Annotated in this window: 173 protein-coding genes and 5 tRNA genes (1 of these 178 only partly in view); 106 read left to right on the top strand and 72 right to left on the bottom strand. The window is 45.8% G+C overall.

What is annotated here, in order from left to right; all coding sequences use genetic code 11:
• Positions 1-496: 496 nt before the first annotated feature.
• Positions 497-5,542, top strand: coding sequence for a translocation/assembly module TamB domain-containing protein (locus PPO43_RS05535; RefSeq protein ID WP_272620816.1), 5,046 nt, complete (start codon positions 497-499; stop codon positions 5,540-5,542).
• A 198-nt stretch (positions 5,543-5,740) separates the two neighbouring features.
• Here PPO43_RS05535 and PPO43_RS05530 read toward each other — a convergent pair whose 3' ends face one another.
• Both PPO43_RS05530 and PPO43_RS05525 read right to left on the bottom strand, forming a co-directional pair.
• Positions 5,741-6,391, bottom strand: a complete 651-nt coding sequence (locus PPO43_RS05530) for a class I SAM-dependent methyltransferase (RefSeq protein WP_272620815.1) — start codon at positions 6,389-6,391, stop codon at positions 5,741-5,743.
• A complete protein-coding gene (locus PPO43_RS05525; RefSeq protein ID WP_272620814.1) occupies positions 6,391-8,142 on the bottom strand; it encodes a DUF4836 family protein in 1,752 nt (583 codons plus the stop codon). The genes PPO43_RS05530 and PPO43_RS05525 overlap by 1 nt, the downstream gene beginning before the upstream one ends.
• A gap of 826 nt (positions 8,143-8,968) precedes the next feature.
• Between PPO43_RS05525 and PPO43_RS05520 the strand changes: the two genes are divergently transcribed.
• The 13 genes from PPO43_RS05520 to PPO43_RS05460 all read left to right on the top strand — a co-directional run bounded on the left by PPO43_RS05520 (position 8,969) and on the right by PPO43_RS05460 (position 26,381).
• Positions 8,969-10,411, top strand: a complete 1,443-nt coding sequence (locus PPO43_RS05520; protein WP_272620813.1) for a c-type cytochrome — start codon at positions 8,969-8,971, stop codon at positions 10,409-10,411.
• A 117-nt stretch (positions 10,412-10,528) separates the two neighbouring features.
• Positions 10,529-13,876: a TAT-variant-translocated molybdopterin oxidoreductase gene (locus PPO43_RS05515; RefSeq protein WP_272620812.1), complete on the top strand. Its 3,348-nt coding sequence runs from the start codon at positions 10,529-10,531 to the stop codon at positions 13,874-13,876.
• A 43-nt stretch (positions 13,877-13,919) separates the two neighbouring features.
• Positions 13,920-15,335 (top strand): NrfD/PsrC family molybdoenzyme membrane anchor subunit, encoded by a 1,416-nt coding sequence (gene nrfD / locus PPO43_RS05510; protein WP_272620811.1) that lies wholly within the window; start codon positions 13,920-13,922, stop codon positions 15,333-15,335.
• A 59-nt stretch (positions 15,336-15,394) separates the two neighbouring features.
• Positions 15,395-15,928, top strand: coding sequence for a DUF3341 domain-containing protein (locus tag PPO43_RS05505; protein WP_272620810.1), 534 nt, complete (start codon positions 15,395-15,397; stop codon positions 15,926-15,928).
• 33 nt (positions 15,929-15,961) lie between these two features.
• A complete protein-coding gene (locus PPO43_RS05500; protein WP_272620808.1) occupies positions 15,962-16,720 on the top strand; it encodes a c-type cytochrome in 759 nt (252 codons plus the stop codon).
• 67 nt (positions 16,721-16,787) lie between these two features.
• Positions 16,788-18,362: a hypothetical protein gene (locus PPO43_RS05495; RefSeq protein ID WP_272620807.1), complete on the top strand. Its 1,575-nt coding sequence runs from the start codon at positions 16,788-16,790 to the stop codon at positions 18,360-18,362.
• 503 nt (positions 18,363-18,865) lie between these two features.
• On the top strand, positions 18,866-20,254 hold the full coding sequence (locus PPO43_RS05490) for a cytochrome c oxidase subunit II (RefSeq protein WP_272620806.1): 1,389 nt from the start codon (positions 18,866-18,868) through the stop codon (positions 20,252-20,254).
• Positions 20,255-20,294: 40 nt separating this feature from the next.
• Complete coding sequence (locus PPO43_RS05485; protein WP_272620805.1) at positions 20,295-22,154, top strand: cytochrome c oxidase subunit I; 1,860 nt, start codon at positions 20,295-20,297, stop codon at positions 22,152-22,154.
• Between the two features lie 40 nt (positions 22,155-22,194).
• Positions 22,195-23,091 carry a heme o synthase gene (gene cyoE / locus PPO43_RS05480; protein WP_272620804.1) on the top strand — a complete coding sequence of 299 codons (897 nt, stop codon included), beginning with the start codon at positions 22,195-22,197 and terminating at the stop codon, positions 23,089-23,091.
• Positions 23,092-23,160: 69 nt separating this feature from the next.
• A complete protein-coding gene (locus PPO43_RS05475) occupies positions 23,161-23,676 on the top strand; it encodes a cytochrome c oxidase subunit 3 (protein ID WP_272620802.1) in 516 nt (171 codons plus the stop codon).
• Between the two features lie 37 nt (positions 23,677-23,713).
• Positions 23,714-24,706, top strand: coding sequence for a cytochrome c oxidase subunit 3 (locus PPO43_RS05470; RefSeq protein ID WP_272620801.1), 993 nt, complete (start codon positions 23,714-23,716; stop codon positions 24,704-24,706).
• 35 nt (positions 24,707-24,741) lie between these two features.
• Complete coding sequence (locus tag PPO43_RS05465; RefSeq protein ID WP_272620800.1) at positions 24,742-25,182, top strand: cytochrome C oxidase subunit IV family protein; 441 nt, start codon at positions 24,742-24,744, stop codon at positions 25,180-25,182.
• 278 nt (positions 25,183-25,460) lie between these two features.
• The gene (locus tag PPO43_RS05460; RefSeq protein WP_272620799.1) at positions 25,461-26,381 is read left to right on the top strand and encodes a prolyl oligopeptidase family serine peptidase; all 921 of its coding nucleotides are present in this window, start codon (positions 25,461-25,463) and stop codon (positions 26,379-26,381) included.
• A 203-nt stretch (positions 26,382-26,584) separates the two neighbouring features.
• On the opposite strand, the gene PPO43_RS05455 is transcribed toward PPO43_RS05460, so the two are convergent.
• Complete coding sequence (locus PPO43_RS05455) at positions 26,585-27,238, bottom strand: metallophosphoesterase (RefSeq protein ID WP_272620798.1); 654 nt, start codon at positions 27,236-27,238, stop codon at positions 26,585-26,587.
• Positions 27,239-27,343: 105 nt separating this feature from the next.
• On the opposite strand from PPO43_RS05455, the gene PPO43_RS05450 reads away from it, so the two are divergent.
• The 5 genes from PPO43_RS05450 (at position 27,344) to lysS (ending at position 37,358) form a co-directional block, all read left to right on the top strand.
• Positions 27,344-28,351, top strand: coding sequence for a glucosaminidase domain-containing protein (locus PPO43_RS05450; RefSeq protein ID WP_272620797.1), 1,008 nt, complete (start codon positions 27,344-27,346; stop codon positions 28,349-28,351).
• A 142-nt stretch (positions 28,352-28,493) separates the two neighbouring features.
• Complete coding sequence (locus PPO43_RS05445) at positions 28,494-30,113, top strand: TIGR00366 family protein (protein ID WP_272620796.1); 1,620 nt, start codon at positions 28,494-28,496, stop codon at positions 30,111-30,113.
• Between the two features lie 758 nt (positions 30,114-30,871).
• Positions 30,872-34,243 (top strand): isoleucine--tRNA ligase, encoded by a 3,372-nt coding sequence (gene ileS / locus PPO43_RS05440; RefSeq protein ID WP_272620795.1) that lies wholly within the window; start codon positions 30,872-30,874, stop codon positions 34,241-34,243.
• Between the two features lie 39 nt (positions 34,244-34,282).
• Positions 34,283-35,239, top strand: a complete 957-nt coding sequence (gene metF, locus PPO43_RS05435) for a methylenetetrahydrofolate reductase [NAD(P)H] (protein WP_272620794.1) — start codon at positions 34,283-34,285, stop codon at positions 35,237-35,239.
• A gap of 481 nt (positions 35,240-35,720) precedes the next feature.
• Positions 35,721-37,358: a lysine--tRNA ligase gene (gene lysS / locus PPO43_RS05430; protein ID WP_272620792.1), complete on the top strand. Its 1,638-nt coding sequence runs from the start codon at positions 35,721-35,723 to the stop codon at positions 37,356-37,358.
• Positions 37,359-37,435: 77 nt separating this feature from the next.
• Here the strand turns inward: lysS and PPO43_RS05425 are convergent, their stop codons facing one another.
• From PPO43_RS05425 to PPO43_RS05410, 4 genes are all read right to left on the bottom strand, one after another.
• Complete coding sequence (locus PPO43_RS05425; protein ID WP_272620791.1) at positions 37,436-39,133, bottom strand: tetratricopeptide repeat protein; 1,698 nt, start codon at positions 39,131-39,133, stop codon at positions 37,436-37,438.
• 198 nt (positions 39,134-39,331) lie between these two features.
• A complete protein-coding gene (locus PPO43_RS05420) occupies positions 39,332-40,591 on the bottom strand; it encodes a hypothetical protein (RefSeq protein ID WP_272620790.1) in 1,260 nt (419 codons plus the stop codon).
• Between the two features lie 25 nt (positions 40,592-40,616).
• Positions 40,617-41,690: a hypothetical protein gene (locus PPO43_RS05415; protein WP_272620789.1), complete on the bottom strand. Its 1,074-nt coding sequence runs from the start codon at positions 41,688-41,690 to the stop codon at positions 40,617-40,619.
• A gap of 320 nt (positions 41,691-42,010) precedes the next feature.
• Positions 42,011-43,069, bottom strand: coding sequence for an OmpA family protein (locus PPO43_RS05410; RefSeq protein WP_272620788.1), 1,059 nt, complete (start codon positions 43,067-43,069; stop codon positions 42,011-42,013).
• Positions 43,070-43,233: 164 nt separating this feature from the next.
• Between PPO43_RS05410 and prfB the strand changes: the two genes are divergently transcribed.
• The 5 genes from prfB (at position 43,234) to PPO43_RS05385 (ending at position 46,972) form a co-directional block, all read left to right on the top strand.
• Positions 43,234-44,317, top strand: a protein-coding gene (gene prfB, locus PPO43_RS05405; protein WP_272620787.1) for a peptide chain release factor 2 whose coding sequence is annotated in 2 segments (ribosomal slippage) — positions 43,234-43,293 and positions 43,295-44,317 — 1,083 coding nt in all. Because the reading frame shifts where the segments join, the coding sequence is not laid out codon by codon here.
• 348 nt (positions 44,318-44,665) lie between these two features.
• Positions 44,666-45,685, top strand: coding sequence for an NAD(P)/FAD-dependent oxidoreductase (locus PPO43_RS05400; RefSeq protein WP_272620786.1), 1,020 nt, complete (start codon positions 44,666-44,668; stop codon positions 45,683-45,685).
• On the top strand, positions 45,685-46,215 hold the full coding sequence (gene hscB / locus PPO43_RS05395) for a Fe-S protein assembly co-chaperone HscB (RefSeq protein ID WP_272620785.1): 531 nt from the start codon (positions 45,685-45,687) through the stop codon (positions 46,213-46,215). Before PPO43_RS05400 ends, hscB begins: the two co-directional genes overlap by 1 nt.
• Positions 46,216-46,287: 72 nt before the next feature.
• Positions 46,288-46,371 (top strand) — tRNA-Leu (locus tag PPO43_RS05390).
• A 262-nt stretch (positions 46,372-46,633) separates the two neighbouring features.
• Complete coding sequence (locus PPO43_RS05385) at positions 46,634-46,972, top strand: translation initiation factor (protein ID WP_272620784.1); 339 nt, start codon at positions 46,634-46,636, stop codon at positions 46,970-46,972.
• On the opposite strand, the gene PPO43_RS05380 is transcribed toward PPO43_RS05385, so the two are convergent.
• The 6 genes from PPO43_RS05380 to PPO43_RS05355 form a co-directional block, all read right to left on the bottom strand.
• Entirely contained in the window at positions 46,969-47,550 is a 582-nt protein-coding gene (locus tag PPO43_RS05380; protein ID WP_272620783.1) for a DUF5071 domain-containing protein, read from the bottom strand. The two genes, PPO43_RS05385 and PPO43_RS05380, sit on opposite strands and share 4 nt — an antisense overlap.
• A gap of 7 nt (positions 47,551-47,557) precedes the next feature.
• Positions 47,558-48,370 (bottom strand): peptide chain release factor N(5)-glutamine methyltransferase, encoded by an 813-nt coding sequence (gene prmC / locus PPO43_RS05375; protein WP_272620782.1) that lies wholly within the window; start codon positions 48,368-48,370, stop codon positions 47,558-47,560.
• Position 48,371: 1 nt separating this feature from the next.
• Positions 48,372-49,412, bottom strand: a complete 1,041-nt coding sequence (locus PPO43_RS05370) for a tetratricopeptide repeat protein (protein WP_272620781.1) — start codon at positions 49,410-49,412, stop codon at positions 48,372-48,374.
• 6 nt (positions 49,413-49,418) lie between these two features.
• On the bottom strand, positions 49,419-50,174 hold the full coding sequence (locus PPO43_RS05365; RefSeq protein WP_272620780.1) for an FKBP-type peptidyl-prolyl cis-trans isomerase: 756 nt from the start codon (positions 50,172-50,174) through the stop codon (positions 49,419-49,421).
• 292 nt (positions 50,175-50,466) lie between these two features.
• Positions 50,467-51,324 carry a hypothetical protein gene (locus PPO43_RS05360; protein WP_272620779.1) on the bottom strand — a complete coding sequence of 286 codons (858 nt, stop codon included), beginning with the start codon at positions 51,322-51,324 and terminating at the stop codon, positions 50,467-50,469.
• Complete coding sequence (locus PPO43_RS05355) at positions 51,287-52,309, bottom strand: DHH family phosphoesterase (RefSeq protein ID WP_272620778.1); 1,023 nt, start codon at positions 52,307-52,309, stop codon at positions 51,287-51,289. The genes PPO43_RS05360 and PPO43_RS05355 overlap by 38 nt, the downstream gene beginning before the upstream one ends.
• A 239-nt stretch (positions 52,310-52,548) precedes the next feature.
• Between PPO43_RS05355 and PPO43_RS05350 the strand changes: the two genes are divergently transcribed.
• Positions 52,549-54,183, top strand: a complete 1,635-nt coding sequence (locus PPO43_RS05350; RefSeq protein ID WP_272620777.1) for an ArnT family glycosyltransferase — start codon at positions 52,549-52,551, stop codon at positions 54,181-54,183.
• A gap of 208 nt (positions 54,184-54,391) precedes the next feature.
• Here PPO43_RS05350 and PPO43_RS05345 read toward each other — a convergent pair whose 3' ends face one another.
• Together PPO43_RS05345 and PPO43_RS05340 are read right to left on the bottom strand one after the other, a co-directional pair.
• Positions 54,392-54,946 (bottom strand): hypothetical protein, encoded by a 555-nt coding sequence (locus tag PPO43_RS05345; protein WP_272620776.1) that lies wholly within the window; start codon positions 54,944-54,946, stop codon positions 54,392-54,394.
• Positions 54,891-56,093: a hypothetical protein gene (locus PPO43_RS05340; RefSeq protein ID WP_272620775.1), complete on the bottom strand. Its 1,203-nt coding sequence runs from the start codon at positions 56,091-56,093 to the stop codon at positions 54,891-54,893. The genes PPO43_RS05345 and PPO43_RS05340 overlap by 56 nt, the downstream gene beginning before the upstream one ends.
• 1,103 nt (positions 56,094-57,196) lie before the next feature.
• Between PPO43_RS05340 and PPO43_RS05335 the strand changes: the two genes are divergently transcribed.
• The 11 genes from PPO43_RS05335 to PPO43_RS05285 all read left to right on the top strand — a co-directional run bounded on the left by PPO43_RS05335 (position 57,197) and on the right by PPO43_RS05285 (position 66,910).
• Entirely contained in the window at positions 57,197-58,834 is a 1,638-nt protein-coding gene (locus PPO43_RS05335; RefSeq protein WP_272620774.1) for a mechanosensitive ion channel family protein, read from the top strand.
• Between the two features lie 3 nt (positions 58,835-58,837).
• Positions 58,838-59,686 carry a TerC family protein gene (locus tag PPO43_RS05330; RefSeq protein WP_272620773.1) on the top strand — a complete coding sequence of 283 codons (849 nt, stop codon included), beginning with the start codon at positions 58,838-58,840 and terminating at the stop codon, positions 59,684-59,686.
• A gap of 101 nt (positions 59,687-59,787) precedes the next feature.
• The gene (locus tag PPO43_RS05325) at positions 59,788-60,099 is read left to right on the top strand and encodes a rhodanese-like domain-containing protein (RefSeq protein ID WP_272620772.1); all 312 of its coding nucleotides are present in this window, start codon (positions 59,788-59,790) and stop codon (positions 60,097-60,099) included.
• A 120-nt stretch (positions 60,100-60,219) separates the two neighbouring features.
• Positions 60,220-60,642: a rhodanese-like domain-containing protein gene (locus PPO43_RS05320; RefSeq protein ID WP_272620771.1), complete on the top strand. Its 423-nt coding sequence runs from the start codon at positions 60,220-60,222 to the stop codon at positions 60,640-60,642.
• 3 nt (positions 60,643-60,645) lie between these two features.
• Positions 60,646-61,152: a tetratricopeptide repeat protein gene (locus tag PPO43_RS05315; protein WP_272620770.1), complete on the top strand. Its 507-nt coding sequence runs from the start codon at positions 60,646-60,648 to the stop codon at positions 61,150-61,152.
• A 494-nt stretch (positions 61,153-61,646) separates the two neighbouring features.
• Positions 61,647-62,195, top strand: a complete 549-nt coding sequence (locus tag PPO43_RS05310; protein WP_272620769.1) for a hypothetical protein — start codon at positions 61,647-61,649, stop codon at positions 62,193-62,195.
• Positions 62,196-62,197: 2 nt separating this feature from the next.
• Complete coding sequence (locus PPO43_RS05305; protein WP_272620768.1) at positions 62,198-62,536, top strand: ArsR/SmtB family transcription factor; 339 nt, start codon at positions 62,198-62,200, stop codon at positions 62,534-62,536.
• Between the two features lie 92 nt (positions 62,537-62,628).
• Complete coding sequence (locus PPO43_RS05300; protein WP_272620767.1) at positions 62,629-63,081, top strand: DUF6428 family protein; 453 nt, start codon at positions 62,629-62,631, stop codon at positions 63,079-63,081.
• A gap of 11 nt (positions 63,082-63,092) precedes the next feature.
• Positions 63,093-63,683, top strand: coding sequence for an arsenate-mycothiol transferase ArsC (locus tag PPO43_RS05295; protein WP_272620766.1), 591 nt, complete (start codon positions 63,093-63,095; stop codon positions 63,681-63,683).
• Positions 63,667-64,695, top strand: coding sequence for an ACR3 family arsenite efflux transporter (gene arsB, locus PPO43_RS05290; RefSeq protein WP_272620765.1), 1,029 nt, complete (start codon positions 63,667-63,669; stop codon positions 64,693-64,695). The genes PPO43_RS05295 and arsB overlap by 17 nt, the downstream gene beginning before the upstream one ends.
• 199 nt (positions 64,696-64,894) lie before the next feature.
• Positions 64,895-66,910 (top strand): peptide MFS transporter, encoded by a 2,016-nt coding sequence (locus tag PPO43_RS05285; protein WP_272620764.1) that lies wholly within the window; start codon positions 64,895-64,897, stop codon positions 66,908-66,910.
• 992 nt (positions 66,911-67,902) lie between these two features.
• On the opposite strand, the gene PPO43_RS05280 is transcribed toward PPO43_RS05285, so the two are convergent.
• The 9 genes from PPO43_RS05280 to PPO43_RS05240 form a co-directional block, all read right to left on the bottom strand.
• The gene (locus tag PPO43_RS05280; protein ID WP_002659408.1) at positions 67,903-68,673 is read right to left on the bottom strand and encodes a thiazole synthase; all 771 of its coding nucleotides are present in this window, start codon (positions 68,671-68,673) and stop codon (positions 67,903-67,905) included.
• 8 nt (positions 68,674-68,681) lie between these two features.
• Positions 68,682-69,338, bottom strand: coding sequence for a thiamine phosphate synthase (locus tag PPO43_RS05275; protein WP_272620763.1), 657 nt, complete (start codon positions 69,336-69,338; stop codon positions 68,682-68,684).
• Entirely contained in the window at positions 69,331-70,092 is a 762-nt protein-coding gene (locus PPO43_RS05270; RefSeq protein ID WP_272620762.1) for a hydroxymethylpyrimidine/phosphomethylpyrimidine kinase, read from the bottom strand. The genes PPO43_RS05275 and PPO43_RS05270 overlap by 8 nt, the downstream gene beginning before the upstream one ends.
• The gene (locus tag PPO43_RS05265) at positions 70,071-70,697 is read right to left on the bottom strand and encodes a thiamine phosphate synthase (protein WP_272620761.1); all 627 of its coding nucleotides are present in this window, start codon (positions 70,695-70,697) and stop codon (positions 70,071-70,073) included. The genes PPO43_RS05270 and PPO43_RS05265 overlap by 22 nt, the downstream gene beginning before the upstream one ends.
• A 251-nt stretch (positions 70,698-70,948) precedes the next feature.
• Positions 70,949-72,820 (bottom strand): phosphomethylpyrimidine synthase ThiC, encoded by a 1,872-nt coding sequence (gene thiC / locus PPO43_RS05260; protein ID WP_272620760.1) that lies wholly within the window; start codon positions 72,818-72,820, stop codon positions 70,949-70,951.
• A gap of 31 nt (positions 72,821-72,851) precedes the next feature.
• A complete protein-coding gene (gene thiS / locus PPO43_RS05255; RefSeq protein WP_272620759.1) occupies positions 72,852-73,067 on the bottom strand; it encodes a sulfur carrier protein ThiS in 216 nt (71 codons plus the stop codon).
• 449 nt (positions 73,068-73,516) lie between these two features.
• A complete protein-coding gene (locus PPO43_RS05250) occupies positions 73,517-73,930 on the bottom strand; it encodes a DUF6691 family protein (protein WP_272620758.1) in 414 nt (137 codons plus the stop codon).
• Between the two features lie 13 nt (positions 73,931-73,943).
• Positions 73,944-74,549 (bottom strand): YeeE/YedE family protein, encoded by a 606-nt coding sequence (locus PPO43_RS05245; protein WP_272620757.1) that lies wholly within the window; start codon positions 74,547-74,549, stop codon positions 73,944-73,946.
• Between the two features lie 112 nt (positions 74,550-74,661).
• Positions 74,662-76,068, bottom strand: coding sequence for an MBL fold metallo-hydrolase (locus tag PPO43_RS05240; protein WP_272620756.1), 1,407 nt, complete (start codon positions 76,066-76,068; stop codon positions 74,662-74,664).
• 404 nt (positions 76,069-76,472) lie between these two features.
• Between PPO43_RS05240 and PPO43_RS05235 the strand changes: the two genes are divergently transcribed.
• Positions 76,473-76,895: a hypothetical protein gene (locus PPO43_RS05235; protein ID WP_272620755.1), complete on the top strand. Its 423-nt coding sequence runs from the start codon at positions 76,473-76,475 to the stop codon at positions 76,893-76,895.
• A gap of 32 nt (positions 76,896-76,927) precedes the next feature.
• On the opposite strand, the gene PPO43_RS05230 is transcribed toward PPO43_RS05235, so the two are convergent.
• Complete coding sequence (locus tag PPO43_RS05230; RefSeq protein ID WP_272620754.1) at positions 76,928-77,224, bottom strand: muconolactone Delta-isomerase family protein; 297 nt, start codon at positions 77,222-77,224, stop codon at positions 76,928-76,930.
• 334 nt (positions 77,225-77,558) lie between these two features.
• Between PPO43_RS05230 and PPO43_RS05225 the strand changes: the two genes are divergently transcribed.
• Positions 77,559-78,401 carry a S24 family peptidase gene (locus PPO43_RS05225; RefSeq protein WP_272620753.1) on the top strand — a complete coding sequence of 281 codons (843 nt, stop codon included), beginning with the start codon at positions 77,559-77,561 and terminating at the stop codon, positions 78,399-78,401.
• A 463-nt stretch (positions 78,402-78,864) separates the two neighbouring features.
• Here the strand turns inward: PPO43_RS05225 and PPO43_RS05220 are convergent, their stop codons facing one another.
• Both PPO43_RS05220 and PPO43_RS05215 read right to left on the bottom strand, forming a co-directional pair.
• Positions 78,865-79,722, bottom strand: coding sequence for a UbiA-like polyprenyltransferase (locus PPO43_RS05220; protein WP_442985440.1), 858 nt, complete (start codon positions 79,720-79,722; stop codon positions 78,865-78,867).
• 147 nt (positions 79,723-79,869) lie between these two features.
• Positions 79,870-79,941, bottom strand: a tRNA-Met gene (locus PPO43_RS05215).
• 248 nt (positions 79,942-80,189) lie between these two features.
• Here PPO43_RS05215 and PPO43_RS05210 point away from each other — a divergent pair.
• The gene (locus PPO43_RS05210; RefSeq protein WP_272620750.1) at positions 80,190-81,242 is read left to right on the top strand and encodes a serine hydrolase; all 1,053 of its coding nucleotides are present in this window, start codon (positions 80,190-80,192) and stop codon (positions 81,240-81,242) included.
• Between the two features lie 53 nt (positions 81,243-81,295).
• On the opposite strand, the gene PPO43_RS05205 is transcribed toward PPO43_RS05210, so the two are convergent.
• The 5 genes from PPO43_RS05205 to PPO43_RS05185 all read right to left on the bottom strand — a co-directional run bounded on the left by PPO43_RS05205 (position 81,296) and on the right by PPO43_RS05185 (position 87,088).
• On the bottom strand, positions 81,296-81,961 hold the full coding sequence (locus PPO43_RS05205; protein WP_272620749.1) for a hypothetical protein: 666 nt from the start codon (positions 81,959-81,961) through the stop codon (positions 81,296-81,298).
• A gap of 12 nt (positions 81,962-81,973) precedes the next feature.
• A complete protein-coding gene (locus PPO43_RS05200) occupies positions 81,974-83,707 on the bottom strand; it encodes a M14 family zinc carboxypeptidase (protein WP_272620748.1) in 1,734 nt (577 codons plus the stop codon).
• 204 nt (positions 83,708-83,911) lie between these two features.
• Complete coding sequence (locus tag PPO43_RS05195) at positions 83,912-85,159, bottom strand: peroxiredoxin family protein (protein WP_272620747.1); 1,248 nt, start codon at positions 85,157-85,159, stop codon at positions 83,912-83,914.
• Positions 85,156-85,614, bottom strand: coding sequence for a hypothetical protein (locus PPO43_RS05190; protein WP_272620746.1), 459 nt, complete (start codon positions 85,612-85,614; stop codon positions 85,156-85,158). The genes PPO43_RS05195 and PPO43_RS05190 overlap by 4 nt, the downstream gene beginning before the upstream one ends.
• A 304-nt stretch (positions 85,615-85,918) precedes the next feature.
• Complete coding sequence (locus PPO43_RS05185; RefSeq protein ID WP_272620745.1) at positions 85,919-87,088, bottom strand: trans-sulfuration enzyme family protein; 1,170 nt, start codon at positions 87,086-87,088, stop codon at positions 85,919-85,921.
• Between the two features lie 85 nt (positions 87,089-87,173).
• Between PPO43_RS05185 and PPO43_RS05180 the strand changes: the two genes are divergently transcribed.
• A complete protein-coding gene (locus PPO43_RS05180; protein WP_272620744.1) occupies positions 87,174-88,604 on the top strand; it encodes a hypothetical protein in 1,431 nt (476 codons plus the stop codon).
• A 394-nt stretch (positions 88,605-88,998) separates the two neighbouring features.
• Positions 88,999-89,607 (top strand): DUF4412 domain-containing protein, encoded by a 609-nt coding sequence (locus tag PPO43_RS05175; RefSeq protein WP_272620743.1) that lies wholly within the window; start codon positions 88,999-89,001, stop codon positions 89,605-89,607.
• 255 nt (positions 89,608-89,862) lie between these two features.
• Here the strand turns inward: PPO43_RS05175 and PPO43_RS05170 are convergent, their stop codons facing one another.
• On the bottom strand, positions 89,863-90,486 hold the full coding sequence (locus PPO43_RS05170; protein ID WP_272620742.1) for a hypothetical protein: 624 nt from the start codon (positions 90,484-90,486) through the stop codon (positions 89,863-89,865).
• A 111-nt stretch (positions 90,487-90,597) separates the two neighbouring features.
• Between PPO43_RS05170 and PPO43_RS05165 the strand changes: the two genes are divergently transcribed.
• The 4 genes from PPO43_RS05165 to PPO43_RS05150 all read left to right on the top strand — a co-directional run bounded on the left by PPO43_RS05165 (position 90,598) and on the right by PPO43_RS05150 (position 96,472).
• Positions 90,598-91,869 (top strand): GNAT family N-acetyltransferase, encoded by a 1,272-nt coding sequence (locus tag PPO43_RS05165; protein WP_272620741.1) that lies wholly within the window; start codon positions 90,598-90,600, stop codon positions 91,867-91,869.
• Between the two features lie 34 nt (positions 91,870-91,903).
• Complete coding sequence (locus PPO43_RS05160) at positions 91,904-93,238, top strand: flippase (protein WP_272620740.1); 1,335 nt, start codon at positions 91,904-91,906, stop codon at positions 93,236-93,238.
• A 262-nt stretch (positions 93,239-93,500) separates the two neighbouring features.
• Positions 93,501-94,529, top strand: coding sequence for an agmatinase family protein (locus PPO43_RS05155; protein ID WP_272620739.1), 1,029 nt, complete (start codon positions 93,501-93,503; stop codon positions 94,527-94,529).
• Positions 94,530-95,494: 965 nt separating this feature from the next.
• Positions 95,495-96,472 carry a glycerophosphodiester phosphodiesterase family protein gene (locus tag PPO43_RS05150; RefSeq protein ID WP_272620738.1) on the top strand — a complete coding sequence of 326 codons (978 nt, stop codon included), beginning with the start codon at positions 95,495-95,497 and terminating at the stop codon, positions 96,470-96,472.
• A gap of 58 nt (positions 96,473-96,530) precedes the next feature.
• Here PPO43_RS05150 and PPO43_RS05145 read toward each other — a convergent pair whose 3' ends face one another.
• Together PPO43_RS05145 and PPO43_RS05140 are read right to left on the bottom strand one after the other, a co-directional pair.
• On the bottom strand, positions 96,531-97,415 hold the full coding sequence (locus PPO43_RS05145) for an STAS domain-containing protein (RefSeq protein ID WP_272620737.1): 885 nt from the start codon (positions 97,413-97,415) through the stop codon (positions 96,531-96,533).
• Positions 97,416-97,497: 82 nt separating this feature from the next.
• Positions 97,498-98,691, bottom strand: a complete 1,194-nt coding sequence (locus PPO43_RS05140) for a thiolase family protein (RefSeq protein WP_272620736.1) — start codon at positions 98,689-98,691, stop codon at positions 97,498-97,500.
• Positions 98,692-98,748: 57 nt separating this feature from the next.
• Between PPO43_RS05140 and PPO43_RS05135 the strand changes: the two genes are divergently transcribed.
• Entirely contained in the window at positions 98,749-99,168 is a 420-nt protein-coding gene (locus PPO43_RS05135; protein WP_272620735.1) for a DUF4293 domain-containing protein, read from the top strand.
• On the opposite strand, the gene PPO43_RS05130 is transcribed toward PPO43_RS05135, so the two are convergent.
• Positions 99,169-99,672, bottom strand: coding sequence for a hypothetical protein (locus PPO43_RS05130; protein ID WP_272620734.1), 504 nt, complete (start codon positions 99,670-99,672; stop codon positions 99,169-99,171). It abuts the gene before it with no gap.
• Positions 99,673-100,003: 331 nt separating this feature from the next.
• Here PPO43_RS05130 and PPO43_RS05125 point away from each other — a divergent pair, with 331 nt between their 5' ends.
• Positions 100,004-105,934, top strand: coding sequence for a hypothetical protein (locus PPO43_RS05125; protein WP_272620733.1), 5,931 nt, complete (start codon positions 100,004-100,006; stop codon positions 105,932-105,934).
• Between the two features lie 54 nt (positions 105,935-105,988).
• On the opposite strand, the gene recJ is transcribed toward PPO43_RS05125, so the two are convergent.
• Complete coding sequence (recJ, locus tag PPO43_RS05120; RefSeq protein WP_272620732.1) at positions 105,989-107,683, bottom strand: single-stranded-DNA-specific exonuclease RecJ; 1,695 nt, start codon at positions 107,681-107,683, stop codon at positions 105,989-105,991.
• Positions 107,684-108,135: 452 nt separating this feature from the next.
• Here recJ and PPO43_RS05115 point away from each other — a divergent pair, with 452 nt between their 5' ends.
• Entirely contained in the window at positions 108,136-109,251 is a 1,116-nt protein-coding gene (locus PPO43_RS05115) for an endonuclease/exonuclease/phosphatase family protein (RefSeq protein ID WP_272620731.1), read from the top strand.
• 35 nt (positions 109,252-109,286) lie between these two features.
• Positions 109,287-109,808, top strand: coding sequence for a hypothetical protein (locus tag PPO43_RS05110; protein ID WP_272620730.1), 522 nt, complete (start codon positions 109,287-109,289; stop codon positions 109,806-109,808).
• Between the two features lie 80 nt (positions 109,809-109,888).
• Here the strand turns inward: PPO43_RS05110 and PPO43_RS05105 are convergent, their stop codons facing one another.
• The 8 genes from PPO43_RS05105 to PPO43_RS05070 form a co-directional block, all read right to left on the bottom strand.
• Positions 109,889-110,212: an ArsR/SmtB family transcription factor gene (locus tag PPO43_RS05105; RefSeq protein WP_272620729.1), complete on the bottom strand. Its 324-nt coding sequence runs from the start codon at positions 110,210-110,212 to the stop codon at positions 109,889-109,891.
• A 33-nt stretch (positions 110,213-110,245) separates the two neighbouring features.
• A complete protein-coding gene (locus PPO43_RS05100) occupies positions 110,246-110,581 on the bottom strand; it encodes an ArsR/SmtB family transcription factor (protein ID WP_272620728.1) in 336 nt (111 codons plus the stop codon).
• 255 nt (positions 110,582-110,836) lie between these two features.
• Complete coding sequence (locus tag PPO43_RS05095; RefSeq protein ID WP_272620727.1) at positions 110,837-112,243, bottom strand: trigger factor; 1,407 nt, start codon at positions 112,241-112,243, stop codon at positions 110,837-110,839.
• A gap of 170 nt (positions 112,244-112,413) precedes the next feature.
• Positions 112,414-112,498: transfer RNA gene (locus PPO43_RS05090), tRNA-Leu, on the bottom strand.
• Between the two features lie 702 nt (positions 112,499-113,200).
• On the bottom strand, positions 113,201-114,481 hold the full coding sequence (locus PPO43_RS05085) for a beta-ketoacyl-[acyl-carrier-protein] synthase family protein (RefSeq protein WP_272620726.1): 1,281 nt from the start codon (positions 114,479-114,481) through the stop codon (positions 113,201-113,203).
• Positions 114,474-114,929, bottom strand: coding sequence for a 3-hydroxyacyl-ACP dehydratase FabZ family protein (locus tag PPO43_RS05080; RefSeq protein WP_272620725.1), 456 nt, complete (start codon positions 114,927-114,929; stop codon positions 114,474-114,476). The genes PPO43_RS05085 and PPO43_RS05080 overlap by 8 nt, the downstream gene beginning before the upstream one ends.
• Positions 114,930-114,935: 6 nt before the next feature.
• Positions 114,936-115,721: an enoyl-ACP reductase FabI gene (locus PPO43_RS05075; protein WP_272620724.1), complete on the bottom strand. Its 786-nt coding sequence runs from the start codon at positions 115,719-115,721 to the stop codon at positions 114,936-114,938.
• Positions 115,722-115,748: 27 nt separating this feature from the next.
• Positions 115,749-116,807: a type III polyketide synthase gene (locus tag PPO43_RS05070; protein WP_272620723.1), complete on the bottom strand. Its 1,059-nt coding sequence runs from the start codon at positions 116,805-116,807 to the stop codon at positions 115,749-115,751.
• Positions 116,808-116,947: 140 nt separating this feature from the next.
• Here PPO43_RS05070 and PPO43_RS05065 point away from each other — a divergent pair, with 140 nt between their 5' ends.
• On the top strand, positions 116,948-117,859 hold the full coding sequence (locus PPO43_RS05065; RefSeq protein WP_272620722.1) for a pyridoxal-phosphate dependent enzyme: 912 nt from the start codon (positions 116,948-116,950) through the stop codon (positions 117,857-117,859).
• The gene (locus tag PPO43_RS05060; protein ID WP_272620721.1) at positions 117,856-118,785 is read left to right on the top strand and encodes a bestrophin family protein; all 930 of its coding nucleotides are present in this window, start codon (positions 117,856-117,858) and stop codon (positions 118,783-118,785) included. The genes PPO43_RS05065 and PPO43_RS05060 overlap by 4 nt, the downstream gene beginning before the upstream one ends.
• Before the next feature lie 518 nt (positions 118,786-119,303).
• Here PPO43_RS05060 and PPO43_RS05055 read toward each other — a convergent pair.
• Together PPO43_RS05055 and PPO43_RS05050 are read right to left on the bottom strand one after the other, a co-directional pair.
• Positions 119,304-119,894 (bottom strand): carbonic anhydrase, encoded by a 591-nt coding sequence (locus PPO43_RS05055; protein ID WP_272620720.1) that lies wholly within the window; start codon positions 119,892-119,894, stop codon positions 119,304-119,306.
• Between the two features lie 41 nt (positions 119,895-119,935).
• Positions 119,936-120,577 carry a hypothetical protein gene (locus PPO43_RS05050; RefSeq protein ID WP_272620719.1) on the bottom strand — a complete coding sequence of 214 codons (642 nt, stop codon included), beginning with the start codon at positions 120,575-120,577 and terminating at the stop codon, positions 119,936-119,938.
• 102 nt (positions 120,578-120,679) lie between these two features.
• On the opposite strand from PPO43_RS05050, the gene hutH reads away from it, so the two are divergent.
• From hutH to PPO43_RS05025, 5 genes are all read left to right on the top strand, one after another.
• The gene (gene hutH / locus PPO43_RS05045; protein ID WP_272620718.1) at positions 120,680-122,182 is read left to right on the top strand and encodes a histidine ammonia-lyase; all 1,503 of its coding nucleotides are present in this window, start codon (positions 120,680-120,682) and stop codon (positions 122,180-122,182) included.
• A gap of 7 nt (positions 122,183-122,189) precedes the next feature.
• Positions 122,190-122,543, top strand: coding sequence for a hypothetical protein (locus tag PPO43_RS05040; protein ID WP_272620717.1), 354 nt, complete (start codon positions 122,190-122,192; stop codon positions 122,541-122,543).
• Positions 122,544-123,012: 469 nt separating this feature from the next.
• Entirely contained in the window at positions 123,013-124,149 is a 1,137-nt protein-coding gene (locus PPO43_RS05035; RefSeq protein ID WP_272620716.1) for a hypothetical protein, read from the top strand.
• A gap of 47 nt (positions 124,150-124,196) precedes the next feature.
• Complete coding sequence (locus PPO43_RS05030; RefSeq protein ID WP_272620715.1) at positions 124,197-125,228, top strand: DUF262 domain-containing protein; 1,032 nt, start codon at positions 124,197-124,199, stop codon at positions 125,226-125,228.
• Positions 125,221-125,874 (top strand): HEPN domain-containing protein, encoded by a 654-nt coding sequence (locus PPO43_RS05025; RefSeq protein ID WP_272620714.1) that lies wholly within the window; start codon positions 125,221-125,223, stop codon positions 125,872-125,874. Before PPO43_RS05030 ends, PPO43_RS05025 begins: the two co-directional genes overlap by 8 nt.
• A gap of 80 nt (positions 125,875-125,954) precedes the next feature.
• On the opposite strand, the gene PPO43_RS05020 is transcribed toward PPO43_RS05025, so the two are convergent.
• The 3 genes from PPO43_RS05020 to PPO43_RS05010 are packed head-to-tail and all read right to left on the bottom strand — an operon-like array spanning position 125,955 to position 127,443.
• Positions 125,955-126,311, bottom strand: coding sequence for a gliding motility protein GldC (locus PPO43_RS05020; RefSeq protein WP_272620713.1), 357 nt, complete (start codon positions 126,309-126,311; stop codon positions 125,955-125,957).
• Between the two features lie 9 nt (positions 126,312-126,320).
• Positions 126,321-127,118, bottom strand: a complete 798-nt coding sequence (dapF, locus tag PPO43_RS05015; RefSeq protein ID WP_272620712.1) for a diaminopimelate epimerase — start codon at positions 127,116-127,118, stop codon at positions 126,321-126,323.
• A 43-nt stretch (positions 127,119-127,161) separates the two neighbouring features.
• A complete protein-coding gene (locus tag PPO43_RS05010) occupies positions 127,162-127,443 on the bottom strand; it encodes a hypothetical protein (RefSeq protein WP_272620711.1) in 282 nt (93 codons plus the stop codon).
• Between the two features lie 351 nt (positions 127,444-127,794).
• Here PPO43_RS05010 and PPO43_RS05005 point away from each other — a divergent pair, with 351 nt between their 5' ends.
• Both PPO43_RS05005 and PPO43_RS05000 read left to right on the top strand, forming a co-directional pair.
• Positions 127,795-129,252, top strand: coding sequence for a S1C family serine protease (locus tag PPO43_RS05005; protein WP_272620710.1), 1,458 nt, complete (start codon positions 127,795-127,797; stop codon positions 129,250-129,252).
• A gap of 161 nt (positions 129,253-129,413) precedes the next feature.
• A complete protein-coding gene (locus PPO43_RS05000; protein ID WP_272620709.1) occupies positions 129,414-131,594 on the top strand; it encodes an OmpA family protein in 2,181 nt (726 codons plus the stop codon).
• Between the two features lie 315 nt (positions 131,595-131,909).
• On the opposite strand, the gene PPO43_RS04995 is transcribed toward PPO43_RS05000, so the two are convergent.
• Complete coding sequence (locus tag PPO43_RS04995) at positions 131,910-132,329, bottom strand: hypothetical protein (RefSeq protein WP_272620708.1); 420 nt, start codon at positions 132,327-132,329, stop codon at positions 131,910-131,912.
• Positions 132,330-132,567: 238 nt separating this feature from the next.
• Here PPO43_RS04995 and PPO43_RS04990 point away from each other — a divergent pair, with 238 nt between their 5' ends.
• From PPO43_RS04990 to PPO43_RS04965, 6 genes are all read left to right on the top strand, one after another.
• Positions 132,568-135,801: a fibronectin type III domain-containing protein gene (locus PPO43_RS04990; protein WP_272620707.1), complete on the top strand. Its 3,234-nt coding sequence runs from the start codon at positions 132,568-132,570 to the stop codon at positions 135,799-135,801.
• Between the two features lie 521 nt (positions 135,802-136,322).
• The gene (locus PPO43_RS04985; RefSeq protein ID WP_272620706.1) at positions 136,323-138,263 is read left to right on the top strand and encodes an ABC-F family ATP-binding cassette domain-containing protein; all 1,941 of its coding nucleotides are present in this window, start codon (positions 136,323-136,325) and stop codon (positions 138,261-138,263) included.
• 141 nt (positions 138,264-138,404) lie between these two features.
• Complete coding sequence (rpsA, locus tag PPO43_RS04980; RefSeq protein ID WP_272620705.1) at positions 138,405-140,252, top strand: 30S ribosomal protein S1; 1,848 nt, start codon at positions 138,405-138,407, stop codon at positions 140,250-140,252.
• A 274-nt stretch (positions 140,253-140,526) separates the two neighbouring features.
• Positions 140,527-141,243 (top strand): tRNA (adenosine(37)-N6)-threonylcarbamoyltransferase complex dimerization subunit type 1 TsaB, encoded by a 717-nt coding sequence (gene tsaB, locus PPO43_RS04975; RefSeq protein ID WP_272620704.1) that lies wholly within the window; start codon positions 140,527-140,529, stop codon positions 141,241-141,243.
• 530 nt (positions 141,244-141,773) lie between these two features.
• Entirely contained in the window at positions 141,774-144,923 is a 3,150-nt protein-coding gene (locus PPO43_RS04970) for a tetratricopeptide repeat protein (protein ID WP_272620703.1), read from the top strand.
• Positions 144,924-145,126: 203 nt separating this feature from the next.
• Entirely contained in the window at positions 145,127-146,809 is a 1,683-nt protein-coding gene (locus PPO43_RS04965; RefSeq protein ID WP_272620702.1) for a TonB-dependent receptor, read from the top strand.
• 293 nt (positions 146,810-147,102) lie between these two features.
• Here PPO43_RS04965 and PPO43_RS04960 read toward each other — a convergent pair whose 3' ends face one another.
• The 3 genes from PPO43_RS04960 to PPO43_RS04950 form a co-directional block, all read right to left on the bottom strand.
• Entirely contained in the window at positions 147,103-147,987 is an 885-nt protein-coding gene (locus PPO43_RS04960) for a tetratricopeptide repeat protein (protein ID WP_272620701.1), read from the bottom strand.
• 4 nt (positions 147,988-147,991) lie between these two features.
• The gene (locus PPO43_RS04955; RefSeq protein WP_272620700.1) at positions 147,992-148,564 is read right to left on the bottom strand and encodes an RNA polymerase sigma factor; all 573 of its coding nucleotides are present in this window, start codon (positions 148,562-148,564) and stop codon (positions 147,992-147,994) included.
• Between the two features lie 404 nt (positions 148,565-148,968).
• Positions 148,969-149,382 (bottom strand): secondary thiamine-phosphate synthase enzyme YjbQ, encoded by a 414-nt coding sequence (locus PPO43_RS04950; RefSeq protein ID WP_272620699.1) that lies wholly within the window; start codon positions 149,380-149,382, stop codon positions 148,969-148,971.
• Positions 149,383-149,447: 65 nt separating this feature from the next.
• Here PPO43_RS04950 and PPO43_RS04945 point away from each other — a divergent pair, with 65 nt between their 5' ends.
• The 4 genes from PPO43_RS04945 to PPO43_RS04930 all read left to right on the top strand — a co-directional run bounded on the left by PPO43_RS04945 (position 149,448) and on the right by PPO43_RS04930 (position 161,039).
• The gene (locus PPO43_RS04945; protein WP_272620698.1) at positions 149,448-150,014 is read left to right on the top strand and encodes a CopD family protein; all 567 of its coding nucleotides are present in this window, start codon (positions 149,448-149,450) and stop codon (positions 150,012-150,014) included.
• A gap of 6 nt (positions 150,015-150,020) precedes the next feature.
• Complete coding sequence (locus PPO43_RS04940) at positions 150,021-150,578, top strand: cob(I)yrinic acid a,c-diamide adenosyltransferase (RefSeq protein WP_272620697.1); 558 nt, start codon at positions 150,021-150,023, stop codon at positions 150,576-150,578.
• A 428-nt stretch (positions 150,579-151,006) separates the two neighbouring features.
• Positions 151,007-152,944, top strand: coding sequence for an OmpA family protein (locus PPO43_RS04935; RefSeq protein ID WP_272620696.1), 1,938 nt, complete (start codon positions 151,007-151,009; stop codon positions 152,942-152,944).
• 739 nt (positions 152,945-153,683) lie between these two features.
• Positions 153,684-161,039: a T9SS type A sorting domain-containing protein gene (locus PPO43_RS04930; protein ID WP_272620695.1), complete on the top strand. Its 7,356-nt coding sequence runs from the start codon at positions 153,684-153,686 to the stop codon at positions 161,037-161,039.
• A gap of 912 nt (positions 161,040-161,951) precedes the next feature.
• Here PPO43_RS04930 and PPO43_RS04925 read toward each other — a convergent pair.
• The 4 genes from PPO43_RS04925 to PPO43_RS04910 form a co-directional block, all read right to left on the bottom strand.
• Entirely contained in the window at positions 161,952-165,335 is a 3,384-nt protein-coding gene (locus PPO43_RS04925) for an AAA domain-containing protein (RefSeq protein WP_272620694.1), read from the bottom strand.
• Positions 165,336-165,516: 181 nt separating this feature from the next.
• Positions 165,517-166,584, bottom strand: a complete 1,068-nt coding sequence (locus PPO43_RS04920) for a hypothetical protein (protein WP_272620693.1) — start codon at positions 166,582-166,584, stop codon at positions 165,517-165,519.
• A gap of 272 nt (positions 166,585-166,856) precedes the next feature.
• Positions 166,857-167,672, bottom strand: coding sequence for a hypothetical protein (locus PPO43_RS04915; RefSeq protein ID WP_272620692.1), 816 nt, complete (start codon positions 167,670-167,672; stop codon positions 166,857-166,859).
• A 5-nt stretch (positions 167,673-167,677) separates the two neighbouring features.
• Positions 167,678-168,208, bottom strand: coding sequence for a hypothetical protein (locus PPO43_RS04910; protein ID WP_272620691.1), 531 nt, complete (start codon positions 168,206-168,208; stop codon positions 167,678-167,680).
• Positions 168,209-168,325: 117 nt separating this feature from the next.
• On the opposite strand from PPO43_RS04910, the gene PPO43_RS04905 reads away from it, so the two are divergent.
• Both PPO43_RS04905 and PPO43_RS04900 read left to right on the top strand, forming a co-directional pair.
• Positions 168,326-169,135, top strand: a complete 810-nt coding sequence (locus tag PPO43_RS04905; RefSeq protein ID WP_272620690.1) for a septum formation inhibitor Maf — start codon at positions 168,326-168,328, stop codon at positions 169,133-169,135.
• Positions 169,136-169,157: 22 nt separating this feature from the next.
• Positions 169,158-170,090 (top strand): GYDIA family GHMP kinase, encoded by a 933-nt coding sequence (locus PPO43_RS04900; protein ID WP_272620689.1) that lies wholly within the window; start codon positions 169,158-169,160, stop codon positions 170,088-170,090.
• 97 nt (positions 170,091-170,187) lie between these two features.
• On the opposite strand, the gene rplT is transcribed toward PPO43_RS04900, so the two are convergent.
• The 3 genes from rplT to PPO43_RS04885 all read right to left on the bottom strand — a co-directional run bounded on the left by rplT (position 170,188) and on the right by PPO43_RS04885 (position 172,042).
• The gene (gene rplT, locus PPO43_RS04895) at positions 170,188-170,535 is read right to left on the bottom strand and encodes a 50S ribosomal protein L20 (protein ID WP_002657792.1); all 348 of its coding nucleotides are present in this window, start codon (positions 170,533-170,535) and stop codon (positions 170,188-170,190) included.
• 109 nt (positions 170,536-170,644) lie between these two features.
• Positions 170,645-170,839 carry a 50S ribosomal protein L35 gene (rpmI, locus tag PPO43_RS04890; RefSeq protein WP_272620688.1) on the bottom strand — a complete coding sequence of 65 codons (195 nt, stop codon included), beginning with the start codon at positions 170,837-170,839 and terminating at the stop codon, positions 170,645-170,647.
• Between the two features lie 105 nt (positions 170,840-170,944).
• A complete protein-coding gene (locus PPO43_RS04885) occupies positions 170,945-172,042 on the bottom strand; it encodes a DNA mismatch repair protein MutS (protein WP_272620687.1) in 1,098 nt (365 codons plus the stop codon).
• A gap of 422 nt (positions 172,043-172,464) precedes the next feature.
• Here PPO43_RS04885 and PPO43_RS04880 point away from each other — a divergent pair, with 422 nt between their 5' ends.
• Positions 172,465-172,908, top strand: a complete 444-nt coding sequence (locus PPO43_RS04880) for a GNAT family N-acetyltransferase (RefSeq protein ID WP_272620686.1) — start codon at positions 172,465-172,467, stop codon at positions 172,906-172,908.
• A gap of 369 nt (positions 172,909-173,277) precedes the next feature.
• Positions 173,278-174,354, top strand: coding sequence for an alanine racemase (locus PPO43_RS04875; protein ID WP_272620685.1), 1,077 nt, complete (start codon positions 173,278-173,280; stop codon positions 174,352-174,354).
• Positions 174,355-174,896: 542 nt separating this feature from the next.
• Here PPO43_RS04875 and PPO43_RS04870 read toward each other — a convergent pair.
• Positions 174,897-177,083 carry a S8 family serine peptidase gene (locus PPO43_RS04870; RefSeq protein ID WP_272620684.1) on the bottom strand — a complete coding sequence of 729 codons (2,187 nt, stop codon included), beginning with the start codon at positions 177,081-177,083 and terminating at the stop codon, positions 174,897-174,899.
• A 353-nt stretch (positions 177,084-177,436) separates the two neighbouring features.
• On the opposite strand from PPO43_RS04870, the gene PPO43_RS04865 reads away from it, so the two are divergent.
• From PPO43_RS04865 to PPO43_RS04845, 5 genes are all read left to right on the top strand, one after another.
• The gene (locus tag PPO43_RS04865) at positions 177,437-178,804 is read left to right on the top strand and encodes a (Fe-S)-binding protein (RefSeq protein ID WP_272620683.1); all 1,368 of its coding nucleotides are present in this window, start codon (positions 177,437-177,439) and stop codon (positions 178,802-178,804) included.
• Between the two features lie 310 nt (positions 178,805-179,114).
• Positions 179,115-179,297 (top strand): hypothetical protein, encoded by a 183-nt coding sequence (locus tag PPO43_RS04860; protein ID WP_272620682.1) that lies wholly within the window; start codon positions 179,115-179,117, stop codon positions 179,295-179,297.
• An 80-nt stretch (positions 179,298-179,377) separates the two neighbouring features.
• On the top strand, positions 179,378-182,548 hold the full coding sequence (locus PPO43_RS04855; RefSeq protein WP_272620681.1) for a hypothetical protein: 3,171 nt from the start codon (positions 179,378-179,380) through the stop codon (positions 182,546-182,548).
• A gap of 448 nt (positions 182,549-182,996) precedes the next feature.
• Positions 182,997-184,139, top strand: a complete 1,143-nt coding sequence (gene mqnC, locus PPO43_RS04850; RefSeq protein ID WP_272620680.1) for a cyclic dehypoxanthinyl futalosine synthase — start codon at positions 182,997-182,999, stop codon at positions 184,137-184,139.
• Between the two features lie 292 nt (positions 184,140-184,431).
• Entirely contained in the window at positions 184,432-185,271 is an 840-nt protein-coding gene (locus PPO43_RS04845) for a hypothetical protein (protein ID WP_272620679.1), read from the top strand.
• Positions 185,272-185,304: 33 nt separating this feature from the next.
• Here the strand turns inward: PPO43_RS04845 and PPO43_RS04840 are convergent.
• Both PPO43_RS04840 and PPO43_RS04835 read right to left on the bottom strand, forming a co-directional pair.
• Positions 185,305-185,378: transfer RNA gene (locus tag PPO43_RS04840), tRNA-Asn, on the bottom strand.
• Between the two features lie 25 nt (positions 185,379-185,403).
• Positions 185,404-185,477: transfer RNA gene (locus PPO43_RS04835), tRNA-Asn, on the bottom strand.
• A 198-nt stretch (positions 185,478-185,675) separates the two neighbouring features.
• Between PPO43_RS04835 and PPO43_RS04830 the strand changes: the two genes are divergently transcribed.
• Both PPO43_RS04830 and PPO43_RS04825 read left to right on the top strand, forming a co-directional pair.
• Positions 185,676-186,590: a PfkB family carbohydrate kinase gene (locus tag PPO43_RS04830; RefSeq protein WP_272620678.1), complete on the top strand. Its 915-nt coding sequence runs from the start codon at positions 185,676-185,678 to the stop codon at positions 186,588-186,590.
• Between the two features lie 353 nt (positions 186,591-186,943).
• Positions 186,944-187,444: a TrmH family RNA methyltransferase gene (locus tag PPO43_RS04825; protein WP_272620677.1), complete on the top strand. Its 501-nt coding sequence runs from the start codon at positions 186,944-186,946 to the stop codon at positions 187,442-187,444.
• On the opposite strand, the gene uvrC is transcribed toward PPO43_RS04825, so the two are convergent.
• Positions 187,423-189,234, bottom strand: coding sequence for an excinuclease ABC subunit UvrC (uvrC, locus tag PPO43_RS04820; protein ID WP_272620676.1), 1,812 nt, complete (start codon positions 189,232-189,234; stop codon positions 187,423-187,425). The genes PPO43_RS04825 and uvrC overlap by 22 nt on opposite strands.
• A 258-nt stretch (positions 189,235-189,492) precedes the next feature.
• Here uvrC and PPO43_RS04815 point away from each other — a divergent pair, with 258 nt between their 5' ends.
• The gene (locus PPO43_RS04815; protein ID WP_272620675.1) at positions 189,493-189,924 is read left to right on the top strand and encodes a hypothetical protein; all 432 of its coding nucleotides are present in this window, start codon (positions 189,493-189,495) and stop codon (positions 189,922-189,924) included.
• Between the two features lie 116 nt (positions 189,925-190,040).
• On the opposite strand, the gene PPO43_RS04810 is transcribed toward PPO43_RS04815, so the two are convergent.
• Positions 190,041-190,814 carry a biotin--[acetyl-CoA-carboxylase] ligase gene (locus PPO43_RS04810; protein WP_272620674.1) on the bottom strand — a complete coding sequence of 258 codons (774 nt, stop codon included), beginning with the start codon at positions 190,812-190,814 and terminating at the stop codon, positions 190,041-190,043.
• Between the two features lie 93 nt (positions 190,815-190,907).
• On the opposite strand from PPO43_RS04810, the gene rsfS reads away from it, so the two are divergent.
• Both rsfS and ftsH read left to right on the top strand, forming a co-directional pair.
• Positions 190,908-191,300: a ribosome silencing factor gene (rsfS, locus tag PPO43_RS04805; RefSeq protein WP_272620673.1), complete on the top strand. Its 393-nt coding sequence runs from the start codon at positions 190,908-190,910 to the stop codon at positions 191,298-191,300.
• 115 nt (positions 191,301-191,415) lie between these two features.
• Entirely contained in the window at positions 191,416-193,443 is a 2,028-nt protein-coding gene (gene ftsH / locus PPO43_RS04800) for an ATP-dependent zinc metalloprotease FtsH (RefSeq protein ID WP_272620672.1), read from the top strand.
• Positions 193,444-194,144: 701 nt separating this feature from the next.
• Here the strand turns inward: ftsH and PPO43_RS04795 are convergent.
• From PPO43_RS04795 to PPO43_RS04785, 3 genes are all read right to left on the bottom strand, one after another.
• Positions 194,145-194,444, bottom strand: a complete 300-nt coding sequence (locus PPO43_RS04795; protein ID WP_272620671.1) for a P-II family nitrogen regulator — start codon at positions 194,442-194,444, stop codon at positions 194,145-194,147.
• 2 nt (positions 194,445-194,446) lie between these two features.
• Positions 194,447-195,430 (bottom strand): sodium-dependent bicarbonate transport family permease, encoded by a 984-nt coding sequence (locus PPO43_RS04790; RefSeq protein WP_272620670.1) that lies wholly within the window; start codon positions 195,428-195,430, stop codon positions 194,447-194,449.
• Positions 195,431-195,566: 136 nt separating this feature from the next.
• Positions 195,567-196,007, bottom strand: a complete 441-nt coding sequence (locus PPO43_RS04785) for a hypothetical protein (RefSeq protein ID WP_272620669.1) — start codon at positions 196,005-196,007, stop codon at positions 195,567-195,569.
• 206 nt (positions 196,008-196,213) lie between these two features.
• Here PPO43_RS04785 and PPO43_RS04780 point away from each other — a divergent pair, with 206 nt between their 5' ends.
• The 17 genes from PPO43_RS04780 to PPO43_RS04700 all read left to right on the top strand — a co-directional run bounded on the left by PPO43_RS04780 (position 196,214) and on the right by PPO43_RS04700 (position 219,230).
• Complete coding sequence (locus PPO43_RS04780) at positions 196,214-198,889, top strand: T9SS type A sorting domain-containing protein (RefSeq protein ID WP_272620668.1); 2,676 nt, start codon at positions 196,214-196,216, stop codon at positions 198,887-198,889.
• A gap of 929 nt (positions 198,890-199,818) precedes the next feature.
• Positions 199,819-200,859, top strand: coding sequence for a hypothetical protein (locus PPO43_RS04775; protein WP_272620667.1), 1,041 nt, complete (start codon positions 199,819-199,821; stop codon positions 200,857-200,859).
• Between the two features lie 37 nt (positions 200,860-200,896).
• Positions 200,897-202,783: a glycoside hydrolase family 18 protein gene (locus PPO43_RS04770; RefSeq protein ID WP_272620666.1), complete on the top strand. Its 1,887-nt coding sequence runs from the start codon at positions 200,897-200,899 to the stop codon at positions 202,781-202,783.
• Between the two features lie 42 nt (positions 202,784-202,825).
• Positions 202,826-205,003, top strand: a complete 2,178-nt coding sequence (locus PPO43_RS04765; protein WP_272620665.1) for a glycosyl hydrolase family 18 protein — start codon at positions 202,826-202,828, stop codon at positions 205,001-205,003.
• A 210-nt stretch (positions 205,004-205,213) separates the two neighbouring features.
• Positions 205,214-205,471: a hypothetical protein gene (locus PPO43_RS04760; protein ID WP_270100197.1), complete on the top strand. Its 258-nt coding sequence runs from the start codon at positions 205,214-205,216 to the stop codon at positions 205,469-205,471.
• 5 nt (positions 205,472-205,476) lie between these two features.
• The gene (locus tag PPO43_RS04755; protein ID WP_272620664.1) at positions 205,477-206,037 is read left to right on the top strand and encodes a DUF4255 domain-containing protein; all 561 of its coding nucleotides are present in this window, start codon (positions 205,477-205,479) and stop codon (positions 206,035-206,037) included.
• A gap of 313 nt (positions 206,038-206,350) precedes the next feature.
• A complete protein-coding gene (locus tag PPO43_RS04750) occupies positions 206,351-207,478 on the top strand; it encodes a hypothetical protein (protein ID WP_272620663.1) in 1,128 nt (375 codons plus the stop codon).
• A gap of 56 nt (positions 207,479-207,534) precedes the next feature.
• Positions 207,535-209,028 carry a phage tail sheath family protein gene (locus tag PPO43_RS04745; protein WP_272620662.1) on the top strand — a complete coding sequence of 498 codons (1,494 nt, stop codon included), beginning with the start codon at positions 207,535-207,537 and terminating at the stop codon, positions 209,026-209,028.
• Between the two features lie 112 nt (positions 209,029-209,140).
• Positions 209,141-209,596 carry a phage tail protein gene (locus PPO43_RS04740; RefSeq protein WP_002657742.1) on the top strand — a complete coding sequence of 152 codons (456 nt, stop codon included), beginning with the start codon at positions 209,141-209,143 and terminating at the stop codon, positions 209,594-209,596.
• A gap of 248 nt (positions 209,597-209,844) precedes the next feature.
• A complete protein-coding gene (locus tag PPO43_RS04735) occupies positions 209,845-210,303 on the top strand; it encodes a phage tail protein (protein ID WP_272620661.1) in 459 nt (152 codons plus the stop codon).
• A 60-nt stretch (positions 210,304-210,363) separates the two neighbouring features.
• The gene (locus PPO43_RS04730; RefSeq protein ID WP_272620660.1) at positions 210,364-211,053 is read left to right on the top strand and encodes a phage tail protein; all 690 of its coding nucleotides are present in this window, start codon (positions 210,364-210,366) and stop codon (positions 211,051-211,053) included.
• A gap of 166 nt (positions 211,054-211,219) precedes the next feature.
• A complete protein-coding gene (locus PPO43_RS04725) occupies positions 211,220-211,408 on the top strand; it encodes a DUF5908 family protein (RefSeq protein ID WP_272620659.1) in 189 nt (62 codons plus the stop codon).
• A gap of 36 nt (positions 211,409-211,444) precedes the next feature.
• Positions 211,445-213,289 (top strand): type VI secretion system tip protein VgrG, encoded by a 1,845-nt coding sequence (gene vgrG / locus PPO43_RS04720; RefSeq protein ID WP_272620658.1) that lies wholly within the window; start codon positions 211,445-211,447, stop codon positions 213,287-213,289.
• Positions 213,290-213,310: 21 nt separating this feature from the next.
• Positions 213,311-213,601: a PAAR domain-containing protein gene (locus tag PPO43_RS04715; protein WP_272620657.1), complete on the top strand. Its 291-nt coding sequence runs from the start codon at positions 213,311-213,313 to the stop codon at positions 213,599-213,601.
• Between the two features lie 199 nt (positions 213,602-213,800).
• The gene (locus PPO43_RS04710; protein WP_015691689.1) at positions 213,801-214,217 is read left to right on the top strand and encodes a GPW/gp25 family protein; all 417 of its coding nucleotides are present in this window, start codon (positions 213,801-213,803) and stop codon (positions 214,215-214,217) included.
• Between the two features lie 64 nt (positions 214,218-214,281).
• Entirely contained in the window at positions 214,282-218,052 is a 3,771-nt protein-coding gene (locus PPO43_RS04705) for a hypothetical protein (protein ID WP_272620656.1), read from the top strand.
• 386 nt (positions 218,053-218,438) lie between these two features.
• Positions 218,439-219,230, top strand: coding sequence for a hypothetical protein (locus PPO43_RS04700; RefSeq protein WP_272620655.1), 792 nt, complete (start codon positions 218,439-218,441; stop codon positions 219,228-219,230).
• Between the two features lie 372 nt (positions 219,231-219,602).
• On the opposite strand, the gene pdhA is transcribed toward PPO43_RS04700, so the two are convergent.
• Positions 219,603-220,610 (bottom strand): pyruvate dehydrogenase (acetyl-transferring) E1 component subunit alpha, encoded by a 1,008-nt coding sequence (gene pdhA / locus PPO43_RS04695; protein WP_272620654.1) that lies wholly within the window; start codon positions 220,608-220,610, stop codon positions 219,603-219,605.
• 438 nt (positions 220,611-221,048) lie between these two features.
• Between pdhA and PPO43_RS04690 the strand changes: the two genes are divergently transcribed.
• From PPO43_RS04690 to PPO43_RS04680, 3 genes are all read left to right on the top strand, one after another.
• The gene (locus PPO43_RS04690) at positions 221,049-224,408 is read left to right on the top strand and encodes a WD40 repeat domain-containing protein (protein ID WP_272620653.1); all 3,360 of its coding nucleotides are present in this window, start codon (positions 221,049-221,051) and stop codon (positions 224,406-224,408) included.
• 279 nt (positions 224,409-224,687) lie between these two features.
• Positions 224,688-226,088 (top strand): outer membrane beta-barrel protein, encoded by a 1,401-nt coding sequence (locus tag PPO43_RS04685; RefSeq protein WP_272620652.1) that lies wholly within the window; start codon positions 224,688-224,690, stop codon positions 226,086-226,088.
• Positions 226,089-226,109: 21 nt separating this feature from the next.
• The gene (locus tag PPO43_RS04680) at positions 226,110-227,558 is read left to right on the top strand and encodes a hypothetical protein (protein WP_272620651.1); all 1,449 of its coding nucleotides are present in this window, start codon (positions 226,110-226,112) and stop codon (positions 227,556-227,558) included.
• Here PPO43_RS04680 and PPO43_RS04675 read toward each other — a convergent pair.
• Positions 227,555-227,719: a hypothetical protein gene (locus PPO43_RS04675; protein WP_272620650.1), complete on the bottom strand. Its 165-nt coding sequence runs from the start codon at positions 227,717-227,719 to the stop codon at positions 227,555-227,557. The two genes, PPO43_RS04680 and PPO43_RS04675, sit on opposite strands and share 4 nt — an antisense overlap.
• Positions 227,720-227,725: 6 nt before the next feature.
• Positions 227,726-228,241 carry a hypothetical protein gene (locus tag PPO43_RS04670; RefSeq protein ID WP_272620649.1) on the bottom strand — a complete coding sequence of 172 codons (516 nt, stop codon included), beginning with the start codon at positions 228,239-228,241 and terminating at the stop codon, positions 227,726-227,728.
• Between the two features lie 356 nt (positions 228,242-228,597).
• Here PPO43_RS04670 and PPO43_RS04665 point away from each other — a divergent pair, with 356 nt between their 5' ends.
• The 4 genes from PPO43_RS04665 to PPO43_RS04650 form a co-directional block, all read left to right on the top strand.
• On the top strand, positions 228,598-229,311 hold the full coding sequence (locus PPO43_RS04665) for a toxin-antitoxin system YwqK family antitoxin (protein WP_272620648.1): 714 nt from the start codon (positions 228,598-228,600) through the stop codon (positions 229,309-229,311).
• Between the two features lie 73 nt (positions 229,312-229,384).
• Complete coding sequence (locus PPO43_RS04660) at positions 229,385-229,606, top strand: hypothetical protein (protein WP_272620647.1); 222 nt, start codon at positions 229,385-229,387, stop codon at positions 229,604-229,606.
• 15 nt (positions 229,607-229,621) lie between these two features.
• Positions 229,622-230,605: a DUF6976 family protein gene (locus PPO43_RS04655; protein WP_272620646.1), complete on the top strand. Its 984-nt coding sequence runs from the start codon at positions 229,622-229,624 to the stop codon at positions 230,603-230,605.
• Positions 230,606-230,643: 38 nt separating this feature from the next.
• Positions 230,644-230,686 carry the 5' portion of a DUF6976 family protein gene (locus tag PPO43_RS04650; protein WP_272620645.1) on the top strand. The gene runs 941 nt beyond the window's last position, so only the first 43 of its 984 coding nucleotides appear in the window; it begins with the start codon at positions 230,644-230,646; its stop codon lies off the right edge, out of view.

Raw genomic sequence — 230,686 nt, 5'->3', positions numbered from 1 at the left:
GGGGGAGATGAACGGCAGGAAAAGCATTGGTGGAAAAGGGGAGAGGGGAGGAAATAAAATAGTTGTGTGCAGGGGGAGTTTCCGATCGCATCGGGGGGAGAGAATAGCTTAGCTTTGTTGATGGGCTCCATGGCTGAGGGATGGACAGCAGTGGCCCGCAGGGCCAGACCGAGCAAAAAAGCTGCGCTTTTTTGTGAAGGGCCGAGCGAATAGCGAGCTGCGAAACAGCCCGACCCGCCCACAGGGCGGGGCAGCCCAAAAAAAACTAAAAAAAACTTAAGGGGAAACATCAAACTATGCTGAGTTTAATCTGTCTACGTATAAAAGGTATACATCTCAGTCTGAGGGGAGACTTTTGTAGAGCTGAAATCTATATTTCCCTACATAGACGTTATATTTGCAGAAAATTTAGTTAGCCATCGCAAAATCCCAACGGAATCCCGATACACCGCAGGTACAGCCCTCTCCGGTAGCAGTGGCGCCAGCCTGGCGTGCTTTGCTAAAAAAGCTGTGGACATTAGGCAGTCGTCTAGTGAATGGGACCGTCATTTTGGTATTCTTGCTTTGGATGTTATTTAAGATTCCGGCGGTACAGAATGCTTTAGCGGATTGGATGGCGGATTATTTATCGGAGGAATTGGATTGTCGGGTAGAGATTGGGACCATAGACATTCAATTATTTAATGAGGCGCATTTTCGGGATTTTTACGTAGAGGATCAGCAGGGGGATACCTTGTTATTTGCGCAGCGTTTGGATGCTTATTTGGATCTTTCGGCCTTAGTGCGTCGGCGTTTGATTATTGAGGAGGTTCATTTGGCCAAGGGGCAGTTTTACTATCATCGGCCAAAAGGGGAGCGGCAGTATAATTTGCAGTTCATTCTATATTATTTGGCTGGGGATAAGAAGAAGAAAAAGAAAAAGCGCAAGCCGCCGATTGCTTTAGATATACAGAAAGTGCAATTGGACAGCATAGACTTTCATATGCTAGATGAGATAGCGGGCAGTTCTGTAAAAGTATTTGCGCCTGTGGGGCGTTTGTATGCGCAGAATAGTGATTTGATTACGCAGTATGTAGATTGTGATTCGCTTTTTTTGGATGCGGCCAAGGTGGACATTCGCATTTTTGAGGGGAGTCCGATGCCTGCGGATCCTAATCCTAATGACAGTTCTAGTTATGTTGCGCGAAAGTGGACCGTTTATGCGGATAAATTGCGCTTGAGTAATTTTGAGTTTAGTTTATTGAATGAGCGGATAGGGGTGCGGCCAGACTTGCCCTTAGATTTTTCTGATTTGCAGGTAGATCCGGCCAACTTCTTTTTGGATGATTTGAGTTTGCGCAATGATAGTTTGCAGGCGCAGGTCTTGCAGTTATCGGCCAAGGAGGCTCGAGGGTTTCAGGTCGATAGTTTGCGGGGGGAGTTGATGGTTTGTCCGACTGGATCGCATTTGAAGAACTTTAAATTGCAGACGCCGAATTCGGTATTGGGGCATGAGTTAATCTTTCATTATCCTGAGTTTCCTGCATTTTATGACTTTGTGCATCAGGTAGATATGCGGGCCAAGGGGCGGAATGCGGTAGTTTTGTTGCGGGATGTGATGACTTTTGCGCCTACGCTTTATAATATTCCTTTGTTTGAGGAGAACAAAGGGCGTTGGGTTCAGGGAGATTTTGATTTTGAGGGGCCGGTAGAGCATTTCTTTGTGCGCAATGCCAATTTGGATATAGAGCAAACGCATTTTGAGGGGCAGTTAGAGTTCAAGCCCTTTGAGCAATTCATGCGGATGCAGCCGGCGGATTTGCAGACGCATACAGATGACATCTTTGCTATATTTTCTTTCTTGCCCTTGCCGCAGAACATGCGGCAGTTGCAGGAATTGAGTTTTCAGGGAAATTACGAGGGCAACTTTAATGGGGCCTTTGTAGCGGATGGGCAGTTGATGAGTAGTTTGGGGCAGCTCAATGCGGCATTAAAAATGAATATGTCGGCGGGTTTGGAGCGGGCGAGCTATGATGGAGAGCTGCAGTTTAGAAACTTCAATTTGGGTAGTTTGATTGGGATCCCCAAGCTCACGGCCTTGGATGCGGATTTTGATTTGGAGGGCAAGGGGACCAGCTTGAACAGCATGGATGCCAAGATCCATAAGGCCAACATCAATAGATTGGTTTACAACAACTACTCCTATGATACCGTCCGTGTAGAGGGGATGTTAGAGCCTTATGCTTTTGCGGGTTTATTGGCCTCCAAGGATCCTAACTTTGATTTAGATTTATATTGTTCGGCTAATTTGCGGGATAGTTTGCCTAAGATTGAGTTGTTTGGGCAGATTCAGCTTATAGACTTTTACAAAACGCATTTATTGGAAGATACTTTCCGTTTGGGGATAGAGCGGATAAAGATCATGACTGAGGGGGATAAATTGGAGAACTTCTCTGGGGACATCAGTTTGGAGGATATTGGTGTAGATAGAAGTTGGGGGCAGTATTATTTGCCAGAGATCAAGTTGCAGGCGGGAGATAGTTTATTGTTGGTCCAGGATAGTTTGGGGCAGAAGATAGACAGTAGTCGGTATTTGCGTTTTAGAAGTACTTTTGGGGAGTTGGATTTATTGGGCAGTTATGATGAGGTCAACTTACCGAAGTCGCTCTATGCTTTTGTGCAGAATAACTATCCCAACTATTTGCGGAACTTCAATTTGGCCCAGGCGAAGGATTCTTTGGCTTTGCAGGAGCTACAAGATAGCATGCAGTTAGACTCTAGTTTGTTTCGTTTGCCTGATCAGGAGGTACATTTGAGAGTATGGGTTAATGATACCAATCATATATTGCAGTTATTGCATCCGCAATTGGAGGCGGTAGAGCGTTTGAGTTTGCAGTTGGACTATGATAGTCCTGCCGATTCCTTTTATATGGATGGGGAATTGGGCCGTTTCCGTTGGGGGGGCTTTGAGATGCAGGAGAACACCTTATTTGCTAGAGGGGTAGATACTACCTTTGAGATTGAAACGGGTTTGCAGTATATGCAGCTCAATGATACGGCAAAGTTGCCTACGCCTAAGGTTCGTTTGCGAGGGAAGGGGGATACGATTGATTACAATATTCAAGTGACAGAGGTGGCCAAATTGGCCTCAGATGTAGAGTTAAATGGTCGTTTGACCTTTGAGGAAAAGGCCTTGCAGTCTAGCTTGAATAATTCGGGTTTAACCTTATTGGATAAGAGTTGGCAGGTAGATGGGAGCAACTACATCCGTTTTGACTTTGGGAAGCAGACCTTAGATGTGTCTAATTTGGTTTTGCAAGATAGTGCGGCTTATCAGCGGCTGGCGGTGGAGAGTTATGGGAACAAGGGATTGAAAGCCAACTTGGCCCATATAGATGTTGCTTGGTTATATGATTTGGTGCGCATCAACCTCTTTGATTTAAAGGGGGAATTGGATGCGGAGATTCGGGTCAAGGATGTATTCAAGCAGAAGGACCTATTAGCTGATTTTGACTTTAAGAAGTTTCAGGTTAATGGGGATGATTGGAAAGATTTGCATTTGCATATAGAGGCGGACAGCTTGAAAAGTCCTTTAACGGGCTATTTGGAGCATGGGGGCCCATTGGTAGATAGCATCAATGCGGACTTTAGTTTTTTGCCTGCCTTTGCGACCACAGATAAGGCCAAAAAGAATGAGATAGAAGTGAATTTTGCCCTTAAAAATGCCAAGGGACGGATTTTAGAATACTTCATGGCGGGCATTGTAGAGAATACGAGGGGTTTGGCATCTGCTCAGGGGAAAATTTGGGGGAGTGGACGGGATTTACATTTGTCTGGGGAGGCGGATATAGAGGATTTGGAGACATCGGTCATCTTTTTGAATAGTCGTTATCGGATGCCGAAGGGGCAATTATTGCTTAATGATCGGGGATTATTTTTTGGGCCAAGGCTGCGCATATTGGGTCGAGATGCCGATTGTGCGAGTTGTTTGCCGATACGGATTAGTGAGGCGGCGGTCTATTATATTTCTGGTGGGGTACCGATTATCGATCAGGAAGGGAATACAGGCTATTTGGGTGGAGGCATTACGCATCAAAAGCTCAATAAGTGGGGGATAGATATGGATATTGTCTTTAACAATAACCTCAGTTTGAACACTGGGCCGGGTAGTGATATGCCTTTTTATGGTAAGGTTTACGGTACGGGTATAGCGAGCTTTTCGGGTTTATTTACCAATATGAGTTTGAAGGTAGAGGCGGCCACAAACAAGGGGCGGAACAATGAGAAGAGTAAATTATTCTTGCCATTAACGGATCCTGTAGAAATCACACAGGCTGTAGACTTCTTGACTTTTGTAGATAAAAAAGCGCAAGCTCATCCGGATGCTGTTCAGAGCCAAGAGGATCCGGTAACGACTAGTGGGGGGATTGATATAGAGATGGACATACATGCTACGCCTGATGGTATTGCTCGCATCATCATTGATGAAAAAGCGGGGGATATTATTGAGGGTAGGGGAGAGGGCGACCTACAGATTCGCTATAGTCGAACGGGAGAATTGGATTTGCGGGGTTTGTATACCATTACGGCGGGGGATTATTTATTTACTTATCGGAACCTCATCAATAAGAAATTTGAGGTAGAAAAGGGGGGGACCATTCGTTGGTCTGGAGATCCTTATAATGCAGATATAAACATGAAGGCCAAGTACAAGCAATCTTCTAGATTGTACAACCTTCTATTGTCCTATCAGGAAGAATTGCAAAATGCGACCACTCGTTCGGCGGCCAACAAGCCTGTGGATGTTCAGGTCAATATGTATATGACGGGTTCATTGATGAAGCCGGACATTAAATTTGGTTTGGAGTTGAATGAGACCGTAGAGGGAAGAGTAGGGACCCTGGCCAAATTGGCCTTGCGGGCGATACAGCAGGATGAGAACAAGTTGAATCGTCAGGTATTTGGTTTAATTGCGCTCAATCAGTTTTTGCCAGAGGAAAACTCTGGGGCGAACGTCAATCTTGCTGCTTCTAGTTTTAATACATTGAGTGAATTGGTCACGCAGCAGTTTTCGCGGCAGATCAACAGCTTGCTTTCGGAGGTGGTAGAAGATGTGGATGTTATTTCTAGTGTAGATTTTGACTTTGATTATCGTTTGCAGGAAAACCAATTAGATAATAATAGCACGGCGGGTTCTCAGCTCAATGTGCAATTGGATCAATACTATTTTAAGGATAAATTGCGGGTGAGTATTGGGACCAATGTAGACTTTAATAATGAGCAAAACTTGAATGGTTCGAATAGCAACTACATAGGGGGGGACTTTATGGTAGAGTACTCGGTCAGTAAGTCGGGCAACCTCAAGGTGCGGGTATACAATCGGAGTGAGACCAGCCTTTTTGGTCCAAGAGTGCGTACGGGAGTGGGTTTATCTTACAATCGAGAATTTGATTCTTTTGAGCAGTTGTTTCAGGAAATCAAGAGCAATATTCAGAAAAGAACGGCGGAGCGCAAAGCCAAAAAGAAGAAGAAAAAGGAAGATGCATTATTGGGGCCTTCTTAGTGCCGAAGCGGGACGCGAAAAGCAGAGGAGGAGGTTGAGCGGCCTAGCGATGTGCAAGGGTGGCCGTCAGGCCAGACCGAGCCAGCTTAGCTGGCGAAGGGCCGAGCGACCTGCGAGCCCTGAAACGTAGCGCCCGCCGCAGGCGGGAGGCCCCAAAAAAGAAAGCCCCAGCTAAGAACTAGCTGAGGCTTTTATCATTTAGTCTTCTTTTTGAAAAAAGAAGAGTTCGTAATCAAAAATGGCTTCTCGTTTCAGGCGTTTATGGTCCAGAAAGCTGGGAGAAAAGGCCTGAAGGGCTTGCAAATAATGCTGCAGTTGATGTTGTTGTGGGTGAAGGATATCGCCGGGCAAGGCTTTAAAAATGGGATAGAGCCAGGGGTGGCGATGAACATCCGTAGACAAAATCAATTGGCCACCGGGGGCCAGAGAGCGGATAAGATTTTGCAGGCAGAGCGTCCAATTTTGGACATGATTGATTGCATTGAGGCAAAAAATGGTAGAAAATTGGGCGGGTTGCACAAAATCCTCTAGCGCTTGGTGGACAAACTGGGTATTGGGATATTGGGCGGGCTCAAAATGCGGCAATTTGGCGGCATATTGAGGAAAGAGTGGATCGAGGGCGGTGAGGGGGTAATCCTCTTGCAACAGGCAGAATATGCCTGCGGGCCCGGCGCCAGCATCTAGGATAGGGCCTTTTAGTTGCAGCGGAAAATCGGCTTGGAGCTCTTGGAGGAAATTTCTCCAGTAGTTTTTTTTCCAAGCCAGATAATCTTTGGGTTGCTGCTTAGCCAAATAATTTTGCCACCAGCGGATTTCGGCCGCCTGCGCAATTTTCCAGCGAAAGCTCATTACATTCCTTTTTGGGTAGAGAGATATAGCTCATTGATAAAGAGGAAAAAGGTATTTAGGGCATTTTCTTCTTTGTTTTCGAGTTCCCAGATCATTTCTTGGCGGATATAAGGATCATTGGGTTTAACCTTATAGGTATGTACGCTCATATCTTTAAGGCCTTTACTAAAGCGCTTTATTTCCTTGAGTTCGCGTTCAGTAAAAGCATTAGGCTTTAGCGTATTGATGCGCTCGACCAAGGCTAGTGCATGTTCGGGCGAGAAGAAAATAGTTTGGATATCTTCGAGCAAGTACTTTTTGTGCTTGCTGTCCATCTTCTTATACTTTTTGCCATTAATGAGGCGATCTTTATCGCTACCAAAGAGGAGCAGATTGCCATCTAGGACCAAATAGAACTTAGGGCTTTTGGGCAGGCTAATTTCGTACTTATTGGTTTTGATTTTAGTGGCAAAGCCTAGAATCTCTACAATTTCGATTAGGTTGAGAATATCTTTTTTGTTGCCATAAGAAGCGCCCACTACAAAATTGGGGAGGGGTTCTTCCACTTCTCTTTCAACCATTTCGTAATTGTCGCTCTCTTCGTTGTAGACATAATCCTTATCGATATACTTTTGCATCGAGAGGCCATTATAGGCGATGAAGAAGTCTCCTTTTAGGAAATTGAAGCTTGCTTTTTCATCAATAAAAATCTCCATAAACTTAAAGAGGCGATCAACGATTTCGCCTTGAGGACCTGCTTTCTTATGGGCCAGTTTTTTTAGGCCTTCATAAGTGCCTTCTGGGCTAAAGTGCATATAGCTATAAAAGATTGTATTTTGGCCATCGAGGTAATTGAGGACTTTTGTATTGGCTTTGCTATTCGAGATATCGCTATAGAGTTGAATATAATCCTGATTGCCATAAAATTTAGATTCGGCTAGGATTTGGCCTTTTTCTAGAGAGAGATCCATCCCTGCATAAAAGTCGCCATACATACTAATCAAGAGTGGGGTCAGTTCGCGCATAAACTGAGCGGCTTCTCGACCAAAAGCTTGTTGTATTTCATCCATATTTTGCATAGAGATGTTTAGATAACGCTCATAGTTGAGCCAAGCGCCCATATCGCGAGCGGTTTTTTCCCATTCATTAAATGATTTGAGGTTGGCGATGCTTTCCCCGCTATTTACATTAATAGTGTGCATAAACATATCAAACTGTTTCATAGCGTTTATCTCCTTACTTTCTTCGGCAAAGAAATTTTCGGGAGTAGAAACAAAGAGCAGCAAGACCTCTTTGTTCCAGGCCATACTAAATCCATTTGCTTGCAGCCAGTTATAGCCATCTTTCTGGCTTTTTTGGGCCAGATCTTCTTCCTTAAAAAGGGCTTGGCAAGTAGCTTCAAACTTTTGGATATCGGCCATGGGAGCGATTAATTTCGCTTTGATTTCTGAACCATAATCATCATTCAGCTCACTATCGATTACCAAATAGCTGTTTTGGCTAAGGTCTAGTCCTAGCTTTTGGGGGTTTTGGAAAAGGTCCTTAAAGAAGCTTTGATCATCTGCACCTAGCACTGGGCCAATTCCTCTAGAAAATTCTTTGATTGCGGGATACTCTTGGATTTGGCTCCAATCAGCTTTCTTTTCTAAATTTTGAGGACGCAAAACGATAGTATAGAGGGCATCCTGCTCAATATATTGCAGGAGCTTACTGTTTTGGGCCCAGCTAAATTGAGCCAAACAGATAAAGAGAAAAAGGATAGTTTTTTTCATGGGTTGCTATTAAAATAATGAAGAATAATTTTTTGTTGGTTTAGGGGCCTCCGTCTCGCTTTGCTCGTCGGCGGTTACTCCCTTTGGTCGTCGAACTGCGGTCTAAAGACCTTGTTGTCGTTTCGCAGCTCGCTGCTGTTTTGGGGCCTCCGCCTCGCTTTGCTCGTCGGCGCTACGTTTCGGGGCTCGCTATTCGCTCGGCCCTTCGGCGGCTTTGCCGCCTCGGTCTGGCCTTCGGCCACCCCTGCACATCGCTAGGCCAGGCCAGCGCTGGGCAAAAATACGGAAGAAGAGCGCAAAATTAGCCTTATTTGGCAATAACCCTTAAGATGTTTTCAAATGAGTTCATTAGACTAATTCTAATTGTTTACAAAGCCTTCTTTTTTTCTTGCAGTCTTAAGCATTTTTTAAGAAATTGCAGGCCTCAAGTTAGAAAACCTCAGCTGGTTTGACCCCAGTTAATTTAAGGGATTACCAACAGCTTTGCTGCCTACTATATAATAGGTATAGCACGGGATAGGAGAATTCTCACTAGAACACCGAAAAGTCGCCCAAAAAATAGAAGGAACTTAGCCTCAACAGCCTATAGTGAGACAGTTTTCTAAAAAAGTAGGGATTTCTCTTCCCTAAAGAAAATAGTGCGAAATAAGCCAAAAGCCCCATAAAAAGTAGCTGTTTAGGCAGTTACAAAAACCTTAATGCCGTATCTAGTTTAGACCAGATCTAAATAACTTGTACTCTTTATAAACATTTTGGAAATGTTAAGCAACATTGTAAATTTGCGCACAAAGCGACAAAGCGGTTTTTTGACAAAAAATTGACAGAAATGATATATCAAAACTTAGTACGCTACTTTTCCCTTGCGTTCCTGTTTTTGGCCCTTTCGTTAGGGGCGCAGGCGCAAGATGCCAAGCATGGTAAGGAATTATTCTTGGCGAACTGTGCCTCTTGTCACAACGCCAATATGAAGGACAATGCGACTGGTCCTGCCCTAGGCGATGTGGAGGCCCGTTGGTCTGAATTTCCGCAAGAAGAGCTATATGCTTGGATTCGGAACTCTCAAGGCTTAATTGCCGACAATTCAGCAGCCTCTCAAGGCTATGCTGCTGCCTTGTACAAGAAATGGGGATCAGTGATGACTCCCTTCCCAGCTTTGACAGATGCCGACATCCAAGACATGTTGGTATTCATCCAAAACAAATATGAGTTTGGTTGTGATTCTCCTCCCTGTGTAGAGGCTGTTCCTACAGGTGGTGAGGCACAAGGACCTGCCAAAGAGGATAACTCTAACACGGGAATCATCTTGATCATCTTGGCCATTGTTTTGGCTTTGAGCACGGTCTTCTTGGCTCGTTACATCAACAACTTGAACCGCTTGGCTGCACAGAAAACTGGAGCAGAGCCTGTGGCAAGCAAGTCATTCTTGCAAATCATTCTCAATCCTACGCTTGTTCGTTTGTTGATTTTTGCTTTGGTTCTTTTTGGTGGTTATTTCACAGTAAATAACGCAATCAACTTGGGTCGTCAGCAAAACTATGCTCCTGAGCAGCCTATTAAGTTTTCACATGCTTTGCATGCTGGTAAAAATGGTATTGACTGTCAGTATTGCCACGATGGAGCACGTCGCTCTAAGCATGCGGTAATTCCTGCTATGAATACTTGTATGAACTGCCACACTGCAGTGAAAAAAGGACCAGAGCATGGAACTGCAGAAATCTTGAAGATTTACGCTTCTACTGGATTTAACCCCATCTCTATGGAAACGCCTAACTATGGCGCTTACTTTAGCGATACAGTTAAGTTGGAAGCGCGTTTGGCTGTATATGAAAAATGGCTCAAAGCTTCTAATGAAGGGATGTCAGAAAGCGACATTAAGACGCAATTGGCTGCCGTACCTCAGTTCATTGAGACGAAAAAATTAGAAGATGATAGCGAGTTGGTAAATACTAAGCCCGTAAGCTGGATTCGTATTCACAACCTTCCTGACCATGTTTACTTCAACCACTCTCAGCACGTAACGGCTGGTAAAGTGGCTTGCCAAGACTGCCATGGTGCAGTAGAGGAAATGGCTGTAGTAAAACAGCATGCTCCTCTTTCAATGGGATGGTGTGTAAACTGTCACCGTCAGACCAAGGTGAAGTTTGATGAAAATGCCTACTATCAGGCAGATTACTACAAGCAGTACGAAGAGTACCACAAAGAGATTCAAGAAGGCGGCGTAACCGTAGAGGAAATCGGCGGTCTTGAGTGTCAGAAGTGTCACTACTAGCATAAGATACAACAGGAGGTTGGGCCAGGCGCTCAACTTTCTGCTGTTGTTTGAGTAAATACTAATTAGCAAAATTCTGGGAGCAATCCCGTACAACATATTTTATCTTCAAGCGATATGAGCAAACAGGAGAATACTAACAAGGTTTGGGTTAGTGTAGAAGATTTGACCCAAGATGCTGAGTTTATCAAAGCACAGCAAAATGAGTTTCCTGCATCGGAAGAGCAGACGGAGGGTGAAGGCCCTAGCCGTCGTGATTTTTTGAAATACGTAGGTTTTGGATTGGGTGCAGCTACATTGGCTAGCTGTGAGATTCCCGTAAAACGGGCCATTCCATATTTGGTTAAGCCAGAGGAAATTGTTCCTGGTGTGGCTACCTATTATGCCTCTACCTTTCTTAATGGTGGAGATTGCGTTCCTGTTTTAGTAAAAACTAGAGAGGGACGTCCAATTAAAATTGAAGGGCATCCAAATGCCTTTACTCAAGGTGGAACTTGTGCTCGTACACAAGCTTCTGTTTTGGATTTATATGATACAAATCGCATCAAGTCTGCTGGAAAAGTAGCTGGCGATAAGTACGAAGAAATGAGCTGGACTGCCCTAGATAAAGAGGCAAAGAAAGCGCTATCTGCTGCTTCTAAAGTGGCTATCGTTTCTCACACGGTGTTGAGCCCTTCTTTGGAGCGTGCTATTGCTGACTTCAAAGCAACCTATGCTGGTGCTGAGCACATTCAATACGACCCTTTTTCTTCTTCTGCTTTGCTAGAAGCTAATAAGGAGATGTATGGTAAGTCTGCTATTCCTAACTACCGTTTCGAGCAAGCCAAATGTATTGTTGGTATTGATTGTGACTTCTTAGGGACTTGGATCTCTCCTACAGAGTATGCTGTCGATTACGTCAAAAGTCGCAAACAAAACTTCTCTATGAAGAAGTTTGAAGAAACAAATGGTAAGATTGCATCTACTGTGGCTGACGACATGAGTGTGCACATTCAATTTGAAGCACATATGTCTGTTACAGGATCTAATGCTGATCATCGTGTATTGATCAAGCCTTCTGAGCAAGCTATGGCTGTAAAAGCACTTTATAATGAGGTTGCTCGCTTGACTAGTAACTCTGGTGGGGCTGCTGCTGCTAAGTTTAGCTGGGCTAAAGCAAACAAAGCTATTAAGAGCACAGCCGAGAAATTGGTTGCAGCTTCTCAAAAAGGTGCTTTGGTTGTTTGCGGTATCAATGATGTAAACATCCAAAAAGTAGTTAATGGTATCAATGAGATGCTAGGTGCCTATGGAAAAACTATCATTTGGAGTGGTTACTCTAAGCAACGCAAAGGAAATGATACTAGCATCAAAAACTTGGTAAATAACTTAGGTAACTATGATGCGGTGATCGTAATGGGGGCTAACCCCGCTTATGACTTGCCTGCATTGGCTGCTAAGTTTGCTACAGCTTTGAAGCAATTGACTGATGCTAATAAATTTACAGTTTCTTTCAATCGTTCTCTTGATGAAACTGCATCACTTTGTCAATATGTAGCTCCAGATCATCATTACCTAGAAGCTTGGGGCGATGCTAACCCAAAACAAGGAGAGTACTATCTTGTACAACCCACAATTAACCCTTTGTTTAAAACACGTGCTGCAGGTCAGACATTATTGACTTGGGCCGATAAAGCAATGAAAGGCGAACAGCCTTACTTTGAATACATTAAAGCTTTTTGGACTAGCGAGTTATTTGCTGCTCAGAGCCGCTTTATGACTAAAGCTTCTTTCTGGACCAATGTACTGCATGATGGCATGTTGAAGCTATCTAATCCTGACTCAGCTCCTGGTATTAAGGCGACTGCAACTGCTCCTGTAGAAGAAGTAAAAGAAACTACGGTAACAGCAGTACCTACTCCTAGTGAAACAGTAGAAGAGGAGGTAGCTCCTGTTGCTAGCAACGCTGCGTTGAGCATTGCTCAAGCTGCTCTATCTGGCTTATCTGAGAAGAGTAGTGATGCTCTAGAAGTCGTTTTTTACGAAACTGTAACTCTTGGATCTGGAGAATACGCTAATAACCCTTGGTTACAAGAGATGCCAGACCCTGTTATGCGTACCACTTGGGATAACTTTATTGCAATTCCAATTAAATGGGATGGCGATAATGATTATACGACCCCTTATGGTAACCTAAAAGATGGCGATATAGCTGAGATCAAAATTGGTGAAAATACTTACCAATTGCCTGTTATTCGCCAGTTTGGTCAGCACCCTAACACAATTGCAATTGCACTGGGATATGGTCGAACAAAAGCTGGAAAAGCGGGTAACCTTGTTGGTAAAAACCTTTTCCCTGAATGTAAAGACTTTACCTATAGCTCTGCTAGTGTAAGCGCTCCTACTAAAGTAGGTCGTGACTCTCAGTTTGCTTGTGTGCAAATGCATCATACTTATGGTTTAACCACTAAAGATGAAAGTGGAAAAACCATCGTTGATGAATCTACTGGTAAACCATTTAATGTAGATGAGCAGGTATTGGGCCATAGAGGTTTCCAAGGTTCATTGACTAATCGTTCTGTATTTTTCCAGTCTTCAGCTCAAAATCTTGAATCTGGTCTTAAAGAATTACACGCTAAGCGTAAGAGCTATCAGCATTTGAACGAAAAGGGACTTTACCCTGATAGAAACGAAGTTTATGGTACTGGTCACTGGTGGGCTATGGCTATTGACTTGAATGCTTGTACAGGTTGTGGTGCTTGTACTGTAGCTTGTATGGCAGAAAATAACGTTCCTGTTGTAGGTAAGTTTGAGGTATCTAAGGCACATGAAATGACTTGGTTGCGCATTGACCGTTACTACTACGGTGATGAGGAAACTCCCAATACGGCTTACATGCCTATGATGTGTCAGCACTGTGATAATGCTCCTTGTGAGAACGTCTGTCCTGTAGCTGCGACCAACCACAGTTCTGAAGGTTTGAACCAGATGACTTACAACCGTTGTATTGGTACTCGTTATTGCGCAAATAACTGTCCTTATAAAGTACGTCGCTTCAATTGGTTAGACTATACTTCTGCAGATACATTTGCTTTGAATGAAGTAGATATGAACCGCGGAATGGAGAATGATGAGTACTACACTTATATGACAGACAACCTTACTCGTATGGTCCTTAATCCTGATGTGACTGTTCGCTCAAGAGGTGTTATTGAGAAGTGTAGCTTCTGTGTGCAACGTTTACAAGAGGCTAAATTGACAGCGAAAATAGAAGGTCGCCGCCTAATGGACGGTGATGCAAAGGTAGCTTGCCAAACGGCTTGTGGCACTGGGGCTATTTCTTTTGGAGACCGCAATGACAAAGATAGCCAAGTTCTAGCTTGGATGGAGTCTGCTCGTGGTTACCTTGCCCTAGAAGAAGTAAACGTTCGTTCAGCTGTAACCTACTTGATGAAGGTTCAGAATACAGATGTGAACTTCGCTTAATTTTGAAATAAAGAATCGTCTATTATCATAAAATCAAACTCTTATGAGCTCAGTTGTATCAGATATTCGCCCACCATTAGTAATGGGCAATAAGACATATCATCAGATTACTGAGGATATCTGTTCTCCAACGGAGGAGTTGCCCAATGGTAAATGGGTAATGCTCTTGTTGGGCGCTTTAGGGCTACTCGCCTTTGGTGGTTTGGCCTTGTTTGTTACCATCTGGTTTGGGATTGGTAGCTGGTACCTCAACCGTACAGTAGGTTGGGGTTGGGATATTACCAACTTTGTATGGTGGGTAGGTATCGGTCACGCCGGTACGCTTATCTCTGCCATCTTGTTGCTTTTCCGCCAGAAGTGGCGTACGGGGGTAAACCGTGCGGCAGAGGCAATGACCATTTTCGCCGTAATTTGTGCGGCCCTCTTCCCTGGTATTCACATGGGACGTATTTGGTTGGCCTTCTTCGTGTTCCCTTATCCTAATACACGTGGTCCTTTGTGGGTAAACTTTAACTCACCACTACTTTGGGATGTATTTGCCATCTCTACATACTTTACAGTATCGCTTTTGTTCTGGTACATGGGATTGATTCCTGACTTTGCGACTATTCGCGACCGTGCCAAGGGCTTCCGTAAGCGTATTTATGACTTTGCCTCTTTTGGTTGGACTGGTTCAGCCAAGCACTGGCAACGTTGGGAGGCTATGGCCTTGGTTCTTTCTGGACTAGCTACTCCTCTTGTACTTTCTGTACACACCATTGTATCTTTTGACTTTGCTACTTCTGTTGTACCTGGATGGCACACTACGATCTTCCCTCCCTACTTTGTTGCGGGTGCGATCTTCTCTGGTTTTGCTATGGTACAAACGCTAATGATCCTTACCTCAATTGCTTTGCCTCAGCTGAAAGACTATATCACACTTCAGCACATTGAGTCTATGAACAAAGTAATTGTTTTGACTGGTTCAATTGTAGGTGTAGCTTACTTGACTGAGCTTTTCATTGCTTGGTACTCTGGTTATATTTATGAGCAGTTTGCTTTCTATAACCGTGCATTAGGTCCTTACTGGTGGTCTTACTTCGCTATGATGACTTGTAACGTAATCACTCCTCAGTTTTTCTGGGTGAAGAGCATGCGTAGAAGTGTTCTTGTTACTTTCATCCTTTCTATTGTAGTAAATATCGGGATGTGGTTTGAGCGTTTCGTAATTATTGCAACGACTCTACACCGTGACTTCTTGCCTTCTAGCTGGAGCTACTACTCTCCTTCTTGGGTAGAGGTTGGAGTATACCTTTTCACTTTTGGTCTCTTTGGTGTTCTTTACCTCATTTTCATGCGTGTTGCTCCTGTTGTAGCAATTGCTGAGGTGAAATCTATTCTTAAGAGCTCTGGTAATCAGTACTGTGGTGAAAACATGCACCAACACGAAACTGCTGAAGAACTAAACAGCGAAGCCTAATCCTTTAACCTTTGAATGACCTACTGCCCCCTCGAAGGGGGCAGACCAAAATAAAGCTGATGAAACAGTTGAATAAAACTATCCTCTACGGTCTATACACAGATGAAGAAGTGCTTATGGACGCTGTTAGAGATATCCGTGAAGAGGGAAATGAGATCTGGGATGTATTCACTCCCTTTCCCGTACACGGTCTAGACCCTGTTTTGGGCCTTAAAGAATCGCGCTTGCATATTGCAGGTTTTGTTTATGGCCTTTTTGGTGCTTTGACCGCCTTTGGATTTATGACTTGGACGCTCACCAGAGACTGGCCCATCATTTTTGGTGGTAAACCTTACTTCTCTGGCCCTTCTTTTATTCCGATTACTTTTGAGTTTACTGTACTCATGGCCGCTGTCGGTATGGTGATCACTTTTTACTTGGTTTGTGGCTTGGGCCCTGGCGTAAGCAACCCTTACCTCGATCCTCGTATTACTGATGACCACTTCTGCATCGCCTTTGATGTAACCAATATGTCTGAGGAAGAGCGTCAAGCACTAGAAGCTAAACTCCTTAGCACTGGCGCTTGCGAGCAACCCAAGATTAAAAATATCTAACAACTTCATCTCACCCTTCTATACGTGATTGACATGAAATTACCTAATCTATACTTCTTCGCAGCCCTTGCTCTTTCAGCTTTCTTCCTTGGAAGCTGTGGCAAGTCTGGAGGTGAGTTTGCTGGTTATGAGTATATGCCCGATATGGGCCACTCTATCGCCTATGAGGCAAACGTAAATACTTACTACCGCTTTAATACGCACTCTTCTGAAGAGGAGTATCACGAATTTGCCAAACCTCGCAAACCTGTTGCAGGTACGGTACCTTTTAACGCTACGGCTACTACGCCTGGTGCTGCCTCTGAGTTTACTTTCCCTGTTTATGCTTTTGACAATACAGAGGAAGGCCGCACAGAAGCAATTAAAGCAATTACTGAAAATCCACTCAAGGCTAAAAATGAGGATGACCTCAAAAAAATCTTGGGCCAAGGAAAGGAGCTTTACAATGTTTATTGCGCTTCTTGCCATGGTGAAAAAGGAGATGGTAATGGCCAACTTTGGAATAGCGGCGACGGACCCTATCCTAACGCTCCAGCCAACTATTTGACTGATGACTTCAAAAACTCTACTGATGGCCGTTACTATCACGCCATTATGCACGGTAAAGGAGTTATGCTTTCTCATGCTGATAAACTAAGCCATGATGAGCGCTGGATGGTTATCCACTATATCCGTAGCTTGCAAGCTGAAAAATATGACTTGCCTACCGCTAATGGACAAAATAAAGTAGCTACTCCCGCAGCCGAAGAAACAGAGGCAGAAGGAGCAGCCACTGAAGAAGATAAGCAATAAGGGTTAGTGATGACTAACTTCAGATTGAATCAAAACTATTGACTAAACCTATAGAAACTGATAACTAATGGGTGCGCATCACAACCACGCAATTCAGGATAATCCTCAGTTTGTCTTTGATGGGAAACTCAAAATGATCACCGCGATCATGATTCTCGTCGGAGCAGTAAGCCTTGGGGTTACTTACTTTACGGATGGCGACTATGGACATGTCCGCTTTTGGACCAACTTGCTCCATAATACCGCTTTCTTTACCGGTATTGCCTTCGCTTCACTCTTCTTTTTGTCTACTCACGTAGTAGCTTGGGGAGGCTGGCAAACTATTTTTAAACGAGTGCCCGAGGCCATGATGATGTTCATGCCTGTTGGCCTCATCTTTTTTGCTCTTATTGTTGTAGGCGTTTATTTGGACGCTGAAGGAACGGATTATCTCTACCTTTGGAGTGATGAAACTGCTCTAGCTGAGGATCACCTCGTTCAACATAAATCAGCTTTCCTTAACCCCTTCAATTATGTACTTACTTTGGTGGTACTTGGGGTATGGACACTTTTCGCTATGATGATCCGCAAATTGTCTCTAGAACAAGATGGCGATCGCTCTTTGCGCAAGGTGAACTATGAAAAAATTCACATGTGGTCAGCTATTTTCTTGCCCATCGCTGGTTTCTCTAGCGCTTATGCTATCTGGCAGTGGGTAATGTCTGTAGATGTTCACTGGTATAGTACGCTCTTCGCTTGGTATGCTACTGTAAGTGTGTGGGTTAGCGCAATTTGTATCATCTTTTTGCTCATCCTTTTCTTGCAGAGCCGCGGCCATATGCAGTATTTCACTAAGGAGCACACACATGACCTTGGTAAATATATCTTCGGTTTTAGCGTATTCTGGACCTACCTCTGGTTCTCACAGTTCCTCCTTATTTGGTACGCAAACAACGGTGAAGAAACACAATACTTCGACCTTCGTTTTGATCAGTTTCCCGCTGTATTCTACCTTAATATTCTGCTTAACTTTATTCTGCCTTTCTTCATCTTGATGATGAATAACTCTAAGCGCGCTAAAGGTACTTTGGCCCTTGTAGCAGTAATCGTTTTGTTGGGCCACTGGGTAGATTATTTCCAAATGATTAAGCCTGGTGTTTGGCACAACTGGGAGCATGCTCAACATGCTGGTCACGCTCATGGCGATGATCATGGACATGGCGAAGAAGGACATGATGCTCATGGTGACCTCATGCACCTCAACCAAGCGCCTAAAGCTGTACTTACAGCTAATCCTCAACATGGAGAGGAGGGACATGCAGAAGAAGCTCCTGCTACAGAAGCAACAGATTCTGCTACTGCCGATACTCATGCTGCAGAAGAAGCTCATGCTCCTGAAACACATACTACAGAAGAAGCTCCTGCTCATGCAGACGACGCTCATGGCGATGCTGCTCATGCAGAAGAAGGACATGCCGAACATCCTACTCAATTTGTGATGGGAATCCACTTCCCTGGTCTTTTGGAGCTAGGAACCATGATTGGTTTCTTGGGCTTGTTCCTCTTTGTTACTTTTCAAGTATTGTCTGGGGCCTCTTTGATGCCTAAGAACGATCCTTATGTAGACGAAAGTAAGCACCACCACGTTTGGTACGATCTCTAGGATACAAATAATTTGGGGCCTGCGGGCTAGCGCCCGCCGCTATGTTCCAGGGCTCGCAGGTCTGCTCGGCCCTGCGGGCGGCCAAGGCCGCCCTAGGTCGGCGGCTATGCCGCCCCCTTTCACAGCGCTAGGCCAGAAGCCGCTTCGCGGCTGATGGCCGGACCGCCAGCTTTGGTCCAATAAACGGTTTTGCAGGCGCGTAGCGCCGCAGGCCTAGCGCTGTGTAGCAGTGGCCGCAGGCCAGACCGAGGCGCTTTGCGCCGAAGGGCCGAGCGAATAGCGAGCTGCGAAACCTAGCGCCGCAGCTTGCTGCGGAGGCCCCAAAATAGTCTTAGACTTGCAAGAAAAAAGTTCCTAGTCTTTAGAGTTGTTAACAATTTAAAAACATTCTAAAGATTAGTCCTTTGCAAGGGGCGTTAATCAATATTTTAGCCTCTTTTGTTATATTTGCGAAGTAAATAATATTATTGGCAGCTTAACCGCTGCAGAAAAACCTATAGAACATGACTTGGCTTCTACTCATTATCATCGTTCTCGCCTTTGTCTTTATCGTACAAATCGGTAGAGCGCGCGAATTAGCCTCTTTGGTAAGAGGTGAAAAGGCGGAGGAGTTTGAACGAAACAACTTTCATGCAGGGCTAGGAATGGTCTTCATGATTAGTTTTCTCCTTATTTGTATTGTATCGTTTATCTATTATATCCCGTATATTTTGGGATGGGGACCAAACATGGCCGCTTCGGCACATGGTCCGATGGTAGATAGCGTATTTAATACTACTTTGTTCTTTACCTCTATTGTATTCTTTGGTTGTCAGTTTGCGCTATTCTTCTTTGCATGGAAGTTTAGAGGGCAAAAAGGCCGCCGCGCCAAGTATTGGGCACATGATGACCGTTTGGAGATGGTCTGGATGCTTGTCCCTGCGATTATCATGACCTTTTTGGTAGTGAGTGGTTTGCAGGCTTGGAATGAAATCATGGCCGATGTTACTCCTGAAGAAGTAGCGGGTGAGGATTATATGGAGATTGAGGCGACTGGGATGCAGTTTGCTTGGTTGCTCCGTTATCCTGGCCGTGATCAAAAGCTAGGAACAAAGCATTTTACAAAAATTGATGGGACTAACCCATTGGGTCAAGATTGGACCGATAAGAAAAACATTGACGATTTCCAGCCCAGTGAAATCGTATTACCTGTAGGTAAAAAAGTACGTGTGCGTATCAACTCTAGAGATGTATTGCACAACTTTTACCTTCCTCAGTTCCGTGTAAAGATGGATGCTGTACCAGGTATGCCTACTTACTTTGTCTTTACGCCTGTAGTTACTTCTGACTCTATGCGTAATCGTTACAAAGGGTACGACAACTGGAATATTCCTGACAAGCAGAATCCCGATAAGAAACGTTGGGAAGCTTTTGAGTACGAATTGGCTTGTGCAGAGCTTTGTGGCCGTGGTCACTACTCTATGCGCCGTGTACTTAAGGTAGTTACTGCTGAAGAGTATGCCGAATGGTTTGATGGCATTGAAGGAACTTCACACTATTTGAACAATGTTCGCGGGACAGATAAGGATCCTTTCAAAGATGTAGCGAAAGGAGAGCTTGAATTTGAACAGCTATTGGCTCAGAAAGAAATCGTAAAAGCGGAATTGGCTAGCTTGCAAGAAGCAATGGCTGCTGCTGCTGCTGCGAGCTTGAGTAAAATGGAAGCTGCTGAGGCTAAAGTATTGGCTGCTTTGAAAATTGCTCGTACTACTTTGGATGTTGAGGCGGCTAAAAAAGCTGCAGCTGATGCAAAAGCGGCTACAATGAGCGTTTTGGCACAGCCCGAGCCTATTGAAGCTCCTGCTACGGATTCTGTACTTACTGACTCAGTAGGAGAAGAGAAGCCTCTATAGTTTTAAAACACTTGTTCACTATTTTATAAATTACCTTCTTATGGCTGATATCAATATCACAGAAAAGGAAATGCACGCTCCACATGGTGGAGACGGGCACGGACACGGCCATGATGATCACCATCACGGTGATAAGTACCAATCGTCATTTATTGATCGCTTTTTGTTTAGCATGGACCACAAAACCATTGCAAAACAGTTTTTGATCACGGCGATTTTTTGGGCCATCATTGGATCTGGAATGTCTATCATCTTCCGTTTGCAATTGGGTTTTCCTGATGCAGACATGTCTTGGCTACAACCTTTGTTAGGGGGCTGGATCGACATTGATCCTGCATCTGGAAAAGGTACTTTGAGTCCAGACTTCTATTATGCATTGGTGACCATGCATGGTACCATCATTGTATTTTTTGTACTTACTGCTGGATTATCGGGAACCTTCTCGAACTTACTTATTCCATTGCAGATTGGGGCCCGTGATATGGCTTCGCCTCTTATGAACATGCTTTCTTACTGGTTCTTCTTTTTAGCTGGTGTGATCATGTTTATTTCTTTATTCTTGAACACAGGACCCTTTTCAGGGGGATGGGTAGCTTATCCACCACTTAGTGCATTACCTCAGGCTTCTGATGGATCTAAGGCGGGGATGACACTTTGGTTAATGAGTTTAGTTTTCTTTGTAGTATCTACACTTTTGGGAGGGATTAACTATATCTCTACAATTCTCAATATGCGTACTAAGGGAATGACTATGTTCCGTATGCCTTTGACTATTTGGGCATTTTTGCTCACTGCTGTTTTGGGCCTATTATCTTTCCCTGTAATTACTTCTGGTTTCTTCATGTTGATGATGGACCGTATGCTTGGTACTAGTTTCTTCTTGGATGAAATCTATGTAGCTGGTGAAGCGTTGACTGATCGTGTAGGGGGGAATGCCATTTTGTACCAGCACTTGTTCTGGTTCTTGGGTCACCCGGAGGTATATATCATTATTTTACCTGCGATGGGTTTAGTGTCAGAGGTACTTTCTGTACATGCTCGCAAGCCTATCTTTGGTTACAAAGCTATGGTATTCTCTATCCTAGGTATTGGTGTACTTTCATTCCTAGTATGGGCGCACCACATGTATGTTAGTGGTATGAATCCTTTCATCGCAAATATCTTCGTTCTCTTTACATTGATTATTGCTGTACCTTCAGCGGTAAAAGTATTTAACTGGATTGCGACAGTATGGGGTGGTAACATGCGTTACAACTCTGCTTCATTGTTCTCTATTGGATTTGTATCGCTCTTTATCTCTGGTGGTTTGACAGGTATTTTCTTGGGTAATGCCACAATTGATATGCAACAGCACGATACTTACTTTGTAGTAGCTCACTTCCACACGGTAATGGGTGTAGCTGCATTCTTTGGTATGTTCTCTGGAATTTACCACTGGTTCCCTACGATGTTTGGCCGTTATATGAATGAGACTTTGGGTCAAATTCACTACTGGGGTACTTTGATTACTGCTTATGCCGTATTTGGTCCTATGCACTATCAAGGGATGGCTGGTGTTCCTCGTCGTTACTATTCTTTCGACACGTTCCAAGCCTTTAACCAGTTTGATACGATGAACCAAGTGATTACTATAGCTGCCATCGTAGCCTTTTTCTTACAGTTTGTGTTTATTATCAACTTCTTTTATTCTATCTATAAAGGAAGAAAGCAAACAGAACAAAACCCTTGGGGTGGAACTACACTAGAGTGGACTGTTCCTATCAATCCTGGTCATGGAAACTGGGATGGACCTATCCCTGAAGTTCACCGTTGGCCTTATGACATCAGCCGTTACGAAGATCGTGAATTCGTAATGCAGAATGAGCCTCTAGCAGAGGGTGAAGAAGATGGAGGACATTAGTCTTCTGGAGAATGACCTATTCTAAATCAAGATTGATATTTTGAATACGAATAATAGTGCTACCGTTAATGACAGTCTTTTGGGCCAGAAGTTGAAGAACTATATGGCTTTAGCTAAGGCTAGATTGGCATTATCGGTAGTATTTTCAGCATGCACAGCCTACTACCTAGGAACAGAAAATTTTAATGTATATCATTTTCTGCTCCTAGGAATAGGAGGCTTTCTAGTAACTGCATCGGCCAATACCTTAAATCAGGTATTGGAGAAAGATACAGACCGAAAGATGAAGCGGACGCAAGACCGTCCTCTTCCTGCTGGTCGAATGGAAAGCTGGGAGGCTGTTCTTTTTGCTGGTATTACTGCTGCTGTGGGTTTATTGGCTTTGGCCTTTTTTAATCCCATGACTGCATTTTTAGGTTCTGTTTCTTTGGTGAGTTACGCCTTTATTTACACGCCATTAAAACGTATCTCTCCTGTAGCCGTTTGGGTAGGAGCCGTGCCCGGAGCACTTCCTATGGCTATTGGTTGGGTCGCTGCAACTGGTGAATTAGGCTTAGCTGCTTTTTTCTTATTTAGTCTTCAGTTCCTTTGGCAGTTTCCCCATTTTTGGGCTATTGCTTGGGTCGCTTACAAAGACTATGAAGAGGGAGGTTTTTATCTTTTGCCTTCTAGCCAAAAAGATGGTCGTACAAAAGAAACGGCCTTACAAGCAGCATTTTATGTGCTTTGCCTTATTGCAATGAGTTGGGCACCCGTTAGTCTGGGCATTTCTGGCTATATTGCCGCTGGCATTATGTTCTTCATGGGGCTGTTCTTTCTCTACTTTGCTATCCGTTTGTTTAGACAAACAACAGCAAAAGCAGCAAGACAGCTAATGCTAGCTTCTCTAGTTTATCAATTGGTGGTCTTTATTGCCCTAATGATTGATAAGATCTAAAATCAAAGCGCCATGAGCACTTTAAATAAAACAGTAAAACGTATTCACCCCAAAAAATTTGCCCTCTGGATGGGGATAGTTGGGATGATTATGTTCTTTTCGGCATTTACTAGTGCCTACATCGTGCGAAAAGCTTCTGCCAACTGGTATAACTTTCCGCTTCCGAACGAGTTCTTTTATAGCACAATCGCTATCCTTGGAAGTAGTCTCGCTTTCTACTTATCCAAAAAAGCATACCTCAGAGCCGATGCAAAAACCTTCAAAGGGCTTTACTTACTCGGCTTTATGTTAGGGTTTGTCTTTATTGGTCTACAGTACGCTGGCTGGGAATCATTACATGCTTTGGGCATCGATCTAGTGGCCAATCAATCCAGTAGTTTTCTTTACCTTATTACTGCGGCACATGTCGTGCACGTTATGGGAGGAATTCTTGCACTAGTTGTCCTTGCTACAGGTCTTATCAGAGGCCGATTTGATGTACCTACGCCCAAACGTACACTTAAAATTGACTTGACTTTTACTTACTGGCACTTTGTAGATATCCTTTGGCTCTATCTCTTGGTGTTCTTTCTGATACAACAATAAACATCTATCTGTAATTTTTACAAATTGATCCGATACAATGGCAAACGAAACAGTCATCGAAACTCAGGAGCAGCACGATAACGCCCCCCAGAAGGAAAATCTCTGGAATGGTGGCCAGTCTCCTTTCAAAGCGAGCTACGGAAAGCTCATGATGTGGTACTTCCTCCTATCAGATGCCTTTACATTTGGTGGATTCCTTTTGGCCTATGGTGCCTTGCGCTTTAGCGTAAAAGGTTGGCCCGTACCCGATTTTGTATTCCAAACTGCTCCCTTCGGCATCTCTGGTGCCCCCCTTATCTTTGTAACTTTCATGACTTTCGTCTTGATTGTTAGTTCGGTTACTGTACTTCGTGCCGTACAAGAAGGTAAAAGAGAAAATCAATCTGCTGTAGTAAAATGGTTGCTCGCTACCGTATTGGGTGGTGGATTGTTCCTTGGCTGCCAAGCTTGGGAATGGACAAACCTAATCGCTACAGAGGGTATGACGCTCTACACTAACCCTTTCGCGACTCATACCGAAGAAGGTAAATACCTTACATTAGACGAACTTAACAGTATCGCTAAAGAAAAAGGATGGGAAAAAGAAGTTGTAAGTGTGGAAAGCCATGGCAAAACTTCTGAAATCACTTACTTTACTGATGCTAAAGGCAATAAGTATTTCGAAAAAAGAGACCATCATGGTGATCTTCCTGAGAAAATGGAAATTAACACAGGTGACTCTTACCTCATTACTTACCAACACGATTTGCATGACTATGCAGTAGGTGCCTACCAAACTACCGATGGAGAAGTTAAAACGGAACCTTTTGGCCCTCAGGCTTTTGGTGCGCTATTCTTCTTTATTACTGGTTTCCACGGTTTCCACGTATTTTCTGGACTAGCTTTCTTACTTATTATCGCTATACAAGCCGCTAACGGTACTTATGTTGCCCGTAAGAACGGATACGAAATGGTAGAGAAAATTGGTCTTTACTGGCACTTTGTAGATTTGGTTTGGGTTTTCGTTTTCCTAGCCTTCTACCTACTCTAAACTCTATTCGATTAACCTTTTAATGCATATATATCATGGCTCACGCAACAACTCGTGAAGAAGATATCAAAGTAGGCCGCAATGGTTTTATCATTTTGCTTATCGTTACATTCGCAGAAGTAGGTATCGCTCTTATTGGTAATGGCCACCTTATCGAAGGGCTTAGCCTTCCAAAAATGATCATGATTCCTGTAATGATCGCACTCAGCCTTTATAAAGCTTACTACATTACTTCGATCTTTATGCACCTCGGTAGCGAAGTGAAACCTTTCATCGCTACGGTTATTCTGCCTATGCTCCTTTTTATTTGGGCAATTATTGCCTTTTTGTGGGAAGGTAGCGCTTGGTTCAATAACCAAGAGTATGTCAATAAGAAGAACCAAGAACAAGTGGATCCTAAAGGAGAAGCTACAGAAGGAGCTACTGGTATGCTAATGAATGCCAACGAAGCCCCTAAACAAGTTCGCTTCGAATAAAAATGCGCTGATTTTACTCGGCTCCAAAACCCTCTAGCCTCAAGCTAGAGGGTTTTCTTTTTTAGGGCGCGAGGCGCCCAATAGGAGCGAAGCGACTGGCTGAGGGATGGAAAGTGGTGCGGCGAAGCCGCAGACCAAGGCGCTCTGCGCCGCAGGGCCGAGCAGAATTGCGAGCCACGATACAGCCCGACCCGACCGAAGGGCGGGGCAGCCCCAAAATAATCCCCAAAATTATTCGTTCTAATGCCCTAAATTTACCCCCAAAATCAAAAGCAATTATGTATAAATACTTCTTCCTCTTTTTGTTGCTAACGAGCTGTACGCTCTGGGGCCAAAAAGATCAAGCGGGCTTGCATGCGGTCCGAAATAAAAATTTACCCTATGAATATTGGACCTATTTCCCCAAGAATTATACAGGCCAAGAAGGCCAAAAATTTCCCCTGCTGATTTATCTGCACGGCCGAAGTATTCAGGGAACAGACCTGAATAAGGTGAAGCAATATGGGGTGATTTATGAACTGGAACGAAAACTCGAACTCGATTTTATCGTGATCGCTCCCCAATGTCAAAAGGGCTGGGAAAATGATAAATTAATCCAAATTTTAGATTATGCCGAGGCCCATTATGCCGTAGATCGCAAGAAGGTGTATCTCTGCGGCATGAGTATGGGGGGCTATGGCGCTTGGCATTTGGCCGGCTATGCCCCCGATCGCTTTGCCGCTGTGGCCCCAATCGCTGGCGGTGGCCGCCTAAAGGATGTAGAAGGCATGAAAAATTTGCCCCATTTTGTGGTGCATGGCAAAAAAGATAAACCTGTACCCGTAGAGGAATCTCGAAAAATGGTCAAGGCCCTAAAAGCTGCTGGAAATACCGAGGTAAATTATATTGAGGAGAAAAATTGGGGGCATTCGGAGGCCGTTCGCGTCTTTTCTTGGCCCAAACTCTACGAATGGTTCCTAAAATATGAGCGCCCGATCAAGGGTGAACCCATTTTGGCCCAGGAAGACCCACCCAAAGAAGAACCCAAAGTACCAGAAATAAAGGAGCCGCAGCCAGAAGAGGAGGAATATATTGTTTTTGAAGAAGATCAACCCAAGGAGACGGTTAAGCCTAAACCGCAACCCAAAGCCCCCAAAAAGAAGAAAAATAAGTGGTGGCAGTTCTGGAAATGGAAGTTCTGGTCGACTATGTTTGGATAAGCGATTGTTTTGGGGCTGCCCCGCCCTTCGGCCGGGTCGGGCCATTGCGCAGCTCGCAGCTCTGCTCGGCCCTGCAGCCCTTCGGGCTTTGGTCTGCCGCCTTCGGCGGCCCTGCTACAGCCCCTCAGCCTGCGGCCCTTCGGGCCTGCAAAACCGCAAAATAGGACCAAAAAGGCCCGCTAGTAGAAACTAGCGGGCCTTTGCTATGCCAAATCTCTAGGATCGTTGGCTACTGAAATAAACTCTAATATATTTCCTTGTTCATCTACCCGAGCTGCCGATAACAGATTACCTAAAGAAGCTCCTGTATCCAAATTGCAATAGCCCTCTTCTGGCCGATAAAGAACGGCTTTCTGGGGGGTATGTCCCAAAAATTGCAGCTTGCCCAAAGGTTTCAAAGGCCCGCGATGCCATAAAATGCCCTGCGGATGCATGGGGTCCCAAGCATGTGGACCATAACCCAAGCCTGCATGAGATAAAAAACAATGGGCTTCCTCATGATAAACGGGAAGTTGGGCTAACCAAGCTACATCTTGCATAAAGTCTAGTTCCTGCTCCGCATATTGGGCCTCAATGGCATCAAAAAAGGCCTCGGCCCAATGCTGGCTAGCCCGCCCCTGCAAATAATGCAAGCCCAATTGCTGCTCATGATTGCCTCTTAATACCAAAGCTCCCGCCTGCTCCATTTCCTTCGCCCATTGGACCACCTCCAAGCTGTGCTTCCCCTTACTAATGAGGTCGCCTAGCAAACAAAGCCGCTCTTGGCTTGCATCCCATTGTTTTAAAAGTTCCAACAAACTGTAGTAACATCCGTGAATATCTCCAATGATAAATTTTGAATTAGGGCTATTTTGCATTTTTGTTTTAATTTTTGAGTCAATTTGCTTGAAATTACAAACAAAAAGTTTTACTTTTGAAGGGTTGAAACAATCTGATTTGCAGCATCCATAAAATCGCCCAGTATGAAAGACCGCTTCACCATCATCTATCCGCTTTCTTATAAGAAGAAAATGCAAGCCGAAAATATTGAACCTACAGTAGATAAGGACAAGAGCTTGCAGGTTCAGCAAAATAAAAAAACTTCTTGGTCTTTCTGGATGAAGGAGCGTTATCGCGCTTTTCAGCTATGGATGGCGCCAGCCGCTTGGGCGGCTCGCATTCGTCGACCCTATTTTTTGTTTCATCCTAAAGGCCGTTGGGGAACCGCTGCCGTGATGGCTATTGCTTCTGGCGTTTATTTTTGGCCCCAAATTTCTGCTTTGCCTCAGCAATTGGCCCGAAATGAAGCCGTAGAAAATACAGCAAAATTGAGTGGAGAACCTTTGGCCAAGGCCAAAAAAGCGAGTTTTATCGCTGCAGAATTGCCCAAAACAACTCAAGCCGCAGCTCCTTTAGCTATGGCCCAAGAAGAAAAAGAAGAGCAGCCTGCTGCTGCAGAAGAAAATAAGGAATTGAGCTCGGAAAATCTTCCGCAAATTCCAGAAATTCAACCAACGGTCAAAAAACCCATTTCTGTCGAAATCTCTGATGAAAAGCTGCAACAACAGCTCGATTTTATGAACCGCCTGCGCCCTTTGGCCCAAAATGAAGCCAGCAAAACTAAAATTCCTGCCGCTTTGCTTTTGGGCCTGGCCATTATGCAATCTGATTTTGGACAAACGGCGGTGGCCAAAGCTGGAAATAATCCCTTTCACCTTCTGCTCGAAAATAATAGTTTGCTTGCTCATGAAGGCTGTACTGGAGAAGGCATTTTTCATGGTCAGCGCTATGCCCGCTATCGCAGTCTTTGGGCTGGATTTAGAGCGCATACACTTTATTTACAAAGCCTAGAAGCGCCTAAGGAAAATAGCTGTATGGCTTGGGCCAAAGCATTGGAAAAACAGGGCTATTTCCAAAAAGACCAAAATGCAGAAGCACTAATCAATTTGATTAAAGGCTTGGAGCTAGAAAAACCACTAATGAATAGCTAAAATTTTGTATTCCATTTCCGTATTTGAAAAACTTCCGTGTATTTTCAAGGGTGTTGACCAATCTTGGGTCAGCGCCCTTTTTTGTTTAGCACTCATTTAAAATTAGCCTTTTATGGAGTGTTGGCTTTAACCCAATTTGCTTATGTCGCTTTCTGCTCGCTTTATTGCTTTGGTCCAAAAAGTATTGCCCAACCCTTTGGCGCTGGCTATTTTGTTGACCTTGTTTACTTATGTTTTGGCGCTTTTTCTGACCGATTCTCCCAAGCCATTCTTAGAAGTTTTGGACCAAAATGGCCAATCTTTGGTCCAAATCAATCTTGAGCAGCAAACAGCAGCTTCTTTTCAACAGGGAGGCCAAGAGCTACGTCTAGCATGGGCCGATAATAGCTTGTCGATTAAAAATAAAGTAGGGGAGTTGGTCTGGCGAGGCGAGCTCCAACTCAAAACAAATAACCCACTAAAGACTTCCATTAAGTTGTCCAAAAAGCAAGGGCTAGAGCTGCGCCAAAAGGCCCAAGGAACACCTTACTTTCTGGCCCTTTGGACCTATTGGCAGGGCGGATTTTTTAAGTTTTTGGCCTTTTCGATGCAAATGATGCTCATTTTGGTTTTGGGCCATGTGGCGGCTCTTAGCCGCCCTGCCAATTGGTTGCTAGAGCGTTTTACAGGCTTGGCTGGACATTCGGGTTGGGCTGTTTTTGCCGTGGCCCTAAGCAGTATGTTGTTGGGGCTGTTTAATTGGGGCTTTGCGCTTATCTTTTCTGCTGTATTGGTCCGAAAACTAGGAGAGGCAGCAGCCCAAAAGGGCCATAAAATTCATTATCCCTTATTGGGTTCCGCCGCTTATTCTTGTATGATGATTTTTCATGCGGGCCTTTCAGGCTCGGCCCCACTCAAAATTGCAGAAGAAGGCCATGAAATGGCGGAACAAATGGGCGTTATCCCTATTGGCCAAACGCTTTTGTCTTCACTCAACCTTTGGGTTTTGGGCTTGAGTTTGACGATTATTCCTCTGGTTTTGGGTTTGTTGGGCCATTTTATGCGCCCGCCGGCTGTTCAATTGCCGCAAAAGCCTTTAGCCAATAGGGGAGAGGAGACCAAGCTAGAAGGTGCCGCCCGCTTAGATCAATGGCGACCTTTAGCCTGGGGCTTGGGCACATTGATGTTATTCTTGGCCCTTTATCAGGCGCTTATTTTGCCTCTTTGGGTCCAAAAAACAGGTTTTGATTGGCAGTTTCGTTTTCTCAATCCTAACTTCCTCATTTTTGTCCTCTTCGGCCTGGCCTTTTTGTTACACGGTCGCTTGAGTCAATTTCAGCAGGCGGTGGGCCAGGCTATAGGCGGCAGCAGCGGCATCCTCATTCAGTTTCCCTTTTATGCGGGCATTATGGGTATTATGTTCAGTTCTGGCTTGGTCGATTATTTTTCGGCGGCTTTTGTGCAATACGCCAGTCCCCAAAGCTTTCCCTTTTTTACGCTTTGGTCGGCGGCGGTGGTCAATTTTTTTGTACCTAGTGGGGGCGGGCAGTGGTTGGTCCAAGGCCCCATTCTCATAGAAAGCGCTAAGCAATTGGATGTTCCTTTGTATAAGGCGGTTTTGGCGCTTTGTTATGGCGATCAGTGGAGTAATATGTTGCAGCCTTTTTGGGCTTTGCCGCTTTTGGGCATCACGGGCCTAAAAGCACAAAATTTATTGCCTTATACTTTTTTGCTTTTCCTTTTGGGAGGGCTAATCTTTGGCGCTTGTTTGTTTTGGGGGTAGATATTTGGGGCCCGCGGCCAGCAAAGCTGGCCGCCGCTATGCTCCGCAGCTCGCTGTTCGCTCGGCCCTGCGCAAAACTTCGCTAGCGCTCGTTTTGCTTGGTCTGGCCTTCGGCCACTGCTGCGCAGCGCTGGGCCGCTCCCCATTATTTTTTGCGTTCAAGCTTTTTTCTTCGGCCTTTTGGCGCTTCCTTTAAAGCGGTATTCGTCGCTGCGCTCCTCATTCGTCAATATGTCCCCGCCCACCCTCCCCTCTACGGGATTCCTTAGGGAATCCCTTCGGGGAGTTTGGGCCAATTCAAAAAAAAATAAAAAAAATCGATTTTCAGTGAACTAAATGGGGCACTTCCTTGTTGGGGAGTTCGTGAATCAAATTTTACCGATGAAAGATCCAGGGCAAAATATTATTAAGCAAAAGAAAATTCCTAAGCAGCGATCTGTTTGAGGAGGACTTTGCTATGCCCTCGGAAAAGCTCTGACAGATATTAAATTTGTCAGAGCTTTTCTTATTTTTGCAGGAATTTAAAGCCTTGCCAATCATTTTTTTCTGCCTTTTGCCAAGGGCTACTTAGGCGGTGCAGCCGCCTTGGCCTAGCGCTGTGGAGGGGTGGCCGTAGGCCAGACCGAGCAGCGAGCCCCAAAACGACAACAAGCCCTTTAGGGCGCAGTTCGACGACCAAAGGGAGTAACCGCCGCAAGCGTAGCGCAGCGGAGGCCCCAAAAAAATAAGCAAGCAATAAAAAATTAAAATAAAAAACCGTGGCATCTTACAAGCTATATGAGCAGTTGAATCTGGCTGCCATTGACCAAGATATCCTAAACTATTGGGCCGAAAAGCAGATCTTCGAGCGCTCTGTATCAGAGCGAGAAGGCGCCGAAAACTTTGTTTTCTATGAAGGCCCCCCCTCTGCCAATGGCCGTCCGGGTATTCACCACGTATTAGCTCGTTCTGTAAAAGATAGCTTTTGTCGCTATCAGAGCATGAAGGGCAAAATGGTCCGCCGCAAAGCGGGCTGGGATACGCATGGACTTCCAATTGAATTGGCCGTAGAGAAGAAATTGGGCATTACCAAAGAAGATATTGGTCAGAAAATCTCTATTGAAGAGTACAATCAGGCTTGTAAGGAAACCGTCATGGAGTTTAAGGACCTTTGGGACAAACTGACGGTAAAAATGGGCTATTGGGTGGATCTTGAGAAGCCTTATATTACCTATGAGCCCAAATATATGGAGACCGTTTGGTGGCTCCTTGCTCGTCTATACAACAAAGGCCTTTTGTATAAGGGCCTAACGGTTCAGCCTTATTCGCCTGCGGCGGGTACGGGTTTGAGCTCGCATGAGCTCAATCAGCCAGGCTGTTACAAAGATGTTTCGGACAATACGGTAGTGGCCATGTTTAAGGTCCAAAAATCAGAACAATCGGCTTTTCTTTTTGATGAAGAAGGAGAGGATGTTCGCTTTTTGGCTTGGACGACCACGCCTTGGACCCTGCCTTCTAATACAGCTTTGACTGTTGGTCCAAAAATCGAATATGTCAAAATCAGAACGACCTCGCCTTATACTGAACTACCCGTTAGTGTAGTTTTGGCCAAAGCGCTGGTGAAAAAATGGATGGGCGGCAAAAAACAACCGCAAGTCATCCACAGCTCTGAGCCTTTTACGGGCAAAGACTTAGAAGGTATCCGCTATGAGCAGTTGCTCAACTATGGCAATCCCATTGAGCCCTTGCAAGGCCAAACCGATGCTTTCCGCATCATCTTGGGCCAATTTGTTACCACCGAAGATGGTACGGGTATCGTGCATACTGCTCCCTCTTTTGGTGCAGATGACCGCATGGCCGCTCAAAAAGCGGGAATTGGTGCCTTGACTTTGGTGGACAAGCAAGGACGCTTTAAGGAAAATGTAGGTCCTTTTTCTGGACGCTATGTGAAGGATTATGAGGACCAAGGAGAGGATTACCGCTCTGTAGATGTGGATATTGTCATCCACCTCAAAACGGAAAATCTAGCCTTCAATGCACAAAAGTATTCGCATAATTATCCTCACTGTTGGAGAACAGATAAGCCCATCCTTTATTATCCGCTAGATTCTTGGTTTATCCAGGCTTCTGCCGTAAAAGAACGGATGTATGAGCTTAATAAAACCATCAATTGGAAGCCCGCTTCTACTGGAGAAGGCCGTTTTGGCGGTTGGTTAGAGAATCTACAAGATTGGAACCTCTCTCGCTCTCGCTTTTGGGGAATTCCTCTACCGATTTGGCGAACCAAAGACGGCAGCGAAGAGCGCTGTATTGGCAGCCTAGAGGAATTGACGGCAGCTATCGAGCAATCTATGGCGGCTGGCCTTATGCAAAGCAATCCTTATGAGGGTTTTGTTCCCAATGATTTTTCTGAGGAAAACTACGCTAAGGTAGATCTTCACAAACATATCGTAGATCAGATCGTCCTTTGCGCAAGCAATGGTGAACCCATGTATCGCGAATCCGACCTTATCGATGTTTGGTTTGATAGTGGCTCTATGCCCTATGCCCAACAACACTATCCTTTTGAGAATAAAGAACTGATCGATAACGCTATTCAGGGCAAAGAAGGCGCTCGCGCTTTCCCTGCCGACTTTATCGCAGAAGGAGTGGACCAAACCAGAGGTTGGTTCTATACTTTGCATGCTATCGCTACCATGGCTTTTGATCAAGTAGCCTATAAAAATGTAGTTTCTAATGGCTTGGTACTAGACAAAAACGGTAAGAAAATGTCTAAGCGCCTCGGCAATGCCGTAGAGCCTTTTGAAACTATTGATAAATACGGAGCAGATGCCACCCGCTGGTATATGCTGACCAATGCACAACCTTGGGATAACCTCAAGTTTGATGTAGAAGGCTTAGACGAGGTGCGCCGAAAACTATTCGGCACTCTTTACAATACCTATATCTTCTTTGCTACCTATGCCAATGTCGATCAATTTGATGGGCAAAGTATCAAGGACTTTGATTTTAGCGGAGAGCTAGAACTGGCCAAACGTCCAGAAATTGACCGTTGGATCATCTCTAAACTCAACAGCTTGGTTAAGGAAGTTGATGAGGATATGAGCGATTATGAGCCTACCAATGCGGGCCGTAAAATCGCCAACTTTGTCGATGCTCAACTCTCTAACTGGTATGTTCGCCTTTGTCGCCGCCGTTTCTGGAAAGGCGATCAAAATGAGGACAAACTAGCTGCTTACCAAACGCTTTATACGGTTTTGGAAACCCTAAGCCGCTTAATGGCGCCTATCGCTCCATTCTTTAGCGACTTTTTATACCTTAACCTACAAGCAGGCCAAGAGGGCACAGGCAAAGATTCTGTACATCTAGCTGATTTCCCCGCCGCTAACTTATCGGCTATCGTTCCCGAATTGGAGCAACGCATGGATTATGCGCAGCGCATTTCTTCTATGGTGCATGCGCTTCGCCGCTTACACAAAATCCGTGTACGCCAACCCCTCCAACGCATCCTTCTGCCTATCTTAGATGAAGGTTTTGAGGCCCAAGTAGAAGCCGTTAAGGATTTGATCCTCTCTGAGGTGAATGTGAAGGCCATTGAATATATCCGCGATAGCTCTGGTATCTTGAAGAAGGGCGTAAAACCCAACTTTAAGGTCCTCGGCAAACGCCTAGGCAAGCAAATGAAGGCTGCCAAAACGGCTATCGAAGCCATGACACAGACCGATATCCAAAGCCTAGAAAAAGAAGGGCAATTTATGATTGAGCTAGAGGGAAGCGCTACGCCAATTTATCTAGAAGAAGTGCAAATCACTTCAGAAGATATTGAAGGTTGGTTGGTCACTTCTGATAACGAAATCGTAGTCGCCCTAGACGAAAGCATTAGCGAAGAGCTAAAGGCCGAAGGAATGGCCCGTGAACTCGTCAACCGCATCCAAAACCTCCGCAAAGATCATCAGCTAGAGGTAACTGATCGCATTCAACTGAAACTGGAAAAACAGCCAGCTATCCAAGCCGCTATCGACCAGTTTGCTGATTATATTAGCCGCGAAGTTTTGGCCCAATCTCTAGAAGTAGTAGAGGGCCTAAACGAAGGGGCAGAAATCGAATTATACGAAAACCTGGCCTTGCATATTTGGCTAGATAAAGCCTAAATCGCAGGCCGACAATGCTCATTAGAGCCCACGAACAGTATGAAAGTAAGCGAACACTTCCGCCAAGCGGAGGGCCAAACCCTGATTTCTTTCGAAATCCTTCCCCCTCTGAAAGGAGGGGGGATCCAAGGAATTTTTGACACCTTGGACCCACTCATGGAGTTTAAACCTCCTTTTATTGATGTAACTTATCACCGTGAGGAGTTCATCTACAAAAGACGCCCCAGCGGCTATTATGAGAAAACCGCCATCCGAAAACGCCCCGGTACCGTGGGCATTTGTGCGGCTATCATGAACCGCTATGGCGTAGATGCCGTCCCTCACCTGATTTGTGGCGGATTTACTGCCGATGAGACCGAAAACGCCCTGATTGACCTGATGTTTTTAGGGGTCGATAATGTGCTGGTCCTTCGTGGCGATCCCCGCAAGTTCGAAAATAAGTTCATGCCCGAAGAAGGCGGCCATGCCTATGCTCTAGACCTAGTCAAACAGGTCCAAAGTATGAATGAGGGCCACTATCTTGATAGTACGCTCATGGATGCGCAAGCCTCTTCTTTCTGCATTGGTGTAGCGGGTTATCCCGAAAAACACTTTGAGGCGCCAAATCTCGATATGGACCTGCATTTCCTGAAGCAAAAGGTAGACGCTGGAGCCGATTATATCGTGACGCAAATGTTTTTTGATAACCAAAAGTACTTTGACTTTGTCGATAAATGCCGAGCCGCAGACATTCATGTGCCTATTGTGCCTGGCTTAAAACCCATTACCAAAAAGTACCAGCTAAGTGCTATTCCTCGACATTTCTTTATTGATTTGCCCGATGATTTAGCCAAAGCGATGATGGCCGCTAAAGATGCTGAAGCTCGCCGCCAAATAGGCATAGAGTGGTGCGTCATGCAGTCCAAAGAACTCAAAGCCGCAGGCGTTCCCTGTCTGCACTATTATACAATGGGCGATGTCGATACTATTAAATCGATTGCCGAACAGGTTGTATAATGATTTGGGGCTTGCCCGCCCTTTGGGCGGGCCGCTCCCTGCCGGGCTCGCAGGTCTGCTCGGCCCTGCGCCGCCTTGGGCGGCTAGGGCTAGCCCTTCGGGCTCCCCTCTAGGCAGCTAAGCCAAGGCGCTTCGCGCCTTTCTGGACCAAAAAGGCCGCCCCAAGGCGGCTGCTCGGCCTAGCGATGTGGAGCAGTGGCCGAAGGCCAGACCAAGGCGGCTTTGCCGCCGCAGGGCCGAGCGAATAGCGAGCTGCGTAACGTAGCGCCTGCCGTAGGCAGGAGGCCCCAAAACAGCAGCGAGCTGCGACAACCAGCCTCGAAGAGGCGCCAGTTCGATGACCCAAGGGAATAAACGACAACAAGCCCTTTAGGGCGCAGTTCGACGACCAAAGGGAGTAACCGCCGCAGCAAAGCTGCGGAGGCCCCAAAACAAGAAGAATTGTACATTGATTGAATTTTTATAAAACGTAAGCAGTAAAATGGCTTTAACGGAACAAGCTAGCCAAGCCTGGCTAGAAGAGCTCGACCAATTGCTGGAGGCTGGCCAATTAGGCGGCCGCAAGCTCAATGAAATGGAGCGACAGCGCATCACCAATTTGAGAAAAATGGTGGAACTCAAGATCAACCCTTATCCCGCAGAGGCTTTTGAGGTCAGTCACCTGGCCAAAGAGGTAAGCGAAAACTTTAGCGAGGAAAAGGCCGAGGACTTTAAAAAGGTCCGCCTAAGCGGCCGCCTAATGTCTAAACGGGTTATGGGAAAGGCTAGCTTTGCCGAACTCCAAGATAGCAGCGGACGTATTCAGTTTTATGTGAGTCGGGACGAAATTTGCCCCGAAGAGAATAAAGATCTCTATAATAAGGTCTTTAAAAAATTGCTCGATATTGGCGATTATGTGGGCATTGAGGGCTATGCTTTTTATACAAAAACAGGAACCCTTTCTATTCATGTAGAAAAGTTCATCTTTTTGGGCAAGGCCATTCGCAATCTGCCTATCGTAAAAACGGATAATGAAGGAAATGTGCATGATGCCTTTACCGATGCCGAACAGCGCTATCGGATGCGTTATGTGGACCTTACAGTAAATCCACAATACAAAGAGATTTTCTTGACCCGCTCTAAGGTGGTTCGTGAAATGCGCCACTTCTTTGATGCTCAAGGTTGGTTGGAAGTAGAAACGCCCATTTTGCAAGCCGTGCATGGTGGTGCTGCTGCCCGTCCTTTTGAGACGCATCACAACACCTTGGATGAGGACCTCTATTTGCGTATTGCCAATGAACTTTACCTCAAGCGCCTCATTGTGGCTGGCTTTGATGGAGTTTATGAAATCGGCAAGATGTTCCGCAATGAAGGAATGGACCGTACCCACAATCCAGAGTTTACCTCTATGGAGATTTATGTGGCCTATAAGGACTATATCTGGATGATGCAGATGGTAGAGCAACTCTTTGAAAAAATCTGCCTTGCTGTTCATGGTAGCAGCAGCATTAAGATCCGTAAGCAACATGGTAAAGAATTTACTACGCATGAAGTAAATTTTGCTGGCCCCTTTGAGAAACTTAGCATCTATGATGCAATTGAGAAGCATAGTGGCCACAACCTACGCAACATGAGCGAAGAGGAAATCTTTGCCCTTTGTAAAGAACTACATATTGATGTAGATGCTAGCATGGGCCGCGCTAAACTCATTGATGAGGTTTTTGGCGAAACTACCGAGCCTCACCTCATTCAGCCGACCTTCATCACCGATTATCCAATCGAGATGACGCCTTTGGCCAAAAAACACCGCAGCGAAGAGGGGCTCGTCGAGCGCTTCGAGCTCTTTGTAATGGGTAAAGAAATTGCCAACGCCTATACCGAGTTGAATGATCCTATTGATCAGCGTCGCCGCTTTGAGGACCAACTTCGCCTAGCCGAAAGAGGAGACGAAGAAGCCATGGCTATGGATGAAGATTTCCTCCGTGCCCTAGAATACGGCATGCCTCCTTGTTCTGGTTTGGGAATTGGTATTGACCGCCTAGTGATGTTGATGACCGACCAAACTTCTATTCAAGAAGTGCTCTTCTTCCCACAAATGCGTGCGCTGAAGAAGAAAACAGAGGAACAAGAAGAAGCTTAATTCAGTTAAGCCAACTCAATAAGAAAGGCCCCACTCCAAATTAGGAGTGGGGCCTTTTTGGTCCTTAGCCAATCGGCTTATAAATACTTTTTCCAGGCGGCATATTGCGCTCCCAAATAATCGAAGTCGCTAGCTTGACAAAAGCGTTTAAAGACTTGCATATCGCTACTTTTTGGCTTGGCCGAAAGCTGAAAATGCACCTCTTCGGCTCCAGCTTTTTGCCATTCTACAGAAAGGCGGCCAGCTCCTTTTTCTCTGAGCAAAAAGACCAGATTAGGCGAGCCATCCAAAGGATAAAGTTCTATCAACAAGCGGCCTTTATCTTCTTCCAAAATGCGGTAATTGGCCCGAATTGCCCGCTCTTCCATAGGGTTGAGCAAAAGCAAACCCTCTGCAGAAAGCAATAAGCTAATATCAGCTAAGCGCTCCTTGAGCATGTTCTGAACATCAGCGGGTAGTTGGGGGTCCAAACGGTTTTGCTTAGGATCAAAACGGCCCAACTGGCCAAAATGAGCTGCCAAAAAGGCCGATTTCGCATTTTCAGTCGCCCAATCTGCTCGCTCGGCCAAAAGTGCGGCCTCCAAAGCCTTAAGCTCAGCCTCAAAATGCGTTTGCAAATAATCTTTCGCCTTGCGGCTTTTGGCCTTTTGGGCCAACTGCAATTGGGCAAAAGCAGCCGTTTGCTCTCCCATCAAGTGCAGACATTTACCCAAAGCAAAAGCGGCTTCTCGAGCATAAAGTGGTTCTTGCAAAAGAACTTCAAAGATAGCCTTAGCGGAGGCATAATCTCCAGCTTCTAGCAAATAAAGTCCCCGCTTAAAATTCCATTCTAAAGCAGCCATGCCCGTACTCAAGGCAATCACTTTCTCCAAAGCAGCGGCGGCTTGCCCAAACTCTTCTTGAGCGGCAAACAAAAGCGACTTCTGGATGTAAATTTCCTCATCTTCAGGCTGTTCCTGCTCCATTTCCTGATAAATATTCAGGGCCTCGGCATATTGGCCTTGGGCCTGCAAACAAATGGCCAACAAGCCTTTGAGCGCATAATGTTCCTGAGCAGGAGCCATGGCCAAGGCTTTTCTAAAGGCCTTCTCGGCCTGACTATATTGCTCTTCGGCCAAGAGATAATTGGCCAAACCCACCCAATAGGGTAGGGGCTGAGCCGCCGCCTGAATCAAAGCTTTATAAGTGAGGCTAATCTCCTTAAAAGAAGGCTCTGCCTGCATCATCAAGGCATTGAGTTTTAGCGTTAGGGCGGCCTCATTGGCTTCTTTTTCCAACAAGCGCTCAATCAGCTCCAAAGCCTCTTCCAATTGGGCCATATTGAGCAAGGTTTTGGCCTTGAGGCGCAAGAAATCAGGCTCTTCCAAAGCCGAAGGCTCCGCCTGATTCAAGTAATCAATTGCTCGCTCTACATTTTGGGCCTCAAACAATTGATAACGAGCCAAACCTAAAAGCGCCCACCAATTTTTGGGCTCCAAAGCTAAGGCCTTATCATATAAAATTCGAGCGGCAGCAGCCTGTCCCTGAATATCCTTATAGCTGGCCAAACGCAGCAAATAACTGGCTTTTTCGGGGGCCAACTCAATGGCTTTGGCCAAGGCAATTTCCGCATTTGGATACTGCTCCGCCAAAAAGAGGGCTTCGGCCAAACAATAATAACCCAAATCTACGGCAGGTTCAGCAATGATAGCCGCTCTGGCCAATTCATTCAATTCATCGGGCTTTCCACTTTGCCGCGCTTCGGCTAAAGCTTGCAGCAGTTCTGGCATTGACATATCTCCGTTTTCTTCTGTTGATAATTTATTTTTTGGGGCCTCCGCTGCGGCCTGCGGCCTTGCGGCGCTACGTTTCGCAGCTCGCTGATCGCTCGGCCCTTCGCAGGCAAAGCCTGCTTGGTCTGGCCTGACGGCCACTGCTGCACATCGCTAGGCCGATACGGTGGGAAACCCCCACCGTAAAGGCGAAGCTATAGGCTAGTTATTCCAAGGTAGATATTGCTCAAACTTCTGAATCATAGGCGCAACATCTTTGCCTGGCTCAATCTTAAAGTCGCCTTTGGGCCCATGTGTAAAGCTGAGACTTTGCATCGAGAAGCTAGTTTCATAGCCTGGCACCTGCAATTGGAGCAGCTCGTATTTGCCCAACTTATGCGTAAAGAAAGCATCAATGGGGTCGAGATAACCAAAAGACCAAGAAGCCGCCCCATTCCATAGACTCACAATGTAGCCTGGAATCTCTACTTTGAGCAGCATATCGTGCTGGGTCGTTACGGTAGTGGGGTACAATTTACCTACTAAGCTCTTATCTTTTAGGCCCAAAGTTACCTTAGCATCTGCTTGGCAATCTAGCTGACCACTGACAGTTGCGTTGGCTTGTCCCTCTACTTTTTTCTTAATCACCGGAATAGTAAAACCACAGTCTAGTTCTAGGTCGCCTTGGGCCCAAGCAGAACTACTCAATTGGCTGTTGATTTCTATTTCGGAGCCAGTAAAACGGCCCGAAAGCGTTCCGGATAGGCGAATATCCATAGACATGCCCATAGACAGACGGCCCCACTTTTGGCGAGGCGGCTTATGTTGCAAATGCAAAAACTCTTTGCTAATTCCCTGATTGAGAAAGTTATTGATGAATTGGTCCAAAAGGGCTTTAGCGGCCAATTCAGCTAGGCGCTTAAGCTCTTCTTTCCCTTTTGCCAACAACTCATCGAGACTGCTAACGCCATCAAAAATATCAGCGCCTTCTTTGACCAAATCACTAAGACCAGCCTTCTCAATTTCTTCTTTGAAAACATCAGAGCCGACGCCCAAGATTTCTCCTAGGTCAGTTTTTCCGTCTTCCAAAACAGCTTTGGCTGCTTCGGCAATGCTTTTAATTTTATCATTGCCAGCTTGTTCTCCAATCGTACTTAGGCCTTCTTGGATTAACTCTTCGGCTTCAATTTTACCATCTGCGGCCACTTGGCTGACCGATTCAGCAACTTGGCGAACGGTATCATTACCACTCTTTTTAGCGATTTCGCTACCAATTTGGAGCAAGTCGGTGACATCAACACCTTCGCGCTCAATTTTATCGGCTTTTTCAAGAATAACATCCAAACGGCCCAATAAATCGGCTGCTTTCTTTTCTGATTTAGGTTGTTCTGTTTGTGCTTTGCGCTGGCCCAATTCATTTTGGACCGATTCGAGGACCTTGCGGCCTTCTTGGACTTTAGACAAAAAATCTCCGAAACCCATAATGTTTTATTTTAAAAGGAGTGAATTAAAAGAGGAAGCTTAGGAAATCGGCACCAGAAGGCAGAGGCTCTGCTTCGGGCTTTTCTTCTAGGGCTTTTTCTGCCGCTTTGATCTCGGCCTCTTTGGCATTGATTAAAGCTTCTAGCTCATTTAGGCGGGCTGCGAATTCCGCTTCGGCAGCTTGGGCTTCGGCTTGGCTAGGCGCCTGAGCTTTTACTTTCTCCTTTAGGGTTTGGGCTTGGGCCAATAATTTGGTCTGAATGTTTTCGGCTTTTTTGGCCAAGGCTACTTTTTCCTCTTCATTAGCTTGCTCATAAGCTTTTTGGAAAGAGAAGATATTTTGTTCTAGATTTTGGATAGTATCTAGGTCCTTATCGGTTGCGGCATTGGCTTTTAGGTGGGCCAATACTGTTTTCTTTGTCTCCTCGGTAAGGGTTTCAATTTTTTGGGCCAAAATGGCGAGTTCATTATCTGTTTGTCCCGCTTCATTTTTAGTAGCTGCAGCCAAGAGTTGCTCCAATTTGGCTAATAATTTTTGGGCATTAGCATCCTCTTCTTGGGCCAATTCGTTTTGGGCAGCTTGCATATCTGCAAGTTGTTCTTCTGAGAGTTCATTAGCTTTATAAGCGGGAAGCCATTCTGTTTTGAGGCTTTCCAGATGCTCTTTCCAGTTGCTATCTTGGCTAGTGGCATCAACAAGGGGGCTCGCTTCCTCTGCAGTGCTAAACTCAAGGATAATATTCATTTTGGCAAAGGCTTCAGCCATTTTGCTTTGGATGAGTTCGGCGCCTAGGCCTCCTTTTTTGATTTCTACTTTGGCCAAAAGGCCATCGGCAGTTGGTTCTAGGCTAAAGCTAGCGGCTGCGGTTTTTTTGATAGGATGGAAACTATCTTTTTTAAGTCCTTTAAAAGCTAGAATCATTTCGGGAGCCTTTTTGTAGGGAATGGCCACCATGTTTTTTTTACCAGCGAGGCGATAGTCTTGTAAAAAGATCACTGCTTTTGCTTTTTTCCAGAGGACGAGCTTTTTAAAGAGCTTTTCATATTCTGCCTTTTTCAGAGAAGGCAGAAGCTCTAGGCTCAAGGTATTTTCGGACATAATGTAAGTTATTGAATATAGGTAGTAAATGTATGCTGGAGCATAGGCTCCAAGCCTTTGGCAGCCTTCAATTTAGGCTTTTTTAGTGGGAAGAGGAAAGCTTTTTTAAGAATGGCTTAAAAAAGAGTGGACTTTGGTCTTATTGGCGTTGAGCAGGGCGCATAGCGCCCGCAGGCTGAGCGATGTGCAGCAGTGGCCGCAGGGCCGAGCGACCCGACCAACGGGAGCCGACGCAGCGAAGCAAGTAATAGCGAGCTGCGGAACGTAGCGAGGGGCAGCCCCAAAAAAAAGCAGTTTCTTTAGAAAGAAACTGCTTAATCTTATTGAATAATTTTGAGTTCTACTCGTCTATTGAGCTGTTGTTCGAGGGCAGATTCGGCTCTGGGGTAAATCATTTCCCAGTTGCCATAACCTCGGTATTTTAGGCGTTCTGCTTTTATTCCCTTTTGGATAAGGTAGTCGTATATGGCTTTGGCCCGAGCCTCTGAGAGCTGATAGGAGCGAGATTGAGGGGGAACGGGGGCGCGGTTGGGTTTATTGATATGGCCCCCTAGTTCAAATTTGAGCTCGGCATTATAGCGCATAAAATCGGCAATTTCATTGAGGGCTTTTTCCGAGTTGGATAAAAGCTCGGCGGTGCCAGCTTGAAAGTAGAGGTCAGAAAGTTGAATTTTTCCGCCTAGCAGGGCTGGTTCTAGTTGAATATTGAGATAAATAGAGTCTGTTTCGGGCGTTTTAAGTAGACGGTTGGCAAAGAAATAATTTTTGGCATAGGCACGCAGTTCCAATTGCCGGAAATTGCCTACAACCTGTTCAAATAAGCCATTGGCGTCGGTAGTTAGGGTGTCTTGGCGGCCCATACGGAGCATAAGAACTTGGGCGTTGGCCAAGGGGGCATCGGTTTTAGAATCGGTCAATCGGCCTGTAATTTTGCATTTATCATGAAATTGGCTGGGGTCATAAGGGGCTAGGGCATAGACAGAAACTCGGCGATTTTTGGCTCGGCCTTCTTCGGTGTCATTATTGGCAATAGGGCTAAATTCTCCGTAGGTACGCAAATCGATAAAGGCACTATCAATGCCTTGTTTGAGTAGTTCTTGGGCTACAGAGTTTGCCCGGTTTTTGGCCAATTCATTATTGTGTAAACTGCTGCCAATAGAATCGGTATGAGCTTGAATGACAATCTTTTCGAGCTCTTCACTGGCCAGTTGATCGACCAAGGCTTTTAGCTTCGCCTTATTTTGAGTATCGAGTTGGTAGGAGCCAGAATTAAAAAATAGCTCGTTAGTAGAGATAAAGCGATAGCGCTTTCGGTCAATTTGGCCAATAAGCAGTTGAGGAAGAAGAATGAGAGATAGTGTGTACAGGAAAAAACGCATCTATAAATTCAAGTTTAGAGCCCAACTTTCAGGGGAACGGGAAAGTGTCACAAAGATAACTTTTTTGTTCCCTTCCTTATTTCTCCATGGTTAAAGAAAAGCTAGCTTTCTCGAAAAGTTTTTATCTTCGGCCTTTATTTGCAAACAACAATAACTGAAATACTATGACTAGCGATCAATTGGATCAGCTGCAAACTCGTTTGAGTCTTCTTAGGGGGTATCTTTGACGTCCCTAACCGGAAAATGCAGCTAACAGAAGAAAAAAAACATACCTATGACCCCAATTTTTGGGCGGATGCCGAGCGTGCGCAGCAAATTATCAAGAAAATTGCTGGCCTAGAACATTGGGTGAAGCGCTATGAAGAAACTGCTGAGGTATTAGGAGATCTGCAGGTGCTTTTTGATTTTTATCAATTGGAGGAAGTTTCTGAAGCCGAACTCGAAGAGCAATATCAAAAAGCTTTAACGGCAATTGATGAGCTAGAGTTTCGCGCAACCCTCAATGAAGCCGAAGATGAGCTTTCTTGCATCCTCAAAATTCAAGCAGGCGCAGGCGGAACCGAAAGTTGCGATTGGGCCAGTATGCTGCTTCGCATGTACCAAATGTGGGCAGAAAAAGAAGGCTTTAAATATAGCGAATTGCACCGTGTCGATGGCGATGTGGCTGGAGTGAAATCCGTCAGTATCGAAATTGATGGCGCTTTTGTCTATGGCCTCCTCAAATACGAAAATGGGGTGCACCGCCTAGTCCGTCCTAGCCCCTTCAACGCCCAAGGCAAACGCCAAACTTCTTTTGCCTCGGTTTTTGTCTACCCTCTAGTCGATGATAGTATCGAAATTGAAGTGAATCCCGCTGATATCGAATGGGATACTTTCCGCGCTAGCGGAGCGGGTGGACAACACGTCAATAAAACGGAATCGGCCGTGCGCCTGCGCCACTTGCCCTCGGGCATCGTGGTCGAATGCCAGGAAGAACGCTCGCAACACATGAACCGCGAAAAAGCCCTCAAAATGTTGCGCTCAGAACTCTATCAACTAGAGATTCAACGCCGCCAAGCCGAAAAAGACGCCCTAGAAGCCAACAAAAAGAAAATTGAATGGGGCTCGCAAATTCGCTCTTATGTCCTAGACGACCGCCGAATTAAAGACCATCGCTCCAATTACCAAAGCCATGATACCAAAAAAGTACTCGATGGCGATCTAAACGACTTCCTGAAGGCTAGCCTGATGGCCCTCAAAGATGTCTAAAAAACAAGAAGCAGTTTCTTTTATAGAGACTGCTTTTTTTGGGGCTGCCCCGCCCTTTGGGCGGGTCGGGCTGTGTCAGGGCTCGCAGGTCTGCTCGGCCCTGCGCAAAATTTCGCTTTGCTCATTTTGCTGGGTCTGCGGCTTCGGCCACCCTTTTCCATCCCTCAGCCGGCGGCCCTTCGGGCCTGTAAAACCGCAAAATTAATTGACCCAAAACAAACAATGCTCGCCACTTGCTGTTCTAAATAAGAATGAATCTAAATAGGGGTGAAAGCAGTGCTCAAATTCCTTTTAGAACTCTATTTTTTTTGCGAGCTTTGTGGCTGAATTAAGAAGAATTATACATTTATGTCTGAAAATAAAGTAATAGAAACCGATATTCTAATTATCGGTGCTGGACCAACTGGTCTGTTTACCGTTTTTGAAGCGGGCTTGCTCAAGCTTCGCTGCCACCTAATTGATTATCTCCCTCAGCCTGGTGGCCAACTCACAGAGATTTATCCCAAAAAACCTATCTACGACATCCCCGGCTTTCCCGATGTTCTAGCTGGCGATTTGATCGATAACCTGATGAAGCAAATTGCGCCTTTTAATCCTGGTTTCACATTAGGAGAAAGAGCAGAAGAAATTGAACGCCTAGAAGATGGCCGCTTCAAACTCACTAGCCATAAAGGAACGGTGCATATTGCGCCCGTGATTGCCATTGCTGGCGGTCTGGGCTGCTTTGCTCCTCGCAAACCCCCAATTGCCAATATTGGCGATTTTGAGGACCGTGGAATAGAGTACATCATCCGCGAACCTGAGTTTTATCGCGATAAAAAAGTAGTCATTGCTGGTGGGGGAGATTCTGCCCTAGACTGGACCATCTACTTGGCTGATGTGGCCAAAGAATTGACCTTGGTCCATCGCCGCAAAGCCTTTAGAGGGGCGCTAGACTCTGTCGAGAAAGTAGAACAATTGGCAGAAGCTGGCCGCATCAAGCTGCTCACAGAATCTCAGGTAATTGGCCTAAAAGGGGAGGAGCAGCTGCAAGGCGTAGAGATTAAGCAAAAGGGAGCAGATAACTACTGGTTGGAGACCGAGCATTTTGTGCCGCTCTTTGGCCTTTCGCCCAAATTGGGCCCAATTGGCGAATGGGGGCTCAATATTGATCGCTCTGCGGTTGAGGTGAATACCTTTGATTATAGCACCAATGTTCCTGGCATTTTTGCTATTGGCGATATCAATACCTATCCCGGTAAGCTTAAGCTGATCCTCTGCGGATTTCATGAGGCTACCCTTATGGTCCAATCGGCCTTCAAAATTATTCATCCCGAAAAGAAGGTCCAATTTAAATATACTACTGTAAACGGCGTAAACGGATTTTAATGGATTACTTTGAGTTTTATGAACTGCCTCGGCAATTTGATTTGGATGAAAAAGCCCTCAAGCGCAAATATTTGCAGATGAGCAAACGCTTTCATCCCGATTTTCATAGCCTAAGTAGCGAGAAAGAACAAGAAGAGGCCCTAGAAAAGTCTACGCTCAACAATAAAGCTTATAAGGTCCTCAAAGCATTTGATAGCCGCCTGCGCTATATCTTAGAATTGCATGGACTTTTGCAGGAAGGGCAAAATGCGGCCCTTCCGCAAGCTTTTTTGATGGAGATGATGGAGATCAATGAAGCCATCATGGAACTGCAATTTGATTTCGATGCCCAAGCTTACCAAACTATTTTGGAGGAAATTCAGGCTTTCGAAAAAAAATTAAAAGAAAATATCGAACAGGCAATTCAAGCCTATGATTTGGCTCAATCTAAAGATAGTCAATTACTTGAGCCTGTTTTAGACTACCACTACAAACGCAAGTATTTGGCCCGCATCAAAGAAAATTTGAAAAAAATAGAGGAAATGGGCTAAATAAATTTGGAAATAAGAAAAACCGCCTTATATTTGCAACGCTTCCAACAGAAAGCAACAAAGTTTTCTCTAGCCTTGGTGGCGAAATTGGTAGACGCGCTGGATTCAAAATCCTGTGGTGGCGACACCGTGCGGGTTCGAGTCCCGCCCGAGGCACTTAAAGGTCGATTATGCAAATTTGCATTTTCGACCTTTTTTTATTTGTTTTGAGACAAAGTTTTGGTCCAATTAACCGTAGTTTGGAAATAGGCCCGAAGGGCCGTCGGCTGAGGGATGGAAAGTGGTGCGGCGCAGCCGCAGACCAAGCAAAATGAGCGTAGCGAAATTTTGCGCAGGGCCGAGCGAATAGCGAGCCACGACACAGCCCGACCCGAGCATAGCGAGGGGCAGCCCCCAAAAAATAAAATTAGAAAGGAAGATGGCAAAGAAGAAAAAACTCAATTTTTATTCGACTGATCCCGATTTTGAATGGAATGATGAGCCCTTAGAGGAGGAGTTGTTGCCTCCACAGCAGCAGCGTTTGCGGGTGCAAATTGACCGCAAGAAAAGAGGGGGGAAAGAGGTCACCTTGGTTACGGGTTTTGTGGGTCCAGAAGAGGAGCTCAAAGCTTTGGGCAAGAAGTTGAAATCTAGTTGTGGCGTGGGTGGAAGTGCCAAGGATGGGGAAATCATCGTGCAGGGAAAACAGGCCGATAAGGTGTTGGAATTGCTAAAAAACTGGGGCTATAGCCAGACGAAGCGTTCGGGCGGAAACTAGTGATAATGCACCAGAATATCTAAGCCGAGTTCTGGAGCCAGCTCAAACTGTAGGCGAGCCCGCCATTTGGGCCAGTTAATAGGGTCTTCTGAGCTTGCTAAAAGCTCAGCGGCGAAGAGCTCTTGTAATTCTTCGGCTAGGGGATGGCCCTCTTCCATAGGGCGCCAACTGAGGCCCTGAACCTCTTCCATATCGAAGGGCTCAAAATAGATTTCGCTAGCGATTTGGTCCACCTCCGCCTCCCAATCAAGCCGAGAGGGGCGAAAAACCAAAGGGGCCAGCATTTGCCGCCAACTGCAGGGCCAATCGGGCCCAAAAAGCATCAAAAGATCATATTTCCAATGCCCATCTTCTGTCTGCAGAATATGGGCAATTTCTTTTTCTAGCTGGGGCAATTCCTCTTTTAGAATTTCAGCAATCAATGGGGCGACGGGCCAGTTGCGGTCTTGCAACCACTCCAGCAATTCATTGGCAAAGGGCAGCCAAATTTCGGGCTCTGTTTGGGCCAAAATATCTATGGCCAAATCATCATGTTTATCCTTGGGGATAAAAGGCGGGCGAAAAAAATACATGCTCATGCCATTTCTATTTTTTGCCCTTAAGCATACGGGGACGACCTTCTAGGTCAGCCATCAGCTCGACCTCTTGCAGGCTAGGCCGCATGAGCTCAGCAATTTCTTGGGCCGAAAAGGTATTGGCCTCAAAATAAAGATGGCCGCCTTCTTTTAGGGCTTTGCCCTGGCAAAGGCGAACAATCTCTCGATAAAAGACGAGCCGATCCTCGGTTGCTGTAAAAAGGGCCAAATGCGGCTCGTAATCGAGTACATTGGCGGCCATATCCTTGGCCTCGGAAGGGGCGATATAAGGCGGATTACTAATAATGAGATCAAAATCAGTCAACTGTTTCCAAGCTTGCTCCTCCAAGATATCCAACTCCATAAATTGAACATTGGCCCCCAACTGCTGCGCATTTTGCTGGGCTACTGCTAGGGCCGCTGCGCTATAATCTAAGGCATAAACTTGCCAATTGGGGGCTCTTTTGGCCAAACTGATCGCAATACAGCCCGAACCCGTTCCAATATCTAGCACCTTAAGAGGAGCCGATTTATCCTCGGCTTGCAAAATCCAGTAGAGTAGCTCTTCCGTTTCTGGCCTTGGAATAAGGGTAGCGGAATTTACGGCAAAAGAATAGCCATAAAACTCGGCTGTTCCCACAACATATTGCCAAGGCTCAGCGGCTAGTAGCCGGTTTTCTACGGCCAAATAATCAGTTTCCCTCAGTGTTTTGCCCCGCCAACAATCTTCATAGATATAGCGAGCAATAGTGCTTGCTTCTCGTTCTTCATAAATGGCCTGCAGGGCTTGGGCCAATTGCTTTTGGGCGGCTTCTGGCTTCATCTTATTGTTGTAATCTTCTGAGGCTATCCACCTGCATTCTGAAATTTTGAACGACCTCATTGGGGTCTTTGCCCAAAAACTTGAGCGAAGCTTCTACCTGCGGACGAAGTTCATGTTCTGGGTATTTCGCCAAAAATTCTTCATACATTTTGCGGGCTTCTGCGGTCCAATCTACCCCTGTGAGTTTCTCCAACTCAAAATCAGCATGCATCTTAGAGCGAAACTCTTTTCTTCTTTGATATTGCTGCATGAAAATGGGCATCTTTTGCTCATACTCTAGGGCCAACTGCAAAAGGGTTTGAGGATAGAGGTGAAAGTCGTGATATTGCTCATAAATTCGCTTCCAAAGCTTTATCGCATCATAACTTTCCCCAATGCTAGAGGCCAACTTGCCTCCTTCAAAGCAGTAGGCTGGACTAAATTCGCTGCTGGGGTAGGTCCGTGTATAATGCAGGTATTGCAAAACGAGCTTATGCGCCATGGCTCGATCCAATTTTCCCTTAGGACCAGAACGCAGCTGCTTTTGCATCTCCCCAATGCGCGATTCCATCTTTTCCTCCGCAGGCTTAAAGAAAAATTCTGCCTTAGCTCGCCCCTCTCCATTGGGAAAGGCCTTGAGGTATTTTTCATAAAGCTGTCCCGCCCGATCATTATTCCGATCATGTGGACTATCATATATGGAGGCCGCCAATAATAAGGCTTCTGGATAAGCCTTGCTCTCCTCAAATTGATCAATGACCATCTCTAAGTGCTTGCTGGCTTCTTTCCAGTTTTGCATCCGATAATAATAACTCCCCATTTTGTAAAGATAAATTGGGGTTTGTGGGTCTTCCTTAAACTTTTGACTATAATCCGCATAGGCAAAAAGTAATTGGCCCAATAAACTATCCTTGACCAAAATATTTTGCTGCTCTTCTAAACTAGCCGCTACCTCTTTCTCCAATTCCTTAATCTTTTGCTGGGCCGAACGCTCTGCCGAACAAGCCATAAGTAGCCCAAAGAGAAAGGCCATACAGCTATATTTCCAAAAATTGATCATCATTTGTTCTTATTTAGTGGTCAGTACTTCTATATAAAATATGAGTGGACTATTAGGCGGCACAAAAGGCGGATTCCCCAATTGCCCATAAGCTAAAGCTGCTGGCAAATAAATTAGCCCTTGTTCCCCCTCTGCAAATTCTTGTAGGGCCAAGGACCAACCCCGAATCATCTTGAGATCACCTAATTCTACCCAAATTGGACGCATACTCAAAAAACTATCATCTATGATTTCTCCATTAGGTAGGAGACAAATATATTGGATTTGAGCCAGCTGCCCAAGCTGAAGTTTTGGACCTTTACTAGACTTTAGCTTCTTAAACCGAAGTCCTTCTCTCCCTTTTCCCGCTAACTGATTCAGACTGCTATCTATTTCCAATTCTGCCAAAATCCAAGCTCGCCGCTCTGCTACCCTTGCCCGCTCCGCTTGAATCTCTGCCTCCAATTGTGCCTTGCTTTTTAGCGTTTTGAGCCGATACCCAAATCGCACCCGCTCTTTCGCCCCAAATTCAGCCGCATAAGGGCCCAAAATATCCGCTGCCTCTTCCGCCAAAACCAAAACCTCTAAACTATCCCCTTCAGCCATTAAACTCAAAGCCTCCGTAAATAAATTATGTGCCTTGGCCGAGGGCATTTCTACCAAAACAGGCTGCATTTGCTGGGCAGAACTCAAAAGCAAACTATCTCCCTTCCAAATACTATAATTGATCTCTAATTGATCCCCCTCTTGAGGCAAAAACAGCGAGTCGGCCTCCCTTTCCCTCATGCTCTTATACCAAAATTGCCCCCGATTATAACTGCTCCAACCCTTGGGCACCGACCGACAAGCAGTTAAAAATAAACCGAAAATAAGTAGTGCGAAAAGGTAGAAACCATTTTTTTGGGGCTGCCCCTTCGGCCCTTTGGGCCTGCGGGTCGGGCTGTCTCGCAGCTCGCTATTCGCTCGGCCCTTCGCCGCCAAAGGCGGCTCGGTCTGGCCTGCGGCCACTGCTGCCCATCCCTCAGCCTGCGGCGGTTCTGCCGCCTGTAGTTCCGTAAATCTAAACATAGATTTGAGCTTATTCTGCTTGCTCTTTTGCAGCCACTAATTCCAAATAAAGTACTTTGCTACTTTCAGGGAAAATAAAGTACCCCCTTTGCCCTACTTCCATTTTTGCCACAGCCTGTTGGTAGTAGTTGGGTAGCTTATTGCTAGCCTGTTCTAAGGGTAACCGATCAGCTCTCCGCAAATTATTATCAAGCAACTGAGCATTATCCAATTCCAATAAGATATAATAGGCCCAATAAGCAGCTGCTTTTCCCTGCCCTTGCCCTTCTAACTTAAAGAAGAAACCCTCTTCCGCTTGCTCAAAGTTTAATATCTGGGCCAAATATGCCGCCCGATAATCAGTAAGCAAAGTCTCCAAACTATCTGCCTGCTCCAGCTTCAATAAACGTTCTTCTTGCCAGTCTTCTACTTGAACAAAACCTTTAGCCAAAGCATAGTCCTGCTCCCGCTTCGCCTTTAACGATAGCCGATCCAAAACATAAGCTAAACGATACTGTACCCTTACACTATCCGTAGGAGCAAATTGTTCTGCCCCCTCTGGCCATTCTTCGGCCAATTGAGCATAGCTCCAAACCACAGCTAAACTATCTCCTGTACGCATTTGGGCCAAAGGATACAAAAAGAAGTTGCGCTGCTCCTTTACTGGGTAAATAAGACAACGCTTGGCCCGCTGAACACTATCTGGCAAAACTAAACTATAGCTAAAACATATAGAATCCCCAAACTGAGGGGCTAGCCCCTCAGCCGAAGCCTGCTCTAAGAACCTAAACAAATAGCCCTCTTCCGCCTGCTCCCAAGGATCCACCTGACAAGCCCAAAGTAAACTACTGCTAATCAACAGTACGCAAAACCGAAGCATAGTCTTCATTCATCAGGCGTTTAAAGCGAGCTAATGTTTCTTCTAAACTCTCTCGAGTCATCCCCCCAGAAGCATTCCGATGCCCCCCTCCATTAAAGTGGTTCTTGCAGACCTCCTGAACCGAGAAATCTCCCTTGGAACGCAAAGATAATTTTACCCGGTCTTTTCTCTCTGTAATCAGGGCAGCTACCTTCACTCTGCGAATTTGCAAAATAGTATTCACGACCCCCTCTAAATCTCCTCTCTGAATATCAAATTCCTGATGCTCAGCCTGGGTAAGAGCAATATACCCCACATCTAACCCCTCTACAAAAGACATTTTACTAATACAATGACCAAAAAGACGCATCTTCTTCTCACTAAAAGAATTGGTCATCATATTCGTAATGTAGTTGCTGTTCAAGCCCCGATCCGTCATATCCGCAATGATGCGGAAAAGATGAGCATTGGTCGCATGCTGAAAACGACCCGTATCCCCAAGTATGCCCACATAAAGACACTCGAAAGCCATAAGCGGTACTTGGTCCAATACCCCCAATTCTGCAAAGTAGTCATAGACCAACTCGGCCGTAGAGCTAGAGGTTGTCCGCCAAAGCTGACTTTGAGCAAAATCCTCTGGCTGCATATGATGGTCAATCAATACTTTGTAGCCCTTGGCATTTCGCCAGACGCTTTCCATGCTGTCCAAACGATCTAAGGCACTATAGTCTAAGGAAAAGAGAATGTCCGCCTGCAGAATAGTCGCATTGCTGGTCTTCTGCTTACGCTCATAGTTCCAAATAAGATGAAAACCTGGCATAAAGTCTAACATCTGCGGCAATTCACTAGGCATAATCACTTGAACACGATGCCCAAGGGTTTGAAGGTAGTGGTAAAGGGCCAAGGTAGAACCAAGAGCATCGGCATCTGGATTGACATGTCCACTAATGACGATGTTTTTTGGCGTCTGTAGCAGTTCTTTTAGTTGTTCGCCATGAGTCATCTGGGCAAGCATAAATTCTGGTGTTTCAAATGATAGAAATTAGATGGAGGGGCTGCTGAACAACTGCTGAGCAAGAAGAAGGATCTCTCTACTCAAGGGGGGCAGCACTCAAACAGCTAGTAAAATTACAAAATCATCCCTAAAGGCTTTCAGTTTATGGGGGTTTTCCGAGCAAGGCCAAGGAATAGCCGATGAATCTAGTTGAAAAGTGCTACTTTTGCGCAGTTTTTTAAACATCAAAAACGGCTTTTATGCAGCCTACAGCTTATAAATGGGCATGGCCCGCCTTGGCCTTAGCCTATGTTTTGGGGCTTTTTATGGTCACTATTATGGATGTGGATTCGGCCCAATATGCATCTATTAGTCAAGAGATGTTGCAATCGGGCGAATGGTTGCAAGTCCACCATAAGGCTAAGGATTATTTGGATAAACCACCACTTTTATTCTGGTCCTCGGCTTTGTTTTACGCCATCTTTGGCGTTTCTCAATGGGCTTTCCGCCTGCCCTCGGTCCTCTCTTCAATTATGGGCTTCTGGGCCACTTACCAACTCGGTAAGGAGCTCTACAATAAACAAACGGGCCAATTGGCCGCCCTGATTTTAGCCAGTACCCAAGCTTGGCTGATGTTTAATCATGATGTGCGCACCGATACCCTGATCTCTAACTTCTCTATCTTGGCGATCTGGCAGTTGGTCAAGTACGTAAATGGCGCCCAACTCAAACATTTGTTTTGGGGCTTTGTGGCCGTGGGCTTTGCCATGATGGCCAAAGGCCCATTGGGAGCAGTGGTCCCCGGCGCCGCTATTGGCTGCTATCTCCTGGGCCAAAAAAATTGGAAGATGCTCTTCCGCTGGCAGTGGCTGCTCGGCGCACCTATTGTTTTGCTGGTTTTAGCCCCTATGTTGTATGGACTCTATCTGCAGTTTCCCGATTGGGAGGGAATCTATTTCTTTTTCTGGAAACAAAGCTTTGGCCGTATCACTGGAGAAAATGAATGGGCCAATGATAGCGGAAAGTTCTTTTTTGTACACACTTTCTTATGGTCCTTTTTGCCTTGGTCTGCCCTCGCTATCTGGGCTATGCTCCGTCGCTTGCAAGAGTTTTGGCAGGGCAAAAAGGTGGAATTACTCACGCTTGGTGGCTTTGTGCTCCCCTTTATTGCTCTCTCTTTTTCTCGCTATAAGTTGCCGCACTATATTTTTCCCATGTATGGCATGATGGCCGTTTTGGTGGCTCATCAGTTAATGAATTTGGCCAAATCGAGCAAGTCTTGGGCTTGGCCGCTGGCTCTCGGCCAAAGTATTGTCCTACATATCGCAGCCCTAGCCTTTTTGGCCCTTTTGATGGGCTGGGTTTTCCCCGGCGCCCCTATTTGGTTGCTGGCCCTTCTTATTTTAGCCGCTTTAGCTAGCTTTATCCCCTACTTTAAATTTAAACAAGAGCGCCCTATGCAATTGGTCTTACCCGCCGTTTTTGCCATGGCTATCGTGAATGTAGGCCTAAATGCCTATGTCTATCAAGAGCTCTTACCCTATCAATCTGGCTCCGAAGCCGCTCAGTATTTAGTGCAAGAGGACCTGGCCGATCAAGAAATTGGCGTCTACGATTTCTCTCAACACTCTTTTGATTTCTACCTAGGCAAGGTGGCCAAGGTTTTCGATTCTCCCAAGGATGTCGAAAAGGCCGCAGGACAAGCCGAATGGATTATCCTCATCCGTGGAAAAAGCCTAGCCGAACTCGATAAAGCAGGCATTCGCTACGAGAAGATTAAGCATTTCAATCACTTCCACGTTACCCGACTAACCGCTAAGTTCCTCAACCCTGCTAGCCGAGCCGAACAATTGCAAGATGTCTATCTCATTAAAGTGAGTGGAGTAGTAGGTTAGGATTTGGGGCCTGCCGCCTGCGGCGGCCGGGCCCTTGCAGGGCTCGCAGGTCTGCTCGGTCCTTCAGCCCTTCGGGCTTCGGTCTGGCCTGCGGCCACCCTTTCAGGCCCCTAGGCCTGCGGGCCTTCGGCCCTGTAGGATGTATGTGAAACCTACCACAATATAAGAGGCTGTTCTACAACTAATAAAAAGGGATAATGCTGTAACGCTAATTTTTATCTAGGTAGAAAATAGGCTGTAAAATACTCCAAATACTTAATAGCCCATTAAGGGGTTTCGCTTGCCGTTTTAATCTGTTTTGGTTCTCTTTATCCTTGTAAAAATAGAACATCATCGCAAAGTCATTGTAATAAGGCTCTGAATAATAGGCTTTAACTGTGCAGCTAATTCTAGCTGATAGTTCTTCTAAAAAAAGACTATCGTTAGACGAAAGTGTAGTTTTAGATCTAATTTTTTTGCAGTATGCAGTTGTTCTATTTTTGCCTCCCCCCCAGATGAAAAATATAGCCTCGGCGGCAGCTCTTTTTTCTTTAGGAAGGCTTGCTTTCACTTCATATTCTTTTTGAAAAACACAAAAAGGGTTAGGCTTAAAGGTATAATGGATCCCCTCTAGCTTAATGACGCAAGAATCACAGATGGTTTCACTACAAGGCCCTGCCGAGGACTGTCCTAAAAGGCTTAAACTTAAACAACAACACAAAGTGAAGCTATTTATTTTTTTGCCGTATAACATTGTTAAAAGCATCGGGAGGAATTTCTTCATAGTTTTTATTTCTGTACTGGTTAGCTTCAAACACCTTTAAGTAAGTAAAGTAGTCCTCTAACAAATGGCCTTCAATAAGTTGATTGTTTTCTTGACTTATTTTATACAGATGTTGTGGAAAGCCTTCCAATCCATGAGTGTAACTATTGTTTGTGTAGATAGTTAGTAGGTAATCTGGAAGATAAGGGGAAAATTCTAACCCTAATTCATCAATAACAAGCTTGTTGAATACTTTTGCCTCAGCCTCCATATTGACAGTTAATACAGGATTGATGTTGTGGATTCCAAACTCAAATAATCTTTCATAAAGAATATTCTGATACTGATGAAATAACTCTTCTGTAATCGTAGAAATCTCTTCAGCATTGAACATTAAAGGTGATGCTGGAGTTTTATATGCAATTACACCAGGTAAATCTTGATATACTCCCATCGGTTGCTGTGCAACAGCAGAAGCTCCGTAATTCTCCCAAAACGGATCGTCACTAGGGAGTAAACCAATACAAACTTCTTCTCCTGATTCCTCGATAAGCTCATTAAGGGCTCTGAAGCTAGCAGAACCTAATCGTATTTTTTCGATATTGGATATGAGGTCTTTATACTTAGGGTTTTCTAGATCTGCATCAGCTTCTGGATAAAGATATTCAATTGTTTGACCATTAGCTACTATTGTTTTCTTGATTAACTGGACGTACCGAATTCGACCTTTTTCATTTTTAGCAGTACTGTTTTTATCTAGATATTGTTTCAATGAGCCTTCTAAAGGCTCATCTTCTTTCCATGAAAAAGAAATAGGTGCATTACTTAATCCCAAAGAGGTATTATGAACTCCAGCACTATAAAATTCCCAAATTCCATTTCCTTGACTACTAAGCGTTATAAGTGGGAAATAATCCAAGCCGGGGATGCCAAAAAGTGCATTACGTGCAGAAGCAAGTATATGTACAGGACCATTGCTTCCAATCTCTAATTCATCTAAGAATGCTTTGTCAAAAGAGAGCCCATCAAGTTGTGGCTTAAATTCATAGCTGTTGCATAGTTGTTCTTCTTCATCAAGTATTAAGTCACTTTCAGAAATAGTTGCGCCTAATATATTATGCTGGTTAGGGCTGTCTGTCTGTCTGTCTGTCTGTCTGTGCTCGTGCATGCAGGTTAAATTATTATTTAAATAATAACCAAATATAAAAATAGATAATTTAAAACTATAGATTGAAATAGAAGAATTGACTTTTTTGTTAGAATTTTAATTCAGTTCTTTCCTCAAAAGGAGCCGAGATCTTGTGGCCTTGGCTCTTTTTTGTGCCTAGTCCACCCCCAAGAGCACCTAAAATAAGGGGGAGGAGTAGTAAACCCCTTCAGCAGGATTTAGTTAGCTCCTCTCTTGGATTTGCCTAGGTCCTCAAGAGGACTTTGGCAAGTCCTCGCTTGGGCTAGGGGAGGTTCTTGATAGGGCTAGTGTAGGTCCTCTTTTGGGCCTATTCAAGTCCTTTATACTATAGGCCTAGTTGCCCTGGAGGATCTCTATAGGTCATGCTTTGGGGTAGTTCAAGTCCTACTAATGACTAGCCTAAGTCCTCGCTTCTAGGTAGAATAATGGTCTTGATGACTAGGGGCCTAATCTGGAGGATTAGAGCCAGCTCTTAAGAGGATTTGCCCAGCCCCTATCGAGGATTAGAAGAGACCCTCGCTCGGAGGTTAGGGAATGCTCTTGATGATTAGGAGTAGCCCTGTAGAGGACTACGTCTAGCCCTAGAGAGGGCTATTGTACCCCTTCGGATGGCTAAGTGAAATCCTCCAGAGGGGTAACTGTACCCCTCCCGATGGGTAGGTAAAACCCTCTTGATAGCTAGCGGACCCCATTCCGATGCCTAAGTGACCCCTCCCGATGAGTATGTAACTCCTTCTGACGGGTATGGGAAATCCTCCAGAGGGGTAGGTGTACCCCTCTCAATGGTTAAGGGAAGCCCTCTAGCGGATATTGGGCCGAAGCAAAATGGCTAGCCTGAAAACTCAAGGATGAGCGGCCTAGGGATGGTAACTGGGGCGGCGCAGCCGCAGACCCAGGGGCTGAAGCGCAGCGGAAGCCCCGCAGGGCCGAGCAGACCTGCGAGCCAGTGCACAGCCCGGCCGCCGAAGGCGGCAGGCCCCAAAAAAGATAAACATAACCTTAAGAACAGAACCTCTTTAAAGCGCTAGAGAAAGCTTAACTTTGGGCTTGGAAAACCTTTGTACATAAAAACAAGAGCATTTATGCGCTTTACAAACAAGCGATTATCATTATTACTACTACTTCTTTTACCCTTTTTGGCTTGGGGGCAAACTGCAGATCCTTCAGAAAAGCCCGAGGCCAATTTGCTGACGCCCTATGATGCGATTTATACGCATTTGTACTATTTGCAGGCGGATCATTATGATGCGAGCATGGCGGCTAGGGCTTTTTATAAGCGGGGCGAGGCGGGCCAGGATTTGGCTTTAAAGCTCAAGCAGATTTGGGATGGAAAAGGCTTGCGGGTGTCTTTGAGTCGGATACCAGAGGACCCCATGTATAGGGATTCTGTGGGGCAGAAAAATGTCTATATTCCCTATCCGCAAGAATTGCCGGAGGTCTATTTGGAGCGGAATAAAATATCGGGCAAATGGCATTATTCGAGGGAGACGGAGCGGGCGATTCCGCAACTGCACAAGCAGGTTTATCCCTTTGGGAGTGATATTTTGCTCAGTGTTTTGCCACAGTTGGGGCAGCAGCGTTTTTTGGGCTTGGCGAGTTGGCAGTATTTGGGGATGTTGATTTTGATTGCCTTGAGTTTTATATTGCATGCCTTTATCTCGCGTTTGTTTAGGTGGACCATTCACTTTTTTGCGAATAGCCGTTTGGGCAAGGGGCATTTTGATGAGAAGCAAGTCATTCGAATGGCCAAGGTCTTGAGCTATCTTTTGGTTCTTTATATTGTCTATACCTTTGTGCCTGTATTGCAGTTGCCTATTGGCTTGAGTTTTTATCTGCTGTTGATGCTCAAGTTGACCAATACGGTCTTGTTTGCGGTTTTGGCCATGCGGACCCTGGCCTTTTTCCGTTCTTATTTGGAGTGGTTGACCAGTAGGACCAAGACCACAACAGATGAGTATCTATTGCCTATTTTCATACGCATTGTCAATGCCCTAATCATTGCTTCGGCCTTTATACATGCTTTAAGCGTTTGTGGGGTCAATGTAACGGCCCTATTGGCGGGGCTTTCTTTGGGTGGTTTGGCGGTGGCCCTAGCGGCCCAAGAAGCCTTGCGCAACCTCTTGGGCTCTATGATGATTTATGCGGATCGGCCCTTTCAGATTGGGGATTTTGTGACTGTGGGGACCGTAACGGGGACCGTGACCGATATTGGTTTTCGTTCTACGCGAATTAAAACCATGGACACCTCTGTGATTTCTGTGCCCAATGGTAACCTCATGAATGAGACCATCAATAACTTGGGGGAGCGGGAATTGCGCCGTTTTAATACGACAATTGGGGTAGCTTATCATACGCCTCCAGCCTTAATTGAGACCTTTATTCAGGGCTTGAGAAAACTGAATGAAGCGCATCCGCATACGGATAAGGAAACCTACTATATTCATTTGAATAATATGGGGGCCTCCTCCTTAGATGTCCTCTTTATGGTCTACTTCAAGACGAATGATTGGGGGCAGGAATTAGCTTGGAAAGAAGAGCTTATTTTTGCTATCTTGCGACTTGCAGAGGCCCTTGGGGTGCAGATTGCCTTCCCTTCTACCTCTGTTTATGTGGAAACTATGCCTGGGCAGGGTTCTGTGGTCCCTTCTTATGAGGAGGAGCTTCAAACTGCTCAAGCTCGACTGGACGAATTTATTCGCAACATGAAAACTAATAAATAAGCTATGTTTGAAGGATTAGCGGAATTGATTGCCTCTCCGCAAGCTTGGACTGCCTTGCTGACGCTTACCTTTATGGAGGTCATCTTAGGAATTGACAATATTGTATTCATTTCGATTGTGGCTAATAAGCTCTCGGAAGAGGAGCAGCCCAAGGCGCGAAATATCGGTTTGCTTTTGGCGATGGTCCTTCGGGTATTGCTTCTTTTTGGTATTTCTATTCTCTTGCAGTACCTCACGGCTAGTTGGGGCGATTTACACATCCTAAGTTTTCATGCTCAGCCTAATGGGCAGGCCGTTGTGCTTATTTTGGGAGGGGTGTTTCTCCTCTACAAAACCATTAAAGAGATTCATCATAAGTTGGAGGGGCACAACCCCGAGAACAATGATGGAACAGGGGCCAAGTTAATGGATGTGATTATTCAGATTACCATTATCAATATGGTCTTTTCTGTAGATTCTATTCTTACCGCTATTGGGTTGACCCAAGACCTGACCCAAAGTGATTTGAATGCTTTGCCTGTCATGATCTTAGGGGTAATCTTTTCGGTATTGATTATGATCGCCTTTGCTGGACCTATTGGTCGCTATATCAATAAGCACCCTTCTATTCAGATGTTGGCGCTTTCTTTCTTGCTCCTTATCTCCTTTATGTTAATTGCAGAGGGTGGGCATTTGGCCCATGCTGCGATTGGAGACTTCCATATTGAGGCTATTCCTAAGGGCTATTTGTATTTTGCCATTGCCTTTTCGACCTTAGTACAGATGTTAGTTTTGCGGATGGACAAGAAATCAGAGCCCGTTGTTCTACACTCTGCCTTGCAAGAGGCCGAAGAGCGGAACCTGCTACAATAAAACCAGAAGAATAAAAAAGCGTTATAGGAACAAAGTCACATTGTAGCCCAAAAGAATGCATTATCTTACAGCCATTCTTAAAACTGCTAAATGATGAAACTATGAGCTTTCCTAATCTAGGGCCTGCCGAATTTAAGGCAGCCTTCGAAGCTGATGAAAACGCTGTTGTACTAGACGTACGCACTCCCGAAGAGATTGCCGAGGGTAAGATTGAGGGAGCGATTGAGCTCAACTTCTTCGACGACAATTTTCAACAGGAGGTCCTTAAATTGGACGCCAACAAATCTTATTACATTTATTGCCGCTCTGGCCGCCGCTCAGCAAGTGCTTGTGCATTTTTGGCCCAAAATGGCTATGCTGAAGTCACGAATTTGGACGGAGGCATGATGGCTTGGGAACATACTCAGGTATAGGCGTTCTCAAGTTCATTAAAAGACGCTAAGCAAAGGCCAGCCGATCATCGGCTGGCCGCTGCCTAGTCTTCAAGCCCCTCCTAACTGCAGCGCTAAAGAGCAAAAGAATAATTATTTAGTATGAATCCGGTTTTCTTTGCAACGGTATTTATCGTAGGCGCTATCTTTGTTTGGCTGTTTTTTATTCGAGGAAAAGGACAAAAACAGCAGCTTCTTCCCTTCCAGAATTTAGATATTGAAGATTGGTTGCAGGCCCTAGAACAACGGCCCAATGCCATCATTTTGGATATTCGAGGAAATGCGGCCTTGGGCCGAGACAGTATCCCCAATGCCGTTTTAGTCAATTTTGAGCAACGCATACAGTTTGTAGAATTTCTACATGGGCTAGATCAGGACCAGCCTTATTTTGTATATTGCGAGCACGGACAGTGGGCGGCCAAAGCCTGCCAAGTTATGTACAATAATGGTTTTAAACAGCTCTATGCCTTGCGTGGTGGTTTTGCCGCCTGGCAGGTCGCTCAGGGCAAGGACTGGACAATCTAATTTATGCTCTCTTTACTTCGACAAATTAAGTGGCTGGCCATTTGGCCCCACCTAATCGTTTTTGCCCTCTTTATTGCCTTGCTCAAAGCTTTGGGCTTGGGCTGGGATATGGCGCCTTGGTTGGGCGCCCTGCTCTATTTGGGCCTCTCTGTTTTGCTCCAAAATATTATTCCTCATCATCATCGTTCGGGCATGAAGGCCCTGCAAAATGAGGATTATGAGCTGGCCCGCCAAGCTTTTGCCTGTAGCTACGATTACTTTAAACAGCATGCTTGGCTAGATGATTACCGCTCTTTTTTTATTCTCAGCATCTCGAATATGAGCTATAAGGAAATGGCCCTGATTAACCAAGCCCTCTGCTATTTTCAAGAAGATCGCTGGGACGAAGCTCGAGCCGCCTACGAGCGCGTTTTAGCTGAATATCCAAACAGCCGCATGGCCCAAGAAGCAATCGATTATATGAATAATCCCGATCCTGAAGAAGAAGAGGAGGAGGAGGAATATAACTAGTTGATTTTGGGGCCCGCGGCCGCCCTTTATAGCGGGGCGGCCGCCGCTATGCTGCGGGGCTCGCTATTCGCTCGGCCCTTCGCCAGCAAGCTGGCTCGGTCTGGCCTTCGGCCACCCCTCCGCAGCGCTGGGCCATGGCTCGCTGCGCTCGCAGGCGGCTGCGCCGCCTCAAAAAGCAGGACCAAAAGGAACAAATTGGCCGCTTTTGCTCTTATGCAGGGACTAGCCAAGGCAAGAGCAAAGAAGAAAAGATTTTTTTTGTTATATTGCTATGCGTTCAAGAGCTTCTTGGACCTAGAGGCGGCGCAGCCGCCGGCTTAGGGATGGATAGGGGGGCGGCAAAGCCGCAGACCCAGCGGGCAAAGCCCGCGCAGGGCCGAGCGAATAGCGAGCCCCGACACAGCCCGACCCGCAGGCCCAAAGGGCCGAAGGGGAAGCCCCAAATACTTCCCCTAACCACTATTTTAACTGCTTTCTCCAATCGTATCCGCATCATGGCCAAGCGTAATAAAAAATCCTTTTCAACCGACTTAGAATCTTTGTTTGAGCATACGCTCTATGAAGATAATGCCCAAGATAACCCTTCTGTATTGACTGTGGAAGAGGAGGAAAGCAGCAAAAAAAGCAAGCAGAAAAGCAGCAAAAAACGCAAAAGTAGCCGAAAGTCTTTTGCCGATAATCTCGAAAGCTTCTTTAAGGAAAGTATCGAGAGCTCTTTTGGTAAGGATGGGACCTCTGTAGCTGAGGTGAAAAGAGGCGTTGTGCAAAATAAAGATGGCGAAAAGGCCGTGGGTATCGAGCTTTTGCTCAAGCGTACCGTGCCCGAAAGTCCAGAAGAACAAGAAACGAACGGCAGCCGAAAGTCTAAGCAAAAGACTCGTCGATTGACCGTGGTGCTCAATAGCAAGAAAATTGATCAGTTTAAAACCATTGCCCGACAGGAGAATAAACCGATGCGACAAATTTTGGACAAATTGATTGAAGCTTATATTCGAGAGCAGGAAGAACTTTTGGAGGAAGAAGAGAAAAAATCTAAAAAGTAAATATGGCGAGCAGCAAAACGGAACTCTTTACTACGGCACAAAATGAGATGGCCAAATTGGCTAAAGCTTTGGCGCATCCCGCTAGAATTGCTATTCTGGAGCGCCTCATTGCTGCGGAGGCCTGTATTACGAGTGATTTGGTGGAGGAGCTTGGCTTGGCTCAGGCTACTGTTAGTCAGCACTTAAAAGCCCTGAAAGAAGCTGGGCTTATTCAGGGAAATATAGAGGGCGTTCGCCGAAATTATTGTATTGATTCTGCGGGCTGGCAACATTTGCAAAAGACTTTAGGTCCACTCATCAATGGAACAGAATTGTTAAATTCTGATAAAAAATGCTGCTAATTTAGTCAGTTAAATTACTTATCGTACTTTTACGATTACTAGGCCGAAATGGCCTTTTCTTTTTATCTAATCTATCGCAAAAATACGATCTTATGAAACTATCTGCATTGAAAGCTCATTTGGCCCAGGCCGAAGCACTTAGTATTTTTCAGCAAGATGGGCAGTTGATTCCTGCGCATTTTCATTTGACAGAATTGGGGGAGGTTCAGAAAAGGTTTATGGATTGTGGGGGGCAGCTCCGGGAGCAAAAGGAGTTGGTCCTGCAGTTTTGGGTAGCTGATGATGTGGAGCATCGTTTGGCGCCCAGCAAGATGCTCAAGATTATTGAGTTGGCAGAAGAAAAGCTGCAATTAGCTGATTTAGAATTGGCTGTGGAGTATCAGGGGCCTAATAGTTTGGAGTATTATTGGTTGGGATTGAATAACTTGGGGCAGTTGGTCTTGCAAGCTAAGCAAACGGATTGTTTGGCTAAGGAGGCTTGTGGAATTCCCTTTGAGGAGGAGAAAAAATCTTCTTGTTGTGGACCAAATTCTGGTTGTTGTTAAATCTTAAATCCATGTCTATTTATCCAAAACTCCTCAAGCAAATTGAGCAATTGGAGAAAGAGGTTGCGGATTATCCTGTTGATCGTTTTGCTTCAATCATAGCTGCTTTAAGGGCTGCGCCCAAAAACAGTCAGCTTTATTTTGTGTGTCGACACAATAGCCGAAGAAGTCAATTTGCTGAATTTTGGGCGCATTTATTCAATCATTATTTTGGATTGAATTTTCAGATTTATTCTGCGGGAACTGTAGCAGGTCCTCTAGCGCCTCAAACTACAGCCTGCCTTCAACAGCTGGGCTTTTCGTTAGTTGGAGGGTATTTATATTGGGCCGAGAATCAAGGAAGCCAATTGAAGACCAAGCTTTGGGCTATAGAGGGGCAAAGTGAACAGCCTATTTATGCCTTTATGCTTTGTAGTGAAGTGGAGGCCGACTGTCCTTATTTGCCCGAGGCTTATCAGCGCTTTTCATTGCCTTATGAAGATCCCTCGAAAATGGATGGTCGTGCTCAGGCTGCTTTTGTATATCGTCAGCGAGCACAAGAAATAGGGCGAGACCTCTTTTATATTTTCAGCAAATGCAGCCAAAATGAAATACTTAGATAAATACCTGACCGTATGGATTTTTATCGCTATGCTATTAGGCTTAGTGTTTGGGAAATTCATTCCCAATTGGGGAGAAATTCTGGCTAGTTGGGAGTATCAAGAAGTGAATATCCCTTTAGCTATTGGATTGATCTTAATGATGTATCCTCCCTTAGCTAAGGTAGATTATCGGCTATTGCCAAGCCTAATGAAAAACCTCAAGGTTTTGGGGCTTTCTTTGGTCCTCAACTGGATTATTGGCCCCTTTTTGATGTTTGGCCTTGCGGTTTTGTTCTTTGCCAATCAACCTATGTATATGACGGGCCTTATTCTCATTGGCTTGGCCCGCTGTATTGCTATGGTTTTGGTTTGGAACGATTTGGCCAAGGGAAATAAAGAATATGCAGCGGCTTTGGTTGCGCTCAATAGCCTGTTTCAACTTTTTGGCTATGGGGCTTATGCTTTATTTTTTATTAACTATCTGCCAGCTTGGCTAGGGATTGAACTAGATGCGATTCCAGAAATTCCATTTCACTACTTGCTTAAGACGGTGGGGATTTATTTAGGAATTCCCCTTGCGCTAGGTGGCTTGAGCCGCTTTTTAGGACAGAAATATTGGGGCAAAGCCAACTATGAACAAAAGTTTCTGCCCAAAATAGGTCCGCTGACCCTGCTTTTCCTACTCTTTACTATTGTGTTGATGTTTTCGCTCAAGGCAGATATCATCTTTGAGCTGCCCTTGCAGGTCTTGCATTTGGCCCTTCCGCTTAGTCTTTATTTTGTCTTGATGTTTTTATTGGGCTTTTTTATTAGCCGCTGGCAAAAGGTCCCTTATGATCAGAATGTAGCCATTTCGTTCACGGCAGCAGGCAACAACTTTGAGCTGGCTATTGTGGTGGCGATTGCCCTTTTTGGTCTAGATTCTATTGCGGCCTTTGTGGCTGTAGTGGGCCCATTGATTGAGGTCCCCGCCCTTATTTTATTGGTCCGCTTGGCTTTCTACCTCAAGCGAAAATATTATGATAATTTGTAATGTAGACAAACTGAGCTGCCCCCACGCACTTAAAATCTATCGGGAGGTTCCATAATTTCTAGCTTTTTATTACCTTGATGCAAGCTTAATCTAAGATTAACACCCCAGGATGTCCTCTTGTCGCGCTAAGGCCCCAAAAGGACATCCCTTTTTTTGGGGGGACAAACTACTTCATTATCAAACCTACTTATTTTAAACTATGCATCCTTATACTATCATGACGATAGCTTGGGTGGCTAGCATTGCTTGGATCGCTTTCGTGATCATGACGAACCGCAAGGCCCACCCCAAAGCTCTTTTCTACCTTTTCTTTGTGGAAATGTGGGAGCGCTTTTCTTATTACGGTATGCGTGCCCTCTTGGTCCTTTATATGACCAAAGGTATGCTCGAATATGATTATGACCAAGCCTATAGCGTTTATGGGGCCTACGGCTCTATGGTATACGCTACACCTCTAATCGGGGGATTATTAGCCGAGCGCTTTATGGGCTACCGAAAAGCCATTATGTGGGGAGCCATCCTGATGATGATTGGCCACTTCCTCATGGCTTTCGAACATGAATATATTTTCCTTACCGCCCTCGCTATGCTGATCCTCGGTAATGGCTTCTTTAAGCCCAATATCTCGAGTATGATTGGTAAGTTCTACTCTAGAACAGACCCCCGCCGAGATGGTGCCTTTACCCTATTCTATATGGGGATCAATATCGGAGCTTTCCTTTCTGGCCTTACCTGTGGGGTGGTCGGAGAGATCGAAGGCTGGCACTGGGGTTTCTCTCTAGCCGGTGTAGGGATGCTTTTAGGCCTTATCATTTTCTGGATGGCCCAACGCTCTGGTGTCCTAGAGGATAAAGGCTATGCCCCTCATGAAGCTACTGAAGATGAGGTAAGTGATGAAGAGGTACCCTCTTATACCCTAGAGGAAAATGCTAGCTCACCCAAATTGTTGGGACTCCCTGTCAACTGGGCTATTTATATTATTAGCTTGGTGGTGGTCCCCCTCGTTTGGTTCCTCCTCCAAAGCCATGGCCTACTTGATCTTATCGTTTTGCTCATGGGATGCGGTATGATTGGCTACCTGATCTTTACTTCTCTAGGCTATGAAAAGGTCCAAAGAGAACGCCTCTGGGTAGTGCTTACGCTCTTCTTCTTTACTATTATTTTCTGGACCTTCTTCGAGCTAGCGGGTAGTGCCCTTACCGTATTTACCGATAATAATGTGGCCAAAACGAGCTTCCTGACTACTACCATGTTCCAGTCGCTCAACCCACTTTATATCATGATGTTTGCCCCTGTTTTCTCCTTTATGTGGATTCAGTTGGCTAAAGCAAAGAAGGAACCCGCTGCTCCCGTGAAGTTCGGTATCGCTCTCGTTCTTTTGGGGGCCGGTTTCTTGGTCCTCAAACTCGGAGAAGGGATGGCCACCGCAGGGATGATCCCCGCTATCTTTATGGCCCTTTTGTACCTCCTCCACACTTTGGGCGAACTAGCCCTCTCTCCTGTGGGCCTCTCTCTAGTAACTAAGCTCTCTCCCGCCAAAGTGGTGGGCTTTATCATGGGCTTCTGGCTGATGTCTACCTCTTTCGCTCACTTGGCAGGGGCCAAAATTGCCCAGATGACTAATGTCGATATGTCTGAGCTAATGGTGGAAACCGAACGCCTAGAACGCTTCAACAATAGCATGGAGAATGATGATATCAAAACTGCCATGCTCGCCAATAAAGAGGTCTACAAAATGTATGTAGGTAGCTCTAAAGATACGACCAAAATGAAGGAACTCGGCTTTACCGCCGAAGACGCCACAGAAACACACTCGGTCCAAGAGTTTGTCCTTAGCGATTTCTTCATTAAGGAACTCAACAAAAATGGCGAGAAGTATCATGCCGTTACCGTTGCCGATAAAGCAATCATGGAAGAAGCCGCCAAACAAGAAGAGGGCCTCTATAAAGAAGGCCTCATCAAAAAGGCAAAAATTAGCTTCCTCTCTACCGATGCTAGCCTCAAAACAGAAGAGCCTAAGCAGTTCCCCAAAGATCAAATCGAAGAGATGATGGCCGCTAGCCCCAATGCCGCTGTATCCAAAACAGTGGCCGAGGATACACTAGTGATCTGTATCAACGTATTTATGATTCTTGGTTTTGTTGCCGTTGGTGGCGGTGTCCTCCTCATCCTCCTCTCTGGAGTGGTGAAACGCTGGATGCACGGGATCAACTAATTCCTAATCAATTTTCTCCTGAAAAGGCCCTGAACTTCGGTTTTGGGCCTTTTTGTTTTTTGAGGGGCCTCCTGCAGCAAAGCTGCAGGCGCTACGCTTCAGGGCTCGCAGGGCTGCTCGGCCCTTCGGCGCCTGTGGCGCCTCGGTCTGGCCTGACGGCCACCCCTCCGCATCGCTAGGCCAAGTCGCTTCGCTCCTTTGCAGGCGGCTTCGCCGCCTGCTAAACCGCCTAAAGGCCTTGATCTCTGTCAACTAGGGCATTCCAACTGGAGTAAGCAATTAGATGTCTGTCAATTAGCTTACCTAAGTTTAGGTAAGGGATTATTGCAGAGAAGGTGAGACTGTTCAGGATTTTGTGTATTAGAATAAAATTTTGGTCTTTAGCTTGTTAGGATTCAGCCAATAATTGCCTAGGGACAAGCCCCTAGGCGAATCCAATGGAGTCCGCCCTAAAGGGCCTCAAAGGCTGATATATACGGCTTTGCTAAATAGTTATTGCAGAGCAGGTCCTTATCCAAAGGCCCTCTTTAGAGGGCTGTCTGAAAAAGTTAGCCTAGGGGCTTGTCCCTAGGCGCAGGAAAGGGCGCACACAAAATTTTTAACAGTCTCTGCTTGTATTAGCATTCGTTATGGGCCGATGGTTTTAACCATCGGCTCATTTTTATTGCGCCCAGTATAGCCGCTTTGGTTGCTGTGGGTTTTAACCCACAGGTATCCATATCATATAGGAGATAGCAGGCAGGTATTTAGGCTAGGTCTAGACCGACAGATAGCAGGCGGCGAAGCCGCCGCAAATGGCCGAAGGCCAAACGGCCTAGGGGCCTGAAAGGGTGGCCGTCAGGCCAGACCGAAGCCCGAAGGGCTGAAGGGCCGAGCAGCCCTGCGAGCCCTGCAAGGGCCCGGCCGCCGAAGGCGGCAGGCCCCAAAATAGCAATAAGAAAAGCCCCACTATCCAAGAATAGTAGGGCTTGCTAAATGTTGTTGATGGGCGCTTAATCGCCAAGGAAGGAGGTCAAGGGACTGCTGGCCTCGGCCCCCATGCGCTGCTCGGCTAGGCGGGCCTCAAAGGCCATGCGCCCCGCCATAACGCCCAATTTAAAGGCTTTGGCCATTTCTACTGGGTCTTGAGCGGCGGCAATAGCGGTATTGACCAAAACCGCATCGGCCCCCATTTCTAGGGCTTTGGCGGCATCAGAAGGGCTACCGATACCCGCATCGACCACCACGGGCAGCTGACTTTGCTCAATGATAATCTCTAGGAAATCTAGGGTTCTCAGGCCCTTATTACTCCCAATTGGCGAGCCCAAAGGCATGACGGCAGCCACGCCTACCTCTTCCAAGCGCTTGCAAAGCACGGGATCAGCATGGATGTAGGGCAGGACCACAAAGCCCAATTTGACGAGCTTTTCGGCAGCTTTGAGGGTCTCGATGGGATCGGGCATCAAGTATTTGGGATCTGGATGAATTTCGAGTTTCAACCAGTTGGTCCCCAAGGCTTCTCTGGCCAATTGGGCCGCAAAAATGGCCTCCTCGGCCGTGCGCGCGCCAGAGGTATTGGGCAAAAGGTGGATATGCGGTGCATCGAGCTGGTCCACAATAGGGTCCTCTGACTTCTCCACATTCATCCGCTTGAGGGCCACCGTGACCAGCTCCGAACCAGAGGCCAAAAGGGCCTCCCGCATCAGGGCAGAAGAGGCAAACTTGCCTGTGCCCGTAAATAATCTTGAGTTAAATTCCTTATCGGCAATTTTTAATGTATCCATGCCTATCTTCATTTATACCCGCTAGGGGCCATTTCCAAAAGTTGATAAATTGTTTTGACTAGGGTCTTTTTGTCTGTCGTTTGGTTAATTAGGCCAGAAAGGGCCACCCCATGCAGACCAGTCCGCAATAAGCCTTCTATATCGGCTAGCTTAATGCCGCCAATACCGACCATGGGAATCTCCCAGCCCTTGCGCTCTAGTTGTTGCAGCCGTTCGCGATAGCCTTTCATGCCCAAAATAGGGCTTAATTTCTTTTTGGTGGGGGTAAATCGGAAGGGGCCCAGCCCAATATAATCGGCTCCAGCCAAATAAACCTCCTGAATATCTTCCCAGCTATTGGCGGTGCCGCCCAAAATAAAACCTGGGCCCAGAATGGCCCTAGCTTCCTCCAAGGGCATATCGCTACGGCCTAGGTGTAGGCCATCGGCGGCTACGGCTTGGGCCACCTCAATTTGGTCGTTAATAATGAGTTGGGCCTGATGCTGATCGCAGATAGCGCGGGCGGTTTTTCCAGCGGCCAAATAATCGGCCTGGCTCACTTCTTTGAGGCGAAGTTGAACCCAGCGGCCACCTGCCGCCAGAAAATCTGCAATTTGGTCCAGATGTTCTTGTATTCGCTGCCCGCTACTCACATATTGTAAGGCGGCAATTTCTTTTTTACTCATCTTGATAGCTCCTGTGCCAACCGAGCAGAGAGGGCTGGCTGTTCATAAATTGAAGGTTGTAGTCTTTGGCTTTTCCAAAGGCTGTGGTTAAGGGGAGCCCTAGGGCCAAAAAGGCGGTTAGGGCAGAGGAAAGCACGCAACCTGTTCCATGCTTGTCTTGGGGAGCAATCATTTTGGGGGGCCATTGAGCGGCTAGCTCGCCCGCCAAAAAGAGTTGGTCCAATCCCTTCGCTTGGGGATCATGTCCCCCTTTAAGCAATAAAGCCGTTTGTTGGCTAATGCTTTGGGCCACGGCTAAGGGCGATTGTTTGGGCCAAAGGCGCTCTAGCTCTTGGCGATTGGGCATAAAAACATCCACTCGCTCAATCAGTGCTTTGAGGTCTTCAAAAGCATCGGCCTGCTGAAAGTCAAAACCCGCAGAGGCACTAAGCACGGGGTCCCAAACAATCAGGGGCGGAGCGGCCAAGGCCGCTAGTTGGTCCAAGAGGCGACCCAAAAGGGCCAAGTCTCCAATAATGCCGATTTTCACGGCCTTGGGCGTATAGCTTTGTAGCAAAAAGGCCAGTTGTCGCTCCACCCAATCGGCTTCGGTCCAGCGCAAATCGGCAAAGCAGCCGGGCCGTTGTATGGTTTGGGCGCTACAAACCGAGAGGCCATAGACGCCCAGCTGTTCAAAGGTTTTGATATCGGCCAAAAGGCCGGCCCCTGCAGAGGGATCAAAACCCGCAATACTTAAGACAAAAGGGCCTGACATGCTGCAAGCATTTTAGCAAAATAGGCGGGGGCGGCCTCGCCTTTGAGCCAAACGGAGCCTAGAGCGCCTACTTCTTCAAAGCCTTTTTCGGCGGCGGCAGCTAGGCTGTCCAAATCAATGCCGCCCAAGCCCACAAGGCTAAAATCATATTGGTCCTTGTAGGGGCTAATGCTCCAATCTTCTTTGGGGCCATAGCCTTGCTTAGAGATCGAGCTAAAGACGGGACTCACAAAAATATAATCGAAATGCTTGGGGGCCAATTCGTCTAAAGTGCTGCGTTCATGTACCGAAGAGCCTAGGGCCAAGCCTGCTTTTTGGAGCTTTTGGCGGAGGGCCAAGAGTTCTTCTGGGCTATAACTGCGGCGGCGGGCCTCGCCCAAATGAATCCCCTGCACCTTATATTTATCGCAGAGTTCATAATGGTCGTGCAAAATAATTTTGGGGTGGTATTGGGCATCAATTTGGGCCAGAAAGTCCTCATATTGCTGGGCCGTAAAATTGGGCTTACGCAAATTGAGACAGGCTAGACCCTCTGCAAAAAGGGCATTGATAAGTTGTATTTCATCCGTCAAGAGCTCGGGATGTGTCAATAATCTGATCTTCATTTTTTCTATTTCAAAAGCCAAAGGCCCCATAGTAGAGGCCTTTAACAATTAGATGAATGATTTGGGGCTGCCCCGCCCTGCGGGCGGGTCGGGCTGTTCGGCAGCTCGCTGTTCGTTCGGCCCTTCAGGCTTTTTCGCTTCACTTCAAAAGCCTTTGGTCTGGCCCTTTGGGCCACTGCCTACCATCCCTCAGCCAGTCGCTGCGCTCCTTTTCTGCGGGCGAAGCCCGCAGAAGGGGCGGGGAGCTATCTCTAGTGGTAGATTTTACTGCCTTTAGTCAAGAACTCCTCTGATTTTTCGGCCATTCCTTTTTCTAGGGCGGTTTGGGCGTCTTCGTCTAGGCCAGCGGCATAGTCTCGGACCTCCTGCGTAATTTTCATTGAGCAGAATTTTGGACCGCACATCGAGCAGAAGTGGGCAATTTTGGCGCCTTCTGCGGGTAGGGTTTCATCATGATAAGCGCGGGCCGTATCAGGATCTAGCGAAAGGTTGAATTGGTCGTACCAACGGAACTCAAAGCGGGCTTTGCTTAGGGCATCGTCGCGATATTGTGCGCCGGGATGTCCTTTGGCCAAATCGGCAGCATGGGCCGCTAGTTTATAAGTGACTACTCCTGTTTTTACATCTTCTTTATTAGGAAGGCCCAAATGTTCTTTGGGCGTCACATAGCAAAGCATGGCTGTACCGTACCAGCCAATCATGGCGGCACCGATGCCCGAAGTAATATGATCGTAACCGGGAGCAATATCGGTAGTCAATGGGCCGAGCGTATAGAAAGGTGCTTCGCCGCAGTGCTTGAGCTGTTTGTCCATATTCTCCTTAATCATATGCATAGGAATATGGCCGGGCCCTTCAATGATAGTTTGCACATCATGTTTCCAGGCAATTTTGGTCAATTCGCCAAGGGTTTCTAGCTCAGCAAATTGGGCTTCATCATTGGCATCGGCAATAGAGCCGGGGCGGAGGCCATCGCCTAGAGAGAAGGCTACATCATAAGCCTTCATAATTTCGCAGATATCCTCAAAATGGGTGTAGAGGAAATTCTCTTTGTGGTGGGCTAGGCACCATTTGGCCATAATTGAGCCACCACGAGAAACGATACCCGTTACTCTTTTGGCGGTGAGGTGGATATAAGCTAGGCGGACACCGGCATGGATGGTAAAATAATCTACGCCCTGTTCGGCCTGTTCGATTAGGGTATCTCTAAAGATTTCCCAAGTGAGGTCTTCGGCCACGCCATTGACTTTTTCTAGGGCTTGGTAGATGGGCACAGTCCCGATAGGAACGGGAGAGTTGCGGAGAATCCACTCGCGGGTTTCGTGAATATTTTGGCCTGTAGAGAGATCCATAATGGTATCGGCTCCCCAGCGGCAGGCCCAAACGGCTTTTTCCACCTCCTCAGCGATGCTAGAGGTTACGGCAGAGTTACCGATATTTGCGTTGATTTTGACCAAGAAATTGCGGCCAATAATCATGGGTTCTGATTCGGGATGGTTGATATTAGAGGGGATAACGGCGCGGCCGCGGGCCACCTCTTCGCGGACAAATTCTGCGGTAATAAAACCTTGAGGGATATTAGCGCCAAAGCTATGTCCGGGATGTTGTTGGCCAAAGTCGATACCTTGCTGCATCAGTTCGGCTCTTCTTTGGTTTTCGCGGATAGCGATATACTCCATTTCGGGAGTGATAATACCTTTTTTGGCATAGTGCATTTGCGAAACGTTCTGGCCTTTTTTGGCGCGGAGCGGTTTGCGCAGGTTGGGGAAGCGGAGCCAGTCGATATCGCTTTTAGCGAGGCGTTCTTGGCCATAGTTAGAGGAAATGCCATCTAATTCTTCCACATCTAGGCGGTCGAGAATCCATTGTTGGCGGAGGGGCTCTAGGCCTTTATTGATATCGATTTCGACATTGGGGTCGGTATAGGGGCCGCTAGTGTCATAGACGGTAACGGGGGGATTTTCTTCTAGTTCGCCGGTGGCTTGGATCTTGGTAGGCGAGAGGCTAATTTCTCTCATGGCCACCTTAATTTGAGGGTGGATGCGGCCGGGGACATAAATTTTCTTAGAGCTAGGGAAGGGGGTTCTGGTAATTCCTTCCTGCTGAGGCAATTTATCTTTTCTCATGATATATAATTTTTAGCATAGCAAATTGGGGCTAACCGCCTTGGGTAGCCGTAATGAGTAAAACGCGATCTTGGTCGTTTAGAAAAGTGTTGGCCCAGAGGGCTTTGGGGATGACCTCTTGATTGAGGGCGAGGGCGAGGCCGCCTTCCTCTTCTTTATTTAATTGTTGGAGGAGTTGGAAGAGGCTATAATTTGTGGGGCAGCTCATGGCTTGGCCATTGAGATAAATTTGGATAGCGTTCGGCATAGGATTTCTATGGCTTAGGCGGCTCTTGGCTGGCATAGGTATGGCTATCCTGAAGAGAGAGGACGGCACTTTTCCCTACGGCAGTATGAGCTGCATCAGGTGATAAGGGTCTATTCTCAGTTTAGTTTTTGCTTAGTGGCTGGGCGTTATTGGCCTAGCGATGTGGAGGGGTGGCCGTAGGCCAGACCGAGCAGGCGAAGCCTGCGAAGGGCCGAGCGAATAGCGAGCCCCGCAACGTAGCGCCCGCCGCAGGCGGGAGGCCCCTAAAAAAAAACTAAACACCCCTAAAGTGGATGTATTGCTGTCAAAGTTAAGGAACTTTTGAGGCAAAAGTTTAGGCTAGGGAGGAAAAATAAAAGGCCCATCCTCTATAAAAGAAGATGAGCCAGACCGATTTCCCCTCCTAGACTAGTCGTCCGGTCCAAACAACTAGCTAAATTATATGCGGACTAGTGCGGTAATTTGGAGCGCAGGGCGCCGTATAGGTAAGTACCGACTAGGGCAGAAGCGATAATAATGAGTACGGCCCAATAGCCTTGGCCGAGTAGGGTATACATTGGGCCGGGGCAGGCGCCGGTCATGGACCAGCCGAGGCCGAAGATAATGCCACCGATGAGGTAGCGAGGAATAGACATATTTTTGGGGTGGAACTTAATTTCTTCGCCCTTAAAGGTTTGCAGCTTGAGTGCTTTGATTAGGGCGGTAGTGATAATACCGAGGATGACGGCGGTGCCGATCATTCCGTACATGTGAAAATTATCGAAGAGGAACATCTCTTGGATTCTGTACCAAGAAACGGCTTCTGATTTGGTCATGACCACGCCAAAGAGGATGCCCAGACCTAGATATTTTACAAACTTCATAGCATAGGTAGATTTAGGCGCCAAAAAGTAGTGGCAGGATAAAGTAAGTCATTGTTAGGCCGCCGATAAAGAAGCCGATTACAGCGATAAGAGAAGGGATTTGGAGTTGAGACAGGCCGCTAATTGCGTGGCCAGAGGTACAGCCGCCGGCATAGCGGGCGCCAAATCCGATAAGGAGTCCACCAAAGATGAGAATAAACAGGCCTTTAGCGGAGAAGACAAAATTGGGGTCACTAATTTCTTGGGGCAAGAGGTTGGTTTTACCGTTTGTTGCTGTGGGGGCGGAGAAACCGATGCTTTCTACGTATTCAATCGTTCTGGCACCTAGTTCCATAGGTTCGCTGCCAGAGATAAACTGCATAGAGATAAAACCTCCGATAGCGGCACCGATGATAAAGAGCATATTCCATCCTTGGCTTCCTTTCCAGTCAAAATCGAAGAAAGAGACACTTTTGCCTGCGCCCATAGCGGAGCAAGCGGCGCGCATGCTAGCGGAAACGCCAAAGGATTTGCCGTTAAAAACGAGGAGTTGCATAACGAGGACAATCATTGCCCCGGCCACATACCAGGGCCAAGGTTGGGACAACATCTCTGTAACATCTTGCGCAAATAAGAACATGATGAATTGAAATTTAGCTAGAAAAAGGCGCTAAACCAGCTAGTTGCCTGCTGGTTTAGGCGCTTTTCTTTAGTGGTGATAGTTGTATAATTGGGTGTGCTCTATGGTTGTGTTAGAGTAGGGTAGAAGGGCAAACGTAGTCACTTTTGGGCGCATCTGTTTCGCTGATGGCTGTAAAGCCGCCGGCTACGTTAATAATATTTTCGAAGCCCATATTTTGGAGTACGGCAGAGGCGATCATTGAGCGGTATCCACCGGCACAGTGGACATAGTAAGTTGCTTTTTTGTCCAGATCCTCTACTTGTTTAGCCATTTCGGCTAGGGGGTAGTTGGTCGCGGCGAGAAGGTGTTCAGAGATAAATTCTCCTTCATTGCGGACATCAATTACCTTTAAGTCATCTTCCTTGGCGATCAGTTGGGCCAATTCGGTAGCGGGAATAGTTTTTACGGTGGCAACATCTTCTCCTGCGGCAGTCCAGGCATCTAGTCCACCTTTAAGGAAGCCGACCACATTGTCGTAGCCTACGCGAGCCAAGCGAGTAACGGCTTCTTCTTCGCGGCCTTCTTGCACGATCAGTAAGATAGGGCGTTGGAGGTTTACGATCATAGCGCCTACCCAGGGAGCGAAATTACCATCTAGGCCGATGCTAATTGCGCCAGGGATATATCCTTTTTCAAAGACATCTTGATGGCGGGTATCGAGGATAAGGGTTCCTTTTGCCATTTCTGCTTTGAAGGCTTCTATATCTAGGGGAGTAGTTCCTTGGGCGAGGGCTTCATCGAAGCTATTGTAACCAGCTTTATTCATCATAGCGTTATAGCCAAAGTATTGGGGAGGCGTAGCCAAGCCCGCAGTTACTTTAGTGATGAATTCTTGGCGGCTCATGGGTTGTAGTGCGTAGTTAAACTCTTTTTGGTTGCCCAAAGTAGCATAAGTTTCTTTAGACATATTTTTACCGCAGGCAGAGCCAGCGCCATGGCCAGGATAAACGATGAGATCGTCGTTTAGGGGCATGATTTTATTGTGAAGCGAGTCGTAGAGCATGCCAGCCAAATCGTCCATAGTAACATCTGATTTAATGGCGAGGTCAGGGCGTCCAACATCTCCAATAAATAGAGTATCACCAGTAAAGATGGCGAGTTGTTCGCCTTCTTCATCAAGCAGAAGGAAACTGCTAGACTCTTGAGTGTGGCCAGGAGTGTGCAATACTTTGATGCGCAACTTTCCAAGCTTCAACTCCTCATTATCTTTAGCGACATAAGCGTCGTAGCCAGTTTCTGCTTTGGGGCCAAAGACAATTTGAGCGCCCGATTTCTTAGCTAGATCGATATGACCAGAAACAAAGTCGGCATGAAAGTGAGTTTCCAAGATGTATTTGATCTTTGCGCCACGCTCTTCGGCCATTTCCAAATAAGGGGCAGTTTCACGAAGGGGGTCAATGATAGCCGCTTCGCCTTCAGATTCAATATAGTAGGCACCTTGTGCGAGACATCCAGTATACAGCTGTTCAACTTTCATAATGCTTATATTTTAAGTGTGATGTTTAGTAAATTGTTGTTGATACAAAGATAAGGTAGGAATAAAAGATTGTTTGTGACTTTTACGACAAGCAGAAATTTTATTTCAAAAGCTTGCCCATCCTTTTTTGTTCCTTACAAAAGTATGTGAGCTTCTCGTATATCTTTGTGACCAAATTGACAAAAGCTATTTTTTTGTTGGCCAATCATCTTCTAGCCCTTTTGTCTATTACAAAGATCAGAGATTAAACAGATAGATGTAGTAACACTAATCACAGTTCGATCAGTTAACCTTATTTTAACAAAAAGGGCCCAGCTTGCTAAACCTGCAAGCTGGGCCCTTGGCCTATTGTATAGCCTAATTATTTGTTCTAACTTATTGGTAGTAAACCAAAAAACAGACTATTGAACAATCCAGTTATACACGAACAATGGTTAACTACAATTACTGAGTTGACCGCCGAACATTATCCCCACTGGGTCCTCTTCCAAAATGGAAGCTGTGTTATTTTAGAAGCCGAGAAGGAAGACCCCTCTGCTGATGAATTGGCCCAAATGGCACTAGAAGTCCTTAAAGAACAGGCATCTAGGCCAGCCTTATCTGTACATGCCTATCCCGAAGGCCAGCTGATTGCTCTGGATGAGCACAGTTGGTTATTGCCTGCAGGAGAGGGGGTGTATACCGTATTGAAGTTGGACGAGTTTCAAGAAGAAGCGCCCTCAGAATTTGCTATTTGGGTAAAAGCAAGACAAAAACAACGCTTAGATCTAGAACAAGCGAGGATTATATATGTCAATTGTTCGCAAAAGAACCGCTATTGCTCTTAAAGCCAACTTTGCCTTTATATTAATTTTTATAGCTAGTGTGCAGCTGTCGCTAGTCTAGGCGCTGCCGAATAATGGCTCTCTAGGCTAATAATGCTAGGAATCATGCAATCCTGCAAAGGTAACTCCTGAATCAAACGCATCACCTCAATTGCAGAACTAGCCTTTACAATAGCCCAAGAACGCATGGCGTTGGCCGAATAAGAAAAAGACTGAATGCGACCTTGGGCCATTAATTCCTCTACCTTCGCATGATGCTCTGCAGAACGAGCCTCTACATGGGCCTGCATATCTGCAGGTACCTCGAATTCTAGCATGTAATAATTTTCCATAAGTTGTTTTTTATTTGTTCCATTGGAAGTATCGCAATAACTATATATTTCCAAATTTATTAAGCCTGATTTAACCAATTGTTGAAATTTAGGCAAAATACCTAAAGGTTTTGTTAAGGCTATATGAAGTTAATGTAGCAACCCTAAATTGTCTAATGACTTTGAACAGCTGACTTGTTAAAGTCTATTGTTTTGAACTTATCTAAATAATAAAGGAGTTGAGTTTAAATTATTTGCGTAAATAGTTGTTGCTGTACACGCAAAAAGTTAAATTTGTTTTGTGAGGGCCTTATTGCACTCACTATAATAGCTTTAGGGCATTAACTTTTTGCTTATGAATTCTATAGTAACCGAACGTTTTATCCATTGCCACGACCAACTCAAGAAGGAACAACGCATCCGCTCTAGCCGACAATTTGCCCTTTCCCTCGATTATTTGCCCCAAAGCCTGAGCGAAATCCTCAAACAACGCCGAGATGTGACTATTGAGCTGCTCCGAAAAGCCATAGAGGTCTATAAGATGAATCCCGTCTATCTCTTCTCTGGCGAAGGGCCCCTTTTTATGACAGAAGAGGCTCAACCTAACTTGAAAGTCCTTACCGTAGTCACTGACTCCCACAATGATGAACGCATTGTGCATGTGCCCGTGCCCGCTCAAGCAGGCTATGCCTCCGAGTCTAAAGACCCCACTTTTATCCAAGAATTACCCAGCTATACCTTGCCCGACTATAAGTATAAGGTGGGTACCCACCGCTCATTTGACCTCTCTGGCGATAGTATGGAACCCACCCTCTTTGAAGGCGATAAGGTGGTTTGTAGCTACCTAGAACCCAGCCTCTGGGCCTCTTCCCTCAAAGATAATTATGTCTATGTGGTGGTCACTAAAGGCGATGTCCTCATCAAACGCATACACAACCACATCAAAGCCGACCAAAAACTGCTGCTCCTGTCCGACAATACTTACTATGAACCCTTTGAAATGAGCGTGAAGGATATTCAAGAGATTTGGTATGTCCGCGCCAAAATTTCTCCCTTTTTGCCCTCTCCTTCCAATATTAAAAATATGCTCCGCTCCGAAATGGACGAGCTCCGCAAAATGGTCCAAAATCAATCAACGATTATCCAAAATCTATATAATACTATAGAAACGTTAGTGGAACAGACCAAGAAGAAGTAGCTTTTTTTGGGGCTGCCCCAGCCTGCGGCTGGGTCGGGCTGTGCCGCAGCTCGCAGGTCTGCTCGGCCCTGCGGGCTTTTTCGCTTTGCTTCAAAAGCCCTGGGTCTGGCCTGCGGCCACTGCTATCCATCCCTCAGCCAATATTGTGGGTTGAAACCCAAAAATGGCTGGCGGCCTTTAGCCGCTGCCATTCAATAGGCCCGAAGGGCCGCAGGCCTAGCGATGTGAAAGGGGGCGGCGAAGCCGCAGACCAAGGCCGTTAGGCCGCAGGGCCGAGCAGACCTGCGAGCCCTGAAACGTAGCGCCGCAGCTTTGCTGCGGAGGCCCCAAAATAGCAGTAGATATTATAGATTAGCCATTCAGTCCAGAACGGAAAGGATGGCCTTTTTTATGCCCCAAAACCAACAAAAAATCCCCGCCTACTCAGAAAAGCAGGCGGGGAGCAAAAAGAAATAATGGCCATCTAAAAATACAAATCAAAGATTACCAATGTCCCAAAAATAGTAGAGGCAATTCCATTAGTCGTAAAAAAGGCCAGATTCACCTTAGACAAATCATTTGGCTTGACCAAAAAATGCTGATAGGCCAATAAGCCAATAAATAAAGCCACCGCAATCCAATAATAAAGCCCAAAGAATTCAGTCGCTTGTATGCCTGGATAAATCACCAAAAGAGCCGTGAGTCCATGCAATACATTAGACACCATCAAGGCGCGCTTTTTCCCTAAAGCAGCGGGAATTGAATTTAAGCCCAAGGAACGGTCAAACTCCTCATCTTGCAAAGCATAAATAATATCAAAACCCGATACCCAAAATAAAACCACAAAGGAGTAAATAATCGGCAATAAGGCAAATTGATTGCTCACCGCAATATAAGCCCCAATAGGCGCCAAGGCTAAACCTACCCCCAAAACAAAATGGCAAAGGGCCGTAAACCGCTTTGTATAAGAGTAGCCCAAAACCACTAAAAGCGCAATGGGCGAAAGCAAAAAGCAAAGCCAATTGATAAAATAGGTGGTGGCCACAAATAAAGCACAGTTAATCAACACAAAAAAGAGTGCATTTCGAGCCGAAATTACCCCCGCAGGAATCTCTCTTGTGACCGTCCGCGGATTCCGCCGATCAATATCCCGATCTGCATAACGATTAAAGGCCATAGCCGCCGAACGCGCAAAGACCATACATAAAAGGACCAAAGCAAATAACCGCCAATCCAATTGCCCATTCCCCTCTACCGTGGCCAAGAAAAAGCCAATCATCGCAAAGGGCAACGCAAAAATAGTATGACTGAATTTAATTAAAGAAAGGTAGTTTTTCATCATATACAAACTTGCAGTAGGCCAATAACTCATCAGCCAAAGACTCAAAAATAAAGTTTGCAATTATACAAATAATAATTCTTTAGGTTGCGGAGCAGGCTGGATATAGGCATAAAAAAAAGCCTTCCATCACTGGAAGGCTTTACCTTGTTGCAGAGACAGGACTCGAACCTGCGACCTTCGGGTTATGAGCCCGACGAGCTACCACTGCTCCACTCTGCATTGCAAATATACGGCAAGAATCTCTTTTTCCAAGCTTTTAATGCCCTTTTATTTAATGTTTTTGCTAACTGCTTGATTGTCTAAGGAGATAAGTTTGTAATTCTCTAAAATAAACTTTATGCTTTCCTCCCCCCAGGCCCAATTCTTCGCCTTCCCCCCTTTCTAAAAAGGCCAAAGCCTCAAGTATTCCTCCTCTTAAAGTCTGCTCAATTCCTTAATTTGTGACCCAACACTATAACCAATAGCTTATGAAAACACTTTACTTTTTTTGCCCTTTTTTATTCCTCTTCCTTTTCGCCTGCCAAAAGGAAAAACATCCCCCATTTAGCCAAGTCCCCATCTACCAGGAAAATCTAAGTGGTTTTGAGGCCCTCAAAGATAGCTTACAGCTCATTTGCCAAAACCCCAAAGGCCAAATGGGCATCTATATCTATGACGCACAATTGGACCAAAGCTTCTCCATTGCTGGAGATAGCCTTTTTCCCCTAGCTAGCGTCTATAAACTTCCCATAGCCGCCAGTTTGCTAGCTGCTCAAGAGGCCGGCAAACTCTCTCTATATGATTCTATTCCGCTCAACCTAGAGGACCGTCGCCACTCTGGCTGTTTTATGGATTGGGATAGTACTGGCAAGACGGCCTTTGGTCCCCAAATCGAAGAATTAGCCCATTACATGATGCGATATAGCGATAATTGCGCAACAGACGCTCTGCTGCGCCAACTCGGTGGACCAGAATATGTCCAAGCTCAACTCAAAAGCTGGATGGTCTCCGATATTAACATTAACCGTTATTTGATTGAAATCTTTATTGATCTAGCTAACCGAGAATTACCCGAAGACCAAAGCCTATGGACCTATAGCCGCGCTACCCAAATTTTGTCCAGCTCCCCTTGGTCCGAACGCAAAATTGCTAGACGTAAATTTCTTTGGGACCGCAGAGATCAAGGCTCCCCAAAAGCCTTTGTCCAACTCCTCAAAGGCCTAGATCAAGAACAATGGCTGAATCCCCAATCTAGCCAATGGCTAAGAGATTGCCTGCTCTCTTGCCGAACCGGTAGCTATTTCCTCCCAGAGGTCCTCCCCCCAAACCGCAAAGTTGCCCACAAAACAGGAAGCCTACCAGGGATTTATAATGATGCCGGCTGGATAGAAAGAGAAGCCGGCCAACGCCCCCTCTATTATGCGGTCTTCCTCAAAAATGCTTTTGACCGCCCAAAAAAAGAACGAGCTAGAATAGCTGCTGTTATGGGCCAATTGCTCAACTTCCAAGCCCTTAAAGCAACTAATCACTGCCTAGATTAAGCCAGTCAATAAAACAAAAGAGCCCTGCAATCGCAGGGCTCTTTTTAGTTCACTCAAGAGGCCCCTTTGGCCCCCCTACCTTTTATTAACTTACGCAATTCTCTTTCTACATAGTAGTATTGCCCAAATATCGCAAAGCTTATTGCAGCCGCCCCAAGCCCTGCCGTGAGCTGCCGAGCCCCCAAAATAACTTCCCGCAAATAAGGAAAAAAGGGATCTACCAAAAAAAGCGAGAAAAAACTAAGGATTAACCAACTTGCCAAACTCAATATGGCCCCCGCAAAACCCCAACGCACCCAATTGGGCCGTCGAAGCATTAAATTGCGCCTTAGCCAAAGCAAATACTTGGGCTCATATGGCCGCATAGCCACTAAGGCCTTTATCCGCTTAAAAGAAGTATCATATTGGCCCAAATAAAAAAAGGCCAACATAGAAGTATATAGAAAATGCAAATAGACATCCCGCCCATCTACTTCCCGAATATCCTCAATGATAGATTGCTCAATTAACCAATCTGCCTCTACAATGTGCTGCTCATAGGCCTGCGCCGCCAATAAAGCATTGGCATAATAAGTCCGCAGACGGTAATAGTCTGCAAAAGGTAAAAGGGCCAATTCCACTTTGTTCCGCTCATAAAAATGAAGCATGGCAAAGCTCTCTTTGTCCGCTATTAACTCAAACTCATTCAGAAGGGCCGCTGGCCCACTAAGAAAGCGCATCAAATATAGTCTTTAAGGTAGTCTAGCTATAGGGTAAAGCCGATGACTAGGCTCATAATAAGGAGAATGCTGATAGATGAAGTAGAGCTGCTGATAACGACTCTTGGCAAAGGCTTCCTCCTCTTTTTTCTTAGCCTCAAAGGCTGCTTTAAGATAAGGGTCATTCTCCAAAAGTTCAAGGGCAATCGACTCAAAAGAGAAAGGCGAAAACCACTCTTTTTGTTGCAAAATAGCATCAAAGAAATTCCAAGCAAAGAAGGCATCATGGCCCTGAGGCTCTAAGGTTTCTACTAAATACCGCTTCAATGGCTGCCCACAAGAAACTACATAATCCCCCTTATAGAACTGCATAGGCATATAGACCCTCTCTACGGCTACCGATTGATGCAAATAATGCCCCTCATAAGCTTGCTTGACGGTCTGTAGGTCCCGAATATAATATGCCTCTACCGCTATGCTCGTATCTGCCTCCAAGGGACGCATTTCTACTCCATTCCAACGCAGCCGATTCAATAAACGCCATTGCGATTGTGGAACAATATAGGCCCTAGGCGCTTTGACAACTACTTCTTCTTTGTAGTGCGGATAATAAGGAATCACTTTGCTATATGGCCGATCTTTGCGATAAACCAAACGCTGCTCATCTTCCCCAAAAGGAGAGGGCTGCATTTCTGTCTCATAACCCTTAAATACCAGCTCCTCTGCCCGACTAGTATCCAAGGCCCAACGCAAACAAAAACTGTCTTGCGCCAAAACTGCCGCTCTGGCTTTGGCCCTTACTTGCTGTAACTCTAACCGATGCGCCGCCCCATAAGCTAATAGCTCCTCTAAGAAAGCTAAACTATGCTCTACCCGCTCCGCATAGGGCTTGTATTTTAAAGCCTCGGTAATGAAGGCCCAAGACTGAAACAGATTGGCATAACCCGAAGAGTATCGAGGGGTCTCCAAAAAGCCTTTGATACCATCCTCTGGAGTAGGGCCCATGGTATAGACATAGGGAATCATTTCCTTCTTCCGCTTTTTCATGCCCGCATATAAGGCCGGCAACAGCTCCTCTTCCTGATAAGCCGCTTGCAAGCTTTGCATCTTATCCGCCTGTCCAGCAATTAAGGTTAAGGTATATTGGTGGTCAGAGCCATTGGTGGTATGCGTGTCTACAAAGAAGTCGGGCTGCCAAAGCGAATAATAACGATTAAAGGCCTGGGCATTCCGACTATCACATTTGATGAAGTCTCTATTGAGGTCCAAATGCTGCGCATTCCCCCTAAAACCATAAGCCAAGGGGCCATTTTGTGCCGCCCGACTACAACAAGAGCGCTGATGCGCCCCACCTACATTATAGATAGGCACAACACAAAGTACAATCTCTTTCAACCAAGCCCGCTGCTTGGGCCTGCGCAAGATGTTTTGAACCAATTCCAAACTGGCATCTATCCCACAGGGCTCCCCCGGATGAATCCCATTATTGATCCATACGATCAACTTGCCCGATGCCTTGGCCGCCGCCGCAGTTTGTAGTCCCTCTTCCGATAAAATAAAGAAGTCTATGGGCCGACCCTGATCCGATAAGCCCATTTCTTCCAAATGTGTCTGGGCTGGATAAGCCTCGGCTATGGCTTGATAGGCCGCCCGAACAGCAGCATAATCATAGCTCTGATTTTCCTTATATATTGGGAGAATAGGCTGCTGAGCCTGCAAGATTAGACTGCTAATGAGAAAGCTATAAAGTAAATAGTATCGAATCATAATGTTTATTTTTCTGTTTTGGAGCCGCCCGCCGCAGGCGGGCGCTTACTCCCTTCGGTCGTCGAAGACGGCCTAAAGGCCTTGCTGTCCTTCTGCAGCTCGCTGTTAGTTGCTTCGCTGCATCGGCTCCCGTTGGTCGGGGCGCTCGGCCCTGCGGCCCTGTAGGACGCATTTGTCTGTTGCCCATAGCTAGCTGTGGGGGACTTATTGAGCCACCAGAAGTTGCTCAATCAATTGGGCCAACTCTTCTCGATATTGTTCGTAGTATTCTCCCGTTCCAGGCCCATTAAATCCTGTATGTATTTTCTGCACCTTCCCCTGACGGTCAATAATGATGGCCGTGGGAAAGGAAAGAATATGATTGAGCATGGGCAAACTCTTAGCGGCCTCTTGCTTATTGGCTGGTCCAGCCAAAACAATAGGGTAGCTCATCCCCAAATCTTTGCGGAGACGCTTTTCTATAGCTTGGAATTTCTCCAAATCAGGACGGAGTTCATAGGCCAAGGCTATGATTTCTAGGCCCTCTTTCCGATAACGTCTATAGTACTCTTCTAACAAACGGCTTTCATCCATGCAGTTGGGGCACCAGCTTCCCATAACTTGGACAATAACAACCTTGCCCTTAAAGCGCTCATCTTCCAAACTAAGACTATCGCCCTGTGCATTTGGGAAGCTAAAGGCGAGCTTTTCATAGCCTGCTTTTAAGAAGGAGAGGCTGTCCATGGGACGAAGCTGTGCTTTAGGGTTGGGCTGGGCCCTCCAGTAAGTAGACCAATGCTTGCCCGAGTAAAATTGGCCCCATAAGCTGCCGTCGCCCTGTCGTTGGGCCGTGAATAAGAAGGCATGGGCCCCATCAAAGGCAGAAAGTTGCAAGCTATCCCCCTTAAATTCTCCAGCCAAATAGCGATAATCCCCTGTTTCGGTCATAAAGCTTCCCGATACAATAGACGTTTGAGGGTCTAGCTTAAAGAGGGCAATTCCAGGATAGCTATTGGCGCTGTCCTGAGGCGAAAATTGCACGGCCCACTTTTTAGCTAAGCTGCTTTGAGCCGCTGCCTTTGGTCCAAAACGAAAGTTTTTGCCCCCTTCGGCCTTAAAGGGAATTCGGTAGTCTTCTTTTTGACTGTTTACCCATTCTCCTTTTAGGCTTTTGGGTCCTATTTGCTTGATGTTGAAGTAGGTCCCAAAAACAGGCAAGGTCCAACGCATACTATCTGGCCCTAAGGAATCTAGCTGCAAGGCAATGCGCTCCTCCCCATTGATGATTTCCCAAACTTGTCCATCATAAGCCAACTCAAAGGGAAGCTCCAAACTATCATTAAGGGCCAAACTGCCCCGCCAAGGCCCTTGAAATAAAGCCATAGTTTGCTTGCTCTCCACTTTGGGCGCTTCTGATTGACAAGCCCCTAGGATTAGGGCCAATAATAAAATACTCATTATCGAATATCTCATGATAGTTCTCTTTTTATTGGTTCGCTGGAAAAGAAATGGTCTGGTAGAACTTCCCAGCTCATTGGCTGAAAAAATAATGGTCTGATAGAACTTCCCAGCTCGTTGGCTGGAAAAATAATGGTCTGATAGAACTTCCCAGCTCGTTCGCTGGAAAAGAAATGGTCTGGTAGAACTTCCCAGCTCATTGGCTGAAAAAATAATGGTCTGATAGAACTTCCCAGCTCGTTGGCTGGAAAAATAATGGTCTGATAGAACTTCCCAGCTCGTTGGCTGGAAAAATAATGGTCTGGTAGAACTTCCCAGCTCGTTGGCTGGAAAAATAATGGTCTGATAGAACTTCCCAGCTCATTGGCTGGAAAAATAATGGTCTGGTAGAACTTCCCAGCCCATTGGCTAGAAAAATAATGGTCTGAAAGAGTTGTCATGGAGCAATTGCTGGAAAAATAATGGTCCATGACAACTCTTTTCGACTATTCGCTGAAAAAGAATATAGACCATGCAGTCCTTTTGGAGCATTAGCTGGAAAAATAATAGAGGAAGAGGGTTCTTTTGGGGGCTTGGCCCACTGCCGAAGCGATGAAAAGAGGAAAATGCCAAGCTGGGCGGGCCAAGGCCCCACTGGCCGCAGCGCCCGCAGGCTGAGGGATGGAAAAGGGTGGCCGAAGGGCCAGACCAAGGCGCCTTTGGCGCCGCAGGGCCGAGCGAACAGCGAGCTGTGAGACAGCCCGACCCGAGCAGAGCGAGGGGCAGCCCCAAAACCTAATCCTCTAGATGGACAAAGGCCTTTTCGAAGGCATCGATAATATAGTCTGGATCTTCTAGGCCCACATAGTAGCGCACAAAGCTAAAGGGCAGGGGAGGAGGGGGCGCTGTGCCTAGATTATAGAAGCAGGCCGTAGGGACTTGCAAAGACTCGAAGCCTCCCCAAGATACTGCTAGCAAAAAAGTAGGCATAAGGGCCTCTGAGAAGCGCTCCATTTGTTCGATACGCTTGGCTTTGAAGTTTACCGAGAATAAGCCGCCAAAGCCAGACATCTGTTTTTGGGCCAATTCATATTGGGGATGAGAGGGATGGCCAGGATAGAGGACATAATCGACCTTGGGATGTTGGGCCAGATAATCCACCACCTTTTTAGCATGTTCATTTGCTTTTTGAATGCGGAGCGGCAGGGTGCGCAGCCCTCTGAGCAGCAACCAAGCATCATTGGGAGAAATAGCGGGACCTAGGGCCATGTAATCTAGCTCAAACATCTTTTGAATCAGGGCCTTGCTTCCACAGACCACCCCCGCGACCACATCACTATGGCCGTTAAGGTATTTGGTAGCCGAATGAATGACGAGATCAATGCCCAAGGCAATGGGGTTTTGGTAAATTGGGCTAGCATAACTATTATCGCAAATGGTCCGAATGCCATGTTTCTTGGCCAAGGCGGCACAGGCGGCCAAATCTTGTAGCTCAAAGGTGAGCGAATTGGGAGATTCTAGGAAAAGGACTTTAGTATTGGGGCGTATAGCGGCCTCAATTTGTTGGAGATCGCTAGCGTCAATAAAATCATAGCTAATGCCGAAGCGGCTAAGGAACTTGCTAATCAATTTAAAGGTCCAGGAGTAGGGACTTTGTACCGAGAGCAGGTGATCGCCTGCTTGGAGCTGCGAAATAATAGCCACTGCACAAGCTGCGCTACCACTGCCGAAGACCAAGGCATCCTCGGCTTGTTCTAAGGCGGCTAATTTTTGGCGCAAGATGGCCACTGTGGGATTATTGCCACGGGTATAGACAAAATTATCTAATTCGTTGAGAATCGCAGATCTAAAGTCGGCCAAGCTATCATAGGAAAAATTAGAAGATTGTACGATGGGCGGAATGACCGCATTAAAATAGTCTTCTCGTTCTTCTCCTAAATGCGTCAGCAAATAAGAAGTATCCATATTATATTGATTTAAAAATTTATCCTTAATATTAGAAGCTAAGCTTTTAGCTATTTTTAGGGCTAGCTACAATACTACAACTATAATGAAAACAATACTTGCTTTTTTGGGCTTACTTTTGGCCCTTCCGCTTAGTGCACAAGTCGGGATTAACATTTTGCAGCCAGATAGTAGTGCCGTCTTGCATCTGGAATCGACTGACCGGGGCTTTTTGCCTCCTCGGATGAGTCGCCAACAGCGCGACAACATACAGAACCCCAAGCCGGGGCTTACGGTTTATAATGCGACGGACAGTATTATGGAATATTTTAACGGCAACTGCTGGTTGGCATTCAATCAGAGTAGTTGTGATGATTGCGCCTTTGATTTTCGGATAGATAATCCTGCTGGGCATATTGACCGAGTGTATACCAATCGAGATTCGGCTTATTTGTACCTCAATCAACGCAATGGATTTTCCAATGATATCTCGGTCTACATCATCCCTAACCTGCCTGCGGGCATTACGGCTAGTTTGGACCAGCATATAGTGAATGGAACGGATACGATACAACTCAATGTGGAGGCCGATATCTTTGCGCCTCCTGGCGTCTATTCTGTGATTGTTCAGGCCGTTTGTGGAAATACTGTCGGTAACCAAGTGTTTGTGGTGGCTGTAGATAGTTGTATGGAAGTATATATTAACTCGCCACAGAGTGATTATGATTTGCAAGCGGCCAATAGTTTGCCGACGGCCGTACCTATCTGTGTGCTGGCTACCATTGGTCCGGGCGTGCTCCTAGATAATCCTACAGCCCCACAGGTCTTTACGACGGGGGGGCTACATCCTGATTCTAAAGTAGGGCTACTTAACCAGGGCACCCTTTTGGCCCGTGGGGGAGATGGTGGCGCTGGGGCGGGCGCTAGTGGTGGTGGAGCAGGAACAGGCTTTGATGGGACACATGCCATTAGCCTTACGGTAGATACTGATTTGCGTAACCAAGGCCGCATCTATTCTGGTGGAGGTGGAGGAGGTTCTGTGGGGATGATCCAACCCATTAACTTGGGCATTGGGACTTATAACCTAGGCATTGGTGCTGGTGGTGGCGGCGGTGCTTATGGTGGGGCTGGAGGCAACCTAGGATCGGGCTTTGGATACTATGAGCCAGGCCAAACGGCAGGAACGGGAGCCTTTGCTCAGGGAGGTCGAGGCGGCGCCTTGAACAATCCCTACAACTTTAACCTCTTTGGGGCAGATTTTACCATTACGCCCAATGTTTATGGGGGTGATGGGGGAGATTATGGAGAAGATGGACAAGCCGGTTACCTTTTTGTCAATGTATTGGTACAAGTGGGGGCGCCCGTCGTAGGGATGATTACACTTTATGATCAAGATTTTCCCGACCCGCCCAACACTAATTTTCCAGCAGGGGGTATGGCCGGCTTTGCGGTTAAGCGCAATGGGCATAGCTTATTAGGGAGCTTTATAGATGGCTACTATTTGTCGGGCGCCATGAAGGGCTATGTAGGCAACTAATTATTTTTTAATGGGGAGTCAGATTGCTTTCAACTTTTGGGGAGGAAAGGAATCTTAGGATACTGTATAGTTTGGGGCTGCCCCTCGCTTCGCTCGGGTCGGGCTGTGTCAGGGCTCGCAGTTCTGCTCGGCCCTGCGCCGCCAAAGGCGGCTGGGTCTGGCCCTTCGGGCCACCCTTTTCCATCCCTCAGCCTGAGGGCGCTGCGCGCCCTTTCTGCGGCAAAAACTGTATTTAACCCTAAGCTAAATTAGATATTGGGGGGCTTTTTGGGTGTAATACCTAAATTAGCGGCCAACCTTAGTCAGAAAGCGATCTTGGCAAATTGTTTGCAACTTTTCTACTACCGTAAAATAAGCAAGGAAGAACTACTTAACTTAAATAGAGCAATTACTTATGCATAAGCTTTTCGGGGGGCTATTCCTCCTACTCATAGGCCTACTCCCTTTGCAGGGCCAAAACTTTGAAGGGGTCATTAAAATGGAGCAAGAAGGAGAGGCGGGAATGCGTTATCAGCTAAACTGGTACATTAAAAAGGACCAGATTGCTTTTGAGGTGCAGACCAAATCAGATCCCAACTCCTTAAAGATGCGTTTTGTGCCTCAGCCGCAAAAGAATAGCATGTTAATGGTCATCCAATCTGAGGAGGGACAGAGCAAAAAGGAAATATCTTCACGAGATATTCAGGCTGACTTGGGCCTAAGCAATGCAGTGATAAAGAGTGAAAAGGTCCGAAAGTCTGTAGAATTTGGTCAGCTATATACCTTGAGTATTGAGACCGATAAATTTAATACAGAGGTCGAGTTGGTTAAAGAGATTGATGTAGATCTGAAAAAATATGCGGCTTATCTGAAGAATGACTATGGCATACAGGCGCTGATCCAAACAGGGGCCAAGGGGTTCCCGCTTAATTCTACTACTTATGATAAGTTTGGGAAGCTGATCTCTAAAACTAAGGTGCTTTCGATTGTTCGGCAGAAAGTAGATGATAAATATTTTCAGTAATATATGGATGAACTTATACTTAATAAAAGGTCTAGCTCTCTGATGGCTGGACCTTTTTTGGGTATAGCAGGGCGCGTAGCGCCCGCAGGCTGAGGGATGGACAGCAGTGGCCCGAAGGTCCAGACCCAGCCGCCCTTGGCGGCGCAGGGCCGAGCGAGTAGCGAGCTGCGACACAGCCCGACCCGAGCGAAGCGAGGGGCAGCCCCAAAAGCGGCTATTTATGCAAGAAAAAAGCGTGGAGAAATGCTTAGTTGCCTAAACCATCCGTCGGTGAATAGCGTAAGAAAGGATACCCAGTTGTAGGCAAACCCAAAAGATGGGGTAACCCATTTTAACGGCATCGATAAAGTTGTGGCCACCGCCAAAAGCGGGGAAAAAATCGATAGAAATTAGGCTGAGGGGCACGCACATAATGAACATAAAGGCGAGGCTGAGGATATGAAAGCTAGGAGAGCGGCCAAAGAAAGTTCTGGTGGCCCAGAAAACGATGCTTTCAAGGAAAACCAAAACAAAGAGGGCGGAGCCCACTAGAAAGCCCGTATCGCCAAAGTGGATTTTGCTATAGAGATTGGCAAAGGCTAGGTAAGCGAGGCTATAGGCGCCCCAGCTACTGCCCATAAGCAGGAAGAAGATGGTCCAATATTTATAGAGGGGGATATTTCGGCCCCAAATAAATAGGGGCAGCATATAGCTAATTGCGGCAATTCCGCAAATAATGGGGGTAGTATAAAAGGGAACATGTAGCCAGTGCGTACCGCCCCAACCTACTAAAAAATTGAGCTCAAACTGCCAAAGCGACCAAGCTAGACAAGCTAAAAGATAGCTAAGAAAGATAGCTAACTGGTCCTTAGGATCTTTGAGATGTCTCCATGCTGACATAAACTATAGCGGGGGATTTGCGTTAAAGAATCGGTAAAAAAGCAGCCTTCATATCGAAAAGCTTGTATATTTAAGATAACTCTCCGTTTTTGTACCTAAAAGAAAAAAACTATGTACTGTTGTAATAAGACTAAGGCTTCTCTCTCGCTTTTGGAACAAGAGGAACAGCCTGCTTGTAGTCCCTTAGAAGAAAGAGGACTCTGCTTTCGCTTAAGCCGTCAAGTTGCAGATTTAAAAGCAGATTGGCAAAGCTTAGCTCCTAAAGAAAATAAATTTTTGCAATACGAATATCTGCAGGCCCTAGAAGCCCATCCTCCCAAAGGTATGGGCTTCTGCTATTTGATCTTTTATAAAGATAAGGAGCCTGTGGGTTTGGCCTATTACCAAACCTATTATTTGGATATGCAGGGAAGTGTACAAAAGGAGTTGGATGGAGAAGGACTTTTAGGGAACTTGCGCAAGAAATTGCAGCAGTTTTTTCTTCGTCAGGCTGTATTTAATGTGCTTATCTGTGGTAATTTGACCTTGACAGGAGAGCATGGGTTTTACTTTAAGGAGGGACATGGAGCCAAACAATTGGCTTGGTTGCAAGAGGCTACTGATCGTCTACAAACAGAACTAGAACTGAGTGAGCAGAAGAAATACCAGCTACAGATGTTCAAGGATTTTGTTTTGGAGGGAGATACGGAAAAAACCTTAGCGCCTATTTTACAGGCGGAGGGTTATCATCGCTATCGGATTCAGCCAGGTATGTATATGCGTTTGCCTGCGCATTGGGAATGCTTTGATGATTACTTGGCGGAGATGTCTTCTAAATATCGGGTACGAGCAAAACGGGCGGCTAAAAAGGGGCAGGAGCTAGAATGGAGAGCCTTGGAGTTAGAGGAGATTCTGGCCCAAGAAAAAGAGATTTACGAGCTGTACAAAAACATCTCAAACAATGTAGACTTTAATGCCTATGCTTTTGATGAGCAGTATTTTTCTTCGCTCAAAAGAGAGTTGGGCGAAGATATGGAGTTAGTGGCTTGTTATTTAGATGGTCGTTTGGTAGCTTTTTATACGGCTATATTTTCGGGCTCTACCTTAGAGGCGCACTTCTTAGGTTTAGATCATAGCTTGAACCGCTCGCATCAGTTGTATCTCAATATTTTGTACGCTTTGGTGCGTATGGGGATTTATAGAGGGGTAGAAAAAATAGACTTTGCTCGTACGGCCTTAGAAATTAAGAGTTCTGTTGGGGCCGTAGCTCAAGAGTTTGATTGTTATCTGCGTCACCGCAATCGCATATCTAGCGAATTGATGAAATTGGTCTTTGACCATTTGAGCCCTAAAGAAGAGTGGACGCCTCGCTCGCCCTTCAAAGATATGTCGATTGTAGAATAGAAAACTTATCTTGGGCCAAAAATAAGGGAAAGCAATGTGGAAGAAATGGCTGGCCAAGATTGGAACAGAAAGTCCCTTGGGGCGCTTTTTAATTAAGGCGGCAAGTTGGAGTTTTATCTTACAAATAGGCTTATCAGCCCTCACTTTTCTCAGTTCGGTCCTTTTGGCCCGTTTGGGGGGAGATGAGGGCTTTGGCATTTATAGTTTGGTCTTCAGTTGGCTATTGATTATTCAACTAGCGGCCAATATGGGCCTAGATGATCTTTTGCTTAAAGAGCTACCTATCTTTAAGGACCAAAAAGCTTGGGGCAAGCGAGATGCCTTGCTAGCTTGGGCCGAGAAACGGACCCTTTGGGCGAGTTTGCTCCTGATGATTGGCTTTTATCTCTTGCTTCGGTATACCAATATACCTGGCTTGAGCAATTATGCGGATTATTATTTTTGGGCCCTGCCTATTATTCCCGCCTATGCCTTTTTGCATCTTTGGCAATCGGCCTTGCGGGCAGAGGGACAGATGAGTTGGGGCCAATTGGGGGACCGAATTGTGCAGCCTTTGCTCTTCTTTGCCTTTTTGGCCCTGCTTTATTTCTCCGCTTACCCCATTAGCGATTTGGGCCTGATTGCTGGACGAAGCCTGAGTTTTGTTGCGGCGGCGGGCCTAGCCTTTTGGCTTTGGCGGCGCTATCGTCGGGTGCAGCCAAAAGCGAGCAATTGGCCAGCATTGGACCTTCCTGCCTACAAAAAAGCTAGTTTTTATTTCAATTTGGGCTCCTTGCTCTATTTGCTCAATAGCCGGATAGATATTTTGTTTTTGGGCTTTTTTGAGCTGCCCCCCGAGCAGATCGCTTACTATAATGTGGCCTTAAAGTTCTCGGATATTGCTTTAATTCCCTATTTGGTGCTGACCACCGTTAGTTTACCGACTTTCTCTTCGCTTTATCATCAGGGGAAATTACAGGAGTTGGGACGACTATACCAACGGAGTACGGCTTTGATTACCGTAGTTATTACTGCCGTTTTGGCTATTTTTATCGCCTTTGGGCCTTGGTTTTTGCTCATTTATGGTCCCGAATATCAGCAGGGCTATACGGCCTTAGTTTGGCTATGTTTAGGCAAGGGCCTACATGTGTTGGTAGGGCCCGTTAGCCAGTTGTTGGGCTTGGTGGGCCAAGAAAAAATGGCGGCTTATCTCTTGGCGCTATCCTTAGCCATCACGGCTATCCTTCAATACTGTTTGATTCCCATTTTAGGCATTGATGGGGCGGCTATAGCGGCCTTTGTGGGCTTGGCCGCCTTTGATCTTAGTCTGGCCTATTGGGCCTATCGCAAATTGGGCTTTTGGCCTCTTGCTTATTGGAAGCGGAAGTAGAGGGATGTTTTTTGGGGCTGCCCCTCCCTTCGGTCGGGTCGGGCTGTGTCAGGGCTCGCAGGTCGCTCGGCCCTGCGGCGGCTTTGCCGCCTGGGTCTGGCCCTTCGGGCCACCCTTATCCATCCCTCAGCCAGAGGGGGCCACAGGCTTTTATCTATGGAGGAAAAAAGAGCAGAAGGAAGCGGGCCCAAGCCTTAATTTTTTGTAGGGAATTGCTTTGAAAAAAAGGGAAAAGCACGAACTTCGTCCAAAATATTAACGCATGTCTATTCAAGATTTTGATCCTAGTGGCTTTGCCCTAAAGAATGATAACTTTATTGGCTTACCTTTTACGGAGGAGAGCGCTAATTTGGTCCTTTTGCCTGTCCCTTGGGAGGCCACTGTTTCTTATTCGGCTGGAACGGCTGAGGGGCCAGCCAATATCCTAGAGGCTTCTTATCAGTTGGACCTCTACTTGGCCGATTGCCCAGATGCCTATAAAATGGGCATTTATATGCGGCAGCCCGATGCGCAGCTATTGGCCCAAAGTCAGACGGCTAGAAGTTTGGCCACTCGTCATATAGATGCTTTAGAAGCTGGTGAGGGAGGCGATGAAGCGGCTCGTTTGGCGGTGAACTCTGCCTGTGAAAAACTAGAAAACTGGGTTTATCAGCAGGCTAAGGATTTGTTAGAGCAGGGAAAATATGTAGGCCTATTAGGGGGCGACCATTCTACGCCCTTAGGGTATTTGCGTGCTTTGGCCGAGCGTCATGAAGAGGGCTTTGCCATTTTGCAAATTGATGCACATTGTGATTTGCGGGAAGCGTATGAGGGCTTCACTTATTCTCATGCTTCTATTTTCTATAATGCTTTGGAGCGCATGCCCAAACTGTCTTTGGTCCAAATGGGGATTCGGGATTATTGTCATGAGGAAGTAGATTACATCAAGCAGCAAGGCGAGCGCATTCAGGTCCTTTTTGATCAAGACTTGGCTCGTGGAAAAATGCGGGGGCTAAGCTTTGAACAGATGGTCTTGCCATTTATTGAGCGCTTGCCCCAGAAGATATACATCAGCTTTGATATAGACGGCTTACGTCCAGAACTTTGTCCAAATACAGGCACGCCAGTCGTGGGGGGCTTTGATTTGGCAGAAGTCAGTTATATTTTTGAGTTATTGGCCAAGGCTGGGAAAGAGCTCATTGGATTTGATCTCTGCGAGGTAGGTTCTGCTACGGAATGGGATGGCAATGTTGGGGCGCGGGTCTGTTATCAGTTGGCGGCCCTTTTGGCCCGTACGCAGGCTTTGGTCTAAATCCTCATAGGCTTTACGTTTGCCCTTGAGGCGCAGTACTGCTTGAATTCTCAGGCGGACGGTATCGCTTTTGGCGCTAGTTCTGAGCAGTAGGGGCAGGCTTTGAGGCACTTCTTTCAGGTAGATAGATCTGGGGAGACTATAGACAGGGCTATAATAATTGGGCGAGATAAAGTAATCTCGTTTAAGGATGCAGCGTTTCCACCAGCCAGAGGGGGAGATACCCTTTTTGTGGTAGCGTTCGAGGCATTTTTCTTTAGCGGGGTCTTTGAGAATGGCCCATTCTAGGCCGTAGGGAAGTTGGGTGTTGGCTGGGCGCTTAAAGATTTGATCGCCTTGGGCCCATTGGAGGATGGGGCGGAGTTCGGAGGGGTTAGCGAGGCTATCGGCAATGAATTGAGCCTGGCCATTTGGTCCAGAATAGATATAGAAAAGGAGTTGGGCCGACTCGATACTTTCGAACTGGGTCCAGAACTCGGGGTCTAGGGGTAAATCTAATTGTTGGCTATGGGTTTTTTTGTGTTTTTGGTTAAGGTTTAGTTCTTGGTCCAAAATAATTTTGTTGACGGTAGTGCTAGGGGCTTGAGCCCAAAGGCCTGCACTAAAAGCCATAAAAAGCAAGAAGATAGCTCTAGACATCTCTAGGGATTTTGTATTTTGTTGGAAGTATATTTTGCGTTTGGGAGGCGGCGGAGCCGCCTTTGGCCCAGGGGGCCAATTGGCCTAGCGATGTGCAGCAGTGGCCGCAGGCCAGACCGAGGCGCGAAGCGCTGAAGGGCCGAGCGAATAGCGAGCTGCGAAACGTAGCGCCCGCCGCAGGCGGGAGGCCCCAAAACAGCAGCGAGCTGCGCAACGACAACAAGGCCTTTAGGCTGCAGTTCGACGACCAAAGGGAGTAACCGCCCGCTGCAGGCCCCAAAACAGCAGCAAAAATACGAAAGAAAGACAATCAAATCAGATAGACTATGATGAAGCGACAAAATACTTTTTTACTTTGGTTTTTGCCCTTATTTTTTGGCCTTTACAGTTGTGCTAACGTCTCGGAGCCTCAGGCTGAAGAGGAGGCGGTTGTGGAGCTGGATGCAAAACGACCTAAAATGAGTAGTTTTAAATTTAGAGAGATTGACATTCAGGGCCATAGAGGTTGCCGTGGATTGATGCCGGAGAATACGATTCCGGCTTTTATGAAAGCATTGGAGTTGGGGGTTCGGACCTTAGAATTGGATGTAGTAGTGACCAAAGATAGTCAGGTCGTGCTTTCTCATGAGCCTTGGATTTCGCATCTGTTGGCCAACAAGTTGGATGGGCAGCCGATAGGGCCGAATGAGGAGCGGCGTTATAGTATTTATCAGATGCCCTATTCGGAACTGGTTAAGTATGATTGTGGGAGTTTGCCGCATCCATATTTTCCGACTCAGCAGAAGATGAAAGTGATTAAGCCTCGCTTGTTGGATGTGGTTAAGTCGGTAAATTTATTTGAGATGAAGGCGCAATTAGAGCGGCCGATACATTATAATATAGAGATCAAGCGACTGCCGGAGTATGATGGTCGATATTGTCCGCCTGTGGATCAATTTGTGGATTTGGTGTTAGAGGCCATAGACAGTGCGGGCATAGCGGGGCATGCTAATATTCAGGCTTTTGATTGGGAAACCTTGCGATTGGTGCGACAGAAGCGGCCAAAAATGCCGATATCTATGTTGGTGGAGGAGAGTGACGATCCACAGAAAGATTTGGATGAGTTGGGGTTCACGCCAGAGATTTACAGTTGTCATTTTTCTATGGTCAATGATACTTTGGTAGATTGGGTAAAGGGGCATAAAATGCAGTTGATCCCTTGGACCGTTAATGAGACAGCGGATATAGAGGCTATGTTGGCTTATCCATTAGATGGAATTATAAGTGATTATCCGAATCGGGTAATGGATGTGTTGATGCAATAAAGCAAAAGCCCCAGACTAAAGTAGTCTGGGGCTTTTTAGTGGAATAAGGGGAGGGAATTTATTTTGTAATTAGCTCGTGATGGCTAGTTTGGATAGCTTGTTTGAGGGCATCTTGCATACTAGCGGTGGTATGGATTTGTTCGATATCGATACCTAGTTCTACCATAGTTTGGGCCACATAGGGGGAAATGCCAGAGATGATACATTCAGTGCCCATGAGTTTGGCGGCATGGGTCATTTTGATGAGGTAATTGGCGACGGCGGTATCTACGGTAACCACTCCGCTGATGTCAAGGATAAAGACTTCGGCAGATTTTTCGGCAATTTGTTGGAGCATATTACCCATAATTTCTTGAGCTCGGTGCGAGTCGATAAAGCCGACAAGGGGGAGGAGTAAAATGCCCTGCCAAATTTGGGCGATGGGGGTAGAAAGTTCTCTAAGGGCATCATTTTGCTGTTGAAGTTCAGAGACCATTTTGTGACGATATTCTCTAGCAAGAATATTGAGATCAATTTGGTTGAACTTCTTGTAGGCGATGAGTAAATCTATATCCTGAGGGTAGTGTTCCCTAAGGATATTGAAGAAAATCTCATGTAGTTGAGCGAGTAATCGAATAAAGGCTTCTAAGCTAACCCCTCTTTGTAAAATATCGAGGCGAATTTTAGATTGTTCTTCAACAAAATCATCGGTTAGAACATGTAGGCTATAGCTCCCTATAATCTGTTCTTTTCTTTGGTGGATATGCACCTTTAGAAAGTCTGGGTAATGACTGCTAAATGGGCCTCGCTCTAAAGAATAGGCAAGCTGTTCGATTGCTTTATCTAGTGCGTCTTGAGGAAGTTGTTTACTCTTTTCACGAATGAGTGAAATTTCCTCTTCAGATAGAAAATAAGCGTCTTTGAATTGTGCTAGGCTAGAGAGTTCTCCGGTAAAAGCAGTCATAATAGATAATTTTATATTAGGGCTGTTTGGGGAGGGGGAGGGAATTGATGGGCAGCAAATATAAGTTTTTTGCATATTAAAATTAACCCTCTATTTGACTTTTTGTTACATGTTTCTTTAACAAAATAGCCGTTCCTAAACCCAAGCCTGCCGAGCTAGCACCTATAGCATATTTTGCTTTTGGATGACGAGCCAAAGCATGGGCTAGAGAGACCACAATGCGGGCTCCGCCCATACCTAAGGGGTTCCCCATACTTAGGCTGCCGCCATAGGGGTTTAGTTGTTCGGGCCGAAGAGCTAGAGCCTTTTCGGCTAGGATGCCTTGGAGGGCAAAAGATTCTGCAAATTCAAAAAAATCAATTTCGCTACTGCTAAGTCCTTCTTGCTGCAACAGGCGCTGAACAGCAATAATTTGGGCTTCTCCCATGTCTTCTGGAGGAACAGCAACGCTTTTCCAGGCAAGAACTTCGGCCAAGGCCGTTCCACCTTCTCTATCTAAATATTGTTTGTGGGCCAAAAGCAAAAAGGCGGCTCCATCGCCTAAGCGAGCGGCATTACCTAAGCTAATAAACTGGCCATTTTTGACCAGGGGCGGGAGCTTCTCTAAAAGGGATAAGGGGAGTGGTCGGGCTTGTTCGTCTTGGGCCAAAACTAGCTGTCCAGCTCGGTCAGTAATAGGGACTAATTCTTTACAAAAAGCGCCTTCAGTTTGCGCCTTTAAAAAGCGGGCCCGACTAGCATGGCTATAGGCATCTTGTTCAGCGCGACTAATCCCTCTTTTTTGCGCTAATAATTCTGCTGTTTCGGGCATGCTCAAAGGAGCATAGGGAGCGGGAAGGTAGGGGTTGGTTAATCGCCAACCAATGGTGCTATCTACTTCATTATCTTCTTCCCTTAGACGAACAAAGGGGCTGCGGCTCATGCTTTCAACCCCACCCGCCAAAACTAATTCTTGCTCTCCTAAAGCCAAGGCCCTAAAGGCCTGAATACAGGCATCTAGACCAGAGTTACAAAGGCTATTAACTGTTATGCCCCAAATATGAGGGGGCCATTGGGCCAAAAAAACTAATTGTCGCCCCAAATTTCGGTTGTCTTCTCCCGCCTGATTGGCCGCCCCTACATAAATCGCTTCTAGATCCATAACCGAAAAATCAGTCATTTGCTGCAAGACCGCTAAGCCTAAATCATCGGGCCGAATATCTCGCAAAGCCCCATACAAACGACCAATAGGACTCCTTTTCGCTGCTAGGATATAGATGGGAGCAGACTTGTTCATTTAACTGAATTAATTAACTTTGTGGCCTAATTTCATCTGAAAAAAAGCCGAATTATTATGATACAACGTATTCAAACAATTTACATGTTATTGGCGGCCCTTGCGCTAGCCCTACTCTTCGTTTTTCCTTTTGGAACAGCCCCCAGCACCGCTGAAGGCCCCCTACAAGATGGCGATTATGACTTGATGGACCAGTTTATCTTGCTCCTGCTCGCCCTTTTTCCAACGGTGCTCAGCTTGGCCACGATCTTTCTCTTTAAGAATCGTAAACTACAAATGCTACTCAATAATTTGAGCCTAGCCAATTGCTTGATCCTTATGGGACTAGCTTCTTATTGGACCATGAATATTGCAGAGGAAATTAGCGCAGGCTTAGGCCTTTTTACCCCGGTTCTATCTATGTTGTTCCTCTTTTTGGCCAATCGCGCCATCAATGCCGATGACCAACTCGTTAAGGACTCTGACCGCCTCCGCTAATTACATTCCGTCATATCGACCACGAACTTGTTGCCCGTCAGTCCCTGATTGACGGGCTTTGATGTCTAAGACAACCCCCAAACCCAACATAATAATGTTTGGAATGGCAATGATCCAGAAATTGGCCATCTTCTGCTGCGATACTTCCCGCTCTTGCTTCTCTACCATCTGCCGACTATAATCACTCATCTCCTCTTTCGGAATATCACTGCCCGCTACCCCCGGCAGTTGCTCATCCTGAATCTTATTAAAGGCCTGATTGGTAAAGGCCGCCCCCAATATGGCCAAAATACAAGCCGCATAAAGCAAATAAGCCTTCATTTGAGGCTTCAAAAGCTTCATAATGAGTAAACTAAGGGCCAGGAAAGTAAGCACGTAAAAGATATAGACATAAGGAAGAACGTCTTTGAGGTTAATCAAATGACTATTGTCTACAATCTGCGCCTCTAGGCTAAAACCCAACAAAAGTAAAGCGCCTAAGCTCCAAATTTTCTTGCTATTCATGATGTATTTCTTTTTATTTTGATTTGGGGCCTCCGCTGCGCAGCCCAGAATTCGCTAATGCTCATCGGGCCGCTTGCGGCGCTACGTTCCGGGGCTCGCTATTCGCTCGGCCCTTCGTCGCCTTCGGCGCCTCGGTCTGGCCTATCGGCCACCCCTGCACATCGCTAGGCCAAAAAAAGCCGCAAATGGCCCTCAAAGAACTGCTAAGTACGCAATTCGGAAAAGAAAAGAAAAATATATAGTCTTTGTTTTGGCAAAGGGCCCTTTTGTTAGTAATTTGTTAGGGCCTATGCAATACCTTTACCTTGCTCCAAATTAAGCCTTATAAGTTATGTCTAAGGGAAACCAAAATACTTCGCAAGAAAACCAAAAGCAACGCATTTACGAACAGCTCTACCAAAGCCTCGAAGAATTTGAGGCCAATGAAGAGTTGCAATCTGTTCAATCTGCTTTTGAACAAGTCGATAGCCAAGCCAATGCGGTCGTCCAAACTCCCGCAGAAGGTTTCCACCAAGAAAGTACCCAAGAGGAGTTTAGCCAACCCCTCAACGAATCGGCTAGCCCTCTCAACGAACAACTCTCGGCGGCTAGCCTAAATAGTGGTATTGAGAAGTTGGCTGAGGGCATCTCTTTGCAAGAAGGAGAGGAGGAGCAGAGCAGCAGCAAAACAGCTGCCGCCAATGATGACGATTTGCCTCCACTAGGCGCCGCCTTTAATGAGGCTGAACTCAATGCAGAAATTGCCGCAACCTTAGGCGAACCGATTCCCACTTATGACGAAACGGAGCTAGATGCCGCTATAGAAGAAACGCTAGAGCAAGATGAGATCTCTGCCGCTGCAGCTGAACTCCAAGCCGCCCTAGAAGAAACCCTAGCCGAAGGAGCTGTAGAAGAGACTAAATCAGAAGAAAATATTTCGGCTGAAGAAGAAGCTAAATCCGAAGAACTTGCGAACCAAGCAAGCCAAAAAAATACAGAAGTTAGTCCCGAAGAAGCTAAGATCGGCGGTGAAACTAAAGGAGATGCCAAAACAGGAGAAACAACGGCAACGGGTAATCCGCAAAATAAACAGCAAAACTCCGCCGCTGGTGGAGAAGCTGCTGCAACTGAAGCAACTGGAGACCAAAAAGGACAAGAGGCGGGAGCCGCTTTTGCCGCCCGCATGAATATGGGACCAGTAGCAAAAACTGCCGAAGAAAGTGCTGAGGAACAAGAGCTAGAAGCTGGTCGCGCTTTTGGCTTAGATGTAGGCCGGTCTGGAGGATTAGGTAAAAAAGTAACGACGGATGAATCTGGAAAAATGAATGTGGCTCCCTTTGCAGAAGGAGAAACTGCTGATGCTTATGTAGAAGCACAAAGAGCTGTTATTGCTAGTAAAAGCCAAAAATATCAAACGGGTTTTTATCAAGGCTTCAACCAAGGCTATCCAGAAGGCCAAAAACTAAAAGTAGAAGCAGCCCAAATTGAAGAACAACAAAAAATGGCTACCGACCCAGAAGCCCAGGAAGGGACTAAAGATGGGACAGAATCAGCCGTAAAAAGTAATAGCAGCAAAGCGGAGGATAAAGAAAGAGCTAAGGTGCTTAAAGCCGCTGTAGATAATCGCTCAAAAACGTATCAAGTCGCTTATTATCGCGCATTTAATGCAGTTTATATGCAGGCCCGCGCAGCCGCGGTCAAAAAATCAATGCCCGGCCCCGCTGAACTCATGGAAAATCCCACTTATCGCAAAGGATATGAGTTGGGCTACAATATTGGTTTAGCAGAAGGCCAAGGCAAAGCCCCAGAAGGCATGACTAAAGAGCAGGGCAAGCAAGCGGCAAACTATGCCGACGATAATAAAGATGCTTCTGGCCAACCTATCGCAGACGATCCCAAAAAGCTTTACTCTCGCGCATTTTACCATGGCTTCAATGCCTCCTATATGAAGGGCAAAGAAACTAAAGTAAAAGCTGAAAAAGAGGAACGAAAAAAAGATCCCCATTATGCGGTAGGCCATGTTATGGGAACCTTGGCCGCTATGTCTTCTGAAGAAAAAGCAAAACAAGTCCTGAAAGGAACGCTACCACTCTCTGAATTGGGAGAAAACCTTCCTCCTGTCCCCGATTCCGCTAAACAGTATTTTGCAGAAGGAAAGGACAAAGAACAAACTGCAGAGCAAAAGAAAAGCTTTGAGGTAGGCTATTTTCATGCGTTTAACGCCTCTTACAATAAGTTTAAGCAGCAAAAGCTAGATAATGAGCAAAAAGCTAAAACAAATAGTGTAGAGTACAAAAAAGGCCAGGATATTGGCAAAATTGCTGCGGCTGCTACTGTAAATTTAGACCGCTATAAGAAGGACCTCAAACAAACAGAAGATCCTAAAGAAAAAGAGGCCTTAACTGCCAAAATCGAAAAGATTGAGGAAAATCTGGCCACTATCGATGAACAACTCAATGACGAAAATGTCAAAAAAGAGTTCAGTACAGGCTATTATCACGCATTTAATACAAATTATAATGTTGAAAAGCAAAAACTAGTCGATAAAGAAATGTCCGTCTCTGCCGATAGCCCAAAAGCAAAAGGTTATGAAGCTGGACGACATATGGGAGGACTCTTTTATGACCACTATCGAGCCGCTCAAGGCGATGCCAGCAAAAAAGCAGAAGTAGACGCTAAAGTAGAAGAAGCCTTTACAAATGCCAAAGCAGAAGGCGAGGAGTTCGAAAAAGGCTATTATATTGGCTATAATCAAACTGTCTATAGTGGAGCAGATGGGGGAAAACAAGCTCAAACAAAAGAAGAACGAGCAGAAGCTCAAGAACTCCGAAATGCTAAAGAGGAATTTGGCCAAACTGCTGGAGGTGTTGATTATGTAGAAAAAGGCCGCGAATATGGTTATGGGCTTTGGTTTAAGTATGAAAGTACAGCCCAAAAAGAACGCCCTAGTCAAACGCCGGATGAAGCTTGGAGAAAGAAAAAAGAAGGCTTAGCCAAAGTGATCCAAGAAGAAATGCAAGGAAAAGCCGATACCCAAAAGCTAGAAATGGCTTTTGCTAAGGGCTATCGCGTGGGGAAAAGTGCAGGAGAACGAGAGGGAAAGCAATATTTTGAAGGCTATGACGACGCAATGACGGGTAAACAAAAACAAGCTACGCCTACCTCTCATTATCAACAAGGATATAGCGCCGGCCGCCAAGCTAGCCAATACGATAATTTTAGAGGACAAGCACTTTCCCAAATGATTGAGGGCTACGAAAATGATAGCGCTCAAGCAGCTTCTATTGGCCAGTCTGATGAATTTAGGGAAGGCTATGACCTAGATTATGATAACTGGTTGTTTATAGCAAAGCTTGCTAATGGACAAGATGCTAGCGACCTTAGTGGAAGCCTAAAACTTTATGGCGATGAGGAAGCTCCCGAAGCCCAAATTGGAGCTGCGGCTAAAACTCAAGCTAATGAGATTTTGGCCCAAAAAGAAGCTAAAATGCAAGCTGCACTGAGCAAAAAACGCAAAGAATTAGAAGAGAAGGCTCAAAAAGCTGCTGCTAATCCTAAAAAAGAAAGCGCTCCCGAAGATCCACTAGCTAAGGTCGATAGCCAAATGGCGGAAATCGAAAAAGGTTACCAGCAAGCATTAGAAGATGCAACAGCCAAAGTGGCTAAACAAGATAGTGCCGAAAAAGCCCGTCAAGACGGTCTCCTCTTTGGTTATCAGTCAGTAGAAGGATATCCTCCACTGGCCGGACAAGAAGAGGCGCTGGCCGCTGCAGCAGGCAAGGATACAGAATATGCCCAAGCCGATAAAAATACCCTAGCCGCTTTTAATGCAGGTAAGGCCGAAGGCTATAAAATGGCCCAAATGCTACAAGCTGGCCTAATTAGTACAGAAGAAGTTAATCGAAAAATACAAGGCGGAGGCCACGATAGAGGTTATCAATTGGGCCAAGAAATCGCCCGAAAAGATATTGCTGCACACAAAAAAGCTTTGCTCAATGGCGAAAATTTTGAATCCCAAAAGGAAGCAGAAGCCGAAAAACTAGATGGACCAACACAGGAGGGTTTCCTAAATGGCTATCAATACCTTTTTGATAAGGGAGAAGCCTATAACTTAGGCTACCAACAAGGCTATTTAGCCGCAACTAACGAAAAAGAAGGAGATAATTTTGAGGAATTAAGCTATACGCCCAAAGATCCTACTTTGTCTTATGCCTCTGAATTAGAAGGACAGTTTCACCTTGGTCGCACAACTGGACGGCAAGATGGACTCAACCAAACAATCAATGGAGAAACCAAAAAGTCAAGCTCTGTCCTCGACCAAAGAATAGAAGAGCTGCGAACTACCTTAGGCGATGCCTATGCTAATGCCTATGAAAAAGGTTACTCTTATGGCCGAGACCAACGCCAAGCTAGCCCCAGCCAAATGGCTAACCTCCAAGGAGAGTTTGAAGCGAACGGAGTGCCTACTATGCTAGAAGACTTAAAAGCATTCTTACCCAAAATTATTCAAATCGCAAAAGAAACAGGCCAAGCGGCCGCCGAAGAATTAGAGGATAGCCAAATCCCTAATATCCTAAGCCAAATTGAAGGCCAAGCTCAAAATCTATTAGGGTTTGACCAAAATGCTACGCCCCTAGAAAATCATCAAGAACTCACTACAACACTCATTAGCCAAGCAGAAGGCCTCCTAACAGAACAGCTGTCTAATGAGGACAAACAATTCATGCGAAAGACAATTGCCGAATGGGAAAAACAACTGCAAAGTTTTAAAGAAGGATATATCCGAGGTGCCCGAAAAGGCCTAGTAGAAGGAATCAATAATTCCGAAACAGCCGAAGAAGGAGCCGCCCTAGCCGAAGCAACTAACTATCAAACTCAACTCCTAGCCGCTGCCGGAAATGTAGGCCAAGATAAATATGTCCAAGGCTACGAAAAAGCAAGGGAACTCCTGATCGAAGATTCTTACAATAGTCCCAATTCCTCTTCTGCCGAAATGGAAAAAGGTCGCTACCGCTTAGTTGGCGAGATGAGAAAGGCCTTAAATGAACTAATCAAAAAAGAAAAATCAGAGGCCGCCCAACAAACGTCTTCCTCTGATGAAGATGAAGCTTTAGCAGTTGCAGTTACTAATGCCTACGCTGATCTAATTCGCATTTTTGGACAGGAGCATCCTACCGCTTTGGCCCCTGGCCAAAACCAAAATGACTACATTGATGATCAAGTTTTAGCCCTACAAGCAGAATATGATAATTTTATTGCCGACTTTGATAAAGATGGTAAACGTAGCCTCGATAAATCTATTCGGAAACAACTAAAAGCTAACTTTCAAGCACTCTACCAAAGCCAAATTCAACCCTTTTTTCAACAATATAAGGAGGGATTCCAAGCTGGCTATACCGCAGCTATTCAAGAGGTCTTACAAGGAAATACTGGCGTAGATGGTGTGGGCTCTGGTAATGCAGAATATAGCGCAGTAGAAAAATTACACGAACAACTCGAAGCAGGTCTGATTAAAGATGGAGATGTGAATAGCCTTTCTTTACTCAATCAATACGACCCCGTCCTAGACCTGCTTTTTGAATATACTGATGTGGTCGCCCAAGATCAAGAACTTTTCTATGCCGCAGAAGATGCAACCCTCGATCTTCAAGACCAAATTAAAGAGAAAACTATCGCCAAAGAAGGCCTAGAAGCCCGCCAAAATCAACTCTCTGCAGAGGAACAAGCCGAACTAGACGATATTCGAGCCGAATTAGACGAATTACAAGAAGAACTCGAAATGGCCCAAGAAGAACATTTCGAAGCCTTCGAAGAACTAAATGTCGTCTATGAAGGAATCGAAGACCAACTCGGCTTTACTAAAGGCGGTAGCTCCGAACCCAAAGCCCTGCTCGATTATCTTAGCATGACAAATGATGAGTTTACGCTCCAAGGAAGCTACACTTACCAAGATAACCAACTCCAAATCCAAGGAAATGGCTCTTTCTTTACTTCTGATAGCCAAGCAAACTGGATCCACCAAGCAGCCGTAGAGTTCCAAATCGCCGACCTGAAGTTCAATACTAATTCTTTTGAATATCTGGAAAGTAGCCGACAAGTTAACCTGCAAGCTGGACAGTTTTCTGTCCCTATCGAAGAAGGCGGAAATAGCCGAGATATTAGTATCGATTTCTCTGGCCTAAACCTCAAAGCCGGAGAAAGCCTTATTGACCAAATTGAGGTCCAACTAGACCTGGGCGCTGGCCTCAATGGCGGCGGCTTAATGGAAAATGATTTGGGCTAATGACCTAAAAAAGGGCTAAGCTGTTTAAGCTTAGCCCTTTCCTTTTTTAGACTACTAAAACTTGATGTCTCTAGCCACAAATTGCAATTTCCGCCGCCCCCGATAAAAATGCTCTTCCAATTGATAACATAAATGAAAGGGCTTGCGACTCTTGATCTGCTCAAAATGTTCCATAAAATTATACGCTATTCCCTCTTGCGGACTCCCTTGCCCCTGCCGCAAAAATAAACGCAAATGCTTCTGATTGATCGCCTTGGAATAGCCACTATCACAAAGGTTTTTACTCATAAAACAAGGATTGGGATTGCCCGGCCCAAAGGGCGCAAATTGCTTGAGCAATTTCCAAAACTTTGGCCCAATTAAAGAAAAATCTAACTGAGCATCTATTGCTATGGCTTCTGGCTCTGGCCCCCGACTCAACTGCTGATAAAGCTGGGCCTCTAAGGCCGCCTCAAAAGCAGCCAATTCTTCTTTTTTGAGCTGTAAACCCAAGGCCCGACTATGCCCACCATATTGTAATAACTGCGCAGAACAAGCCTCTACCGCAGGCAATAATTCTTGCCCTTCAGGAGAACGACCCGATCCCTGCCAGTTACCCGCTTTATTTTGCCCAAAAAGAAGACAGGGCCGCCCCCATTCTTTACTCAATCGACTGGCCAAAATGCCCAAAACACCAAGCGGCCAATGCGGCTGGGCCAACAACAAAAGCGAACGCTCTAACCATTGCCCCTGCTCTTGTAATATTCGTTGGATTTCCTGATAAACCTCTTCCTGAGCCCTTTTTCTCGCCTGATTTTGCAAAAACAAAAGCTCCAATTTCTTCTTTTGCTCCTTTTCTCCCTTGGCCAATAAGCAATCAGCAGCCGTTTGAGCATGCCCCATCCGCCCCGGCGCATTGAGCAAGGGCACCAAACCAAAATAAAGCGCCTGCATATTATAAGGCCTTGGCCGCTCCAAACGCTCCTGAATCTGCTGCAAAATTTCTTCTCCCTCCTCTTCTAAAAAACGCAAACCATGATGGGCCAAAATTCGATTTTCGCCAGTCAATGGGGCTTGGTCTGCCGCCAAACTGAGCGCTACCCACTGCAAAAGCGGCCAAAGTGGCGCCTCTGGCCAATTTTCTTGCTCCACCAAGGCTTGGGCTAACTTAAAGGCCAAGCCCGCCGCCGTAATTTCCGAATTGGGATAGCCGCATTGGGCTTGTTTGGGGTTGATTAAAGCCGCTGCTTTGGGCTGCTGCTTACGTAGCAATTCATGATGATCCACAATAATCACATCAATGCCCAGCTTTTGGGCCAATGCCAACGCTTTATGGTCCCGACTACCACAATCTAAAGCAATAATGAGCGAACAATTTACCGCCTGCGCAAACTCTACCGCATAAACCGAAAGACCATAACCCTGCTCAAAACGATCGGGCAAAAGATAATCTAAAGGCAGCTTTTGGTCCAATATGCGATGTAAAATGAGCAAAGCGGAAAGGCCATCGACATCATAATCGGCAAAAAGTAGGGTTTTTTCGCCCTGCGCCAAGGCCTGCCCCAAACGCGCCAAAGCAGCAGGCATACCCGCCAACAAATTAGGCGCATGCAAATTGGCCAAATTGGGCCGAAAAAATTGTTTGGCCTGCTCAAAATCATGCACCCCTCTTTGGACCAACAACTGGCAAAAAACAGGATGCACCTTCAGCGCCTCTTGCAGCTGCTGAGCGGTAGTGGTATTAAAAGAGCGAAGTTTCCAAGCTTTCATTTTTGCGGCGCAAATTAAAAAAGGGTAAAGATTGTAGAGGGGCTAAGGCGGAGCCCAGCAATTTGTGTAATTTAGCTAGGGTAGGGGAGCTGTTTTTTTGGGGCTTCCCCTCCCTGCGGTCGGGTCGGGCTGTGTCGCAGCTCGCTGTTCGCTCGGCCCTTCGGCGCTTGCAGCGCCTTGGTCTGGCCCTGCGGGCCACTGCTTTCCATCCCTAAGCCAAGGCGCTTCGCGCCTTTCTGGACCAAAAGCGGCCCAGCGGCCGCAGCCTTCGGCCCAAAGCAAAACAAGGCCGTTGAGCGGCCTACTGATGCGCAGGGGTGGCCGAAGGCCAGACCCAGGCGGCTTTGCCGCCGCAGGGCCGAGCGAACAGCGAGCCCCGAAGCGTAAGGGCGGGCCTTTGGCCCGCAGGCCCCAAATCAAAAATACATTAGTCTACTTTAAAATTATAGAAAATGCGGTATTATCTAGCTTTACTATGGTGTTGTGCTAGTTTTTGGCAACTTTCTGCTCAGGCAGACAGCAGCGCCCTACGAGAGGCCGAAGAAGGCGCCTTGAAATTGGGCCTCAAAAACTTTGATGATGGAGCTCGGCAGGGGCGGGCGGTTCGCTTGACCTTCTACAATGTAGAAAACCTCTTTGACACAGAAGACGACCCCAAAAAACGGGATGATGAGTTTACGCCAAGGGGCCTGAAGGGCTGGAGTTATTATCGCTATAAGCAGAAATTAAGTAATATTTATAAGGTATTGACGGCCCTTGGGGGCTGGGGCGGTCCACCCGAAATGGTGGGCTTTTGCGAGTTGGAAAACCGAAAAGTCTTGGAAGATTTGTTGAGTTTGACCCCTTTGCAGAAATTCCGTTATAAAATTGTGCATGAGGACTCTCCCGATCGGCGGGGGATTGATGTGGGCTTTATTTATCGCTCAGACAAATTTGAGGTTTTGCATCATGAGCCCATTCGGGTCGTTTTTCCATTTGATACGGCTGTCAAAACGCGGGATGTTCTTTACGTTTGCGGAAAAGTGTTGGGGAGCAAAGACAGTCTGCACATTTTTGTCAATCACTGGCCTTCTCGAAGAGGGGGGCAGGCGGCAAGTGAGCCCAAGCGGGTTTATGTAGCGGGTTTGGTTCGGGCCAAAATAGACTCTATTTATAAAGCGAGTCCGCAGGCTAAAATAGCCGTTATGGGAGACTTTAATGATGAGGCCGAAAACATTTCATTGACCGAAGTATTGCGTGCTGTGCCCGAAAAAGAAGATTTGGGGCCGGGCGATATGTATAACTACATGCATGCATTGTCTAAGAATTGGCAATTGGGATCTCATAAATTTAGAGGACATTGGGGCACCTTAGATCATATGGTTGTTTCTACGCCATTGGTCCAAGAAACGGCCAAAGGGCATTTGCGGGCGAGTCCTTTGGGGGCGCAAATTTTTGCAGCTCGTTTTTTACTGGAAGAAGATCGGGCGTATATGGGTTTGCAGCCATTTCGGACCTATGGTGGGCCCAAGTTTTTGGGTGGATTTAGCGATCATTTACCTATTTATGTGGACCTAATTTATGAGTAGGCTTCCTTTTTGTGAGTTCAGTATAAAATGACAAGATGAAAAATTTCCTATTATTTTCTTTGAGTATGTTGTTGAGCCTAGGGCTTTCAGCACAATTAGATGAGGCCTTGTTGGGGCATTTTAAAGATCTTTCGGGCAGTTTGGAAGCCGAGCAGTTGGAAAAAATTTGTGGGCAGTTGGCGAAGGCCTTGCCTGCTACAGAAGTGGCCAAATTGGATATAGGTTATATTCCGGCGGGGACTAAATACTTCCCTTTGGGGAAAATTGCTTTAAAAAAGGGCTGGGTCTTGCTTTATGCTAGCAAAAAGGAGGCTGGAAATATGATTACGGTAGATGCAGTTTCCTTTAAGAAATCGGGGTCCAAGGTAGAGAGTTTGAGTTATTTACTGCAAGTTGGGGAAGACTTTGGGCAAAAGCTAGAAGGCCGTTTATCGTATAAAAATGAGCTTTTGCGTTTTGAGCAAGAGTCGGTAGATAGTAAAACGGGCAAGCGAACCGTTAAAACGAGCATTTATCAGAAGGATAAAAATCGTTTAGATTTTAAAGAGCGCTTTTAAGCAGCCTTATCTTAGGATTAGAAAAGCTCCTGCGAGATATCTCGCAGGAGCTTTCTTTTTCGGCAGTCCCTAAATTGCCTTTATTTTAAAAAATCTTTGATTGCAGACTGTAACGAATGCAATCTAGAGTAGTTAAGTGTATAGAGAATTTGTTTTCCTTGTCGCTCGTAGATAACGAGTTCTGCTTGTCGGAGAATGCGTAGATGCTGAGAGGTGATAGATTGCTCTAGTTCTAAAGCATTATAGATACTATTGACATTCGTGCCAGGGTGTTTGTCGATATAAGACAGAATGTCGAGACGGAGTGCATGGGCTAGTGCCCGGATAGTTTGATTAGCTTGATCAAGAAGGTGCAAATCGATATGGTTAGTTGGTTGTTTGTTAGAAGACAGAGTTGTTGCCATGATTGCGTTGATTTTAAAAGATGGAAAAGGAGTTTATTGTAGGCCTGCTAGTAACTCTTCAATACGTTCTAGCTGATTTTTATCAAGGTGATAATGGATAAACTTGCCTTCTCTTTCTGCTAAAACAATATTAGCTTTTCTGAGGATGGCCAAATGTTGGGAGGCTACAGATTGCTCGATACGCAATTTAATATAGAGCTGTGTGACGGTCATTGGGCCATTATCCAACAGAAGTCGAACAATTCGTTGTCTTAATTCATGATTAAGTGCGCGAAGATCTAAAACGATTTTGCGTAAATCTTTAAACTGAAACTGAATCTCTGTTTCATCATTTGCAAAGTGATAGCTTTTGTTAAGCGGTGTAGGCATAGCAGTTTGTTTTATAGTATAGCTGTTTTCTTTATAGAAACTGCCAAAATGCAACAGCAGTCTCTACAGTTACAAAATTAAGATATTGTTTAAATGTTCAAAATAAAAAACGCTGATTTTTAGCTTTTTGCAATGAATGCCTAGATTTGTTAACAGTTTATCAATATAAATTAACATTTAGATAAAAAAAGAGCAGAACTACATTTTGTAGTCCTGCTCTTCGTTTAGGTGTAATACCTATATATGTGACAGTAGTTATTCTGCGTCTTCCGCTTCTACTTCTTCTACAACTTCTTCAGAAGTGGCTGCTTCGTTTTGCTCGAAGCGAGCTTTGTAGACTTCGTCAAATTTGGCGGCATCTACAGTTTCTTCAGCTTTACCAAAGAGAGGGAAGAGGGCTTCAAATACTTTTTGTTCTTGTACTTGCTCTCCAAACTGACGAACAGTAGCCTCATCCTTCATCAAGTTCTCGATTTGGCTGTCCATGATGGGGTGGTAAGGAGGAATTTGGAAGTTGTACTGACGAGCGATAGCCATACGGATAGCATGCTCTACTTCTTCTTGGCTTACTTCTACATTGTGCTCGCTAGTCAATTGATCGATGATCAAAGACCAACGTAGACGACGCATAAAGTCTGCAAAGTTATCGTCATTTACTTCTTCTTGTTTTTCTTCACGGCTTTCTTCTAGCCATTTGCGCAAGAATTTCTCAGGAAGTTCAAAGTTGTTTTTCTCCATCAACTCCTCATAAACATAACGGAAGTAGATGCTCTTAGCAGCAGGGGCAAATTGCTCGCTGACCATTTCAGCAAATTTTGCCTTAAATTCTTCTTCTGTTTTGATCTCATCCTCAGGGAAAAGCTCAGCAAAGAACTCCTCATTCAATTCGCGAAGAATCTGACGCTTCACTTTGAGTACTTCTACAGTTACTTCTACATCTTCCTCTTCTGTTTCTACTTCAGGGAAGAACATACCCATACGACGCTCAGCAGTTAGGGCTGTATCCAAATCAGACAACTTGCAAACAATGCTTCCACCTACCTCAATAGCTTTGAGTTGAGTTTGTACATCAGCTGTGGCTTTGTCCATGGCAACCATAGTCGACTCATTGGTCCAAGCAGCCTCATTGTTCGCTACTACTTTGATTTCCAAAAGGTCGTTGTCTTGGATATCCGTAGCATCTTCGCTAAGGTCTTGGCTACGCTGCTTGCGCTGTGCTTCGATTTCTTCAGCTAGCTCTGTTTCGCTCATTTCTACTTTGTAGAAAGGGAAAGCAGTATCTTCGCTAATGCCAACAATCTCTTGCTTAGGCATATAACCAATCTCGATGTCTAGTTCTACATCTACAGGTTTGTTGATGTTCGTTTCTAGACTATTTTGAGGCATAGGGTTACCCAATACCTTTAGTTCTTTTTCTTGGATGAAATTGCGCACCTCTTGGTCCAAAATTTTGTTCATTTCATCCCAAAGGATTTCATTCCCAAATTTCTTACGCAATAGACCCATAGGAGCCTTGCCAGGGCGGAAACCAGGCTGTTGGAAGTTTTTGCGAACTTCTTTCAACTTTTTATCCACCAAGTTCATATACTCATTCTTGGCAATCTGCAGGTGCAGCACTACGGTCTGCTCCCCCTCATTAAACGTATGCGTTGCAACTGGCATCGTGTCTAGTCTTTAATAACTTAATAATCAAATCGTAATTTTAGGGATTTTCCCCAAAAGTGGCCCAAAGATACTGAAGTTGTCTTAATTCTAGGCATAGATTTAAGCCCGATCTTTGGTTTTGCACAAAAAAAAAGCGCAAATCCCATCAGAATTTGCACTTTCTAAATTGGTGCGGATGGAGGGACTCGAACCCACACACCTTGCGGCACTAGATCCTAAGTCTAGCGTGTCTACCAATTTCACCACATCCGCTTATCATTTTCGACGTTGCAAATATAAGGCGGCTTTTTGGATCTCACAAATCTTTTTTCATTTTTAGCCGCTTTTTTTCTTCATTTATTTCCTGCCTTTCTTTTAAGTTGCTTTTTATCAGTTATTTAGGAGGGTGAAATTTTTTTATTTTTTTTGGGGCCCGCGGCCAGCAAGCTGGCCGCCGCTATGCTGCGGGGCTCACAAGACTGTTCGGCCCTGCGCAGGCGAAGCCTGCTTGGTCTGGCCTTCGGCCACCCCTCCGCAGCGCTGGGCCGCTCATCAGGGCGGTTTTGCTTGGTCCTTCTTCTTCGGCCTTTTGGTCCGCCCTTTTAAGCGGTATTCGTCGCTGCGCTCCTCATTTGTCAATATGTCCCCGCCCACCCACCCCTCTGCGGGATTCCCTAAGGAATCCCTTGGGGAGGCGGGCAAAAGCTAGCTGCAGATTTGGTCCAAGTTCAACGCATGAGGGTGTTAACCCTCATGCATATAAGATTGCGAAGCAATACCGCTTCTTGCTGTAGGTTTTAACCTACAAGCACAGATAGCAGGCGGCAAAGCCGCCGCAGGCTGAGGGGCTGTAGCAGGGCCGCCGTAGGCGGCAGACCGAGGCGCTTTGCGCCGAAGGGCCGAGCGATCAGCGAGCTGCGCAATGGCCCGACCCGAAGGCCCAAAGGGCCGGAGGGGCAGCCCCAAAAGAAAATACTAGTCCTCCCAGCGGGCAAAAAGCAAACAACTATTCACATCGCCAAAGCCAAAACTCGCCTTGGCCATATAGCGCAAATTGGCGGCCTCTGTTTGCAGGGGAATACAACTGGCCGCAATCTGGGCCGCAATTTCGGGATGAAGATCCTCCGCATTTTTGCTGGGGTGCAAAAAGCCATGGACCAGCTGCAAGACCACTGCCACCGATTCAATCGCTCCCGCTGCCGACAAACAATGGCCAATCAATGACTTTAGGCTATTAATCTTAGGGAAATCATCGGCAGAGCGGCCCAAAGCCCGCACCCAAGCCCCAATTTCAGCGGGATCTCCCATGGTGGCCGTCAAATGACCCGAAATAGCATCCAGCTCCCTAGCCGAAATGCCCGCATCAGCTAGGGCCAAGCGAATACAGCGCTCTATCGCCTTGATGTTAGGGGCCGTCATGCTACCGCCTTGGCGCTGTCCGCCCGCATTTAAATGTCCCCCCTTTAGTTCGGCATAAATGCGAGCGCCACGGGCTTGGGCCGAAGCCAAACTCTCCAAAACCATAGCGCCAGCGCCGCTGCCAGGCACAAAGCCCGCGGCCTGCTCGCTCATGGGGCGCGAAGCCTGTTCTGGATGCTCATTAAACTTGCGACAAAGCACCCGCATAGAATCAAAACCCGCCCAAATATATGGACCAGAACTATTGCAGCTACCCACCAACATTCGCTCCGCTCGTCCCGACCGAATGCGCTCATACCCCATTAATATAGCTTCGCTGCCCGTGCTGCAAGCCGCCGAATTAGAACTCAACTGATTACCCAGGCCCAAAAAGCCACCCAAATAAGCGCTAATGCTGCTCTCCATCGTCTGTTGGATTAGAGAAGAGCCAATGCGGCGAACCTTGCCCGCATCTACTTTATAAATCCCCTCTCGAACAACCTCAATGCTGGATTGTCCCCCCCCAAAGATGCAACCCGCGGCCCAATCGGGCTCTTCTTCCTTTTCGGTTATAGGCAAGGCGGCATCCTGCCAAGCTTCTAGGCCTGCCAAACAGCCATACAAAAGTCCAGAGCCTTGAATATATCGCCTTTGTAGGGGCGTCAAATAACTATTGATATACTCTTCGGTTAAAGGGGGGGAGCCTGCCACACGACAAGCAAATTGCAATTCTTCTAAATCCGAGCGATAGCTAATTCCCGATTGGCCCGCCTGCAAAGCAGCCAAAAAATCCTTGCATCCCAAGGCATTGGGGGCAACAACCCCCAAACCTGTAATCACGACTCTATGTTCAGGCATCTGTTTTTGTTTTTTTGCTCCACATGCCCGCCAATTCGGCTTGGGCAACCAATTCGCCCGCTTCATTATAGGCAGAGGCATTTACTCGAAGCTGTTGGAGACGAAATAATTTCTTTTTGGCTTCTACTCTAAGCAATTCTCCTGGCCGATGGGGCCGATAAAAATTGACCTTAGAACTACTAAAGGCAATTTGTGGGACCTCCTGCAGCTCTTTTTTCAATAAATAAATGCCTAGGCAAACGAGCCCAATCTGCGCCATGCACTCCAAAAGCAAAACCCCAGGGGTAATTGGGTTTTCTGGAAAATGATCGGCATAAAAGGGGGCCTCTTTAGCAAAGCGGTACTGCCCTATAACGCCTTCTTTATTCAGCGCCAATAACTCATCTACAAAGCAGAAGTTAGGGCCATAGGGGAGCAGGGCTAAAATATCTTGGTAGTTATCTTTCATCTGTTGTTAAATCAATCGTTCTCCGCCATCTACGGGAATAATGGCACCATTAATCCAAGCTGATTCTGCTCGACAGAGTAGCTCAATGACTTTGGCTACATCTTCGGCCTCCGTCATTCGGCCCAAAGGGTTTCTACTTTTGGCAAATTGGGCCAAATCATCGCTGCCGGGAATCAGTTGAAAGGAACGGGTATTCATCATGCCCGCCTGTACAATATTCGCCCGAATGCCCAAGGGCGCATACTCTAAAGCCATAGCGCGAATAATGGCCTCTAGAGCGGTCTTAGCCGCTGACACGGCCGCATAATGGGACCAAGCTCTTTGGTTTCCCCCACTGCTCAACCCCAAAATTCGAGCATCTTCGGCAAAGCGGCCTAGATTAATTAATCCCTGCGCCCAATCGACAATACTATAAGCCATGTTTTGGGCCGTAAGCTGGAAATCAGTACTCGTCAAATTATTCTGGCCCAAAAAGGCCTTGAGATTGCCCTTGGCAATGCTGTGCAATAGCAGCCGAAAGCGAGCCTCTGGCGGCAGGCGATTGGCCAGTTCTGCCAAAGATCGAGCAATTTGCTCTTTTTGCGTGGCATCTACATTATAGTGCAAAATACTCACGCCCGTTTCTAGGGCCAAAGCCTGAAAACGAGCTTGGGCCACCCGAGCATCGGCCCGCCGTTCTCGATAATAAATGCAGAGCGACATGCCTTTTTGGGCCAGTTGTTGGGCGGCCGCCCAACCTAGTCCCGAAGAGCCCCCCAAAATGAGCCCCCAAAGTTGCTGTTCCTTATACATCGGCTTTCTGATTTAGCGGGGCAATGACTACTCCCAATTCAATAATAGGCGTTGGGCAGAAAACCCTGGACCAAAACTCAACATCAGGCCCTTTTCGCCAGCGGCAATGGGCTTTTCTAAATAACGCTCTAAAACATAGAGCACCGTGGCCGAAGACATATTGCCATAGAGGCGCAAAACCTCTTTGGTTTCTGCTATGTTTTTGTCTAGGTCCGCAAAAAGACTCTCGACCAGCTGCACGATCTTCTTGCCGCCGGGATGAAAGATTAAGTGCTCGATTTGCTCGATGCTTAGCCCATGCTTTTCTATAAAGGGAAACAAAACGGCCTCAAAATGTCGCTCAATTTTGTTGGGTACTTCCTTGTCCAAGATCATTTGTAGGCCCGTGTTCCGCAGCTTGAAGCCCATCATATCAATTTCATCATAAAAATGATACATCTCTCCCGCAATGATAGCGGGTTTCAGCTCTTCGGAGGGGCCCAAGATGGTACAAACAGCCCCATCGCCAAAGATGGCGGCACTGACCATATTTACCATGCTCATATCATCTTGCTGAAAGGTAGCCGTAGGTGATTCAAAGGCAACAATGGCCGCTCGTTTACCTGGATTGGCCTGAAGCAGGTTGTAAGCATAAATCAATGCGGAGGTACCCCCTGCACAGCCCATTTCTGTTACGGGCAAACGCATAATATCTTGGCGCATTCTCAGCGCATTAATTAAGTAGGCGTCTATAGAGGGAATCATAATGCCCGTACAACTTACACTGATGATAATATCAATATCAGTAGGCTGTAAATTGGCCTTTTTTAAGGCCCCTTCTAGGGCTTGCTGCGTCAGTAAGGTATATTCTTCCGCATAACGGGCATTCTTTTCCTCAAAGGAGGTTTGCTGAAAGACCTCTTCGATATCCATAATGGAGTAGCGACGGTCGACCTGCGCATAGCGAAAAATACGCTCCACCTTGCGGCGAAAGCGTTCATCTTGGCCTTTAGCCTGTAACCAAAGATCAATATAAGGAAGGATGTCTTGAGTAGACCTAGAGTAGCGAGGCAAAGCTTTATGAGTAGATAATATTTTTATAGACAAGGGACTAGAGTTTAAGGTGATTGGGGCAAGCGATTTTTAAAATACGAGAAAAAATAGGCTATGGAGTTATTTCCTCCGCTTTTTTATCTTTCTCGAATTTGATGGAGTTCATTAAATTAAAGCCCAATAAAAAACAATTCATGCCATTACATCAAAAAACGGCCTGCCGAAAGCAATGGGGCTTGTCTCAGCGCAAAGGGCAGCATATTTATTATAAACTAGATTGCCAGCAAGCTTCGGGCTCTTTTAAAATTAGAGGGATTGGCCATTATGCGGAGGAACTTAAGGCCCAAGGCATTTTATCTTTGGTGATTGCCTCTGGAGGTAATGCGGGCCTGGCGGTGGCTTATGCCGCCCAAGAACTCCAACTGCGAGCAGAGGTTGTTCTTCCCCTAACTAGCTCTCTTTTTGTCGAGCAATTGCTCCTCGATTTAGGGGCAAAGGTTTATCGCTCTGGCGAAAGCTGGGCCGAGGCCCAAAAACTGGCCCTAGAATTAGCCAAGGCGTCCCAAGCGGCCTATGTTCCCCCTTTTGATCATCCCGCCCTTTGGGAGGGCCATAGCAGTTTGATTAATGAATTGGCGGAGCAATTGCCGCAGCCTCCCGATCTCATTTTACTCTCGGTAGGCGGCGGAGGTCTTTTTAAAGGGGTGATGCAGGGCCTAGCCGCCCATAATTGGCCCACTAAGGTGTTGTGTTTGGAGACGCCTGGTACAGCCTCCCTGCATCAGTCCTTGGCCGCAGGCGAACAAATTGAACTGCCAAAGATTGAGGGGATTGCCAGCAGCTTAGGCGCCAAAAAGATTGCTCAAGCCGCCTGGGAAGCGGCTCAATCGCCCAAGGTATATAGCCGTGTTTTGCCTGATGAACGGGCAGTTTGGGGCGTCCAACAACTCTTGACCGAAACAGGGCATCTGACGGAGCCCGCCTGCGGCTTGGTCCGTGCTGCCCTAGAGGAAGATTGGCCCGAAATCCGAGCGGCCAAACATATTTTGGCCATTATTTGCGGCGGAAGAACGATGCCGATTGAACAATTAATCTCTAACTCATGATTATCTACAAACCTTCGGGCTCTTTCCTAAGAGACATTCGCCATTTTAATCGCACTCTGGTTATTCAACGGCTGATTGCTTATGTTTTGTTTTATGGCTTGGCCGTGGCAGGACTGGCGGCCCTTTTCATCTGGGCCGATTGGTCCAAATACCTAAAATTAGACGGTCTGAGCAGCATTTTTTCCTTTTTGGGGGTGGTGCTGAGTATCCTTTTGGTCTTTCGGACCAATACAGCCTATGATCGCTGGTGGGAGGGCCGCAAACAATGGGGCGCGCTGGTTAATCACAGTAGAAATCTAGCCATTGTGGGACAGGTTTGCTTTCCCGAAGAGAATAAGGCGATCCGCCACCGTCTAGCGCTATTAATTAGCAATTTTTGCCTGGCCTTTAAGGAGCATTTGCGGGAGGGCGTACGCCTAGAGGAGCTTATTGAGTTGAGCGCTAGAGATCGACAGCTTTATGCAGAGCAACAGCATTTACCCGCCTATATTTCGGCCCAAATTCAGCAGCTAGTGGTGCAGGCTTATCGCCGTGGCGAAATCCGAGAGCTCGATCAGCTTAATTTTAAACCTCACACTCAAGCGCTGCTCGATGTTTTGGGCGCCTGTGAACGCATTAAGAAAACCCCTATTCCCTTTTCTTACGAGATCTTCTTGCGGCTCTATATTGTTTGCTACGCCCTGATTTTACCCTTTGTGATTTTGCCCAGCTTTGGCTTTTGGGGATTGCCCGTGCTGATGCTGATCCTCTTTGCCTTTCTTGGCCTCGAACTGATGGCCGCAGAGATTCAAGACCCCTTTGGCCAGGATTGTAATGACCTGCCTACGGGCGATATCGCCCATAATATTCGCAAGAATGTCTTTGAAATTCTAGAAGCTAAGCATGAAGAAGGCGCTGCCGCTGCCAATTATAGTAAGTTGTCTTAGGTGGAGGTTTTGGGGCTGCCCCTTCCTGCGGTCGGGTCGGGCCATTGCGCAGCTCGCTGTTTGCTCGGCCCTGCGCGGGCTATGCCCGCTAGGTCTGCCGCCTTCGGCGGCCCTGCTACAGCCCCTCAGCCTGCGGCGGCTTTGCCGCCTGCTATCTGTGCTTGTAGGTTAAAACCTACAGCAAGGAATGGCATTGCTGCAGAATAATATATGAATGAGGGCTAACCCCCTCATGAAGTGAACTAAAAAGGGAGGACCAAAAGGCCGAAGCCTAAAGATTTGAAGCAACAAAAAAAGTGGAGCGGCCCAGCGCTGCGGAGGGGGGGCCGTAGGCCAGACCAAAGCCGCCGCAGGCGGCTGCAGGGCCGAACAGACCTGTGAGCCCCGCAGCATAGCGGCGGCCAGCTTTGCTGGCCGCGGGCCCCAAAAAAATATCATCATCGGGAAGCTCTTGGCCCCTACAAAAAAACGCCAGCTTTTGTCGAGCTGGCGGTTTTTTTTGCCCGTTTCAATTTGACCTAAGCCTCCTCAAAAAAGTCTACATGTCCATCAGAGAGATTGTAATAGGCCGAAAAGACCTTGAGCTCTCCATGCGTGATTTCATTCTGAATGATGGCCGAATTGGCCGCCAAAGCCTCTGCCGTAAGCTCGGCATTTTTCTTTACGACCTCATTTACATTTTGAGCCTGGGGACAAGCGGCAATGGCCGGCTGAATGTAATCTAACAAATGTTTTAGGTTGTTACTTTCCGCATCGCCCTCTGCCATGGCTGCCGTGACCGCCCCGCAGCTTTCATGACCCATTACTACAATCAAGTTGACGTCTAAGTGAGCAACGGCATACTCAATACTAGCCAAGGTGGCTTTATTGGCAATATTGCCCGCTACTCGAATTACGAAAAGCTCGCCCAAGCCCGTATCAAAGGTGAGTTCGGGAACCACTCTAGAGTCAGCACAACTCAAAATAATGGCCCAAGGAGCCTGTCCTTTAGTTAATTCCTGACGGCGATTTAAGGCCTGCTTTTTCCCTTCTGTTTGTTCTTTAACAAAGCGATCATTACCCTCTTTCAAACGAGCCAATGCGGCATCCCACAATAAGTTCTTAGACATCTTGATTTAATTTTAAAGCTTGATGATTGATATGAGTCTGATTATTTATCCGAGCCAAAGCGTTTTTGCATGGCCCGAAACTCTGCTACCTCTACTCGATTCATCCAGCGAGCAACAAAGCCCAGTAGGAGCAAAATGAGCAGTAAATTGACCCCGATCCATTTTGTCTGGTTAAATGTGGAGGCCAAACACCATAAGTAGGGATCAATTTGGGGGTAGCGCCAAAGCAACAAGATAAAAGATATATTTTCTAAAAGGTCGGTGATTGCGATCAAAAAAGGGAAAAAACTTAGGCGATAAAGGCTACCTAAATAACGGGGATAGGAGTTCTGTAAAAGGAAAAGAAGCAAGGCCGAAAAGAATAGCCCATAAACGAGAGGATAAATCAAATCTAAGCTGATGTATAAGTAGCTGTGCGCTTGTCGATAGGCGGGCCCCAAATGCTCTAGCAAGGGAATTATCTCTTTTTCCCGAATGCCAAAATGAGTATCGAGCAACTGCAGCTCTTCTCCAGAGGTCAAGGGCCCCAAGGCTGCCCGCCAGCTAGCCGTTAGGTACTGAAAACGGCAAAAGATAAGCAGCATCAACAGCCCCAATAACCACAATCGCTTGGGACGACTCCAAGGGAGTAGATAAAAGTAGGCCCTAGCTAAGAACTTGACCTTATTTTTTGAGCTATTCATATCGCTTTATTTTTTTTCTAAATCTCTTCTTCTATATTCGGCCTAATCAGACAGGATTATCATTTAATATAGGCCCAAATGGGCCACAACAGCTAACAATTTATGCATTTGCTTACCGATAAGGAACTAACATTAGATGCCCTGCATCAGATTTGGACAAAACATACAAAAATTGAATTAAGTGAGTCGCTTTGGACCAAGGTAAAGGCTTGCCGCGATTTTCTAGAGGAAAAAGTGGCAAATTCAGAAGACTCTTTTTATGGCATCAATACGGGCTTTGGCTCGCTTTGCGATGTCAAAATTGGCAAGGAGGCCCTAAGCGAACTACAACATAATCTGGTCCGCTCTCATGCCTTTGGTACAGGCGATTTGGTGCCAGAGGAGCTGGCCCGCCTCATGCTGCTCCTCAAAATTCAGAATCTGGCCCAAGGCTTTTCGGGCGTTCGCCCTATCTTGCTCCAACGCCTAATTGATAGCTATAATGCGAACCTTATTCCCGTTATCTATCAGTTGGGAAGCCTAGGAGCCTCTGGCGATTTAGCCCCCCTAGCCCATCTTTCGCTCCCTATTTTAGGCGAGGGAGAGGTCTACTTTGAGGGCGAACGAATGTCCTCGGCTCAAGCCCTAGAAAAATTGGGCTGGCAGCCTCTTGCCCTCGAAATGAAGGAGGGCCTAGCGCTGCTCAACGGAACCCAGTTTTCTTTGGCCTATGGCATCTACAGTTATTGGAAGGCGGAAAAGCTCAGCCTTTGGGCCGATAGCATTGCCGCTATTTCTATTGATGGCTTTGGGGGCCTGCTTAGCCCCTTTGATGAGCGCCTTCATCTTATCCGCCCCCATAATGGCCAACTACAAACGGCCAAAAATATTAGAATCCTATTGACCGATTCTCCTTTGATGAAGGAGGAAAAAGAGGTGGTCCAAGATCCTTACTCTTTCCGCTGCGTGCCTCAGGTACATGGGGCCAGTAAAGATGCCCTGCAATATGCCAAAACTGTACTGAGCACCGAGCTCAATAGCGTAACGGATAACCCCAATATTTTCCCAGAAACAGATGCTATCCTTTCAGGCGGAAATTTCCACGCTCAGCCGCTAGCCTTGGTCCTCGATTTTATGGCAATGGCCTTATCCGAACTCGGAAGTATCTCTGAACGCCGCCTTTATCAACTCATTGGCGGAAAAAGAGGCCTGCCCGCTTTCCTTACGCCCAATTCGGGCCTACACTCTGGCCTGATGATTGGCCAATATACGGCGGCCTCTATCGCTAGCCAAAATAAACAGCTCTGCACGCCCGCTTCTGTAGATTCCTTGGTCTCTTGTAATGGCCAAGAGGATCATGTGAGTATGGCGGCCAATGCAGGGACCAAACTTTATCGCTTGGTCCATAATGTAGAGCGCCTTTTGGCGATTGAATTGATGGCGGCGCTCCAAAGCCTAGAGTTTAGAAGCTTGCCCAGCTCTCCCCAAATTGAAACTTGCCGCCAAGCTTTCCGTCAAGTCGTGCCCGCCATTGAGGGCGATCGGGTATTTGCCCAAGATTTAGCCAAGGCTATTGATTTTATTGCCAAAAAAGATAGCCCGCTGGCCCAATTGATCAATAATTAGAGCACTTTTGAAGAAAATGACCGAGGATAAGGGCGATTTTTTGGGGCCCGCGGCCAGCAAAGCTGGCCGCCGCTATGCTGCGGGGCTCACAGGTCTGTTCGGCCCTGCAGCCGCCTGCGGCGGCTTTGGTCTGGCCTTACGGCCACCCCTCCGCAGCGCTGGGCCGTTTGGCCTTCGGCCAAGGCGGCTGCGCCGCCTGCTGCAAATCGGTTACTCCCTCTGGCCGTCGAACTGCAGCCTAAAGGGCTTGTTGTGGGCTGCGGGCCTTCTTGCCGCTTTCGCTATTATTGGCTGGCCTAATTCCTCGCTCAAGCTTATTATGCTCAAGAATTTGATGGCCCAGAAAGGCTCCAAACCTTAGTTTGGAGCCTTTTTTTGTCCTTCTAAATAAAGGATCGCTTATTTTAGGGCCTAAGCACCTTTTATTTTTTGATTAGGGGGACCATAGGAAAATCAAAAGAGGGGCTTAGAATCCGCCACGGACTGCGACCATTCGGATGGATTGGCTCCGTGGTGGCCACGGAGGTCTACGGACATCTCGGATTAGCTCCGTGGCGGCCACGGAGGTCTACGGACATCTCGGATTAGCTCCGTGGTGGCCACGGAGGTCTACGGACATCTCAGATTGGCTCCGTGGTGGCCACGGAGGTCTACGGACATCTCAGATTGGCTCCGTGGCGGCCACGGAGGTCTACGGACATCTCGGATTAGCTCCGTGGTGGCCACGGAGGTCTACGGACATCTCAGATTGGCTCCGTGGCGGCCACGGAGGTCTACGGACATCTCAGATTGACTCCGTGGATTAGATAGAAAAGCTAAAAAAAATGCAGATGCTTTATCGTTGGACAACTATATACTTAATTCTCTTTGCCCTAACGGCTCCGATTGAGCAGCCCTTATGTCCTGCATATTCTGCTTTTTGGGCAGAGGGCTTGGCTCCTTTTTATAGCGCCTGTGGGGAGCTTTTGGGGATAGAAGGGGGCTATTATCGTTTAGCTTCGGATAGTACGGGCTTTTATTTACATAGTATTTGGTTGGCGGTCTTGGCGGCCTTGCTATTGTTATGGGACAAAAAAAACTGGAGTCAGCAGTTTCAGTCTTATTTGCAATTGGGCATCGTCTATTACTTAGGGATGCAATTGGGGCGTTATGGTCTAGACAAGCTGCTCAAACAGCAATTCTTTTTGCCAGAGCCCAACACCCTTTATCAGCCATTGGGGTATATCGAGAAGGATTTAGCTTTTTGGTCGGTCATGGGCAGTTCTTGGACCTATAGTTTTTGGACGGGTATAGTAGAAATCTTGGCGGCTTTAGCATTATTCTACCGGCCTAGTCGAGCATTAGGGGCTTTGTTAGCGGCAGGGGTGATGGGGCAGGTCTTGCTTATCAATATAAGTTTTGACATCAACGTCAAGCTATATTCGGCTGGGCTTTTATGGATGGCCTTATATCTTCTTTGGCCCAGATTAAAGGGGCTTTGGGCTTGGTCTACTGGGCAGGCTTTGGCGGCAAGGGCTTCTTTGGGGCCTTCTTTTTTAGGGGGGCGAAAGTGGTGGATAAAAACGCTAGTTCTTTTATGTATAGGCTTAAATATACTTTGGCCTTATCGGCATCGGCGGCATTGGAATGATGATATGGAGACTAGGCCGCCTTTGCATGGGGCTTATGTCTTAGAAGATGGACAAGAATTCTATATTCATCGTCGGGGCTATTGGATCATGCAGCAGGGGAGGAGGCAAAAGAGTTATCGGCTGCGCTATCTGCCCGAAGATGGACTTGCCCTTTATGATTTGCAGGGCGATAGCCTTCAGGCTCGTTTATATTATCGTCAAACTAGCGATCAACTCTTTTTATTTGGGCAGTGGGCGGGCCAAGATGTTTCTTGGCGGGCCAATACCTTAATATATAGAGAACTGCCGCTTTTGCGGCCTGCCCAACATTGGCGGGTAGAAGATTGGCGGGAATGATTTTTTTTTGTATATTGCTATACGTTTAAATATAAAAACATCAACTAATGGCCAGTAATACAAACACGGAAGAGAATATGAAGGTCTTGAACCTTTATCCTATTGATTATCCTTTTGAGACTTTAAATGATAGGGTCCGAGATGGAAAACTAATTTTAGATCCCGACTTTCAGCGAAAATACAAATGGGATAAAGATGGTGAAGGGCGGAGCTCTAAATTCATCGAATCTTGCTTAATGCGTATTCCTTTACCTGCTTGTTATTTTGCAGAGCGAGAGGATGGAAGCCATGAAGTGATTGACGGTGTACAAAGAATTACTACTATACGACGATTTTTTGCGGACGAATTTGCTTTAGAAGGATTGACTGTATATCCAGAATTGAATAATAAGAAGTTCTCAGAGTTAGGCACTTATCAGGCAGATTTAGAAAATACAACTATTCGTTGTGTGGTGTTGAGAAAGAACAACCCCAAAGGGCTAGTGAATGAGATTTTTGCTCGATTGAACCAAGGAGCTGTTAAGCTGAGTGATCAAGAGATTCGACATGCAATTTACCCTGGAAGTTTTGACTCTCTACTGAAAGAATTAGCCGATCAGGGTCTTCCTGCTTTTCAGTTAGCCAAGGATAAGGATGATCGAAGGGATGAAGAGCTAGTTTTACGGTACTTCGCCCTACAAAAGGATTTAAAGACTTATGATAGTAACCATGCTAAGTGGTTGGATCAGTGTATGGCTGAAAATCAGAATCTTTCAGCAACCAAAATTAAAGAGTTAAAGAAACTCTTTACCGAGACTTTAGATACTTGTGTACAGGTATTTAAACAACCTTTTATGGATGTAACCAAAGAGAAGCCTAGACATAGTAATGCACATTATGACCTAATCATGTGGTCTTTGACAGGGAGACGCGATTGGGCTTTAGCGCATAAGGAGGAAATTCAAGAAAAATTTAATCAGCTTTGTCAAATGCCTAAGTTCCAACAAAAACTATCAGGGGGAACACAGAAAAAAAGCTCTATCCTAAAACGTCGTGAGCTATGGATTTCAAAACTCTCAGAAATAGATGGCTATGAGTAACCTAAAAACAACATCCTACAAAAGATATATAGACAATTTAAATGATTTAAGGACCTTTGTAAATGACAGCCATAAGGTACAACTTGGCCAGAGTAGTGGCTCAGGAGCTGAGCAGTTTGTCATAGAACATGCTAACTTTCTGACGAAGTCGGCATTAGTACAACTTTGTGTTTGTTTGGAAAGCTATTTGAAAGACGTTTTATCAGAGATATATAAAGAGTATCAGCAAAGGGTGGCTAATGCAAATCTCCCTAAAAATGTTATCGTAATTGCATCAAGAGATAAAGAAAATAAGTTTTCTAAAGCAGCTGTAAATAAAGCAACGAAGGATTTAGAAAAAAGGGAAAATGCAGAAGCGATATTCTTGCTACAAGAAAATGAAAATGGTTTTGATGATTTCATTTCGGGAAACCCAGATAGGACGAAGGTAGCATTTTCTTATATGGGGATAGATTTGGATAAGGTTTCTTCATATATTCAGCATAAAGACTTGATCCAAAGTATTGTTTTAAAGAGGAATAAAGTGCTGCATTACAATGATCAGGCCTCGGATTTAACATTTCCAGATGTTATACAAATAAGTGCCGTATTTGAAGAGTATGTAGAAGATATAGATGCTACCATACAAACAGCCATAGCCTCCTAATTTAGCTTTTATTTGAAGTGTTAGGAATAAAAAAGGCCCAACTCCAATAAGGAGTTGGGCCTTTGGCTTTGCTTTCGGATCTACTTTTTAGGTAGGGTTTCTGTTTTTTCGCCAAAGTATTGGACAAAGCGCATAAAATCGTTGCTGAGTTGTTGGTTATTGGTAGCGCGATAGTAAGTATCGGCTAGGCCGCGTAGGGTTTGGTACATAAAGCGGTCCATTTCGTTGACCTGCATATCGAGGGTCCAGAGATCAATTTTGAGGGTATCTTTATGCGCTTTATCGAAGAGTGAGATCAGCATGGCTTTGCATTCTTCGGGGCCGTTTTGGCTATCGGAGGCTTCCCATTCAATTTTGACGGGGGTGCGATCGGCATTGAGGCCAACGGTTAGTTGAATATTATTTTCTTGGACAACTTTTTTGGTATCTTTTCCCATGATTCACTTTTATTTTTGGAGGCCGAAGTATTGGCCTTGAAAGACGGCTTGGGCGGGGCCCAACAGCCAAATATTTTTAATATCTTCTTGGTAGTCAAATTCCACGGCTAGGTCTCCGCCTTTGGCGCGGACCTCAATGCGGTGATGGCCTTTTGTTTTTGGGCCATGTTGTAGAAAGTGGGCGATAGCGGCGGCGGTAACGCCAGTGCCGCAGGCCAAAGTTTCGTTTTCGACCCCTCTTTCGTAGGTAGCAATTTGTAGTTCTGTGGGGCTGAGGACTTCTACAAAATTGACATTAGCGCCTTTTTCTCCATAGGGGGCGGCATAGCGAATTTTTCGGCCTTCTTGGACCACATCAATGGCTTCGGATTGGGCGACAAATTCGATATGATGGGGAGAGCCTGTATCTAAAAAGCAGTGAGAGTCGGCTAGATATAAATCTTTATAATCCTGCATTTCTAGGGCGATATAATTGGGGCCTAAGACCTTGGCATGGTGGAGGCCATCCACGGCCATAAAGCTACAGCTATTTTCAAACAGGCCCAAATGCTTAGCAAAGGCGACCAGGGCTCTTCCGCCATTGCCGCACATGCTACTGGGGGCGCCATCGGCATTAAAGTAGACCATTTTAAAGTCTAGTTTTGGGGCTGTTTCGAGCAGCATAATGCCATCGGCTCCGATGCCAAACTGTCGGTGGCAGATGCGGGCAATTTCTTGGGCAGAAAAGGAGAGCTTAGCCTCTCGGTTATCAAAGATGACAAAATCGTTGCCCGCTGCTTGATATTTATAGAAAGGAATGGCAGACATTTTAAAGCAATGTTAAAGAAGGATAAAAAAAGGAGGCGGCTAGCTAGTTTGCTGTATCTTTTTGATGGTGCAAGCTATTTTGTTGGATATGGCGAGAGGGGGTTGCTTCGAACTGTTGTTTTTTGAGGTCGATTTTGCCGGTCCAGACGCCATAGGCAGCAAAGGCAAAGACGAGTAAGAGGAAGGCGAGGCCGAAGTAGGTGAATTTCCAGCCCCAAATATTGCCCATATATTCTTTTCTATTTTTGCCAAAGACTTGATCTAAGGCTGCTTCTCGCCGTTCTTTGCGGCTCATGCCCTCATAGGGGTTTGGTTTTTCTCTCATAGCTCAATAGGCTTTTTTAATTGGGTGGAAGTAGGGGCGTTATTTAGCGTTTGGGCTTCTGCGGATTTTAAAGGATGGCCGAAGGCCATCATGGCCTAGCGATGTGTAGGGGTGGCCCGCAGGGCCAGACCGAGCCAGCTTGCTGGCGAAGGGCCGAGCGAAGAGCGAGCCCCGGAACGTAGCGCCCTGAGCCCTTGAGGGCGAGGGGAGGCCCAAAAAAAGCAGAAAAGACCTTTTGTACTAAACTTCTGCTAATTTTTCTCTTCAAAGCTGCAAAAGTATGAACTTCAGTTAGGATTTTAAAGTTTAAAATCAGATCTTCTAAAACAGCACCTAATCTATATATAGCCTATGAAAAATGGAATGATCCTATTGGCGGTTTCGATTTTGAGTTCGGGATTGACCTTGGGGGTTTATAAAACCTGTCTAGAAAAAGAGCGTCCTGCCGGGCAAGAAGTCATTGTGCGGGAATTTGTCCCTAAATATCAGGCGACCTATTATAATGATAGTCCTTATGGGAGTCCGTTAACGGATCGGCCCAAGGATTTTAAGGCGGCGGCCAATTTGGCTCGTCCTTCGGTGGTTCATATTCAGTCTAATGGCGGAAATGAGGAATTATTTGATTTTGGTTCTGGGGCTTCGGGTTCTGGGGTGATTATCAGTAAGGATGGGTATATGTTGACGAACAACCACGTAGTGGAAGGGGCTCGGCAGGTTGAGGTGACCCTCAATGATCGTCGAAAATACAAGGCGAAGGTTATTGGGACGGATCCGTCTACGGATTTGGCCGTAATCAAGGTGGAGGAAGAGGAATTGGATGGGCGTGAGTTGCCTGTATTGGGTTTTGCCAATTCGGATCAGCTGCAGGTTGGTGAGTGGGTCTTGGCTGTTGGAAATCCTTTTAATTTGACGTCTACGGTGACGGCGGGGATTGTATCGGCCAAGGGGCGCAACATTGATATTTTGGAGGGGACTTATTCTATTGAGTCTTTTATTCAGACAGATGCTGCGGTAAATCCGGGTAACAGTGGAGGCGCTTTGATTGATGCGGAGGGTCGTTTGGTGGGGATCAACACGGCTATTATCACGCGTTCGGGGCGTTATGAGGGGTATTCTTTTGCGGTGCCTGTGAATTTGGCGCGTAAGGTGGCCAAAGACCTAATTGAATATGGTGAGGTACAAAGAGGCTTTTTGGGCGTGACGATTCGGGACGTCAGTAATGAGTTGGCGAAGGAAATGGCCTTAAACTCTTTGGACGGGGTTTATTTGGACCGAGTCAATTCGGGGAGTGCAGCAGAAGAGGGGGGATTAAAGTCTGGGGATATTATCACGCATGTGAACAATGTGAAAGTGAAGAGTTCTCCGGAGCTTCAGGAGCAGGTGGGGCTATTCCGACCTGGGCAAGAGGTGGCCATCATTTATTTCCGAGAGGGGAAATCTTATGAGACCAAGGTTGAGCTTAAAAATGCGTCTAATGGGAATACGATAGAGGACAAGCCTCGTTCGGAGCGTTTCAGAAATGAGGCGACTATTTTGGAAGAGTTGGGGGTAGATCTTCGACAGTTGAATAGCAAAGAGCGTCGCCGCTTGGATGTAGAAAAGGGCTTGATTGTCACTAAAATTCGTTCGGGCAGTTTGATGGAAAATACGAATATGGATCGCGACTTTATTATTGAGGCGGTGAATGGCCAAAAAGTGAGCACAGAAGAAGAGTTCATTAAGGCTATTATAGCGGCAGAGGGAGAAGTGAAGTTGGATGGTTTTTATGAGAACTTTAGTGGAGATTATAGCTATGTTTTTAACAAATAATCTTTCAGTCTTTGAAGTTTGATAGTGGGCTCAGTCTTTTATAGGCTGGGCCTTTTTTTGTAGGGGGAACTAACTTTTAGCTTTATCGGGTATAAAGTGAGCAGAACTAGATAGGGAGTTCCTATCTTCGGGCCAATTCTCCACAAAAATTATATAATTATATGCGTTATTTAATTATCCTCAGTTGTTTTATTCCTCAGTTGCTCTTTGCACAGTCTGTACAATGGGCTTCTTCCGTTTTAGAGAAATCTTCAGAGTTTAGTTCTTCTAAACACAAAGGGCAATATGGAGCTCGAGGGGCTTTGGGTAGTCCTTCTGTAATCCCTGCCAATACAACTTCAGGTACACCTTGTGCTTGGACTCCTAAATCAAAGTCTAATGGAGATGGAGAATTTATCAAGGTGGGATTTTCTGTTCCACAGAAGGTTAAGCAGATTACGGTTTCTGAGGCTTTTAATCCAGGAGCGATAGAAAAGATTGTCGCTTATGGCAGTAAGGGGGAAGTGCGTTTGGTCTTTCAGCAAACGCCAGAATTGAGCAAAGAAAATAAGGATAAGCCAGGGAAGCTAAGTAAATTTATATTGGAAGAAAGCACCGACTTTTTGGTTGCTGCTATTCAGCTTCAATTGAATACACGTATGGTTTATGGTTATAATCAGATTGATGCCATTGGTATTTCTGAGGAGGAAGTCGACTATCAAGTAGAGATAAAAACAGTAGCTGGAGCCAATGAGGTAGGTGACCCTATAAACTTGGGAACTGCGATTAACAGTGAGGCCCATGAATTGGCCCCTTTAATTTCTCCTGATGGCCAATTACTTTATTATACTCGCCAAGATCATCCTGGTAATTTAGGAGAGAAGAAGAACCAAGATGTTTGGTGTGCGCAATTGGGCGAAGATGGGCAGTTTTTGCCTGCCAAAAATATTGGTGGTCCAATCAACAATGAACGGAATAACTCTATTTGTTCGGTGACCCCTGACGGGCAAACTTTGTTGGTCCTCAATGTGTATAAAAAAGATGGGGGATCAGATAAGGGCCTTTCTCTTTCGCATAAAGAGGGGGAGGATCGTTGGTCTTTTCCAGAAGCTTTAGTGATAGAAGACTATTATAACAATAATAAGTATGGCGAGTATAATTTGGCCAATGATGGGAAAACTTTGGTTCTAGCAATTGAGCGAGATGATACGGAAGGGGCTAAAGATATCTATGTTTCTTTCAGAAATGAGGATGGTAGTTGGACCGTCCCTATGCATACTGGCGATATGCTTAATACTGCGGCTTCAGAACTTTCTCCTTATTTGGCTGCAGATGGCAAAACTCTTTATTTTGCTACTTCTGGCCGTCCTGGTTATGGACATGCCGATATGTTTGTGAGCCGCAGATTGGATGATAGTTGGACCAATTGGTCGGAGCCCTTAAATTTGGGCCCAAAGCTGAATACGCCTGATTTTGATGCCTATTATTCACTTCCTGCTTCTGGCGAATATGCCTTTTTCTCCTCAGGTAAAGACGCTATTGGCAAAACAGATATTATGAAAGTGAAACTGCCAGAAGCGGCTCGTCCAGAAGCCGTTCTTTTGGTCCGTGGTCGGGTCTTTAATGCTTTAGATAGCACGCCCTTGGCCGCATCGGTCCAATATGAGAGCTTGGGCAAAGAAGGGCCTTCAGGGATTGCCCGCTCTAATCCTAAGACAGGAGAATATAGTTTAGTTTTGCCTATGGGGACCAATTATGGCTTCTTGGCAGAAAAGGCCAATTTCCTCTCTGAGAGTAAGTCTATTGATTTGCCCAAGGAATTGGAATACAAAGAGGTGTTGGTGGATTTGTATTTGCACCCCATGAAAAAGGGGGCTAAAATTCGCCTCAACAATATTTTCTTCGATACCAATAAGTATAACTTGAAAGAAGAGGGGCGGCAGGAGCTCGATCGTTTATTGGCTATATTGGCTCAATACCCCAAGATGAAAATAGAAATTGGTGGACATACGGATAGCCGAGGAAGCTTGGCGGCCAACCAACTCTTGTCAAATAATCGAGCAAAAGCTGTGGTCGATTATTTACAAGAACATGGTGTTTCGCCCGATCGAATGAAGGCGAAGGGCTATGGCGAAAATGAACCTGCGGCAACTAATGAAACCGAAGAGGGCCGAGCGCATAATCGACGGATTGAGTTGAAGGTATTGGAGTTAGATTTGGTGTTTTTGGGGCCTCCCCTCGCCCTCAAGGGCTCAGGGCGCTACGTTCCGGGGCTCGCTCTTCGCTCGGCCCTTCGGCAGCAAGCTGGCTCGGTCTGGCCCTGCGGGCCACCCCTACACATCGCTAGGCCATTTAGGGCCTAGCGGCCCTAGCTGCGGGCTTGCCTGCAGCTTTGTAATACGGCAAAGCGGCCCCTAATTCAGTTTAGGGGCCGCTTTTTGGTCCAATATAGCGCTTGTACAGGCGGCAAAGCCGCCGCAAAGGAGCGAAGCGACTGGCCTAGTGGCCTGTAGCCGTGCCGCCGCAGGCGGCAGACCAAGGCGCTGCAAGCGCCGCAGGGCCGAGCGAGCAGCGAGCGGCGCAAGGGCACGGCCGCCGCAGGCGGCAGGCCCCAAAAAAAACTGCATCCTCCTATTTCAGAAGATGCAGCCATAGTACAAAGTAGGCTAGACTAAAACCTAAATAGAGAAGTGAATATGTTGGGTTTCTTTCTCTTCGCAATCATGATCTTCGCAGGCTTCCACCTCTAGGTGAAATTCGGTGCCAGCGGGATAGCTAGAGAGGTCGATATCCTCTTCGATGTCTACCGTTGTGGCATGCTCGTGCACCGTCATGGGACCAAAAGGGGCGATATAACTGCTATCGCCTTCTACTTGGAGATAAACGTAGATATCATGCAAATCCTCATCAGAAGTGACTTGAACGTGAATATGGGTTTGACTGGGGTCAGTAACTGTGCTGTCATTGGTCGGAGAGAGAATGTTGATACTCACTTCTGCATGATCATGGTCATGATCGTCATCCTCGTCTTTTTCGCAAGAAGAAAATCCGAAAAGGAGGACAAAAAGGAGAAGGGGCCAAGAATAAGAAAGTTTCATTGCTTCTGTCTTTTAAATGTAACGATGTTGCAAATGTAATAATAAATGCAACAGGGTTGCAAATTTATGGCCGAAAATATTCAAGAAATGCTGTAAAAATTTGCTATAGGTCTATTTGTGCTGAGGCTTAATTTTTTGTATAAAAAAGATTAAATTTGTAACTAGCTCAAAGTTAGTTTTGCCTTGAGCGGACTGTTTTGTGTAAGCCTTATTTCATTCATATTAAATCATACACTTTATGAGAATTTATACGCTAATTGCGGCCTGTCTCTTTTTGAGCTTTGCTGGCTTGAGAGCGCAGTGTACCCAAACAGCTCCCTATTCGGAGAGCTTTGATGGGACAGCTACGCCTACATGTTGGACAGAAAGTGGTTCTGAATCATGGAAATATAGTACTGCTGCTGGATATGCTGCTGGAAATGCTCCTGACCATACTGGAAATGGCGGGAACTATGCTTGGATTGATGGTTCTTCTCCAACTGGAGCCAGCCAAATTTCTACATTGGAAACTCCTTTGGTGGATATTTCGGGTTTGACAACGCCTACATTGACTTATTGGGTGTTTAGTAATAATGCCAATAACCCTGGAGATAATAACACCTTAATCATTGACTTTTTTGATGGGGCCACTTGGAACAATGTGGATACTTTCCGTCAAGATAGCATTGATTGGGTGGAGTTTCAGGTGGATCTTTCTACTTATACGATTACGGGCAATGTTCAGGCTCGTTTTACAGTGGTAGAGGATTGTCCTACTTCTCCCTTTTATAATGACATCTTGTTAGATGATATTAGTTTTGCCGACTTGCCCACTTGTTTGACTGCTGCGAATATGACGGCCTCTAATATTACTACCTCTTCAGTAGATTTGGCTTGGACAGACAATAATACTGTTACTGCAGGCGCTTATATTGTAGAGTATGGACCTACTGGTTTTACGCAGGGGGCAGGAACAATGGTTTCGGCTACAACCTCTCCATTTAATTTGACGGGCTTAATGGCTGCTACAGATTATGATGTTTACATTCGTCCATTCTGTGGCGTTGGAGATACGGCGACCTACACCGCTCCTTTAAGCTTCACAACAGCCTGTGGTATTTTCTCTGCGCCTTACCTAGAGACCTTTGATGGTTCTGCTACACCTAACTGTTGGACTGAAAGTGGTTCTGAGGCATGGAAGTATAGTACCGCTGCTGGATATGGGGCTAGCAGTGCCGGCGATCATACTGGTAATGGTGGAAACTATGCTTGGATTGATGGTTCTTCTCCCAATGGTGCTACTCAGATTTCTACCCTAGAGACTCCTCAGGTAGATGTTACCGCTTTGACTCGCCCAGGCCTTATTTTTTGGGTATACTCTAATAATGTAGATGATCCAGGTGTAAATAATACTTTGATTATTGATATTTATGATGGGGCCAACTGGACGACTGTAGACACTATTCGCCAAGATTTTCCAAACTGGCATGAGGTCATGATAGACTTGAGCCTATTTACAATTACGGGCCCTGTGCAAGCTCGCTTTACCGTAGTAGAAGATGCAGCTAGTAGTCCTTTTGAAAATGATATCCTAATTGATGATGTTGCATTTGATGACTTGCCTTCTTGTGTGCCTGTTTCTGGCCTAACCGCAAGCAATATTACAGCTACTTCAGCTGATTTGAACTGGACAGCAGCTGCAACTAACTTCCAACTAGAAGTAGTGATGGCTGGAAATACTCCTACAGGAACTACTGCAGTAATCAATACAAACAGTAGTAGCCAAACAGGCCTGATGGATAATACAACCTACGATGTTTATGTTCGTGCAGTTTGTGCTCCTGGCGATACCTCTGCTTGGACGATGACTAGCTTCACTACACTTTGTGCTGTTAACGGAGATACTCCCACCGATCCTATCGTAGTCACTACAGCTACTTTTAATGATACAAGCAGTACGGCTAGCTGTTATACGGACTTTATGGGGTATACATCAGCTGATGTATGGTATCAAGTGGTTATTACCGACCCCTGTGTAACCACTATTGACGCCTCACTTTGTGGCTCTAGCTTCGATACTTACCTCCGTATTTATGATGCTAACTTGGTCGAAATTGCTAGCAATGACGATGCTTCTTGTGGAACGCAATCAGAAATTTTGGGCACGCCCGTTACTTACCAAGATACGTTCTATGTAATGGTGGAGGGATTTCTATCAAATACTGGTGCTTATGTTCTAGCTATCACACAAAATAGCGTAACGCCTGTAGCTGATATTAGCTATCCTTTCGCTTCTTATTGCCAAAACTCTGGACAAGTTGCCGTGACTAACAATGGTGATCTCGGCGGTATTTATATGAGCACTGCTGGCCTCGATATTGACAGCCTAACTGGTGAGATTTCTGCTGGTTCTTCTTCTATCGCAGCCTATAGCGTTATTTATGGTGTTGGTCCAAACATGAGCTGTATGGATTATGACACTGTTGCTGTTGCTATCGCTGATGCTGATACGGCAGATATTAGCTATCCTATGGCTAATTACTGCTTTGGTGCAGGTACTGTTACCCCCACTGTTTTTGCTACCCAAGGCGGTAGCTTTAGCAGCCCCTCTAATGCACTTGATCTGAACCCCACAACAGGAGCCGTCAATGTAGATAACTCTAGTGCTGGTCTTCATGCGATCGTGTATACTACACCCAACGCTTGTGCAGATTTGGATACTTTTGTCATCAATATTGATGCAGCCGATACGGCAGATATTAGCTATCCTATGAGTAGCTATTGCCTCGATGGAACGAACCCCATTGCGCAAATCAATGCAAGCAACAACGGTTTGTTCACTTCTACTCCTGGTATCGTTCTAGAAAGCTTTGGAGGTACAATTGACCTAGCCAATAGCCAAGCTGGTGCTTATGTGATTTCTTATACTACTCAAGGCAGCTGTCCCGATGTAGATACCGTTATCATTACCCTCAATGGCCGTGATGATGCTAGCTTTGTCTATGATACCACAACTTTCTGCCTAGGAACTCAAGTGACCACTTTGCCAACTACAATGGTTTCAGGCGGAACCTTCAGCAGTAGCACAGGCCTAGTTCTTGATCCTAATACCGGAACAATTGACTTTGATAATAGCCCAATCAATGCTAACCACAGTGTTACTTATACTACAGCTGGTGCTTGTAGCAACAGCGCTAGCATTAACATTGCTTTCATTGACTGTAGCACGAGCATTACAACTTGGAATGAGCAAAATATTAAGCTTTTCCCCAACCCCAACAACGGTCAGTTCCAACTCCAATTGGAGCAAGCTCTAGAGGGTGCACAACAAATTCGCATCTTCAATACTTTGGGCCAAGTAGTTTGGACGCAAACTGCAAGCATCCAACAACAATATGACTTTAACCTGAGCAATTTGCCCGCTGGCCAATATATCCTTCAACTAGAAGGTAAAGATGGCCGCCTACAATTGCCTTTCGTTTTGGCCAAATAGTTTAATTAGCTTTTGCTAATCCCTTTAAAGGTCCAGTACTTCGGTGCTGGTCCTTTTCTTTTTTTGGGGCCTGCCGCCTGCGGCGGCCGTGCCCTTGCGCCGCTCGCTGCTCGCTCGGCCCTGCGGCGCTTGCAGCGCTTTGGTCTGCCGCCTGCGGCGGCACGGCTACAGCCCCTCAGCCGCGGGCCTTCGGCCCTTTTTACTGTAGGTTGAAACCTACAGCTAGAGTGGTATTGCTTCGCAATGATATATGAATGAGGGGTAAAACCCTCATGAATTGAACGGAATGAATGGAGGGCCGAAGAAGAATGCCAAGAGCAAAAAGACCGTGGAGCGGCCTAGCGATGCGGCGGGGTGGCCGTTAGGCCAGACCGAAGGCGAAACGAAGTGTAGCCTGAAGGGCCGAGCAGACCTGCGAGCCCCAAAGCGTAGCGCAGCAAGGCGAAGCCGCAGCTGAGGCCCCAAAAAATGATTATTCCAAAGAAAAAGGCTATTTTTGCGGCGACTAAAAGAAAATAATCATGCTGAACCTTCAGAATATATATGTACAATATGGCGATCGCCGATTGTTGGACCAGGTTTCCTTTACAGTGCGAGAAAAAGACCGCATTGGTCTGACGGGCCGAAATGGAGCGGGCAAATCGACTATGCTTAAGATTATTGCGGGACATAATGCCCCTATGCAAGGCAATATCGCTGCCCCTAAAGACCTAACCATCGGTTTTTTGCACCAAGATATGTTATTGCCTAAGGGCAAAACTGTTTTGGAAGAGGCGATGACCGCCTTTGCCAAGGCGCAGGCCATGGAAAAACGCCTAGAAGAGATTCAGCAAGAGATGGAAGAGCGGACCGACTACAGCAGTGATAGTTATATGGAGCTCATTCATGAATTATCGGAACTAAACGATCGTCTGGCCTTGATTGGCGGCCAAAGTCTACAAGCCGAAGCCGAGAAAATCTTGATGGGTTTGGGCTTTTCGGTCAATGACTTTGATCGACAAACTACGACCTTTAGTGGGGGCTGGCAAATGCGAATCGAGTTGGCCAAAATTCTGTTGCAGCGGCCACAGCTCTTGCTTTTGGATGAGCCGACCAACCACTTGGATATTGAATCTATCATTTGGCTCGAGCAGTTTTTGCAGCCTTATGAAGGGGCCGTGATTGTGATTTCTCACGATAAAGCCTTTTTGGATAAGGTGACGCAACGCACCATTGAGATTGAGTTGGGCAAGGTACATGATTATAAAGCGAATTACTCTCGGTATTTAGAGTTGCGAGAAGAGCGGCAGGCCCAAATGCAGTCGGCTTTTCAGCAGCAGCAAAAAGAAATTGCCCGCAAAGAAGCCCTAGTCGATAAATTTAGAGCCAAGGCCAATAAGGCCAAAATGGCCCAATCGCTCATGAAGGAATTGGACCGTATGCAGCGGATCGAGCTAGAAGATGGCGATAGCAGTCGGATGCGCCTGCAGTTTCCACCAGCGCCTCGTTCTGGCGAAAGAGTGGCCATTGTAAAAGGCCTAAGCAAAAGCTATGGCGATAATTTGATCTTGAATGAGGTTGATTTGACCATCATCCGAGGCGAGCGCCTCGCCTTTATGGGAAAAAATGGAGAGGGGAAATCGACCTTGGTAAAAATAATGGTGGGCCAGCAACTGCCCACGGGCGGAACAAGCGAATTGGGCCATAATGTCCATTTGGGCTATTATGCACAGAATCAGGCCGAAGCCCTAGACCCCAAAAAGACTGTTTTAGAAACCATAGAACAGGATGCTCCCTTTGAGTTGCGTCCCCGCTTACGGGCTATTTTGGGCTCTTTTCTGTTTAGAGGAGAAGATGTAGACAAAAAAGTATCGGTTTTATCGGGAGGAGAACGGGCGCGTCTAGCCATGGCTTGTTTGCTTTTGCATCCCATCAATTTGTTGGTACTGGATGAACCCACCAACCACTTAGATATGCTTTCTAAGGCCATTTTGAAAGAGGCCCTTTTGCATTATGATGGGACCTTGGTGGTGGTTTCTCACGATAGAGACTTTTTGGATGGCTTGACCGATAAAGTCATTGAATTTGACCAAAAGAAGCTTAAAACCTATTTGGGCGACTCGGAATACTTTCTCGAAAAACGCCAATACGGCAGCCTTAGAGATGTTTCTTTGGGCAAAACGGCCAACAGCAGCGGCAGCAGCAAAAAGGCCAAGCCCAAAAAGGATGAAAATGATCCTGCGGTCAAGCAAGCCCTCAAACAACTCAAGAGAAATATTCAGAATGCAGAGCGGCAACTTCAGCGCTTAGAAGAAGAGAAAAATAAATTGGAAAAAATATTGGGGGATAGTGACAAATTTGGAACCCCTGACTATGAAAAAGCTTTGATTAAACACCAAGAGAATCAAGCTGCTACGGAAGATGCCATGGAAAAATGGGAAGAGGCCGAATTGGCGCTAGAAGCTTTTTGGGAGGAGGATTAAGCCTCCTCTGAAAATAAAATCATAATGGCTTGTAAAAGAGGCTTAAAAAGCTTACTTTTGCAAGCATTTTCCTAAAAAGGAGATGCCGACATTAATTTATTCACATTTTTAAACCGTCCCGGAAGGGAAACTTCCATAATTATGGAAAACGAAACTAATAATCAGGAGCTGGAGAACCAGCAAGAGCAAGTAGTAGTTGCTCACGACGATTTTGATTGGAACTCTAGCAAGTCTGGTGAATCAGCTTACTCTGCTGAAGAATTGGCCAAACTAACTGCCGAGTACGACGAAACTTTGAGCTCTGTAAAAGAGTACGAAATCGTTGGTGGTCGCGTAGTAGCTATCCAAGATGGCGATGTAGTAATCGATTTGAACTACAAGTCTGATGGATTGGTGCCTACTTCAGAATTCCGCGATATGCCCGAACTCGCCGTAGGTGATGTTGTTGAGGTATACGTAGAAACTCAAGAGGATAAGCGTGGACAGCTTGTTTTGTCTCGCCGCAAAGCTAAATTGCTTCGCGCTTGGGAAAGTATCGTTAACGCTTACGAAGAAGCTACTGTCGTTAAAGGACACATCATCAGCAAGACGAAAGGTGGTATGATCGTAGACGTTCAGGGTCTAGAAACATTCTTGCCCGGTTCACAAATCGACATCAAGCCTATCGTTGACTATGATGCATACGTAGGTAAAACTATGGAGTTCAAAGTTGTGAAAATCAACGAAGCGATCAAAAACGCTGTTGTTTCTCACAAAGCGCTTATCGAAAGCGACTTGGAAGCTCAACGTCAAGAAATCATCTCTAAATTGGAGCGCGGTCAGGTCCTAGAAGGTACTGTAAAGAACCTTACCGACTTTGGTGCATTCCTCGATTTGGGTGGTGTAGATGGTCTTCTTTATATCACGGACATCTCTTGGGGCCGTATCAAGCACCCCAGCGATGTTCTTGAAAATGGACAGAAGCTCAACGTTGTTGTTCTTGACTTCAATGATGACAAGAAACGTATCTCTTTGGGTCTTAAACAACTACAACCCCATCCATGGGATGTATTGCCCGAAGACGTACAGCCTGGCTCTACAGTTAAAGGCCGTATCGTAAACATCGAGGACTACGGTGCTTTCCTAGAAATCACTCCTGGTGTTGAAGGTCTTATCCACGTTTCTGAGGTATCTTGGAGCAGCCAGCCTATCAACTCTCGCGATTTCTTCAAAGAAGGAACTATCCACGAAGCTAAAGTGGTGACTATCGACCGCGAAGAGCGCAAAATGTCTCTAAGCCTCAAACAGCTTAGCGATGATCCTTGGGCAACTATCGAAGAGCGTTACCCCAAAAATAGTGTACACAAAGGTGAAGTGAAAAACCTTACTCCTTATGGCGTATTCTTGGAGCTCGAAGAAGGTATCGGCGGTATGATCCATATCTCTGACCTTTCTTGGACTAAACGCTATGGCCACCCTGCTGAGTTTACTAAAGTAGGTGAGACCCTAGATATCATGATCCTTGACATCGATGTAGAGAACCGCAAACTTTCTTTGGGCCACAAACAACTCGAAGAGAATCCTTGGGATACTTTCGAGAACGTTTTCCCTGTAGGTTCTGTGCATGAAGCCACTGTTCTCCGTCGTGACGACCGCGGCGCTATCGTTCAACTTCCTTACGGTCTAGAAGCTTTCGCTCCTCTCCGTCACGTGAAGAAAGAAGATGGTAGCCTTGCTGAAGTAGAGGAGACTTTGCTCTTCAAAGTGATTGAGTTTAACCGCGATGATAAACGTATCCTCGTGTCTCACTCTCGCTACTACAACGATAGCAAGAAAGATGCTGACCGCCAAGAACGCGATGACAAACGTCGCCAAAGCCGCGAAGCACAAGATGAACTCCGCAAACAGCAAGATAAAGTAGAGCGTAGCACTATGGGTGACCTCAACGTTTTTGCCCAATTGCGTGAGCAAATCGAAAACCAAGAGAAAGATAATCAGGACGAAGAGTAAGATCTAACTCCTCATTCCGATTCATAATAAAGCCCTTAGCCTCTCAATTTGCATTGAGAGGCTATTTTGTTTTTTTAATTACTGCTGTTATTTTTGGGGCCTCCGCTGCGGCTTCGCCTTGCGGCGCTACGTTGCAGGGCTCGCAGTTCTGCTCGGCCCTTCGGCGCTTTGCGCCTCGGTCTGGCCTGACGGCCACCCTTGCACATCGCTAGGCCATTGGCGCTCCCCGCCCAGCCCTTATTTCACGCCCTTTACGCTAGAATATTTATTTGTTATGGACCAATTGATACTCGTTTTAGAAAGCAGCAGCCGAAAAACTTCGGTGGCGCTGATTAAGAACGGCCACTGCTGGCTAGTAGAAGAAAGTACTGGAAATACTGGCGACCCCGCCGCAGAACTCACGCTTTTTGTCCAAAAAATACTGCAGCACGCCCAAATTAAAGGGAGCCAATTAACCGCTATTGGGGTGAGTAAAGGGCCAGGCTCTTATACGGGCTTGCGCATTGCCTATTCTACTGCCAAAGGCTTGGCCTTTGCCTGGCAATGCCCCCTTTTGGCCCTTGATACCCTAGCCGCCTTGGCTTATGGAGCCAAATGGAACCAAGAACTGCCCGCCAATAGCCTTTTAGTTTGTCTAGAAGATGCCCGCCGTGGAAATGCCTATGCAGCTATTTATAACTTGGCCCTAGAGCCAGTGAAATCGCCCTTCTTTGTGTCACTTAAAGATTTAGACTTAGAAGGGTATAAGGAGGAACAGCAAATATATTTGCTGGGCTCTGCCGCTGCAGCTTATCAAGAGTTGACGTCACAAAATGGTAATAATTTTAATATGTTGCCTTTGACGGAACCCTCTGCTCGCTTTTTTGAGCAATTGGCCCAAAAAGAATATGAACAAGCCCTATTTGCTGATTTGGCGTATTCTGAGCCCTTTTATCTAAGAGCTCCACATTTAACAAAACCCAAAAAGAATAAATTCTTTAGCCAGAAGTAAGTTGATTTTGAGTAGTCACTTTTTGTACTTTTGTTGTGGTTTATTTGGGGAGTAAAAAACTTTTATACATATTTGTGACAGCACAAGCTGATTCGCTTTGCGGCTAGTCTGTTCAGATATTGTTCTTATCATGTTCTTTGCTTGTTCTTCATACACTTTTTAGGGGGTTAGTTTAAAAACTAACAAAGAACGACTAGCTAAACGGTCCGATGATTATTCATCGGGCCGTTTTTTTTATGCCCTCAAGGCATTATTTTTGGGCCTAGTCTCTACAAATTACTTTCTTGGAGCAGGAGGCGGCGCAGCCGCCTTGGCCTAGCGATGCGGCGGGGTGGCCGCAGGCCAGACCGAGCTTTTGAGCGTAGCGAAAAAGCGAAGGGCCGAGCAGACTTGCGAGCCCCAAAGCGTAGCGCCGCAGCTTTGCTGCGGAGGCCCCAAAAGCATAAAACAGTTAAAAAACTGTATCTTTAGCTAAGAACTTATTAGAATGATTCTCTAGGAAAGACTCCTTAAAAATTAAATAGAACTTCATGCAACCAAAGCTGAAAAAACTGGTCTATGGCGGACTGCTGAGTCTTGCGAGTTTGCAGGGCATACAAGCGCAGCAAACAGCCGTATACAAAGACCCTCAGGCGGCATATCATGCGGCCATCGAATTTTATGAACAAGCCCTTTATGGCAAGGCCGAAGATGAATTGGGCCAATTGTTGGCCCCTAATCAGGCGCTTTATGCAGAGCAGGAATTGCCTGAATTGTATCGCCCAAAAGCAGAACTTTATGCGGCTCTTGCGGCCCTGCGCTTGGAGCGGCCCGATGCCGAAAACAAACTTTTGGTCCTGATTAAGAAATATGAGCCCATGTCTGTGGCAGCTCAGGCCAAATTGGAAGTGGGGCGTTATTACTATGCCCAAAGAGATTATAAAAAGGCCATTAAATACCTCAGTAGCATCAACTTTAAGGATCTTAATGACCTAAGCAATGAGGAGTTGATTGAGGCCAAATTCCAGTTGGCTTACTGTTATTTTGTGTCTAAGGACTTTAAGAAAGCCCAGCCCGTTTTTGCCCAAATCAAAGGGACCAAAAGCGAGTATACTTTTCCCGCCAACTACTATTATGGTCTCTGCTCTTTCTTCCTGAAAGACTTTGATGCGGCCTTGGCGAGCTTTGAAATTGCCAATAAATCGAGCCGCTACGAAAAGGTGGTCCCTACCTATATTACGCAGATCCACTTTATGAAAAAGGATTATGATAAAACAATTGCCTACGGCGAACCCTACACCAAAAGCAATACGGTGCGGGAACGCATGACGATTGTGCAGGCGGTGGGCCAAGCCTATTACGAAAAGAAGAATTATCAAAAAGCGCTTCCTTATATGGAAGAATACGCCAGCAAAACGCCCAAAATGACAGAAGATATCTTCTATCAATTGGCTTATACTCAATATCGAGCTGGAAAATATGAGGATGCCGCTGCTAACTTTGAGCAAATTGCTCGATTAGATAATAAGTTGGGGCAAAATGCTCGCTACAATCTAGCCGATTGTCAACTCAAACTAGGCCGAAAAGAGGAAGCTCGCCTCTCTTTTAAGCAGGCCGCAGAAATGAAGCAGGACAAAGAGCTGCAGATTGACGCTAAAATGAATTATGCCAAATTGTCTTATGAATTGGGCCTAGACAATGACGCTATTTCGGCTTTTATGGAGTTGCTCAACACCAAATACAGCAACGAATCGCAAAACTTGATGAGCCAGCTCTTCCTCAATACTCGCGATTATGAAAAAGCCCTGAGCATTTTGCGCAGTATCGACCGCAGCGAGCCTTCTCTCAAAGAGGCCTTCCAAAAAGTGGCTTATTTCCGTGGTGTGCAGCATTATAAAGCCAGCAATTTCACCAAAGCCGTAGAGCGCTTTAATGAGTCTTTGGGCTCGGCTGTGCATACCGAAACCACGGCCCTGGCCCATTTCTGGAAAGCTGAAGCGCTTTTCCAATTAGACCAATTTGATAAAAGTATTGATGAGTATAATCGCTTTACTACCGTAGCGGCTGCTGCTCCTCAATTACCCGCCAATTCCACTAAAGGAACGGCCCATTATGGCCTAGGCTACAATTACCTCCGCAAAAATAGCTACGATAATGCCGTGGGCGAATTTGTGAAGGCGGTCAAATATATTGAGCCCCGCCTGAGCAAAATTAATGATCGACATGTCTCTAATTTTGTCTATCCCGATGCCCTCGGCCGTGCTGGCGATTGCTACCTCTATCTGGGGGGAACGAATAATTATACCGCCGCCGCTGGCTATTACGAACGCATTGTGGCCAATAATTTCCCCAATGAGGATTATGCCATGTATCAGCTGAGCTTGATTTATAGCTTGACCAACCAACCCCAAAAGCAGTTGCGCACCCTAGCCGATTTGGTGGGCCAACACCCTAGTTCAATCTATGCCGATGATGCGCTTTATGCCATGGGAAGCACACAGATTAACCAAAATGAATTCGATCAGGCCAAAGGAAGCTTTGACCAACTGATCGTGAAATATCCCGATAGCGAGTATACCGCCAAAGCCCTCTATAAATTGGGAGTGCTCTCTTATAGCCGCGATATGAACCGCGAAGCCCTCGATTATTTCAAGACGGTGGTGAGCAATAATGTCCAAACAGAGGAAGCAAAGGCCGCCCTCAACTTTATCCGAAAAATCTATATCGATCAAGGCGATCCCGACGGCTTTATGGCTTATGCCTCTACTTTGCAAGGCTATAATTTCTCTGATATGGCCGCAGATTCTCTCCTTTATGAGTCGGCTGCCTCTTCTTTCGATCAGGAAAACTGGCCTGCTGCTGCCGATAATTACAGCAAATATCTCGATCGCTTTCCCAAGGGACTCAATAGTATGTCGGCCCACCTCAACCGAGGTATTGCCTACTATAACCTCAAGGAATATCCCAAGGCCCTGAGCGATTTCTCTTATGTAGCAGAAGCCAAGGAGCCCAAAGCCCCCCCCGCTATGGCCGAGGAAGCCAATCTGTTGGCAGGTCGAATTTGCTACCATATTACTGAGGATTATGCCAAGGCTCTCACTTATTTCCAAGGCCTAGAACAGTTCGCTTCTAGCCCCGAAAACCGCTCAGAAGCTCGCTTATTCGGTATGCGCTCTGCCTATTATGGCCAAAATTATCAGGCCTTGAAGGGACTCGCCACAAATTTCCTCAAAGAACCCAATGCTAGCGCCGCCAACAAGGCCGAAGCCCATTTCTACCTGGCTAAAGCACAACAATTAGCGGGTGAAAATGCTAAAGCTATGCAGTCTTATAAGGAGAGCCTCAAGCTGGTTGATGACGATATCAACGCCTCTGAAGCCCATTACCAAATTGCCAAAATTACTTATATCCAACGCGATTTGGATGGCGCACTAGAACTGGCTTTCCAAAATAATAAGCTGCTGGGCCAACACCTCAACTGGTTGGCGCGCAACTTTATCCTCATTGCCGATATCTATGCCGAACAAGGCAAACTAGATGCGGCCAAAGGTACCCTAGAAAGCCTATTGGGCAACTTCAACGGCGAACCCGAAATTGTGAAGGAGGCCCAAGATAAACTGGCTCAGGTCAAACAAGCTATTTCTTCTAATAGCCGCCTGCGCCGCAATGATGGCAGTGGCGAACTGGAAATGATTGATTAAATTTTTCTTTTTAGGGGCTGCCCCGCCCTTCGGGCGGGTCGGGCTGTTCCGCAGCTCGCTGTTCGCTCGGCCCTGCGCTGCCAAAGGCAGCTTGGTCTGGCCCTGCGGGCCACTGCTGTCCATCCCTCAGCCGCGTCGCTGCGCTCCTTTTGGCGGCTTCGCCGCCTGTCCACTCTAAAATAGATCGTCTAAAGAAAAATCAAATGATAAAATATAGTAAATCACTTTGTTTAGCATTGGCAGTTGGGCTTTTTGCCCCCAGCCTAAAGGCCCAAATCAATGATGTAGGGACCGAGCTAGTCAAACCCTTTAAGGCCCAATTAGCCGAAAGTAAAAAGCAGGAGGCTCAGCCTCTTTTACCCGATTTGGATACCAGCGCAGGCCAAAAATTGACCTACCTGGTCCCCGAACGAATTGTTTCGGTCAATTATCCCGAACCCAATATCCGCCCCTTGGCGATGCCTGTGCCTACGCCACCCAAAAGTCTCAACTTTTATACAAAGGCGGGTATCGGTTTCCCACTCTCTCCTTTGCTAGAGCTATCTTACCACAATAGCAATAATGATAAAGTACGCTTTGGGGCTACAGCCAAACACCATAGCAGCCAAGGTAATTTGGAGGACCAAGTTTTTGGCAAAACGTCTATTAACCTAAATGGCGATTATTTTCTGTCTAATGGTTTAGCTGTTGGTGGTGCCCTAAATATGGACCTCAATAATTATCGCTATTACGGCTACCACCAACTGCTCGAAAACTTGGGTGATAGCCTCTATCCCTTCGCTCAAGATAGCTCGGGCCTAGCCGAAGATAGTCTTAAACAACGCTACCTAACGGTAGGGGCCAATATTCACCTCTTCAATGCCAAAAGCAATAAACAAGAAATGAATTACAGAGCCGATTTGGACCTCTATAATACCAGATCTTATCATGGGGTAGGAGAGCTAAATATCCGCCCTCGCCTTGTTTTTGAAAAATGGGTGGGCGATAGCCGCAGCCCCCAACATCGCTTTTTTGCCGAAGCAGAGCTATTGTATAGCCGCTATACAACTACGGATAGCAGCCAAAGCCGTAGCCTGGCCCAATTGCATGCAGGAACAGATCTCAATTTTGGGAATTTCAAAAGCCGCTTGGGGGCCCGCTTAGGAAGTAATGCTGGAAAATACTTTGTCTTGCCCGATGTCGATTTTAGTTATGTCATTTTAGGGGGGCAATTTGTGCCCTATGCAGGTTGGTCGGGCAACATCCGAGAAAATACGCTCATGCAGCTCTCTACTTATAATCCCTTCTTGGATACAGAGCGCCTGCATTGGGAACATACGCAAGAAAGCCGCTTTTATGGGGGACTCAAAGGGAAGATTAAACGCTTAGGCTACGACTTTAATGTCTCTTATGCCAATTTGAGCCAACAACCCCTTTTCTATAATACCCTAGAAAGCAATTATCTGAAATTTGGTCTGGCCTATGATACACTCAGCCGCTTGACTGTAGCCGCAGATGTAGAACTCCAAATTATGGAGGAACTCTACTTTAAGGGCGCTCTAGCTTTCAATAATTATAGCGGAGGAACAGCTGAAGCCGCTTATCATCTGCCTGTTTTGGAATCTAGCTTTGGCCTGAAATATAAAAAAGGCAATCTAGAAGTTGGGGCCGACCTCTTTGTCAATGCTGGCGTGCCTTATCTCCCTGCTTTAGCTACCGAAAGCGAAACCCTTGGCGGCTTGTTTGACCTTAACCTAAATGCTACTTACTGGCTCGGAAAAGGAGACAAACAACGCTTTGCTTTCTTTGTAGAAGGAAACAACCTGTTTAATAACAAATACCAACGCTGGTACCTCTATCAGCAATTGGGCATCAATGGAAAAATTGGTGTCATTGCTAAGTTCTAAGATCGCTTAGGACCTGCTGCAAAGGGGCTGCTCGATATCGAGCAGCCCCTTTTGTCTTTGGACCAACTCACTTAGATCTCTGTCCAGCAGGGGGACAAAAAAATCCCCTCCGAGGAGGGGATGATCTATTATTCTAGTAAGGAGCAAGGCCTTGCTTTACTCGAGACTGTTCAGGATTTTGTGTATTAGAATAAAATTTGGGCCTTTAGCTTGTTAGGATTTGGCCAATAATCGCCTAGGGGCTTGTCCCTAGGCGCAGAGAAGGGTAGACACAAAATTTTAAACAGTCTCCTTTACTCTAGTGATTGCAGAAGTTGTTTTGCTTTTTCTTGATAGGGGCCTGGAGGGACCTTTTTTAGGTAGTTTTTGGCCAGCTCTTTTTGATTTTCGCGCAGGGCGAGCAAAGCTTGATACCAGCTAAGTTGTTCCGAAATATTGGGGGGGAGGCTAGGCAATTGGGAGAGTTCTTGCCAGTAGGTTTTGGCTTGATCAATTTGGCCGAGTTCAAAGGCGATATGGCCTAGATAAAACTGGGTTTCTTCTTGGGCAAAGATAGAATTGGCCTTTTGGTAGGTTTGTAATTCTGTTTTAGCCTTCTCCCAATCTTTTTTCTCATAGGCATTGAGGCCGAGTTGGAGGTTTCTGAGGGCGGCTTCATTTTGGCCAAAGCCTTGAGCGCTCAAAAGCAGTTGTAATTCTTTTTGGGTAGATGTTGCGCTAGCCAAGGTATATTCTTGAGACCAGCGGGGGAGCGCTTGAGATTCTTGCCACCAATAACCTAGGCTAAGTAATAAAATTAGGCTAGCGGCAATGCCCATAATTGGGCGCCAGCGGGGGAGGGGGCGAACCTTTATCTCCTTCTTTTTTTCTGGGGCAAAAAAGCCTTCTGTTTCTAGTTCTTGGGCAATTTGGCCAATCTGTTTTTGGGCGGCTTTAGCTTGTAGCGCTTGTTCGATAGGGCGTTCAAATAGGCCCTCTTCGGCTAGTTCTTGGGCCATTTTTTCTACGGCAGTTTGGCGGCCAAAAGCCTGAATAGCTTGGATAGCGATGCCATGTGCTTTTAATTGGGCGGCATATTCGGGTTCTTTTTGGGCCAAGGCTAGGGTAGCGGCTCGTTCTTCGGAAGAGAGTTGGTTTTGCTGGAAGGCATCCAGCCATTCGGGGCTATAAAAATCCATAGGTTTAAGCTTTGGGCTGGCCCAAAAGGCGCAGCAATTGTTTTTTGAGCTGTTTGATACAGCTATTTTTCTTGACCTTTGAGTAGTTATCGGCAAAGCCCATGATTTGCTCAATTTCTCGATGTGATTTCTTCTCAAAATAGTAGAGCTCCAATACTTTTTGGCAATCGGTATTTTTCATGCTGTTTAGGGCTTTCATGGCCGTCATGAGCAGTGGATCGGCCTCTTCTTCCTCTAAAAAATAGATATCTTCTTGGGCCAAATGGGGGAGGGGCTCTTGGAGTAGGCGTTCTTCATCTTGGAGGATGGGGTTTTTCTTTTGTTTGCGGAGCTGTTTGAGCCAGAGGTTTCGGCAAACGGCATAGAGATAAGTTTTGGGTTGGCAGCTGAGCTCAAAATCGGGCGTTTGCATTTTGGTCCAAAAAATCTCTAGGGCACGGTTAAAGATAGCTTTGGCATCGGTTTCTTGGGCGCCCTGTTGGAGTAGGGCGCTGGCACAATACCAATAAGCTTGTTCGTAGAGGGCTTTATAGGCCCTTTGGTCTCCGGCTTGGAGGGCGGCAATTGAAATATCCATAAAAAAGAGGTTTCTGGGGCAAGCTTGTGGGCTCAATGAGTAATACCCCAAAGGGGATGATGGTTAGCCCTAAGGGCCTAAAAAATTACGAAAGTCTATAGAAAGAGCCAAATCTGTTTATGGATTTAGAAGGCCCGCCTGGCCTAGCGATGTGCAGCAGTGGCCCGAAGGGCCAGACCAAGCTGCCTTTGGCAGCGCAGGGCCGAGCGAACAGCGAGCTGCGGAACGTAGCGCCGAGGAGCGAAGCGAGGCGGAGGCCCCAAAATCACCAACTATTCAGCATCTTGTGCATTCAAATGATTAACTTTGTGAGGGTTTAAACCCTTATTTATAGTTCATTGCGCAGTAATGCCATTGTTGCTGTAGGTTTTAACCTACAGGGATGATAAAGAGATTCCTAAATCCTAATCCATAATCGTAGCGACTAATTGGCGGCGACCGCCATGGTTTCTGAACTCACAAAGGTAGATGCCTTGCCAGGTTCCGAGGGCGAGTTGGCCGTGAATAATGGGAATGCTTAAACTTGTGCCCGTAAAAGCGGTTTTAATGTGGGCGGGCATATCGTCGGGACCTTCTAGGGTGTGTAAGAGGCCCTTTTGGTTTTCGGGGACTAGGCGATTAAAAATGGTTTCAAAATCCATACGGACATCGGGATCTGCATTCTCGTTGATGGTGAGTCCGGCCGAAGTATGTTGAATAAAGAGTTGAAAAAGGCCATTTTGGGGAAGTTTGGGCAGTTGTTGCAAAACTTCTTGAGTAATCAGGTGGAAGCCTCGGCTTTTGGCTTGGAGAGAAATGGGATGATGATGAATAGACATAGAAAATCGCAGTTTTGAGTTCGAAGAATGTTTATCTTCGCCCTAGAAAAAAATAATTAAGAACTATGTTTGATACGCCATGGCTCTATAACTTGGGCAAAGTTATTCACTTTATTGGGCTGATTAGTTGGTTTGCGGGGCTATTTTATTTGCCGCGGCTCTTTATTTATCATACCGAGGCTTTGGAGCGGCCGGAGGCGGAGCGGGGAGTTTTGACGGAGCAATATGCTTTGATGCAGCGCCGCTTGTATCATATTATTATGACGCCGGCCATGTTTATTACCTTTTTGGGGGGCAGTATGATGCTCTTTTATTATGGTTGGGATTGGTTTGTGGCCAATATTTGGATGCATTGGAAGTTGGGTTTCATCATTTTGTTGGTGAGCTATCATTTTTATGGCAAGTCGATTATGCAGCGTTTGGCGCGCAATGAATTTGTGATGAGTTCGGCCAAATTTCGGATGTATAATGAAATTGCCACCCTCTTACTCTTGGCCATTGTTTTATTGGCCGTTTATAAAAGTAGAATTGATTTTTTGATTGCCTTTTTGAGTTTGATTGCCTTTGGAATAAGCCTAATGATGGGTATAAAGGCCTACAAGCGCTATCGAGAGCGAAAAGGAGAAGTATAGCCAATTATGTCGTTTAAGATTTATACCAAGACGGGCGATAAGGGCAGCACCGCACTTTGGGGCGGGGGCCGTCTGCCCAAATATCATTTGAGAATTGAGGCCTATGGCAGTTTAGATGAGCTGAATGCGAACTTAGGCCTATTAAGAGATTTTTGCGAGCAAGAAGAGCAGCGGCAGCAGCTTTTGCAGATTCAGGAGCGCTTGTTTAGCCTAGGGACCATCATGGCCACGGCTCCCGAAAAGGCGCATAAGGTCAAGCAGCCCGATGTTTTGCCTGAGGATGTGTTGCAGCTCGAAAACTGGATGGATGCCATGGATGAGCATTTGGCGCCCCTTAAAAACTTTGTTTTGCCAGGCGGGCATCCGCAGGTGTCTAGGGCCAATATTGCTCGCACCGTTTGTCGCCGTGCCGAGCGTTTGGCCGTGGCGCTAAATGACGAGCAGGCCCTGCCTGAGGTGGTGTTGCAATACCTCAATCGCTTGTCGGATTACCTCTTTATATTTGGCCGTTTTGCGGCCCATTGCCATCAGGCCGAAGAAGTACTTTGGAAGCCAAGAGGCTGATTTTAAGAGAAATTTAGGGCCTTTTGGCCCTTTTTTTTGTAGCAGAAGCGTTTATTATAAGATGCTGTGGGAGATTTGGGGCGTTACTCCCTCCGGTCGTCGAACTGCGGCTTGCAGCCTTGTTGTCGCGCGGCTTCGCCTTGCGGCGGTTACTCCCTTCGGTCGTCGAACTGCGGTCTAAAGACCTTGTTGTCGTTTACTTCGTCGAACTGGCGCCTCTTTGAGGCTGGTTGTCGCAGCTCGCTGCCGTTTTGGGGCCTCCGCCTCGCTACGCTCGTCGGCGCTACGTTTCGCAGCTCGCAAGTCTGCTCGGCCCTGCGGCCTGACGGCCTTGGTCTGCGGCTGCGCCGCACTGCTGCACATCGCTAGGCCGGCGGGCCTTTGGCCCGCTTGGACCGAAAAACAAACTAGGACAAACAATATTCATAATGAAAGCAACACTTCTCTTTTTTTTTATCATCTGTAGCTTTTTGAGCTTAAGGGCCCAGCCCCTGAGCAAATCGGCCAAAGAGCATATGGCAGATGCCGAATACTATTTTAATAATGCCAAATATGAGGCGGCTGAGGCCAGTTTGCAACAGGCCTTAAAGCAAAGGCCCAATTTTGCGGCAGCCCAGCGTTTGTTGGGTGTAGTGGCCAAGGAAACAGGCGATTATGAGACAGCTCGGCAGGCTTATGAGAGTTTATTTAAGGGGCATCCTCAATTGTCTAGAGCTGCTTATTTTGAGGCGGCCGAGCTACAGATGAAAGGCTATAACTATATCAAAGCACTAGAGTATTTTGAGCTCTACAAATATGCGAACCCCAAAGATTATCAGATTAAAGAAGAGGGGACCGAGCGCAACTATGATGCTTATTTAGAGCGTAATATTAAGAGCTGTGAGTATTCTATAGGAATGGAATATACCGAGTCTACGGGCAAGGCAGAGCTTTTGCCGGGCATGGCCAACTCCAAATCTGATGAGTTTTTGCCCACTTTGCGGGCCAATGGAGATATGTTATTGTATACCTCCAATCGCTCAGGGGATGAAGATATTTTGATGTTGCGCAAAAACGATAAAGGAGAATGGAAATCGCCTAAATCTATTGGGGCGGCCATCAATACCCCTTATAATGAGGGCATGGCCAAGTTTACGGTTTGTGGGCGGCGGATTTTCTTTGCGGCCTGTGCTTGGGAAAATGTGCAGGGGGGCTGTGATATTTATGTGGCCGAGTATGATAGTGAAAATGAGATCATAGATAGTGTGGGGCCTGCGACGGGCTTGAATAGTGAGGCTTGGGATTCCCAGCCCTCGATTAGTTGTGATGGCTATAAAATGTATTTTGTCTCTACTCGAGAAGGTGGTTTTGGGGGCAGTGATATATGGGTTTCGGAGCTAATGGCTGATGGGCGTTGGGGAGTGCCTGAGAACTTGGGACCAAAAATCAACACGGAAGGAGATGAAGAAGCGCCTTTTATTGCGCCAGATGGGCAAACCCTCTACTTTGTTTCAGATGGGCATCCAGGAATGGGCGAAGCAGATGCATTTCGGACCTTATTATTAGAAAATGGGGAATGGTCGCGGCCTGTAAACATGGGAGAGGGCGTTAATTCTCCATTTCGGGAGGCGGGCATTGTGGTCACGCCTGATGGGGAGTATGCTTATTTCTCTTCTAATCGCCCAGGGGGCAAAGGAGGATTGGATCTATATAACTGTCATATTCCAGCGGCTATGGCTCCTGCTGTGGACCATGTATTTTTGGATGGGTACCTTTATGATGAAGCAACGGGAGAGCCTTTGGCTGGGGCTAGAGTTCGTTTGCGGAATGAGGGGGAGAATATAGGTGTTTTTGAGACGGATAAGGCGGGGCGGTTTTTTCTTTGCTTGCCTAGTGGGGCATCCTATTCCTATATCATTTCTAAGGAGGGATATGACAACTTCATTGGGGCGGATTATTTTGAGCGAGCGGCAGGAGAGGCCATCAAGCGGATAGATGTGCAACTAACGCCCAATGGTCAAGAGATCAAAGAAGAGCCTATTGTTGTGGAGCCGCCCAAGCCTCGTTTACGCAAGAACTTATCGGTTTATTTTGAGACGGGGAAATACGATTTAAGCGAGTTACAAAAAGAGCAAATTCAGAAATTATTGGATCAGTTTGAAGATCCAGAGAACTTGAAAATACAAGTGACTGGTTTTGCGGATGATGTGGGGGATAAAGAGTTTAATTTATCGCTTTCTCAGAAGCGGGCTGGATATGTCACCAAGTTTATGAAAGAGTTGGGAATTACGACTGCACAAATTACAACAGATGGGCGGGGAGTAATAGAGAGTAACATGGCCAAGCATCAAAAGCGGAAGGTAGAAATCATTATTTTGAATCGATAGATTTGTAGGAATTAAAGAATATAAAATAGAGGAGCTATATCTCAACTTTGAGATATAGCTCTTTTTTTTATGGCCTTAAGTGATTTTTTTGAGGGTAATGCAATCCGGATATAGGATTAAAACGTAATAGCTTAAATGAAATAAAGTGAGCGATTAAAGGAAAATGCTGTCTAGTAGTTGTACATTAGGGATTTGTGTAAAAGAGCAGGCTGCGATTTTTTTCGCTAAAAATTTGGGAAAGAAGAAAATATGTAAAAAATTAATCGAATAAATGTGACCCTTTGAAAAGGAAAGCATCTATTGTGCGAATTGAATTTCTTGCTTAAATAGATTTGCTTTTTTAAATAAAAGCCATATAAAAATTTACGAACTGCTAAAAATATACTATTTGATTTGGGTTTTGATGTGCTTTTTTGTCACAAAATGAGATGAAATACCGTAAAAAACCCTACTTTTATATTAAGTGGGTTTTGTGAGAGAGTCAATAAGGAAGTATACTTTTGAGTCCTTTTTAGGCAACAATTGGATAGAGTAAAAGGTTAGCTGTTCTTTAAGGAGCGAAGCGACTGGCTGAGGGATGGACAGCAGTGGCCCGAAGGGCCAGACCCAGCCGCCAGAGGCGGCGCAGGGCCGAGCGAAGAGCGAGCTGCGAAACAGCCCGACCCGACTGAAAGGAGGGGCAGCCCCAAAAAATAAATTACATAAGCATTTTTATCAAACACATTTTAACAGCATTTAGATGAGCGTGAAAATTACAAACTACTTAAGGAGGGCATTTTTTGTCCTTGTTTGCTGTTTGTTGTATGGGAGTTCCGCCATTGCTCAGGTGAGTATTGGGGGGATCATCAATGACTATACGGCAGTAACATCGTTAAATTTACCGGTATGTGACCCCTGTGATCCGAGTTGTGCGCATACGATTACGGTGCAGGATCCCGCGGCTTTTGCACCTGGGGACAAGGCCTTGATTATTCAGATGAAGGGAGCGGATATAGATGTAACGAACACGGCTGCTTCTGGGGATGTTTTGAACATTAATGAGGCGGGGAATTATGAATTTTTTGAAATTGGGAATATTGTAGGGAATGTGATAACGCCTCGATTCTCATTGATTCGGAATTATAATGTAGCAGGAGTGGTGCAGGTTGTGCGTATTCCAGACTATGGAAACAATGTGGTGGAGGTTAATTCTACTTTGACGGCAGGAGACTGGAGTGAAGCCAATGGTGTTGGTGGAGTGTTGGCTTTGGTGACGGATAAATTGGTATTGAATGCGGATATTGATCTTTTAGGAAAGGGGTATCAGGGCATTCAAATGTCGGTAAATGGTACGCCTGACAACTGTTCTATTGATCCTAACAACCAATATACTTTGCCCAATACGGCGCCTGATTCATGGGAAAAGGGCAGTGGTATTGTTGTGGATAATACGGCTACGAACTATGGTCGTGGAAAGCGGGCCAATGGTGGTGGATCTGGTGTCTCTGGTGATTCTGGAGGAGGAGGAGGAAGTAACTACGGCCAAGGAGGAATTGGTGGTAGTCGCTGGTGTAATGTTAATGGTATTCCTGCCGGTGGGGTAGGGGGGCTAAGTTTGACTCCTTATTTGGCTCAGGACAAAGTATTTTTGGGTGGAGCTGGTGGACCTGGTTGGGTATCGACCAACAACCCTTCTACTGCTGCAGATGGTGGTGGAATTGTAATTATTTTTGCGGATACGATTGTGGGGAATGGGCGCATTATTGATGTGCGTGGTACTTCTCCTGTGGCGGTAAACCCTGTTGGTGCACCTGATGGTGGTGGAGGAGGAGGCGCTGGAGGTAGCGTTGTTCTTAAGACCCAAGTTTATCAGGGGAACCTTACCGTAGATGTATCTGGAGGGGATGGACAGACCTTGAATACCAATATTTATCACGGCCCTGGTGGAGGTGGTGGAGGAGGAGCTTTGCTCTATTCTTTGGCTGCAATTCCTGCCAACTTAACCTTTACAGCTAATGGTGGTGCTGGTGGAACACACTCTGATGGATTTCGTAACGGTACTGTAGATGGCGATCCTGGGGGATCTATTTCTTTGTATGTTCCTATTGAGAACCCCAACTATGTGGCGGAGATTGATGAGGATAACTTATTGAGTGCTTGTGATATTGATGATGACAATGATGGTATTCCGGATAATGTAGAAATTTATAAAGGAGATCATGATGGTGATGGTACGCCAGATTATGCTGATCCTGATTTCTGTGCGGCTACTTTTGCGGGGGTAAATGGTTGGGATTGTGCTGATGGTTTGCCTGATCCGACTGGAGATTTGGATGGTGATGGTATTCCTAACTACTCGGATGCTGATTTTCCTTATTGTTCAGGGATTGTGAATGGCGTTTGTGCTAACTTTGATTCAGATGGAGACGGTTCGCCCGATCATGTAGATTTGGATGCGGACAATGATGGCATTCCTGATCTAGTAGAAGCAGGGGGAGTAGATACCGATGGCGATGGTCAAGTAGATTCTAATATTGATGCTGATGGCGATGGTTTGGTGGATATTTATGATGATGCGGTTGGAGGTCCTTCAACCTCAACTTCTTCTGATGAATGTTTGAATACTGTTGCTCCAACGCATACGTTGACCTTTACTGTGAATACTTTAGATGTAGGCGCTGACCCTTCTTTGTCTTTGTCTGTTTTTGGATCTTATGGATTTGATGGTTCTACATTTTCACTTCAACTAGAAGATGGAACTATTTTGGGCCCATTTAACCGTCAAAACTCTAATAATACTGGGTATGCTGATTGCTCAAATCCGCCAATGGATATGAATCCAATTAGTATACCTACTGCTTCTTGGAATACGGCCAATGATGATGGTATCCTCACAATAACTATGGCTACATCTGCAAATGTAGATCCTGCTTTTTGTGGGGTGGCTGCTTCTTGTATATCTAATGTAGCGGTAAGCTATACGGCTGTAGGAACAGCAGGAACTGCTATCGCCAATCTAGATACGGATAATGATGGTATTCCCAACAGTATAGATTTGGACTCAGATAATGATGGCATTCCAGATGTTGTAGAAGTAGGAGGAACGGATGTAGATGGCAATGGTAAGCTAGATGGGTTTACAGACACTGATGGCGATGGGTATAATGACATTGTTGATGGAGATGTAGGTAATGATGGTACAGCTGAGAATTTGGCTCAAGCCCTTCAGCTTACAGGAACAGATGGTAATAGTGATGGCCAACCCGATAGTTATCCTGAAGGAGACTTTGATGGAGATGGTATTCTCAATATCTATGACCTTGATGCGGACAATGATGGTATTCCTGACATTGTAGAAGCAGGAGGAACCGATACAGATGGTGATGGCCAAGTAGATGCTTTTGCTGATGTTGATGGGGATGGTTTCCATGATCCTATTGATGGGGATACAAATAATGATGGTGTTGCAGATAATTCTGCAAATGCACTTATCTTAACAGGAACAGATGCTAATAATGATGGCGCTCCTGATAGTTATCCCAATGCCGATGCAGATAGTGATGGGTTACTTAATTACCTTGATTTAGATGCGGATAATGATGGCATTTCGGATGTATTAGAAGCTGGTGGTGTAGATGCCGATGGTGATGGTGTAATTGATGGCTACAACGATACCGATAATGATGGCTTCCATGATATAGTAGATGGTGATGTTGGAAATGATGGTGTCGCTGAAAATACCACTAGAGCCTTAGTGGTTACTGGTCCTGATGGCAACAATGATGGTCGTCCAGATAATTATCCTACTGCTGATGCTGATGGGGATAATTATCTCAATGCTTATGATTTGGATTCAGATAACGATGGTGTCGCCGACGTAGTAGAATACGGTGGAGTGGATGCTGATGGGGATGGCTTTATTGATGGCTTCAACGATACAGATGCTGATGGCTTTTATGATGCTGTAGACGGCGATGTTGGAAATGATGGTATCGCTGAAAATACAGCTGGAGCCTTAGCAGTTACTGGTCCTGATGGTAACAATGATGGTAATCCGGATAACTATCCTATCGCTGATACTGACGGTGATGGCTTGCTTAACGCTTGGGACCTTGATGCCGATAATGATGGTATCCCCGATTTAGTAGAAGCTGGTGGTGCTGATGTGGATGGCAACGGTCAAGTAGATAACTTTACAGACCCCGATGCTGATGGCTTCTCTAATCAATATGACTCAGATGCCAATAATGATGGCGTAGCTGGCGATGCTGGAACGAATCCACTAATTGCTACAGGTACAGATGCTGGAGGCGATGGCCGCCCAGATAACTATACTGAAGGCGATTTCGATGGCGACGGTGTTCTTAATATCTATGATCTTGATGCCGATAATGATGGTATCTTAGATGTTGTTGAAGCTGGCCTTGCCGCTTCTGATGCTAATGCTGACGGTCAAATTGATGATGCAACAACCAATGATGCGGATGGCAACGGTTGGTCAAATACTACGGATGGAGGTAATAGTGGAACGACTCCTATTGGTACTACTGATAGCAACAATGATGGCTACCCCGATAGCTATACTACAGCAAATCAGGATGGTGATAATAACCCGAACTTTCTCGATATTGATGCCGATAATGATGGTATCGTAGATAATACAGAAGGGCAGTCTACTACAGGCTATATCGCTCCAGCTTCTAACGATGCTGATGGAGATGGTATTGATGATGCCTATGATAATGATAATGCTAATTTTGGTGGTGCAGGCTCTGGAATTACTCCTGTAAATACAGATGCTATTGATAATCCAGACTATCTTGATTTTGACACCGATAATGACGGAGAAGGTGACTTAATCGAAGGACATGATACAAATGGTGATGGCCTTGTAGATGGTAGCGATAGCCCCAATGCCAATACAGGTATTGCTGGCGCTATTGATGCTGATGGCGATGGCCTTTTAGATGGTTTTGATAATAATACCAGTAGTACAGATGCTACAAATACGAGCCTTACCCCGAATAGCCACCCTAATGCTGATGCAGGCAATGCCGAACTAGATTGGAGAGACCCTAAAGCAGGACTAGACCAAGATAATGATGGTATTCCCGATGCTATGGAAGCTTATAATGGCGATCATGATGGTGATGGTACACCTGATTATGCAGATCCCGATTATTGTGCCGCCTTTTTTGAAGGGGTAAACGGCTGGAGCTGTACTAATGGCCTTCCTGATCCTGATTCCGACTTAGATGCTGATGGAATCCCCAATTATGCTGATGCTGATTTCCCCACTTGTGGCGGACTTAACGCTAACGGGACTTGCGCTAATCTTGACCTCGATGGCGATGGCATCCCCAATCACCTAGATTTGGATAACGATAATGACGGTATTCCTGACCTAGTTGAAATTGGTGGCGTAGATACCAACGGAGACGGCATTCTCGATGATTTGACTGACTCTGATGGCGATGGCCTTGTAGATGCTGTAGATAACGATGATACCGATGGCCCCGAAGGCACTAGCCCCTGTGGTCCTCAACCTAGCTGTCTAATCGCTAACTCTACTTCTCTCTTGTTGGATACCGATGCAGATGGTAATAATGACTTCTTTGCCGATAATGATGGCGATGGCATTCCTAACCAATTTGACCTCGATAGCGATAATGACGGTATTCCTGATGTGGTAGAAGCTGGTGGGACCGATGCAGATGGCGATGGCTTTGCTGATAATTTTGTGGATGCCGATGGCGATGGCTTGCATGATACCGTAGATGGCGATGTCGGAAATGATGGCACTGCTGAAAATACAGCTAATGCTCTCCAAGTTACAGGCGCAGATACTAATAATGACGGCTTCGCTGATAGCTATCCTAGCAATGATGTTGATGGCGATGGTATCCCTAACCAACTCGATCTCGATGCGGATAATGATGGTATTACTGATGTAGTGGAAGCTGGCGGAACCGATACCAACGGAGATGGCCTAGCCGATAACTTCAGCGATACCGATAACGATGGCTTACATGATGTTCTCGATGGTGATGTCGGAAACGACGGTACCGCCGAAAATAGCGCTCAAGCACTTATCCTTACAGGCAATGATGTCAATAATGACGGTACTCCCGATAATTATCCTAACGGAGACGCAGATAGCGACGGTCTCCTCAATATCTATGACCTCGATAGCGATAACGACGGTATCGCCGATGTCGTGGAAGCTGGGGGAACCGATACTAACGGAGACGGCTTTGCCGACGACTTTATCGATACCGATAATGACGGCTTGCATGATGTCCTCGATGGCGATGTCGGAAATGACGGTACCGCCGAGAATAGCGCTCAGGTGCTTATCCTTACTGGAGCCGATAATAACAACGACGGCCAACCCGATACTTACCCCAATGGCGATTTCGATGCCGACGGTCTCCTCAATATCTATGACCTCGATAGCGATAACGATGGGGTACAAGATATCTTGGAAGCCTATGGAACCGATGCCGATGGCGATGGCCGCGTAGATACATTTACCGATGCAGATGGCGATGGTTTTGCCGATGCCGTAGACGGTGACCCCAACAATGATGGTACTGCCGATAATATCGCTGCTGTACTTATCTTGACCGGAACCGATAACGACAATGATGGCCAACCCAATAGCTATCCCGATGCCAACGCAGATGCCGACGCTACGCCCAACTTCCTCGATCTCGATAGCGATAATGACGGAATTACAGATGTAGTCGAAGCCGCAGCAGGCGCAGTAACCGGAGCCGCCAATACCGACTCTCCCGCTAACGGTACCCTCGATGGCCAAATTGAAGATGGACCCATCACCGACGCTAATGGCGACGGCTGGTCTGATCTCCAAGCTGGTGCAATCAATACCCTAGATACCGACGGCGACGGTGTTCCCGATATTTATGATATTGATGCCGATAATGACGGTATTCCAGATTACCTAGAAGCCGTTTGCTCTACTTGCCCCACTTTCGCCGCTCCCTCTGGAGCCGATGCCAACGGCAACGGAGTACTCGATATCTACGAAGGCCTAGATGCCGCTAACCAAAATACAGGCGCAAACATCGGCGCTACTCCCAATGAGGATAACAATGATGGAACAGCTCCCGTAGATTATCTCGATCTCGACTCTGATAATGATGGCGGATACGACTGGGCAGAAGGCTTTGATAACGGATTCGGTGGCGCTACCGCCGGCGATGGCAATGCCGCTGACGAAATTATCCAAATGGCTGCCGCTTATGTAACCAATGGCGGTAACCCCACTCATTATCCCAATATCGATAGCGATGGCGATGGCCTGCCCGATTGGTTAGATAACCTCAATGGTGCGAGCTATACAAATAATATGGCTCCTCCCTTCCTCGATCCTAGCTCTCCTTTCTGGATTGATGCAGATAACGACGGACTAGCCGATCTCTTTGATGATAATGTGAACGGTAGCGCCCTAGGTACTGGCGCTCCAACTCCCAACAATGACGGACTCGACGATAACGACTGGCGCGATGCTAACACTTATGTCGATTTCCCCATCGAATGGCTCTTCTTCGATGCCGAACGCCAATCTTCTTCTTCTGTGCTCCTCTCTTGGGCCACCGAAACAGAAAGAGATAACCGCGGCTTTGAAGTAGAACGCATGTTTGACTATGAAACTGACTTTAGCCAAATCGATTTTGTCCAAGGTCAGGGCAATAGCTCAACCGCCAATTACTATAGCTATACCGATAATAATAGCTACGAAAATCTCACTTATTACCGCCTGCGCCAAGTCGACTTCAACGGAGACTTTGAGTACTCTGAAGTTCGCGCAGTAAATAATAAGGAAGCCGCAAGTATCGATGTTACGGTATTCCCGAACCCCGCTAGCGATTTTGTTAATGTTCGCTTTAGCCAGCTCAAAACTACGAGCCAAGTGAATTTCAAACTCCTAGATGTGCTCGGCCGCCAAGTCTTTACGAGCAGCCAAACCGTTCGCGCTGGCGACCTCATTACACTGGACGCCATCCGAGACCTGCCCGCAGGTACCTATTACCTCAATGTTCAAATCGAAACGACCCAAAGCCAACTGAACTTTGAAATCGTTAAGCCTTAGACCAACTCGAAGGGGGCGTTTTAACCCCCTTCCCTAACTAACTTTGAAGGTCAGCTCCCCAGGAGCTGGCCTTTTTTGTTTTAAACTATACTATAGTTTTGGGGCCTCCTGCCTACGGCAGGCGCTACGCTTTGGGGCTCGCAGGTCTGCTCGGCCCTGCGGCGGCTTTGCCGCCTGGGTCTGGCGCTTTGCGCCACCCCGCCGCATCGCTAGGCCGCTCATCTTTAGTTGTTGCTTTTGTTCTCCTTCTTCGGCCTTATTTAGAGTTTCCTGCAAAATGCATATGGCTCTAAAGAGTTGTTTAAGGCCTTCTTGCAAAATGCATTTAGCTAGGGAGGACTGTCTAAGGCCCTATCTTTTTTTTCTGGACGGACCCTACTACAAATCAGCTAGGCTCGCTTAGCAGCGAAGTATTGGATGCGGTTGTATTTAAGCCCTTGTCCTAATAGTAATAGTCGCCCCCTCCTTCGAGGGGGCTTTTTGTTTGGCTCTATTGGTCAATTAGACCGAGACGTAATTTTCTGTATTGGCCCTTAGGTGCTAAGTTTATGTTTGAAGAGTAAGCGAATAATTGGTAGTTAAAGATTTTGTTCGCTTAACTGTTCAAGTTCAGGAGGAAAGGCGAATCCCCTCGAAGGAGGGGATGATAGATTTAATAGCCTAGGGCCTTGGCCCTAGGGGGGATTTATATCATATTGGCCTGTAGGTTGAAACCTGCAGCCCATGGCCGCAGGCCAAACGGCCTAGCGATGTGCAGCAGTGGCCCGCAGGGCCAGACCGAGCCGCCGCAGGCGGCGAAGGGCCGAGCAGACCTGCGAGCTGCGGAACGTAGCGCCTGCCGTAGGCAGGAGGCCCCAAAAAAATATCCCCCTAGTAATTAACTACTAGAGGGATAAAATAAAGGGATCAAAACTAAGGGATAAAATAGCCGTCTCGTTCTTTGATCCAGGCTATTAGGGCCGCATAGCGGGGGTCATTGGCCAATAGTTTGGGATTGCCCAAAACCACCAGCTGCTGCCTTGCGCGGGTAAGGGCCACATTGAGTTTGCGGTCCACCTGCTCATCATCAGAAAGGGAGACGATGGCGGGCAATTGATGGCCCATATTAACGGCCAGCGACAAAAGAATAATTTTGCGGGCGCCCCCCTGATAGCGCTCTACGGTATCAATGGTACATTGCTCATAGCCCATATTATATTGGGCCAAAACATGGCGAATCTGGGCAATCTGCGCCCGAAAAGGCGTGATAATCCCCAAATCCTCTACGGCAAAACCGCCGCCCTGCTGCTCGTATAAATTCCGAAAGGCATCGACTAATTCCCCAATCCGAATCGCCTCCTCTTCATTGGTCTTGCTATTGCCCAGATAATCCGATTGGCTGGGAATAAACAGCAGACGATGCTGGGCCAAAGCCTGCTCTAAGCGAGGGGCATCGGCCTTGGCGGCAAAGGGGAGGGGCGCTTGCTGCCAAGCTCCCACGGGATTATCTTCGGGCAGCTCTAGCAACTTATTATCATAGAAAAATTGGCTAGGAAAGCGGGAAATATCGGCATGCATCCGCCCCTGATGCTGCAACTGATCGTAGCAGCAAGTCCAAGCCTCTTTTTGGGCCTGTTCAAACAAGCGCTCAAAGAGCGAATTGCGGCGATTGCGCAAGCCAATGCTTTGCAAAAGCTCATCACTAACCGCTGATTGCTCCTTATCTTGCAACACTACGGCGGGCAATTGCTTATGATCGCCAATCAAAACAAAGCGCTGAAAATGGGGGAGTAGTCCAACCAGCATCGGCTCCAAAATTTGTGAAGCTTCATCAATAATGGCTGTATTAAACTGCTTGAGCTTGAGCAAAAGCGGGCGGTTGAGCATGGTAGAAACCGTAGACACAAAAACCCGATGCTTTTCTATGGTCGCTCTAAGATCTTTGCGGCTATCTACCTGCTCTGTTTGGACCGAAAACATGCGCTGCTCAAAGCGAGGATCGCAAGAATAGCGGCTGCCCATCCGCAGATAGTCGTCTATGCCCACTTCTTCAATCGCCTCGCAAATTTCATCGACTGCTCGGTTGGTATAGGCCAAAAGTAAGATGTTTTCTTGGCTGTTGCGGTGCAGATATTCGACCATTTGGGCCAACATGAATTTGGTTTTGCCCGTGCCTGGAGGGCCCACCAACAAAAAGTAGTCTTGGGCATCCAAGGCCTTGTTGAGAATGCGCTTTTGGTCTTGGCCCAAATGGGGCTCCATAAAGTCGCGACTCTTGGGGGCACTGCTTTCTTGTGGGGCCCTTTGGCCCAATAAAAGCTGGCGCTTTGCGCTATGGAAATTCATGAAATTGAAGAGCGATTGATATTGGACTGTAAAGCCTTTATCAAGCATATCATGCTCTAAACTCCAAGTTTGTGGGCCCTCAAAAACAGCTCCGCTACATTGGGGCGAATAGAGCTTGAAGGAAAGTTCTTCGGCATTGATTTCCGAAATAGAGCCTTTAAAAATCTGATGCTCCAAAACATTGTCTTCTTGGCCCATTTCGGGATACAAAATCGCAATATCTCCCTGTCTAAAGTTGGCGAGGGGATTGGTAACCTCCGTTCGCTTAAAACGGAGAATAGGCGGTTCCTCTTCGCTATTATTTTCAATCAACTTTAGGCCAGCCAAAAGCTCAAAATGTTCGTCTTTATCGGCTCTTTGGCTGAGCCAAAGTCCCGCTTGCCCATTGGCGCGATCATTTCCTTCAACTCCCGTTTTGGCTAAAATTTGTTCCTTGGCAATAAAGCTGCAAAAGGCCATAAAATAGCGACGTTCCAGCTCGCTTAAATTAGAAAAGCAGTTTTCAAACTCCTCCAATCCTCTGGCGGTATAGCCGCTCGCTTTGGGCAAAATTGCAGGCCCCAATTGATGCAAAAGGCCATATTCTTCCAGTGATTTTTGGTCCAATTGGGCCAGCTGTCGCTCCATAATGACCATCTGGTTGCGAATGGCCAAGGCCTCATCTTCCTTAAACTGCGTGCTAGGGGCTAGGCGCAGCGGTTTCTCTTGCAATTTGGAGTAAAGAATATGGGCCAAACTCTTATAGTTGGGATAAACCGATTGGGTCAGCAAGCCATAGAGCAAGGTCTGCACATAGTGGTTATGGTTAAGATTGTATTTATTGGGCATAAAGGTTTTGCCACTCTTCAACTCCACAATTAAGGCCTTATCATCGCCTTCTGCTGGCGGCTGCCAAAGGTCCAAACGACCCTGAATCCCATAGAGGGCCGAGTAAAAAGAGGGCTCCAACAAAATGCGATCTCGATCAATGCCCAGCTTGGGAAACTCATTGAGGATAATATGTTGGAGATTGATGAAGTGATTTTTGGCCTCATGATAGGTCTTGCGAATATCCGTATCCTTAAAGTCGGCAAAGCCCAAGGGATTGAGGCTAAAAAGCTTCTTAAACTCTTCCTGAAAATCTAATTTGGGGTTCTTGCTCAAGAGGTCCAAAAAGCGGTTGGCAATATTTCCCAACATCAGGGGCAGGCTATTTTCATAGCTTGCAAACTTTTTGAGCAAAAACAAATAGGGCGAAGCGCCCTGCGGCTGAAAACATTCGGCTATGCTGGTCACATCGACCAAGTAGTCGGGCTCTAAAATGATGCGCTTGGGCAACAAAATCCCCGATTCTTCTACCAAGACATTGACCAATTGTAAAATGGCCCCAGAAGGAAAATGATCTTGCATCAACTCGATCGTCTTATTAAACTGGGCGTTAATCTCAGGCACATTATAACGCAACCGCAGCTGATCGGTATATTCTTCTCCATAAGGCTGGCAAATGATGAGCTCTTGAGCGGCATCAATTTGCAAAACCACCACTTTGAGCTGCTCAATAATCCCTTCTTTTAAGGGAAACGGATTGCGATCTTCTTGGTCCTCCTCTTCATCTGTGGGCAAATAGGCCCGCAATTCTTCGGGCAAAGGAACATGACAAAGGGCCGCAATGGCAAAGGCCACAGTTTTTAGGGCCGAGGCATATTGCCCAGCCGTAGGATCCAGCTCCTTTCTGCGAATCCATCGCGCCCGCTTGATAATCTGATAAATCCGCCATTGTACAGAACGACTCAAATCCTCCTTATGCGATAAAAAGGCAATTCGGGCCGAGCGATCACTAAAATGTAGCCGCTCTTTTTCGGTCAATTGTAAAAATAGCTGGACCAAAATGGCATCCAATGCCTGATATTTGGCCCCCAAAGGTTGATCTACTTGCTGTAGCTTGAGCAGTTGAGAAAAGAAGAACTGCGCTTCTGTTGCTTTTTTTTGCATAAACTTCTAATTGTTGGGTGAGGCTTTTTTGTCTGTCTGTTTTGGGGCCTCCTGCCTACGGCAGGCGCTACGTTGCGCAGCTCGCTATTCGCTCGGCCCTGCGCCAGCAAGCTGGCTGGGTCTGGCGCTGCGCGCCACTGCTGCACATCGCTAGGCCAGTCGCTTCGCTCCTCTAATGGCTTTAGAAAAAGCGTTGCCGCTGAGGATCGAAATCTTGATGTTTAAACATAAGGGATTTAGATCGGATATTCATCTTAGCAATAAATCCATCCTCTAAAAGGACCACAAATTCTTCTTCATTGAGCCAAAGGGCGGCATATACATAGGGCAGAATTTTGGGCGAAAAGGTTCTGCGGTGGTCGCCTGTATGGGCATCGAGTAGCCAGAGCAGGCCTGCATTATCATTGACCAAAAGAAATTGTTCTTCTGGAGAGAGGGCCGGCAAAGAGGTCCAATGATGATAGCTAATATCCGTAGGCGGTTGATTGGCGAAGCGGATGCCCTTTTTGCCTCTAAAAGGGAGCGCATATTTTTCATCTAGTTTTTCTAGACCATAAAAGCGAATTTCTTGGAGTTGTGTGCCATTAACTACGGCGGTCCAAAGCCGGTCATCTTGTCGAAATAGTTGCTCGGCATATTGGGCCTCACTTTCTTGGAGGATGCTCCCAGAGCGCAGGTCAATGCTGCGAAGTTGTTGGTGATTAAAGTCGAGAATAATGACTTCAGCTGGGGCTTGCCCCAGCTGCATACCTGCAATAAATCCCCCTTTGCGGATAGGATCGTGAATAATGGCTTGCAGCTCTAGTTCTTGGTCCAGCAAATAGATTTTCTCTCCATCGGTGGCGGCAATTTGCTCATTGGGTAGCCAGAGGAGAAAATCAATAAAGGCATCTAGGGTTTTTTCTTCGCCAATCATCTGGCCAGTGGCCGCATTAAAAATGCCGAGTTGTTTATTTCTGGCGGCTAGCAATTTGCTTTTATCGGGACTAACGGCTACGGCTCGGCCCCAGCCGGGGAGCTCATAGCGGAGGTTGCCATCATCGGAGCGGACGACCAGCAGCTCGTACCAGCAAGCGCAAAAGCTTTGATGCAGGCGGTACAACCTAAAATCTCCTTTAGCCGAATTGGGCAAAAAGGAGCGTTCTTGGGCCAAAACCCGAAAAGGGCGGCCATCATCTACATAATCATTCTCAATATCTTCTTCGAGCAGGGCCTCAAAGGCTTTGCGGATACGGTTGATCCATTTCATGTTGATTGATTTGATTGAGGAACTTGTTCAGGGGGCGGTATTTTGGTCCTTTTTCTTGAGGGTTTATCCCTCAATAATAAATATGGCGCAGCCATAACCTTATCGCTGTGGGTTGAAAACCCACAGCATCGGCTGAGGGATGGAGCAGTGGCGCGCAGCGCCAGACCCAGCCAGCTTGCTGGCGCAGGGCCGAGCGAATAGCGAGCTGCGCAACAGCCCGACCCGCCCGCAGGGCGGGGCAGCCCCAAAAAAGAAAAAAATCTCAGGAAAAATTAGGCGGGAGGGGCTTGTCCTGGAGCGGGACCTTCATAGGGTTTATCTTCTTCTCGGCTGGGGAATTGGCCCTCTAGGCGCATCGTTTCTAGTAAGTTGAGCAGCATGGGCCAGTAGGCGGCAAGGCAGTGGGGGAGGCCTTTGGCGCCCTCTCGAATCAGGCGTTCATAGCTACGTTTTTCTTCTCGGCAGTCTTGGCCTTTGCCTTGGCCCAATAGGGCGTGGTCTTGATTTAGGGCGAGAAAGTAGAGCTCGCCATTTTCGTCTTGGGCCTCATAGCGTTTTAGGGGAAGGCGATCATAATCGAGCAGGACAAAAGGGGGCGCTAATTGGGGCCAGCGGAGTTGATGTTGGATTTGGCCCCGCCATTTTCGGCGTTCGTTGAGGGGCAGGCCTGGCATATTGATGCCTTGTAGATAAAAATGCCAGAGTCTTTGGGCGGCCAAAACCTTAATTTGGTAAGGGCCTTCTTCTAGAAGCACTAATCCTTGCTTTGAAAACTGCAATTGGAGTTGGGTATCGCCTTCTTTGGGCCAAAAATAAGTTTGATCGGCTAGGCGATGGCTTTGGAGGCCTTTATAAAAGGCAAAAATCAGGTCGGCAGCAGGGGGCAGGGTTTCGCGAGCTAGTAAAACTTGCAGATAATCTAGTAGTTCGGCATCTATCCAAAGAGGGCCAATGGGTTCGGGCCGTTCGAGAGCTTTTTCAAAAGAAAGATACTGCTGTTCGAGGGGCGTGGTCCAAAGAATATGATCGTGAAAGAGTTCTACTTTGGCATCTAGGCCTTGCTCCTTATAGGTCCAGGATTTTAGCATCTTACTTATTGTTTTTGGTAACTTCTGTCAAATTGTAATTGTCCGCCATAAACGGCCCAGCCTTTACTCATTTTAAACTTACGGGCCGACATAGATCGGATGAGTCCGACCGTCAATACAGCTACTCCGCCCACAATAACAATAGGACCAGCAATAGTGTTGATCCCTAAAAGGGCTGCGGAGAGGGGAATAATGCCAGCGCCCATGCCTAAAAGAATAGCCCCTTGGAACTCTTTAGGGCTGCGTACTCGTCCAGCGATTAGGCTACAATCTTTTAGGGGGATTTCTCGACCATCGACAAACATACTTTCTTTGTTGACGCTTTGGAGTTCGCCTTTATAAGTTACCTTAGGGTTGTTGTAAAGTTTATACTTAATGCGGCCTCCTTTTCGGATGAAGTAGGTTTTGCCTTTTTCAAAATGTTCAAAGACCAGGACATCATAGTTTACGGGATCGCTAATCAGCTCTTGGGCAGTGGCCCAGGATAGAGAGAAAGTAAGGAAACCCAAGAGAAGAAGCCAAGAGAAATTCGCCATAAGTTTGATTTTTTGCTATATTTAGAGAGTCTTAACATCCTTGTAATTTTCATCCTCAAGGGAAGATAAGAGATATTCTGCTTTTTTTGATAGCACATCCTTTTTCAAGCTTAAAATATGAGACAGTTTTCCATTTTAGGACTATTCTTACTATCTAGTTGTCTAGGCTTTGCCTTTTTTGCGGGCCCCAACTGGCAGCCTTCAAAAGAGTTTAAGGCATATTGGCTGACGGGCAAGCGGGAGGTGAATCACTATCATTTGGTTCAAGAACTAGATGGGCAAAAATATGAGGGCATGGCCCAGCTCATTTTTCGCTCGGCCCATTTTTCTCGCTCCAAACAACATGAAGTAAATGCCGATGATGATGGGGCCATTTCCATTTTGGAATTGAATCAATTGCGTAGCTTTAAGGAGGGGGAATATCGCTTGATGCAGTCGGTCTTTCGGCCTATTGATTTGGTAGCGGATCCCTATTGTTATAAAGTGAGTAATAGTTTGCAAAACTGGGAGGGCCATCGATTCGATCAAATCAATCTGCGGGCTTATAACTATCGGCAGCAGCAGTTTTCTTATGCAAGCAAAGAAGGCGATCAGCAACGAGATTTACCCAAGGTTCTTTTGCAAGATGAGCTGTTTAACTTGATTCGCATTTCACCTGAAAAACTGCCTTTGGGCCGTTTTGAGTTTTTACCTTCTAGCTTGTTGGCGCAATTGTATCACAGTTTGCTTGTGCCTAAAACAGCAGAGGCTAGCTTGAGTGAAGAAGGCGATTTGTCTACCTATAGTTTAAGCTATGCCCAAGAAAAAGGAGGGCTAAAGATTCAGTTTGAGACCAAATTCCCACATCGCATCCGTTCTTGGGAAGAACATTATTACAGCAGAGGCCAAAGTTATTATAGCAAGGCCGAATTAAAGGAAGGAAAATAGTACACTAAATAAATTAAACTCTATGATTTTTTCACAACATGCCAATGGCAAGCTTTTGCTCACAGCCGAATATTTTGTGACTGAGGGCGCTACCGCTCTGGCATTGCCCACCAAAAAGGGCCAAAGTATAGCGGTAGAAGAAGGCGAAAAGGAAGGCCAATTGCATTGGCGCAGCCTAGAAGAAAATGGCAATTGCTGGCTAGAGATTTGGGTCAGCCTGCCCGATTTGGAACTGATTAAGGTTGAAGGCGAGGCCGAAGAAGCCGAGCGCCTGCTCATCTTGCTCCAAATTGCCCAAGAGAAAAATCCCAATTTCTTAGCGGATGGTCAAGGACTAGAAGTAACCACCCAACTAGAGTTTCCCAGAGATTGGGGCTTGGGTTCATCTTCTACCTTAATCAGTCTATTAGCCGATTGGGCACAGGTGGATGCCCACCAACTTCTAGCCGAAAGCTTTGGCGGCTCAGGCTATGATTTGGCCGCAGCCAAGGCTAAGGGGCCTATTCTTTACCGTTTGTTTAATGGGCAACCACAGGCTTATCCCGCCCCCTTTGCCCCTAATTTTAAACATCAACTTTATTTTCTGCACCTCAATAAAAAGCAGAGCAGCCGCGAAGCTTTGGTCCACTACAAAGTGAAGCCCGCAGAAGAAAGAGAAGCTCCCATTCCCAGAATTAGCCAGATTACCCATAATGTGGCCCAATACTGCAAGGATTTGGAAGATTTTGAAGACCTACTCGAAGAACATCAGGCCCTTTTGCAACCCATTCTGGGCCAAGAAGGACCCAAAGCCCAGTTCTTTGATGATTTCTGGGGAACCGTAAAACCCCTAGGCGCCTGGGGCGGCGATTTCGTTCTCGTCAGCAGCCAACGCAGCGAGGCCGAAACCAAAGCCTATTTTGCCAAAAAAGGCTTTGAGCAATTTATCCGCTATGAGGATATGATTTTGAGCTAAACACTCAAGTTCAAAGCACAAAAAAAGACCTGTACGCCAAGCGTACAGGTCTTTTTTTGTGCTGAATACCGAAGTATTCATCTCAAAGAAATATTGCCTATTTCTTTACCGCATTCACGATAGCTTTGAAAGCAGCAGGCTCGTTCATCGCTAGATCGGCCAACACTTTACGGTTGAGCTCGATACCGCTCTGAGACAAAAGGTGCATAAAGCGAGAGTAGCTGAGGCCCTCTTGGCGAACAGCAGCGTTGATACGCTGGATCCAAAGAGCACGATAGCTGCGCTTTTTCAATTTACGGCCGATGTATGCATACTGCATACCTTTTTCAACCGCATTTTTGGCAACGGTATAAACTTTAGATCTCGCTCCAAAGTAACCGCGGGCCTGCTTCAAAATTTTCTTCTTTCTTCTTCTTGAAGCTACAGAATTTACCGAACGTGGCATAGCTTAATAATTTAAAATAGATAGATAAAATAAGGGCCTGGGGTGCAGGTGAGAAGGGACCCACAACTTGTCCACTAAGGCACCTCTTAGATGTTTCTAGATGCTAGTACTAGATGTTAAGCATCTTCTTAACGCGCTTGGCATCGCTAGGAGCACAAAGACCTGCGTGACGTAGACGAAGCTTACGCTTTTTTGACATTTTTGTCAAAATGTGGCTCTTTCCACTACGACGACGTTTGATCTTGCCGCTACCCGTAACCGAAAAGCGTTTCTTAGCACCTGAATGCGTTTTTACTTTAGGCATGGTAATACGTTTTTTTAAACAGATTTTTGAAAATCGACTGCAAACTTAAGCTTATTTTTCTAATATCAAAAACTTTTCTGCCCCAATTTCCTGATTCTAAATTGCCTAGAATTTTACGAAGGTGTTCCCCCCCTCGCACTGATAGCCCTTGATCATTTTCTTCCGCTCCAATAGATCCAAACGCCGATGTGTCTCTTTCATCAAACGACCTGTACCTACCCCATGAATGACTTCTAACTGCCCCGAAAAGCCAATTTCTAGGGCCTGATTAAGATAGTCTTCTAGGGCCTCTAGCTGAAATTCTAAACACTCAAAGGGCTGTAAGTCTTTATAATCCTCAGGGACCACATTCTCAATATGCAAATCCAAACGAGGCTCAAAATGCGCCAATCGCTGCGCATCTTGCTTGTTGTAATATCTGCGATGAATCTCTTTGTGAATCTGCGTTTTGCGCTGCGCTAAGGTGTACTTTTTTAAACTAGTTTTGGGCTGCGCCTTGCGGGCTTCCAATTCCGCTAAACTAAAGCAAGGATAGCCCTCTAACTCCAAACCCAACAAGGGAATGGCCTGCTGCAACTTGATCCATTTCTTGTACTTGAGCTTAAAATGATGCTCCAATTCAAAAACGGGCAAACGCAAATTAAGCTGAGGCGAATCATTCAAATTGGCATGCGCAAATTCTGCAATCGGAAAGTAATCATGTGGCCCAATATGCTGCTTGAGCGACTGCGCTACGCGCTGCAAAATCTGCAACTCAAACTCAAAATTAAACCCATAAGGCGTATCATTGACTAAGTAAATGCTGTATTGCCCCTGCGCATAAGGATAAAACGCAAGGTAAATTCCTTTGTTTTCTGGCCCCTTGCCCTCAATCTTGGGCGCCTGATAAACCGGAATAGGAGCCTCTTTTTTCGGCAATGGCCGACCCGCTTTCCGCGCCTCTATCTCTTCCTTGGTATAAAATAATTCTTCAGTAGATAATCCCTTGGGCGCTTTTTTCGGCTTCTTTTTGCCAAACTCCCGCTGGATATCAGAAATCTGCGGGCCCGTATAATGGGCCTCTGGCACAACATCATCCCCAAAGGCAATGCTCTCCTCATCCTCCTCCAACAACCACACCCGGTAGCTGCCATCTAAATAATCCTCCAAAATCTCGGCCCGCTGACCCGAATAGATAAATCGTATAATTTCTCCTGCTTTCATCTTTTTATTTTTTGTTGGGGCTGCCCCTGCGGCCTGCGGCCTTGGGTCGGGCTGTTTCGCAGCTCGCTGATCGCTCGGCCCTGCGGCGGCTTTGCCGCCTTGGTCTGGCCTGCGGCCACTGCTGTCCATCCCTCAGCCGCGTCGCTACGCTCCTTTGCGGGCCTTCGGCCCTGCAAAACTCAAGAAAATTTAACCCAAATTATATTTTAAGCTTTCGCTTATCAACTTAATGGTCTGTTTGTCAATTGGTTGTTTCTTGAACAATAATTTAGTTCAACTCCCCTCAAGACAAGGGTTTTCCTGCTCTCGCATTTTACCCAACTGGCTTTGCAGACAGAAAACTGTACCTTTGTTCAAACAAATAGATAACCTATACGGTTATCGCAATTAGATTTTTTAACCTCAAAATACTTATCATCAAAATGGCAACGATCAAATCTTACTCTCCTGAACATCAGCCAACTGAAGCGGAGAAAGAAGAAATGGCCAACTTTTTATTTAAACATCTAGAACAATACGGAGACCCCAAAGAGCAAATTCTAGCCGCTATGGATTATTCCCTCGGCCAGACAGAACAAGCCGCTGGGGGCCAGATTTTTAGCATCTATCATCAAGGGCAATTGGCCGGCACTACTGTGCTTAACCGCACAGGCATGACTGGCTATATCCCCGAAAATATCCTGGTCTATATTGCCGTAGATGCGCAATTTAGAGGAAAAGGCCTAGGAAAACAACTAATGCAGGCAGCAATTGAGCAAACCCCCGGAGATATCGCCCTGCATGTAGAAAAAGATAATCCCGCTAAGCAGCTTTATGAAAAATTAGGATTTACTAATCCTTATCTCGAAATGCGACTGAAAAAATAAACTCCTCTGCCTCCTACAGGCCCGAAGGGCCGCAGGCAATAGCCAGATTTAAACGCACTCACTTTTATAGTTTGCAGCAATTTCCCGCTAGTCGGCCCTATTTTTCTCAGCCATAGCGAAGGCTATGCCCTTAAAAAATAGCTGGCCTAGCAGAAAATTCATAGCAAACTATGGCCAAAGCAGCGCGATTAAATCTGGCTGAGGGATGGACAGCAGTGGCCGTTAGGCCAGACCGAGGCGCTGCAAGCGCCGAAGGGCCGAGCGAATAGCGAGCTGCGAAACAGCCCGACCCAAGGCCGCAGGCCGCAGGGGCAGCCCCAAAACCCTCCTAGATAAATACATACCTATTTTTTCAGTAAACCATTTGTAATGGCATTTATCACCTTAGATAGTCAAAAACTAGCCGAAAACTACCAACGCTTAGACGAGCTTTTTCAAGAAAAAAATATCCAATGGGCCGTGGTTTCCAAAATGCTTTGTGGCCACCGCCTCTACCTAGAGGAACTCATTAAATTGGGCGCCAAACAACTGTGCGACTCCCGCCTGAGCAACCTCAAAATGATCAAATCTATCTCGGAAGAGGTGGAGACGATCTATATTAAGCCGCCCCCCCAAGAAATTATTCCCGAAATTGTCCAATATGCCGATATCTCTTTTAATACGGAGATCGAAAGCATCCGCCTGCTGTCCGAAGAGGCCGCCCGCCAAAATAAATTGCATAAAGTGATTATTATGATCGAAATGGGCGAACTGCGAGAAGGCGTGATGCGAGAGGAGTTTATGGACTTTTATGAGCAGGTCTTCAAATTGCCCAATATTCAAGTGGTGGGCATTGGAACCAATCTCACTTGTATGTATGGCGTTTTGCCCAGCCAAGATAAATTGATCCAACTTTGCCTCTATGAACAACTGGTAGAGGCCAAATTTAACCGAGAAATTCCGCTGGTGTCTGGGGGCTCCTCTGTGACGATTCCCCTCATTTTTCAGAACCTATTGCCCGCGGGAATCAATCACTTTAGAGTAGGAGAGACCCTTTATCTAGGGACCGATGTCTATAATAATCGGACCTATGAACGGATGCACCAAGATGTCTTTAAGCTTTATGCCCAAATCATTGAGCTGAACGAAAAACCCCTGGTGCCCGATGGCAATATGGGCCTTAACCTCAAGGGCGAAGCCGTGACTTTTAAAGAAGAACTTCGACAAAAAACAGCGGTCCGCGCAATTATCGACCTTGGCCTGCTAGATGTAGATGAAGCCCATCTGCAATTGGCCGACCCCAAACACAAAATGCTGGGCGCCTCCTCGGATATGGTCGTAATTGACCTAGGAAGCAATGAAAAGGAATTAGGCGTTGGCGATCTGATCGAGTTTAAACTCGATTATATGGCGATCCTCCGCATCATGAATTCTAAATATATCGAAAAACGCTTGGCCCCCGCCTAAATTCTTGGGCCAATGCCTCGGCCGCAGTTCCTAAAAAGGAACTGCGGCCTTTTTTATGCGGCTAAACAAAGGTTTTGGGCCAATCTGCGGATTACAATTGGTGTTGGGAAAATCCCCCGCCTGTTTTGCAGATTACAATTAACCTGGGCGTGACGCCCAGCTTAATTTGCAGATTACAATTAACGTGGGCGTGGCGCCCAGCCTAATTTGCAAATTACAATTAACGTGGGCGTGGCGCCCAGCCTAATTTGCAGATTACAATTAACGTGGGCGTGGCGCCCAGCCTAATTTGCAGATTACAATTAACGTGGGCGTGGCGCCCAGCTTAATTTGCAGATTACAATTAACGTGGGCGTGACGCCCAGCTTAATTTGCAAATTACAATTAGCTTGGGGAGTATGTCTAAGACCCTATCTTTTTTTTCTGGACTGACCCTACTACAAATTAGCTAGACTCGCTTAGCAGCGAAATTTAGAAGTCTATTGATTTTAGGGCCTAAAAAAAGGGGGGAAACCTAAGTTTTGCCCCTTTTTGAGCGTTGTTTACTGCTTAATGAGCTTTCCGCTTTGTCCATTTTCCCATTTCCAGAAGTAACTGCCCTTGGGCCAATTTTCGGTACCAATTGTTTTTGGGCCAGCAGGCAAAATATAGCGAGCCACTTCTTGGCCCAAAACATTATAAAAGCAAAGCTGGCCCGCCTGAGGTAATTCTATTTGCAGTTGGGCGCTAAAGGGATTGGGCCAGAGCTTTGGCCCTTGCTCGCTCAGGTAATCTGTGGAACTAGGGTAGTAGCAAGAGCCATCTTCTACCCAAGCGTTGGGGACAAAGTTGAGGGCGTTGCTGTCTAGGCAGCCCGGCTTTAGGCAGTTTTGCAAAAGCGTCTGCACATCTAGTTTACCTGCTCCCCAGTCTATATTGGGCGGCGCGCCAGCGCTATAGACCCAAGCATCTTTGCGGGCCGATTGTAGTAAGGCGGCTTTGAGCTCGGCCCAATCGGCCTGGGGTTGGCATTGAAAATAGAGGGCAGCGGCCCCCGTGACCATAGGGGCGGCCATAGAGGTCCCTTTAGCGGAAACATGCCAACCGCCTTGGTCCAGATATATATAATTACTGTTTCGAGCGGCTTGCAGGGCGGCCAGACTGCCTGCCGAAAGGACCTGCCCCCCAGGGGCCGTTAAATCGGGCTTTTGTAGGCCCGTTCGACTAGGGCCGAGGCTAGAAAAATCTGCAATCCCAAAGATCGGAAAGCCCGCATAGGCCAAAGAGACGGTATCGCCAGCATAATTATGTAGTTGATCGCGGTTTTGATAGGCCGCCACCGTGATGACCTTGGGCGAGCAGGTCCAATAAGCCGCTAGGGTTTGTTGGTTATCGGGCGCAACATAATGAGAGCTATTGGCCTGTTGAAGAATATCAGAGAGTCCCATATTGCGTTCATGGCTCCAAATATCAAGCTTGCCGCTCCCGCTCCAATGCAAAAAAAGCTGTTGATTTTGCAAATTGTTTCCCCGCAGTTGAAAATACCACTCTAGGCAGCCTTGCCATTCGGCCAAATATTGCTCTAAAATCAGGGGGCCTTGTGGACCTATATATATAGTATCTATTCTTTGGGCGGGTAGGGGGCTATGCGGCGGCAAATCGGCAGGGGAAAAAGGGCGACTAAGGACCAATGTTTGTCCCTGACTTCCCTTTAGCTCAAATTGCCAATGCAATTGGGCCCAGTCACTAGTATCAATAAAGGCCGAGCTGCGAAATGCTTGGCCATTGAGGGGCAAAAAGGCCAGACTAGCGCTATCTTCTCGCTTCTTTTGCCAGTGCATTTTAGCCTGACGGGCATTGCCACCTGCTTGAATCAATGCACGGCCGTTTTCCTCCTCTAGCATAGCTTCAATCATAGCCGTATACAAGTCTTGACCATCATGCGAGCCATAATAGGCCCCTACACTAGAGTTAATGGCGCAGGGTTTTCCCAATCGCTTAGCTTCTTGAAAAATATGGTGGACGGCATCCACAAAGCGGGGCAAAAACTGTCCATCTTCGCTCAGGGCCACGGCCAAAAGCTCGGCTTTGGGGGCAATGCCGCTATATTTTTGGGCAGCTAGGCCATTTCCAGCGGCAGTGCCCAGCACATGCGAGCCATGTTCGCCTGGGGGATGAGTAATCAGGCCCGAATCAATATGGGCCTTGCTCCAATAGCTGCCATAGCCATATTGGCCCAGAAAAAAGTTGGGCGAAAAATAATCTTGGTCCCAAATGCTCAGGAAGCGGCTGCTGCTATCATCGGGCTGCCAGAAGTCGGGATGCTGCCATTCGTAGCCGTCATCAATAATGCCGACAAGCACCTCCTCGCCCTCAAAAGATTGGGGCAACCCCCAGCCTTCATGAGCGGCAAGGGCGTTATTATTGGCCAGCATCAGGCTATCTTGCTCAAAAAAATAGAGAGGGGAAAGGCGCTGGGCTTGCAGGCCTTTAATTTTGGGGTTTTCCCACCAAAGGGGCAGCTTTTGCAGGGGGATAGAGAGGGCGGCCAGATCATTAAGGCCATATTTATATTGACTATCGGTTTGTTTGGCCAGTTCTTTTATCGTCTGCGGATCGCCTTGGACCATCAGCTCTAGTTTTTCGCTGCCGCCCATTTGCCAAAGGCGAAAAAGGTCAACATTCAGCTTGCTATTTTGAGCGCTGAGGCAGCTAGGCAGCAGGAAAATAAGGAAGTAAAGCGCTTTCATAGTTAGATGGTTTTGGGGCCCGCGGCCGGCTCGGCTTCGCCTCGCTTGGCCGCCGCTATGCTTCGGGGCTCGCAAGTCGCTCGGCCCTGCGGCGCTTGCAGCGCCTCGGTCTGGCGCTACGCGCCCCCCCTGCGCAGCGCTGGGCCGAGGGGATTGGGAAGCCTTAGGCTGCAAAAAAGGCTTTTGGGCCAATAGATTTGGGCAGAAATAAGAGAATCGGGAGAAAGTTCTGAGAGGTGGATTATAAATTTAGCATAAAAAATTTAATTTTGTCCTTGGTCCAAACTGCTTGGGGACGACTTTTGGGCTAAATAGTTACTGACACCATTAATCAATTCAAATACAATTTAATTATGATAGGACCTATCCTTTTTGCGCTAGTATTGCTAGGGACGGCGGCCTTTTCCTACAAAAAGTACAGCTTTGTTATTCGTAACATACAGCTGGGAAAAGTAGATGAGGAAGCGCAGCCTAGTCCAGAGCGTTGGCGCAATACCATCATGGTGGCTTTGGGCCAGCAAAAAATGTTCAAGCGGCCCTTGGCGGCTTTTCTACACCTTTGTGTGTATGCTGCCTTTCTAGTTACGCAAATCGAGTTGATTGAGATCGTAATTGATGGTTTAACGGGCCAGCATCGTTTGTTTTGGGCTTGGTGGGAAGGCAGCGACTTCCTCCGTGGCTTTTATACCTTTTTGGTCAGTTTCATAGAGGTTTTGTCGGTCATGGCTTTAGTGGCTACTTTTGCCTTTTTGTCTAGACGCAATTTGCTCAAGCTGCCTCGTTTTGTCAAATCGGAGATGAACGGTTGGCCCAAGCTAGATGCAAACCTCATCCTCTTTGCGGAGATCATTTTGGTTTGTTGCATCTTTTTGATGAACAGTACAGACATGGCGATTCATCGCAATGAGTATGGCTTTTTGGTCAGTGGGTTGATTTCTCCCATTTGGGAGGGCATCAGCAATGAGAGCTTGCACATTTTGGAGCGCATTGGCTGGTGGGGGCACATTTTGATGGTCTTTGTCTTTTTGGGTTATTTGCCTTATTCTAAGCATTTGCACATCATCTTTGCTTTTCCGAATACCTTTTGGGCCAGATTGAACAAAAAGGGCGAAATGGCCAACATGAAAGAGGTCCAAGAAGAAGTAGCTTCTATGATGGATCCCAACGCTGCCTTTGATGCGCCTGTATCGGAGGAGATTCCCAAGTTTGGGGTAAGCGATGTCTTTGATCTCAAGCGTCAGCAGATCATGAGTGCTTATACTTGTACGGAATGTGGTCGTTGTACTTCTATGTGTCCCGCTAACTTGACGGGCAAGAAATTATCGCCTCGTAAAATCATGATGGACGTTCGGGATCGTGCTGATGAAGTTGGGCAGAATTTGGACCTCAACAAGACCGAGTTCATCAATGAGGAGCAGAAGGCAGAAACCTCTAAGTTAACGGCGGCCAATTATGATGATGGCAAAACGCTATTTGACTACATCAGTGCGGAAGAATTGCGGGCTTGTACCTCTTGTAATGCTTGTGTAGAGGCTTGTCCTGTATTGATCAATCCATTAGATATTATTATAGAGTTGCGTCGCAACTTAATTTTGGAGCAATCTGATTCTCCAGAAGAGTGGAACGGGATGTTCAACACCATTGAAAACAATGGTGCGCCTTGGGCTTTTTCTCCTGATGATCGGGACAAATGGGCCATGGAAATAAACAATGCAGAATAGGCGAGGCCTTAATTTGCGCAAAAGCTCCAGTTAATTCAACTGGAGCTTTTTTTTGTTTTGGGGGCTGGCGCAGCCAGCTTTTCTTGGCTGAGGGATGGGCAGGGGGGGCGCGTAGGCCAGACCGAGGCGCTGCAAGCGCCGAAGGGCCGAGCGAGTAGCGAGCTGCGACACAGCCCGACCCGCCCGAAGGGTGGGGCAGCCCCAAAATAAAAAGAATCCGTACTTCTATAATTCTATAATCAAATTTGTATAAATTGGCACAAAGCGCTTTTTTTCTTAAATTCGCTAGGCTTTTACAAAAACAAGATCGATGGGCAAGACAAAAGAAGAAAAACCTTTGCTTTTGCAGTTGGATATGCAAGAAATCAATAAGATTTTGCAGGCATTGGGGCAGCGTCCCTTTAATGAAGTTTATGAGTTGATCGGAAAGATTCATGAGCAGGCGAATGCCCAGATGCATGCAGAAGAGCCCCCCAAGCAATTGGACAAATAAGGACAAGCACACACTACCGCAAGATATTTTAGAACGGAACAGAACCCCAAGGGCAAGGCCCTATCAGATTTATAAGACCTATGGCGCAGAAACCAATTCAGATTTTCCGCGAAACCCCGCCGCACAAGAGTATGGACTTCTTCTTTTTGAAGGAAGAGGGATTGCAGATGGTGCAAGAACTATCGGGTAAAGTTTGGACCGATTACAACACCCATGACCCTGGGGTGACCATTTTGGAGCAACTTTGTTATGCATTGGCCGATTTGGGCTTTCGCACGGATTTTAGCATTCAGGATTTATTGAATGCGAGAGGGAAGGGCCGTCGTAAGGCTTTGAACAACACCTTTTACGATGCTTCGGAGATATTGCCGACCAATCCGGTAACGATAGAGGATTATCGCCGCTTGATTATTGATCGGGTGAATGGGGTGAAAAATGCCTGGGTAGAGCCTGTACGGGATCATTTGCAAGGGATTAAGGGCTTGTATCGGATTTTGTTGCAGGTGAGCGACAGTGCTCGTCATCCGCAGCGGATGAAAGAGATCAAGAGAGAAGTATATGCTTTGTTTGCGGCGCATCGCAATCTTTGTGAGGATTTGGAGGCCATAGAGATCTTGGATGTAGACAAGATTATCATCTATACTGATTTGGACATTAGTTCGGATGTGGTGGCGGAGGAAGTGTTGGCCGAAATTCTCTTTAAGTTAGAGGAGCATCTCACGCCCTCCATTCAGTATCATACGATTGATGAGCTTTTGGAAGAGGGCTATGCGATCGAAGATATTTTTGATGGTCCTGTGCCGGTGCATGGTATCATTAAAAAAGAGGACCTCAAAGCCATGAAGCGGGAGGTTTATATTTCGAAGATTATTGAAATCATCTCGGATATTGAGGGCGTTCGTCGCATCAATTATTTTCGGGTAGAGAAAGATGGTTTTCCTGTGGAGGGAGATGTCATTCGGATTGCCGAAAAGACTTATCCCGTTTTGGATATGGACACGATTGATGCACGTTGGAAAACTGATGCTTATCCGATTCGTTTTCAGCGAGGGAGCTTGAATTATGATTTGGATTTGAATACGGCCAGTCAGTTGTTGTATTCGCTTTATGCTCGTTATAAGAAGGGCTATCAGATGAAGATGCTCTATAATGAGAAGGATTATCCCTCGGTATTGAAAGAGGAGGACATCAAGCGTTACTATTCGGTACAGAATACTTTTCCGGCGACTTATGGTTTGAGTCCTTTTGGCTTGCCCAATAGTGTGCGTCCTACTCGGGAGCGTTTGGGCATGATTAAGCAGCTCAGAGGGTATTTGTCCTTTTTTGAGCAGTTGATGGCGAATTACTTGGCCCAATTGGGCAATGTGAAGAAGTTTTTCTCTTTGGATAGCGATTTGGATCGCAGTTATTTCTCGCAATTGCCAGAGAATATGCCTGAGATGCAATACATCTTGAAGGGGAAAGACAATGAGGCGAGGTTAAAGAAGCTAGAGGAAACGGTAGAGGAATTTGATCCTTTTGTGGAGCGTCGCAACCGTTTGCTGGACCATTTATTGGCTCGTTTTGGGGAGCGTTTCACTACGGACTTTCTATTGAAGGTGAGTCAGTATGTGGGTTATGATATGTCGGAAGGGGAGGCCAAGAGTCCAGAGCATGAGTTGGTCAATGCCAAGTTGGAGTTTTTGCGTAACTATGTAGACATTAGTCGCAACCGTAGTCGTGGCTTTAATTACATGGCCTTGTACAATGTCATTTATGAGCAAGAGTTAGAGTGGGCAGAGCTTTTTGAGCCGCTCATTAAGCAATATAAAGAAGAGGCGGAAAGAGATTTGATTCGCAAGCAGTATCAACAGCTACGGGAGAACTATCCGCTTCGTCAGCATCAGAAAGATGCTTTTTCTATGGCGATTAACTATCGCAAACCAGAGGATGTAGCCAAAGAGCAGACGAAAAAAATGCTCAAAGATCTCGATTTGCCCGAAACCTTGACAGCGGCTATTTCAGAGACCAATTTGAAATATACCCAGAAGATGTTGGAATTGCTAGAGACGGAAGTAGCTGGCTTAGAGCGTCGGGTTTGTTTGTTGCTCAACCTCAATCAGGGGGGGAATGAGTCATTGGTTCGCATTTTTGAGGAGGATGAAAACATTCCTTTGGAAGATGGCATCGATAGCTTCCATGATTTGATACAGATTGAATCACCTATGTTGCCTGAAGGCTATGTGGACTTAGATGTAGAGCTAGAGCGTTTGGAAAAAATTGAAAAAGGAGAAGATCCTGGTCCCGCTCCTGAGCGATTGCCCGAAACCCTAGACTACCGCTCTAAATTTATCTTTAGAGCGCAGGACATGGATGAGCTCATGCAAGATCTTTTGGCCAATGGTATTTTTAGCTATAATTATTTGGCCCTATTGGAAGATCGCGATGGGGAGGAAATGTATAGTGTATACTATAAGGGAAATCCCGATTTAGGTTGTGTAAAGATTAGAGAATATAGTAGCATTTTGGCGGCTCAGGTCGAGTTGGAAAAGCTGATTAAATTCTTTGCTCGCATCAACCACCAAACGGAGGGGATGCATGTGGTCGAGCATATTTTGCTTCGTCCACAGGCCCAAGATCGTCACGCTTTCCGCTTGGTTAATGATCAGGATCGCCCCTTGCTCGAAAGCTATGAATTTGGAGCTTTTGATGAGCAGCGCAACTTGAGTAATCAACTAGATTTGTTGGCCAGCAAAAAAGAGAACTTCATTGTAGAAACCTTGGAAGATGGCGAAAGTTATCAGGTGGTATTGAAGGAGTATGATCATAAAATTGCTCGCTGTCCAGAGATTTTCTATACCCTAGAAGGTGCCAAAGAACAGATTGATGATATTGTAGCCTATGTGTATAGCTTTAAGTCTGGAGCTATTCCTTTGCAAAGTAACATTCAGTTCTTTTTGGAAGAACGTCCCAATTTGGATGTTCGCCACGACTTCTATTCATTAGATATGAGTATCATTTTGCCCTCTTGGCCCTCTCGTTTCCAAAATGAGGACTTTCAAGACCTTATGCATGCTGTATTTAGTGTGAATGCGCCTGCGCATATTAACATCAACTTCTATTATCTGGATATTAACGAGATGAGAGAGTTTGAGCAGAAGTATTTTGCTTGGTTAGAAGAGCGCAATGCCGTAGAGGCCGTACAACCTGAGTTGGACAATATGGCCATGGAGGTGGTGGCTTATCTACAAAAGCTAGAAGCACAAAATTAAATTATAAGAGAAATACCTAATTTCTAGTTTTGCCTAAATGGCCTAGAAAACTGATTATTGCTTATCGTAGATTTGCAATAGAGCAAAAGGAAATACTTGCTCTAACTTCAATTAAGTTTGGGGTAAATCATGGGGATTACAGAGCAGTTACTTTGGGGAAAGTAGCTGCTCATTTTTTTGTCCCTACCCCTTTGCTCCAAGCTATAGAAAGGCGCGCAGCGCCTTGGCTGAGGGATGGGCAGCAGTGGCCGAAGGCCAGACCGAGCCGCCATAGGCGGCGAAGGGCCGAGCGAACAGCGAGCTGCGAGACAGCCCGACCCAAGGCCAACGGCCGCAGGGGCAGCCCCAAAATATTCCTACTTTCAATAACAGATGAAAAAAGTTGTATCTTTGCGGCAACCATAGGCCCAAAGGGCTGTTAAAAGAGAGAATCTGGAAACAAAAAGCTATGAATGTAAGCGATTTATTGCATAGAGCCCTGCAACTAGAAGAGCTCAGTATTGAGGAGGGTGTTTTTTTGCTGGAAGAGGCAAGCACCGCCGAGTTGATGTATGTGGGCAACCGCCTGCGGCAGCATCATGTCCCTAATGATGTGGTGACCTGGATTATCGACCGCAACTCGAATACCACCAATGTCTGTATTGCCAACTGTAAGTTTTGTAATTTCTTCCGCCGCCCTGGCCATGAGGAGTCATATATTACTTCTATAGATACTTATAAGCGCAAAATTGATGAGTTGATGGAGTATGGCGGCCAGCAGTTGCTTTTGCAAGGTGGACACCATCCCGATTTGGGCATTGATTACTATTGCGACTTGTTTAAGGAGCTTAAATCGCTTTATCCGAACCTCAAATTGCATGCTTTGGGCCCGCCCGAAATCGCGCATATCGCCAAAATTGATCAGCTTTCGCATACCGAGGTGCTCAGCCGCCTCAAAGAAGCGGGCCTAGATTCTTTGCCTGGGGCTGGAGCCGAAATTCTCAATGATCGGGTGCGTCGCCGTATTTCTCGAGGAAAATGCGGGGGCCAAGAGTGGCTAGATGTGATGCGGGCTGCTCATCAACTGCATCTGACGACCAGCGGAACCATGATGTTTGGCCATATCGAGACCAATTATGAGCGCATGGAGCATTTGGTTTGGTTGAGAGAGGTGCAAAACGAAAAACCCAAGGACGCCAAGGGCTTTTTGGCCTTTATTCCCTGGCCGTTTATGGATGAAGACACGATTTTGTCTCGCCTGAAAATCAAACGCCGAGATGTGAGCGGCGATGAATATATCCGCATGATTGCCCTCAGCCGCATTATGTTGCCCAATGTGACCAATATTCAGGCTTCTTGGCTGACCGTAGGGAAACAGGTGGCCCAAGCTTGTCTACATGCTGGCGCCAACGATTTTGGAAGCATTATGATTGAGGAAAATGTGGTTTCTGCCGCTGGTGCTGCCTTCCGATTTACGGCCCAAGGGATTCAAGACGCCATCCGCGAGGCAGGTTTCCGCCCGCAATTGCGCAATCAGGAATATGAGTATTTAGAACTACCCGAAAATATTCGTCAACAAGAACTGGATAAAAATACCATGATTGTCGATTAAGAGATAAAGGCATTTGGCTTAGGCTAGATGCCTTTTTATTTGGGCCTCCGTCTCGCTTTGCTCGTCGGCGGTTACTCCCTTTGGTCGTCGAACTGCGGTCTAAAGGCCTTGTTGTCGTTTCGCAGCTCGCTGCTGTTTTGGGGCCTCCCGCCTTCGGCGGGCGCTACGTTTCGCAGCTCGCTATTCGCTCGGCCCTTCAGCCCTGCGGGCTTCGGTCTGGCCTGCGGCCACTGCTGCCCATCCCTCAGCCTGCGGCGGCTTCGCCGCCTGTCCACCGCAAAAATTGCTGTCTATGAAAAGTTGTATTGGCATTTTGCTTCTTTGCCTAAGTTTATCGGCTTGCCGCTTGAGCTCTTTGGGCCGCCTGCCTATTTCGGAAAGTTCTGGTCTTTGGATTGACAGCAGTGGCAGTTTTTATACCCATAATGATGGTGGAAATCCCGCTTTACTTTATGTATTGGACCAAAAAGGGCATTTGCAGCGCAGTATAAACATTTTAGCACCTAATGTAGATTGGGAGGCGCTTTCTACTGATAGCGCATTTATCTATTTGGCCGATATGGGCAATAATTTAAATCAGCGCAAAGATCTTTGCATCTATTTTTTCCCCAAATCGGCTTTGGACCAAAAAGAAATTCAGCCTCAAAAAATTAGCTTTTATTATCCAGAGCAAATTGCTTTTCCCGCCGCCCCTTGGCAGCGCCACTTTGATGCCGAGGCCCTTTTTGCCCAAGGCGATAGCTTGTATATAGTGACCAAAAACCGCCATCGCCCGCATGATGGCTGGCATTATCTCTATGCCTTGGGCAAAGAGGCGGGGCCGCAAGCGGCCCGCCTCTGCGATAGTGTACAGCTAAAAAGAGGCGGTTTATGGCAATCGGTTACGGCCGCAGCTTATCGAGAAGAAGAGCAAAGTCTTTATTTATTAAGTATGCGGCATTTGTACCGCTTTTCTTTTGAGCGGGGCCGTTTTGGTCCATTAGAGCAGCGCATAGCTCTGCCTTTGCGGCAGCAAGAGGCCCTTTGTTTTGGGCCAGATGCGGAATTATATTTAACTACAGAGCGCTCAATTTTATCGGGGGCCAAGTTGTGGCGCTTGCGGCCTAAGGCCTTAAAGCGCTTGCAGGAATAAAAAAGCCCAACTTCAAATGAAGTCAGGCTTTTGCGCTCCCACCTGGGCTCGAACCAGGGACCCTCTGATTAACAGTCAGATGCTCTAACCAACTGAGCTATGGAAGCAAAATATATTGTTGTGTATGAGTAGCGCTCCCACCTGGGCTCGAACCAGGGACCCTCTGATTAACAGTCAGATGCTCTAACCAACTGAGCTATGGAAGCGTATATTTGCATTTAGAGGGCTGTTCCCTCTTTGCGTATGCAAATATAGGAGCCCTTTTTGGTTTTGCCAAACTTTTTGCAAAAAAAGACATAAAAAAAATGGAGTTTCTTTGGACTAGGGCAAAAAAAGGAGGCTAGGCTGCCGTTTTTTCGGCCTTTTTCTGTTTTTTTGTGCCCAGAAAAAAAATCAATTTTACTATGAGCTTATTGACATTGGGCACTGTTGCCTTTGATACCATTGAAACTCCTTTTGGCAAGGCAGACCGCATCATTGGTGGTGCTGGTACTTATATTGCTTGGGCAGCTTCTCATTTTCACAAAGATTTACAATTGCTATCTGTAATTGGTGAGGATTTTCCTGCTGAGGAGTTGGCGGCTTTGGAAGCCAGAGGCGTTAATTTGGATGGATTGGAGAAACGCGAAGGCGAAAAGTCTTTCTTTTGGGCAGGGCGTTATCACATGAATATGAATGCTCGGGATACCTTGGCCACAGAGCTCAATGTATTGGAGAATTATAGCCCTCAATTGCCCGAAAGCTATAAAAGCCCAGAATATCTTTTGTTGGGTAACTTTGCCCCAGCTGTACAAATGCAGGTCTTGAACCAGCTAGAAAAGCGCCCTAAATTGGTCGCTATGGATACGATGAACTTCTGGATGGATATTGCCATGGAGGAGCTCAAAGAGGCTCTAAAGCAGGTAGATATTTTAATTATCAATGATGAGGAAGCTCGTCAGTTGTCTGGGGAGTACTCTTTGGTAAAAGCTGCTCGTGTAATCCGTGAAATGGGGCCCAAATATTTGGTAATTAAGAAAGGAGAGCATGGCGCCTTATTGTTCCATGGCGAATCTACTTTCTTTGTTCCTGCTTTGCCTTTGGAAGAAGTATTTGATCCTACTGGAGCTGGTGATAGCTTTGCTGGTGGATTCATGGGCTATTTGGCTCAGGAAGATGACCACTCTTTGGAAAGCATGAAGCGTGCTTTGGTTTATGGTTCTGTAGTCGCTTCTTTCTGTGTTGAAGCTTTTGGTCCTAACCGCCTCAAAGAAATTGATGAGGCTGCTTTGAATGCTCGTAAGAAAGCTTTCCAAAACTTGATGGAAGTGAAGCTCTAGACTTTGCTCTATTACGCAAGAGCCCCCAGCCAGCGCAGCTAGCTGGGGGCTCTCTTTTTTGGCCACAACAAGGACTTTAGTCCGCAGTTCGATGACCGAAGGGAATAACCGATGTGGAGGGGGGCGGCTTAGCCGCAGACCCAGCGGGCGAAGCCCGCGCAGGGCCGAGCGACCCGACCAACGGGAGCCGACGCAGCGAAGCAAGTAATAGCGAGCTGCGAAACGACAACAAGCCCTTTAGGGCGCAGTTCGACGACCGAAGGGAGTAACCGCCTGCCGCAGGCAGACAACAAGGCTACAAGCCGCAGTTCGACGACTGTAAGGAGTAACGCCCCAAAAAAACAAAAATAAATATGTCAGTACCTCAACTTGCCGCCTTATTACATGCGCCTCAATATCGCCCGAACTTATCCTCGATGATTCGGACCGCAGAATTTTATGGCTTGAAGAAAATCTATATTTACGACCAAAACGATTTGTTGCTACCGCCAGGCAAGAGCAAATTTGCCAGAGCCGAAATGGAGAAAATGGCTAGGGTTTGGACGGCTGGCGCCATTGAGCACATTGAAGTGATTCCCGTTCTGAATGTAGCCGATTTTCTCGCCAATTATTCAGGCCGAAAAATGGCCACTTGGGTAGATCCTAGCGCCAAAATGCTGCATGAGGTCCAGTTTGAAGCCCAGGATTTGCTAATTGTGGGCAATGAAAAAACGGGTTTGCCTGAAGAAATTGCGCCCTTGATCGATCAGAAAATTTATATTGAAGGGCATGGACAAACCTCTTGTTTGAATGTAGCCGTCAGTTTTGGCATTTTGATGCAGACGGCCATTACTCAGCTTTGTTCATCGAAGTAAGTACGGATTTTTTGGGCCAAATTGAGCCCAACAATGGCTTCTAATTGGCTTAAATTGGCCTTTTTGACCTCTTTGACAGAGCCCAAGGCCAAGAGCAATTTCTCTTGGTTTTTTTCGCCAACGCCCGGAATTTGCCGCAGCTCATTTTGCAAAAATTGCTTAGAGCGAACATCTCGGTGGAAGCTAATCGCGAAGCGGTGAGCCTCATCTCGAGCTTGCTGAATGACCTTGAGCGTAGGCGATTTTTTAGAGAGCAAAAGCGGAACGGGATCATTGGGAAAGAAGATTTCCTCTAGTCGCTTGGCAATGCCAATAATGGCCAAACGCTCAAAAATGCCTAGTGCTTTGAGGCTTTTGACAGCCGCAGAAAGCTGTCCCTTGCCCCCATCAATTACAATCAGTTGGGGGAGGGGCTTTTTCTCTTCCAAAAGGCGCTTGTATCGGCGAAAAACGACCTCTTCCATAGAGGCAAAATCATCTGGACCAACTACCGTTTTGACATGATAATGCCGATATTCTTTTTTGGCTGGTCGCCCATTTTTGAAGACCACCATAGCCGAAACAGGCTGGTTTCCCTGCAAATTGGAGTTGTCAAAACACTCAATATGAATGGGCAAATCATCAATTTGTAGGTCTTTTTTCATGATCTCTAAGAGCTGCTCGGCCTTGCCCATTTTGTTGGCCTTGGCCAAGGCTTGTTTTTGCTTTTGGAGGATGAAATATTTGGCATTTTTCTCAGAAAGCTCCAGCAGTTTTTTCTTATCGCCAATTTTTGGGACCGTCAGCTGGATCTCGGACCAAGGGAGCTGAACCTCGAAGGGCGCAACAATTTCAGGAGCAATACTTTGGAATTTCTCCCGTAATTCTCGAATCCCAAAAAGCAGTAAATCCTCAGCTTCGGTATCCAAATTCTGCTTGAGCTCCAGCATAAAGGTGTTAATAATCGCCCCTTCCACTACCTTGAGGTAATTGATGTACGCCATCTCGCCTTTTTCATCTTGGGCCAAGGTAAATACATCCAAATCTCGGATATTGGCATTGACCACCGTCGATTTTCCCTGATAATTTTCAAGCAAAGCTAATTGAACCTTAGTCCGCTGCGCCTGCTCAAAATTGAGCTCCTCGGCATAGCGACCCATTTCCGATTTGAGGTATTTGCGCACCGCTCCCAACTGGCCTTTTAGCATATTTTGGACCTGCTCCATTTTGTCCATATAATTGGCCTCAGATTCAAAACCCACACAGGGCGCTTTGCAGTTTTTAATATGGTACTCAAGGCAAACTTTATGCTTGCCCGCCGCAATGCTTTCCTCTGATAAATTGAGGGCACAACTGCGCAGTTGGAACAACTCTTTGATTAGCTCTAAGAGCGTGTACATCCGCTTTTTAGAGACATATGGGCCATAATATTTAGAGCCATCCTGTACCACTTTTCGGCTAATCATAATCCTCGGAAAACGCTCTTTTTTGATGCAAATATAAGGGTAGGGGCGGCTGTGTTTGAGCGCCACATTATAACGCGGCTGATGCTTTTTGATTAACGTGGCCTCTAGCAAAAGCGCATCTTGCTCCGTTTCTACCAGCGTATAATTGAGCTTTTTGGCAGCCATAACCATCCGCTTCGTTTTACGGCGCATATCTTTGCGACTCGTAAAATAGGAGGCAATCCGCTTCTTGAGATTTTTGGCTTTTCCAATGTATAAAATCTCCTCATCAGCCCCAATAAATCGATAAACACCCGGATCTGTAGGCAAGCTGGGCAAAAGCTTTTGGTAATCCTCTTTATTCATAATAGACTAAAAATTGGCGGCTTGTTTGGCATTTTATTTTGGGGCTGCCCCACCCTGCGGGCGGGTCGGGCTGTGTCGTGGCTCGCTGTTCGCTCGGCCCTGCGCGGGCTACGCCCGCTGGGTCTGCGGCTGCGCCGCACCACTTTCCATCCCTCAGCCAAGGCGCTTCGCGCCTCTGTAGCAGCTAAAAAGGGAGGCAATATAAGGCAGCTCCTTCAAAAAGTGTCTATATTTAAAGCAGACTAAAGATAAGGATCTATGTTGAACTTAGAAGAAAAAGAAAAGAGCAGCCCCTTGGCTCGTTTTATACAATTACTATTAGCCCTGATTGTTGTGGCCATAGTCATTTATTTGGTAATTGGTTTCCTCAAACAGTTTGTTTGGTGGATCGTTGCGGCTTTGTCGGTTGGGGTTCTGCTCATCAATCGGCAGCTATTGCGTAGAATTTATAACTACATTAAAGGACTATATACCAAAAATATCTGGTTGGGACTAGGCGCAACTTTATTGGCCATCGCAGCCTTTAGCCCATTCTTGGGCTTTTTATACTTAAAAACACTTTGGGATTTTGGTAGCTCGACCTTATTGTCTGCCAAAAAGGAAAAAAAACCTTTAGACATCCCCTTTTCAGATATAGAAGAAATTAAGGAGGAGGGCAAAGATAAAGAAGAACCGCCATTACTGCAGTAGTGTCTCAAGGGCATGAAAAAAGAGAATCCAAGCTCGTCCCTCGAATTCTCTAACTTACAACATCGTCAGTATTGTAAAAAATCTAATATCAAATAATATGCCCCATAAAAAGGAAATTATAGTATATATTCTACTTCTTTAAAGTTGAATAACTGTAATTGGCCTTGGCGGTCAATAATTTTGAGCTGGCCCGTAGGCGCTACGCCCCAAATACGACCTTCTCGCTCTTGGCCCTGCCAGCGAAATTTTGCCCATTCCTTATAGCGCCAAAGCTTGCTTTCGTATTGGGCCCAAAGCGCTTGGTTTTGGTCTCCCTGCCGCAGTTTGAGGTATAGACGCTCTATCGCTACATATAGTTGTGAAAGAATTGAATCAATGTTCAACTTTTTATCTGTAAGAGAGGCTAAAGCATTGGGGTTAGGTAAGTTAGGGTGAAAGCTTTTTTGGAAAATATTGAGCCCGATACCCACCACAGACCAGTCAAGATAACTGCTCCGCAATTGGTTCTCAATCAGAATACCTCCAACTTTGAAGTCACCCACATAAATATCATTGGGCCACTTAATGTAGTGCGGCAGTTTAAGCTGGCAATTTGTCAGTACCTCATGCACCGCTAAGGAAATCACTATGTTCCAAAGGAATTGCTCTTTGACTAAAAGGAACTTTGGACGCAATATTAGGCTTAAAGCTATGTTTTGCCCCGCTTCGGATAGCCAAGCATTGCCTTTTTGGCCACGACCAGCCCACTGTTCGTCTGCAATAATGGCAGTTCCTTCCGTTGGTAAACTTTTTGACAAGAAGTCAAGCGCATAGCGGTTGGTCGAATCTAGGCGTTTATGACGGATGGCAACCTTTCCGACAAAAAGACTGTTATCTGATTGCTTGGGCATAACATAGCTGCTTTTTTGAATTTAAACCCTAACTTTAGGGCTTTTCATTTTTCCTTGGTCTTTTAATAGGACCACAATTTAATATAAGTCGATTTGAATAAACAAGAGCTTTCGCAAAAAGAAGAAAAAATGCCTCAATTACAGGACCTACTAGCTGTTGCTGTAGAAGCTATGCAAGACCGTAAGGCTATAGATATCGTCTCTTTGGACCTCTCTGCAGTAGATGAGGCTAGCACAAACATTTTCTTGATTTGTCATGGTAATTCCTCTACACATATCAACGGCATTGCCAAAAATATAGAAAAAACACTTTGGGAAGAATTGGGCGAGCGCCCAAATCATATCGAAGGTAAACAAGGTGGACATTGGCGGCTATTGGATTACTTCACATTAGTTATCCATGTTTTCGGTAAAGAGAAAAGAGAGTTTTATAACCTAGAAGGTTTGTGGAGCGATGCTAAACGCAAGGAATATCCTGCAGTCTAGACTTGATATAGATTAGCATTCAGTAAGAACGAACACAAAGGCAATCTTGTCTTTCTCATAGTTTGGGCCTATCTTTTCCATCGGCCCATTATTATACATTTTCTGATATTTTATTATGCAAAACAATCCCAATAACCAACCACAGGGAGATAAGAATAACGGCCCAAAATTCAATTATTATTGGATTTATGGTCTTCTTGCCCTGTTGCTCATTAGTGTCAACCTGATTTGGGTAGGTCCCAAAACCACAGAACTAAGTTGGAATGAGTTAGAGCCAATTATCGCTCAAAAAGATGTTGATAAAATTATCATCGTCAATAAAAGTCAAGCAGAAATTTACTTGACCGAAGATGCCCTAAAAAAAGAGGAGTACAGCAAATTACCCCGCTCTTCCTTCAATAACAATGCGCCCAATTATAGCTATACCGTGGGCGATATGGAGTACTTCCTCAATAAGTTGGACAATTTGGAGCAAAAAATTGCTCAAGATGATCCTAACTTTGGCATTAACCTAAAAAATGAAATCCGCTACGATTATGTCGGCGGCTTGCTAAGCTGGATTCTGCCTTTCGCTATTCTAATCATTATCTGGATCTTTATCATGCGCCGCGTTGGCGGTGGTGGTGCTGGACCAGGCTCGCAAATCTTTAATATTGGCCGCTCTAAAGCCACTTTATTTGATAAAGATGGTAAAGTAAATGCTAGCTTTAAAGATGTTGCTGGCCTTGATGAGGCTAAGGAAGAAGTTATGGAAGTGGTCGACTTCCTGAAAAAACCTAAAAAATACACCTCTCTAGGCGGTAAAATCCCCAAAGGTGTACTTTTGGTAGGCCCTCCCGGTACGGGTAAAACGCTTTTGGCCAAAGCCGTTGCCGGCGAGGCTGGCGTGCCTTTCTTCAGCATCTCTGGTTCCGATTTCGTAGAAATGTTTGTCGGAGTTGGTGCATCTAGAGTTCGTGACCTCTTCCGCCAAGCTCGCGAAAAAGCCCCCTGTATTATCTTTATTGATGAAATCGATGCTATCGGTCGCGCTCGCGGACGAGGAGCCATGCAAGGTGGCAATGACGAAAGAGAAAATACCCTCAACCAGTTGTTGGTCGAAATGGATGGCTTTAGCACCGAAAAAGGCGTGATTATGATGGCGGCCACTAACCGCCCCGATATTTTGGACCAAGCGCTTTTGCGCCCAGGCCGCTTCGATCGCCAAATTTCTATCGATAAACCTGACTTGGTTGGACGTGAGCAAATCTTTGCCGTTCACCTCAAAAATATCAAAATCTCTGGAGATGTGGATGCCAAGAATTTGGCCACCCAAACTCCCGGTTTTGCTGGTGCCGAAATTGCCAATGTTTGTAATGAGGCTGCCCTTATTGCTGCCCGCCGAGGCAAGCAGTTTGTAGAAATGAATGACTTTAATGACGCTATTGACAGAGTAATCGGCGGTTTGGAGAAAAAGAACAAATTGATCTCTCCAGAAGAAAAACGCGTGATTGCTTATCATGAGGCTGGACATACCCTCTGTGGCTGGTTTTTGGAAAATGCCATGCCGCTAGTTAAGGTGACGATTGTCCCCCGCGGTATCGCTGCCCTCGGTTATGCCCAATATTTGCCCAAAGAACAACACATTACTACCGTAGAGCAGCTACTGGACCGAATGTGTATGACTATGGGGGGCCGCGCTGCAGAAGAAATTATTTTCGGAAAGATTTCTACTGGCGCACAATCTGACCTTGATCATGTTACCCGCATGGCTTATTCTATGATTACGGTTTATGGTATGAATGAAAAGGTCGGTAATGTCTCTTATTATGGCATGATGAACGAAAGCGGCGGCTTTAGTAAGCCTTATTCTGAGGCTACAGCCGACCTAATCGATCAGGAAACCCGCAAGCTAATTGAAGCCCAATATGAACGCGCCAAAAACTTGTTGAGAGAAAAACGCCAAGAACTAGAATTATTGGCCAATGAACTCCTCAATAAGGAGGTCCTTAACAAGGATGCCGTAGAACAATTGATCGGTAAACGTCCTTTTGATGAGCTGCCTGGCGAAGATGGCGAGGCCGTTAGCGAAAATCATGGCGTAGATACCTTACAAGATCCTAAGCCTGAATTAGGCGAAGAGGATACAGAAGAAAAAGAGTAATTGATCTCTCTTTTTCGATAAGCAAAACATCCAGTCTCTTTTGAGGGGCTGGATGTTTTTGTTTTGGGGCTGCCCCTCCCTTCGGTCGGGTCGGGCCATTGCGCAGCTCGCTGCTCGCTCGGCCCTGCGGCGCTTGCAGCACCTTGGTCTGCCGCCTTCGGCGGCCCTGCTCCAGCCCCTCAGCCTGCGGCGGCTTTGCCGCCTGCAATATCCAAGAGCTGAGGCCCGAAGGGCCGAAGGCTATGCAGCTAGTTTTGGCCCCCAAGGCCAAAATCTAGCTGCCCCCAGGCGGAGGCGGCTTTGCTACACTCTTAGCCTGAAATGAAATATATTGAGGACCAAAATTAAATTGGAGCGAAGAAAAAACGGACCAGCCGCCTACCGCCGGCCGGGTCCATTCAGCCCGCAGGGCTGTCTAAACAAAATGCGATTTTGCAGCGGCTTTGCCGCTGCAAGGGCCTAGCGCTGTGCAGGGGTGGCCGTAGGCCAGACCGAGTATTGAGCATAGCGAAATACGAAGGGCCGAGCAGCCTTGCGAGCTGCGACAACCAGCCCCTATAGGGGCGCCAGTTCGATGACCAACGGGAGTACACATAGCGCCGCAGCTTTGCTGCGGAGGCCCCAAAAAAGAATAAAAAAAGGGACCATCAGAAAACTGACGGTCCCAAGCTACAAAAAAGAAAAGGGATAAAAACGCCCTTTTACGCCTTTAGATGATTCACCTCAGAGGTGAAACAGGTCCCCGAACAATCCTCTAAAAAGAGGGCAATCTGAGGGAGGATTTCTTGGGCCAGCTCTTCAGAGCAGATCGTAAAGAGGTAGCTATTAGAGAAAATTTTGGCTCGGCAGTTATGGTCGAGCATGCCATTTTGGCCCTTACCCGAAATATTGCCAAAAAGCGTATAGCCATGAGCGCCTGCTTCTTCAAGCATTTCAATAAAGCGCTCCACCTGAATACTTTCAAGGATGACCTCTATTTTGACCGATTTTACAATATTCATAATTAGAGAATTTGTTGGATGATATAATAGTAGAGAGGAATCCCTACAATTACGTTAAAGGGGAAAACAATACCTAAGGCCACAGGGACCGTAAAGGCGGGATTAGATTTTGGAATGGCCAAGCGCATAGCCGCAGGAACGGCAATATAAGAGGCACTAGCCGTAAGTAGACAGAACAAAAGGGCGTTCCCTTTGCTTAGGCCAATCAGGTAGGCGATACCGATTCCTAAGGCAGCGTTGAATAGAGGCATAAGCACACTAAAAGAAAGCAAGAAACCAAGGTTTCCACGCAAAGCTTTTAGACGACGAGCCGCTACAATACCATTATCAAGTAGGTAGAAGCAAAGCATACCTTTAAAGATACTATCAAAGGGTTGGAAGTCGTGCCAGCCCTTATCTCCAGAAAGGATACCAATGAGCAGCGCGCCAACTAGAAGCAAAATAGAGCCATTGAAAAAGGCATCTCGGAGAATATGTCCCCAATTGGTTTTCTTGTTACTGTTTTGTTCCTTTTTGCCATAGATATTATAGAGAAGTACCCCAATAATAATCGCAGGAGACTCCATAAGCGCCATGCCCGCAACCATATATCCTTTATAGGCTACTTGCTGGCTTTCGAGGAAAGATATCCCTGTAATAAAGGTAACGGCACTAATAGAACCAAAGGTGGCCGCAATAGCAGCAGCATCGGCTGTTCCAAATCGAGCTTTGAGAATAAAGAAACTATAAATAGGTATAGCAGAAGCCATAAGGAAACAAGCGCCTAATACAGTAACCAATTCCCAAGAAAAACCACTATGATAAAGCTCATGCCCACCATGCAAGCCAATATCCATCAAGAGATATAGCGAAAAGAGTTTGGGCAGCGGCTGCGGAATTTCGAGATCAGATTTGAGGGCAACGGCAATAAGGCCCAAAAAGAAGAAGAGAACGGGAGGTGAAAGGATGTTACCAGTCACCATAGACATATCAAAAAGAAAATTCATGATTCAGAAGGCTTAAGTCTACATATTGGACAGAAAGAAGTTGCCCAATACCTAGTTGAATAAAGGAAATAGGTTATTGGATTTACAAACTGTTGTAAATCAATAGGTGTGTGTATCTGCCTAAATGCAGATAGACTTAAGCCAAATCTAATTTCAAGGAATGTAAGCGCAAATAGAGCTTCTGCTGCTTTTGAGCCTCTGTATTAGGCAAAAAGCGACAAGCAGAAGGATGCGGCTTAGGAATAAAAAAACTGTGAAAGGAAGGAAGGGGAGGAGACCATCTAGAAAAAGAAGGAAGAACATCTATAGACCAAAACAAGAGCTGTTTTAGTTCTTCAGCTTCTTCTCCCTCTATTTCTTCCTCATTGGTGTCTTTCTCCTCGCCATCAAAATCATAAAGATGTTGCTGCCAGTCTGATGCTGGCTTCTTGCTAAAACTCAAATGATGATCCTGCTGCTGAATAGGATGAGCAGCAAAACCAGCTCCCGCATTAAAGAGAAACAAAAACAGCAAAAGCATTCGTCCCAAATAGGAGAATGTAGAGCATTTTGGCTGTATGTGATCTAATTGTTTCATCAATCTAATGAGTGGTATTGTAGCTATTAGGCGCACAATGTAGTAGCTTTTTCAACATTGTTATATAGAATTATCAACTTTAACAATTGTTAAATTAAACCCACTAAACATTTCACGAATAAGGAATTATATTCCCCTAAAGCAGCCAAATATCTTAACAAATCGTTACCTTAATACATCATCAAACGTGTTAAAACTAAATTATTATGCAAACATCTATGCTAAGAACAATGCTGTTCTTTATGCTCTTCTTGCTAGGATTCTCCTCCCAAGAAGCCAAGGCTACCCACGTTATGGGAGTCGATTTAACCTATGTCTGCCTAGGCAACAATCAATATAAGTTTAGCCTACAAGCTTATAGAGATTGTAATGGCGTGTATATGGGAACTACTACAAACCTAAGGTTAAGCTCCCCCAATTGTAGCGCATTTACAACTACTATGGTAAGAACTTCTATTGTAGAAATTACCCCCTCTTGTCCTGGTATTGTAGGTACAGCCTGCAATGGCGGTAACGGTATTTATGGTATCGAAAAATATACCTACGAAGCAACTGTAACCATTCCCACTACTTGTACAGATTGGACGGCAAGCTGGAGCCTCTGTTGTAGAAATAATGCCATTACTACTCTAACTAATCCAGGCTCTAATACAATGTATGTAGAGACAGAACTAAATACTGGACTAGCAGCCTGCAACAACTCGCCCACTTTTCTCAATAACCCTACGCCCTTTGCTTGCGTCGGCCAATCGGTCTTCTATAATCATGGAGCAGTAGACACAGACGGCGATTCGCTATATTATTCACTCACAGATTGCTATAGCGCAGCCAATACTCCCGTAACCTATGATGCTACTCAAGGGATCTCTGCTAGCTCACCGCTAATAACGAACAATGGCGTGAGTATCAATCCCGCTACTGGGGCAATCAGTTTTACTCCCTCATCTCCACAGGTGGGGGTTCTTTGTGTATTGGTCGAAGAATTTAGAAATGGCCAGAAAATCGGAGAAATTGTTCGCGATATCCAATTTACCGTGGTCAACTGCCAAAACCAAGCCCCCACACTAACGGGTATGAATGGCGGAGCCGTTTTCGACACCACAATTGCCGTGGGGCAACAACTTTGCTTTGAGGTGCTTTCCTATGATGTAGACTCCGGACAACAGACTTTTATTTACGGCAATAACGCTATTCCTAACGCAGTATTTACAACCTCTGGCAACCCTTTCCAAAACGGATTGTTCTGCTGGACCCCCAGCGCCGCAGACCTAGGATTTCATAGCTTTACCCTCAATGTGCAAGATGATGCCTGTCCCTTGGTGGGCCAAAATACTTATACCTACTCTATCAATGTAGTCGGTGGAAATAATGATAGCTCCAACTGCGCTGGCTTAATCGTCAATCTGGATACCATCCAAGACCTAGCTTGCACAACCAATGATGGCCAAGCTATGATTAACGCTACAGGCGGAGCGGCCCCCTACCAATATTCAGTGATTAACTGGACCACAGGAGAGATTTTCCAAAATAGCTCAGGTGTCTTCACTAACCTTACTGCTGGCCAATATGGAATCTGGGTAGAAGATGCCAACGGCTGCGAACCCAATTGCTCTAGTCTCTCTTTCGAAATTGATGGCCAAGTCCGCCCCCTAAATGCCCAAATTGATGTGATAAATCCAAGTTGCGCCACAAGCGGAGATGGCGGAAGTATCGGAATTGCGGCCTTTGGCGGTACCGCTCCCTATCTCTATTCTATCGGTGCTGGCTTCTCGTCTGACCCGCAGTTTAATCAATTGGCCGCAGGAAATTATCAAGTGGTGGTCCTAGATGCCAACGGCTGTGCTTTTGTCGATTCAGTAACAGTAACGATCCCCGCCCCCTTGGATCTCTATTTTACAGGCCTTACTGCACCTAATTGTGGCCAAGCCAACGGAAGCATTAGCCTAAATGTATCAGGCGGAACAGCCCCCTATATCCTAACTGCTAACGGACAATCCGTAGGCAACACAATCACAGGCCTAGCCGAAGGTACCTACCAAATTGCTCTAATGGATGTCAACGGCTGTTCTTATGATACAACCGTTACGCTAAGTAGTACCCCCAACTTTGGTTTAAGAACTAAAGTGACTAGCCTTAGCTGTGCTGGTGATTGCAATGGTAGCGCAACGGTAGTCGCCTCAGGTAGCTCTGGATATACCTATAACTGGAGCAACGGTGCAACAACTAATCAAATTAACCAACTCTGCGCTGGAACCTATACCGTAGAAGTAACAGACTCTAGCGGCTGTACAGAACAAACTCAAGTAATCATAGTTGAACCCGCTCCCATTAACTTAGCTGTGCTAAGTAGCCAAGAGCCTAGCTGTGCAAATAATGATGGCGCATTACAACTAGCCGTTAGCGGCGGAACTCCCCCCTTCCAAATTAGCCTAGCTAACTTGAGTACTCAAACGGTACAGAATAACAACAATGGTCAGTTTACAGGCCTAGCCGCTGGCCAATATACTTACCAACTTATCGATCTTAACGGCTGCCAACAAGAATGCCTCGGCCATGTTCAGCTATTTCAAGATTGCGATAGCCTAAATGCAGGAACTTTGCCCAATAATGGAGGAATTAGTTTGACTGCGGGTAACTATCTCTTGGTTAATCCTAATCCAGCCGCAACAATGCTCCAACTGCGCTTTGCTGCCGAAGAAGCAGGTTTGCAAATTGGCATCATTAACCTAGATGGTAAATCGGTCTTCCAACGCCAAGGCTTAGCCGCTGAAGGTAGCCTAGAACTTAATATTCAGTCTTGGACTAATGGCCATTATGTGGTTTTACTCCGCAACAAAGCCGGAAAACTCATTAAGAGCCAAAAGTTGGTCATCCAACACTAAGCTAATTTTCCCCATTATTCACGTTTGATGTAATCAAAAAGGTCTAACTCTATTAGGGTTAGGCTTTTTTGTTTTTGGGGCCTCCGCAGCAAAGCTGCGGCGCTACGTTGCGGGGCTCGCTATTCGCTCGGCCCTTCGGCGGCTTTGCCGCCTCGGTCTGGCCTGCGGCCCCCCCTCCACATCGCTAGGCCGATGCTGCGGCTGCCAAGCCGCAGCTAGGGCGTTGTCCCTGCTTTTATTGTCTCTAGGCAACTTATACCCCCTCCCCAAGAGTTGACCGCTATTTTTTGTGGAGATATGTATCGTCCAAAAGCCTAGACGGTTATTTTTTGTGGAGATATGTGTCGTCCAAAAGCCTAGACGGTTATTTTTTGTGGAGATATGTGTCGTCTAAAAGCCTAGACAGCTATTTTTTGCACAGATATATGCCGTCCAAAAGCTTAGACGGCTATTTTTTGTGCAGATACATGCCATCCGAAAGCTTGGACCACTATTTTTTGCGCAGATACATACCATCTGAAAGCTTGGACCACTATTTTTTGCGCAGATATATGCCATCCAAAAGATTAGAAAGGATATTTGAAGCGGAGGGTATCCATTTGGCCTAGCGATGTGCAGCAGTGGCCGTCAGGCCAGACCAAGGCGCTTGCGCCGCAGGGCCGAGCGAAGAGCGAGCTGCGGAACGTAGCGCCGCAAGGCGAAGCCGCAGCGGAGGCCCCAAAAAAACAGTTCACAAAAAACTAATCTCTGTTAAAACTTTGACAGCTAGACGATTGATGGACCTTTAAGGTTTTGTTTAGAAAAGGCCCTAGAATTTTAAGGTTAATTTTGAAAAAAGCTTTAATTTGGGCTTGTACTAGCAGATTTTGGCCCACACACTATACTTTTAATTGCCAATTTTGCCCCAGAACCTTAGATGCTACGGATATATGAGAATACCCAAAAAGCTGCATTGGCAGTGGTTTGCCCTATTGTTATGCCTACTGTATAGCCCCATGCAGGCCCAACAATCTTATGATGAACGCATTGTTCTCTTTGATGAGTTGGTAGAATTAGGCGCTTGGAAAAAGAAGCTACTTTCCTATGACCTCAAGCAAGGCGAGCAGGTTGTTATTGATATGCAAACCATTGGCGCCCGTAAATTGGGCCGTCTCATTGTGGAATTGCCAGGCACTCAGTTTAAGATGCGCATGAAGAAGGTGCGTAGTTTAGAGCGGGAGTCATTTATTGCGTCTAAGGATGGAGTGCATAATTTTGTGATGAAAAATCGGGGGTTGTTTGGTCGTGCTTTTCGTATGCAGATTTATAAGTTTCCGGCCATGTCTTTTCAAGACTCTTTGGTATTGGATGATGTGATGGTAACGACCTCAATAGATACCATGCGCACGGCTTATCCCGATACGATTCCCTATCCAGATATTACAGAAATTCAGTTGGATCTACAGCCGGCCCTAGACTATCAGTCTTTGGCCGATAGTTGCATTACGGAAGCTTTATTGGAGGGGGATTATCAATATGCTGTCTATTGGATTGGCATTGGGGATAAGGCCCATCAAGAGTATCAAAATCTCAAGAGCAACCCTAAGCTTAGTTGGATTGCGGCAGAGGTGACGGAACCGCTTATGGCGTATGGTTTAGGTTTGACAGAAACTTTGCCGATGGCAAATAATTCTTTGGCTCGAAACCTTCGCTATGATTTTAAGGATCCTAGGGCCAATGATAATTATGTGGGGACGCAGGGCTTGAATCCTCCTCCATTTGGGGTAATCCCTGCTTATAAGGCGGGTACCTACAAGCAGTTGAAAATGTGTTTTAGGAACCTCAATACGGTGACAGGAGTGCGGGTTTATATTAAGGTGGCCAAATTTCAACTCAAGCGAGCCGAAATCTTGGAGATTATCAAGCGGGAGCGAGTCCAAGAGATCTTTTTGCAAAAGAAGATTCCAGTATTCAAGGCCGAAGAAGGCTAGTCAGACACCCCATTGAGAATTTGAAAAGCAGAAAGAAATGCGAATTTTCATCAATACAACGGCCAAACTACTCTTGTTAAGTTGCTTATTATTGGCAACAAATAGCTGGGGACAGAGCCGTATTGCCATCCAAACTGCCAAAAAAGGTGGTGGAAATGCTCTAGAGAAAAAAGCGACTAGGGCCTTACGGGATGAGTTTGAGAGTCGAAAAACTACCGTTAAGAATGCTTATCGGACCAAATCTGATGAGTATAAGCAATTGCCTTCTTTTAAGAAGGAAGATTTTATCCCAGAGAACGATCCTACTTTAGAAGAGTTGATAGAGGACGAAAATGCAAAGCGGGAAATAGAAAACCCCAATAACAAAAAGCGTTTTATTGATCTTTTGGGGCAGTGGTGGATGACGCCTAGTGATGCTGATTTGGAAGCTAAATTGAAGTTTGAGCGTCAAAGAGATTCTATTAGTGCAATTGATAGCTCGGAATTTCGGGTGCCCAAACTGGTAAAAGGGACAGCTAGCCAATTTGTTACTGTCTTTGGTTGGCATGCGCATTTTAATGGCAATGCATATAAGACCTATGATTATGGGTTGCTTTCGGCTATTGCTTATTATGGTTATGATATTGATCCTTATACAGGCGAAGCTTTAGATTCGACAGTGATACATGACTTTTTGGGTGGGGATGATCCTGATAATGGGATTGTGCCTACGGCTCATGCCAAAGACTGTAAAGTTTTGTTGAGTATTACGAGTCATAGTTATGATAACAATGCTTTTTTCTTGGCGCCTGAAAATGCAAAGCAGCGGCAAAACCTCATAGATAATATTGTCTATTTGATGGATACCTCTAAGGCCGATGGAGTAGAAATTAACTTTGAAAATGTACCTGCTCTTGCTCAAATAGAATTCCTCAAATTTGTACGACAGCTTTCATTCACCTTGCGGGCGGTCTCTCCAGATTTAGCAGTTTGCATGAGTGTGCCAGCTGTGGATATTGAGGGCGTATTTAATTTGAGCAAATTAAAAGAACATGTCGATTTCTTTATTATTAAGGCGGTTGATTACCACAATGATCCCAAGACGGGAGAAATCATTAAGAAGCCTGTTGCTCCACTCAATTTTACGGCAGCCTCAGGCGAAGAAGATATTCGCTCATCGGTAGAGCATTATATTGCATCTATTGGTAGAGATGCAGCGAATCGTCTCATTTTGGCTTTGCCCAATTATGGAACACTTTGGAAGAGTAGTAATCGGGGCTTTGATTTAGAGGGATATGTACCCTATAGCAAAATCCAAAATGATTTTGTAATGCGTGATAGTAAGGCCGTGGGAATTGACTCGAACTACTACTCTTATGTTTGGTCCAAAGAAGATACTTTGTTCAAGAAAGTAGGAGGAGCCTTACAAATTGATGATATCGTACGGACGGAGCTTTATTATGATGATGTGCGGACTTTACAGCTCAAGTATCAATTTATCAATGATATGGGCTTGGCTGGTGTAGGTGTTTGGCCTTTGGGGTATGATTTGGGCTATTATAATGTATGGAATACGCTTTCTTCGGAGTTTACAACCATAGAGATGCCTCAATTAGAAGCATATGAAAAATTAGGGGCAGCAAGTAAGGCGGCTAGAAGTTGGGGGGCTACGCTTTTAGCAGTACTCCTTTTCTGGGCCATTTTTGCTTCTGCTGGTTTTTGCATGGCCCTCTTTAATAAGCAGGTGCGCAGAACCCTCTTTAATAATGGACGTTTTAGAATGCTTTATCTGGGCTGGTTTTCGGCTCTCTTGCTTATGGTGGGGTCTTACTATGGACTTTTCCGTGGTGGAGCATCTATTTTATTGTTGGGGCTGGTTATTGGGGGATTCTTTACTTATGGTATCATCTATTTAGTAGATAAGCAACAAGCCAAAGCCCCTTAATTCTCCCAATTTCTTATTCAGACGATTTTATTCCCAAGACTTATGTTGATGTGGACACATATACGGACCATTTTACTCTTACTCTTTTGTTTTGCCTGGGCAACTTCTGGTCTTTTGGCACAGCTAGACGGTAAAGAATTGAATGGCACCCAAATCCTAACCCCTACGGCAGAGGATTCTTCAGAGTTGCGTTTGCAACGACTCGAAAAGCTTCGGGAGAAGGATACTATTATTGAAAATAAGGTGGTCTTAGAACTAAGCCAAACTCGTTTTAGAACGCTAGCTCGCCATTGGTGGGGCATGCCGACAGAAACGGACCTTAAAGTAATGGCCAAGGGACGCTATTCGCGTTATGAAAAACCATTGGGCGCAGAGGAGATGTATGAGCAAGAGCCAGCACTCTATGTTCAGTCTACCGAAATCAATAGTAAGCAAAACTTGGTGGTTTGGGGTTGGCATCCCTCTTGGGCCGGCGAAAAATACCACAACTATAATTTTGGTTTATTGACCCATGCCTCTTTTTATGCCTATAAATTGAATCCCTTTACTGGTGGCTATGAAGATTTTGAAGCCATTGATCAGTTTAAGAATGGGGATTTTGTAAAAACAGCGCATAAAGATAGTTGTAAAGCTATGCTTACGCTTTCTTGCCATAGAGGGGAGCGTAGTGAAATCTTTTTTACTTCAGCAAAGGTAGTTCAACGCAACCTTATTGATAGCTTGATTGCTGTGCTCAATTATGCTGGGGGAGATGGAGTAGAAATTAACTTTGAAGAATTACCTATCGAGTATAAAGCAGATTTTGAGGATTTTGTTCGTGAGCTCTCTTTTGCACTACGCGAAGAAAATCCCAACTTTACTATTGCGATGAGCTTGCCTTTACGCGATCCTGAAAAGGTCTATGATCTAGGCTTTTTGCAAAATTGGGTAGATATTTTTATTGTTTCTGCCTACAATTTTCATTTGCGACCAACAGGCGTAAGCAAAGGACCTTTGACGCCTTTGCTCAAGCCCGAAGCAAAATGGAAGCGTAGCTATATGAGTTACTCAGAGAAGATTAGCTTAGACTCTGTGCTTCGGACTTCTTCTGCAATTAAGAATATTGAACTGCTACATACAGAAGGTTATCAACGACAGTTGCTGGATACCTTAAACATGTACATCCTCAGAGCGGGGATTACAAATTTGGAGTATAATACCTATGATTTGGGGACTGTTTTGGGCATTATCCGAGCGACCAAAGAGCTTCGTGATAATCCGTATCTCCGCAGAGCATTAAAAGCAACTGCTTGCCAGGCTGAGTTGGCTAAATATTATGCGGCCCGAAATCCAATCAATATGTTCTTGTTCGAACCTGAACAGGATACTATTCAGATTCATGAATTTGATCTTTTCTCTGGTTTAGAGGGGATTATTTCGGAATCGGATAGCTTGGAAGAAAGTCTGGAGGAAACTATTGATCGCTACATTCAAGCAATTGGAGCCAAACATAGTACTAGTCTTGTCCTTGCCCTGCCTTATCATGGGGCAGTTTGGGCCTTGGAAGGTGATGCAGGGGTAAGTTTTGAGGGCTATATGGCTTATTCAGAAATTCGAAATCTGGCTCGGGCCAACCGATTAAAAGTGCGTTATGACAAAATGCACAATAGCATGATTGGCGTTTTGGTAGATACTTTGGGCAATCCGCTCAAAGAGATTTACTTTGATAACTCGACGAGTTTGGGCTTGAAGATGGACTTGGCCCTAGAGAAGAAAATGGGGGGAGTTGCTGTTTGGGCCCTTAGTTATGATCATGGGTATACCGAATTGTGGCGCACCTTGGAAGAAAAGTTTGCGGCCAGAGAGGTTTGGAATACCAAGTTGGAGAAAATTGAACGCTATAAAGTAGCAAAGAGCAATAAAATTCATTACACCATAGCTTATCAAATCAAAAAGGCAAATGGGGTGGTGTTCTCGACCCTTTTGGCCATGTTATTTTTTATGGCTGTGGGTTTTGCCTTCTCTTTATTAGATTGGAAGGTGCGAGATGTAATGTTTTATAGTGGTGCTTTTCGAATTTTCTACTTGGTCCTTTTTGCCACAATCGTTTTGTTCATCGGCAATAATTTGGGCTTGTTTAATAATTGGGTAGCTACCTTTTTGGTAGGAACCATTTTGGGGGGGATTCTGACTTGGGTAGCCAGTATGTTGCTCAAGCGCCAGCAAAAACGATTGCCTTAGGTCCTTTTGCGGTGAGCAGGCGGCAAAGCCGCCGCAGGCTGAGGGATGGAAAGTGGTGCGGCGAAGCCGCAGACCCAGCCAGCTTGCTGGCGCAGGGCCGAGCGATTAGCGAGCCACGGCACAGCCCGACCCGACTGAAAGGAGGGGCAGCCCCAAAACATAAAAATCAAAAACAACCTTGTGCGATATCGAGGCTAACAAAAATAGAGCATGTTTAAAATAATCGCAAGAGAGTTCATTTGGCTGATTGTGGCCCTGATCGTCTCGCTGCCCATGGCGGTGGTGTTCCTTTGGTTCTTTGGTTATACCAGAGAGGTGGTAAATATGAGTGAAATTGAGCGCAACTGGGTATTCTGGATGTACTTGATAGGGTATTTTACCTCTTTTTTGGGCATTTATATTATGCGTTTTATTGCGCTTTCTATCAAAACACTGACTCAGCCAGAGCCTGAGGAGGAAGAAGAATAAGGATTATGATTGATAAAGTTGTCACGGCTGTGGTGGGCGAGCTCAATCGCTTTTTGCAGTCTAAACACAATATTTTAGAGGATAAGGTCATCATTTCGCATCTAGTAAATGCCGATGGATCGATGGCGGTGCAAGAGGCCGATAAGATCGTGATGACGATCATCAATATTGAGGCAGAGCGAAATAAGAGCACGACGGCTACCTATCAGCCCAACAAGCGAGGGAATTTTACTAAGGTTATTCCGCCGGTTGAAGTCAATATATATATGTTGTTTTCGGCCTATTTTACCAATGAAAATTATTTGGAGGGCCTTAAGTTTGTGAGCTCGGTGATTGCTTTTTTCCAGAGTCGCCAAGGCGTCTTTAATGAGCAAAATACGCCAGCGCTTTCGGGTAGCCTTACGCGTTTGGTGGCCGAAATGGTTTCTCCTGATTTTAGGGATGTATCTAATGTTTGGAATGGGGTAGGGGCCAAGTATTTGCCTTCGGTCCTTTATCGTTTCAAAACGATTCCGATTGAGCATAAGAAACCAGAGCTAGAAATTCCATCTATTCGCAAGATTTAGAAGAATTTGGGGCCTCCGTCTCGCTACGCTCGTCGGCGCTACGTTTCGGGGCTCGCTGTTCGCTCGGCCCTTCAGCGCTGCGCGCTTCGGTCTGGCCTTCGGCCACCCCTACACATCGCTAGGCCAAAATGAGCTAGCGCTAAAGCCTCAGACAGTTAACTAATGAGGCGAAAAGCCCTGCTCATCGGGCTTCTAGACTTAACTTCAGCTAAATTTTAGCTTTTGTTAAAAAAAATGAAAAAAAACTGCATATAAACTTTGCAGACCAAAATTAAATTCTCTAATTTTAAGGGACTTAAAGCAGAAGAGCTTAATGAAGAGACGTAAAATTAGCAGGCGACGGAATCCGATGGAGCATCATATGCTGCTGAACATCCAAACTCGCTATAATCAGCTATTGAACATAGCTATATTGCACGATTACTTTGATGAGCAGATCTGTCAAGATGTAGTTCTTAGCCCTACTTCCGACACGGTTTTTCGCCTAAAACAAACTCAGCTTAAAACTGCCTTTGAAGGCAATAATTTGCTGATTGGTTATGGGGAAACAGTTTCAGGAGGCCCTGCTTTAGAAAGTTTGGAAAAGCCCCTAAAGCTTAGTTTTTGGATGAAGGTAGAAGATGCTTTCTTCCTTAACTATACAGGTCTTCCTTATGAGTTTGGTGACTATCTTTATCACTTCACTAACCGGGCTGAAGATAAGATTGAAGATGAAGCTGGCAATCTCTCTAATGATGAGTTAGTTTCTGAAATGGATCGCTTACCAATTGAAGGCCCCGTTTTTCGCTACGAATTTGATGATGAAGAGGAAGATGCGGAAATTGAGGTCGTTGATGAATTGGGTCAATCTTATTTCTTTTTGGAACAGGAGGGCGAAAATGCACATGTAGATGTGGTCATGCCTGATGCACCTGCCGGAAAGTATATTTTGCAGCTAGATGGTTTGGAAGAATATACTTTTTATATGGCTCCAGAAGGAACCGCAGGTATTTGGGGCGTAGTGGATATTTATATTGACAAGGAGGATGACAGCCCTTACCGCTTTTTTGATGCAGAAGGGAAGTTGTTGCCCAAAAGAGATTATAATATTCATTTTCCCGCTCGTTCACTGCCTTGGCACTACTATATAGTGGAAATGTCAGAGGATAAGCAGCACAAAGGACATGAAGCTTACGATAATGGTCGAGCTGGCGAAACAGTAGACTTTGAAGAAGCGGAAGAGGTGGAAATGCCTTCTGGCGAAATGGCTATATTGGTCAAAACTTCAGAGCCTGTTCCCTTTAAGGAGAAACAACTTAGTCGCTTTAAACTCAGGACCAAAAGAGGCAAAAATGGAATTGAATGGATTACAGATTTACCTAATCATTCAGCAAAATCAATATTAAAAACAGATTTTAACGTTGAGGATGCTGTGTTTTCCGAAATAATTGTATATTTGTAATCAGTTGATAGAAATAAATTTGTAAATCAATTAAACTTTTCAAAATAAATTAAATCATGGCAAAACAGTATGCAACACCAGGCGTTTATATCGAAGAAAAAAGCGCCTTCTCGAATTCTGTTGTAGCAGTAGGAACTGCTATCCCTGCTTTCATTGGCCACACTGAGAAAGCCGCTGCTGGTAAGCGCGACTTGACTAACACGCCAATGCGCATTACTTCTTTGGTTGAGTACCTATCTTACTTCGGTGGTGCTCCCAAAACTACTTTCAACGTTGATGCTGAAGGTGACAACTACACCGTTTCTGTTGATGGCGGTAACTACATGTTGTTCCGTAGCCTTCAAATGTTCTACGCTAACGGTGGTGGAACTTGCTACATCGTTTCTGTTGGTGGATACGGCGATGACGTTTCTCCCAAAACACTAGTTGGTACTGAGAACGGCGGTGGTATCACTGCTTTGTTGAAGGAGCAAGAGCCTACTTTGGTTGTAGTTCCCGATGCTATCTCTTTGGAAGAAGGTGACTGTGCTACTGTACAGCAAGCTATGTTGAAGCACTGTGGTGCTGATACTCGCAGCCGCTTCGCTATCCTAGATGTATGGAACGGTAACGAATCTCGCAGCATGCTAGATGATGATGTTGTAACTCGCGCTCGTGAGGCTTATGGCAACAACTTCCTAGACTTTGGTGCTGCTTACTACCCTTGGTTGAAAGCTACTGTTGTTCAAGCTGATGAGTTTGACTACACTAACGTTGCTAACCTAGAAGGTTTCGTTGAATTGCTTAACAAAGAAGTTGATGACAACGTAGCTGCTGGTTTCGTTAAAGCTGAAAAAGGTGAGTTGATCAAAGCTGAGATCGCTAAGATGGCTGACGCTGATGCTAACGTAACTGCTGTACACAACATCATGAAGGCTGTAAGCCCTGTATACAACGATGTATTGGGTCAAATGCGCGATATGTTGAACGTATTGCCTCCTTCTGGTGCTATCGCTGGTCTTTACTCTTTGGTAGACAGCACTGTAGGTGTATTCAAAGCTCCTGCTAACGTATCAGTTTCTTCTGTAACTGGACCTACTGTTAACATTTCTGCTACTGAGCAAGAAGACTTGAACTTGCCTTTGAGTGGTAAAGCAATCAACGCTATCCGTCCTTTCGTTGGAAAAGGTACTTTGGTATGGGGTGCTCGTACTCTAGACGGTAACAGCCAAGACTGGCGCTACATCAACGTACGTCGTACTATGATCATGTTGGAGCAGTCTGTGAAGTTCGCTTGTGAGCCTTTCGTATTCCGTCCCAATGACGCTAACACTTGGATCGCAGTTAAATCAATGATTGGTTCATTCTTGCGTAGCCAGTGGCAAGCAGGTGCTTTGGTAGGTGCTACTGAAGACCAAGCTTTCCAAGTAGAAGTTGGTTTGGGTACAACTATGACTCCTCAGGATATCCTAGATGGTTACATGAAAGTTTCTGTGAAAGTAGCTATCTCTCGTCCTGCTGAATTCATCGTTATCACCTTCCAGCAAAAAATGCCCGGTGGTGCTGAGTAAGCTTTGCGCTTAACTTAGAGATGACATCTAAAGCATTGAGCCTTTCTCTTGGGCTTAAACAAGAGAGCATCAACAATTTAAATTTAGATCATACTTTTAAACGCCATATATCATGTCTGCAACAACAGAATGGCCACTGCCTAAGTTTTACTTCTCTATCGAGATTGACAATATCCCCAACACTTTGGGCTTCCAGACAATCGAAGGTCTTGAGACTGAGATTTCTGTAATGGAGTACCGCGCAGGTAACTCTACCAACTTCTACAAGACTAAGCGTCCTGGTTTGATGTCTTATAGCAACATCACCTTGAAGAAGGGTACTTTCCAGAGCGATGACTACCTATATCAGTGGTACAAAGAGCTTTCAGTTGACCACCAGCACACTGAGCGTCGTACTGTAATCATTCACTTGATGAATGAAGCTGATGAGATCGTTTTCACTTGGACTCTTCTCAACGCTTTCGTTACTAAGTTTACTCCTACTCCTTTTGACGCAGAAGCTGACTCTGAAGTCGCTATCGAAGAACTTGAGTTCTGCTGCGAAGAGTGGACTATGGAAACTGCATAAGCTTAATTTAGCTTAGCAATAAATTAAACCTGGCAGGTAAAAACCTGCTAGGTTTTTTTTGTGCTATTAAGATTTTTTCTTTAATTTAGTAGCCTAAAGCGCTTAACTTATAGCGAGTCTTAACTGCCTGATTATTAAAGGTGATATCGCTAAGCGCTATTTTCAGGGCATAGGCCCAAAAAATCCATGCCTTGACGCTAGTATTTAGCTAGTTAACTTGGGCAGCTGCTTTCTTAAAAATAGATGTTATGAGTTCAGATTCCACAATGACATGGCCCCTAACGCGCTTTAGCTTTCGGGTGTTTATTGGTCCAATTGAAATGTCTTTTCAGACTGTAGATGGTTTGGAAGCGGAGATTGGGGTGATTGAGTACCGAGATGGTAATTCTCCCTTTTTTGGAAAGGAGCGCATGCCTGGCATGTTGCAATATAGTCGGATTACACTTAAGAAAGGCTCTTTCTCTCAGGATGATCAAATGAGTCGTTTGTTTGATCAGGTAGCGGTGAGTCGGGAGTATACTTCTCGTCGGACAATTGAAATTCATCTCTTGGATCACAATATGGAGACGCAGTTTATTTGGCGGCTTGAAAAGGCTTTTATTACAAAGTACATTCCCTCTAATTTTGATGCTGAATCTGAAAATGAAGTAGCGGTAGAGGAGATGGAATTTGCCTTCCGTCATTTTGAAACGCAGGTAGGCGGTTAAATTGAAACTGCTTAGCAAATTAACTTTTAGACCAATAGCTATAGATAATCCCAATAAGATATGAATAATACCATTAGCCCATTTGAGCGCTTTTTAGATGAAGTAATGAAAGAGGACGAGAAAACAACCTCGCCCATTCCCGCTTTTTACTTTGATGTGCAGATGTATGATCAAAAGCATGAGGGAAATAGCTTTTTGGCAGGAGTAGCCAAAGGAGCTGTCGATACTTTTGTTGGGGGCATGGCCGGAGGATTGCTTAAACAGGGGATTAACAAACTTGATGGTGGTGGTGCGAATGGCTTGCCTACGCCAGGCGACACCAATATTCACAACTCATTTATAGAGGTGAGTGGATTAGAGATTGGACTAGAGGGGAAGAAGACTTATAATGAGGGGGGATACAATTATCCTATTGACTTACCTGATAAGATGAAAAACTCTGCAATTACGCTTAAGCGTCTAGTTCGGCCAGATGTGATTAAAAGTTCTGACCCTTGGACACAGTGGTGTGAGGAGAGTTTTGATGCTATGGCTTCTTGGAATAAGCAGCTTAAGTTGAAGGGAGTTCAGGTTAATGTTATGCATCCTAACCTTACACAATCGGGAAAGCCGCAGATTTTGATTTCTATGGAATTTAATTTTGCGTATCCGTCTAAAATGAGTTTGAGCTCATTGAATTCTACTTCAGAGGATTTGTTGGTTCAGGAGATTGAACTTTCTTATGCATTCTCTAAGGTAGTAGCACATTAAGCGAAGCCGTTTATGGCCTAGCGCTGTGGAAGGGTGGCCCGCAGGGCCAGACCGAAGCCGCCAAAGGCGGCTGAAGGGCCGAGCAGGCTTGCGAGCCCTGAAACATAGCGGCGGGCGTAGCCCGCAGGCCCCTAAATAATCTGCTCAAAGATAAAACACTAACCTTATGGCAGTAACAGTAAAAGAGATGAATGTCAACACCAATGTGAATGCAGAAAATGGTGGAGGCAAAGGTCAAGGGAAAAAAGATGGGAAGGATCAGGGAAAGGGAATGACCGAAAAAGATAAAGAAATTTTGATTCAGGAAGCAGTACGACGGGCAATGGAAGCTTGGGAGTACAAAATGAATCGATAGAATTGACTCAATTAACTAGAAGATAAATAAAGAAAAATGGCAGATTCTCCAGTAAAAGGCATGGGCGAAGGCTATCTGTCGGTACTTGTACTGATAGATGGAACCGAGGTGCCTAAAACAATGGTCGTGGAGAGCGTAGATATTGTAAAGGAATTGAATAAGATTCCTTATGCTCTTATTACGCTTAAGGACGGAGATACTCGGGAACAGAAGTTTCCGACCTCTGAGGATGCCATGTTTGAGCCGGGAAAAGAAGTGGAGGTAAAAGCAGGTTATGGTCCTGGTAAAGAGCAAACCCTTTATAAAGGTATCTTAGTAGAGCATGGTATTAAGCAGTCTAATTATAGTGGAGCAGCTCTAGTGCTCAAGTGTAAGGATAAAGCGCTTAAACTAACTGTTGGCCGGAAAAACAAGGTTTTTTATGATCAGCTTGATTCGGATATTATTTCGGCAGTTGTGAGTGAGGCTGGACTTTCTGCGGATGTGGAAGCAACGAAAGGAAAGCACAAGAAGTTAATTCAATATTGGAGCACTGATTGGGATTTTATACACTCTCGGGCTGATGTGAATAGCTTGGTGACTATCATTGATGATGGTGAAATTAGTATTAAGAAACCTACGGTTAGTGAGAAGTCTGAACTCGTTATTTCTTATGGAAATGACTTGGTAGAGATGGATATGAATATTGACTCAACCTATCAATATAAAGAGGTTGGTGCAACCAGTTGGAGTCATACAGATTTGGCTATTGTAACAGCTGATGGCGCTAAACCAAAGGTTAATGCACAGGGAGACTTGGACTCTGCTAAGTTGGGGGCCGTTATTGAACCCAAAAATACGGTCAAAACCACTCCTCCTGTAACTAAAGATGTGATCCAGTCTTGGGCAGACTCCGTTTATCAAAGAGGACATCTCTCTCGAATTCGAGGTAGTCTGAAGTTTTATGGTTCGGCCAAAGCAGAATTGGGTAAAACAATTGAGCTTTTTGGTTTTGGAACCCGCTTTGTCGGCGATGCTTATGTAAGCAAAGTTCGCCACACTATCCTTAAAGGACAATGGTTAACAGAGGTGGGCTTAGGTATGGATCCTCAACCTTATATGGAGGCCAACCTTACGGCCAGCTCTCGCCCAGCAGGAGGAACTTTACCGGCTATTCATGGCCTACAACATGGTGTAGTTAAGCAAATTGACTCAGATCCAGATGGTGAGTTTCGCGTTTTAATCAATATCCCAATTATTGATGATCAAGCTGGTGAAGGCGTTTGGGCGCGTATGGCGCATTATTATGCCACCGAAGATTGCGGATTTGTATTTTATCCCGAAGTAGGCGATGAAGTGGTTGTTGGCTTTTTTAATGCTGATCCCACTTATCCCGTCATTTTGGGCTCTATGTATAGTAGCGGAAGAGGTATTACCACCGAGGAAACGCATATTCCTGCCGATCCCAATATCTTTAAAGCTATCTCTATCAATAAAGGAAAAACACGTATCGAACTTCAAGATGATCCTGGCAAAAATATCGTCAAGATTATTACAGAGGATAAAATGATCGTGGAGCTTAATGACGATGAAGATACGATCTTGATCGAAGACCCCGTGAATGTCAACAAAATGTTGATGGACAAAAATGGAATTCTCTTCGAAACGGATGGAGACTTTGTCGTTAAAGCCAAGAAAAATATTAAAATGGAGGCAGACATTAACATCGAGACCAAATCAGGTTCCGATACAAAAATGGAAGCCACAGCCAATTTCTCTATTAAGGCCTTGGCTGTAAAAGGAGAAGGCTCAACCACTATGGAACTCAAAGGTTCTGCCTCTGCTAAGCTAGAAGGCGGCGGACTATGTGAAGTGAAAGGTGGTTTAGTGAAAATTAACTAGTACGTTTAAAATCAATATACTATGGGAATGCCCTCTGCCCGAATTGGCGATATGCACGTTTGCCCCGCCGTTTGCCCCGGTCCAGCTCCTCATGTTGGAGGACCTATTGTTAGCGGTGCCGGAACTGTTATGGTGACTGGAATCCCCGCGGCCCGCCTTGGCGATTCTGCCGTCTGTGCCTGCGCTGGCGACTCTATTGCTTCTGGCTCAGGAACAGTCATGATTGAAGGTAAACCCGCTGCCCGTATTGGTGATTCTTGTGGCCATGGCGGAGCAGTGGTAGCTGGAGCCCCTACGGTGCTTATTGGTTAGTAGTTTAGGGGCCTCCGCAGCTTTGCTGCGGCGCTAGGTTTCAGGGCTCGCAGGACTGCTCGGCCCTTCGGCCGCGGCTTTGCCGCCTCGGTCTGGCCTGAGGGCCACCCTTCCACAGCGCTAGGCCAATTCAGCGCCTGCTTTGCTCCTAAAATAAATAGTTGATCCCAATTTTTTAGACGATAAGAAATTTCTAAGCATGTCAGACGATATCCAAAAATCATTTTTAGGCTCAGGCTGGAGCTTCCCTCCACGTTTTAGCGACTCTACCCGCGGAATTGTTATGTCTCAAGACGAAGAAGATATTAAGGAGTCTCTTAATATCTTATTATCTACACTCCCCGGCGAACGAATCATGAACCCTAGCTATGGTTGCGATATCCATAGCCAAGCTTTTCAAAGCATTAACAATGCTACCCGAATTCGGATTCAAGATCTCATTACTACAGCCATCCTGTATCATGAGCCCCGTATTCGCCTCATCTCTGTCGATGTAGATGAAAGCGAACAACTCCGTGGCCGTGTAAATGTAAATGTAGTTTATGAAATTAAGGGGGTGAATGCTCGTAATAACATGGTCTATCCTTTCTACCTTGCAGAAGGTACCGAGCTCTAAATCACTATAGCCCCAACTATCACTATCAGAACAACAATAACCATCCTCTTAAGCGCACCTTAGCATGAGTACCAAAAAGAATAAATCTAGCCTATCCTGGAATGGCGTAACGCAGAGCCAACGATTGCTCAAAGCCCTCATCCCAGAATATATTAAGGTAGATGAACGCTCTACTAGTGACCTCCTTGCCTTTTCTGCCAAATATGCCGAAATGGTCCAGTTCTATGACCAAACTAACTCCCCCGCAGGAGATTGGTCGCGCTTTTTGCGCAATGACCTTTCTGTATTTTTGGCCTCAATTATTGCAACCGACCTTAAAAAAATTGAGCAGGAACACGCCAAATATATTACTGAGCTAGAAAATGCAGCCCGCACAGCTGGTCGCCTAGAAGCGCTTAAGGCTCTGTATACCCAGGTCTTCGATATGGCCAAACAGTTCAATGATTGGTATGAGCATGCACTCAAAATGAATACCTTGCAACCAGGCGATACCGATGAACTGGAAAATGAATTGGAAAACGCAATTAAACAACAGCTTTCTTCTAACCTACTCGAACTCTTAGAACAAGATCGCTATCTAGAGTTTCACCAAACAGGGATTTATAGCCCCAACGAAATTGAAGAGAACTTTCATAGCATTTGGTTCCCCTCTAAAAAGTTGCTCTCTGCTCGCGCTATTGAAGTAGAAGATCCTAGAGCCAATTTTAAAATTCAAGATTATACCAAAAAGATCCGCCTGCAATTCCGGACCTTTTATAGTGTGCTTTCCTATATCGTACAAGAAGCACCAAAATACCTAGAGAAATCACTTAAAGAAAAAGATGATCACCGCCCTGATTTAGCATTATTTATCGCTTTTGTTAAACTCTTTAAACATAATCAGGACCACCTAAATACCCTAACCGAAAAGCATCTCGATTTTTACTATTACGATGTGCTTAAAATGCAAGAAAGAGGCTTACAACCCGATCAGGTGAATGTCTATTTCAATTTAGCTAAACATATTGATAGCTTTTTCTTGCCTGCAGGTACACTACTCGATGCTGGAGTAGACGAAAATGGCAAGCCTATTCGCTATAAAACTGATTATGGTATCGAATTGAATCAAGCTAAAGTTGATTCGGTGAAGACGCTTTTTGTAAGCAAAAATCCAAAAATTGGTATCGGTAGCTCTTACCGCCTAATTACTAATATGTATGCCGCACCTATTGCCAACTCTAGAGATGGCTTAGGCAAACGCTTTATCAATAATGAAGAGGAATGGCCCGCTTTCGGAGAAGAACTACTCGAGAAAGCAGCCGATGAACGCCAAATGGTCTATGCCGAAGTAGGTTGGGCTATGGCCGCTCCTATCTTAGAAATGGAAGAAGGACACAGAAGCATTAAATTGCGCATGCGATTTGACAAGTCTTCTATGTATACCCTTAATCTCTTAATTAAGGATATTAGCCGTAATCAAGGGCTCTCTAAAGAAGATGCCTTCTCTAAAATTTTTAAAAATAGCCTGAAACTACTCCTCTCTGGAGAAGAAGGATGGATTGAAGCAAAAAGCTGCGAACTACTCCCTCCAGAAAATTGGAACATCCCTGAGTTTAGTCTGCTCGCTACCGTTTCAGCCAATGCTCCTGCTATTGTAGGCTACGATGCTGCCGTTTTAGGCCCCGACTTCGACACGACTCTTCCTGTGATGAAGGTCCTTCACCAAAATGAAAATGTGACCTACTCTTACTCTTTCCTTAAAGAGCTAAGCCTAGAAAGAATTAACATCGACGTAGAGGTTAAAGGAATTAAACGCCTAAACCTCAGCAATGAATATGGCCAACTAGAAGGCAGTATCCCTTTTCAAGCTTTTGGCCCTACACCAAAACTTGGTTCTTATCTTCTCATCGGAAAAACAGAGCTCTTTAAAAAGGAACTGACCAATCTGAAAATCAATATTAACTGGCATAATCTACCCGATAATACAAAAGGCCTCCGAGGCTACTATCGTGAGTATGGCCTAGGAGTTCGAAATGAGGATTACCGAATCAAACTATCCGCTTTGCGAGAAGGAGAGTTCTTCCCTGAAGCTAAGAATAATGTCAAAGAATATTTCCTCTTTGAACAGGATGAAGATAACGTTCACGGTATTAGCTCGGCCACTTGCCTAGATAATATCGATCTTAAGCTTTTTGATCTCGAACCTCAAGCAGACCTTAAACAACTAGACACTTATACCAGCGAAACGCAGACTGGCTACTTCCGTATGGAATTAACAAATCCACCCTCTGCATTCGCCCATGATGAGTTTCCAAATCTTTATGCTGATGTGGCTGCTTATAACGCAGACCCCAAAACTAAAGAGAAGAAAAAGCTTCCGAATCAACCTTTTACTCCTGTAATCAGAAACATGAGTATTGACTATACAGCAACCGCTCAAGTTAATATTATGTCTATCGGTACAGTGAATAGCTCTGGCGGTGTAGTAGAAGAACTCTTCCATATTCACCCCTTTGGCGTGATGCGTAACTTCTCTCAAGGCCGCCCAATTAAGCCCACACTTTTGCCCGCTTATGACGAGGATGCTTATCTCTTCCTCGGAATCAAAGACTTCAACCCACCAGCAACTCTTTCTGTCTACTTCGAGCTCAAAGAGAATCAAGACTATTTCTCTATGATGAAGGGCCGAAGCAGTGAGGCCAAACAAGCCGAAATTGTATGGAGCTTTCTCGTAAATGATGAGTGGAAGGAGTTCTCTCAGACACAAATTCTAAACGATACCACCAATTTCTTTAATAATTCTGGAATTATCACCTTCGATATCCCCAGAGATATTTCTGAGAATAACACGATCTTCGAAAAAGGTAAGTTTTGGCTGCGAGCCTCTCTCCGCGGAGATGCAAGCCGAATGCCCACTGTCCTTCACCTATCAACACAAGCTATTTCTGCAACCTGGGCTGGAGAACCCGAAGACGAAGTAGAACACTTAGAAGAAAAACTAGCCGCTAATAAGATCAAAAATTTGGTCAATCCATTGGTCCAAATTCGATCTGTCCAACAGCCTTTTGGCTCTTTTGAAGGACGACCTGGCGAAAATAAAAAAGAGTTCTATACCCGAAGTAGCGAACGCCTCCGCCATAAAGGAAGAGCAGTGTCTGCTTGGGATTATGAACGCTTAGTACTCGATCAATTTCCCGACATTTTTCAAGTGAAATGCGTTACCCATATTGGCCATGAAGAATTTGTCGATAAAGGCCAAGTGGTCCTTGTTGTCGTTCCTCGAATTAAGGCTGCTCATCAAGGTCGCCTACCTATGGTAAATAACGCTACTCTTGAGGCTATCCGAGATTATCTTACTCCTTTAGCTTCCCCCTTTGTCGATATTAAACTCCGTAACCCTATTTACGAAAGAGTAAAAGTAGCCGGCGGTCTGCGCTTCCAAAAAGGCATGAACAACGGTACTTTTCTCAAAAAATTGAATAAGGATATTATGGACTTTGTCTGCCCCTGGATGTATGGCGGCCAAAGAGAATTAGAACTAGGAGGAACACTAGCTAAAGACGTTCTCCTCAGCTTTATCGAAAAAAGAGAATATGTCGATTTTGTCACGAAATTCTCTGCCGTACAGGTATTCCCTAGCGGAGAAGGCTTTGATGTAGGCGATACCGCAATCGATAATTCTTCTTCTCCCTTACTTAAGGCAACTACCCCTTGGTCGGTCCTCATTCCTTTCGAGAAAAACCCACTCTACTTATTAGACGAGGTGGCTTTCCAATCACCTGCCAAGGCTGGATTAGACAATATGATGCTCGATGGAGACTTTGTAATGACCGAAGAGCGTGAACTAGACGATTAAACGAGCTAGAAAATTATAAAAACTTAGGCCCAGAAGTTTCCGCACTTTTGGGCCTTTTTTAGGCCTAGAATAACCATTTTTAGGGGCCCGCGGCCGCCCTTTATAGTGGGGCGGCCGCCGCTATGCTTCGCAGCTCGCAAGTCTGCTCGGCCCTGCGCGGGCTGCGCCCGCTAGGTCTGGCCTGCGGCCACTGCTGCGCAGCGCTGGGCCATGGCTCGCTTCGCTCACAGGCGGCTCCGCCACCTCAAAAGCAGCAAAAAACAATAAATAAAGGCGTTATTAAGAAAATCTAAATTATAAAATCGTTTTGGCTGCGCCTTTTCCAAACAATTTTTTAAATTTGGAGGCATTCACCCGCCTTTACCTAAGTTAAAGTATTTAACCCAATGGCTTTACTCACGCGTAGCACGCTCAAGAATCTATTCAAGAGGGGCATGGTCCCCACAGAAGTAAACTTTGCCGACCTTATCGACTCTACCGTCAATAAGGTTGATGATGGTTTTTCTCAAAGTTCTACGGAGGGCCTTATGTTGGCCACTCAAGGCCCAAATAAGCGCTTGATGAGCTTCTATGAAAGCATTCGGGACCCGCAAGCCTCGTTTAGCGTTTCTATGAATCCCACTCCACATAGCGAGGGCTTAAGCTTTAATGATGGCGAAAATGAAAGTCTCCTTTTCTTACGCAAAGGAGGTAATGTTGGAATTGGGACCACTTTGCCCAACTTTAAGCTAGAGGTAAATGGAATGCTTGGGGCAAATGGCCGCGTAGGTACCTTTGTTCAAGGAGAAATCCCTGCCGATGGTCGCTGGCACCCAATCGTTTCCGATTTGGAGGGCGTACAAGCCTTTGAAATTATTGCGCATGCTGCGGGACGAAAGAAAAGAGCTAAATATGCTTTGACTTATGCCATTGCTACGGCTACTTATGGTCAAGGTGTAGTAAAGCACGTTAAAGCTAGTTATGGTTTGCTTTGGCGAAAAATTAGTTTCCGTTGGACGGGAACAGAAACCAATTTCCGATTAGAAGCCAAGACAGCTGGAAATTATGGTTATCTTGATAAAGAGGAAAAGAAACAGGCGGTTCTTCGCTTTTGGGTGTCTAAACTTTGGGATGATACGAGTATGATGCCTAAGGGACAATCTACAGCGATGAACTTAGATGATGATTCGGATGAGTAATTAGATATATCATTAAAAAAGAGCAACTGAAAATTTTCAGTTGCTCTTTTTTGGGCCAAAAGTTTTGGGAGTTGCGATCTACAGGCCCGAAGGGCCGCAGGCCTAGCGATGTGCAGCAGTGGCCCAAAGGGCCAGACCCAGGCGGCAAAGCCGCCGCAGGGCCGAGCGAATAGCGAGCTGCGGAACGTAGCGCCCGCCGCAGGCGGGAGGCCCCAAAACAGCAGCGAGCTGCGGAACGACAACAAGGCCTTTAGGCCGCAGTTCGACGACTAAAAGGAGTAACCGCCCGCCTGTGGCGGGAGGCCCCAAAACATAACAAAGAGCAATAGAATTAGCTTCCATTGCTCTTTGTGTCCCGAGGGCTAGATTTATTTAATCCTTGATAAAAGGGTAATCTTCTTGTACATACATATCTTCGTACAATTGCTCGGGTTGGGGGAGGGGTGAATTTTCTGCAAAATCTACAGCGGCCTTCACTTCTTCCTTGAGACGGTTTTGAATTTCCTTCAATTCTTCTTCCGTAATCATGTTGTTTTCTAGGAGAATGTGTTCTACGCGACCGATGGGGTCTTTCTCCTTATATTCTTTCTCTTCGTCTTTGGTCCGGTATTTAGCGGGGTCAGACATAGAGTGGCCCTTGTAGCGGTAAGTTTCGATTTCGAGCAGCATGGGGCCATTACCTTGGCGGATATAGTCGATAGCTTCGCTCAATTCGTTGTGAAGAACTTCTACGTCCATGCCGTTAATGGCTTTATTGGGCATTTTGTAGCTTTCTCCTAGGAGGTGAAGGTTGGTCACATTCGAGGTACGTTCTACAGAGGTGCCCATAGCGTACTTATTATTTTCGCAAATAAAGAGCACGGGAAGTTTCCAGGTCATGGCCATATTAAAGCTCTCGTGTAGGATACCTTGGCGAGAGGCGCCATCGCCGAAGAGGGCGAGGGTTACATTGTCATTTCCTTTATATTTATCGGCAAAGGCGATACCTGCGCCGAGGCCGATTTGGCCGCCCACGATACCGTGGCCGCCATAAAAATTGCGTTCGGCATTAAAGAAGTGCATAGAGCCTCCTTTGCCTTTAACGTTGCCAGTTGCCTTACCATAGAGTTCGGCCATAGTTTCGTTGGCGGAGATGCCAGCGGCTAGTGCCATCCCGTGAACGCGGTAGGCGGTAATCCAAGAATCTTCTTTGCGGCAGGCAGACTGCATAGCGGCATAGATAGCTTCTTGGCCAATACATAGGTGGAGAAATCCACGAATTTTTTTCTGATAATATACAATATTACACTGCTCTTCAAATTTGCGTGTGAGGTACATCAATTCGTACCAAGATAGGTACTGTTCTTTTGAAAAAGCAGGCTTCTTTTTTCGCTTGGCCATATTCCTGAAGTTTTGATCTTAAAGAATTGGGTCGCAGTATTTTAAGCGGATTGAATGCTGAAAATGCTGCTTTCCGGGGCTAAGATACTAATTAAAGTAGGAGGGCAAAATTAAATTTTGTGCAAAAGAGTAGATTTTTTTCTGGGGAATAGTTTAGTCTCTGAAGCATATTAAGTTATTGTTCATGGGTAATTTTGGTATTTCATCAAGCTTTTTGCTAGAACTAATACAGTAGTTGGTTTGTGTCGAGTGGGGAGAAGCAAAAGTAAAGTTAGAAAGAAAAAAGGCGCTTCTGATTTTAAGGAATAATTAAGGAGGTGTTTTATTATTCTGGATAATTCGCTTATCTTAAAGCTGAAAACATACTACACTGAGAAGAATCATCTAGGCAACATTATTTTGCCAAAACTTCCCCAAGACTAACACTATATATAAAGTATGGCATCCTTTGAAATTTTAACTAAGGAACCTTATCCTGGTTTGCGTCCTTATGAGGCCAAAGAGAGAGAGCTTTTTTTTGGAAGAAATAAGCAGCTTGATGAATTGTTACGCAAGATTCGTGGCAATCGTTTTTTGGCTTTAGTAGGGGGGGCAGGCAGTGGTAAGTCCTCGCTAGTTCGGGCAGCCTTGGTCCCTAAACTAAATGATGGTTTTGCTGGACAGGCTGGGCAGAATTGGCGGGTTGCAGTTTGTCAGCCTGGCAATAACCCTATTGGAAATTTAAGTCGACAGTTGGCTTCTAGAGGGGTTTTGCATCCTGATACTAAAATGGACCCCAACTATCCTGCTATTGTAGAGAAAACCTTGCGCCGAGGAAGCTTGGGTTTGGTTGACGCATATAAGGATGCGGATGTAGAGCGGGCCAATTTGATGGTAGTCATTGACCAGTTTGAGGAGATTTTTGCTTTTGCAAAAACTTCTTCAGCAGCACAAGAAGATGCAGCCACCTTTGTCAACTTATTGCTCAATGCATCTAGGCAGCGAGAGGCGCCCATTTATATTGTATTGACAATGCGCTCGGATTATATTGGGCGTTGTACAGATTTTAGGGGCTTACCAGAGGCCATTAATGATGGGCAGTTCTTAATTCCTAAGATGAAGGTAGAAGAACTCAAAAAGGTCATGATTATGCCAGTTAAGGCTGTAGGAGCAGCAATTGCACCTGATCTTGTGAGTCGAATGATTGCCGATATTGGGGAGGATTTTGATGACTTACCTCGTTTACAGCATTTGATGATGCGCGTTTGGGATAATTGGGTAGAGGTAGATTCAGACCCCAGTTTGCCCTTAGGTATTAAGCATTATGAGAATGTAGGTACAATTAAGGAGGCACTTTCTGTGCATGCAGAGGAAGCTTATAATAAGCTCAAAACAGAGGAACAAAAAGTAACTTGCCAACGGATGTTTCGGGCGCTTTCAGAGCGCAATGCCGATGGGTCGGCCAGCCGTAGAGTAGCTACAGTTGGAGAACTTTGTAAGCTTACAGATAAAAATATAGAAGCTTTAGCCCCTGTTATTGTTGCTTTTTCTCGGGCTGATCGTCGTTTTTTACAGGCCCCCCCCAATAGAGATGACTTAGAGCTAGATACAGTTATAAGTATTACACATGAAAGTCTTATTTCTTATTGGGATCGTTTGGCGCATTGGGCAGAAGAGGAGCATGAAGCTGCTGAGACCTATATGCGCTTGTCTACTGCTGCTGCTCTCTATTTTGAGGGGAAAGGGGCTCTTTGGGTAGAGCCTGAACTGAGTTTAGGGCTGAAATGGTATGAGCCACATACTTATGATGAGGAGCATCCTGAACGCTTGGCACCAACTAAAGCTTGGGCTTCTCGTTACAATACTACTTATGATGAAACGATTGACTTTTTACATAAAAGTCATGAAGCCTCGGATAAAAAACTTCGAGATAAAAAGGAGGATGATGACCGCAAACGTAAAACGCGTATGCTTATCACATATCTTTCTTTGGGCTTTGGTGCTATTTGTTTAATTCTTTTGCTCCTCGCTGGAGTCGCACTAGATAGTGCTCGCCGATCAGCGCAAATTGCTGGGCGCAAAGAAAAAGAAGCTCGTTTAGCCGCTTATCAGGCAGAAATAGCGAAACAAAGAGCTAACGAAAGCCGATATATGGCTAAGGTTAATGCTAACCGCGCACAAAGAGAAAGCTTTTTGGCTCGTCAGGCAACTGAAAAAGCTATTCGCTCTTCAGATATTGCTGAACTAAAGTCAAGAGCTGCAAATCAAGCTCGTTCTAAGGCCCTAATTGCTTTAGATACAGCAGAGCTAGAGCGTCAAAGAGCGGAAATTGCCAGACTAAAGGCAGAGCAAGCACGCCGTGATGCAATAGCCTCTGAAAAACGCGCTCAAGAAGAACGCCGCAACGCAATTATGACAAAAGGCCTTTCTTTGGCCCAGTCGGTCGCTGTAAAATCTTGGAAAGTAGAAGAGCCAGATTTAGAAGCACTCTTAGCTAAAGAAGCTTTTGAACTCAATCGTGTAAATGGAGGAAAAAAGCATGATGCCTATATTTATGAGGCACTTTATAAAGCTATAGATAAAATGCAAGGGGTTAGAGATAACCCTGACTTTAATAGCCTTAATGTTCCCCCCGAAGGCCTTTCGCACTTAGGAGCTATGCGCTCTATCGTTGTCTCTACCGCAGAAGGAGAATGGGATCAAAAAGTCTATACTACAGGTTCTGATGGTTGGTTATTTAAATGGCCCTTGGAGGTTTTTGATAATAAAGAAGATCAAAGAACTGTTGGCGCTCCTCAGGTATTGACGCGTAACCGTAATAATAGAGTATACCGTTGCATGGATATGAATGCTCAAGGAAAGTTCCTGGTCCGTGCCGGCGATGAAGATTATATGGAAATTTGGGATGTAGCCAAAGAAGAACGTATGCTTAAGGTCGATGTACACCGCGGTCGCCGTGTCTGGGATCTTGGGTTTTTACCCAGTGGCAATGCCGTGATTTCAACAGGAGATGATCGCAGTATTAAGTATACGAATATGAAGGGAGAAGTAACGCCTATCGTGGAACGTACTCCTTATCGTGTAACTTCAATCGCTATTTCTGCTGACGGACAACATGTCGCTGGTGCAGGGGGCTCTCCTGATGTCTCTATTTGGAATATTAAGTCTGGCCAAGAGGATTTTAAACTCGAAAACCCATATAACAAACGCAATGCGACAGCTGTAGCTATTAGCCCCACAGGCCGATTCGTAGCTGTAGGCTATCAAGACGGATCTTTGCTAATCTTTGACATTTATCACTACAAAAATGGCCTAGATCACCAAGGAAATCGTTATGTCCCCGAACGCCTAATTTATCATAGTGCAAAAATTAGTGACCTTAGCTTTTCTGATGATGGAACAATGCTAGTCGTAGGTAGCCTAGATAAAAGAGCAACGCTCTGGCAAATCTGGAATCAAGCTTATGAAAATTATGATAATGAAGAGGAGTTTCCCTTCAAAGATCCTAAATTCCAACCCGTCCGTTTAGAAGACCATGAAGATTGGGTGCTCTCTGTTGCCTTTACCCATGACGGACAAAAAGTCCTCACAGGCTGCGCTAATGGAGAAGTTAAAATCTATGAAGTGGATATGTTCCGCTATGCGAGCCAACTTTGTGCTATGGTTCGTCGAAATCTCTCTAATAAAGAATGGAGAAAATATATCGGTACAGATGATCCCGAAAGAGATCCACGTAATCAACGCCTTTATATCATTACCGCAGAGGGAGAACGCGTTCCTCTATCAACCTGTGGAAATGAATACCAACAAGGGGACTAATATTAGCATATACCTCTAAAAGATAGTGCCAGGGGAGGGCTAGCCGGGCTAGCTTTCCCCTTTTTTAGGTGCTATCGTTATTATTTAGGGGCTTCCCCTAGGCGCCTAAAGGCGCTAGGGTCGGGCTATATCGCAGCTCGCTGTTCGCTCGGCCCTTCAGCCCTCCGGGCTTCGGTCTGCCACCTCCGGTGGCCCTGCTACCTATCCCTAAGCCAATGTAGACGCCTGCCGTCTCACAAAATGAGTTCGAGTTTAATAATTACTAATTCGCTTTTTATTATGAAACTAAAATTGCTTTGGGCCGCTGTTGCCCTAGCCCTCAGCCCTCAAATCTTATCTGCACAATCACTAGATGAAGATCTCTGTAACGATAACCTAGATGAGGCCAAAAGATCTTATGAAGAAGGCCAACTGGAAGAGGTAGGCGACCTAATCCGCGACTGCCTAGCAAATAAAAAAGCCTTTCCTGTAAAAGCAAAAAGAGAAGAAGGCTATAAACTACTTACCGAAAGTTACTTGTTCCGCAATGACCTCGACGATGCTACTCGATCTTTTGAAGAACTCCTCAAAATTAACCCTCTCTATGAGGCAGACTCTTTAAACCCCAATAATTCTTATGACCTAATTTATTTGTCTAGAACCTACAGACATAAACCCCTCATTTCTATCTATGCAAATATTGGAGCGAATAATAGCCGATTGCAAATCTTAGAAACTTATAATGTAGATAATAATAACCGCCGTTCAGAAAACTACAATACGTTTATGTTGGGTGTTTCAGGAGCTATTGGCGTGGAAATGCCAATCTGGCGAGATTTTACCCTTGCCTTAGAAGGAAATTTTGCACTTAGAAGCTACAGAGGAATAGATAGCATGTTTTTGTCTCCAAGCAGCCAAACACCAACTCAGTTTGAGCAACTGTACTCTAACCTACAGTTCGATGAACGCCAATACTGGATTGATATTCCCCTAATGCTCCGATACGAACACTATTTTAAGCGCTATAAAAAGGTAATTCCTTATGCCTATATCGGAGGCGCCCCCAATTTCTTGCTCTCAGCAAGTATGGTAAATATTCAAAGAAGTACTACCCGAGAATCTGACGGAGGTGGAGCCGTGGTAGGTGGCGAACGTAGCTTTGTTATTGCTGGTTCTGGCCTGAAGGGTGAAGTACAAACTGGCGAAACCAATAATGATCGCTTGTCGCTACGGGAATCATTTAATATCTCTCTTTTGGCTGGAGCTGGAGCCAAAATTCGAGTGGGCCACGATTTTGTTATTATTGAAGCCCGGTACAACCGCTTTCTAATGAATTCCGTCAATAGAGAAAATCGCTATAGCAATCCAGAACTACTCTATGAATACGGACATGTAGATAATGATTTTCGCATGGATAATTATTCTCTCACAATCGGCTTTGAAAAATCTTTCTATAAACCCAGAAAAAAAAGACAGTACAATGAAGTCTTTATCAATCGTCGCCTGAATAAGATTATTAGTAAAGAAAAACGGAACGCTAAACGGACTACAGACTCTGAACTAAAACAAGAACTCAATAGCTTTGTCCGTGAACTCGAAAGAGACCAACCTGGTATCATTGAAGATGTGCGCCGTGGCCGCGCTAGCTCAAAGGTGATTGATGAAATCAAAGACAAAGCCTCTGAGATTAAGAAGAAATAAATCTACCTAAAATTTACACCTATGTTAAAACACTATTTACTGGCAGCCTCAGCCCTACTCTTGCTTGGCCTAGCCTCCTGCAAAAAGGAGAATATCTCTCCAGCCAACCAAGGAGATGCCTTTGTCAAATATTACGGATACGTCAATGACCAAATTGGAAAGGATGTTAAACAAACAGCTGATAAAGGATTTATAATTGCAGGCTCTTCCAATTCTTTCGTTAATGCTTCTAGCTATAATGACTTTTACCTAATCAAAACTGATTCTTTAGGGAATGAAGAATGGAGCAAAACTTTTGGTGATGGAGGAAATGGCTACGAAGAAACAGGACATCGCGTTCTGGTCCTCTCTGACGAATCTGGCTACCTCGTAGCCGGAAACAGAACAACTGTCGTTACAGTCGGTGGCCAATCTACACTAGATGCAACTTATATCGTTTTGTATAAGCTAGACCTAGATGGAAATATAGTTTGGGAAAAAGTGCTCTTTGATGGCAATACGCTTGCTTCTTCAGAAACCTATAAAGATTTTGTTTACGATATTAAAGAATTACCCTATGGCGGCTTTGTTCTAGTTGGAGAAACTACAGATTTAAATGTAAAAGCAGAATACATAGAATATGCAGAGTATGATAAAACCGATATGCTTACTGTACGACTCAGTACTGAAGGCCAGGTACTCTGGAGAGTAAAAAGAGGATTTGTCGGTGAAGATCGTGCTGTCTCTGTAGAAGTCATTAATGGCGCCTATATCGTTATCGGAACTTCTCAATCTCTAGATGAAGAGAACAGTACTCCTGCCAATCCCAATTTTACTACTGAAATTCTTACCATCCGATTTCGCGCCTCTTCTGGAGGTGAAGTTAGCCAAGAAGGCTTTGGCGGACAAGATATGTTTGTTGTAGCCGGTGGATCTTGCTACGATTCTCTCAATGCTCGAATTACTATCTTAGGCCATGTCGAAAATCGTGACCCCACACGAAATGAGGTTAATGAAGGCGACCTTATGCTCTTGCAAATCGGTGAAGACCTCGGAGAAATTCAGCGGCGCTACCTAGGCAAAACAAATGGAGGATTTAGCAATGCCACAGAAGACCTCCTCTCTGGTAGTATCGCATTGGTCCCCTCAGATGTTGTGGGAAATGACCCCAGCTTTGTGATTAGCGCAGTTAAAGAATATGATGAAGCCAATTTCGGAGATGAATTAGTGATGGCCAAAATTAGCGCAGATTTAACCCCTGAATGGGATGGTCAAATTCGAGAATTTGGACGCGCTTCTGTAAATAATAGTAGCCAAGCATTGGCTGGAAACCAAGCAGGAACAGTTATGCCCATCCGCGAGCTAGTTCCTGGAACTACCCGCCGAGAACTTAAGGGGTACCTCATGACCGGGACCATGAACTTGGCCACAAACCCCATGGTTACACTAATTAAAACCAATACAGAAGGTTTGCTAACCCCCGAAAATTAAAATGGGATAGCCTCTTTTTTGGGGCGGGTTGTCGCAGCTTGCTGCTCGATTGGCCCTGTGCAGGCTGCGCCCGTTAGGTCTTTCGCCTTCGGCGACCCTGTAGTACGCAAAATAAAATGGCCGTTTTCCAGCTTGGGAAAACGGCCATTTTTATATAACATAATCACTTATTCAGCACAATTACTAAAGCCTAAACTTTGACAAAGCGCACTGAGCTTTTCCCGTCCTAAAGAACTATAACCCGCTGGTTTACCAGCCGTAAGCAGCGCTTCTTGTACAGGAATCTCAGGGCCAGCTACTTGCTGGTTACACTGAAAACATACACTCACTTGCCCTACTGGCTCATCACTGCCATTATAAAAAACAAAACCCAAACGAGGATAAAAACAACGGGTTACCGAACCGCCATAAGTACTCTCACTATTCAAAGTCTCTACTAAGAGTGCTGCCTGCTCTTTGCTTAGCACTTTTTGAGCCTTTACTGAAGGATGTAATTCTCCTTTTCGATTGAGTATATAATCGCCTTGCATACTCTCATAGTCATAGGCGACAATTTTTGCAAACTCTTTTTCGGGAAAAGGCCCTTTTTGGGCCACCTCTATGGAAATTTGTCCAGGCTGTCCAGATTGACAAGAAAAGAGACTGAAAGCAAATAAAGCAATAAGAAGTAAGTGAAATTTCATAGTAACTTGAGGTTGGGGAGAAATGGATTTGCGGAATTGAATGAGTCGATTTAACGGGGCCTATATAAAGATACAACTATTTTGTAAAGCCCCCGATTTTTAAAGAACGTAACTTTTTAAGGGATTGTACTTTTCTATATAAAGAGGAGGGATTTGCAAAAGGTAAATTTTTATCTTGCTAAGCAGCTGAATTCATGATTGAGCACTTGGCCTAGCGATGTGGAGGGGTGGCCGCAGGCTAGACCGAGGCGGCAAAGCCGCCGAAGGGCCGAGCAGACCTGCGAGCCCCGCAACGTAGCGCCGACGAGCGCAGCGAGGCGGAGGCCCAAAAAAAATAAAAACTAAACACTATAATAATGATGAAAAAATTAATATTCGGAGGGCTATTGCTATTGATGTTGGCCTGTCAGACCGCAGAGGTAGAAAAAAGCAAAAGCACGAAGGTGCTAAAAACGGAGCAGCAAGAAAATTTATGGATTGAGTACGAATTTGATACACTCAAGCAAAAAAAAGATGGTTATTACAAGGAGTATAATTTAGTGGATGGGAAAAAAATTTTGTTCCTAGAAAAAACAATCAAAGATGGCTTGAGTCGCGGAGAGGAGAAACAATATTACCCCAACGGACAACTAGCTGCTAGCTTTCAATACAATGAAAAAGGGCAATTAGAAGGCCCCGTAAAGTACTATTTTCCTGATGGTAAGCTTAAACAGGAAGGACACTATCAGGCAGATGCTTTAGCAGACAGCTTAAAAACCTATTACCCCAATGGCCGCCTCAAAGAGCGGGTCTTTATGGTGGAAAATATGGCCAATGGTCCTTTTGAAGAGTTTTATCAAAATGGTCAACTCAAAGCAAAAGGCTTGTATGTGGATAATATTGAGCATTGTGAGCTCTGGATTTACGATCAAGATAGTACAGGAAGTTTAGAATCTAAAATGCTTTGTGACAGTCAATTAAAGACTTGTGCAACCTTTTGGAAAGCCAAGGAGGGCCCTGTAGAAGGAGTTAATGATTTTGCTAAAAGCACAATTGAAAAAATGCGGCCGCAATGCGAACCGTTAAAATAAGAATAAAAAAAGGCTTCCATCTGAAGCCTTTTTTTATTAAATTGTAGGGAGAAACCACTAAATCACTAACAACATGCTAGCAGATCCTCAAGAAGAAGAATGGGCTGCCCTCTTAGAAGAGCGAATCAAGCCCAAGTTAAAAAGCCTCTCGCTTCAGTTAAAACTGAATAGCCTGAAGGTACAGATCCGTAAAGGAAATTTAAGCTTAAAAGACGCTAGGCAGCAGCTTTGGGCCTATTGTGCCAAAAATGAAAAGATGTATGCCGCCGATCTTAAAGCCATTTTTAAACACTAATTCCCATTCTTCCCCATGAAAAAAAACCAACTGATTTCCCCCGAACGTTGTGCCCAATGGATTAGCGAGGGCCGAACTTTAATTGTCGCTGCAGATGCCGCTCTTTTACAACAGTTGCCTAAGGGAAACTGGATTGGAGGAAGCATCCCTTACTTTATGAGTGAAGAAGGTGGTGCTCTCCTCCGAGATCAGGTTTTTGTGACAGATCTAACAACAGAAATAGAAAACTTTAGTATTAAAGCTTATCGAGCCGAAGACTTAGAACAAATGTTAGCCGATCGGCCAGTAAATGGGTTTTGCTATCTGCTCATGCCTGCTTTTCAGGATGTGCAAGCAACTTATGCCTTAGAGATTAGCCAAAATATTTCTCTTTTTGATGTGCCTACCTTAGGCTGGGTAACAGGAGTTGCTTGGGGAGAAGCCACTGCTCCTATAGTCGTCAATGGTCAAGATGGAACTGTTTATTTGGATCAGTTGGTTGCCTTACATGCTCATTTGCCAGCCGAGAAGTATGCCGAGCTGTCTATTGTCAATATCTATGAACAAAATGAAGGCCCCGATATCCAGTTTCTTCAAGATGGTTATCAGGCTGAATATTGTTTAATTGATGGCGAGAGACAAAACTTTTTAAGCTATCTCCAAACCCATCAGATAGACCTAGACTACCCATTAGTCGGCGATTTTGCTGGAGCCGAACTCAATACCTCTATTTATCAGGCCGAAGAAGGAGCCCAAGCTGTAAACTTTGCTTCTCCTGTCTTCCAAAGCCAAACTTACCGCTTTGCCAAAAATATAGCTGACCGACAAGCTAGTTTCCGATCTAAATTACCCCCAAAAACAGAAAGTACTTTGCTTGCCTATAATTGTGTAGCCAATTTTTTACAATTGAGCCAGAACGAAAATTATACAAAAGACTATACTTACCCCTTCACCTTTGGCGAAATTGCCTATCTGGTCCTTAACCAAACAATGGTCATCCTAGATATTAAACAACTATAGTTGGCCATACGATAACTTACTGCTTAACCATATAGCTTATGCCCAATAACCAAATCCTAACCTTAAGGGAAACCACTGCAC

The sequence above is a fragment of the Saprospira sp. CCB-QB6 genome (assembly GCF_028464065.1).
In the GTDB taxonomy this organism is placed as follows: Bacteria; Bacteroidota; Bacteroidia; order Chitinophagales; family Saprospiraceae; genus Saprospira.
Note: the sequence above shows the minus strand (reverse complement) of the source record. Positions and strands in the feature narration are given on the sequence as shown.

What these genes read in the sequence shown, in the direction of transcription:
- metF (WP_272620794.1), top strand. Translation starts at nt 34,283, where the DNA reads ATGAAAGTAAGCGAACACTTCCGCCAAGCGGAGGGCCAAACCCTGATT.
- PPO43_RS04945 (WP_272620698.1), top strand. Translation starts at nt 149,448, where the DNA reads ATGTTTGATACGCCATGGCTCTATAACTTGGGCAAAGTTATTCACTTT.
- PPO43_RS05470 (WP_272620801.1), top strand. Translation starts at nt 23,714, where the DNA reads ATGGCAAACGAAACAGTCATCGAAACTCAGGAGCAGCACGATAACGCC.
- PPO43_RS05150 (WP_272620738.1), top strand. Translation starts at nt 95,495, where the DNA reads ATGATGAAGCGACAAAATACTTTTTTACTTTGGTTTTTGCCCTTATTT.
- PPO43_RS05365 (WP_272620780.1), bottom strand. Translation starts at nt 50,174, where the DNA reads ATGAGGGAAAGGGAGGCCGACTCGCTGTTTTTGCCTCAAGAGGGGGAT.
- PPO43_RS05095 (WP_272620727.1), bottom strand. Translation starts at nt 112,243, where the DNA reads ATGCCAGTTGCAACGCATACGTTTAATGAGGGGGAGCAGACCGTAGTG.
- pdhA (WP_272620654.1), bottom strand. Translation starts at nt 220,610, where the DNA reads ATGGCCAAGCGAAAAAAGAAGCCTGCTTTTTCAAAAGAACAGTACCTA.
- PPO43_RS04730 (WP_272620660.1), top strand. Translation starts at nt 210,364, where the DNA reads ATGAATAATACCATTAGCCCATTTGAGCGCTTTTTAGATGAAGTAATG.
- PPO43_RS05000 (WP_272620709.1), top strand. Translation starts at nt 129,414, where the DNA reads ATGCGTTATTTAATTATCCTCAGTTGTTTTATTCCTCAGTTGCTCTTT.
- PPO43_RS04925 (WP_272620694.1), bottom strand. Translation starts at nt 165,335, where the DNA reads ATGCAAAAAAAAGCAACAGAAGCGCAGTTCTTCTTTTCTCAACTGCTC.
- PPO43_RS04740 (WP_002657742.1), top strand. Translation starts at nt 209,141, where the DNA reads ATGTCTGCAACAACAGAATGGCCACTGCCTAAGTTTTACTTCTCTATC.
- PPO43_RS05010 (WP_272620711.1), bottom strand. Translation starts at nt 127,443, where the DNA reads ATGAGAGAAAAACCAAACCCCTATGAGGGCATGAGCCGCAAAGAACGG.
- PPO43_RS05400 (WP_272620786.1), top strand. Translation starts at nt 44,666, where the DNA reads ATGTCTGAAAATAAAGTAATAGAAACCGATATTCTAATTATCGGTGCT.
- PPO43_RS04665 (WP_272620648.1), top strand. Translation starts at nt 228,598, where the DNA reads ATGATGAAAAAATTAATATTCGGAGGGCTATTGCTATTGATGTTGGCC.
- PPO43_RS05300 (WP_272620767.1), top strand. Translation starts at nt 62,629, where the DNA reads ATGAAACTATCTGCATTGAAAGCTCATTTGGCCCAGGCCGAAGCACTT.
- nrfD (WP_272620811.1), top strand. Translation starts at nt 13,920, where the DNA reads ATGAGCTCAGTTGTATCAGATATTCGCCCACCATTAGTAATGGGCAAT.
- PPO43_RS04725 (WP_272620659.1), top strand. Translation starts at nt 211,220, where the DNA reads ATGGCAGTAACAGTAAAAGAGATGAATGTCAACACCAATGTGAATGCA.
- PPO43_RS04670 (WP_272620649.1), bottom strand. Translation starts at nt 228,241, where the DNA reads ATGAAATTTCACTTACTTCTTATTGCTTTATTTGCTTTCAGTCTCTTT.
- PPO43_RS04685 (WP_272620652.1), top strand. Translation starts at nt 224,688, where the DNA reads ATGAAACTAAAATTGCTTTGGGCCGCTGTTGCCCTAGCCCTCAGCCCT.
- PPO43_RS04810 (WP_272620674.1), bottom strand. Translation starts at nt 190,814, where the DNA reads ATGCCCAAGCAATCAGATAACAGTCTTTTTGTCGGAAAGGTTGCCATC.
- PPO43_RS04790 (WP_272620670.1), bottom strand. Translation starts at nt 195,430, where the DNA reads ATGAATTTTCTTTTTGATATGTCTATGGTGACTGGTAACATCCTTTCA.
- PPO43_RS05455 (WP_272620798.1), bottom strand. Translation starts at nt 27,238, where the DNA reads ATGCAAAATAGCCCTAATTCAAAATTTATCATTGGAGATATTCACGGA.
- PPO43_RS04770 (WP_272620666.1), top strand. Translation starts at nt 200,897, where the DNA reads ATGCGAATTTTCATCAATACAACGGCCAAACTACTCTTGTTAAGTTGC.
- PPO43_RS05360 (WP_272620779.1), bottom strand. Translation starts at nt 51,324, where the DNA reads ATGAAGACTATGCTTCGGTTTTGCGTACTGTTGATTAGCAGTAGTTTA.
- PPO43_RS05100 (WP_272620728.1), bottom strand. Translation starts at nt 110,581, where the DNA reads ATGCCTACACCGCTTAACAAAAGCTATCACTTTGCAAATGATGAAACA.
- PPO43_RS05485 (WP_272620805.1), top strand. Translation starts at nt 20,295, where the DNA reads ATGGCTGATATCAATATCACAGAAAAGGAAATGCACGCTCCACATGGT.
- PPO43_RS04845 (WP_272620679.1), top strand. Translation starts at nt 184,432, where the DNA reads ATGAAAAGTTGTATTGGCATTTTGCTTCTTTGCCTAAGTTTATCGGCT.
- PPO43_RS05175 (WP_272620743.1), top strand. Translation starts at nt 88,999, where the DNA reads ATGCATAAGCTTTTCGGGGGGCTATTCCTCCTACTCATAGGCCTACTC.
- PPO43_RS04910 (WP_272620691.1), bottom strand. Translation starts at nt 168,208, where the DNA reads ATGGCGAATTTCTCTTGGCTTCTTCTCTTGGGTTTCCTTACTTTCTCT.
- PPO43_RS05165 (WP_272620741.1), top strand. Translation starts at nt 90,598, where the DNA reads ATGTACTGTTGTAATAAGACTAAGGCTTCTCTCTCGCTTTTGGAACAA.
- PPO43_RS04765 (WP_272620665.1), top strand. Translation starts at nt 202,826, where the DNA reads ATGTTGATGTGGACACATATACGGACCATTTTACTCTTACTCTTTTGT.
- PPO43_RS05190 (WP_272620746.1), bottom strand. Translation starts at nt 85,614, where the DNA reads ATGGACCATTATTTTTCCAGCAATTGCTCCATGACAACTCTTTCAGAC.
- PPO43_RS05085 (WP_272620726.1), bottom strand. Translation starts at nt 114,481, where the DNA reads ATGCCTGAACATAGAGTCGTGATTACAGGTTTGGGGGTTGTTGCCCCC.
- PPO43_RS04865 (WP_272620683.1), top strand. Translation starts at nt 177,437, where the DNA reads ATGATAGGACCTATCCTTTTTGCGCTAGTATTGCTAGGGACGGCGGCC.
- PPO43_RS05025 (WP_272620714.1), top strand. Translation starts at nt 125,221, where the DNA reads ATGAGTAACCTAAAAACAACATCCTACAAAAGATATATAGACAATTTA.
- dapF (WP_272620712.1), bottom strand. Translation starts at nt 127,118, where the DNA reads ATGTCTGCCATTCCTTTCTATAAATATCAAGCAGCGGGCAACGATTTT.
- PPO43_RS05445 (WP_272620796.1), top strand. Translation starts at nt 28,494, where the DNA reads ATGTCGCTTTCTGCTCGCTTTATTGCTTTGGTCCAAAAAGTATTGCCC.
- PPO43_RS04930 (WP_272620695.1), top strand. Translation starts at nt 153,684, where the DNA reads ATGAGCGTGAAAATTACAAACTACTTAAGGAGGGCATTTTTTGTCCTT.
- PPO43_RS05520 (WP_272620813.1), top strand. Translation starts at nt 8,969, where the DNA reads ATGATATATCAAAACTTAGTACGCTACTTTTCCCTTGCGTTCCTGTTT.
- PPO43_RS05160 (WP_272620740.1), top strand. Translation starts at nt 91,904, where the DNA reads ATGTGGAAGAAATGGCTGGCCAAGATTGGAACAGAAAGTCCCTTGGGG.
- PPO43_RS05285 (WP_272620764.1), top strand. Translation starts at nt 64,895, where the DNA reads ATGCATCCTTATACTATCATGACGATAGCTTGGGTGGCTAGCATTGCT.
- PPO43_RS04985 (WP_272620706.1), top strand. Translation starts at nt 136,323, where the DNA reads ATGCTGAACCTTCAGAATATATATGTACAATATGGCGATCGCCGATTG.
- PPO43_RS05330 (WP_272620773.1), top strand. Translation starts at nt 58,838, where the DNA reads ATGTTTGAAGGATTAGCGGAATTGATTGCCTCTCCGCAAGCTTGGACT.
- PPO43_RS04970 (WP_272620703.1), top strand. Translation starts at nt 141,774, where the DNA reads ATGCAACCAAAGCTGAAAAAACTGGTCTATGGCGGACTGCTGAGTCTT.
- arsB (WP_272620765.1), top strand. Translation starts at nt 63,667, where the DNA reads ATGAAATACTTAGATAAATACCTGACCGTATGGATTTTTATCGCTATG.
- PPO43_RS05465 (WP_272620800.1), top strand. Translation starts at nt 24,742, where the DNA reads ATGGCTCACGCAACAACTCGTGAAGAAGATATCAAAGTAGGCCGCAAT.
- PPO43_RS04700 (WP_272620655.1), top strand. Translation starts at nt 218,439, where the DNA reads ATGGCTTTACTCACGCGTAGCACGCTCAAGAATCTATTCAAGAGGGGC.
- PPO43_RS04940 (WP_272620697.1), top strand. Translation starts at nt 150,021, where the DNA reads ATGTCGTTTAAGATTTATACCAAGACGGGCGATAAGGGCAGCACCGCA.
- PPO43_RS05295 (WP_272620766.1), top strand. Translation starts at nt 63,093, where the DNA reads ATGTCTATTTATCCAAAACTCCTCAAGCAAATTGAGCAATTGGAGAAA.
- vgrG (WP_272620658.1), top strand. Translation starts at nt 211,445, where the DNA reads ATGGCAGATTCTCCAGTAAAAGGCATGGGCGAAGGCTATCTGTCGGTA.
- PPO43_RS05125 (WP_272620733.1), top strand. Translation starts at nt 100,004, where the DNA reads ATGTCTAAGGGAAACCAAAATACTTCGCAAGAAAACCAAAAGCAACGC.
- PPO43_RS04875 (WP_272620685.1), top strand. Translation starts at nt 173,278, where the DNA reads ATGGCATTTATCACCTTAGATAGTCAAAAACTAGCCGAAAACTACCAA.
- uvrC (WP_272620676.1), bottom strand. Translation starts at nt 189,234, where the DNA reads ATGAATAAAGAGGATTACCAAAAGCTTTTGCCCAGCTTGCCTACAGAT.
- PPO43_RS04780 (WP_272620668.1), top strand. Translation starts at nt 196,214, where the DNA reads ATGCAAACATCTATGCTAAGAACAATGCTGTTCTTTATGCTCTTCTTG.
- PPO43_RS05475 (WP_272620802.1), top strand. Translation starts at nt 23,161, where the DNA reads ATGGGGATAGTTGGGATGATTATGTTCTTTTCGGCATTTACTAGTGCC.
- PPO43_RS05350 (WP_272620777.1), top strand. Translation starts at nt 52,549, where the DNA reads ATGCAGCCTACAGCTTATAAATGGGCATGGCCCGCCTTGGCCTTAGCC.
- PPO43_RS04735 (WP_272620661.1), top strand. Translation starts at nt 209,845, where the DNA reads ATGAGTTCAGATTCCACAATGACATGGCCCCTAACGCGCTTTAGCTTT.
- PPO43_RS04785 (WP_272620669.1), bottom strand. Translation starts at nt 196,007, where the DNA reads ATGAAACAATTAGATCACATACAGCCAAAATGCTCTACATTCTCCTAT.
- PPO43_RS04995 (WP_272620708.1), bottom strand. Translation starts at nt 132,329, where the DNA reads ATGAAACTTTCTTATTCTTGGCCCCTTCTCCTTTTTGTCCTCCTTTTC.
- PPO43_RS05055 (WP_272620720.1), bottom strand. Translation starts at nt 119,894, where the DNA reads ATGTCTAAGAACTTATTGTGGGATGCCGCATTGGCTCGTTTGAAAGAG.
- PPO43_RS05305 (WP_272620768.1), top strand. Translation starts at nt 62,198, where the DNA reads ATGGCGAGCAGCAAAACGGAACTCTTTACTACGGCACAAAATGAGATG.
- PPO43_RS05210 (WP_272620750.1), top strand. Translation starts at nt 80,190, where the DNA reads ATGAAAACACTTTACTTTTTTTGCCCTTTTTTATTCCTCTTCCTTTTC.
- PPO43_RS05425 (WP_272620791.1), bottom strand. Translation starts at nt 39,133, where the DNA reads ATGTCAATGCCAGAACTGCTGCAAGCTTTAGCCGAAGCGCGGCAAAGT.
- PPO43_RS05065 (WP_272620722.1), top strand. Translation starts at nt 116,948, where the DNA reads ATGCCATTACATCAAAAAACGGCCTGCCGAAAGCAATGGGGCTTGTCT.
- PPO43_RS05355 (WP_272620778.1), bottom strand. Translation starts at nt 52,309, where the DNA reads ATGCTTGCCCAGATGACTCATGGCGAACAACTAAAAGAACTGCTACAG.
- PPO43_RS05410 (WP_272620788.1), bottom strand. Translation starts at nt 43,069, where the DNA reads ATGCGTTTTTTCCTGTACACACTATCTCTCATTCTTCTTCCTCAACTG.
- PPO43_RS05450 (WP_272620797.1), top strand. Translation starts at nt 27,344, where the DNA reads ATGAAAGACCGCTTCACCATCATCTATCCGCTTTCTTATAAGAAGAAA.
- PPO43_RS05380 (WP_272620783.1), bottom strand. Translation starts at nt 47,550, where the DNA reads ATGAGCATGTATTTTTTTCGCCCGCCTTTTATCCCCAAGGATAAACAT.
- PPO43_RS05185 (WP_272620745.1), bottom strand. Translation starts at nt 87,088, where the DNA reads ATGGATACTTCTTATTTGCTGACGCATTTAGGAGAAGAACGAGAAGAC.
- PPO43_RS04690 (WP_272620653.1), top strand. Translation starts at nt 221,049, where the DNA reads ATGGCATCCTTTGAAATTTTAACTAAGGAACCTTATCCTGGTTTGCGT.
- hscB (WP_272620785.1), top strand. Translation starts at nt 45,685, where the DNA reads ATGGATTACTTTGAGTTTTATGAACTGCCTCGGCAATTTGATTTGGAT.
- PPO43_RS05340 (WP_272620775.1), bottom strand. Translation starts at nt 56,093, where the DNA reads ATGCACGAGCACAGACAGACAGACAGACAGACAGACAGCCCTAACCAG.
- PPO43_RS05230 (WP_272620754.1), bottom strand. Translation starts at nt 77,224, where the DNA reads ATGGAAAATTATTACATGCTAGAATTCGAGGTACCTGCAGATATGCAG.
- PPO43_RS04775 (WP_272620667.1), top strand. Translation starts at nt 199,819, where the DNA reads ATGAGAATACCCAAAAAGCTGCATTGGCAGTGGTTTGCCCTATTGTTA.
- PPO43_RS05225 (WP_272620753.1), top strand. Translation starts at nt 77,559, where the DNA reads ATGAATTCTATAGTAACCGAACGTTTTATCCATTGCCACGACCAACTC.
- PPO43_RS04870 (WP_272620684.1), bottom strand. Translation starts at nt 177,083, where the DNA reads ATGAAAGCGCTTTACTTCCTTATTTTCCTGCTGCCTAGCTGCCTCAGC.
- PPO43_RS05500 (WP_272620808.1), top strand. Translation starts at nt 15,962, where the DNA reads ATGAAATTACCTAATCTATACTTCTTCGCAGCCCTTGCTCTTTCAGCT.
- PPO43_RS04655 (WP_272620646.1), top strand. Translation starts at nt 229,622, where the DNA reads ATGAAAAAAAACCAACTGATTTCCCCCGAACGTTGTGCCCAATGGATT.
- PPO43_RS05135 (WP_272620735.1), top strand. Translation starts at nt 98,749, where the DNA reads ATGATACAACGTATTCAAACAATTTACATGTTATTGGCGGCCCTTGCG.
- PPO43_RS04750 (WP_272620663.1), top strand. Translation starts at nt 206,351, where the DNA reads ATGAAGAGACGTAAAATTAGCAGGCGACGGAATCCGATGGAGCATCAT.
- PPO43_RS05220 (WP_442985440.1), bottom strand. Translation starts at nt 79,722, where the DNA reads ATGATGAAAAACTACCTTTCTTTAATTAAATTCAGTCATACTATTTTT.
- PPO43_RS05505 (WP_272620810.1), top strand. Translation starts at nt 15,395, where the DNA reads ATGAAACAGTTGAATAAAACTATCCTCTACGGTCTATACACAGATGAA.
- PPO43_RS04825 (WP_272620677.1), top strand. Translation starts at nt 186,944, where the DNA reads ATGTCAGTACCTCAACTTGCCGCCTTATTACATGCGCCTCAATATCGC.
- PPO43_RS04675 (WP_272620650.1), bottom strand. Translation starts at nt 227,719, where the DNA reads ATGTTATATAAAAATGGCCGTTTTCCCAAGCTGGAAAACGGCCATTTT.
- PPO43_RS05205 (WP_272620749.1), bottom strand. Translation starts at nt 81,961, where the DNA reads ATGCGCTTTCTTAGTGGGCCAGCGGCCCTTCTGAATGAGTTTGAGTTA.
- PPO43_RS04830 (WP_272620678.1), top strand. Translation starts at nt 185,676, where the DNA reads ATGAGCTTATTGACATTGGGCACTGTTGCCTTTGATACCATTGAAACT.
- PPO43_RS04960 (WP_272620701.1), bottom strand. Translation starts at nt 147,987, where the DNA reads ATGGATTTTTATAGCCCCGAATGGCTGGATGCCTTCCAGCAAAACCAA.
- PPO43_RS04760 (WP_270100197.1), top strand. Translation starts at nt 205,214, where the DNA reads ATGTTTAAAATAATCGCAAGAGAGTTCATTTGGCTGATTGTGGCCCTG.
- ftsH (WP_272620672.1), top strand. Translation starts at nt 191,416, where the DNA reads ATGCAAAACAATCCCAATAACCAACCACAGGGAGATAAGAATAACGGC.
- PPO43_RS05020 (WP_272620713.1), bottom strand. Translation starts at nt 126,311, where the DNA reads ATGGGAAAAGATACCAAAAAAGTTGTCCAAGAAAATAATATTCAACTA.
- PPO43_RS05420 (WP_272620790.1), bottom strand. Translation starts at nt 40,591, where the DNA reads ATGGGTTTCGGAGATTTTTTGTCTAAAGTCCAAGAAGGCCGCAAGGTC.
- PPO43_RS05155 (WP_272620739.1), top strand. Translation starts at nt 93,501, where the DNA reads ATGTCTATTCAAGATTTTGATCCTAGTGGCTTTGCCCTAAAGAATGAT.
- PPO43_RS05200 (WP_272620748.1), bottom strand. Translation starts at nt 83,707, where the DNA reads ATGATTCGATACTATTTACTTTATAGCTTTCTCATTAGCAGTCTAATC.
- rpsA (WP_272620705.1), top strand. Translation starts at nt 138,405, where the DNA reads ATGGAAAACGAAACTAATAATCAGGAGCTGGAGAACCAGCAAGAGCAA.
- PPO43_RS05180 (WP_272620744.1), top strand. Translation starts at nt 87,174, where the DNA reads ATGAAAACAATACTTGCTTTTTTGGGCTTACTTTTGGCCCTTCCGCTT.
- PPO43_RS05170 (WP_272620742.1), bottom strand. Translation starts at nt 90,486, where the DNA reads ATGTCAGCATGGAGACATCTCAAAGATCCTAAGGACCAGTTAGCTATC.
- PPO43_RS05415 (WP_272620789.1), bottom strand. Translation starts at nt 41,690, where the DNA reads ATGTCCGAAAATACCTTGAGCCTAGAGCTTCTGCCTTCTCTGAAAAAG.
- PPO43_RS04660 (WP_272620647.1), top strand. Translation starts at nt 229,385, where the DNA reads ATGCTAGCAGATCCTCAAGAAGAAGAATGGGCTGCCCTCTTAGAAGAG.
- PPO43_RS05325 (WP_272620772.1), top strand. Translation starts at nt 59,788, where the DNA reads ATGAGCTTTCCTAATCTAGGGCCTGCCGAATTTAAGGCAGCCTTCGAA.
- PPO43_RS04710 (WP_015691689.1), top strand. Translation starts at nt 213,801, where the DNA reads ATGTCAGACGATATCCAAAAATCATTTTTAGGCTCAGGCTGGAGCTTC.
- PPO43_RS05115 (WP_272620731.1), top strand. Translation starts at nt 108,136, where the DNA reads ATGCGGTATTATCTAGCTTTACTATGGTGTTGTGCTAGTTTTTGGCAA.
- hutH (WP_272620718.1), top strand. Translation starts at nt 120,680, where the DNA reads ATGCATTTGCTTACCGATAAGGAACTAACATTAGATGCCCTGCATCAG.
- PPO43_RS05270 (WP_272620762.1), bottom strand. Translation starts at nt 70,092, where the DNA reads ATGTCAGGCCCTTTTGTCTTAAGTATTGCGGGTTTTGATCCCTCTGCA.
- PPO43_RS05245 (WP_272620757.1), bottom strand. Translation starts at nt 74,549, where the DNA reads ATGTTCTTATTTGCGCAAGATGTTACAGAGATGTTGTCCCAACCTTGG.
- rplT (WP_002657792.1), bottom strand. Translation starts at nt 170,535, where the DNA reads ATGCCACGTTCGGTAAATTCTGTAGCTTCAAGAAGAAGAAAGAAGAAA.
- PPO43_RS04950 (WP_272620699.1), bottom strand. Translation starts at nt 149,382, where the DNA reads ATGTCTATTCATCATCATCCCATTTCTCTCCAAGCCAAAAGCCGAGGC.
- PPO43_RS05310 (WP_272620769.1), top strand. Translation starts at nt 61,647, where the DNA reads ATGGCCAAGCGTAATAAAAAATCCTTTTCAACCGACTTAGAATCTTTG.
- PPO43_RS05315 (WP_272620770.1), top strand. Translation starts at nt 60,646, where the DNA reads ATGCTCTCTTTACTTCGACAAATTAAGTGGCTGGCCATTTGGCCCCAC.
- PPO43_RS04915 (WP_272620692.1), bottom strand. Translation starts at nt 167,672, where the DNA reads ATGCTAAAATCCTGGACCTATAAGGAGCAAGGCCTAGATGCCAAAGTA.
- PPO43_RS05370 (WP_272620781.1), bottom strand. Translation starts at nt 49,412, where the DNA reads ATGATGATCAATTTTTGGAAATATAGCTGTATGGCCTTTCTCTTTGGG.
- PPO43_RS05145 (WP_272620737.1), bottom strand. Translation starts at nt 97,415, where the DNA reads ATGACTGCTTTTACCGGAGAACTCTCTAGCCTAGCACAATTCAAAGAC.
- PPO43_RS04860 (WP_272620682.1), top strand. Translation starts at nt 179,115, where the DNA reads ATGGGCAAGACAAAAGAAGAAAAACCTTTGCTTTTGCAGTTGGATATG.
- PPO43_RS05515 (WP_272620812.1), top strand. Translation starts at nt 10,529, where the DNA reads ATGAGCAAACAGGAGAATACTAACAAGGTTTGGGTTAGTGTAGAAGAT.
- PPO43_RS05130 (WP_272620734.1), bottom strand. Translation starts at nt 99,672, where the DNA reads ATGAATAGCAAGAAAATTTGGAGCTTAGGCGCTTTACTTTTGTTGGGT.
- rpmI (WP_272620688.1), bottom strand. Translation starts at nt 170,839, where the DNA reads ATGCCTAAAGTAAAAACGCATTCAGGTGCTAAGAAACGCTTTTCGGTT.
- PPO43_RS05075 (WP_272620724.1), bottom strand. Translation starts at nt 115,721, where the DNA reads ATGTATAAGGAACAGCAACTTTGGGGGCTCATTTTGGGGGGCTCTTCG.
- PPO43_RS05335 (WP_272620774.1), top strand. Translation starts at nt 57,197, where the DNA reads ATGCGCTTTACAAACAAGCGATTATCATTATTACTACTACTTCTTTTA.
- PPO43_RS05490 (WP_272620806.1), top strand. Translation starts at nt 18,866, where the DNA reads ATGACTTGGCTTCTACTCATTATCATCGTTCTCGCCTTTGTCTTTATC.
- PPO43_RS05140 (WP_272620736.1), bottom strand. Translation starts at nt 98,691, where the DNA reads ATGAACAAGTCTGCTCCCATCTATATCCTAGCAGCGAAAAGGAGTCCT.
- PPO43_RS05495 (WP_272620807.1), top strand. Translation starts at nt 16,788, where the DNA reads ATGGGTGCGCATCACAACCACGCAATTCAGGATAATCCTCAGTTTGTC.
- PPO43_RS04955 (WP_272620700.1), bottom strand. Translation starts at nt 148,564, where the DNA reads ATGGATATTTCAATTGCCGCCCTCCAAGCCGGAGACCAAAGGGCCTAT.
- lysS (WP_272620792.1), top strand. Translation starts at nt 35,721, where the DNA reads ATGGCTTTAACGGAACAAGCTAGCCAAGCCTGGCTAGAAGAGCTCGAC.
- PPO43_RS05060 (WP_272620721.1), top strand. Translation starts at nt 117,856, where the DNA reads ATGATTATCTACAAACCTTCGGGCTCTTTCCTAAGAGACATTCGCCAT.
- PPO43_RS05530 (WP_272620815.1), bottom strand. Translation starts at nt 6,391, where the DNA reads ATGAGCTTTCGCTGGAAAATTGCGCAGGCGGCCGAAATCCGCTGGTGG.
- mqnC (WP_272620680.1), top strand. Translation starts at nt 182,997, where the DNA reads ATGAATGTAAGCGATTTATTGCATAGAGCCCTGCAACTAGAAGAGCTC.
- PPO43_RS05240 (WP_272620756.1), bottom strand. Translation starts at nt 76,068, where the DNA reads ATGAAAGTTGAACAGCTGTATACTGGATGTCTCGCACAAGGTGCCTAC.
- thiS (WP_272620759.1), bottom strand. Translation starts at nt 73,067, where the DNA reads ATGCCGAACGCTATCCAAATTTATCTCAATGGCCAAGCCATGAGCTGC.
- PPO43_RS04680 (WP_272620651.1), top strand. Translation starts at nt 226,110, where the DNA reads ATGTTAAAACACTATTTACTGGCAGCCTCAGCCCTACTCTTGCTTGGC.
- PPO43_RS05030 (WP_272620715.1), top strand. Translation starts at nt 124,197, where the DNA reads ATGGCCAGTAATACAAACACGGAAGAGAATATGAAGGTCTTGAACCTT.
- PPO43_RS04795 (WP_272620671.1), bottom strand. Translation starts at nt 194,444, where the DNA reads ATGAATATTGTAAAATCGGTCAAAATAGAGGTCATCCTTGAAAGTATT.
- PPO43_RS05345 (WP_272620776.1), bottom strand. Translation starts at nt 54,946, where the DNA reads ATGAAGAAATTCCTCCCGATGCTTTTAACAATGTTATACGGCAAAAAA.
- PPO43_RS04880 (WP_272620686.1), top strand. Translation starts at nt 172,465, where the DNA reads ATGGCAACGATCAAATCTTACTCTCCTGAACATCAGCCAACTGAAGCG.
- PPO43_RS05320 (WP_272620771.1), top strand. Translation starts at nt 60,220, where the DNA reads ATGAATCCGGTTTTCTTTGCAACGGTATTTATCGTAGGCGCTATCTTT.
- PPO43_RS05050 (WP_272620719.1), bottom strand. Translation starts at nt 120,577, where the DNA reads ATGAATAGCTCAAAAAATAAGGTCAAGTTCTTAGCTAGGGCCTACTTT.
- PPO43_RS04855 (WP_272620681.1), top strand. Translation starts at nt 179,378, where the DNA reads ATGGCGCAGAAACCAATTCAGATTTTCCGCGAAACCCCGCCGCACAAG.
- PPO43_RS05110 (WP_272620730.1), top strand. Translation starts at nt 109,287, where the DNA reads ATGAAAAATTTCCTATTATTTTCTTTGAGTATGTTGTTGAGCCTAGGG.
- PPO43_RS04815 (WP_272620675.1), top strand. Translation starts at nt 189,493, where the DNA reads ATGTTGAACTTAGAAGAAAAAGAAAAGAGCAGCCCCTTGGCTCGTTTT.
- PPO43_RS05080 (WP_272620725.1), bottom strand. Translation starts at nt 114,929, where the DNA reads ATGAAAGATAACTACCAAGATATTTTAGCCCTGCTCCCCTATGGCCCT.
- PPO43_RS05280 (WP_002659408.1), bottom strand. Translation starts at nt 68,673, where the DNA reads ATGGATACATTAAAAATTGCCGATAAGGAATTTAACTCAAGATTATTT.
- recJ (WP_272620732.1), bottom strand. Translation starts at nt 107,683, where the DNA reads ATGAAAGCTTGGAAACTTCGCTCTTTTAATACCACTACCGCTCAGCAG.
- PPO43_RS05005 (WP_272620710.1), top strand. Translation starts at nt 127,795, where the DNA reads ATGAAAAATGGAATGATCCTATTGGCGGTTTCGATTTTGAGTTCGGGA.
- PPO43_RS04885 (WP_272620687.1), bottom strand. Translation starts at nt 172,042, where the DNA reads ATGAAAGCAGGAGAAATTATACGATTTATCTATTCGGGTCAGCGGGCC.
- thiC (WP_272620760.1), bottom strand. Translation starts at nt 72,820, where the DNA reads ATGAGAAAAGATAAATTGCCTCAGCAGGAAGGAATTACCAGAACCCCC.
- PPO43_RS04990 (WP_272620707.1), top strand. Translation starts at nt 132,568, where the DNA reads ATGAGAATTTATACGCTAATTGCGGCCTGTCTCTTTTTGAGCTTTGCT.
- PPO43_RS05250 (WP_272620758.1), bottom strand. Translation starts at nt 73,930, where the DNA reads ATGAAGTTTGTAAAATATCTAGGTCTGGGCATCCTCTTTGGCGTGGTC.
- PPO43_RS05105 (WP_272620729.1), bottom strand. Translation starts at nt 110,212, where the DNA reads ATGGCAACAACTCTGTCTTCTAACAAACAACCAACTAACCATATCGAT.
- PPO43_RS05385 (WP_272620784.1), top strand. Translation starts at nt 46,634, where the DNA reads ATGGCAAAGAAGAAAAAACTCAATTTTTATTCGACTGATCCCGATTTT.
- PPO43_RS04705 (WP_272620656.1), top strand. Translation starts at nt 214,282, where the DNA reads ATGAGTACCAAAAAGAATAAATCTAGCCTATCCTGGAATGGCGTAACG.
- PPO43_RS04905 (WP_272620690.1), top strand. Translation starts at nt 168,326, where the DNA reads ATGAGACAGTTTTCCATTTTAGGACTATTCTTACTATCTAGTTGTCTA.
- PPO43_RS04965 (WP_272620702.1), top strand. Translation starts at nt 145,127, where the DNA reads ATGATAAAATATAGTAAATCACTTTGTTTAGCATTGGCAGTTGGGCTT.
- PPO43_RS04745 (WP_272620662.1), top strand. Translation starts at nt 207,535, where the DNA reads ATGGCAAAACAGTATGCAACACCAGGCGTTTATATCGAAGAAAAAAGC.
- PPO43_RS05265 (WP_272620761.1), bottom strand. Translation starts at nt 70,697, where the DNA reads ATGAAGATCAGATTATTGACACATCCCGAGCTCTTGACGGATGAAATA.
- PPO43_RS04755 (WP_272620664.1), top strand. Translation starts at nt 205,477, where the DNA reads ATGATTGATAAAGTTGTCACGGCTGTGGTGGGCGAGCTCAATCGCTTT.
- PPO43_RS04920 (WP_272620693.1), bottom strand. Translation starts at nt 166,584, where the DNA reads ATGAAATGGATCAACCGTATCCGCAAAGCCTTTGAGGCCCTGCTCGAA.
- PPO43_RS04900 (WP_272620689.1), top strand. Translation starts at nt 169,158, where the DNA reads ATGATTTTTTCACAACATGCCAATGGCAAGCTTTTGCTCACAGCCGAA.
- PPO43_RS05460 (WP_272620799.1), top strand. Translation starts at nt 25,461, where the DNA reads ATGTATAAATACTTCTTCCTCTTTTTGTTGCTAACGAGCTGTACGCTC.
- PPO43_RS04715 (WP_272620657.1), top strand. Translation starts at nt 213,311, where the DNA reads ATGGGAATGCCCTCTGCCCGAATTGGCGATATGCACGTTTGCCCCGCC.
- PPO43_RS05035 (WP_272620716.1), top strand. Translation starts at nt 123,013, where the DNA reads ATGCTTTATCGTTGGACAACTATATACTTAATTCTCTTTGCCCTAACG.
- PPO43_RS04935 (WP_272620696.1), top strand. Translation starts at nt 151,007, where the DNA reads ATGAAAGCAACACTTCTCTTTTTTTTTATCATCTGTAGCTTTTTGAGC.
- PPO43_RS05525 (WP_272620814.1), bottom strand. Translation starts at nt 8,142, where the DNA reads ATGAAAAAAACTATCCTTTTTCTCTTTATCTGTTTGGCTCAATTTAGC.
- PPO43_RS05195 (WP_272620747.1), bottom strand. Translation starts at nt 85,159, where the DNA reads ATGAGATATTCGATAATGAGTATTTTATTATTGGCCCTAATCCTAGGG.
- prmC (WP_272620782.1), bottom strand. Translation starts at nt 48,370, where the DNA reads ATGAAGCCAGAAGCCGCCCAAAAGCAATTGGCCCAAGCCCTGCAGGCC.
- tsaB (WP_272620704.1), top strand. Translation starts at nt 140,527, where the DNA reads ATGGACCAATTGATACTCGTTTTAGAAAGCAGCAGCCGAAAAACTTCG.
- PPO43_RS05275 (WP_272620763.1), bottom strand. Translation starts at nt 69,338, where the DNA reads ATGAGTAAAAAAGAAATTGCCGCCTTACAATATGTGAGTAGCGGGCAG.